Annotated in this window: 208 protein-coding genes, 8 tRNA genes, 1 rRNA gene and 5 pseudogenes (1 of these 222 cut by a window edge); 94 read left to right on the forward strand and 128 right to left on the reverse strand. The window is 37.4% G+C overall.

Annotated elements, in window-relative coordinates; all coding sequences use genetic code 11:
- From WC631_00005 to WC631_00080, 16 genes are all read left to right on the forward strand, one after another.
- A 16S ribosomal RNA gene (locus WC631_00005) occupies nucleotides 1–716 on the forward strand; the annotation flags it as partial.
- A 320-nt stretch (nucleotides 717–1,036) separates the two neighbouring features.
- Nucleotides 1,037–1,321 (forward strand): hypothetical protein, encoded by a 285-nt coding sequence (locus WC631_00010; GenBank protein ID MFA6226859.1) that lies wholly within the window; start codon nucleotides 1,037–1,039, stop codon nucleotides 1,319–1,321.
- Nucleotides 1,322–1,323: 2 nt separating this feature from the next.
- Nucleotides 1,324–1,560: a hypothetical protein gene (locus WC631_00015; GenBank protein ID MFA6226860.1), complete on the forward strand. Its 237-nt coding sequence runs from the start codon at nucleotides 1,324–1,326 to the stop codon at nucleotides 1,558–1,560.
- 119 nt (nucleotides 1,561–1,679) lie between these two features.
- Nucleotides 1,680–1,877: a hypothetical protein gene (locus WC631_00020; protein ID MFA6226861.1), complete on the forward strand. Its 198-nt coding sequence runs from the start codon at nucleotides 1,680–1,682 to the stop codon at nucleotides 1,875–1,877.
- A gap of 173 nt (nucleotides 1,878–2,050) precedes the next feature.
- A tRNA-Ile gene (locus WC631_00025) sits at nucleotides 2,051–2,124 on the forward strand.
- Nucleotides 2,125–2,368: 244 nt separating this feature from the next.
- Nucleotides 2,369–2,452 (forward strand) — tRNA-Leu (locus tag WC631_00030).
- Between the two features lie 44 nt (nucleotides 2,453–2,496).
- Nucleotides 2,497–3,834 carry a UDP-N-acetylmuramoyl-L-alanine--D-glutamate ligase gene (gene murD / locus WC631_00035; GenBank protein ID MFA6226862.1) on the forward strand — a complete coding sequence of 446 codons (1,338 nt, stop codon included), beginning with the start codon at nucleotides 2,497–2,499 and terminating at the stop codon, nucleotides 3,832–3,834.
- Between the two features lie 212 nt (nucleotides 3,835–4,046).
- Complete coding sequence (locus WC631_00040; protein MFA6226863.1) at nucleotides 4,047–4,955, forward strand: hypothetical protein; 909 nt, start codon at nucleotides 4,047–4,049, stop codon at nucleotides 4,953–4,955.
- A 136-nt stretch (nucleotides 4,956–5,091) separates the two neighbouring features.
- A complete protein-coding gene (gene murC / locus WC631_00045; protein ID MFA6226864.1) occupies nucleotides 5,092–6,402 on the forward strand; it encodes a UDP-N-acetylmuramate--L-alanine ligase in 1,311 nt (436 codons plus the stop codon).
- A complete protein-coding gene (locus WC631_00050) occupies nucleotides 6,399–7,145 on the forward strand; it encodes a phosphotransferase (GenBank protein ID MFA6226865.1) in 747 nt (248 codons plus the stop codon). Before murC ends, WC631_00050 begins: the two co-directional genes overlap by 4 nt.
- Nucleotides 7,146–7,167: 22 nt before the next feature.
- Nucleotides 7,168–7,416 carry a hypothetical protein gene (locus WC631_00055; protein ID MFA6226866.1) on the forward strand — a complete coding sequence of 83 codons (249 nt, stop codon included), beginning with the start codon at nucleotides 7,168–7,170 and terminating at the stop codon, nucleotides 7,414–7,416.
- A gap of 45 nt (nucleotides 7,417–7,461) precedes the next feature.
- Nucleotides 7,462–8,154 carry a 16S rRNA (cytidine(1402)-2'-O)-methyltransferase gene (rsmI, locus tag WC631_00060; protein MFA6226867.1) on the forward strand — a complete coding sequence of 231 codons (693 nt, stop codon included), beginning with the start codon at nucleotides 7,462–7,464 and terminating at the stop codon, nucleotides 8,152–8,154.
- 99 nt (nucleotides 8,155–8,253) lie between these two features.
- Nucleotides 8,254–8,502: a hypothetical protein gene (locus tag WC631_00065; GenBank protein ID MFA6226868.1), complete on the forward strand. Its 249-nt coding sequence runs from the start codon at nucleotides 8,254–8,256 to the stop codon at nucleotides 8,500–8,502.
- Complete coding sequence (locus tag WC631_00070; GenBank protein MFA6226869.1) at nucleotides 8,495–9,697, forward strand: putative glycoside hydrolase; 1,203 nt, start codon at nucleotides 8,495–8,497, stop codon at nucleotides 9,695–9,697. Before WC631_00065 ends, WC631_00070 begins: the two co-directional genes overlap by 8 nt.
- Nucleotides 9,698–9,730: 33 nt before the next feature.
- On the forward strand, nucleotides 9,731–11,653 hold the full coding sequence (locus tag WC631_00075; GenBank protein MFA6226870.1) for a type IV secretion system DNA-binding domain-containing protein: 1,923 nt from the start codon (nucleotides 9,731–9,733) through the stop codon (nucleotides 11,651–11,653).
- A 4-nt stretch (nucleotides 11,654–11,657) separates the two neighbouring features.
- Nucleotides 11,658–11,801, forward strand: a complete 144-nt coding sequence (locus WC631_00080; GenBank protein MFA6226871.1) for a hypothetical protein — start codon at nucleotides 11,658–11,660, stop codon at nucleotides 11,799–11,801.
- On the opposite strand, the gene WC631_00085 is transcribed toward WC631_00080, so the two are convergent.
- The 5 genes from WC631_00085 to WC631_00105 are packed head-to-tail and all read right to left on the reverse strand — an operon-like array spanning nucleotide 11,793 to nucleotide 15,808.
- Nucleotides 11,793–12,551, reverse strand: coding sequence for a glycosyltransferase family 2 protein (locus WC631_00085; protein ID MFA6226872.1), 759 nt, complete (start codon nucleotides 12,549–12,551; stop codon nucleotides 11,793–11,795). The genes WC631_00080 and WC631_00085 overlap by 9 nt on opposite strands.
- Nucleotides 12,552–12,553: 2 nt before the next feature.
- Nucleotides 12,554–13,411 carry an alpha-1,2-fucosyltransferase gene (locus tag WC631_00090; protein ID MFA6226873.1) on the reverse strand — a complete coding sequence of 286 codons (858 nt, stop codon included), beginning with the start codon at nucleotides 13,409–13,411 and terminating at the stop codon, nucleotides 12,554–12,556.
- Nucleotides 13,398–14,171, reverse strand: coding sequence for a class I SAM-dependent methyltransferase (locus WC631_00095; GenBank protein ID MFA6226874.1), 774 nt, complete (start codon nucleotides 14,169–14,171; stop codon nucleotides 13,398–13,400). Before WC631_00095 ends, WC631_00090 begins: the two co-directional genes overlap by 14 nt.
- Nucleotides 14,172–14,198: 27 nt before the next feature.
- Complete coding sequence (locus WC631_00100) at nucleotides 14,199–15,131, reverse strand: hypothetical protein (GenBank protein MFA6226875.1); 933 nt, start codon at nucleotides 15,129–15,131, stop codon at nucleotides 14,199–14,201.
- Nucleotides 15,131–15,808 carry a hypothetical protein gene (locus WC631_00105; GenBank protein ID MFA6226876.1) on the reverse strand — a complete coding sequence of 226 codons (678 nt, stop codon included), beginning with the start codon at nucleotides 15,806–15,808 and terminating at the stop codon, nucleotides 15,131–15,133. The genes WC631_00100 and WC631_00105 overlap by 1 nt, the downstream gene beginning before the upstream one ends.
- 42 nt (nucleotides 15,809–15,850) lie before the next feature.
- Here WC631_00105 and WC631_00110 point away from each other — a divergent pair, with 42 nt between their 5' ends.
- Genes WC631_00110 through WC631_00120 form a run of 3 tightly spaced genes read left to right on the forward strand, consistent with a single transcriptional unit; the run spans nucleotide 15,851 to nucleotide 19,531 of the window.
- Nucleotides 15,851–16,771: a GDP-mannose 4,6-dehydratase gene (locus tag WC631_00110; GenBank protein ID MFA6226877.1), complete on the forward strand. Its 921-nt coding sequence runs from the start codon at nucleotides 15,851–15,853 to the stop codon at nucleotides 16,769–16,771.
- 13 nt (nucleotides 16,772–16,784) lie between these two features.
- Complete coding sequence (locus tag WC631_00115) at nucleotides 16,785–17,807, forward strand: aminotransferase class V-fold PLP-dependent enzyme (GenBank protein ID MFA6226878.1); 1,023 nt, start codon at nucleotides 16,785–16,787, stop codon at nucleotides 17,805–17,807.
- Nucleotides 17,808–17,833: 26 nt separating this feature from the next.
- On the forward strand, nucleotides 17,834–19,531 hold the full coding sequence (locus WC631_00120; GenBank protein ID MFA6226879.1) for a class I SAM-dependent methyltransferase: 1,698 nt from the start codon (nucleotides 17,834–17,836) through the stop codon (nucleotides 19,529–19,531).
- Between the two features lie 19 nt (nucleotides 19,532–19,550).
- On the opposite strand, the gene WC631_00125 is transcribed toward WC631_00120, so the two are convergent.
- Genes WC631_00125 through WC631_00140 form a run of 4 tightly spaced genes read right to left on the reverse strand, consistent with a single transcriptional unit; the run spans nucleotide 19,551 to nucleotide 23,508 of the window.
- Entirely contained in the window at nucleotides 19,551–20,474 is a 924-nt protein-coding gene (locus tag WC631_00125; GenBank protein ID MFA6226880.1) for a class I SAM-dependent methyltransferase, read from the reverse strand.
- Nucleotides 20,461–21,357 carry an alpha-1,2-fucosyltransferase gene (locus WC631_00130; GenBank protein ID MFA6226881.1) on the reverse strand — a complete coding sequence of 299 codons (897 nt, stop codon included), beginning with the start codon at nucleotides 21,355–21,357 and terminating at the stop codon, nucleotides 20,461–20,463. Before WC631_00130 ends, WC631_00125 begins: the two co-directional genes overlap by 14 nt.
- Nucleotides 21,344–22,237 carry a hypothetical protein gene (locus WC631_00135; protein MFA6226882.1) on the reverse strand — a complete coding sequence of 298 codons (894 nt, stop codon included), beginning with the start codon at nucleotides 22,235–22,237 and terminating at the stop codon, nucleotides 21,344–21,346. The genes WC631_00130 and WC631_00135 overlap by 14 nt, the downstream gene beginning before the upstream one ends.
- Nucleotides 22,228–23,508 carry a flippase gene (locus WC631_00140; GenBank protein MFA6226883.1) on the reverse strand — a complete coding sequence of 427 codons (1,281 nt, stop codon included), beginning with the start codon at nucleotides 23,506–23,508 and terminating at the stop codon, nucleotides 22,228–22,230. Before WC631_00140 ends, WC631_00135 begins: the two co-directional genes overlap by 10 nt.
- 195 nt (nucleotides 23,509–23,703) lie before the next feature.
- Here WC631_00140 and WC631_00145 point away from each other — a divergent pair, with 195 nt between their 5' ends.
- The 22 genes from WC631_00145 (at nucleotide 23,704) to WC631_00250 (ending at nucleotide 45,127) form a co-directional block, all read left to right on the forward strand.
- On the forward strand, nucleotides 23,704–25,839 hold the full coding sequence (locus WC631_00145) for an O-antigen ligase family protein (GenBank protein MFA6226884.1): 2,136 nt from the start codon (nucleotides 23,704–23,706) through the stop codon (nucleotides 25,837–25,839).
- Nucleotides 25,840–26,297: 458 nt separating this feature from the next.
- A complete protein-coding gene (gene murB / locus WC631_00150; protein MFA6226885.1) occupies nucleotides 26,298–27,308 on the forward strand; it encodes a UDP-N-acetylmuramate dehydrogenase in 1,011 nt (336 codons plus the stop codon).
- An 81-nt stretch (nucleotides 27,309–27,389) separates the two neighbouring features.
- Nucleotides 27,390–28,838 (forward strand): hypothetical protein, encoded by a 1,449-nt coding sequence (locus tag WC631_00155; protein MFA6226886.1) that lies wholly within the window; start codon nucleotides 27,390–27,392, stop codon nucleotides 28,836–28,838.
- A gap of 91 nt (nucleotides 28,839–28,929) precedes the next feature.
- Nucleotides 28,930–31,401: a preprotein translocase subunit SecA gene (gene secA, locus WC631_00160; GenBank protein MFA6226887.1), complete on the forward strand. Its 2,472-nt coding sequence runs from the start codon at nucleotides 28,930–28,932 to the stop codon at nucleotides 31,399–31,401.
- A gap of 42 nt (nucleotides 31,402–31,443) precedes the next feature.
- Entirely contained in the window at nucleotides 31,444–31,857 is a 414-nt protein-coding gene (locus WC631_00165) for a hypothetical protein (protein ID MFA6226888.1), read from the forward strand.
- On the forward strand, nucleotides 31,857–32,756 hold the full coding sequence (locus WC631_00170; GenBank protein MFA6226889.1) for an MYG1 family protein: 900 nt from the start codon (nucleotides 31,857–31,859) through the stop codon (nucleotides 32,754–32,756). The genes WC631_00165 and WC631_00170 overlap by 1 nt, the downstream gene beginning before the upstream one ends.
- A 145-nt stretch (nucleotides 32,757–32,901) precedes the next feature.
- A complete protein-coding gene (locus WC631_00175; protein MFA6226890.1) occupies nucleotides 32,902–33,282 on the forward strand; it encodes a hypothetical protein in 381 nt (126 codons plus the stop codon).
- A 121-nt stretch (nucleotides 33,283–33,403) separates the two neighbouring features.
- The gene (obgE, locus tag WC631_00180; GenBank protein MFA6226891.1) at nucleotides 33,404–34,378 is read left to right on the forward strand and encodes a GTPase ObgE; all 975 of its coding nucleotides are present in this window, start codon (nucleotides 33,404–33,406) and stop codon (nucleotides 34,376–34,378) included.
- A gap of 162 nt (nucleotides 34,379–34,540) precedes the next feature.
- Nucleotides 34,541–35,053 carry a histidine phosphatase family protein gene (locus WC631_00185; GenBank protein ID MFA6226892.1) on the forward strand — a complete coding sequence of 171 codons (513 nt, stop codon included), beginning with the start codon at nucleotides 34,541–34,543 and terminating at the stop codon, nucleotides 35,051–35,053.
- A gap of 9 nt (nucleotides 35,054–35,062) precedes the next feature.
- Complete coding sequence (gene gatB / locus WC631_00190) at nucleotides 35,063–36,481, forward strand: Asp-tRNA(Asn)/Glu-tRNA(Gln) amidotransferase subunit GatB (GenBank protein MFA6226893.1); 1,419 nt, start codon at nucleotides 35,063–35,065, stop codon at nucleotides 36,479–36,481.
- A gap of 15 nt (nucleotides 36,482–36,496) precedes the next feature.
- On the forward strand, nucleotides 36,497–37,009 hold the full coding sequence (locus tag WC631_00195; protein MFA6226894.1) for an RpiB/LacA/LacB family sugar-phosphate isomerase: 513 nt from the start codon (nucleotides 36,497–36,499) through the stop codon (nucleotides 37,007–37,009).
- Between the two features lies 1 nt (nucleotide 37,010).
- The gene (locus WC631_00200; protein MFA6226895.1) at nucleotides 37,011–37,730 is read left to right on the forward strand and encodes a hypothetical protein; all 720 of its coding nucleotides are present in this window, start codon (nucleotides 37,011–37,013) and stop codon (nucleotides 37,728–37,730) included.
- A gap of 2 nt (nucleotides 37,731–37,732) precedes the next feature.
- Complete coding sequence (locus WC631_00205) at nucleotides 37,733–38,599, forward strand: class II fructose-bisphosphate aldolase (GenBank protein MFA6226896.1); 867 nt, start codon at nucleotides 37,733–37,735, stop codon at nucleotides 38,597–38,599.
- Between the two features lie 19 nt (nucleotides 38,600–38,618).
- On the forward strand, nucleotides 38,619–39,419 hold the full coding sequence (locus WC631_00210; GenBank protein ID MFA6226897.1) for a patatin-like phospholipase family protein: 801 nt from the start codon (nucleotides 38,619–38,621) through the stop codon (nucleotides 39,417–39,419).
- A gap of 58 nt (nucleotides 39,420–39,477) precedes the next feature.
- Nucleotides 39,478–40,164: a 50S ribosomal protein L25 gene (locus WC631_00215; protein MFA6226898.1), complete on the forward strand. Its 687-nt coding sequence runs from the start codon at nucleotides 39,478–39,480 to the stop codon at nucleotides 40,162–40,164.
- A gap of 103 nt (nucleotides 40,165–40,267) precedes the next feature.
- Nucleotides 40,268–41,629 (forward strand): hypothetical protein, encoded by a 1,362-nt coding sequence (locus WC631_00220; GenBank protein MFA6226899.1) that lies wholly within the window; start codon nucleotides 40,268–40,270, stop codon nucleotides 41,627–41,629.
- A gap of 61 nt (nucleotides 41,630–41,690) precedes the next feature.
- Nucleotides 41,691–41,930: a 50S ribosomal protein L31 gene (rpmE, locus tag WC631_00225; protein MFA6226900.1), complete on the forward strand. Its 240-nt coding sequence runs from the start codon at nucleotides 41,691–41,693 to the stop codon at nucleotides 41,928–41,930.
- A 74-nt stretch (nucleotides 41,931–42,004) separates the two neighbouring features.
- A complete protein-coding gene (locus WC631_00230; GenBank protein MFA6226901.1) occupies nucleotides 42,005–42,997 on the forward strand; it encodes a PCRF domain-containing protein in 993 nt (330 codons plus the stop codon).
- A 192-nt stretch (nucleotides 42,998–43,189) separates the two neighbouring features.
- Nucleotides 43,190–43,900 carry a 30S ribosomal protein S2 gene (gene rpsB / locus WC631_00235; protein ID MFA6226902.1) on the forward strand — a complete coding sequence of 237 codons (711 nt, stop codon included), beginning with the start codon at nucleotides 43,190–43,192 and terminating at the stop codon, nucleotides 43,898–43,900.
- A 76-nt stretch (nucleotides 43,901–43,976) separates the two neighbouring features.
- Nucleotides 43,977–44,564 carry an elongation factor Ts gene (tsf, locus tag WC631_00240; protein ID MFA6226903.1) on the forward strand — a complete coding sequence of 196 codons (588 nt, stop codon included), beginning with the start codon at nucleotides 43,977–43,979 and terminating at the stop codon, nucleotides 44,562–44,564.
- Between the two features lie 2 nt (nucleotides 44,565–44,566).
- Nucleotides 44,567–44,947: a hypothetical protein gene (locus WC631_00245; protein MFA6226904.1), complete on the forward strand. Its 381-nt coding sequence runs from the start codon at nucleotides 44,567–44,569 to the stop codon at nucleotides 44,945–44,947.
- A 107-nt stretch (nucleotides 44,948–45,054) separates the two neighbouring features.
- A tRNA-Thr gene (locus WC631_00250) sits at nucleotides 45,055–45,127 on the forward strand.
- 300 nt (nucleotides 45,128–45,427) lie between these two features.
- On the opposite strand, the gene WC631_00255 is transcribed toward WC631_00250, so the two are convergent.
- Nucleotides 45,428–46,099, reverse strand: coding sequence for a thioredoxin family protein (locus WC631_00255; GenBank protein ID MFA6226905.1), 672 nt, complete (start codon nucleotides 46,097–46,099; stop codon nucleotides 45,428–45,430).
- Nucleotides 46,100–46,214: 115 nt separating this feature from the next.
- Nucleotides 46,215–47,453 carry a glycosyltransferase gene (locus WC631_00260; GenBank protein ID MFA6226906.1) on the reverse strand — a complete coding sequence of 413 codons (1,239 nt, stop codon included), beginning with the start codon at nucleotides 47,451–47,453 and terminating at the stop codon, nucleotides 46,215–46,217.
- A gap of 83 nt (nucleotides 47,454–47,536) precedes the next feature.
- Between WC631_00260 and pheS the strand changes: the two genes are divergently transcribed.
- The 4 genes from pheS (at nucleotide 47,537) to WC631_00280 (ending at nucleotide 54,034) form a co-directional block, all read left to right on the forward strand.
- The gene (pheS, locus tag WC631_00265; GenBank protein ID MFA6226907.1) at nucleotides 47,537–48,295 is read left to right on the forward strand and encodes a phenylalanine--tRNA ligase subunit alpha; all 759 of its coding nucleotides are present in this window, start codon (nucleotides 47,537–47,539) and stop codon (nucleotides 48,293–48,295) included.
- A gap of 1 nt (nucleotide 48,296) precedes the next feature.
- On the forward strand, nucleotides 48,297–50,669 hold the full coding sequence (locus WC631_00270) for a phenylalanine--tRNA ligase beta subunit-related protein (GenBank protein MFA6226908.1): 2,373 nt from the start codon (nucleotides 48,297–48,299) through the stop codon (nucleotides 50,667–50,669).
- Nucleotides 50,670–51,145: 476 nt separating this feature from the next.
- A complete protein-coding gene (locus tag WC631_00275) occupies nucleotides 51,146–53,221 on the forward strand; it encodes a DNA topoisomerase subunit B (protein ID MFA6226909.1) in 2,076 nt (691 codons plus the stop codon).
- A 219-nt stretch (nucleotides 53,222–53,440) separates the two neighbouring features.
- On the forward strand, nucleotides 53,441–54,034 hold the full coding sequence (locus WC631_00280; protein ID MFA6226910.1) for a LysE family transporter: 594 nt from the start codon (nucleotides 53,441–53,443) through the stop codon (nucleotides 54,032–54,034).
- Between the two features lie 48 nt (nucleotides 54,035–54,082).
- Here the strand turns inward: WC631_00280 and WC631_00285 are convergent, their stop codons facing one another.
- A complete protein-coding gene (locus WC631_00285) occupies nucleotides 54,083–55,624 on the reverse strand; it encodes a PKD domain-containing protein (GenBank protein ID MFA6226911.1) in 1,542 nt (513 codons plus the stop codon).
- A 115-nt stretch (nucleotides 55,625–55,739) separates the two neighbouring features.
- On the opposite strand from WC631_00285, the gene WC631_00290 reads away from it, so the two are divergent.
- Both WC631_00290 and WC631_00295 read left to right on the forward strand, forming a co-directional pair.
- Nucleotides 55,740–56,378: a sortase gene (locus WC631_00290; GenBank protein ID MFA6226912.1), complete on the forward strand. Its 639-nt coding sequence runs from the start codon at nucleotides 55,740–55,742 to the stop codon at nucleotides 56,376–56,378.
- 183 nt (nucleotides 56,379–56,561) lie between these two features.
- The gene (locus WC631_00295; protein ID MFA6226913.1) at nucleotides 56,562–58,448 is read left to right on the forward strand and encodes a PKD domain-containing protein; all 1,887 of its coding nucleotides are present in this window, start codon (nucleotides 56,562–56,564) and stop codon (nucleotides 58,446–58,448) included.
- A 401-nt stretch (nucleotides 58,449–58,849) separates the two neighbouring features.
- Here WC631_00295 and WC631_00300 read toward each other — a convergent pair whose 3' ends face one another.
- The 4 genes from WC631_00300 to dnaE form a co-directional block, all read right to left on the reverse strand.
- On the reverse strand, nucleotides 58,850–59,587 hold the full coding sequence (locus WC631_00300; GenBank protein ID MFA6226914.1) for a hypothetical protein: 738 nt from the start codon (nucleotides 59,585–59,587) through the stop codon (nucleotides 58,850–58,852).
- 222 nt (nucleotides 59,588–59,809) lie between these two features.
- On the reverse strand, nucleotides 59,810–61,555 hold the full coding sequence (thrS, locus tag WC631_00305) for a threonine--tRNA ligase (protein MFA6226915.1): 1,746 nt from the start codon (nucleotides 61,553–61,555) through the stop codon (nucleotides 59,810–59,812).
- 264 nt (nucleotides 61,556–61,819) lie between these two features.
- Nucleotides 61,820–62,371, reverse strand: coding sequence for a histidine phosphatase family protein (locus WC631_00310; GenBank protein MFA6226916.1), 552 nt, complete (start codon nucleotides 62,369–62,371; stop codon nucleotides 61,820–61,822).
- A 5-nt stretch (nucleotides 62,372–62,376) separates the two neighbouring features.
- A complete protein-coding gene (gene dnaE / locus WC631_00315) occupies nucleotides 62,377–65,607 on the reverse strand; it encodes a DNA polymerase III subunit alpha (protein MFA6226917.1) in 3,231 nt (1,076 codons plus the stop codon).
- 182 nt (nucleotides 65,608–65,789) lie between these two features.
- Here dnaE and WC631_00320 point away from each other — a divergent pair, with 182 nt between their 5' ends.
- The 5 genes from WC631_00320 to WC631_00340 all read left to right on the forward strand — a co-directional run bounded on the left by WC631_00320 (nucleotide 65,790) and on the right by WC631_00340 (nucleotide 71,349).
- Nucleotides 65,790–66,341, forward strand: a complete 552-nt coding sequence (locus tag WC631_00320) for a hypothetical protein (protein MFA6226918.1) — start codon at nucleotides 65,790–65,792, stop codon at nucleotides 66,339–66,341.
- A 71-nt stretch (nucleotides 66,342–66,412) separates the two neighbouring features.
- Complete coding sequence (locus tag WC631_00325; GenBank protein ID MFA6226919.1) at nucleotides 66,413–67,015, forward strand: ribonuclease HII; 603 nt, start codon at nucleotides 66,413–66,415, stop codon at nucleotides 67,013–67,015.
- Nucleotides 67,016–67,359: 344 nt separating this feature from the next.
- Entirely contained in the window at nucleotides 67,360–68,262 is a 903-nt protein-coding gene (gene nusB, locus WC631_00330) for a transcription antitermination factor NusB (protein ID MFA6226920.1), read from the forward strand.
- A gap of 15 nt (nucleotides 68,263–68,277) precedes the next feature.
- On the forward strand, nucleotides 68,278–68,973 hold the full coding sequence (gene rnc / locus WC631_00335) for a ribonuclease III (protein ID MFA6226921.1): 696 nt from the start codon (nucleotides 68,278–68,280) through the stop codon (nucleotides 68,971–68,973).
- A 90-nt stretch (nucleotides 68,974–69,063) separates the two neighbouring features.
- The gene (locus WC631_00340; protein MFA6226922.1) at nucleotides 69,064–71,349 is read left to right on the forward strand and encodes a hypothetical protein; all 2,286 of its coding nucleotides are present in this window, start codon (nucleotides 69,064–69,066) and stop codon (nucleotides 71,347–71,349) included.
- 634 nt (nucleotides 71,350–71,983) lie between these two features.
- On the opposite strand, the gene rnr is transcribed toward WC631_00340, so the two are convergent.
- Entirely contained in the window at nucleotides 71,984–73,990 is a 2,007-nt protein-coding gene (gene rnr, locus WC631_00345) for a ribonuclease R (GenBank protein ID MFA6226923.1), read from the reverse strand.
- Between the two features lie 98 nt (nucleotides 73,991–74,088).
- Between rnr and WC631_00350 the strand changes: the two genes are divergently transcribed.
- The 5 genes from WC631_00350 to WC631_00370 all read left to right on the forward strand — a co-directional run bounded on the left by WC631_00350 (nucleotide 74,089) and on the right by WC631_00370 (nucleotide 78,088).
- Nucleotides 74,089–74,289 carry a hypothetical protein gene (locus WC631_00350; protein ID MFA6226924.1) on the forward strand — a complete coding sequence of 67 codons (201 nt, stop codon included), beginning with the start codon at nucleotides 74,089–74,091 and terminating at the stop codon, nucleotides 74,287–74,289.
- A gap of 95 nt (nucleotides 74,290–74,384) precedes the next feature.
- On the forward strand, nucleotides 74,385–74,777 hold the full coding sequence (gene rpsP / locus WC631_00355; protein ID MFA6226925.1) for a 30S ribosomal protein S16: 393 nt from the start codon (nucleotides 74,385–74,387) through the stop codon (nucleotides 74,775–74,777).
- 128 nt (nucleotides 74,778–74,905) lie between these two features.
- On the forward strand, nucleotides 74,906–75,241 hold the full coding sequence (locus WC631_00360; protein ID MFA6226926.1) for a KH domain-containing protein: 336 nt from the start codon (nucleotides 74,906–74,908) through the stop codon (nucleotides 75,239–75,241).
- Nucleotides 75,242–75,665: 424 nt separating this feature from the next.
- Nucleotides 75,666–76,397, forward strand: coding sequence for a tRNA (guanosine(37)-N1)-methyltransferase TrmD (gene trmD / locus WC631_00365; GenBank protein ID MFA6226927.1), 732 nt, complete (start codon nucleotides 75,666–75,668; stop codon nucleotides 76,395–76,397).
- Nucleotides 76,398–76,420: 23 nt separating this feature from the next.
- Complete coding sequence (locus WC631_00370) at nucleotides 76,421–78,088, forward strand: AAA family ATPase (protein ID MFA6226928.1); 1,668 nt, start codon at nucleotides 76,421–76,423, stop codon at nucleotides 78,086–78,088.
- Nucleotides 78,089–78,092: 4 nt separating this feature from the next.
- Here WC631_00370 and WC631_00375 read toward each other — a convergent pair whose 3' ends face one another.
- Nucleotides 78,093–78,632 (reverse strand): hypothetical protein, encoded by a 540-nt coding sequence (locus tag WC631_00375; protein ID MFA6226929.1) that lies wholly within the window; start codon nucleotides 78,630–78,632, stop codon nucleotides 78,093–78,095.
- Here WC631_00375 and WC631_00380 point away from each other — a divergent pair.
- From WC631_00380 to WC631_00430, 11 genes are all read left to right on the forward strand, one after another.
- Nucleotides 78,604–79,086, forward strand: a complete 483-nt coding sequence (locus WC631_00380) for a hypothetical protein (GenBank protein ID MFA6226930.1) — start codon at nucleotides 78,604–78,606, stop codon at nucleotides 79,084–79,086. The genes WC631_00375 and WC631_00380 overlap by 29 nt on opposite strands.
- A 287-nt stretch (nucleotides 79,087–79,373) precedes the next feature.
- Nucleotides 79,374–82,598 (forward strand): DNA-directed RNA polymerase subunit beta, encoded by a 3,225-nt coding sequence (locus WC631_00385; GenBank protein MFA6226931.1) that lies wholly within the window; start codon nucleotides 79,374–79,376, stop codon nucleotides 82,596–82,598.
- Nucleotides 82,599–82,626: 28 nt separating this feature from the next.
- Complete coding sequence (rpoC, locus tag WC631_00390) at nucleotides 82,627–86,310, forward strand: DNA-directed RNA polymerase subunit beta' (protein ID MFA6226932.1); 3,684 nt, start codon at nucleotides 82,627–82,629, stop codon at nucleotides 86,308–86,310.
- Between the two features lie 230 nt (nucleotides 86,311–86,540).
- Complete coding sequence (gene dnaG / locus WC631_00395) at nucleotides 86,541–88,277, forward strand: DNA primase (protein MFA6226933.1); 1,737 nt, start codon at nucleotides 86,541–86,543, stop codon at nucleotides 88,275–88,277.
- Between the two features lie 27 nt (nucleotides 88,278–88,304).
- Nucleotides 88,305–89,489 (forward strand): sigma-70 family RNA polymerase sigma factor, encoded by a 1,185-nt coding sequence (locus WC631_00400; GenBank protein ID MFA6226934.1) that lies wholly within the window; start codon nucleotides 88,305–88,307, stop codon nucleotides 89,487–89,489.
- An 83-nt stretch (nucleotides 89,490–89,572) separates the two neighbouring features.
- The gene (locus tag WC631_00405; GenBank protein MFA6226935.1) at nucleotides 89,573–90,064 is read left to right on the forward strand and encodes a CxxC-x17-CxxC domain-containing protein; all 492 of its coding nucleotides are present in this window, start codon (nucleotides 89,573–89,575) and stop codon (nucleotides 90,062–90,064) included.
- Between the two features lie 4 nt (nucleotides 90,065–90,068).
- Nucleotides 90,069–90,212 carry a hypothetical protein gene (locus WC631_00410; protein ID MFA6226936.1) on the forward strand — a complete coding sequence of 48 codons (144 nt, stop codon included), beginning with the start codon at nucleotides 90,069–90,071 and terminating at the stop codon, nucleotides 90,210–90,212.
- A 73-nt stretch (nucleotides 90,213–90,285) separates the two neighbouring features.
- Nucleotides 90,286–90,810: a hypothetical protein gene (locus WC631_00415; GenBank protein ID MFA6226937.1), complete on the forward strand. Its 525-nt coding sequence runs from the start codon at nucleotides 90,286–90,288 to the stop codon at nucleotides 90,808–90,810.
- Nucleotides 90,811–90,845: 35 nt separating this feature from the next.
- Nucleotides 90,846–91,118 (forward strand): chorismate mutase, encoded by a 273-nt coding sequence (locus WC631_00420; GenBank protein ID MFA6226938.1) that lies wholly within the window; start codon nucleotides 90,846–90,848, stop codon nucleotides 91,116–91,118.
- A gap of 2 nt (nucleotides 91,119–91,120) precedes the next feature.
- Nucleotides 91,121–91,963 carry a prephenate dehydratase gene (gene pheA / locus WC631_00425; protein ID MFA6226939.1) on the forward strand — a complete coding sequence of 281 codons (843 nt, stop codon included), beginning with the start codon at nucleotides 91,121–91,123 and terminating at the stop codon, nucleotides 91,961–91,963.
- Between the two features lie 20 nt (nucleotides 91,964–91,983).
- Nucleotides 91,984–93,444, forward strand: a complete 1,461-nt coding sequence (locus tag WC631_00430; GenBank protein MFA6226940.1) for an ATP-binding cassette domain-containing protein — start codon at nucleotides 91,984–91,986, stop codon at nucleotides 93,442–93,444.
- Between the two features lie 8 nt (nucleotides 93,445–93,452).
- On the opposite strand, the gene WC631_00435 is transcribed toward WC631_00430, so the two are convergent.
- The gene (locus WC631_00435; protein ID MFA6226941.1) at nucleotides 93,453–94,721 is read right to left on the reverse strand and encodes an aminopeptidase; all 1,269 of its coding nucleotides are present in this window, start codon (nucleotides 94,719–94,721) and stop codon (nucleotides 93,453–93,455) included.
- 15 nt (nucleotides 94,722–94,736) lie between these two features.
- On the opposite strand from WC631_00435, the gene WC631_00440 reads away from it, so the two are divergent.
- Nucleotides 94,737–98,150: an ATP-dependent DNA helicase gene (locus tag WC631_00440; protein ID MFA6226942.1), complete on the forward strand. Its 3,414-nt coding sequence runs from the start codon at nucleotides 94,737–94,739 to the stop codon at nucleotides 98,148–98,150.
- A 12-nt stretch (nucleotides 98,151–98,162) separates the two neighbouring features.
- Here the strand turns inward: WC631_00440 and WC631_00445 are convergent, their stop codons facing one another.
- The 3 genes from WC631_00445 to WC631_00455 are packed head-to-tail and all read right to left on the reverse strand — an operon-like array spanning nucleotide 98,163 to nucleotide 104,384.
- The gene (locus WC631_00445; GenBank protein ID MFA6226943.1) at nucleotides 98,163–100,109 is read right to left on the reverse strand and encodes an acyltransferase family protein; all 1,947 of its coding nucleotides are present in this window, start codon (nucleotides 100,107–100,109) and stop codon (nucleotides 98,163–98,165) included.
- Between the two features lie 5 nt (nucleotides 100,110–100,114).
- Complete coding sequence (locus tag WC631_00450; GenBank protein ID MFA6226944.1) at nucleotides 100,115–103,579, reverse strand: sulfotransferase; 3,465 nt, start codon at nucleotides 103,577–103,579, stop codon at nucleotides 100,115–100,117.
- Between the two features lie 13 nt (nucleotides 103,580–103,592).
- Complete coding sequence (locus WC631_00455; GenBank protein ID MFA6226945.1) at nucleotides 103,593–104,384, reverse strand: thioredoxin domain-containing protein; 792 nt, start codon at nucleotides 104,382–104,384, stop codon at nucleotides 103,593–103,595.
- 70 nt (nucleotides 104,385–104,454) lie between these two features.
- Between WC631_00455 and uppP the strand changes: the two genes are divergently transcribed.
- The 5 genes from uppP (at nucleotide 104,455) to WC631_00480 (ending at nucleotide 108,353) form a co-directional block, all read left to right on the forward strand.
- Complete coding sequence (uppP, locus tag WC631_00460) at nucleotides 104,455–105,258, forward strand: undecaprenyl-diphosphatase UppP (protein MFA6226946.1); 804 nt, start codon at nucleotides 104,455–104,457, stop codon at nucleotides 105,256–105,258.
- 45 nt (nucleotides 105,259–105,303) lie between these two features.
- Nucleotides 105,304–105,621: a 50S ribosomal protein L21 gene (rplU, locus tag WC631_00465; GenBank protein MFA6226947.1), complete on the forward strand. Its 318-nt coding sequence runs from the start codon at nucleotides 105,304–105,306 to the stop codon at nucleotides 105,619–105,621.
- 98 nt (nucleotides 105,622–105,719) lie between these two features.
- Nucleotides 105,720–106,190 carry a hypothetical protein gene (locus WC631_00470; GenBank protein MFA6226948.1) on the forward strand — a complete coding sequence of 157 codons (471 nt, stop codon included), beginning with the start codon at nucleotides 105,720–105,722 and terminating at the stop codon, nucleotides 106,188–106,190.
- A gap of 5 nt (nucleotides 106,191–106,195) precedes the next feature.
- The gene (locus WC631_00475) at nucleotides 106,196–107,857 is read left to right on the forward strand and encodes a CTP synthase (protein MFA6226949.1); all 1,662 of its coding nucleotides are present in this window, start codon (nucleotides 106,196–106,198) and stop codon (nucleotides 107,855–107,857) included.
- A gap of 124 nt (nucleotides 107,858–107,981) precedes the next feature.
- On the forward strand, nucleotides 107,982–108,353 hold the full coding sequence (locus WC631_00480) for a hypothetical protein (protein ID MFA6226950.1): 372 nt from the start codon (nucleotides 107,982–107,984) through the stop codon (nucleotides 108,351–108,353).
- A gap of 50 nt (nucleotides 108,354–108,403) precedes the next feature.
- Here the strand turns inward: WC631_00480 and WC631_00485 are convergent, their stop codons facing one another.
- The 5 genes from WC631_00485 to WC631_00505 form a co-directional block, all read right to left on the reverse strand.
- A complete protein-coding gene (locus WC631_00485; GenBank protein MFA6226951.1) occupies nucleotides 108,404–109,156 on the reverse strand; it encodes a polysaccharide lyase in 753 nt (250 codons plus the stop codon).
- A 1-nt stretch (nucleotide 109,157) separates the two neighbouring features.
- Entirely contained in the window at nucleotides 109,158–109,790 is a 633-nt protein-coding gene (locus WC631_00490; GenBank protein MFA6226952.1) for a toprim domain-containing protein, read from the reverse strand.
- Between the two features lie 10 nt (nucleotides 109,791–109,800).
- On the reverse strand, nucleotides 109,801–111,174 hold the full coding sequence (dnaB, locus tag WC631_00495) for a replicative DNA helicase (GenBank protein ID MFA6226953.1): 1,374 nt from the start codon (nucleotides 111,172–111,174) through the stop codon (nucleotides 109,801–109,803).
- 361 nt (nucleotides 111,175–111,535) lie between these two features.
- The gene (gene cysS, locus WC631_00500; GenBank protein ID MFA6226954.1) at nucleotides 111,536–112,987 is read right to left on the reverse strand and encodes a cysteine--tRNA ligase; all 1,452 of its coding nucleotides are present in this window, start codon (nucleotides 112,985–112,987) and stop codon (nucleotides 111,536–111,538) included.
- Between the two features lies 1 nt (nucleotide 112,988).
- On the reverse strand, nucleotides 112,989–113,906 hold the full coding sequence (locus WC631_00505; GenBank protein ID MFA6226955.1) for a CorA family divalent cation transporter: 918 nt from the start codon (nucleotides 113,904–113,906) through the stop codon (nucleotides 112,989–112,991).
- 103 nt (nucleotides 113,907–114,009) lie between these two features.
- Here WC631_00505 and WC631_00510 point away from each other — a divergent pair, with 103 nt between their 5' ends.
- Together WC631_00510 and rplI are read left to right on the forward strand one after the other, a co-directional pair.
- Nucleotides 114,010–115,239 (forward strand): S41 family peptidase, encoded by a 1,230-nt coding sequence (locus WC631_00510; protein ID MFA6226956.1) that lies wholly within the window; start codon nucleotides 114,010–114,012, stop codon nucleotides 115,237–115,239.
- A gap of 80 nt (nucleotides 115,240–115,319) precedes the next feature.
- A complete protein-coding gene (rplI, locus tag WC631_00515; protein ID MFA6226957.1) occupies nucleotides 115,320–115,769 on the forward strand; it encodes a 50S ribosomal protein L9 in 450 nt (149 codons plus the stop codon).
- Between the two features lie 268 nt (nucleotides 115,770–116,037).
- On the opposite strand, the gene rpmA is transcribed toward rplI, so the two are convergent.
- On the reverse strand, nucleotides 116,038–116,316 hold the full coding sequence (rpmA, locus tag WC631_00520) for a 50S ribosomal protein L27 (protein ID MFA6226958.1): 279 nt from the start codon (nucleotides 116,314–116,316) through the stop codon (nucleotides 116,038–116,040).
- 60 nt (nucleotides 116,317–116,376) lie between these two features.
- Between rpmA and WC631_00525 the strand changes: the two genes are divergently transcribed.
- From WC631_00525 to WC631_00540, 4 genes are all read left to right on the forward strand, one after another.
- Complete coding sequence (locus tag WC631_00525) at nucleotides 116,377–116,856, forward strand: hypothetical protein (protein MFA6226959.1); 480 nt, start codon at nucleotides 116,377–116,379, stop codon at nucleotides 116,854–116,856.
- A gap of 19 nt (nucleotides 116,857–116,875) precedes the next feature.
- Nucleotides 116,876–117,463 carry a 3'-5' exonuclease gene (locus tag WC631_00530; GenBank protein ID MFA6226960.1) on the forward strand — a complete coding sequence of 196 codons (588 nt, stop codon included), beginning with the start codon at nucleotides 116,876–116,878 and terminating at the stop codon, nucleotides 117,461–117,463.
- Between the two features lie 185 nt (nucleotides 117,464–117,648).
- Nucleotides 117,649–118,134, forward strand: coding sequence for a hypothetical protein (locus WC631_00535; protein ID MFA6226961.1), 486 nt, complete (start codon nucleotides 117,649–117,651; stop codon nucleotides 118,132–118,134).
- Between the two features lie 121 nt (nucleotides 118,135–118,255).
- Nucleotides 118,256–118,747: an NUDIX domain-containing protein gene (locus WC631_00540; protein MFA6226962.1), complete on the forward strand. Its 492-nt coding sequence runs from the start codon at nucleotides 118,256–118,258 to the stop codon at nucleotides 118,745–118,747.
- Nucleotides 118,748–118,978: 231 nt separating this feature from the next.
- On the opposite strand, the gene WC631_00545 is transcribed toward WC631_00540, so the two are convergent.
- The 25 genes from WC631_00545 to dnaJ all read right to left on the reverse strand — a co-directional run bounded on the left by WC631_00545 (nucleotide 118,979) and on the right by dnaJ (nucleotide 143,885).
- The gene (locus tag WC631_00545; protein MFA6226963.1) at nucleotides 118,979–119,227 is read right to left on the reverse strand and encodes a hypothetical protein; all 249 of its coding nucleotides are present in this window, start codon (nucleotides 119,225–119,227) and stop codon (nucleotides 118,979–118,981) included.
- A gap of 64 nt (nucleotides 119,228–119,291) precedes the next feature.
- On the reverse strand, nucleotides 119,292–120,587 hold the full coding sequence (locus WC631_00550) for a peptidoglycan DD-metalloendopeptidase family protein (GenBank protein ID MFA6226964.1): 1,296 nt from the start codon (nucleotides 120,585–120,587) through the stop codon (nucleotides 119,292–119,294).
- Nucleotides 120,562–121,908 carry a glutamate--tRNA ligase gene (gltX, locus tag WC631_00555; protein MFA6226965.1) on the reverse strand — a complete coding sequence of 449 codons (1,347 nt, stop codon included), beginning with the start codon at nucleotides 121,906–121,908 and terminating at the stop codon, nucleotides 120,562–120,564. Before gltX ends, WC631_00550 begins: the two co-directional genes overlap by 26 nt.
- On the reverse strand, nucleotides 121,898–123,025 hold the full coding sequence (locus tag WC631_00560; protein MFA6226966.1) for a UDP-N-acetylglucosamine--N-acetylmuramyl-(pentapeptide) pyrophosphoryl-undecaprenol N-acetylglucosamine transferase: 1,128 nt from the start codon (nucleotides 123,023–123,025) through the stop codon (nucleotides 121,898–121,900). The genes gltX and WC631_00560 overlap by 11 nt, the downstream gene beginning before the upstream one ends.
- A gap of 4 nt (nucleotides 123,026–123,029) precedes the next feature.
- Complete coding sequence (locus WC631_00565; GenBank protein MFA6226967.1) at nucleotides 123,030–124,142, reverse strand: putative peptidoglycan glycosyltransferase FtsW; 1,113 nt, start codon at nucleotides 124,140–124,142, stop codon at nucleotides 123,030–123,032.
- A gap of 1 nt (nucleotide 124,143) precedes the next feature.
- A complete protein-coding gene (locus WC631_00570; GenBank protein MFA6226968.1) occupies nucleotides 124,144–125,211 on the reverse strand; it encodes a hypothetical protein in 1,068 nt (355 codons plus the stop codon).
- Between the two features lie 37 nt (nucleotides 125,212–125,248).
- The gene (locus WC631_00575; GenBank protein MFA6226969.1) at nucleotides 125,249–126,169 is read right to left on the reverse strand and encodes a hypothetical protein; all 921 of its coding nucleotides are present in this window, start codon (nucleotides 126,167–126,169) and stop codon (nucleotides 125,249–125,251) included.
- Between the two features lie 2 nt (nucleotides 126,170–126,171).
- Nucleotides 126,172–126,765: an SMC-Scp complex subunit ScpB gene (scpB, locus tag WC631_00580; protein MFA6226970.1), complete on the reverse strand. Its 594-nt coding sequence runs from the start codon at nucleotides 126,763–126,765 to the stop codon at nucleotides 126,172–126,174.
- Nucleotides 126,766–126,893: 128 nt separating this feature from the next.
- A complete protein-coding gene (locus WC631_00585) occupies nucleotides 126,894–127,625 on the reverse strand; it encodes a ScpA family protein (GenBank protein ID MFA6226971.1) in 732 nt (243 codons plus the stop codon).
- Nucleotides 127,618–128,160, reverse strand: a complete 543-nt coding sequence (locus tag WC631_00590; GenBank protein ID MFA6226972.1) for a GNAT family protein — start codon at nucleotides 128,158–128,160, stop codon at nucleotides 127,618–127,620. The genes WC631_00585 and WC631_00590 overlap by 8 nt, the downstream gene beginning before the upstream one ends.
- Nucleotides 128,161–128,201: 41 nt before the next feature.
- On the reverse strand, nucleotides 128,202–129,599 hold the full coding sequence (gene aspS / locus WC631_00595) for an aspartate--tRNA ligase (GenBank protein MFA6226973.1): 1,398 nt from the start codon (nucleotides 129,597–129,599) through the stop codon (nucleotides 128,202–128,204).
- 5 nt (nucleotides 129,600–129,604) lie between these two features.
- Nucleotides 129,605–129,877 carry a SemiSWEET family transporter gene (locus WC631_00600; protein ID MFA6226974.1) on the reverse strand — a complete coding sequence of 91 codons (273 nt, stop codon included), beginning with the start codon at nucleotides 129,875–129,877 and terminating at the stop codon, nucleotides 129,605–129,607.
- Between the two features lie 2 nt (nucleotides 129,878–129,879).
- On the reverse strand, nucleotides 129,880–130,482 hold the full coding sequence (locus WC631_00605) for an HD domain-containing protein (protein ID MFA6226975.1): 603 nt from the start codon (nucleotides 130,480–130,482) through the stop codon (nucleotides 129,880–129,882).
- Nucleotides 130,483–130,496: 14 nt separating this feature from the next.
- Complete coding sequence (locus tag WC631_00610; protein ID MFA6226976.1) at nucleotides 130,497–130,736, reverse strand: hypothetical protein; 240 nt, start codon at nucleotides 130,734–130,736, stop codon at nucleotides 130,497–130,499.
- 258 nt (nucleotides 130,737–130,994) lie between these two features.
- Nucleotides 130,995–132,779, reverse strand: a complete 1,785-nt coding sequence (locus tag WC631_00615) for an ABC transporter ATP-binding protein (GenBank protein MFA6226977.1) — start codon at nucleotides 132,777–132,779, stop codon at nucleotides 130,995–130,997.
- Nucleotides 132,780–132,803: 24 nt separating this feature from the next.
- On the reverse strand, nucleotides 132,804–133,814 hold the full coding sequence (gene trpS, locus WC631_00620) for a tryptophan--tRNA ligase (protein ID MFA6226978.1): 1,011 nt from the start codon (nucleotides 133,812–133,814) through the stop codon (nucleotides 132,804–132,806).
- 147 nt (nucleotides 133,815–133,961) lie between these two features.
- The gene (locus tag WC631_00625) at nucleotides 133,962–134,636 is read right to left on the reverse strand and encodes a hypothetical protein (GenBank protein ID MFA6226979.1); all 675 of its coding nucleotides are present in this window, start codon (nucleotides 134,634–134,636) and stop codon (nucleotides 133,962–133,964) included.
- 62 nt (nucleotides 134,637–134,698) lie between these two features.
- The gene (locus WC631_00630) at nucleotides 134,699–136,117 is read right to left on the reverse strand and encodes a radical SAM protein (protein ID MFA6226980.1); all 1,419 of its coding nucleotides are present in this window, start codon (nucleotides 136,115–136,117) and stop codon (nucleotides 134,699–134,701) included.
- Between the two features lie 283 nt (nucleotides 136,118–136,400).
- The gene (locus WC631_00635) at nucleotides 136,401–138,026 is read right to left on the reverse strand and encodes a HAMP domain-containing sensor histidine kinase (GenBank protein ID MFA6226981.1); all 1,626 of its coding nucleotides are present in this window, start codon (nucleotides 138,024–138,026) and stop codon (nucleotides 136,401–136,403) included.
- Nucleotides 138,027–138,065: 39 nt separating this feature from the next.
- Nucleotides 138,066–138,860 carry a hypothetical protein gene (locus WC631_00640; GenBank protein ID MFA6226982.1) on the reverse strand — a complete coding sequence of 265 codons (795 nt, stop codon included), beginning with the start codon at nucleotides 138,858–138,860 and terminating at the stop codon, nucleotides 138,066–138,068.
- Between the two features lie 17 nt (nucleotides 138,861–138,877).
- On the reverse strand, nucleotides 138,878–139,996 hold the full coding sequence (speD, locus tag WC631_00645; protein ID MFA6226983.1) for an adenosylmethionine decarboxylase: 1,119 nt from the start codon (nucleotides 139,994–139,996) through the stop codon (nucleotides 138,878–138,880).
- A 3-nt stretch (nucleotides 139,997–139,999) separates the two neighbouring features.
- The gene (locus tag WC631_00650; GenBank protein MFA6226984.1) at nucleotides 140,000–140,377 is read right to left on the reverse strand and encodes a hypothetical protein; all 378 of its coding nucleotides are present in this window, start codon (nucleotides 140,375–140,377) and stop codon (nucleotides 140,000–140,002) included.
- A 77-nt stretch (nucleotides 140,378–140,454) separates the two neighbouring features.
- Nucleotides 140,455–141,078: a hypothetical protein gene (locus WC631_00655; protein ID MFA6226985.1), complete on the reverse strand. Its 624-nt coding sequence runs from the start codon at nucleotides 141,076–141,078 to the stop codon at nucleotides 140,455–140,457.
- Between the two features lie 213 nt (nucleotides 141,079–141,291).
- The gene (gene tyrS, locus WC631_00660) at nucleotides 141,292–142,470 is read right to left on the reverse strand and encodes a tyrosine--tRNA ligase (GenBank protein ID MFA6226986.1); all 1,179 of its coding nucleotides are present in this window, start codon (nucleotides 142,468–142,470) and stop codon (nucleotides 141,292–141,294) included.
- Between the two features lie 323 nt (nucleotides 142,471–142,793).
- Nucleotides 142,794–143,885: a molecular chaperone DnaJ gene (gene dnaJ, locus WC631_00665; protein ID MFA6226987.1), complete on the reverse strand. Its 1,092-nt coding sequence runs from the start codon at nucleotides 143,883–143,885 to the stop codon at nucleotides 142,794–142,796.
- An 85-nt stretch (nucleotides 143,886–143,970) separates the two neighbouring features.
- Between dnaJ and WC631_00670 the strand changes: the two genes are divergently transcribed.
- Entirely contained in the window at nucleotides 143,971–144,162 is a 192-nt protein-coding gene (locus WC631_00670; GenBank protein ID MFA6226988.1) for a hypothetical protein, read from the forward strand.
- 226 nt (nucleotides 144,163–144,388) lie between these two features.
- On the opposite strand, the gene dnaK is transcribed toward WC631_00670, so the two are convergent.
- The 27 genes and pseudogenes from dnaK to WC631_00805 all read right to left on the reverse strand — a co-directional run bounded on the left by dnaK (nucleotide 144,389) and on the right by WC631_00805 (nucleotide 170,508).
- Entirely contained in the window at nucleotides 144,389–146,287 is a 1,899-nt protein-coding gene (gene dnaK / locus WC631_00675; GenBank protein ID MFA6226989.1) for a molecular chaperone DnaK, read from the reverse strand.
- Nucleotides 146,288–146,483: 196 nt separating this feature from the next.
- Nucleotides 146,484–146,813, reverse strand: a complete 330-nt coding sequence (locus WC631_00680) for a hypothetical protein (protein ID MFA6226990.1) — start codon at nucleotides 146,811–146,813, stop codon at nucleotides 146,484–146,486.
- Nucleotides 146,814–147,199: 386 nt separating this feature from the next.
- Nucleotides 147,200–147,811 (reverse strand): nucleotide exchange factor GrpE, encoded by a 612-nt coding sequence (locus WC631_00685; GenBank protein ID MFA6226991.1) that lies wholly within the window; start codon nucleotides 147,809–147,811, stop codon nucleotides 147,200–147,202.
- 201 nt (nucleotides 147,812–148,012) lie between these two features.
- Nucleotides 148,013–148,420, reverse strand: a complete 408-nt coding sequence (rpsI, locus tag WC631_00690) for a 30S ribosomal protein S9 (GenBank protein ID MFA6226992.1) — start codon at nucleotides 148,418–148,420, stop codon at nucleotides 148,013–148,015.
- Nucleotide 148,421: 1 nt separating this feature from the next.
- The gene (locus tag WC631_00695) at nucleotides 148,422–148,772 is read right to left on the reverse strand and encodes an uL13 family ribosomal protein (protein MFA6226993.1); all 351 of its coding nucleotides are present in this window, start codon (nucleotides 148,770–148,772) and stop codon (nucleotides 148,422–148,424) included.
- Between the two features lie 8 nt (nucleotides 148,773–148,780).
- Nucleotides 148,781–149,128 (reverse strand): 50S ribosomal protein L17, encoded by a 348-nt coding sequence (rplQ, locus tag WC631_00700; protein MFA6226994.1) that lies wholly within the window; start codon nucleotides 149,126–149,128, stop codon nucleotides 148,781–148,783.
- Nucleotides 149,129–149,138: 10 nt separating this feature from the next.
- Nucleotides 149,139–150,095 (reverse strand): DNA-directed RNA polymerase subunit alpha, encoded by a 957-nt coding sequence (locus WC631_00705; GenBank protein ID MFA6226995.1) that lies wholly within the window; start codon nucleotides 150,093–150,095, stop codon nucleotides 149,139–149,141.
- Between the two features lie 44 nt (nucleotides 150,096–150,139).
- Nucleotides 150,140–150,745, reverse strand: coding sequence for a 30S ribosomal protein S4 (gene rpsD, locus WC631_00710; GenBank protein MFA6226996.1), 606 nt, complete (start codon nucleotides 150,743–150,745; stop codon nucleotides 150,140–150,142).
- A 12-nt stretch (nucleotides 150,746–150,757) separates the two neighbouring features.
- A complete protein-coding gene (rpsK, locus tag WC631_00715) occupies nucleotides 150,758–151,189 on the reverse strand; it encodes a 30S ribosomal protein S11 (protein MFA6226997.1) in 432 nt (143 codons plus the stop codon).
- Between the two features lie 20 nt (nucleotides 151,190–151,209).
- Entirely contained in the window at nucleotides 151,210–151,590 is a 381-nt protein-coding gene (gene rpsM, locus WC631_00720) for a 30S ribosomal protein S13 (protein ID MFA6226998.1), read from the reverse strand.
- 50 nt (nucleotides 151,591–151,640) lie between these two features.
- Nucleotides 151,641–151,757 (reverse strand): 50S ribosomal protein L36, encoded by a 117-nt coding sequence (gene rpmJ, locus WC631_00725; GenBank protein ID MFA6226999.1) that lies wholly within the window; start codon nucleotides 151,755–151,757, stop codon nucleotides 151,641–151,643.
- Nucleotides 151,758–151,769: 12 nt separating this feature from the next.
- Complete coding sequence (gene infA, locus WC631_00730; protein ID MFA6227000.1) at nucleotides 151,770–151,988, reverse strand: translation initiation factor IF-1; 219 nt, start codon at nucleotides 151,986–151,988, stop codon at nucleotides 151,770–151,772.
- Between the two features lie 60 nt (nucleotides 151,989–152,048).
- Nucleotides 152,049–153,419, reverse strand: coding sequence for a hypothetical protein (locus tag WC631_00735; protein MFA6227001.1), 1,371 nt, complete (start codon nucleotides 153,417–153,419; stop codon nucleotides 152,049–152,051).
- The gene (locus WC631_00740) at nucleotides 153,412–154,620 is read right to left on the reverse strand and encodes a hypothetical protein (protein MFA6227002.1); all 1,209 of its coding nucleotides are present in this window, start codon (nucleotides 154,618–154,620) and stop codon (nucleotides 153,412–153,414) included. The genes WC631_00735 and WC631_00740 overlap by 8 nt, the downstream gene beginning before the upstream one ends.
- 213 nt (nucleotides 154,621–154,833) lie before the next feature.
- Nucleotides 154,834–156,720 carry an alanine--tRNA ligase gene (locus WC631_00745; GenBank protein ID MFA6227003.1) on the reverse strand — a complete coding sequence of 629 codons (1,887 nt, stop codon included), beginning with the start codon at nucleotides 156,718–156,720 and terminating at the stop codon, nucleotides 154,834–154,836.
- Between the two features lie 28 nt (nucleotides 156,721–156,748).
- On the reverse strand, nucleotides 156,749–157,558 hold the full coding sequence (locus WC631_00750; protein ID MFA6227004.1) for a PD-(D/E)XK nuclease family protein: 810 nt from the start codon (nucleotides 157,556–157,558) through the stop codon (nucleotides 156,749–156,751).
- Nucleotides 157,559–158,416, reverse strand: coding sequence for an ATP cone domain-containing protein (locus WC631_00755; GenBank protein ID MFA6227005.1), 858 nt, complete (start codon nucleotides 158,414–158,416; stop codon nucleotides 157,559–157,561).
- A 33-nt stretch (nucleotides 158,417–158,449) separates the two neighbouring features.
- Nucleotides 158,450–159,658, reverse strand: a complete 1,209-nt coding sequence (mnmA, locus tag WC631_00760; GenBank protein ID MFA6227006.1) for a tRNA 2-thiouridine(34) synthase MnmA — start codon at nucleotides 159,656–159,658, stop codon at nucleotides 158,450–158,452.
- Nucleotides 159,658–160,404, reverse strand: coding sequence for a hypothetical protein (locus WC631_00765; GenBank protein MFA6227007.1), 747 nt, complete (start codon nucleotides 160,402–160,404; stop codon nucleotides 159,658–159,660). Before WC631_00765 ends, mnmA begins: the two co-directional genes overlap by 1 nt.
- Nucleotides 160,401–161,567: a redox-regulated ATPase YchF gene (ychF, locus tag WC631_00770; protein MFA6227008.1), complete on the reverse strand. Its 1,167-nt coding sequence runs from the start codon at nucleotides 161,565–161,567 to the stop codon at nucleotides 160,401–160,403. Before ychF ends, WC631_00765 begins: the two co-directional genes overlap by 4 nt.
- Nucleotides 161,568–161,573: 6 nt before the next feature.
- Nucleotides 161,574–162,596 carry a PEP-utilizing enzyme gene (locus WC631_00775; GenBank protein ID MFA6227009.1) on the reverse strand — a complete coding sequence of 341 codons (1,023 nt, stop codon included), beginning with the start codon at nucleotides 162,594–162,596 and terminating at the stop codon, nucleotides 161,574–161,576.
- Between the two features lie 3 nt (nucleotides 162,597–162,599).
- Nucleotides 162,600–163,934, reverse strand: coding sequence for a PEP-utilizing enzyme (locus tag WC631_00780; GenBank protein MFA6227010.1), 1,335 nt, complete (start codon nucleotides 163,932–163,934; stop codon nucleotides 162,600–162,602).
- Between the two features lie 15 nt (nucleotides 163,935–163,949).
- Nucleotides 163,950–165,515 (reverse strand): PEP-utilizing enzyme, encoded by a 1,566-nt coding sequence (locus WC631_00785; protein ID MFA6227011.1) that lies wholly within the window; start codon nucleotides 165,513–165,515, stop codon nucleotides 163,950–163,952.
- Entirely contained in the window at nucleotides 165,512–166,927 is a 1,416-nt protein-coding gene (locus tag WC631_00790; protein ID MFA6227012.1) for a PEP-utilizing enzyme, read from the reverse strand. The genes WC631_00785 and WC631_00790 overlap by 4 nt, the downstream gene beginning before the upstream one ends.
- Nucleotides 166,928–166,984: 57 nt before the next feature.
- Nucleotides 166,985–167,197 (reverse strand): annotated as a pseudogene (locus WC631_00795) (PEP-utilizing enzyme).
- A gap of 936 nt (nucleotides 167,198–168,133) precedes the next feature.
- Nucleotides 168,134–168,742 (reverse strand): annotated as a pseudogene (locus tag WC631_00800) (PEP-utilizing enzyme).
- 770 nt (nucleotides 168,743–169,512) lie between these two features.
- Entirely contained in the window at nucleotides 169,513–170,508 is a 996-nt protein-coding gene (locus tag WC631_00805; protein ID MFA6227013.1) for a PEP/pyruvate-binding domain-containing protein, read from the reverse strand.
- A 181-nt stretch (nucleotides 170,509–170,689) separates the two neighbouring features.
- On the opposite strand from WC631_00805, the gene WC631_00810 reads away from it, so the two are divergent.
- Nucleotides 170,690–171,325 (forward strand): histidine phosphatase family protein, encoded by a 636-nt coding sequence (locus WC631_00810; protein ID MFA6227014.1) that lies wholly within the window; start codon nucleotides 170,690–170,692, stop codon nucleotides 171,323–171,325.
- A gap of 249 nt (nucleotides 171,326–171,574) precedes the next feature.
- Nucleotides 171,575–172,018 carry a hypothetical protein gene (locus WC631_00815; protein MFA6227015.1) on the forward strand — a complete coding sequence of 148 codons (444 nt, stop codon included), beginning with the start codon at nucleotides 171,575–171,577 and terminating at the stop codon, nucleotides 172,016–172,018.
- 55 nt (nucleotides 172,019–172,073) lie between these two features.
- Here the strand turns inward: WC631_00815 and WC631_00820 are convergent, their stop codons facing one another.
- The 25 genes and pseudogenes from WC631_00820 to WC631_00940 all read right to left on the reverse strand — a co-directional run bounded on the left by WC631_00820 (nucleotide 172,074) and on the right by WC631_00940 (nucleotide 202,053).
- Nucleotides 172,074–173,516, reverse strand: a complete 1,443-nt coding sequence (locus WC631_00820; GenBank protein MFA6227016.1) for a PEP-utilizing enzyme — start codon at nucleotides 173,514–173,516, stop codon at nucleotides 172,074–172,076.
- A gap of 14 nt (nucleotides 173,517–173,530) precedes the next feature.
- Complete coding sequence (locus WC631_00825) at nucleotides 173,531–174,403, reverse strand: histidine phosphatase family protein (GenBank protein ID MFA6227017.1); 873 nt, start codon at nucleotides 174,401–174,403, stop codon at nucleotides 173,531–173,533.
- A gap of 3 nt (nucleotides 174,404–174,406) precedes the next feature.
- Nucleotides 174,407–175,267 carry a hypothetical protein gene (locus WC631_00830; GenBank protein MFA6227018.1) on the reverse strand — a complete coding sequence of 287 codons (861 nt, stop codon included), beginning with the start codon at nucleotides 175,265–175,267 and terminating at the stop codon, nucleotides 174,407–174,409.
- A gap of 1 nt (nucleotide 175,268) precedes the next feature.
- Nucleotides 175,269–176,348, reverse strand: coding sequence for an N-formylglutamate amidohydrolase (locus tag WC631_00835; GenBank protein MFA6227019.1), 1,080 nt, complete (start codon nucleotides 176,346–176,348; stop codon nucleotides 175,269–175,271).
- Nucleotides 176,349–176,407: 59 nt separating this feature from the next.
- On the reverse strand, nucleotides 176,408–178,099 hold the full coding sequence (locus WC631_00840; protein ID MFA6227020.1) for a PEP-utilizing enzyme: 1,692 nt from the start codon (nucleotides 178,097–178,099) through the stop codon (nucleotides 176,408–176,410).
- 87 nt (nucleotides 178,100–178,186) lie between these two features.
- The gene (locus tag WC631_00845) at nucleotides 178,187–178,933 is read right to left on the reverse strand and encodes a hypothetical protein (protein ID MFA6227021.1); all 747 of its coding nucleotides are present in this window, start codon (nucleotides 178,931–178,933) and stop codon (nucleotides 178,187–178,189) included.
- 4 nt (nucleotides 178,934–178,937) lie between these two features.
- A complete protein-coding gene (locus WC631_00850) occupies nucleotides 178,938–180,017 on the reverse strand; it encodes a PEP-utilizing enzyme (GenBank protein MFA6227022.1) in 1,080 nt (359 codons plus the stop codon).
- Between the two features lie 16 nt (nucleotides 180,018–180,033).
- Nucleotides 180,034–180,261, reverse strand: a pseudogene (locus WC631_00855) (PEP-utilizing enzyme).
- A 1,240-nt stretch (nucleotides 180,262–181,501) separates the two neighbouring features.
- The gene (locus WC631_00860) at nucleotides 181,502–182,830 is read right to left on the reverse strand and encodes a PEP-utilizing enzyme (protein ID MFA6227023.1); all 1,329 of its coding nucleotides are present in this window, start codon (nucleotides 182,828–182,830) and stop codon (nucleotides 181,502–181,504) included.
- A gap of 14 nt (nucleotides 182,831–182,844) precedes the next feature.
- The gene (locus tag WC631_00865; protein MFA6227024.1) at nucleotides 182,845–183,936 is read right to left on the reverse strand and encodes a PEP-utilizing enzyme; all 1,092 of its coding nucleotides are present in this window, start codon (nucleotides 183,934–183,936) and stop codon (nucleotides 182,845–182,847) included.
- 3 nt (nucleotides 183,937–183,939) lie between these two features.
- Nucleotides 183,940–185,379: a PEP-utilizing enzyme gene (locus tag WC631_00870; protein ID MFA6227025.1), complete on the reverse strand. Its 1,440-nt coding sequence runs from the start codon at nucleotides 185,377–185,379 to the stop codon at nucleotides 183,940–183,942.
- Between the two features lie 2 nt (nucleotides 185,380–185,381).
- The gene (locus WC631_00875; GenBank protein ID MFA6227026.1) at nucleotides 185,382–186,818 is read right to left on the reverse strand and encodes a PEP-utilizing enzyme; all 1,437 of its coding nucleotides are present in this window, start codon (nucleotides 186,816–186,818) and stop codon (nucleotides 185,382–185,384) included.
- Between the two features lie 67 nt (nucleotides 186,819–186,885).
- Nucleotides 186,886–188,415, reverse strand: a complete 1,530-nt coding sequence (locus tag WC631_00880) for a PEP-utilizing enzyme (GenBank protein MFA6227027.1) — start codon at nucleotides 188,413–188,415, stop codon at nucleotides 186,886–186,888.
- Nucleotides 188,416–188,420: 5 nt separating this feature from the next.
- The gene (locus tag WC631_00885; protein ID MFA6227028.1) at nucleotides 188,421–189,893 is read right to left on the reverse strand and encodes a PEP-utilizing enzyme; all 1,473 of its coding nucleotides are present in this window, start codon (nucleotides 189,891–189,893) and stop codon (nucleotides 188,421–188,423) included.
- A gap of 5 nt (nucleotides 189,894–189,898) precedes the next feature.
- The gene (locus WC631_00890; protein ID MFA6227029.1) at nucleotides 189,899–190,954 is read right to left on the reverse strand and encodes a PEP-utilizing enzyme; all 1,056 of its coding nucleotides are present in this window, start codon (nucleotides 190,952–190,954) and stop codon (nucleotides 189,899–189,901) included.
- Between the two features lie 2 nt (nucleotides 190,955–190,956).
- A complete protein-coding gene (locus WC631_00895; protein MFA6227030.1) occupies nucleotides 190,957–192,276 on the reverse strand; it encodes a PEP-utilizing enzyme in 1,320 nt (439 codons plus the stop codon).
- Nucleotides 192,273–193,745 (reverse strand): PEP-utilizing enzyme, encoded by a 1,473-nt coding sequence (locus tag WC631_00900; GenBank protein ID MFA6227031.1) that lies wholly within the window; start codon nucleotides 193,743–193,745, stop codon nucleotides 192,273–192,275. The genes WC631_00895 and WC631_00900 overlap by 4 nt, the downstream gene beginning before the upstream one ends.
- Nucleotide 193,746: 1 nt before the next feature.
- Nucleotides 193,747–194,835 (reverse strand): PEP-utilizing enzyme, encoded by a 1,089-nt coding sequence (locus WC631_00905; protein ID MFA6227032.1) that lies wholly within the window; start codon nucleotides 194,833–194,835, stop codon nucleotides 193,747–193,749.
- A 16-nt stretch (nucleotides 194,836–194,851) separates the two neighbouring features.
- Nucleotides 194,852–195,151: pseudogene (locus WC631_00910) on the reverse strand (PEP-utilizing enzyme).
- Between the two features lie 1,230 nt (nucleotides 195,152–196,381).
- Nucleotides 196,382–197,827, reverse strand: a pseudogene (locus WC631_00915) (PEP-utilizing enzyme).
- Nucleotides 197,828–197,936: 109 nt separating this feature from the next.
- Entirely contained in the window at nucleotides 197,937–198,170 is a 234-nt protein-coding gene (locus WC631_00920; protein ID MFA6227033.1) for a hypothetical protein, read from the reverse strand.
- Nucleotides 198,171–198,371: 201 nt separating this feature from the next.
- The gene (locus tag WC631_00925; protein MFA6227034.1) at nucleotides 198,372–199,610 is read right to left on the reverse strand and encodes an ABC transporter permease; all 1,239 of its coding nucleotides are present in this window, start codon (nucleotides 199,608–199,610) and stop codon (nucleotides 198,372–198,374) included.
- 12 nt (nucleotides 199,611–199,622) lie between these two features.
- The gene (locus WC631_00930; GenBank protein ID MFA6227035.1) at nucleotides 199,623–200,342 is read right to left on the reverse strand and encodes an ABC transporter ATP-binding protein; all 720 of its coding nucleotides are present in this window, start codon (nucleotides 200,340–200,342) and stop codon (nucleotides 199,623–199,625) included.
- Nucleotides 200,343–200,351: 9 nt separating this feature from the next.
- Nucleotides 200,352–201,929 carry an efflux RND transporter periplasmic adaptor subunit gene (locus WC631_00935; protein ID MFA6227036.1) on the reverse strand — a complete coding sequence of 526 codons (1,578 nt, stop codon included), beginning with the start codon at nucleotides 201,927–201,929 and terminating at the stop codon, nucleotides 200,352–200,354.
- Nucleotides 201,930–201,979: 50 nt separating this feature from the next.
- A tRNA-Val gene (locus WC631_00940) sits at nucleotides 201,980–202,053 on the reverse strand.
- Between the two features lie 79 nt (nucleotides 202,054–202,132).
- Between WC631_00940 and WC631_00945 the strand changes: the two genes are divergently transcribed.
- The 3 genes from WC631_00945 (at nucleotide 202,133) to WC631_00955 (ending at nucleotide 202,705) form a co-directional block, all read left to right on the forward strand.
- Nucleotides 202,133–202,205, forward strand: a tRNA-Ala gene (locus WC631_00945).
- 189 nt (nucleotides 202,206–202,394) lie between these two features.
- A tRNA-Ala gene (locus tag WC631_00950) sits at nucleotides 202,395–202,465 on the forward strand.
- Between the two features lie 166 nt (nucleotides 202,466–202,631).
- Nucleotides 202,632–202,705 (forward strand) — tRNA-Pro (locus tag WC631_00955).
- A 25-nt stretch (nucleotides 202,706–202,730) separates the two neighbouring features.
- Here WC631_00955 and WC631_00960 read toward each other — a convergent pair.
- The 4 genes from WC631_00960 to WC631_00975 all read right to left on the reverse strand — a co-directional run bounded on the left by WC631_00960 (nucleotide 202,731) and on the right by WC631_00975 (nucleotide 205,000).
- On the reverse strand, nucleotides 202,731–202,916 hold the full coding sequence (locus WC631_00960) for a hypothetical protein (GenBank protein ID MFA6227037.1): 186 nt from the start codon (nucleotides 202,914–202,916) through the stop codon (nucleotides 202,731–202,733).
- Between the two features lie 93 nt (nucleotides 202,917–203,009).
- Nucleotides 203,010–203,294: a hypothetical protein gene (locus tag WC631_00965; protein MFA6227038.1), complete on the reverse strand. Its 285-nt coding sequence runs from the start codon at nucleotides 203,292–203,294 to the stop codon at nucleotides 203,010–203,012.
- Between the two features lie 88 nt (nucleotides 203,295–203,382).
- Complete coding sequence (locus WC631_00970; protein MFA6227039.1) at nucleotides 203,383–204,162, reverse strand: hypothetical protein; 780 nt, start codon at nucleotides 204,160–204,162, stop codon at nucleotides 203,383–203,385.
- 1 nt (nucleotide 204,163) lies between these two features.
- Entirely contained in the window at nucleotides 204,164–205,000 is an 837-nt protein-coding gene (locus WC631_00975) for a CAP domain-containing protein (protein MFA6227040.1), read from the reverse strand.
- Nucleotides 205,001–205,098: 98 nt separating this feature from the next.
- Between WC631_00975 and WC631_00980 the strand changes: the two genes are divergently transcribed.
- From WC631_00980 to WC631_00990, 3 genes are all read left to right on the forward strand, one after another.
- A tRNA-Ala gene (locus WC631_00980) sits at nucleotides 205,099–205,171 on the forward strand.
- Between the two features lie 318 nt (nucleotides 205,172–205,489).
- On the forward strand, nucleotides 205,490–206,929 hold the full coding sequence (locus WC631_00985) for a PEP-utilizing enzyme (protein MFA6227041.1): 1,440 nt from the start codon (nucleotides 205,490–205,492) through the stop codon (nucleotides 206,927–206,929).
- 17 nt (nucleotides 206,930–206,946) lie between these two features.
- Complete coding sequence (locus WC631_00990) at nucleotides 206,947–207,558, forward strand: HAD family hydrolase (GenBank protein MFA6227042.1); 612 nt, start codon at nucleotides 206,947–206,949, stop codon at nucleotides 207,556–207,558.
- A gap of 1 nt (nucleotide 207,559) precedes the next feature.
- Here the strand turns inward: WC631_00990 and WC631_00995 are convergent, their stop codons facing one another.
- A complete protein-coding gene (locus WC631_00995) occupies nucleotides 207,560–208,528 on the reverse strand; it encodes a D-alanine--D-alanine ligase family protein (protein MFA6227043.1) in 969 nt (322 codons plus the stop codon).
- Nucleotides 208,529–208,867: 339 nt separating this feature from the next.
- Nucleotides 208,868–210,229: a UvrB/UvrC motif-containing protein gene (locus WC631_01000; GenBank protein ID MFA6227044.1), complete on the reverse strand. Its 1,362-nt coding sequence runs from the start codon at nucleotides 210,227–210,229 to the stop codon at nucleotides 208,868–208,870.
- A 57-nt stretch (nucleotides 210,230–210,286) separates the two neighbouring features.
- On the opposite strand from WC631_01000, the gene WC631_01005 reads away from it, so the two are divergent.
- Complete coding sequence (locus WC631_01005; protein ID MFA6227045.1) at nucleotides 210,287–210,511, forward strand: hypothetical protein; 225 nt, start codon at nucleotides 210,287–210,289, stop codon at nucleotides 210,509–210,511.
- 265 nt (nucleotides 210,512–210,776) lie between these two features.
- On the opposite strand, the gene uvrA is transcribed toward WC631_01005, so the two are convergent.
- The 8 genes from uvrA to WC631_01045 all read right to left on the reverse strand — a co-directional run bounded on the left by uvrA (nucleotide 210,777) and on the right by WC631_01045 (nucleotide 220,026).
- A complete protein-coding gene (gene uvrA / locus WC631_01010) occupies nucleotides 210,777–213,410 on the reverse strand; it encodes an excinuclease ABC subunit UvrA (GenBank protein ID MFA6227046.1) in 2,634 nt (877 codons plus the stop codon).
- A gap of 146 nt (nucleotides 213,411–213,556) precedes the next feature.
- Complete coding sequence (locus WC631_01015; GenBank protein MFA6227047.1) at nucleotides 213,557–213,937, reverse strand: response regulator; 381 nt, start codon at nucleotides 213,935–213,937, stop codon at nucleotides 213,557–213,559.
- A gap of 29 nt (nucleotides 213,938–213,966) precedes the next feature.
- Complete coding sequence (locus WC631_01020; GenBank protein ID MFA6227048.1) at nucleotides 213,967–215,211, reverse strand: HAMP domain-containing sensor histidine kinase; 1,245 nt, start codon at nucleotides 215,209–215,211, stop codon at nucleotides 213,967–213,969.
- A 27-nt stretch (nucleotides 215,212–215,238) separates the two neighbouring features.
- A complete protein-coding gene (locus WC631_01025; GenBank protein ID MFA6227049.1) occupies nucleotides 215,239–217,335 on the reverse strand; it encodes an excinuclease ABC subunit UvrB in 2,097 nt (698 codons plus the stop codon).
- A complete protein-coding gene (locus WC631_01030) occupies nucleotides 217,336–217,779 on the reverse strand; it encodes a GNAT family N-acetyltransferase (protein MFA6227050.1) in 444 nt (147 codons plus the stop codon).
- Between the two features lie 3 nt (nucleotides 217,780–217,782).
- Nucleotides 217,783–219,078, reverse strand: a complete 1,296-nt coding sequence (locus tag WC631_01035) for a tRNA guanosine(34) transglycosylase Tgt (GenBank protein MFA6227051.1) — start codon at nucleotides 219,076–219,078, stop codon at nucleotides 217,783–217,785.
- A gap of 327 nt (nucleotides 219,079–219,405) precedes the next feature.
- Nucleotides 219,406–219,861: an FKBP-type peptidyl-prolyl cis-trans isomerase gene (locus WC631_01040; GenBank protein ID MFA6227052.1), complete on the reverse strand. Its 456-nt coding sequence runs from the start codon at nucleotides 219,859–219,861 to the stop codon at nucleotides 219,406–219,408.
- 27 nt (nucleotides 219,862–219,888) lie between these two features.
- A complete protein-coding gene (locus tag WC631_01045) occupies nucleotides 219,889–220,026 on the reverse strand; it encodes a hypothetical protein (protein ID MFA6227053.1) in 138 nt (45 codons plus the stop codon).
- Between WC631_01045 and WC631_01050 the strand changes: the two genes are divergently transcribed.
- Nucleotides 220,027–220,743 carry a TIGR00730 family Rossman fold protein gene (locus WC631_01050; protein ID MFA6227054.1) on the forward strand — a complete coding sequence of 239 codons (717 nt, stop codon included), beginning with the start codon at nucleotides 220,027–220,029 and terminating at the stop codon, nucleotides 220,741–220,743.
- 53 nt (nucleotides 220,744–220,796) lie between these two features.
- Here the strand turns inward: WC631_01050 and WC631_01055 are convergent, their stop codons facing one another.
- From WC631_01055 to WC631_01065, 3 genes are all read right to left on the reverse strand, one after another.
- Nucleotides 220,797–221,252, reverse strand: coding sequence for a cytidine deaminase (locus WC631_01055; GenBank protein ID MFA6227055.1), 456 nt, complete (start codon nucleotides 221,250–221,252; stop codon nucleotides 220,797–220,799).
- A 2-nt stretch (nucleotides 221,253–221,254) separates the two neighbouring features.
- The gene (locus tag WC631_01060; protein MFA6227056.1) at nucleotides 221,255–222,001 is read right to left on the reverse strand and encodes an SIMPL domain-containing protein; all 747 of its coding nucleotides are present in this window, start codon (nucleotides 221,999–222,001) and stop codon (nucleotides 221,255–221,257) included.
- A 78-nt stretch (nucleotides 222,002–222,079) separates the two neighbouring features.
- Nucleotides 222,080–222,688, reverse strand: coding sequence for a DedA family protein (locus WC631_01065; GenBank protein ID MFA6227057.1), 609 nt, complete (start codon nucleotides 222,686–222,688; stop codon nucleotides 222,080–222,082).
- 67 nt (nucleotides 222,689–222,755) lie between these two features.
- Between WC631_01065 and WC631_01070 the strand changes: the two genes are divergently transcribed.
- Nucleotides 222,756–223,448 carry a pseudouridine synthase gene (locus WC631_01070; GenBank protein ID MFA6227058.1) on the forward strand — a complete coding sequence of 231 codons (693 nt, stop codon included), beginning with the start codon at nucleotides 222,756–222,758 and terminating at the stop codon, nucleotides 223,446–223,448.
- A gap of 1 nt (nucleotide 223,449) precedes the next feature.
- On the opposite strand, the gene WC631_01075 is transcribed toward WC631_01070, so the two are convergent.
- Both WC631_01075 and WC631_01080 read right to left on the reverse strand, forming a co-directional pair.
- A complete protein-coding gene (locus WC631_01075) occupies nucleotides 223,450–223,944 on the reverse strand; it encodes a hypothetical protein (protein ID MFA6227059.1) in 495 nt (164 codons plus the stop codon).
- A 4-nt stretch (nucleotides 223,945–223,948) separates the two neighbouring features.
- Nucleotides 223,949–225,073, reverse strand: coding sequence for a CAP domain-containing protein (locus tag WC631_01080; GenBank protein MFA6227060.1), 1,125 nt, complete (start codon nucleotides 225,071–225,073; stop codon nucleotides 223,949–223,951).
- A 108-nt stretch (nucleotides 225,074–225,181) separates the two neighbouring features.
- Between WC631_01080 and WC631_01085 the strand changes: the two genes are divergently transcribed.
- Both WC631_01085 and WC631_01090 read left to right on the forward strand, forming a co-directional pair.
- Nucleotides 225,182–225,583: a hypothetical protein gene (locus WC631_01085; GenBank protein ID MFA6227061.1), complete on the forward strand. Its 402-nt coding sequence runs from the start codon at nucleotides 225,182–225,184 to the stop codon at nucleotides 225,581–225,583.
- Complete coding sequence (locus WC631_01090) at nucleotides 225,574–228,045, forward strand: AAA family ATPase (GenBank protein ID MFA6227062.1); 2,472 nt, start codon at nucleotides 225,574–225,576, stop codon at nucleotides 228,043–228,045. Before WC631_01085 ends, WC631_01090 begins: the two co-directional genes overlap by 10 nt.
- Nucleotides 228,046–228,059: 14 nt before the next feature.
- Here the strand turns inward: WC631_01090 and WC631_01095 are convergent, their stop codons facing one another.
- From WC631_01095 to WC631_01110, 4 genes are all read right to left on the reverse strand, one after another.
- Nucleotides 228,060–228,773, reverse strand: coding sequence for a DNA alkylation repair protein (locus WC631_01095; GenBank protein ID MFA6227063.1), 714 nt, complete (start codon nucleotides 228,771–228,773; stop codon nucleotides 228,060–228,062).
- Between the two features lie 82 nt (nucleotides 228,774–228,855).
- Nucleotides 228,856–229,074, reverse strand: a complete 219-nt coding sequence (locus WC631_01100; protein ID MFA6227064.1) for a DUF378 domain-containing protein — start codon at nucleotides 229,072–229,074, stop codon at nucleotides 228,856–228,858.
- A gap of 78 nt (nucleotides 229,075–229,152) precedes the next feature.
- Nucleotides 229,153–229,644: a DUF2127 domain-containing protein gene (locus WC631_01105; protein MFA6227065.1), complete on the reverse strand. Its 492-nt coding sequence runs from the start codon at nucleotides 229,642–229,644 to the stop codon at nucleotides 229,153–229,155.
- Between the two features lie 380 nt (nucleotides 229,645–230,024).
- On the reverse strand, nucleotides 230,025–230,686 hold the 3' portion of the coding sequence (locus WC631_01110; GenBank protein ID MFA6227066.1) for a DEAD/DEAH box helicase. Its footprint extends 571 nt past the window's final position; 662 of the gene's 1,233 nt are visible here — the last part of the coding sequence; its start codon lies off the right edge, out of view; the stop codon is at nucleotides 230,025–230,027.

A 230,686-nucleotide genomic window follows, 5' to 3' on the forward strand; every position in this document is an offset into this window, starting at 1 on the left:
GTATCGACCCTCTGAGAGTCACAGCTAACGCGTTAAGAGAACCGCCTGGGTAGTACGGCCGCAAGGCTAAAACTCAAAGGAATAGACGGGGACTTGCACAAGCGGAGGATCATGTGGTTTAATTCGATGGTAAACGAAGAACCTTACCAGGATTGGAAATCTAGCTGAAGACAGGTAGAAATATTTGTCGTCTCACAAGGACAGCTAGACAGGTGCTGCATGGCCGTCGTCAGTTCGTGGTTTGAATTGTTCCCTTAAGTGGGGTAACGAACGCAACCCTCGTTGTCTGTTATATATGTCAGACGAGACTGCCCAGCTTTTTGCTCATGAGCCCAAGGCTCACTAGCAAGAAGCTGGGAGGAAGGCGAGGATGACGCCAGGTCAGCATGGCCCTTTGATATCCTGGGCTACACACGTGATACAATGGACGCTACAACGCGATGCGACGAAGTAATTCTGAGCCAATCGTTAGAAAAGCGTCCTCAGTTCGGATTGAAGTCTGCAACTCGACTTCATGAAGTTGGATTCGCTAGTAATCTCGGGTCAGCTATACCGAGGTGAATACGTTCTCAAGTCTTGTACTCACCGCCCGTCAACTCAAGGGAGCCAGAAATACCCGAAACCCGCGCTAGTCGCGGTCTACGGTAAGTTTGGTAACAGGGAGTAAGTCGTAACAAGGCACGGGTAGCGGAAGCTGCTCGTGGAATTTTTCAAATCGAACACGCTATTGACTATCTTCGGATAGACTCAATGCTGATCGGTCGGTTTTCGGTGCCTCAATTGAGCATCGAAAGGTTTGTGCAAACTTTAAATGCACTAGACAGTGGGAAAGACTACACCAATCTGCTTAATTGTAGATAGGGAACGGAACAAAAGAAAGAACAATATAACCCCAGTGAAATAACAAATCAAATTTCACGGGGCAAGTAGTAAAAGAAGTAAAAAACAGCCAGAAATGGCTGTTTTTTGCTGTTCACAAAAGTGCTTGACTTTTATATCATAGTATGATAAGATTAACAGTTGAAAGGAGGGTGATATGAATATCGCTCTTAAGTTATTTGAAAATTGGCTGGCGCAAGGTAGTGTCGAACAGGAAATCAAGTCGGTAAAACGGCAGATTTTCTGGGCTCGACATCCGCGCATGGAGCAAACCCTGTTCGGTCTGAAAATGATCGGAGAAGGTGTCGGTACGGTGGCGGTGATCTGGACTTTCGGGGCGATTATTTTTTCGCTCCCGCAGGCTGGACTCACCGGTGAAGTCTTCAACCAGAATCTGAATCTTTGGTGGCATTGGCCACTTTGGTTGGTAGGACTCGCATAAAAGTGGCTGCGGTTTTCGGCGGAGCCGAAAACCGCAGCCTCAATTTTTTGTTCAAAAAATCAAAAAAGGAGAAAGAGATGAACGGAAATGGAAAGATCACGGTCGTGCCGAAACCAGATCTGATGATCCCACGCGGTCGACCTCACGGTCGTTCCGCCAAAGCCATCAAGGCAATCGCGATGCTGATCGCGTCTGCCTTGATTGTTGGAGCATTCTGGATCATCTTTGGTCCAAAATGAAATGAGCTAAAGTCGCAAACTGGCATTGAGCATTCGTTGCTCACTGCCAGTTTTCTTTTTGTCAGAAGTCTCTTTTGTGCTAGTATTCCTCGGGGCTCATTTAAGAAAGAGGAGGACAAATGTCTATAAGAGATTGGATCGAGGAGAAGACAAATGCCGTCGCACTCATTGCCTATGAACTTTTGCGACTGCCAGCAGAGTTTATCGCGAGAGCGCTAAAGATTGTGGAGTATACGATTGTGACCATATTGAGTCTTCTGCTCGCAATCGTCATCTTCGCAATCATAGTGATGGCAATAATGTATCACAAAAGCTGACCTATGGAGGTCGGCTTTTTATTGTATTAATTCATTTTTTCTGCTATATTTTCTCGTGAAAGGATGATGCCCTGCGTGGGCGTATAGCTCAGGTGGTTGAGCGGACAATCCTTGCGAATCTCGGATTGTCCTAATAAGACGAGGTCCTTTAAAATTCATTTGGTATTCAAAGTGGGCGTATAGCTCAGGTGGTTAGAGCGCGTCACTGATAATGACGAGGTCCCAAGTTCGAGTCTTGGTACGCCCACATTTTTAAAATTCAAAGGCGGTTTTGCGAAGCAAAACCGCCTTTGAATTTTACCCATACTAATGTAATATTTACTTTATGGGCGCGTGGCGAAATTGGCAGACGCATACGCGACAGGTTTGTTAGCTTATTAAAAAGCTAACAAAAGACGGAATAAAATTATTAGCAAATAATTTTATGAGTCGGGGTCGCGACCGAATTTTGCGACGGCAAAATGAGAGTTGTGACCGTGATGATTTTTAGTGCCGCGGTGGCGAAATTGGCAGACGCGCTACGTTCAGGTCGTAGTTCTCGCAAGAGAATGGGAGTTCAAGTCTCCCCCGCGGCACATTATTTGGAGGTTCAAGTCTCCCCGCGCCCACAAAGTAAACTATGAAAAATTACAAAGAATATTTTAAAGATAAAAAGGTGGTGATAATGGGTTTGGGGTTATTGGGCGGGGCGCTTAATGACGCTATCTTTTTGGCTGGCTGTGGCGCAGAGTTAACTATCACTGATTTGAAATCAAAATCAGAACTTGCACCATCGCTTAAAAAGCTTTCTAAATTCAAGAATATTAAATATGTTTTAGGTCACCATGATTTAGAAGATTTTAAAAAAGCCGATTTCATACTTCAGCCTGGGAATGTGCCAGTAGATTCCCCATATCTGGCAGAGGCTAAAAAAAATAATATTCCAATTCACGAAAGTGAGTCATTATTTATGGAATATGCAGAAAATATAAAAGTCGTCGGAGTGACAGGTACTAGAGGGAAGACCACCACCACTTGCTTGATCTATGAAATATCAAAATCTGTTTTTGGTAGGAAAGTTCATCTAGGTGGAAATGTGAAGGGTAAGTCTACTTTATCTCTACTAAAAGATATTCGGGAGGGCGACCTTGTTGTATTAGAACTAGACTCTTGGTGTTTACACGGTTTTGGCGATATCGGAAAGAGTCCGCATATTTCTGTCTTCACAAATCTGATGTCTGACCATCTGAACTATTATTTAAAAGGCAGTAAAGATGAAAAAGAAGCGGAGCAGAAATATTTTAGTGATAAGGCGCAAGTATATTTAAATCAAAAGAAAGAAGATTTTCTAATATGTGGAGAAAAAATTGCTAAGAGAATCGGCAGGGTAGAAAGTCAGAAGATTATTGTCGGCAAAGAGAATGTCTCCAAAGACTGGAAGCTGAAAATAAAAGGCGAGCATAACCTTGAAAATATTTCTTGTGCTGTGAAGGTCGCAGAAATTCTTGATGTACCGATGAATAAAATAAAAAAAGCGGTAGAAAAGTTCTCTGGTGTAGAAGGGAGGCAAGAATTTTTGCGAGAATACAGAGGTGTGAAAATTTATAATGACACGACTGCTACAACACCCGATGCGACAATCGTTGCTCTAAAATCGCTAGGGGATTTGAAGCAGAAGAATATTATCTTAATAATGGGTGGAGCGGATAAAAATCTTGATATGTCGGGATTTATAAATGAGGTGCCAAAATACTGCAAAAAAGTGATTTTATTGGCCGGAACAGGCACGGAAAAACTGGGAGGTAAGATAGACGGGGTAGTGGTAAAAAGCCTCAAGGAAGGGCTTTTAGAGGCCTTAAAAGGGGCGAAAAAAGGGGATATTTTGCTATTCAGTCCGGCTTTTGCCTCCCTCGGTATGTTTACCAACGAATTTGATAGGGGAGAACAATTTGTACGGCTAATTAAAGCCTTGAAATAGGAAATCTGAATAGACAAAAAGGGGCTGTTTTGGGCGAATGTCAAGAATAGCCCTTTTCTAGCTATATTTTTACGACCTTGGTTATAAGTGATATTTATTACTTGACTTTATAGTTATATTGTGCTAGACTTATAATTGAATATCAATATTCGAATCATGGCATGCGCTATGGGGAATGTTGATAGGAAATGCAGGCAAACGGAGAGTGAAAGATGGAAAAGCAAGAAAAGTTCGTTGTAATGGATAGTGGTGCGTGGACATGGTACAACAATCACGTGGTTCTCGACGAAGGCAAACGGACACGTCCCCGCAATATGTTGCCCCTATCCGCACTCGCTGAAGTGACCATGGCCCTTGGCCGGCCACTGACGCAATCCGACCTGAGTGTTTTGGTCGGCAAGGATGGTTCGAAGGCCAAGTGCGGAATTTGCGGCGAGGAATTTCAGCCTGTGCGTTTTGCCATCATTGATGACGATGCGCTCATGTTGATCTCCGAAAGCAAAGCCGTCCTCGAGGATATGTTCCTCTACGGTGGAAGCTTCATGGAACATCAGGAGCGGATTTATCCGCTTTGTGGTGGCCTCTGGCTCTTCGACCCGACCAGGAAGGATTCCCATGGCGAGTGGTATAGCCTTAACCCACAGACTTGTCTGGGTCAGAAACTCGACGAGTTCGGTAGGGACAAGAGCGGGGCAATTCGTCCGACACTCACTCTCGCGGATGTCGAAGAAATTCGCGAAAAGGAACGTGAGGCGCGGGCGAAGAAGACCACTAAGATTGAGGGTGGCACGGTCATCGAGCTCGTCGGCGACTGCGGTGGCATGGTGAAATTCGTGCAAGGAGGTGTGGTGAAGGGAAATGAGTCCTGTACCATCTACCTCGGTACCCGTCGTCATCTCACTTTTGATCAAAATGGCATTCGTTTTGCCGAAAAGGTCAAGGAGAGACATCCCAAGGGTATATCCCGCGGGATGAATATTGTGTACGAACGCAATCGAGTCGGTGACAAAAGTGAAGCGTTCGGTTGGGCCCCGGCACACGAATACGATGAAGTCCTCAAGAAGTATCAGCAGGCCTTCTCGAAATCCGAGCCGAAGCCGCAGGTAGTTGTAGCAGCCTAATTCCGAAAAGAGTGTAGGCAACCCGGTAGCAAGAAGTTTCAAAACCTTCTTTGCTACCGGTTTTTTTATTGGCGGGATTTTCGCGGAGCGAAAATCCCGCCTTTATCTTTTTATTTATGCTAGAATATTTTTATATATGAGGAGTATTTTAAACACATCAAAAAATATCCATTTTATTGGTATCGGTGGTATCGGTATCTCTGCTATAGCAAGGATGATGCTTGCAGACGGCAAAAAAGTTAGCGGTTCGGATGCCTCTGGTTCTGAAATCATAGATTCACTAAAGAAGCTTGGTGCGGAAATTAAAATTGGACACAATACAGAAAATTTACCGAAGGATACTGACTTGGTAATCTATACAGTCGCAATTTCAAAAGAAAATCCAGAATTTATTGAAGCCGGAAAGAGAAAAATAAAAATGCTTACTTACGCCGAAGCACTTCACGAAATTTCAAAAGACAAATTTACTATCGCTGTTTCTGGTACGCACGGTAAGACGACTACGACCGCTATGATTGCGAAAGTCTTGATAGACGCAGGACTTGATCCTACCGTGATAGTCGGTTCACTTATAAAATCAGATGAGAAATCTGGTTTTGCTACGAATTTTATTGCGGGCAGAAGCAAATATTTTGTAGTAGAGGCTTGTGAATATAAGAGATCGTTTTTAAACATAGAGCCCACTATCGTAGCTATTACAAATATAGATAACGATCATTTAGACTATTATAAAGATATAAAAGATATACAATCAGCTTTTAATAAATTCGCAAAGAAAGCTCCAGAAAAAGGTTTTGTGATTTGTAATATTAAAGACAAAAATATAAGCGGGGCGACTGCTGGCATATCAGCAAAAATCGTAAATTGGGCGGATTTTAAGGCGGATAAATTGAGGCTGAAGGTGCCGGGTGAGCATAATAAAAAAGATGCAAGTGTCGCTCTCGCTGTGGCACATTTGCTGGGGATTGATAAAAAGAAAGCGGAGAAATCCTTGGAAGGTTTTGTCGGTACTTGGAGAAGATTTGAATATAAAGGGGAGACAAAGAGTGGTGTTATTGTTTATGAAGATTATGCGCACCACCCCACGGAGATAAAAGCAACACTGAAAGGAGCGAGAGAGATGTTTCCTAAACAGAAAATCGTAGTTGTATTTCAACCACATCTTTTTTCAAGGACAAAATTACTTTTGAGAGATTTCGGAAAAGCTTTTTCAGATGCGGATGAGATCTTACTTGCCCCGATATATCCTGCGCGTGAAGCTTTTGACCCGACCATATCTTCTGAAATCTTGGCTGAAGAAATAAATAAAAATAAGAAAACCGCTCAATCTTTTACCAGTTTTGAAGATATAGAAAAAGAATTAATAAATAAGTTGAAAAAAGGCGATATTTTGATTACAATGGGAGCTGGTGAAGCTTATAAGATTGGTGAAGAAATAATAAAATGAAATCAAGCACGGAAAAAATAGTCTTTGAATCGCCGGAGAAAAAACATTTTGAAAGCATGGTTGATGATCATGAGGGACTTCTTCTTTCTATGGTTTTAAATCTACTCAAAGAATCTAATCCTGAAGCGATAGAAAGCAAGCTCGGAGAAGGGAGGCTTGCAAAAGTCTTCGAGATTGGCCATATATTTAATTGTTGTGTGAAAATCTTGAAAACAGAAAGAGACGAATCTGTGATACAAAGTCAATCTTTGACTTCAGAAGTTGAAATGCAAGACAAAATGTCTGGAATAGGTCGCTCCGGTGTAAAAGTTCCTCAACCATATGTTTGGGTTAGAATGAGACCGGAAGCAGATGATAATCTCAAAGAGAGTGTAGTTGAGTTTTTCTTTATGGAGAAAATAAAAGGCGCGAGTCTCGAAGATGTATTCAAAGGTATAAAGCCCTTACCGGATAAATTTGATTTTGAATCTTTTTTCAAAAAAATATCAGATTTTGTGACAGAGATGAACGAAAGACATATTTTCCACAGAGACCTCCATAAGGGGAATGTAATGATAGATGAAGAAGGCAATCCTTGTGTCATTGATTTCGGTACAACGGTAAGTGTGTGGGGAGACGACGATAATGAAATCTATAGGGATCGAAAACCGGATGGCGGTGTTATTATGTATCCGAAAGATCCGGTATCTGTGAAAAAATTAAGAGCAGAGATGAGAGAGTGGTTGACAAATCATAATAAATAATATAGTATACGATATGGAAAATATGAATAAACAACAGGAGGGGACAATGAAAGTGGAAAGGGGTTTTGCACGGAGTTTTGAGGCCCAGATAGACCTTTCTTTGCAGGAAATGCTTGTTGCAGGTCTTAATGAGATTCAGATCCCCGGAAAAACAGGAATGTTTATCATGACAAAAGAAAATCGTGATATGGCTGTTGCCAAAGGTGCAACCGTCCTTTCTCCGATCAAAAGTCATGAAAAGACTTTCTGGGTCGTTCAGCTTGTTCGATAAGAGGCTTCTCGCATCTGCGTTTAGCCTCTTTTATTTTATCTCTTTATGAATAAATTTTATGTAATCGGAACGCCAATAGGAAATCTAGAGGACATCTCATACAGAGCGGTGAGGATTTTGAATGAAGTCGATTTAGTGCTTTGTGAAGATACTAGAGTGACAATAAATCTTTTGAATAAATACAGTATAAATAAGCCGACAATGAGTTATCATTCTCAAAGTAAGCTCTCAAAGGTGGATAAGATTTTGGAAATGATAGCTGAGGGCAAAACACTTGCTCTTGTCTCTGATGCCGGAACACCGACCATTTCTGACCCTGGCTCAATGCTTATTTCAAAGATTCGCGCAGCGTTTTCCGAAATAGAAATAATTGCTATACCAGGTCCCTCGGCGCTTGTATCCGCACTTTCGATTTCCGGTCTTCCTGCTTCTGAATTTGCTTTTCTTGGATTTCTGCCACATAAAAAAGGTAGAGAAACTCTTTTTAAAGAAATAGCCTCTGCAGAGAGGACCGTCGTCTTTTATGAATCTCCCCATAGGATTCTGAAAGCACTTGAATCGCTTAAAGATCACTTGGCTCTGCCAGAGCCAAGTAGTAGGAAGATTGTCGTCGCTCGGGAGCTTACAAAAGTTTTTGAACAAATCGTATCAGGCACAGCCGAAGAAATTCTTAAATATTTTGCCGATAATCCCGACAAAGTGAGGGGAGAATTTGTAGTAATGGTTTCAGCTAAATAACAGGGTTGATTTTTGCCAGGATCCCGAGAAAATCAACCCTGTTATTATTTTGCTATCTAGCTGGTCTATGTTATATTACTAGTAATTAATCACAAAGATATGATAAAAATTTCATCAATATTTATTCTTGGTATCATTATTGCGATCGTTCCGTTTACTGGCTTCCCTAAGACAGTAAAGGATTTCACTTATATATTCGGTGGCCTTATTGTCACAGGACTCTCTTTACTTATCAGAAGAGAATTACATGAGGTTTTGAGGTCTCTTCACAATGATCATATAAAGACTGATACATTTTCTCAGAATTCTCCAGATCAAAAATCTAGTGAAGATAAAATAAATGGCTAAAGTAGCAAAGAGCAAAAGATTTATATTTTTTCTTTTTACTATTTTGGTCGTTGTTGTTTTTTATTTTCTTCTTCCAACACTATTTCCAATAATATCTGAAAATAGAGAATTGACTACAAATACCTCTACATCGACAGATATTGTAATTCACATGAACACTCCCAAACCCCTAAAGGCTATTTACATGACGGCTTGTGTCGCCGGTACTCCAAGCTTTCGTGAAAAACTGAAAATAATTGCTGAAACTACAGAGATAAATGCAATAGTTATAGATATAAAAGATTATACCGGTACTATTACTTTTAAATCTGATAATCCGCTCTTTAAAGAAAATAGTCCTAAAGACAACAAAGGCCAAGGCTGCCAAGTAGATGATCTGAAGATTTTTATATCAGAGCTTCATAGAAGCGGTGTTTATGTAATAGCGAGAATTTCTACATTTCAAGATAAATATCTTGTAAGTAAAAGGCCAGACCTTGCTGTAAAAAGAAAGACAGACGGTGCAATATGGAAAGACCACAAGGGTGTAAGCTGGCTTGATGCAGGATCAAAAGAAGTTTGGAGTTATATTTCAACACTTGGTAGGGAAGCCTATAGTATTGGTTTTGATGAATTGAACTTTGATTATATAAGATTTCCTTCGGATGGGGATATGAAAAATATTGCTTACACTTTTAGTGATGGAAGACCGAAAGCAGAAGTGATGAAAGACTTCTTTGTTTATATTTCTTCTGTATTTAAGCCACTCAATGTCCCGATTTCTGCAGACTTATTTGGTATGACGACGACGAACAAAGATGATTTAAATATTGGGCAACTTCTTGAGGATGCTTTATTGTATTTTGACTATGTTGCGCCTATGGTTTATCCGTCGCATTATCCCCCGACATTTTTGAATTTTACAAATCCGGCCGAGCATCCTTATGAAGTTGTCAGTTATTCTATGAAATCTGCTGTTGAAAGAGCAAATTTAGCAAGCACCACTCCTTATAAGCTTCGCCCGTGGCTTCAGGATTTCGATCTCGGTGCTACTTATACGCCGGGAATGATCCGTGCACAGATAAAAGCTACATATGATGTAGGTTTGGATTCATGGATGCTTTGGGACGCTGGCAATACCTACACAGTGAAGGCTCTCTGGCCGAAAGGATTCTCTGAAAAAGATGCCATGGCCTCAAGTACAATTTCAATATAGTTTTGTTTTTAAAAAATGGTATAATTTTATCAAATGGATCCTGAAAGAATCACATATTTTGGAGAGACAGATTCTAGAAGCAAACGTGTTAAATTTGGCATTAAAGCGAAAGACAGAACTCGTCATGTTTATGTTATAGGTAAAACAGGTATGGGTAAGTCTACTTTACTTGAAAATATGGCAATTCAGGATTTGAAAAACGGCGAGGGTATGGCTTTTATGGATCCGCATGGTAAAACAGCTGAGCTTCTGCTTGATTATATTCCTCCAGAGAGAATAAAAGATATTGTTTACTTTGCTCCCTTTGATACTAATTATCCGATATCTTTCAATGTGCTTGAAGATGTCGGTTATGATAAACGACACTTGGTAGTTTCTGGGCTGATGAGTACATTCAAGAAGATTTGGGTGGACGCTTGGTCTGCTAGGATGGAGTATATTCTTACAAACACCCTTCTTGCACTTATTGAATATCCAGACGCAACACTTCTTGGTGTAAACAGAATGCTTGCAGATAAAGAATATAGAAAGAAAGTGGTGGATAATGTAAAAGATCCCTCGGTCAAATCTTTTTGGGTTGATGAGTTTGCAAAGTATACAGATAAATTTGCTGCTGAAGCCACTCCCGCTATTCAGAATAAGGTTGGTCAATTTACTTCAAACCCATTGATAAGAAATATCGTCGGTCAACCTAAATCCACCATCGATATTCGAAAGATGATGGATGAGAAGAAGATTTTAATTATAAACCTTTCCAAAGGAAAAGTGGGGGAGGCGAATGCGAATCTTCTCGGCTCGATGCTTATTACGAAGATCTATCTTGCAGCCATGTCTCGTGCAGATGTGCCGGAGAAAAAACTTAAACTATTACCAAATTTTTATCTTTATGTAGATGAATTTCAGTCTTTTGCTAACGAATCTTTTGCAGACATTCTTTCAGAGGCAAGGAAATATAAACTCAATCTTACTATTGCTCATCAATACATTGAACAAATGTCAGATGAAGTACGGGCCGCCGTCTTTGGAAACGTCGGAACATTTATAACCTTTAGAGTGGGTGCTATAGATGCAGAAGTCCTTGAAAAAGAATTTGCTCCTCAGTTTACAGCAGAAGATCTTGTAAACCTTGGTATCTTTCAGATGTATTTAAAACTCATGATAGACGGGGTAAGCTCTGTGCCATTTTCGGCATCTTCATTACCACCAATTCCCGAACCCGTTATCTCATACAAGTCAGAGATTGTAGAAAGCTCCAGAAGACAATTTGCACAACCAAGAGCTGGTGTGGAGCAGGCTATCAATAATTGGCATGAGGAAGGAAAGGGTCCAACAGAATGGCAAAAGAAACAGGAAAAAGTTGGGAAGATACCTCAACAACCAAGATCTTTTAATGCACCCCCTAACCCTTTTGGATTTAATGGTGGGGCGAATACTAGTAGAGAAAAAAGTTACTCAAATGATAATTATAAACAGCGACCGACTCAAGCTCGACCCGTTGTGATGCCAGTAGTGAATCCTGAAGTCGTTGAGCAACCCAAAGACGAAGTTATAAGACGAGATACGCAAACGAAGAAGTCAGAAACAAAGCCTACTAGAGTAGAGATTTTTGATAAAGATATAAGTGACGACTTTGTTCCACTCAAAGCTGTGGCTCCCCAAATAATTGCACAGGAGAAAAAGGTTGAGCAGGCTATGAATAGGAATCCGGTAGTGGAGAATAATAAAAATATTGTCAAAAAAGACGGGAAGATAATGAGTAGAGAAAATCTATCGGCTTTGCAGTTGGCGCTTCAGCAAGCTCTGAAAAGTAATACTTTACATACGGATAAGAAAGCAGAAAAGGGCGTGTCGGAGAGAGAAAAAAGTTCTGGCGTACCCACTACTCCATCTCCAAAATCAGAATCCATCCACAAACCATCCGCCGAAGAGCTTAAGAAAGTTCTCGGAGTAGAATAATCTAATGATAGATAAATGGATTTTAATCTTATTTTTATTTATAGTACTCTGCTCTGTATCAGCAATTCTTGCCCGCAGGCAAGGTATGAAAAAAAACGAACAGTCTGACACGAATCTTTCCGCAGATGATTTTAAGATCTTAGAGTAAACTCTTTAGAAGTCTCAATTTTGCCCAAAACATAGCAGTAAACCAATTTGGATATTTCCCAAAATTCTTTAATACTATTGTTAAGTGATTCCATGCCATATCTATTTTTCTTTCTTGAGAGAAACTTTGAGAGTGTTTGGTGTAAGAAGTGGTAATATCTTTTAGATTTTTCATTTTACCAAATCGTCCCAATCTTAAAAATAAATCCAAATCTTCATCACAAGATAACCTCTCATTATAACCATTAATCTTTTCTACAGTATCTTTTTTATACATCACACTAGAGTGGGGGATTTGATTAGATTTTAATATTTTTTTTCTTATTTCAACATCTTCTGTTTCAAAATCAGTATTTTTTATAAAATTTTCTTTTTCGTCTATTATTTTTATATTTGAACCAATTAAAATATAATCTAGATTATTTTCTAGAAAATCAACTTGTTTTCGTAGTTTGTTATTATCAATCCAAAAATCATCACTATCTAGTATGGCTATATATTTACCTTGGGCTGTATTAAGAGCTTTATTTCTATTTTTTGATATTCCGAGATTTGTGTCGTTTTTGAAATATTTTATCTTTGCATTGTCTTGTATCAAATCCCTTACTATTTTTTCTGTATTGTCCGAAGACGCATCATCCATGACAATGATCTCAAAGTCAGAAAAACTCTGTGCGAGAGCGCTTCTTATTGCTCTCTCTATAAATTTCTCTCTGTTATATGTGCAAATTATTACTGATATTCTGGGCATAATTATATTTTTATCCAGTCTGGTGGAAGTAAATCCTTATATTCTTTTTGATATCTATTATTCCATTTCTTTGGTGCAATGACAATTTTTCCCGGATTTTGATTCAGCCATGCGCCCCACCAAGAAAAAGAAGAGTTGGCGATGATGTTGTGTTTGCAGAGGCTCATAAGGATTATCTCCTCTTCGTCTTTTTCTACGATAGTTGGTTTGATAATAAAAGTGGTAGTGGAGTTTGTCTTTATATTTTCTTTGGCCCACTCTATATCGTCGGAAAATACAAAAAAGATTGGATCTTGTATCTTTTCTTTAATTATTTGTATTGCCTTTTCATAATATTCTAAGCCAAAGGTAAAGTGAGCAGATTTTGTTCTTTGGTCGTTTACATAATCGCCACGGCGAATATGTATTGATACGGAATTTGTATTGCGGATCTGTGTCAGTAGGGCAGAATATTTAGCCTCTATCGTTTGTTTAAGTGTAATCTCTTTAAGCAGTTCATTTTTTATAGGCTCCAAATATTTGTAACTTTGCCAAAAACCATCAAAATATTTTTCACTGGCATTTAAGATATTTGGTATATATCCAATATTATGAATCCTTAATATCTTGGATTTAAATATTCTGATGAATTTTGAGAATATACCCAAAGGATATTTAACCTTTAGTATTTCACTAGGAGTAGCAATCTCGGCATTTATATTAAAATTATTTAGGGTAAATTCTCTGACCGTATCTTTGCCGGAGGTCTCGCTATCAGTATCCAGTTTCAAGATATCTTTTTGATTGATGGAAATATACCTCCCAAAAGCATATTGGAATAATTGATTACCCAGGCCACCTTTTATCTTAGTTATTATCATCTCTCTTAAAGAAAAAGATTAGACTTTCATTGTCCCTTAAAAGTTTTTCCTGTTTATTGTTGTCTCTGCACATATAATAATCACCGCTTCCTTTAGTAAGAAGCCTATTCAAACCGCATCTATTGGCAATTAAATTTATTTCCCAATACGGGATTGGGTTAATATGATAATCAAAACAGTCAGGAGTGAACCATTTAAAATATCCTCTAAAGAAGAACATGAGTCTGCTTTGCAAGGAGACAATGTTGGGTGTTGTAATAATTAAAATACCATCATCTTTTAAGAGTTTTTTTGCCTCGCGAACCATTTTCCATGGATTTTCAACATGCTCGATAATTTCTTGGCAAATAACTACGTCAAACGTTTTATTCGGAAATGGAATAGGTATTGTCTGATTTAAATCAAATTTAATATTTTTACTATCCGATGTAGGCAGATCAATATCAAGATTATATACATCAAATCCTAGACTTTTATAAATAGATGAAACTTGGCCTGTTCCGCCACCCATATTTAGAATTTTATTACCGCTTGTTTTTTTTGCCCTAAGAATGTCTGATAATTCTATTGAAATCGTTTCAATTACTCCAGGGGAGGCATGACAATACAAGCAATCGACTAGACGTTTAATTCCAGAATAGACAAAACTTCTCTCATTGTGTGTAAAAGTCTCTTTCAACTTCTCAATTAATTCCGAATCATTTGGTTTAATGACTATTATATTAAGAAAACGTAAAATATTTTTTAATATCTTTTTCATGATATGTAATATCTATTTTAGCACAAATTATATGCTATTTCGTAATTCTCTGATTATTTCAAGATATCTTTTAGTAGAGGCCTCGTCTGATAAGCTTTTTTGGCAATATCCTCTTGGGGAATAGGAGCCAAGGTTCTTCATCATTTCTTCTATTTTAATCTTAAAATCATTAAAATCCTTGAAGAATTGGCCACTTTCATTTGTAAGATATGGTGCAGATATTTGTCCGTAAGCGATTTTTCCATCAGGGTAAGTATAGGATTTCCTCTCCAATACTAAGGTTGGGACGTTCTTGGCCCAGGCTTCCTGTAGTGCTATGCCCTGACTTTCAACTATTTGCAGATAGATCATTAGTTTACTCTTATTTAGTAATGAAAAATACTCTGCTTGTTTATAATTACTATACCTGATTATTTCAAACTTATATTTTTTTGTTTGTAGATAATTCTGAACCGCATTCGCAAGTTCTAAATCTACATTTTTTATAAAAAGTAAGATATTATCTCTTATTATAGGCGTATCTTGCGATATTGGAATATCGGTTCCGGCCGGCCATATTGATATTTTTGCTGACTGTTCTTTTGTCATATTTTGGCTATAGAAGTCAGCAACCCATTGTGAGGGGACTAGTATAGTGTCAATATTTTTGTCTAGAAGTATCCCATCCTGGTCATTTGGGCTTATTATCAGGTTCGGTCCAGCAATAATTCTTTTGATCACTCCGTTGCTTTTAAGTTTTATTGTATCTTTAAGGGCTTTTACACCACTAAGCACGTGAACTGACTCGAATTTAGGAATCTTCGGGTTTATCTCATAATCTATTTGTGATTTATTTAAACCTCGAATGAGGCTTTCAAGAACAGCTTCAGGACCGCTTTTTTTATTGATTATCTTTCTAACGAGCCACTTAAGATACTCCTTAGAAAATATGTTATTAGTTCTAGTATAAATAGAAATCATTAGATTCTTATTAATTTATCATTAAATGAATCGTGCCATATTACATTTAAATATGGAACTTCTTTATACGAAAGTCTATTATTTATAATAAACTTATATAAATCTCTCTCAATGCTGATTTTCATCATCAACATCCATTTTATAGATACATTATCAACATATTTTTTTAATTCAAGACTTTCTATTGCTACTAACCCAGTCATAATTTGAACTAATCTAAAAGTAAATATTTTGTATTTTCTTACTAGGACTCTTTCAACTCTAAAGTAATTATTAGGGTCGCTAAGGAATCTTTCGAAAAAAATGAAATTCTCCAATTTCTGCCTTGGCTCAAAACTAATTATGTATTTATATCTTTCACCAATTACTGATAATATTTTTTGCCACTGTATTATCAGTCCTGCACCTTTATTTTTTCTTCCCGCCTCATTATTTAGAAAAAAACAAGTCTTTAAATTTGGTATTTTGGATAAAACATTTTTGATTTTATCATCGATTACGGAAGGATCTGCCAGTGTGCTATCTACCAAATAAAAATCAAAATCCATTGGGTGTTTCCTAGCTAAGACAATCATTTGCTCTAAGCCCCCAGCATATTGATCAATACGGTTTTTACTATCAGTGTTGCTGTTTGTTGTTGTAATAAACGCGGTTGGTAGAATTATAGCTGTTTTCATATGATTCTTGTTAAGAAGATTATTTTGGTATATAATGAAAAAATGATTAAGAATAACCCTAAAATTTTAATAACTGGTGGTCTTGGCTTTATATTTTCGCATGTTACTGAGTACTTTGTCAATAAAGACTGGAACGTTGTTGTGATTGACAATGAGTCAGACGGTTCGCATCCAGAAATAATAAATGGGACATTTAAGTATTATAAAATGGATGTCTCTGATCATAACATCATAAATATTATTTTAAAAGAAAGTCCCGAGTATGTTTTACATGCTGCAGCGATATCAGATGTAGATTTCTCTATTAAAAACTCTTTTAAAACCATGAGCAGTAATATATTGGGTAATTTACATGTGTTTGAAGCTAGTAAAAAACTCCCCAATTTAGTTAGGTTGTTGTATGTGTCTACCGATGAGATATATGGAGAGTGTGGGCATAAAAAGAAAGAAACAGAAATAATCTTTCCGAAGAATCCGTATTCTTGTTCAAAGGCAGTTGGATCATTGTTAAGGATCGCCTATGACAACTCTTTTAAAGAACTTTTTGATAAAACCTCTGAAACCAGGTTTTGTAACGTTTTTGGGCCAAGACAGGATAAAAGAAAAATATTACCAGCAATAAAGGAAAGTTTAGATGGAAAATATTCTATACCATTGCATGATGGAGGGACAGGGTACAGAGAATATATTTATGTAAAAAATATACCACCTGTAATTGATTTGATACTGAATTCAGATAAGGGAAACAGAGTATTCAATGTGACATTGAATAATGGTTATACCGTGCAAGAGTTGATAGAAAAAGCCGAGGAAATTACTGGTAAGAAATGCTTAACCCATCCAAGTCATAGGGAAGGCATGGACTTAAAATATCAAATGAATGCGACGAGGTTGAAGAGATTAGGTTGGAAACCACTTTATACATTTAAGCAAGGTTTAAAGGAATATTTATTAGATAAGTAATAAATCATTAATTATGAAAAAAGTAAAACTTTTTAAGCCGTTTGTTTCATGGAGAGCTATTGTAAACGTGGTGCGTGTTTTGCTCTCTGATCAGCTAGCGGAGGGTCCACAAGTAAAGAGATTCGAAAAGGAATTTTCCGAAAAATTCGGACTTAAGAATGTTGTAGCTGTTAACTCCGGTACTACAGCGTTAGAGCTTGCTTACGAATTAGCTAAGATTGAGAAAGGGGACGAAGTAATTACAACAGTATTTACATGCACAGCAACCAATATACCTCTCATTCGTCGCGGAGCGAAAATTGTCTTTGCTGATATAGACAAAGATTTAAACATTAATATTGAAGACGTGAAAAATAAAGTTACTCCGAATACCAAAGCTATCGTATTTGTTCATTTCGGCGGGAACAATAGGGGACTTAAAGAATTAATAGAATTTTGTCGGGCTCGCTCAATAAAGTTAATCGAAGATGCAGCTCAAGCCGTTGGGAGTGATTTTTGGGGTAAAGCAGATTTCGCTTGTGTTTCTCTGCAGGCGATTAAAACACTTTCTAGTGGTGATGGAGGGTTTCTTATTTGTAAGAGTGATGAAGATTATAAAAAAGCTCGCAGACTTAGATGGTTTGGTTATGATAGAGACGAGAAACAGAAAAAAGGTGATATAGATCTTACTGAAGCGGGATATAAATATCATATGAATGATATCACAGCAGCAATCGGTCTTGGGAACCTATCTGTTATTGATAAAGTTATTAATCACAGAAAAAAGCTTATGAATATTTATTCAGAAGCTGGGCTGAACAGTCATATCTGGATGACTGCTGTGCTTGGTCGTGATTACGCTTCTTTATCAAAGAGGCTTAAGGAACACGGTTTTGAGACGGGTCAACATCATTATCGTAATGATAAGTATACTCTTTTCGGAGGCAGACAAAAACTTCCAGTTATGGATTCTATAGAAGATAATTATTTTTTTATTCCTATGCACCACGCTGTTTCAGTTAAGCAAGCGAAAAAGATAGTTTCTTTACTTCAATAATCTCTTAATTATATATTATCTAAAAGATGAAGACGGAAATCGAAAAAGAATATGGGGAACAAGAATATGTTCGCCATACAGCGCCATACAAAGCATATCTTCAAGCATTAGAAGCGGTATTTGATTGGACGATCGTCGATAGTTTTATAGACCTTGGTTGTAATAATGGCTGTTTGATCGAAGTTTTGCATAGAAAGTATCCACATATCGATATTTTAGGATTAGATTATTTTGAATGGGCGAAAAAGCACGCAGACGAATCCATTCGCGAAAATATTAAAAAGGCCGATTTGGGCTTACCATACAGTTTTGGAAAACAATATAGTATTGTTAATTGTTCAGAAGTTGGTGAGCACCTTCCGCCGAAGGTGGAGGACGTATTGATAGAAAATATAACCAAAGCGTCTAAAGATATAATTATATTGACATGGTCTAATGTTAAGATCAACTCTACCAGTAATAATCAACATGTTAATCCGCATTCCAGAAAATATGTAATATCGAAGCTTAAGCTTAAAGGATTTGGATATTGGGAGGAAGCTACAGATAAGATTATAAATATTTTAAGATTATCACTCGATGGAATTGGACATATGTGGTGGGCAGACAATATTATGGTATTTAAGAAGATTGTCTTTTTCCCTATTAAGTCGCGATACTTTATTCAGGGTATTAATACAAATAATGAATCCCATAAGAAAGACTTGTCACCAAACAGATTCTCTTCTTATGGAAGTAAGACATTGCAATTCGAATTAAAAGAGCTTACCGACAAGATCAGATATTGTGTTGCAAATAGAATAAAACTTAGTATTTTACGTGCAAGTGATGGTGATTATTTTTTCTTAAAAAAAATACCTATAGGAAGTGCTAGTCCTGGAAGAAGGGCGCTTACTATTGCTTATGAAGATATAAATATAGACTTGTTTAGGTCTTCATTTTGGCATAATGATGTCATTACCTTTAATCTTGGACCAGGAACGATTACCTCATGGAGGAGTTTTATAATGACAGAGTTACCCGTAAAGATTCTTGGTAAGATTTTTAAGAGGGGATTTCATTTATTAAATAATAAGAAGATAAGATACGGTTTAAATCTAATATCAAGATATCTTACTTTTCTTAATATTCTACCTATAATCTCTGTCTGGCTGTATTCTTTCAAGAGGGGTTATGACTATTTTAGAAAAGCCTTCAGGCTTACCCTAGGCGATACTCCATCCTGCGAATCTGTCTATGCTCTCGTCACGACGAAATGGCTTTTTAATAATTTCAAAGATGAAATAGGTATAATTGCTGGTGACGAGAAATTGGAGCTTATAAAAGAACTAGCTAGTAGAAAAGCGTATTGCGAATATATAGGAATAGAATCCTTTTGTGATTATATTCCTGTCCCGCAAAAAGGCGCGGCTAATAATGTAGAGGCATTGGCTAAGTCGATGTCTGAAAAGGTTAGTAAGAGTAAAGCAAAGATATTTTTAGTCGGAGCGGGAAGTAGTAAAGTCGCTCTTATCCCTCTTTTACAGACTTATAGTGATGCCGTCTTTATAGATGTCGGAGCCGGCATAGATGCTTTAGCCGGAATTGTGTGCCAAGATCGTCCTTATTTTGCAGATTGGATAAATTACCGCATAAAAGACAGAGATTATTCAAAGATCGATTTTATGGATAAGGGCAATCCAGCATGGAATAATCCTGTTTACAAAGTGGTGACCATATCTTGATTTTATTGATAGATCTTTTTTAGTTTATTTTCTTTAGTATACAGATATGTAAATCTCCAACGAACCACCCCTTCTCAATTAAGAAATCATCCATCTTTTGAACCACGTCTTTTATTATTCTTGGCGACTTACTCCAACTGTTTTGCAATCCCGGTAATGCAGCAAAGTTTCTGAAGTATAATATCTCTAAATCTTTTCTGTCATACAACTCTTTATAATCGTCTGCAGAAGATATAGATTCAAACGGGGAGGTATTGTGAGAATGAGCAACTGATTCTGCGAATTTCATACTGAATAAAATACATGGAATTCTATAGAATAGTATTTTTAATAATTCTTTGATATTTAATTTAAATATTGCATGAGGTAGTCTGTTTAGGATTGAATATAGGAAGGCGTTTGTTTTTAATTGTATAGCTTGATGAACCCAGGTGTCATTGATTATAATAACCCCCTTTTCTTTTAGTAGATTATCAATACAGTATCTTAAGGTATTAAGCGGATCTACCAAGTGGTGTAAGGTGCCTTGAGTGATTATACAATCAAATTTTTGATAGAATTTGATTCTGTCTATTTTATTCAAATCTCCCCGTAATACTATGCTTTTATGGTTGTATCTTTTCTCTAAATTATCATTTAATGATATATCTATTGAGGTTATGTCTTTTACTCCACTTAGATTTATAATTTCATTGGTTAACCAGCCATCAGCGCTTCCTAATTCCAAAACACTTATATTATTTCCACATTTCCTAATATATTCCAACATGAGTTCAGTCGTGCCTCTTCTATAAGTTTGGTAAGGGGCCGACTCTTTTCTCTCTTTAAAACCGCTTCCATCTTCTGAACCTTTATACCTACTCCAGATTTCTATCTCTTTTTTAAGTAAGTCATCATACTCCTTGGAGTTTACCGTCATCTTGTCTTTATTATATCTTTCCATATTTTCTATTACTTAAAAATCCAGATTCTATTTTAATCCAATCTACAGGAGTAATATCTGCTTCCTTGTGTTTATTATGCCAAACCTTCGGACAGACAACAGTCTTCCCTTGATTTTGATTAAGCCAAGCACCCCACCAACTAAATGAACTATTGGCAATAATGTTATTTCTGCTTTTCGACATTAATAACAAATCTATAAATGGTTTATTAATATTTGAATGAATCACAGTATATTTAAGGTCTTTTGGTAGTATTTTTTTTGCATAGTCTTCATCTTCACAAAATACAAAAAAGTTTGGACTCATTATTTTTTCTTTGATTATAGACACCGCTTTCGAGTAGTATTCACCATTACAGATATCTCTGACTTCAGGTATTTTTAAATAATCACCAGCTCTTACGTGAATTGAAACAGACTCCCCTAGAGACATCTTTTGCTCAATGGATAGGGAATAGTCATCAAGCGTTTCTTTTGGCTGGAATTCCTTTAAAAGTATATCTCTGATATCATCAAAATAATTGAGGTTTTGCCAGTAGCCGTCAAAATATAAACTTCTATTGATCTCGAAGACATTTTTCTCAAAAGCGAAAGATTTTACCTCTTGGATATAGTTATTAGAAAACCTCCAAACACCTTTAAAAATAGAAGCTATTTTCTTCAGTAATATATTTCTGGGAAATAGCGTATTAATGATCTCATCTTTTGTAGCAGTATCTATATTAGTCAGATAATTTATTATCTCCAATTTTCTGTGATTTTGTTTATCGAAAAAACTTATATCAAACTTTAATTTTCGTCCAGTTTTAATGGAGACACTTTTACCGAAAGCATATTGGAACATTTGATTTCCCAAACCTCCAGAAAGTCTAACAATAATCATCTTTATATTTTCTTATCTGTTCTACCCAGTAATCCATCCGTAGCGCAGGACAGGCTGTCTTAGAAGATAGTTCAACGAAGATTTGTTCGAATTCCTTTTCTGTCACATCTTTTAATTTATCCCATTTTTCAATCACCATAAGCGGTATTCCGATACTTTTCCAATATTCAGTTGGTATAGAGGCTTCAACTATCGGTATAGATTTAAGATATATGGTTTCCCATGTTCTATGACAATCGAGCCCATTTCCTGGGGGTGATATGATGAATTTATATTTTGATATCTTTTTTAAATAGTCTTCTTTTGAAATAGTCTCTTTTTCGATTTCTGATAAGGTATCAGCAAGATTTATTTTTTTTACTTCCTCTAATATAGGTATTCTTTTTTTAAAGTTTGTCCTAACCCAGAAACTGTAAAACAGTCTGGTGATTTTGTTTTTTTCATCAGAATATTTTTTAATAGAATTTATAATTATGTTTTTCTTATCGCCAATACGGCTATCGATTCCTATTGGTATCGGAGTTATCTTTTTGTGCTCAAACAATAAGTTTTCTGCAAACCAGTGTATTACCTTGTTATCATCTGCCAGTGATTTCATCTCTTCACTTACACCCATATCTTCATTGTGGGAGATAAGTATGTACGGATTATCAATCAGGGGATTAATCTTTGATGAAAATTCTTTTAGGAAGTTTGTCCTTACAAAAATAATGTCACCCCTGCTTACATCTTTAGGGTCAAAGTCCATCGATTCATCGAAAATATGTTGCGCTAGATTACGAAAAGAATCTCCGGATATATATGGATAACTGGTTGGTCTTTGTGTTTTTAACGCTTTGTTTAAATATCTCCTTACTTTTGTTTTTAATTCTAATAGCATAAGATTTTTTTAATTTTAGAAGTCGTAAAGATAAAAGCAAAAGGGATTGAATATGATATAAAAGTAGCGAATGCTGCTCCTGCCATACCATATTTTGGTATGAGGAATATATTTAGTATGACATTTATTGACATACCAAGAAAGGATGAGAAAAATAGAGTCTTTTTGTAATTTTCTGCCACAAGATAATAGTTGGCAAGCATATTTAAAGATGTGGAAATATTACTCCAAATATATATTTGAAGTATCAATACTGCTCCGATAAATGCCGGACCGAAGATTATCTTTATTATTAATTCAGCTAGTAGTGTAGTCGGTATGGCAATTATTATAGAAAGAATTAATAATATCAGACCCAGCTTTTTAATTCTCCTATAATAAATTTCTTCAGATATTTTCTTGGCATTTATAATCGCCGGAAACATCGAAGAGACTATTATATTTGGCACGAGATACCAGACTTCAGATAGTCTAACTGCGGCATCATATAGACCGACGGATTTTGCATCCATCATATTTTTTATCATAATCTGGTCAATTCTAGAATATATTAAAGCAAAGGCAGATGAAAAGATGAGTGGCCAAGAATCATGAAGTATTTTCTTTGCCACTTCTTTACTAAAGGACCACTCTGAAATCATTTTATAGAGTTTTGTTCGATAGTATAGAAGCCCGACAGCATAAAAGATTGATTCTAAAAGTAGAACAAATGCCAGATATATAACTCCTTTTCCAAAGACCAAAACTAATATCTTTAATATGTTCAGAATTATTGTTACATATAAAGATAGGAGTGAAGGATATTTTGATTGAACGTTTGCTTGAAATTCATTACTAATTATATTAAAAGAATTGAAAATGAAACTAATACTTAGTAAAAATATTAGAAATAAGGAGACATCTTTAGGAGAAAACCACAGAGCAAATGTCGAGCAGAGGATTATAGCTAGGATAGATGCTCCCAACCTAAGCCCCAAAGCTGAACCCATGTATAAATTCCTTTTTTCTGGATATTGAATTAAATCTCTGTATAGTACCTGATCGATTCCAAGGACGGCGATAAAAGAGAATATGGACACAAAACTAACTGCATAGCTTAACTCTCCATAGTTTGTTGGACCCAAATGTCTTGCGATATAGATAGTGGCTAAAAGGGAGACAGCCATACTTCCTATTTTTGCTAGAAACATCCAGCTCATATTTTTGAAATATTTCTGAAATCCAACGTGTTTCCATTTCTCTACTATGTAATTCCAAGAAAGAGTCTGCATAAATTTGATTAGGTAAATATTACCATTTTTGTGCTATAATGCCACTTGCGAAAATTTATTTTTTATTAATAATAAAAATACTTGTCCTGTTATAAAATACGGACAAACGTTGGTAAGCTTAATGTGGCAGGTAATTTATTATAGTGTATCATTAGAATAGTAAAATAATTAATAGCTTTAAATTTTATAACTGGGATGACAAATACGAATATAAATAATATTGTTAAGTATGCGATTTTCACGGGCCTCTGGGCTGTGCTTTTGATACCATTTTATGTGGCGAATACAATGTTTTTTCCTTATATCGTTGGAAAAAACTTTGCTTTCAGAATAATCATTGAAATAATTTTCGCTCTCTGGGTATATCTTGCCTTTATTGACGTGAAATACAGACCGAAATGTTCAATAGTTTTGAGGACGACAATAATCTTTACAGCGATAATGTTTCTAGCAGATATTCTTGCCGTCGCGCCGGTAAAAGCTTTCTGGAGCAACTTTGAGAGAATGGACGGATGGATTACTTTGATACATTTACTTATGTATCTATTAGTCTTTGGTTCTGTAATGAAAACAGAAAAGCTTTGGTTGTGGTTCTTCAGATCGTCTTTGGCTATGAGTGTTGTTATGATTTTGTTTGTTACAAAAGAATGGCTTTCAACTGGAGCAACTAGAGTCTCCGTAACTCTCGGCAATCCAATCTATGTTGCTATTTTATTTCTCTTCAATTTTTTCTTTGCACTGATTCTGCTTTATAAAGACGTAATCATTTTAAAGACAAATAGTTTAAGACCATGGTTAGAGATTTTTAAATCCTGGCTGACATATGTATATCTTATAATTGCATTTCTCTGTGTTTTCGGTATCTGGAGAACAAGCACTAGGGGTGTAATACTCGGTCTCCTTGGGGGACTCTTTGTTTCGGCTTTGATGATTGCGATCTTTGAGAAAAAAGACAAAATAATGAGGAAAGTTGCAATCGGAGGGGTTGTTGCCATTGTCGTCATTATTGTTGGATTCTTTGCTATTAAGAATACTGAATTTGTTAAAAATAATGCAACACTAAGTAGGCTTGCAGCGATTTCTTGGCAAAATGTAAACGGGCAAGGACAAGCAAGACAATATGTCTGGCCAATGGCATTCCAGGGTGTAAAAGAAAAGCCCATTTTAGGTTGGGGACAAGACGGGTTTAATTATGTTTTTAACAAATATTATGATCCTAGAATGTATGCCCAAGAACAATGGTTTGATAGGGCTCATAATATGCCGATTGACATACTCGTGGCTGGTGGAATACTTGGTCTTATCTCTTATCTCAGCATTTTTGTCGCAGCACTTTGGTTGATTTGGAAGAGGAGAGAAAGGCTTGGTATTACAGACGCAGCACTTCTGGTCGGAGTCTTGGCTGGGTATTTTTTTCAAAATCTTTTCGTCTTTGATAATTTAATTAGTTATATCTTGTTTTTTGTAGTACTAGCGTATTTACATTCAAGTGATACAGAAAATGATACAGAGAAAGATAATGGAAAAAACTACCATATTAATCAGGAATTAATAAACTATATTGTTGCTCCTTTGTTGGTGGTCATCCTCGGTGTTTCATTTTGGTATCTAAATTATAAACCGATTTCTGCAAACTTAAATTTGATACGAGCATTACAACCTTTAGAAGGAGGGCTTTCTGTAAATCTAGATCTTTTTAAGAAAATCTTGTCCTCCGAATCAGTCGGTACACCTGAGATCAGAGAGCAACTCCTAAGTGTCGTTCCGAGAATTGTCTCCATAAACGTGGATCAGAAGATTAAGCAAGATTTTGTTGAATTAGCATACAATGAAATACAAAAACAAGTGGCCGAAACTCCAAACGATGCAAGGTATCAATTCTTTGCAGGACAGTTTTTGGCGAATCTAGGACAGTATCAAGAATCTTTACAATATTTTCAAAAAGCAGTTGAACTTTCACCCACAAAGCTAACCATGTTATCTGATTTATCCAAGACATTGGCTTACGTTGGAGATAAAAAGCAAGCGCTAGAAGTAGCAAAGAGGGCTTATGATCTGATGCCAGAATATGTTGATGTGAAAATAGGTTATATTTTTGCTCTTATAATAAATGGGGATGAAAAGGCGGCAAAAGATTTGTTGGGTGCTACAACCACAACAGATGAGAGGATAGTCAGGGCATATCTTATAAATGCCTCGGATTACCTAAGAAAAGGAGATAAATGGAGTGCTGTGGCGGAAGTAGAGAAGGCGATTAAGATATCCCCCAATTTTGAAGCACAGGGAAGGGGTGTGATAGATGGCATTTGGAAAGGGGAGATCAAGGAATAAAGTATAGGAGAAAGATTTTTAAAAAGCGGAACGGTGGCTATTTCTAGCCGTAGTTCCGCTTTTCCTTTTAAATTTGCTTTATTTCTTATAATATGCTATACTTCCCACTGTGAGTGCTAGCATCAGCGATGGCGCTGGCTCGAACGAATGTCTGCGTATGACCCCACTTTGTGGGGTTTTACGTTGTCCCAAAAAGCTCGCTCGGGCGTGCCTTTATGAGGGTACGGATTTTTTGAAGCTTAAAAAATCCTGAAGTTTTCGCGCCAGTCGCGCTCAAAACCCCCTCATAAAGGCACGCCCTCGCTCACCCACGAACGAAATCAAGCTGGAATGAAAGGTGTGAGTTTGATATAATAACAGAGGATTGTTCCCAGTCACGACCGGCGGTTGCACTCATATAAGACATTAGTTTTGGAGTTAGCCCCCGCCGGTCTTGAGTCGGAGCAATCTTTTTCCCCATGGAAATTAAAAAGTTTGTAAATCTTTCAAAATATTCTACTTTCAAGATCGGCGGAGACGCGCGGTTTTTTTGTGAAGTTTCAAATGAAGCTGAGCTTAAAGAAGCTTTGGCTTTTGCAGAAAAAGAAAATCTACGTTTTTTTATTCTAGGCAATGGTTCCAATCTTTTGATATCAGATTTAGGTTTTGATGGATTTATTATAAAAAATAATATTAAAAGTTTGAATATTGAATCGGAGAATTCCGATGAAGTGGTTATTTCCGCCGGTGCAGGGGAGGACTGGGCCGACTTTGTAAAATACTCTATAAATGAAAATCTTTCGGGCGTAGAAAATCTTTCGGGAATACCAAGTTCTGTCGGAGCTTCGGCGGTGCAGAATATTGGTGCCTACGGTGTGGAAGCAAAAGATATTATAGCTTGTGTGGAGGGTTTAGATGCAAATAACGGAGAGAGCTTTTTATTGAAAAATAGAGAATGCAATTTTAACTATCGCGATAGTATTTTTAAGAAAAACAAGAATTTGATAATTACAAAAGTCTATTTCAATCTAGGAAGAAAGTTTATGCCGAAAATAGAATATCCGGATTTAAAAAAGGTTTTTGAAGGAGAGAAAAAACTTACACCCAAAATGATTGGCGAAGCTATAATCAAAATCCGCAAAGAAAAACTTCCAGATTTGGAAAAATACGGCACAGCCGGCTCGTATTTCAAAAATCCAGTAATTACTGAAGAAAAATATTTAGAAATTGCAAAAAAATATCCGGAATTACCCAAATTTCCATCAGGAGAAGGCTTTGCAAAAATTCCACTTGGATATGTGCTCGATAAAATCTGCGGTCTCAAAGGTTTTCGACAAGGCAACGCCGGATTTTATGAAAAACAGGCTCTGATTCTTGTGAATTTTGATGGAGCAAAGAGCATCGATATTATTGCTCTTGAAAATCTTGCAAAAAAGATGGTAAAAGCAAAACTCGGTATTGATATAGAAGCAGAGGTGGAGAAAATCTAAAGTAAATTGTTCTATTGACAGATATTTATTTTCGTGTATAAAGATATACAGAAGTGAGGTCAAAAAGAGCTCATAAAAACCGTGGCAAAAGCCACACTGTTCTTAGACAAGGAGAAAATAATGCAAACGAATAATGCAGTTGAGAACGTTCGATGTATGAAAATTATCTTCAATGAAGGCAAGCCAGAAATCGACGGTGCCACACTGAAGGTTCAGTGGCTTTTCGGCAAAGAAACTGCCGAAAAAGTGCCGACGCATATTTTGGCAATGGATCTTAAGCCCTATGCCATCTTAAACATCAAGTCCGATGGTTATGCATGGGATTCATATTCACCGAGAAAGGTCTTTAAGATCGCTGACACGATGGGCTTCTGGCAATTCAACCGTCCTGGAAAACACAAGATTTTATTTGTGGCCTTGAGGGTGGAAGATTGCCAAAAAGAAGACTTCTCTTTGAAAGTCTTGTCATGCTCGGACGGCGGAAATTATGGTAACCCGCTGTTTGTGGATGAGAAGAATGGCGAAATCGCAATTCGGCGAGTTCAAGAAAATCTCCCGGCAACAGTGATTTGTTGCCTTAATATGGAGATAGATATTCCAGAAGTGTTTTTTGCCAAGAAGCCGACATCGGCTATCGGTAAAGCTTTTTGGAATTATTCTGTTCCTCGTGAACGTGGTGGTGATCCAGATGATGAATGCGAATATAGGGGTTATTGGTTTAAGCGTCTTATACCCAAACTCGTATTCCATGTACCGACACGCATACTGATTGGGCTTTTCATCACAAGTCTTCTCACCTTGGTAAGGTTTAGTGCTTTCTTTTTTGGCTGGCGCCCATGTCTTTTGAGTGGACTCGGAGAACTCTGGAACTTCAATAGCAGAATCCTTGGCATAAAATTTGGTAAGGATGACTTCAGGATTTTATTTCTGGAGGAGTGCGACCATGACAGACCTAGATGCAAGAGGTATATGGATTTACTTGAACGATACCGTGTCTGGAGTGTGAAGGAAAATCCAAAAGACGAAAGTGAAGTGGTCCTTGTAAAGATGCCTTTTGCCCCATGGCATTTGGCCGTCTTTGGTCTTATCGTGTGGGCATTTTGGGGTAGTAGCGATAAGATCGGGATTACAAATCTGTTGAAGATCAGTGTCTTTTGGAGTTCTCTGCTTGTTGGGTGGATACTGTTGATGGTTTTCTTTGCCCGTTTGGTCCCAGCACTTCTCGGCAAAGAGAGCAAGATCTATCCAAAATTATCCGAAAGGATGAAAGGGTATTGGTCTCGTCGGCGAGCTGAAAGGCAGAAAGCCCGCGCAGAAGCAGGACAAAAGCGGAAGGAAGCTGAAGCTATTGTTTCCATGAACAGGCATAAGCAGTATGCGTTGTGGTTGAAGAATAATCTATTGGTAGGTAAAACCTCGCCAGTGGGGAATTCTACATCAACGCCGTTCTCGAATAAGGGTGTTGTGAAGTTGAAAGCAAGCTTCTGGGCACTCAAGGCTCGTGTTTGCAAGCCGTATCCGAAGGGGTAAGGTTGTCGGTTCAGGGCTCCGCAGAGCGACATGTGTCGCCCGCGGAGCCCTTTTTCTTAGTTTTTTTTCTAAATTATGCTATTATGCATTCATGTTTCTATCAAAGATTTTTGGTGACAGACATACACGATATATAAAGACACTTCAGCCGATTGTTGAGAAAATCGGTTCTTTTGAGCTATCACTGAAAGCTCTTTCGGATGAGGCTCTGAAAGCCAAGACTTTAGAATTCAGATCAAGAATTGAGAAAGGCGAGACGCTCGATGATATTTTGCCGGAAGCTTTTGCCTGCGTACGAGAAGCGGCGGTAAGAACTCTCAAACAAAGACATTTTGATGTTCAGCTTGTCGGAGGAATTATCTTACATAGAGGAAATATAGCCGAAATGAAGACAGGAGAAGGTAAAACTCTCGTGGCGACTTTACCAGTTTATCTGAATGCACTTTCGGGAAAAGGCGTGCATGTTGTGACTGTAAACGACTATCTTTCAAGAAGAGATGCTGTTTGGATGGGACAGATTTACAATGCACTCGGACTTTCTGTCGGTGTTATAAATCACGAGGCATCGTATCTTTATGATCCGGCTCACAAAGAGCTTGATGAAAAAAGAGATGAGCTCGGCGCATTCAAAGTTATGCACGAATTCTTGAGACCTTGCACGAGAAAAGAATCATACAATGCGGATATTACTTATGGTACGAACAATGAATTTGGTTTTGATTATTTACGAGACAATATTGAATATAATTTGGCGGATTTAAGGCAAAGAGATTACAATTTTGCGATTGTAGACGAGGTAGACTCTATTTTAATAGATGAGGCGAGAACCCCTCTTATTATTTCCGCACCAACAGCGGAATCGGGGGACTTTTATGGTCTGTTTGCGAGAATTGTTCGTGATTTTGTAAAAGACGTGGATTTTACTGTAGAAGAAAAACATAAGGCAATACAACTTACAGATGCGGGTATTAACAAAGCAGAGAAAGCACTCAATGTAGATAATATTTATACAGACGGAGGTATAAAATATGTGCATCACCTTGAAACTGCCGTGAGAGCTAAGGCACTCTTTGAATTAAATAAAGACTATGTCATTCGGGAAGAGGAGGTAGTAATAGTGGATGAATTCACAGGAAGACTTCAACCAGGTAGAAGATGGTCAGAAGGTTTGCATCAGGCGATTGAAGCAAAAGAAAATGTAAAAGTACAGAAAGAATCGCGTACATTTGCGTCTATTACATTCCAAAATTATTTCAGAATGTATAAGAAACTTTCCGGTATGACAGGCACCGCCATCACTTCTTCCGAAGAATTTTTCAAGGTATATCACATGGATACTATTCCCGTACCGACAAATAAATTAGTTGATAGAAAAGATTTGAATGACTTTATCTTTCAAACAGAGAATGGAAAATTTAAGGCTCTTGCAAGAAAAGTAAAAGAGCTGAATAGACTTGGTCAGCCAGTGCTTATCGGAACTGTTTCAATAGAAAAAAATGAAGTCCTTTCGGAATATTTGAAGAAAGAAGGGGTTCCACACAATGTATTGAATGCCAAAAATCACGAAAAGGAAGGTGAAATAGTGGCACAAGCAGGAAAACTCGGTGCGGTAACTGTCGCTACTAATATGGCAGGAAGAGGTGTGGACATAAAGCTCGGTGGTGTGCCGTTTGATCAATCTACTTATGAGAAAGTAAAATCTCTCGGTGGGCTTTACGTAATAGGTACGGAAAGACATGAAGCGAGGAGAATAGATAATCAACTTCGAGGGAGATCTGGAAGGCAGGGCGATCCCGGTACAACCCAATTTTTCGTATCGATGGAGGATTCTTTGATGAGAATTTTTGCTTCGGATACCGTGAAGAAAATGATGGGAAGATTTGGAATACCCGAAGACGAACCGATTGAGAATTATCTCATCACAAAATCGCTTGAAAATGCACAAGAAAAAATCGAAGGTTTTAACTTTGATTCTAGAAAGCATGTCTTGGAATATGACGATGTTTTGAATTTCCAGAGAAAGACTGTCTATGAAAGAAGAAGGAAAATTCTTGTGGGAGGTATTGATGCTGTGAAAGAAAAGCTGGCAGAGATTGCAACTGATGAAGAATCAGAGAAGATTATCAATGAAAAGATAAAACAATTCGGCGAAGCGGAATTCTACAGAGTGATGAGAGTGATAATGCTTCAGGCCATAGATATGTTTTGGGTGGATCATTTGGAAATGATGGACTATTTGCGTGGAAGCGTGAATCTTCGCGCTTATGGTCAGAGAGATCCTCTCGTAGAATATAAGAAAGACGGCTTGCGACTTTTCAAAGAAATGCAAATAGCTATAAATGAGCAAGTATTGAAACTTCTACCACATGTCGGAGCAGGAGCATTCCAAGCTGAAGAAGAAAAACTGAAAGAAACTCAAAAGCATATGAAGGTCGCGGGTGCGGAAGGTAAGACAGATAGTATAGCTGCGCCAGTTCGTTCCGGAGATAAAGTCGGAAGAAATGATCCATGTCCTTGTGGAAGTGGGAAGAAATATAAACATTGTCATGGAAAAGATAAATAAAAAAGGGTATAATCATTATATTAAAAGCGAAGATTAAATTTTATGATAAGAATAGTAGTTAGATTTTTTGATAGGTTAGAAGACAGGGTGAGAGGTAGACTCAGCCACAGGTCTATTATTTATGGCTTTATCGGTGGTATGTCTCTTGTGCTTTTCTGGCGCGGGGTTTGGCACACTGGAGATATTCTTATGGAAAAGGGAGGTATTTTGGGTTGGCTTTTCTATGAGCCACACACTATTGTCTGGACATCTATCATTCTCCTTATGACCGGGCTTTTTGTTTCCCTTACTATCGGAGATAGGATTATTCTTTCCGGTATAAAGCACGAGAAGAAAGTCGAAGAGAAAACAGAATCAGAGATAAAGGGCGAGGAAAGTGAAATACAACAACTCAATAAAAAAGTTGAAGGTCTTTATAGAGAGATTTCCGAAATAAAAGATTTACTCAAAAAATAATGTTTTGGAATAAAAAAGTAACAATAGCTACTCATAGTGGTAATTTTCACCCTGACGATGTCTTTTCTGTCGCGGTCCTTTCGATGATTTACAAGGGGAGAATAAAAGTTATAAGATCGAGAGATCCTGAAGTGTATTCAAAAGCAGATTTTGTTATAGATATTGGTTTTGAGCACAATCCTGATACAAATAGATTTGATCACCACCAAGAAGGTGGCCCGGGAGCCAGACCAAACGGCATAAAATATTCTTCCATCGGCCTTCTATGGAAAAAATACGGTGTGCAAGTCTGCGGGAGCGAAAGAATAGCAAAAATCTTAGATGAGAGATTGATACAGCTTATAGATGCTGAAGATGAGAAAGTTGATTTATATGATTTCAAAATAAAAGGTGTAAAACCATTCCCCCTTATCAATTTTATTTATGATCTTACGCCGACATGGAAAGACAAAATCTCTCTAGATGAGGCCTTTATGAAAGCTGTTGATTTTGCAAAGGAGGTCTTAGAAAGGGAGATAAAATTACAGAAAGACGAAGAAGAGGCGAGATGTATAGTAGAAAAAGCTTACTTAAATTCCTCGGATAAAAGGATAATAATATTGGAAAACCCATATATGCCGAAAAGTATATTGATGGAGTATCCTGAACCCCTTTTTGTTATAAGACCGGAAAAGGATGGTCCATATTGGAGAGTGGGGACACTGGATATCGAGAAAAATTCTTATGATCACGGAGTTAGGAAAAACTTTCCTCAAAACTGGTGGGGCAAAAAGAGAGAAGAGCTGGTAGAGATCACTGGTGTGGAAGATATAGTATTTTGTAGAAATGGCGGAATTTTTGCTGGAGCACAAAGCAAAGAAGGTGCTATCAAAATGGCACAGTTGGCTTTGGAAAAATAGGGGCGATTTTCGGTATTACGAATAGTCCACTTTTTGCCTTGACACTCTTTTTTGTGGTGGTATTATGGACGCTTCCGTTTCTTTCTGTGTAGAAAGGGCGGGATTTGTTCTTTCGTAAGTAGTGGCCAAATAACAAGGAGATAGCATGGCTACAGCAGTGCAAGAGAGTGAAGTGGAAGTGTTGCCGAAGTTTATAATGGATATCGATCCAGAAAAATTTCGGGGGCGCTTGGCGTTTGTGATGGCGTCTGGTCGGATTAATGATTTTGGGATAGCCTCCCACGATACTGGTCAGACTTTGCACGTCGTCGTCCTCGATGCTGAAAGCAACGGTGGAACGATTCATCCGTCTGTGCGCGGATGGCAACTCAAGGACCGTAATTCGTCTGCGGTGTGGGTGTTTAAACACCGACTCCGCCCTCTCACCACGAGGGAGAAAGTGGCTCTGAAAAACGTCCATGAAAAACTGGAGCAAGGAATTGTCCCAGAAATTCATGAATTGCCCTCATGGCTACTCTCTCAATAAACGTACACGAGAAATCATGTACAAACGCCCTGACCATTTTCGTACGGTCAGGGCGTGTTTTAATATATTTTTCTGTATTTTTCTCCCTTTTTATGTTAAAGTCATTAAATAATTTAAGCGTATGGCATTTGTAGACGAATTAAAACTTCATATTAAAGCAGGTCATGGGGGAGATGGCGTGGTGCGTTGGCGACATGAAAAGGGTCGCGAATTTGCTGGTGCTTCCGGTGGCAATGGTGGAAAGGGCGGAGATATCTATATTAGAGCTGTCCGTGATATTGGCATACTTGCAAGATATAAAAACTCAAAAGAATTTTTGGCGCAAAACGGTGCTTCTGGGCAAAGAGATAGTATGCACGGCAGAGATGGCGATGATCTTACTATAAACTTACCGATTGGCTCTGTAATTACAAACTTGGAAACAAGAGAGAAATTTAATCTTGATACTGATGAGCAGATTATAAAAATTTTGAATGGTGGAAAGGGCGGGCTTGGCAATGAATATTTCAAATCTTCCACAAATGTTTCTCCAGAACAGCAGACGGATGGCAAAAGGGGAGAAGAAGCGGATTTTGAAATAGAAGTAGAGCTTGTTGCAGACGCTGGCTTTATCGGCCTTCCAAATGCAGGGAAATCAAGCTTACTCAATGAGCTTACAAATGCACATTCCAAAGTCGGAGCGTATCAATTTACAACACTTGAACCGGCACTTGGCGCAATGCGTGGTTTTGTGCTTGCCGATATTCCTGGGCTTATAGAGGGTGCTTCAGAGGGTAGGGGTTTGGGTCATAAATTTCTTAGACATATAAAAAGGACAAAGATTTTGCTTCACTGCCTTTCGCTTGAAGATGAAGTTCTGGTGAAGAATTATAAAGTTATAAGAAAGGAGCTCAAAGATTATAGTGAGGAGCTTGCGGAGAAGAAAGAGATTGTGATTTTGACAAAGACTGATTTGGTAGATGCCAAAAAGCTTTCTGCAGCAAAAAAGAAAATAGAAAAATTAAATAAAAATATTTTGACCGTTACCGTTTACGATAATGATTCTATAAAAGAGTTGGGGGATAAATTGATTAAGATTCTTAGGGCAGAGAAATAGGGCGGTTTTGCACGGGGTCCTGGTACCTTATACTTTTTGAAAACCGCGCATAAAATCCTGCTGGCTTTTTGCTATGCTCGGCTCGCCAGCCTGTGCAATGATTTTCAAAAAGCATAAGGTGCCACCCCTAACACAAAACCGCTTTTGTGATATATTATAGATATGGAAATATATGTGATAAGACACGGACAGACAAAGCTCAATAAAGAAAATAAATTTAATGGAAGAATTGATGAACCGCTTACAGATGAGGGGTTTGTTCAAGCTCGAAAAGTTTCTCTAAATTTACCAGACGATATAAATCATATCTGCTCTTCCTCGATGATTCGTGCAAAACAGACAGCAGAGACTATAAACAAAAAGTTTAATATTCCGATTACTCTCTACAAAGAAATAATCGAAGTAGACGCAGGTATCAATAACGGCACTGTCTGGGACACTGCATTAAAAGAGAAATACAGACTGATGGACTACGATTTTAAACCGAAAGGGGAATCTTTTTTAGAAGTCAAGGATAGAGTTAGTAGATTTCTGAAAGATATAAAAGACAACTATGCTGACAGAAAAGTCTTAATTGTAACTCACGGCGGTATTATCCGTATGATAAATTATCTTGCAAAGGGTTCACCTTTAGGTGACATTAAGAATGTATCGTTTTATACTTTTAATATATAATACTTAAGTATGGAAAAGAAATGCGAATATAGAACAACAGTTGGGCTTGAAATTCACGCCGAACTCAAGACAAAGACAAAGATGTTTTGTCAGTGTAAAAACGACCCCGATGAAGAAAAACCAAATGTAAATGTTTGTCCGGTGTGTATGGGACACCCTGGTACTTTGCCGGTTTTGAATAAAGAAGCGATAAGGAAAGTCTTACAGGTAGGGCTTGCTTGTGGTTCAGAAATCGCCGACTTTACCGAATGGGACAGGAAAAATTATTTCTATCCCGATATTCCGAAGGGCTATCAGATAAGCCAATACAAATATCCGCTTGTTATCGGTGGCTATTTAAAAGGTGTACGACTCACAAGAATTCATTTGGAAGAAGATACTGCGAAGTCTTCGCACGACCAAGGTGATTTTTCTCTTGTAGATTTCAATCGTGGAGGAGTGCCACTTATGGAGCTTGTGACAGAGCCGGTGATTCACTCTGGCAAAGAAGCATCGGATTTTGCCAAAGAGCTTCAATTGCTTTTACAATATCTAGGTGCCGGCGATGCAAATATGGAAAAAGGTGAGATGAGAGTGGAAGCGAATATTTCTGTCAGTGATTGCGAGGACAAGCTCGGTACAAAAGTGGAGGTGAAAAATCTCAACTCATTCCGTGCAGTGGAGAGGGCTATCGCTTATGAGACGGAAAGGCATATTTCAGCACTAGAAAGAGGTGAAAAAATAGTGCAGGAAACACGCGGTTGGGATGATGCAAAACAGCAAACATATTCACAGAGAATAAAAGAAGATTCGCACGACTATCGTTATTTCCCAGATCCAGATTTACCAAAACTCATGGTTTCTGAAGTCTTTGATTTGAAAAAGATGAAAGGAGAATTGCCGGAGCTTCCGTGGCAGAGGAGAGAAAGATATCTGAAAGTCTTTGGAATAAAAGAACAGGATGCGGAAGCTTATGTAAACAACTTTGCACTCGGAGAATTTTTTGAGAAAGTCATAAAGGATTTTGGAGAAAATAAAGATTTGGTTAAACTTGCTTCAAATTATATTTCATCCGACCTTGTCGGGCTTCTTGCAAAAGATGAAAGTTTGAAATACCCGGACGATAAAAGTCTTGCAAAAATTATTCAGATGGTTTCTGAAGGTGCATTGTCTTCAAGGAGCGCAAAGGATTTGCTTCTTAAAATAGTAAAAGATGGCGGAAATCCAGAAGAAATCGCTAAAAAAGAGGGAATGCTACAGTCAAACGACGAAGGCCCTATAAAAGCAATTATCGAAAAGCTTATTACGGAAAATCCCAAAGTTGTAGCAGATTATAAAGCCGGAAAGGAAGCATCTTTGCAATTCTTCATCGGGCAAACCATAAAAGCCACAAAGGGTTCGGCAAATCCACAAATTATAAAAAAGGTTCTTTTATCTGCTTTAAAATAGTAGTATAATACCGCTATGGCAGAACCTATAATAAAGAAAGTCTATATTGGTACAGATCATGCCGGTTTTGTGATGAAAGAAAAATTAAAACCTTTTATAGAAAAACTCGGATACAAGGTGGTTGATTGTGGAGCCTTCAGATATGATGACCTAGATGATTATCCCGATTTTATCGCTCCTGTGGCTAAAGCCGTTTCTCTTAATCCAGAACATATACGCGGAATAATTCTCGGCGGTTCTGGGCAGGGTGAGGCAATTGTAGCAAACAGATTTCCAAATGTTCGGGCAATAGTTTTCTATGGTAGAGGTGGAATTTTGAAAGATGCAATGGCAGCGATTGAGCTTGGTCGTGGACACAACGATTCAAATGTTCTTTCTCTGGGTGCGAGGATGATACGCTTATCGGCCGCTAAAAAGGCAGTTACTCTTTGGCTCAAGATGAATTTTTCAAATAAAGAAAGGCATATTCGAAGAATAAAAAAAATAGAGACTATCACTAAGATGATAAGAAATAGTTTGGAATATTAAAATGGTAGATGTAATACCAGCAATAATACCGGAATCTTTTGAAGATCTTCAGGATAAGATGTCTCTTGTAAATGGTCTCACTAAAATGGTACAGATAGATGTTTGTGATGGCAAATTTGTTCCGTCAAAATGTTGGCCGTATACAAATGATCACGATGGAGATTTTAGAAATATTACCGAAGAGGAGGCGGGCTTTCCATTTTGGGATTCTCTTGATTTTGAGGTAGATCTTATGGTGGCTCATCCAGAAAATGTCGTTGAAGACTGGATTCGCGCTGGAGCGAAAAGAATCGTCTTACATATTGAATCTGCACCACATATCAAAGATCTGATAAAAGATTTGCGTGTAAAGTATGGTTGGTATGGAGAATCACTACTTACCATTGAAATAGGTATTGCTCTAAATTCAAACACCTCAAATGAAAAGATTTTTGAATATCTTGATCCAAATACCGAAGGTAGATCTCTTATAGATTTTGTACAGTTTATGGGTATTAGAGAGATCGGATATCAGGGTCAACTTTTTGATGAGAGAGTCTTTGGTAAAATACGCACCTTGAGGCAGTCCTACCCTGACACTATTATTAGCGTAGATGGAGGTGTTACAATGGAAAATGCTCATGACCTCGTAGAGGCCGGTGTAAACAGGCTCGTCTCCGGCTCGGCGATTTATGGGAGTGGAGATATAAAAGAAGCGATAGAGGAATTAAGGAAATTATAAATATGAAAACACTTAGAGAATATGTAAAAGAGGCACAGGAAAATGGAGTGGCAATCGGTCATTTTAATATCTCAAACCTTGAAACTTTGCGAGGGATTTTTAATTCAGCGAGAAAATTAAATCTGCCGGTGATTATTGGCACTGCGGAAGGGGAGAGGAAATTCATCGGCACGAAGCAAGCGGTGGCTTTGGTAAAGAGCTTGCGCGAAGAATACAATTATCCGATTTTCCTAAATGCTGATCATACTTATACAGTAGAGGGGGTAAAAGAATGCATAGATGCTGGATATGATGCCGTTATTTTTGATGCGGCAAATGTGAGCTATGAAGAAAATGTAAAGCTTACAAAAGAATGTGTGGAGTATGCCAAAAAATGCGGGCGAGATGTGCTTGTGGAAGCAGAACTTGGCTTTATAGGGCAGGCCTCACAGATTTTGGACAAGATTCCGGAAGGGGTGAGAATAAGCGAAGAATTTTTGACCACGCCGGAGCTCGCACAAAAATTTGTAAAAGATACCGGCATAGATATGCTCGCTCCTGCGGTGGGAAATATTCACGGCATGCTAAAGGGTGGTAAAGATCCAGCATTGAATATAAAAAGAGTAGGGGAGATAAATACTGTTGCGGGTGTTCCGCTGGTGCTTCATGGCGCGTCTGGAAATTCTGCCGAAGAAATAAAAGAAGCGATAAAATCCGGAATGGCGATAGTGCACATAAATACAGAAATCCGCTCGGCTTTCAGAAAAACCCTCGAAAAAGAGCTAGCCGAAAAGCCAAACGAAGTGGCGCCTTATAAATATATGGATGGTGCAGTTTCTGCTGTGGAAGAAATTGTGACGGAGAAATTGAAGATTTTTAATAATTTTTAAACTGACAAGAATTTATACCATGCTTCATCCTGTGATACAGTCGATACTTAATAGACGTGGTCTAAGTGTTCCGATAAATGATGGCAAAAAGATTACTCTGGTTTTGTATGGTGGAGTAATGGCTGGAGTGGCTGGAGGAGCATCTGTTATTGCACTTGAAGAACTCGGTTTATCCGGAGTCTTTGATAATATCTTTGTAGTGTCTGCCGGTTTACCCAATGCTTCATATTTTTTATCTAAACAGACGAAGCTTGGTACAAGTATTTACTACGAGGATTTAAATGATAGGAAATTTATTAACTTTTGGAGATTCTGGAATCCGATTAATACAGATAAAGTAGTAAATGCTATTCGCTATCTTAAACCTTTAGATGTTAAGAATGTCCTTTCGTCAAAGACTAAGATTTTTGTACGTTTATTCAATATTGGTACCGACAAAGCTGAGTATTTAAGACTAAATGAATATTGCAAGACTAATGACGATTATTTTTCGGTTTTAAAGACAGCGATAACATTTTCTACTATTTATAATTCCTATAAAATTGACGGGAGAAGATATGTCGATGGAGCTATGCGGAACAAGGGATATATTCTTGATCACTTTAAATGTGCATGCAAAGAAGAGTTTACAGATATGTTGATAATATATAATAAAGGCACGTATAATTTGAATATTAGTTCTGATAAAATATGCGAAATAGTTTTACCAACAGAGATGTCTAATTTTGAGACTAAAGATGTGATTCTTAGGCAAGAGAGTATAAAAGCTGGTTTGTATGTCAAACAAGCCTTTGGTGTTAATGAACAGATAACTCTGTAGTTATAGACCCTAAAAACTGTCTTGCTAAAAAGACTTTTTCATGTATAATGTCTGAACTATGTTAACATTGAATGTTGAAAAGAGAGATGAGAAGGCTAGTTTGGCTTCTATAAGAAAGGCAGGCAAAATGCCGGCTATTTTCTATGGAAAAAAGGAGAAATCCACTTCCATCATGCTTCCTTATGCTATTTTTGAAAAAACTCTAAAAGATGCTGGTGAATCTACGATTCTCCACCTTTCTGGAGAGGGAATAGATGTAGATGTTTTGATAAAAGATGTAGATTTGGATCCTGTTACCGACAATCCAAGACATGCTGATTTTTATGTTATTGAAAAGGGCAAGAAACTTGAGATTAAAGTACCGATAGAATTCGTGGGTGTCGCTCCAGCAGTCAAGGATTTGGCGGGTGTGCTTGTCAAAGTTATGCATGAAATAGAGATTGAAGCTTTGCCAAAAGATTTACCACATAAGATTGAGATTGATATTTCATCACTCGTCGCTTTTGACAGTGTTGTTACAGTTAAGGATATTAAAATCCCAGCAGGTGTAGAGATCAAGGCTAAGCTTGAAGATGTTGTCGCCTCTGTCTATGAACCAAAAGAAGAAGTTGTGGAAGTGGCTCCAGTAGATCTTTCTACAATAGAAGTTGAAAAGAAAGGTAAGGAAGCCAAAGAAGGCGAAGCTCCTGCCGAAGGTGCCGAAGCTCCGAAGAAAGAAGAAAAGAAAGAGGAGAAGAAAAAATAACTTAAGCATAAAAGAAGAGCGGCGCCCGGAGGGCGCCGCTCTTCTTTTATGTCTTTAATATGATAAAATTAATAGATGGGAGGCATTTGTCGCCTTTTGATTTATGATTAAAAAATCGTTCATTTATTTTTTGATAATAGTCTTTTTTACTTTTGGGGGAACTACCAAGACTATTTTTGCACAGAGTGCTGTTGCTATCACAGAAAATGCAGCAAGAAAAGCTGAACTTCAAGCCCAACTTAATCAGATAGAAGCCGATATAGCAGCTCAACAAAAGATATTAGATGACCAGAAAAACCGTTCAGACTCTTTGGCTAAAGAGATCGCTATCTTGGATGCAACTATAAAAAAATACAAACTTGATATAAAAGCTAGAGAAATTGCCATAAAGGAACTCACTGAAAATATCGGAGATAAGCAGACCACTATCGATAAACTTTCAGATAAGATGCAGAGGGAAAGAGATTCACTGGCGGAGATAATCAGGAGGACCTCAGAAATCGATTCTATTTCAATTATAGGGGCGTTACTTTCAAAAGAAAGCATCTCCGGAGTTTTTGAGGATTTAGATTTATTTGATTCTATAAAAGCTGAAATGCAGAAATCTTTTACCGAGATTACAGATACAAAGGAAAAGACAGCCAACGAAAAAGCAGATCTTGAAAGTAAACGAGATGATGAAATGGAGCTAAAAGCTCTTCAAGAGCTTCAGCAAAAGAGAATTCAAGAGCAGGAGAAACAGAAGAGTGATATATTAAAAGCGTCCAAGGGTCTTGAGGCTGGATATCAAAAGGTCATAAAAGATAAAGTTTTAACAGCAGGAGAGATTAGAAATCAACTTTTTTCTTTACAAGGTTCAGCACAAATCTCTTTTCCAAAAGCTGTTGAGTACGCGACTTTCGTCGGTGCAAAAACAAATATCAGGCCAGCTTTTATTCTCGGTATAATTGCTGAAGAATCAAACCTTGGTCAAAATGTCGGTACGGGCAATTGGCTTGTGGATATGAAAGCGCCGAGAGATACCGAGCCGTTTCTGGCTATATGTAGAAATCTTGGAATAGATCCAAATAAGGCCCCTGTTTCAAAGAAAGCATGGTATGGATACGGTGGAGCTATGGGTCCAGCGCAGTTTATCCCTTCCACATGGGTGCTTTACGGAGGATTTAAAAAAGATGGAAACGGTAATTGGCATTATGATGCAGGTTTGGATAAAATAAGAAAAGCACTTGGCACCGCGCGACCTTCTGACCCATGGAACCCACTTGATGCGTTTATGGCTTCAGCTATTTTATCCAAAGAAAATGGCGCTAAAAATGGAGACTTCGCTTCAGAAAGGTTGGCAGCTTTGAGATATTTGGCAGGCTGGACCAATGCCACAAAGAAAGCCTATGCCTTCTATGGAGATGATGTTATGAACTTAGCTGCGAAATACCAGGCACAAATAGATGTGTTGAATGGAAAATAAAAGCTTGCTCGCTGTAGACGGGGAGTTGCATTTTTTGTGAAATCTGATACTATACACAGCTATGAAAAAGGATATACATCCAAAATACAATGATAAAGCCAAGACAACCTGCGCATGCGGAGGTACTTATGATTTTGGTTCCACAAAAGAGGAAATACATGTAGAAATCTGTGCCAATTGCCACCCATTTTATACTGGCAATGAAAAGGTACTAGATACTGCCGGAAGAGTTGAAAAATTCAAGGCAAGAAAAGCTGCAGGAACTGCAAAATCTTCAGCGAAGAAATCTACAAAAAAATAACAAAGTCAAAGAAAAATCCGTGCTCTTTCCGAGTTCGGATTTTTTCTTTTCCCGATAAGTGTTAAAATAAAACCATGCCAGATTTAATAGAAGAATTCAGAAAAAATAAAAAGACCACATTTCTCGCCGAAGAATACACTCGGCTTGAAAATGAAGAAGAGTCTATAAAGAAAATGGCCGAGAAAGACCAAGCACTTTTTGCTTTGGCTGAGGAAGAATTGAAGAATCTGAAATCTCAAAAAGATAATCTTCTCGAACAGATGAAAAATATTATAGCAGGGGATGAAGAGGAAGAAAAGTTTCCCAATGAAGCGATTATGGAAATCCGTGCTGGAGTGGGTGGGGAAGAGGCGGCGATTTTTGCCGAAGATTTGGCAAAGATGTATAAAAGAGTAGCTACTTTGAAAAACTGGGCATTTAGCGTAGTAAGTGAGTCAAAAAGTGCGCTCGGAGGCTATAAAGAAGTTGTATTTGAGCTTCGTGGCAAAGATGTCTATAAAGGTTTGAGATTTGAAACGGGAGTTCATAGGGTTCAGAGAGTTCCAGATACGGAAAAGTCCGGAAGGGTTCATACCTCTACCGCATCGGTAGCCGTTTTGCCGATTAGGAAGAAGTCGAAGATAGAGATTAAGTCTTCAGATCTTCAAGTTGAATTTTCAAGGTCTGGTGGGGCTGGAGGTCAAAATGTAAACAAGGTTGAGACAGCCGTGAGGATAGTCCATATACCGACAGGTATAGATGTCCGCTCTACTGCAGAGAGAAGCCAGTTGAAAAATAGAGAAAAAGCTATGGGCATTCTTACTGCCAAGCTTGAAATACTGAAAGAGGAAGAGGAGGCTAAAAAGTTTGCAAGCGACAGGAAAGAACAGATTGGTACGGCAGATAGATCAGAGAAAATTCGCACTTACAATATTTTGCAGGATAGAGTTACGGACCATAGAGTCAAACACTCTTGGTTCAATATTGAAAATATCTTTGCCGGCGACGGGCTTGTCGATGTTGTAGATTATATTGTGAAAAACGATTGTAAACCGCAGGCAGGGGATTCAGAAGCTGACGCGGAATAATATTGCCTGAAATTTTCACGGGGTCCTGTCGACCTGCCCCTTTTGAAATGCACGGATATTTTCTTGCTAGAAAATTCCTCGTGCTCGCGCCGTCGCGCTCCCAAGGCATTTCAAAAGGGGCAGGCTCGCCACCCCTAACAAAATTTCAGGCAGTTGCATTTTAGCCATATTCTGATATACTTTCTGCCACTTATGATAGAACAAAAGAAAACAGCAAATAACGAGAAAATCGAGGCGATGTTTAAGGCAGGCGCCCATTTTGGCTATGCCAAATCAAAGAGAAATGCTTCCACAGCACCTTTTATATTTGGTACCAAGAATAAAACTGAAATAATTGACTTAGAAAAAACCAATGAAATGCTTGATAAGGCTATTGAGTTTGTTACTTCACTTGCGAAGGCAGGTAAGATAATCCTTTTTGCTTCAAGCAAGAGTGAAGCCAAGGGTGCTATCAAAGAAGGAGCAATGTCTATCGATATGCCATATGTTTCGGGAAGATGGATTGGTGGAACTATTACAAATTTTGTTGAAATAAAAAAGAGACTTGCTAAATATGAAGATCTCACAAAACAAAAAGAAAAAGGAGAACTTTCAAAATATACAAAGAAAGAAAGAGCACTTATAGACAAAGAGATATCGAATCTCGAGAAAATGTTCTCAGGAATTGTCGGTTTGAAGGACAATCCAAAAGCGCTTTTTGTTGTTGATCCTAAAGAAGAGATAAACGCCGTTATGGAAGCGAAGAGGGCAGGAATACCTGTGATAGCAATAGCAAATACAGATTGTGATATTAAAATAGTTGATCACCCGATAGTTGCAAACGATTCTTCGGTTTCAAGCATCGCTTTTATAGTTTCAGAAATCATAAAAGCTTATAAGGATGGTAAGGTCGCGAAAGCTTAAAAGATTCTTCCATTCAGTTCCACTTTTAAAGCGAAGCTTGTTTTTTCGTTTAATAAAATTTATAATATAAATATATATGGCAATAACAACAGAACAAATTAAAGAATTAAGAGAAAAGACAGGCATATCTGTGATGCAATGTAGGAAAGTGCTTGAAGAAGCAGGCGGAGATATGGGGAAGGCCGTTATTCTTTTAAAGAAGAGAGGGGCCGAAGCTGCTGCCAAGAAATCCGAAAGGACGCTCAAGGCCGGAAGAATCGCTGCTTATATACACGGTGTCGGCTCTGTGGGTGCTATGGTAGAACTCTGTAGTGAAACAGACTTCGTATCTAAAAATGAAGAATTTCAGAAACTTGCTTATGAGATAGCTATGCAAATAGCTGCCACAAATCCTGTGTATTTGAGAAAGGAAGATATTTCCGAGGAGGAAAAACAGAAAGTCCTTAGTGCTTTTCTCGATGAAGTGAAAGGTAAGCCAGAAAACATGAAAGAGAAAATCTTGCAAGGCAAACTGGATGCATTTTTCAAAGAGAGGATTTTACTTGAACAGGATTACATAAAAGATCCAAGCGTTACTATTACAAGTCTTATTCAGAATGCCATTCAAAAATTTGGTGAGAAAATAGAAATAGCTAGGTTCGTGAGGTTCAATGTCAGTAAATAATTATGGCAATTGCTTTATTTTATATCTCCCTGATACTTTTAGTCGGATTTATAACGATTAAGTCGCTTGAGATTTATTATGATAGAAAACATGTACTCTCACAAGTTATCTGCAGGGGGGATGATTACTGTCATGAATTAGTTGGAAAGACGCGACATGTTATTTCAAAGATAAAATTCAAGAATTTTCACAGGCTCGTAGTGTTAATAGCGGAATTTATAAAAAGAGAGACTATTATATTAAAGAGAAAATTTGATAGTAAACAACCAAAATTTTTCTTGAAGACCGTATCTTACAAGCCCGATTCTAGTAAAAAAGGCTCAGTATCTTTTTTCTTGAAAAATGTTTCAGATTACAAGAATTCACTGAAGAGTAAGGAGTAGTTTGTAATTTTCTTTATTTTTTGCTATATTTCTCGGTAGGTCATAAGCCTAAAACATTTTATTCTGATAAAATGTTCGGCCGATCAATTTTGAATAAATTGATATAGGCCACCTTAGCTCAGTTGGTAGAGCAGCGCTTTTGTAAAGCGAAGGTCCCCAGTTCAAATCTGGGAGGTGGCTCAATAAATAAACCCGAGAGGGCTTTTTTATGTTTCTTTTGCTGTAAGCGGGCGAGTATCACTATTTTTCATCACTGCTGAGAACCCCAAGTAAAACCAGAACACTTCTCGGTATCTGCAAGTCTACGACCGAGTATCACCACTTTTCTGTGTCCGCAGGCGAGTTTGCCGGTACGGTGTGGTGTAATTTTGCGGAGTGTATTCACGGAGCAAAAGTATACCACGACGGAAACCGCCGAGGATTAGGAGAATTTCCGCTGGGAAATTCTCCGCACAGAAAAATGGTGATGCGAGGGAGTCTTTATTTCTTAGTCGTAGTCGCTGTGCTTGTCGCTGTCTCTTTAAGTTCCGGTATGAGCTTCTCCAAAGCATCTTTCTCTTGAAAACCAGTAAATGCCTTACCTTTAACTATAATAACAGGGAAGTCTGATTTTACTTTATATATTGAGGCAAGGGTTTTCACTGCTGGGCTGTCGAGATCATAGTCAAAAGAATACACCCTGAGCTTAGGATAATTCTCTCGAAGATATGTAAGTACATAGCCTTGTTTCCTGCAATCCGAACAGTCATTTGTATAAAAATATATCAAAGAAACCGGTTTGATATCGCATTTGTCGGCGATTTTTTCCATAAGTAGATAATCTTTGATTTCAAGTAGGGAGTAGTACTTTTTTAAATATAATAATTCCGGATCGTTCTGGCTCATCTGGTCTTCCATATAAGAGAGCTTTTCGGCAATACTGTTCATCTCTTTTGAGAATTCAGAATCAGCGACATTTTTGCAGGCAGCTCCTTCAAGGAGGGCGAATTGAGTTTCAGAAGACAAGACATCGAGAGATATCTTTTCTCCCATAGATTTGATCTGCGCGGTTTTTTTATTATCAATATAGTTACTTAAAGATATGGCGGTAATGAATATCGCAAGTGTGATAATAAATGCATATAGATATATTTTCCAGTCAGTTTTCTTCATCCCAATTATAAATTTTAAGCTAATAAATTTTTATCTGCTTCTACTAAATATCTTTTAACTAAAATATTATTTATCATATTATATTTGTTCGTATTTATAATGGGACAAGTATTTTTTACCTCCACTTAACCTGTCTTGATAAAGCGGCCTTGTAGATTGCGGATGTCATCCAAATAGGCGATATAAAACCGTATAAGAATACAAAATAAAATATTTCTTTTTTAAATCGCAATTTTCCTGTGGCTATTTTTACGGCAACCAAGATGAGTATAAGTGATATTAAGAGCAATGAAATGACCATCAAGACAGATGTACTTGTCTTTATCGAAAAAGGATCAAAAGCCGTTGCGGTGAAATCAAGACCCAAACCACTTATTCTCAAGAAGGTATCATGTGCTCCGGAGAATACAGATTTGCCTATATTGAATACCGCGATAAGCACTGAGTAAGCAATTATAAATGAGAAAGGCAAGACAAACATGCCATAATTGCCGTATTTTTTATTGAAGAACATTTCTTTGTAATCCACAGCATTTTTGATAAAGCCGAAATTCCACCTTAATCTTTGTTTGTACAAAGTCTTAATGGTTTTGGGTGCTGTGGTATAGACTATAGATTTATGGGAATTCCTGATTTTTAGATTTCTCCTATGCAACCTCAAAGTGATTTCCATATCTTCCGTCTGATGTGCTTTTTTATAATTGCCGACCATTTTAAATACATTTTTCCTAAACATAGAAAATGGTCCCGGCATGACAAGCACGGCATCTGCATAAGAAAAGAGCTTCGCTATCAAAATGCCGAGGGTGTATTCAGACCACTGCATTCTCTGAAGCAAATTTCTTGGATTGAAGACCCTTACGGATGGGGTGACTGCCATAGTTTTCTTATCTTTGAAATAAGCCATCATATTCATAAGTGCGGACTTTTCCACAAAAGAATCTGCATCAAGACAGCCGATTATCTCACCTTTCGTTTTTGTAATACCAAAATTCAGAGCTGTATGTTTACCACCGTTTATTTTTTTATAAATTCTAATTTGCGGATTCTTTTTGTACTTCTGTATATGTTTCCATGTGCCGTCTGTACTGCCGTCATCTATTATTAAAATCTCAAGTTTATCTTTTGGATAATCTAGAGCAAGTAAGGAATCTATTGTGCCGTCTACAGTTTCTTCCTCATTGAAGCAAGGGACAATTACACTTGTATACAAGGTTTCGCTACCGAGTGCTTGTGACGGCGAAGTCTCTGATTTTATTTCTCTTCTATGTCTGATATACAGAATGAGCAAAAAGACCTCAAAATAAAGAGATATAAACAGAAATACAAGGTTGATTACCTCTATCGTTTTCATCAATATTATAATATCAGAAAAAGTGGCAGATTTCAATCATTTTTGTGTTGAAATATGTGCCTTTTACTGTATAATTTATCAATATGCAAAAACCAGAGGAAAATAGAGGACATCTACATCCGATAACCTTAGTATTTAATGATATGGTTAAGATTTTTTCCGATATGGGTTTTGTATTAACCGATGGTCCAGAACTTGAAACAGAATATTATAACTTTGATGCCTTGAATTTTCCCAAAGATCATCCAGCTCGCGATATGCAGGATACTTTTTGGCTTAAACCAAATAAAAATATACCTGGTGTTGAAAACAAGCTTTTGAGACCTCAGACGAGTGCAATGCAGATTCACTATATGGAAGACAATAAACCGCCACTTGCTATTATTTGTCCGGGTAAAGTTTATAGAAATGAAGCGACAGATGCGGGTCATGAAGCACAATTTCATCAGATAGAAGGATTACTGGTAGATAAAAAGATTTCTCTTGCTGATCTCAAGTCAACTCTGAATATCTTTTTTGATAAATTCTTTAAGAAAGATGTTGAGGTGAGATTTCGTCCAAGTTTTTTCCCTTTTGTTGAACCGGGTGTAGAAATAGACGTCTCTTGTTTCAAATGTAAAGGTGAAGGAAGTTGTCCAGTTTGCAAAGGCACCGGTTGGATAGAGATAATGGGAGCCGGGGCTGTTCATCCAAAAGTGTTGAATATTATCGGAATAAATCCAAATGAATTTACCGGTTTTGCCTTCGGTATGGGTGTGGATAGAATAGCGATGCTCAAATACGGCATTGATGATATTAGGTTGCTTTATTCCGGAGATTTGAGATTAGTTAATCAATTTTAAAATGAAAGTATCATATAAATGGTTAAATGAATTCTTGGGAGGCAAAGCGCTAAAGGTTGGAAAATTTGCAGAGCTTTTGACTATGAATTCGGTGGAGATAGAGAGTATTGAAAAAGCTGGAGGTGATTTTGTACTTGATGCAAAAACTACGCCAAATTTGAATCATCATTTGCTTTGCCATAGAGGAATCGCTAGAGAAGCCGGCGTTCTTGCCGATATAAAAGTATCTCAATATTCAAGGGAATTTGCTAACTTGGAAGCCAGGCTTCCAAGTGAGAGAAAGCTTAAGGTAAATATTGTAGACGGGAAATTGTGTAGAAGATATACCGGAAGAATTGTGGAAAATGTCAAAGTCGGTCCATCGCCGAAGTGGCTTGCGGAAAAACTTGAAATTCTCGGTCAAAGGTCAATAAATAATATTGTCGATGCCACAAACTTTCTTATGCTTGAGCTCGGCCAGCCGATGCATGCTTTTGATGCTGATAAATTGGCGAAAAGCGGGGAAGTCATTATATCCGTGCAAAATGCAAAAAAGGGCGACAAGATAGTCACTTTAGACAAAAAAGATATTGAATTGGACGAAAGTGTTCTTCTTATCACCGATGGTAAAAATCCTCTTGCTATTGCCGGAGTAAAAGGAGGAACATTTGCAGAGCTTGATGAAAATACGACAAATGTTGTATTGGAATCTGCCAATTTTGCACCAACTCTTATAAGAAAGACATCCCAAAAATTTAAAATTCAAACTGACGCCTCAAAGAGATATGAAAATGATTTGACCCCTGAATTATGCGGAGAAGCTATGGATATTCTTACAAAATTGATTGTTGAAATTGCCGGCACAAAAGATACAAAAGTCGGCGAAGTCGTGGACAATTATCCGCGACCTGCCGGAAAATACAAGCTCGGAATTTCTGCTGAAGAAGCAAGTGATATTATCGGTGTAAAAATAAGTGACAAAGAAATCGCAAAGATTTTTGACAGATTTGGATTTGAATATAAAAAAGTGAAGCCGATAGATGAGGTGTTGAAGATGGCACCGACTTTTGTGGGAATACCGTACAAATACGGAGCAAGTGTTTCCTATGATGCGCCGAGGACTTTTGATTGTTCAGGGTTCATTTGCTACCTTTTCCGAGAAACTGGCGTGGGGATACCAAGGACATCTATAGATCAATATGTTTTCGGTAAGCCGATTTCAGAAAAAGATTTGAGACTGGGGGATGAAGTATTTTCTAACACAAAAGAGGGCAAAATACATTATGAGACAAAAGAATTTTTGCCAGGTACAAAAGTGCCAGAAGGCGTGGATCATTGCGGTTTATATCTTGGAGATGGGAAGATAATCCATGCTACAGGCCTATTTGGCAAAGTAGTTATTGAAGATTTGAATAAATCGGATAGATTCAAAAATATTGTCGGCTATAGAAGAATGGCGGAAAACACAGAGAGATTTGTCATTACTGTGCCGGATGAGAGGTTAGACTTGAGAATCAAAGAAGATCTGGCAGAAGAAATCGGTAGAATTTATGGATATGACAAAATAAAAGATGTAAAAATATCAAATAATTCTGGGAAGACGATTTCAGATAAAGCGTATTTCTATAAAACAGAAGTCAGAAAAGTTCTTGTCTCTCTTGGTTTTTCCGAAATCATAAATTATACATTTAGAGAAAAAGGCGAGGTTGAATTGGCGAATACTATGTCTCCGGAAAAAAGATTCTTGAGGACCAATCTTTCGGATGGATTAAAAGAAGCTTTAGAATTCAACGCCAGATATTCTGACTTTATCGATATGTCGCAGATAAAGATTTTTGAATTCGGACATATCTTTACAAAGAAAGGGGAGTTTGACCATTTTGCTATAGGTGCGAAGAATTCTTCTGGAGTGAAAAAGCCAAAAGAAATTGAAACTTTGGATATTGCGATAAAATCTATAGAAGAAAAGACCGGTCTTGTATTGAATAGAGGAAAAGAAGAAGTGGTGATAGAAGTAGATTTTTCTGATGCGATAAGAGATTTACCAGAAGCAAAAGAATATGATTTTACCGGTATTGAAAGTAAAGATATGAGATTCAGTAAAATATCGCAGTATCCATTTATGGTGCGAGATGTCGCCGTGTTTACTCCTGAAGGCACAAAACCGAAGGAGGTCTTTGAAATTATAGAAAAATGGGCAGGTATATTGATGGTCAAAAATAAACTCTTTGATGTATTTACCAAGAAGTTTCCGGACGGCACGAGCAAGATATCCTATGCTTATAGATTAGTATTTCAGTCTTATGAAAGGACACTTACGGATGACGAAGTAAATAAGATAATGGAGAAAATCACTTCAGAATTAAATTCTCAAAAAGGCTGGCAGGTGAGATAAGTCTAGAGTTTTAAAGATACGACTTCAACGAGTTTTTAAAACAAAAAAATACCGCCGAACACTTGGTTCGGCGGTGGACAATATTCACACAAATTAGGTAGGAGACGCGTTCTGATACCACATACGATACAGTATCGTGTTGGCGGTAAAGGCATCAATGTCGCATCTTTGTGCGAGGTCGGCTAACACTAAACTGTTGACTGCCCATGCACTCTTACCCCCATTTTTCTTGGTTATCATAACCATTTGATATACACCCTCAATGAACTCGTTCGTCTTATCATCAGTCGCAACCATGATGGACTCCTTTCTTCTGTTGTTTAGTCCAGTGTGCAATACTACTATATCAGTGCCTGTGTGTCAACATGACAAAATATCCACATTTTTATGCCTATTTTGTGGTAGTTTTTCCTTTCATTTTTGCTTCAAAATATGCTATAATTGAGAGGTAAAAAGCCTATAGCTGTTTTAATTTTATGTCAAAAAACAAAGACGAGAAAGTCAAAAAAGAAGGTCATTATGATGCAAGTTCTATACAGGTTCTTGAGGGTTTGGAGCCGGTCAGAAAGCGCCCCGGAATGTATATCGGTACCACTGGCCCCGATGGGCTTCATCACCTTATAACAGAGATCTTTGACAACTCTCGTGACGAAGCGATGGGCGGCTTTTCTGATCACATTGAAGTTGCACTTCTACCAAACAATAGAGTGAGAATTACAGACAATGGCCGAGGTATTCCCGTAGATATTCACAAACAGACAAAAGTTTCTGCACTTGAAACTATCATGACAGTCCTTCATGCCGGAGGAAAATTCGGTGGAGAAGATACAGGATACAAAGTTTCCGGTGGGCTTCATGGAGTCGGAGCATCTGTTGTAAACGCCCTCTCTGTTTATATGAAAGTAATCGTGCACAAAGACGGTTATGCCTACATGCAAGAATATTCAAAAGGAAAAGTAAAAGCTCCTGTCAAAAAAATCGGCAAATCGGACAATCACGGAACGGTAGTCAATTTTGAGCCAGATCCTGAGATTTTCAAAGAAGGGATAGTATTTGATTTTAGCAGAGTTGTTTCTCATATGCGCCAGCAAGCATATCTTGTAAAAGGTTTGAGAATCACTGCCATAGATGCAAGAGGACTCACTGAGAAGATTGAGAGCAATAAAGAAATGTTTTATTTTGCCGAGCTTGGTTTAGAAGCTCCATCTCAATCATTTTGCTTTGAAGGCGGGCTTTTATCGCTTGTCAAATTTTACAATCAATTTCAAAAGCCGATTCACAAAAATGTTTTTTATATTGAGAAAAAATCCGAGGGTGTGGAATCGGTAGAAGTTTCTTTGCAATATGTAGACGACATCTCTGCGAGAATAATGGCTTTTGCCAACAACATTTACAATCCGGAGGGCGGAACACATATCACAGGTTTCAAAGCCGCACTTACAAGAGCGTTGAATGCCTATGCCAAGAAGAATAATCTGGTAAAAGATAGCGAAGACAATTTTACCGGAGACGACGCGCTTGAGGGGCTTACGGCTGTCATTTCTGTAAAGATACGCAATATTCAGTTTGAGGGTCAGACAAAGGCCAAACTCGGCTCTGTGGAGGCTAGGGGGGCTGTGGAGGAGGTCTTTGGCGACGCATTTAACATGTTTCTTGAGGAAAACCCAGATGATGCGAGATCCATCATTTCCAAGGTTATTCTTGCCCTAAAAGCCAGAAAAGCTGCCAAAGCCGCCAAGGATTCTATATTGAGAAAAGGTGCTCTTGAGGGTATGACTTTGCCAGGGAAGCTCGCAGACTGTCAGAGTAAGGAAGCTTCCGAATCTGAAATATTTATTGTTGAGGGAGATTCTGCAGGAGGCACGGCCAAAATGGGACGCGACAGACGCACCCAAGCCATCTTGCCTTTGCGAGGAAAGATTTTGAATATTGAAAGAGCAAGACTTGATAGAATGCTCGGATCAGAGCAGATTAAAAACCTTGTCGTTGCACTCGGTACGGCTATCGGTGATACTTTTGATATTGAAAAGTTGAGATATCACAAGATAATCATCGCCACAGATGCCGATGTAGACGGAGCGCATATTCGCACCTTGCTTCTCACACTCTTTTACAGATATTTTAAACCGCTTATAGACGGAGGATATATTTGCATTGCCCAGCCACCGCTTTATAAAGTGAAAGTTGGAAAAGAAGTGCATTATTTTTACACAGAAGAGGAAAAAACATTTTTCTTCAAGAAATCAAAAATCTCTGATACGGAAGTTGAGGAAGTTGAAAGCGCGGAAGAAGCTCCCGCGGAAGCGGAGGTTGAAACAGAAGGGAAGAAAAGTGCAAAAGTCCATGTCCAAAGATATAAGGGTCTTGGAGAAATGAATGCCGAAGAGCTCTGGGAGACGACCATGGATCCGACAAAACGTATGATGAAAAGAGTTTCTGTAAATGATGCCGCCGAAGCCGACAAAATCTTTGATATGCTTATGGGCACCGATGTCCCCGCTAGAAAGGCGTTTATACAGTCAAATGCGAAGTTGGCTAACATAGATATTTAGTCCACTCATACCAGTATTTTTCTGTGCGGAAATTTTCCCCAGCCGGAAAATTTCCTAATCCTCGGCGGCTTGCGCTGTGGTATACTTTTGCTCCGTGAATACACTCCGCAAAATTACACCACATCGCACCATGCAAGCTTGCCTGCGGACACAGAAAAATACTGGTATTCGTTCGTTGACTACTTAGACTTCTTATTTTTTATTTGATATCATCTTGTTATGGAGTTACTTATTGAGGCTTTTCTTTTAGGTTTAGTTGGCGGAGCAGTTCCTGGTCCAATACTGACCGGTACTTTTACCGAAATTCTTAGTGACGGCTTTATTAAAGGATGTAGGGTGATTATCTGGGCACTAATTGCAGAGACCATAGGAGCCATTATAGCCCTTTATGTCTTATACACTTTGGGTCTTTCAAAAATAGTCATTCAAATTATTTCAATTGGTGGTGCCTTAGTACTTTTCTGGCTTGCCTCTAGTGTTTGGAGAATAAGGGAGATTAATATTGAAGCCAAACAGATTTTATCTTTTCCAAAGATTATACTTTTGACAGCTCTTAACAGTGGTTACTGGATATTCTGGATAACTGTCGGTATTCCCAAGGCACTTTCGTTGGATCAAATATTAACCGATGGTAAGTTTTTGTTTCTATTTTTCTTTGAGCTAGCTTGGCTGATAATAACTTTTGTCTTAGCCTTTATATTCTTCAAATTTCGCCCTCTTTTACAAAGAAAGAATCTGGTAGGCGTGACTTTTAAGGTCTTAGCTTCCGTATTAATCTTGTTAGGTATTAAGACTTTAATTGGCGTTTTTTAAATACAAAAGGCGGGGCGCGAAGCGCCCCGCCTTTTGTATTTAATTTAATTAGTAAACCTGTATCGTCGCACTTACAGAATTGTTAGCACTATTTGTATCGTTTGTATTTGGTGTTATTTGAACACTAAATGAATTTGTGCCGGTAATCTGCGGATTGCCAAATATTATTGTATAGTCTGCGCTTGCACCAGAGGTCAAAGATGACTGATTGTCTTGTCTGTATGTGTAGCCGGCAAGGGAAGGAGACATACTGCCTGTTATGCTCCAAGTGCCTGAATATGAAGCGCCGATATTTGTCACTCTCACTTTTATCGCTGCATTTCCACCTCTTCCAACCTGGCTAGCAGAAACAAACTGTCCGTATGAGTCTATTGTCCCTACTCCGATAAGACTGATTGACAAGTCTGCGCCGGAAACATTGTTGTACGAACAACTTTCTTCCCAAGTTCTCAAGCATTTATTTCTTATTTCACACCAAGAATATCCAGCGCTTCCAAGACATCCGTGGATATCGGTATTTCCGCCGATAATATTTACATTATCGATTATATTTACGCTACCACATTGTTTTGTAATATTTGTGCCATTTGAAGTAATAGTGACAGAAGCTGTCTTTGTACCAGCAGTAGAGTATGTTTTTGTTGGACTTTTATCTGTACTAAACAAGGCATCAGTTCCATTCCAAGAATATGAATAGTATCCATTACCGCCATTTGCACTAGCAGTCCAGACTACTGCTTGGCCCGTGTATGCTGTCGCAGGGCTTGCTTGGCAACTCCCCGAAAGAGATGTCCAAGTATATGTTGTTCCGCCATTGTAGTTATAAGTGTTTGCACCATTATTGTATCCGTAGTTGTATGTATAACCATTACCAGGCACTATCCCATAAGGGTAATTAGTGTTTGTATAATTATAATTTGTCGAACCAATTACCGATATTGGTATAGTCAAAAAGTTATTACTTGTGTTTGAATCAGTCGAATAGTTAAGTGGATTTATTGTTATATATACACTGTTTGCTCCTGTATTTGTTGGGTTATCGAAACCTAGAACATATTGTACTCGATCCCCAGGATTTAGAGAAACTTGATTATCGGATTGATAATTTGGAGTTGTCATGGAAGGAAGGGTAGCCTTGAAAGACCATACTCCAGAAGCACTATCTCCAATATTTACGATTTCGAATTTAATGCCGATTTCATCTGTGGTATTTGTGTATTGGGTTTGGCTAAATTGTTTTGTATATCTGTCTATTACTCCGACAGCAATAAGCTTTACCGCGAGATCCGGTTTGCCACTTATATTTACTATGGATTTGTTTGCTGAAGCAGAAGACGTCGCATAGTTGTAACTGTTGTATGTATTGTAGACATTTGTTGTACCACTCTGTTTTGTTTCAGTGCTTGTCGCTTGATTTGGTATAAAAGTTGATGTAAGGGAGGTGGCTATATAATTTGAGCCACTTGAAAAGAGTTTTGGTATAAGTTTAAGAGGTACCCACACCAACAAGACGATAACAAGAATAAGCACTATCGCTGTAAATGCAGTGTAAAAAGACTCTTTCATTTTTGTCCAGATTGTATTTATCATAATAATGTTATAATTAACCTATTAAAGTTTGGGAGAGAGAACTGCTAAACTTATTCCAGTGCATTATACCCCTATTGACTTTTTTTGTCAAGCGAGTAAAATAGGATCAAATATTATGATAATTGAAACATTAAAAAAGGAAAACCCTATAAATTTCATAAAGCATAGAAAATGGCCATTTTTACTAGACTTTTTTATTGTTTGTTTTATTACTTTTGGCTTCTTATATATGTTTGGTTGGGTTCCAGATGAACTCAAGATGACGTTTGGAAGATACCCTGCGAAAGAAATTCTTAATAGGGAAAATGCAGAAGTCCCACTTTCTATAAGAATTCCCGTAATTGATGTCGATGCTCAAGTTTATAATCCGCAAAGTACAAGTACAGAAGTCCTGGATAGTTTTTTGGCAAGAGGAGCGGTAAGATACCCAGGGTCTGGACTTCTAGGTTATGGAAATATTTTTATCTTTGGACATAATTCACGCCTTGCGGTAGTGAATAATCAAGCGTATAAGACATTTAATAATCTTAGAGATCTAAAAACGGGTGATCTGATTTATATTGACTCAGACAAAAATGAATTTATTTTTAAAGTTTCTTCATTAAAGATGGAAGGGGCAGATAAAGCGTTGGTGACATTTGATACAAAGGTTCACAGACTTACTCTCGTAACTTGTAATACTTTTGGTGCAAAATCTGATAGATATGTCTTAGAAGCTGAGTTTGTAAGTAAACATCCACTTTCAGCCAAATAGTAGGTTTGTTATTAAAAATCCGTCGATGTTCTTTATATCTTTTGTAGGTATTTTTTCTCTTAAACCTTTTTACGCCTTATTTACTAGGTTTTTATAGGAATATATCAATGAAATTCATTATGAGCTTGACTTTTATATTCATATACTATATAATTATGGGGAAATCATAAATAATAGAAATCTATGGAAAATTTTATAAATACAAATAAACACGCTTTGTTCTTGGGAATTGTCTCCATCTTTGCGTCTTTTGTGTTTCTCACTCCTTCATATGCTCATGCAGGGAACTTTTTTGGTGATCTTTGGGGCGATATAACAAATGGTGCCGGAGATGTAGCACAAGGTGTTGCTGATGTTGCAGGCGATGTTTGGAAAGGTGGCGGACAAGTACTTACGCAAGTCGGCCAGACGACTGGTGATGTCTGGAATGCTGGCAGTAATATTGCTGGCGATGTCTGGAAGGGTTCTGGTCAGGCCATCACTCAAGTCGGCTCATGGGGAGGCGATGTTTGGAATGGTGCTGGGCAGGTAGCAACCCAAGTTGGTAACTGGGGAGGCGATGTCTGGAAGGGTTCTGGTCAGGCCATCACTCAAGTCGGCTCATGGGGAGGCGATGTTTGGAATGGTGCTGGGCAAGTAGTCACCCAAGTCGGGTCTTTTGGTGGTGATGTATGGAATGCTGGCAGTAATTTTTTCGGTGACTTAACCAATTGGGGCGGAGGAAGTTCTCAAGTAGCCACAGCCGGTTGGACAAATACAAATACAAGTTCATATTCTAATTCAAACTCTAACGGTTCAAATTATCAAAATAATTCAAATGGCACTTGTGCCAACGGTACTTTGTCTGCAGATGAGGCAGTCAGCGCTTTTCAGAGTGGCACTATTACCGTATCTTTCAATAAAATAAATAGTTCACAAGCAGAGACGACTATTACAAACAATACCGGATGTCAGTTGCCTGCGGTTGTCTGGTCTTTCAAAGTTTACGACAATGTAACCTTTGATACTCAAAGACAATTTAATAATAGCGGTACAATAATAGTTGCACCGCACTCTTCTCGTACTGTCGTGACTCCTCTTGCTCCTTGTCTTACTCAAGTAGACGCCCTTTATGATTCCGGAAATGTCGGTACAAGTAGGTTATTTAAAGGAATTATATTTGGTACCGACGGTAGATCCTTCAATTCAATACCTTCAGCTCAAGGACAGTTTTGTACGGATGTACCTCCTCCACCACCAACTCCAAATCCTCTATACATTTCTTGTTCTGCAAACCCAAGCAGTGTTCAAATTGGTAATACTATAAATTGGTCCGCAAATGCTTCGGGCGGAAGTGGTAATTATACATACTCATGGTCAGGTACTGATGGACTTTCTGGTAGTTCACAGGCTATTTCAAAAAACTATTCGAATGTCGGTAGTAAAAATGCTAGCGTGACGGTGACTTCTGGTACACAATCTGCTACTGCAAATTGTTACGGAAATGTATATCAAGTTCAAGATTATAATTATTACTATGGCGGTGGTTATAATACTTACTACTATCCTTACAATTATAATTATAACTATTCATACAACGAAGCCCTCTCCGGTTCTTGTTCTGCTGGGGTATCAAATACTTCTATAGGAAGTACAGTTACCTGGACAGCAACTGCTATGGGTGGAAATGGATTTTTTACCTATTATTGGTATGGAGATGAAAATCTTTCAAGTAATAGCCAGTATGTACCCAAGGTCTATTCTTATGGTGGAACAAAAAACGCTACATTAACAATAACTTCAAATGGACAGAGTATTACAAGAACATGTTCTGTAAATGTTGGTCAGGTACTTGCATATTCCGAGACTAATCCTCTAGTATCATCTGTTTACTTGAGCCAGATCCCTTATACGGGCGCTGGAGATATCTTGAAAGTCTTGTTGTTTATCACAGCTTTGACTCTTTGGAGTGGATTGATTGCATATTCTTCCTTGAAGAGGAGAGAAAAACACCATCAGATGTATCCTACAGGAGACACTAAACATGAAGATAATAGTAAAATCATAACCGACATAGAGATGAAGGATTAGACGGGGATGTATTTACCGAGTTTTGTCTTTTCTCTTGACTCGATTTTATATTAGTAGTACTATTTAATACAGAAAGGAGGTGCCTATGAAAGCATCTCAAGAAGGAAAAGCTCCGGATCTCTCCGAATATGATCAAGTCTGCCATTGCGCATGCCACAGTGGTGAAGTGCGACGGGAAGATCTACATCCCTCACCATGTTGCATTCAATGTCCGTATTGTAGTTTGATGATTGTCAGTATTCTCTACAATATGCACATGACATCTTGTGGCAAACCGAATCAACATTCGGAACAAAAATAAAAAGCTTTGCGTGGCTCCGTGCCTCAGCAAAGCTTTTTTACATAAAATAAAAGCCCCGTGCAACTTTGCACGGGGGTGTCTCTTCAAAGGATAACCAAAACTATTTGAAGTAGTGTGAGTATCCAAGGAAGAATGTTGGGCTGGAGAATGCGATGTCTGCCTGTTCACCCATGTCGGTTTTTGATCCAGGTTCAAACTCCAATCCAAGTGTTAGGGCGCTTGTCTTTTTCTCGCCGAACATCATTGTGGCGTATGTTCTAACTGGGAATGTATGCATTAGGACATAATTTTTCCGTACCTCGCTGTCATTGTTGCGGTCCCAACCGGACTGTGCAACATATGCACAATAACTTCCGCTTACGCCGAGCCACAAATTATCAAACGGCCCATCGAATGGAGCGACTTCAAGTGTAACCCTGGGTGTCCAATTTAGGAAAAGATCCACGAAAGGATAACCAGTAGATGGAATAACGCCGACCTGTCTTAAATCGACATAAGTCAACGCCGCTCCCTCGCCACGCGTATCAGACCCTGGACTGTTCATATAGTTTCTCTCGGCCTCATTCATGCCTATCCAGGGCAATATCATCCAATCGGCGCCGATATTCAATTTGACTCTCGGCCACTCGTTTACGCACATAAACGACAAATCGATCTTGTAATTTATGTCATATTCCTTTTGTTCGATCGGACCTTGATTTCGCTCATACCCGGTATCGTCCCTGTGGTTCGGGATATTGCGGATTTCAAGTGGCATATTGTTTACATGAAAGCCGAGATAGGTAAGATTGATACCGATAGCGGATTCTTGTAATTCTGCCGGCGATGTATTGTCCACCGCGAAGCTTATGCCTACGATCGAAAAACAGAATACTAACACCAAGAATAATTTTCCGAATATTGTCTTCATTTTGCACCAAACCTTTCAAACAACTGCGTTTTATACCGGGAACGGCCCGCATATTTTGCAAGCTATAACATTCCTGATACTCTATTTTTTATACTAAAGCTTCCGATTATTTTGTCAAGTTTTTCAAAAAGCCCAGTTGTTCTTGGTTAGTTATACTTTTTCTTCCCTTTCTTTTTTAACTTTCTCAATAAATTCTTTCAAATCCATTTGTCCTAGTGCCCCTTTATCTCTATTCTCCACAGTGATTTTGTTGGCAGAAATATCTTTGTCACCGACGATTATTGTGTAGGGGACTTTATTATTTTTTGCATCACGAACTTTTCCTCCCATGTTTCCTTCTTTTGTATCACAATCTACTCTAAAGCCGGCGGTTTTTAGTTCGGCAGAAATCTTTTCCGCATATTCATTATGATTTTCTCTCACTGGCACGATTTTTACTTGCACAGGCGCAAGCCAAAGAGGGAAGGCACCGGCGTAGTGTTCAATAAGAATACCCATAAATCTTTCTGGGGAACCAATGATTGCTCTGTGAATCATAACTGGTGTTTTCTCTTTCCCATCTTTATCTGAATAGGTGAGTTTGAATCTTTCTGGCATTATAAGGTCGAGTTGAATTGTAGAGATCTGCCATTCTCTACCTAGAGAATCTTTTGTCATAATGTCCATCTTTGGACCATATATTGCGGCTTCTCCAACAGCGACAATGTGCTCGATTTTATTTTCCTCAAGAAGCTCTCGGAGCAATTTCTGTGCTCTTTCCCAAACTTTTGCATCCCCAAGATATTTTTCTGGTTTTGCCGGATCCCAAAGAGAAAGGCGGATTTTATAATCCATCTTATAAGTGACAAGGGCTTTTTTGATAATGCCCAAAACATTTATAAATTCCTCCTTTATCTGATCTTCACGACAGAAAGCGTGTGCGTCATCTTGGCAGAAACATCGGAGTCTCGCTAGCCCGTTTAGTTCACCAGGTCTTTCATCTCTATATAAATTTGCAAAGTCCGCAATCCTTATCGGCAAATCTCTATAACTTCTAGATTGTGAAGCGTAGATTTGGGTGTGTTGAGGGCAGTTCATAGGCTTCAAAAAATATTCCTCCTTTGAATAGTTGGACATAACTTTTATCATATCTTCCTTGTATTTTTCATAATGTCCGGAGACCTTGAAGAGTTCAGCCTTATTTATGTTTGGCGTGTGAACCTCTTGATACCCGATACTTTGTTGAAGTTCGTTTGAATAATTTATTATTTCTTTTCTTATTGAAGCTCCTTTGAAAGTGTACATTGGAAGACCTGGCCCAACCAAATCTGAAAATACAAAAAGACCAAGTTCTTTACCGAGTTTCTTGTGATCACGAGCCCTCGCTTCTTCTTGCTGTTTTTCATAAGCAACAAGTTCATCTTTCGATGCAAAAGCTAGACCGTAAATGCGGGTGAGCATTTTATTTTTTTCGTCGCCTTTCCAATATGCACCGGCGATTCTCTCAAGCTTGAATGCATCTTTTGGAATATCTTTTATATCATTCACGTGAGGGCCAGCGCAGAGGTCGGTGAATTCGCCGGAAGTGTATGTGGTGAGCACCTGGCCGTCTTTTGTATAGTCGCCGATGAGTTCAAGCTTGTAAGGATTGCCGGCAAAAAGTTTTTTCGCATCTTTTTCGGAAATCTCAGTTTTTTCAAAACTCTCCCATTTCTTTAGAAGCTCATGCATTTTCTGCTCAACTTTTCCGAGATCTTTGTCGCTTATCGGGGCAGGGAATTCAAAGTCATAATAAAACCCATTGTCTATCGCAGGCCCGGTAGCTATTTTCGCCTCCGGCCAAATATTTAAAACCGCAGCACCCAAAAGATGGGCTAGGGAATGTCTGATTTTATATAGTTTGTCTTCGTTATTCATATTATTAAATTAATTAAATAAAATCGCCCCGATAAAAAACGAAAATTCGTTTTTTATCGGGGCGACTCAAATTCGCGGTTCCACCCGACTTTCTCGCCCGAACAAATTCTTATTTGTTTTAGGGTTACTCTTTTGGACAGAAATTGTTTTTCCTTGTGGTTGGTAGCCACAACAATCTCTGCTTCTCTTATATAATAGCAACTAGCTTTTGGATGTCAAATATACTCTTTACGACCATATTTGCTACCGTCGTGTTCCGTAGCTCTAAATATCAAATTGTCTGACAGTGCTATTACCCGGAGTATTTATAATATTTCTTAGAAGTAATAGATTCATTATTTTCATAATACCGCCATGAGCTATTATTAGGACTTTTTTGTCAGAATATTGACTTTTGAGTTCTTCGATAAATCTCAATACTCTCTCTTTTACGTCTTCAACAGATTCTCCGCCATATGGTCTATAATTATATTTCTGTTCCAAGTCGGTCATCTTAAAATTGACATTGACTTCTTTAATGGCGCTATCCATTTCTTCCCAACTCTTTCCTGACATACTTCCAAAATCTCTTTCTGATATTTCCTTTTTCTCTATAATAGGTATCTTTATTTTTGCTGCGATAATCTCCGCAGTCTCACGGGCTCTTTTCAGAGGGGATGTAAATATAACATCAAAGTCGTTAATGTTAATATTTTTTATTAATTCTTGTATCTGTCTAACTCCTTCTATGTTTAACGATTCATCAACAAGTTGCCCCATTAGTTTGTGAGCTTTATTTGAATCTGTCTCTCCGTGTCTAACGACAAATATTTTCATATATTTTATTGTAAGATCTTCAATCTCTCAACTATCAAACTTACTTCTCCATTTCTGTCGGAAACCTTTGCTATGAAGGCGATGCATTTTTCTGGGAGTATTGAATCTTTGAATTGTCTGTAAGTCTTTGGGAAGACTACAGCTTCTATGGTGCCTGTGAGATCGGCGATTTTTACAAATGCCATCGGCTCATTGTTTTTTGTCATTATCACACGCACCTCTTCTATTAGTCCGCCGATTGGCTTGCCTCCGTCTATGGCTTTGCGGACGGCTTCTGTTTCTTCGCGGATTTTCTTAATACTTATCTGTTGCTTTTCAAAAATATGTTTGTATTTATCGAGCGGATGGCCGGAAATATAAAGTCCGAGCAAGTCCTTTTCCCAAGCGAGTTTTTCTGTCTGGGTTGCGGGTGGTGCCGGGTCAAGCTTAAAGGATTGGTGTACCAGCCCTACTCCGCCCAAGGCGGACTCTCCATCAAACATTCCAAACAATGAATCTTGATTCTCATCTTTTTTACTCGCTTCTTTATTATATTTCAAAAGATTTTCAATATTCGCAAGCATTTGACCTCTTTCGCCGAAGTCGTCCAGGGCGCCCGTCTTTATAAGAGCTTCGAGAGACTTTTTATTCATATTTCTGTCAACAATTCTTTCCAAGAAATCCGCGAGTGATTTGAATTTGCCTTTTTTCTTTCTGTCGTGGACGATTATCTGTGCGATATTTTCTCCGAAGTTTTTTATGGATGTGAGACCGAAGCGAATCCTCTGTGGCTCGCCTTCGGTTTTAACAACAGTAAACGGAGCGAAACTTTCGTTCACGCTTGGCGGAAGAACGGGGATTTTCATCTTATTACATTCAGCAATAAATTCCCCAATTTTTTCTACATCACCGGAGTCGGCCGTAAGCACAGCAGACATATAAATGGCGGGATAGTTTGCTTTTAAATATGCCGTCTGATATGACACGCGACCATAGCTTGCGGCGTGAGCTTTGTTGAAACCGTACGCGGCAAAAGGTTCGATAAGTTTCCAAAGAGTCTCAGCTTTCTTTTCTGTAAGCCCCCCTTCAATGAAACCTTTCAAAAGCTTTTCTTTCTGTGCCTGCATTTCTCTTGGAATTTTCTTTCCCATGGCTTTTCGCAACTTATCCGCTTCAAGCCAAGTGTATCCAGCGAGCTTTATAGCCGTGAGCATAACATCGTCTTGATAGGTGATAACTCCGTAAGATTGATCCAAAATATCTTTGAGTCTCGGGTCCAAATATTTGATGAGTTTTGGATCGTGTTTTCTCTCTATATATTGGGGAATAGATTCAATAGGGCCGGGGCGATAAAGAGCTACCATAGCATTTATATCGTGTATTGTAGTGGGCTTGAGGTCTTTAAGATATTTTGTCATTCCGGAACCATTGAGTTGAAATAGGCCCATTGTCTCACCCCTGGCGAGCATTTCAAAAGTCTTTTTGTCGTCCAGTGGGATGGCTTCGATATCTATTTTTACCCCCTCAATCTTTTCTACTCTGTCCACAGCATCAGCGAGTATAGAAAGATTCTTAATTCCGAGAAAATCGAATTTTAAAAGCCCGACACCGTCTTCTCCGACGGCGTGCATATCGTATTGAGTGATGATCTTCCCTTCTCCTTTTGGATCGTATTGGAGGGGGACATAGTTTGTGAGATTATCTGGAGCTATCACAACACCGGCGGCGTGCACGGAAATGTGGCGGGCGCAACCTTCGATTTTCTGTGCCATATCAATGATAGTTTTTGAATCCTTGTCTTCATTGTACATCTTTTTAAGTTCGGGGACTTCTTTCATCGCACGCTCGATTGTCATGGGAAAACCTTGCGCGCCCATAGGAATGAGCTTGGCGATTTTGTCGGCGAGAGGAAGTGGGAAGCCCATAGCACGGGCGACATCTCGGCAGGCGCCTCGAGCCATCATTGTCCCAAAAGTACCTATTTGTGCGACATTTTCTTTGCCGTATTTTTGACGAGTGTATTCAATAACATCATCGCGTCTATTGTCGGCATAGTCCATATCAATATCGGGGGCAGACGGTCTTTCCGGATTTAGAAATCTTTCAAATGGAAGTTTGTATTCGAGCGGATTTACTTTTGTAATACCTGTAACATAAGTGACGAGCGAGCCTGCGACAGAACCTCTGATATTTGTATAAATATTGTTTTCACTTGCAAAACGAAGAAGGTCGGATACAACGAGAAAATATTGCGCGTATCCTTTATTTTTAATTACAAGAAGCTCGTATTCAAGCCTGTCAATAACCTCTTTTGTATGTTTGAGTCCTCTTTTTTCCAAGCCTTCGTACGCGATTCTTTTGAGTTCGTCGTCGTGGGAAAGACCGCTTTCAACAATATATTTTGGAAATTTCCATTTACCGAGCTCGATTTCCAGATTGCACATATCAGCAATCTTCTGTGTATTTTCGAGTGCTTCGGGTGTATCTCTGAAATATTCTTCTGCCTTTTCGGTGGAGATGAAAGAAAAATCATCCGCGCTTTCTCTTTGTTCTCTATCGCTGAAATCCGAATGCGAATTGACGGCGACGAGAGTGTCGCGAGCTTGTTTATCTTCGGGATTTAGATAGTAAACATCATGTGCAGCGACAAGTTGTGAGTCAGTTTCTTTTGCGAGTTTTATTATTCTTTCTTTTATTTCAAGCTGACCCTCTATTTCAGGATGGTGGGTGATTTCTAAAAAGAAATTTTCTGCGCCATAAACTTTTTTGTACCAATCTGTAAGTTTTTTTGCTTTTTCTTGATCGCCATTTTTGAGCGCGTTTGTGGTCTCGCCAGAAAAGTGAGGCATAATACAGACAAGGCCTTCTTTATATTTTTCTATAAGTTCGTGATCGATTCTTGGTTTATAATAAAAGCCTTCAAAATATGAATCGGTGACAAGCTTCATAAGATTGTGATAGCCGATATCGTCTTTTGCAAGAAGTACAAGACGATATCGGCGATTGTCCACTCCGCTTTGTTTGTCATTTCTTGTGCGAGTCGCAACGTAGAAATCTACACCGATTATCGGTTTTATTTCTTCTTTTTTACAAACTTGATAAAATTCAATTACGCCATACATATTGCCAGCATCGGTAAGTGCAAGTGCTGGCATTGCCATACTTTTCGCTGTTTTAACAAGCTCTTTGATTTTCGGCAGGGCATTTAAAAGGGAATAGTGGGAATGTGTATGAAGGTGGATAAATTTTGATGACATATTTGTATATTATAGCTTTTATTTGGAAAATCAAAAAGCTGGAATTCTATCCTGTCTGGTTTGGTCATTATCTTAACAAACCGATTAAATAGATAAAAACGTAAATAAGAACGCGACCGCGCTCTTATTTACGTTTTTATATTAGTGTAGAATTCTGTTTTTGTTATAATAAACACATGGGTGTGTTAGAGAAAGAAATAAAAATCAAGACCAGAAATACAAAAATCAAGAAAGCTGTTTTACAATCGATTGCTACTGCTGGAATATTGGGAGTTGCCCTAGTTGCTCCAAATGTCCTTAAATTATTTAGAATTAAAAATAATAATGATAAAAAGATATATATCAATTCAGTCGTAAGTAAGTTAACAAAGAGTGGATTCTTAGAAAGAGGTAAAAATGGTATATCTTTGACCAAGAAAGGGGAAAGAGAACTAGAAAAGATTGAGTCTAGGGATTATAAAATTCAAAAACCAAAGAAGTGGGATGGTAAGTGGAGAATTCTGATATTTGATATAAGTGAGACGAAAAAATATACGAGAGACAGCATAAGAAGGACATTGATGATGATCGGTTTTATAAAATTACAGAATAGTGTTTGGGTTTTCCCTTACGATTGTGAGGATTTGATAACCTTATTAAAGGTTGATCTGATGATAGGGAAGGACATGCTTTATATTATAGCCGACAAGATAGAACACGATTCTGTTTTGAAAAGTAGATTTGGTTTGGACTGATGACGTAAATAAGAACGCGACCGCGTTCTTATTTACGTGTTGGGTAGGGTTAAGTTAAGATAATGAAAGATATGAAAGTTAAAAATAAGATAAAATATATTGTCGGAATTGATGAGGTGGGTAGGGGACCCTTGGCAGGCCCCGTGGCCGTATGTGCTTTTAAAATGCCAATGGATTTTAAGGTGATTGGCTTTGGACCATTGAAGGATTCCAAGAAATTGACGGCACAAAAGAGAGAAGATATTTCTTTAAAATTGGGAATATTGAAAAAAGCAAAAAAAGTAGACTACTCGGTTTGTTATGAAAGTGCGAGGAAAATAGATAAAGTGGGGATAAGTATGGCGATTAAAAATTGCATCGCAAAAGCTTTAAAAAATATCAAAGCAAAATCAGACGAATGTATGGTGCTTTTGGACGGCGCGCTTCGCGCGCCGTCCCATTTCTCTCTCCAAAAAACCATTATAAAAGGTGATGAAAAAGAAAGGGTGATAGCTTTTGCTTCTATCGTGGCAAAAGTCTCTCGAGATGCTCTGATGTGTCGTTTGGCAAAAAAATACCCTAAATATGGTTTCGAAATTCATAAAGGGTATGGAACACAAAAACATTGCAAAGCGATAAAAAAGCACGGCCTTTCCAAAGAACACAGAAAATGTTTTTGCAAAAACTTTATCTAAGATTATAATGAGGTTTCCATTATTTGATTTTTTTATCAAATAGTGTATACTCTTTTTACTATGGTAAATCGAATGAGACATAACAGGTCCCAGAGAGGGAGCACTAGGTCGCATCATTTTCTGAAAGCAATACCCTCGACCAAATGCCCAGACTGTGGAACCGTCATAACAAGACATCGTGCTTGTTCAAATTGCGGAAAATATAAAGGTAGAAAAGTGATTAACCTTGAAGTTAAAGCATTGAAAAAGCAAAAGAAGTCAGAGAAAAAGGCCTAGGCGAAAAGCCAGCCTTTTCTTTTGGGTGATATCTTGTTATACTTTCCCTAGTAGTTTAAAAGCCAAATATGTCAAACAGGCACCTCGCAAGATCAATAGTTCTTCAAACCATTTTTGAGTGGGATTTTAGGAATCTTTCTAGAGAGGACGCTTTGGTTTCTCTTATAAAAAATAATAAAGAGTTTGGTGAGGGTGATCCGGATACCTCTTTTATGGACAATCTTTTAAAAGGTGTAATAGACAAAAAAGGCGAGCTCGATAACATTATTATCAAAGCGGCACCAGATTGGCCCATAGACAAAATCTCTCTTGTTGATAGAAATATTCTGCGAATTGGGCTTTATGAGCTTCTCTTTTCTGATAGGAAAGAAGTACCGGCAAAAGTAGCTATAAATGAGGCGATAGAACTTGCTAAATCTTACAGTGGGGAAAAAAGCGGAGGTTTTATTAACGGTGTTTTAGGGACTATTTATAAAGAGATCGGTGAGCCAGGCAAAGATGAAGTCTCTAAAAAAAAACATAATCGAGATATACCATTTGAAAAGATGCCGATAAGAAGACTTGTTGGTGCCGTTATATATACCAGAAGAAATGATGAGATTTTTTTTGCTTTTGTACACGATGTCTTCGGTAGGTGGACATTGTCCAAAGGCAGACTTGAAAATGGTGAAGATGCTAAACTCGGAGTAAAGAGAGAAATAAAAGCAGAGCTTGGTATAGACATAGATGTAGAAGATCAACTTCAAAACAATGAATATGTCGCTAATCATCCAGAAGACGGTAAAATTCGCAAACAAGTCACTTATTTTCTTGCAAAATCTGAGATGAAAGATTTGAAACTTGGTGATAGTGGGGGCCTTGATGATGCGAAATGGTTTAAACTTCAAGACATTCAAAATCTAAATTTCTATGATGACATCTTGCCAATTATCACAAAGGCGATTACTATACTTGGGATGAGATCAAGATAATTTACCTGTCCAAAGATGAAGCCAGATTTTACAAAATTTGAAGAAGCTATAGGGATAACCTTTAAAAACAAAGCGCTTTTGCGACAAGCTTTTACTCATAGATCATATCTTAATGAACATAGAGATACAGAACTTGTACATAATGAACGTTTAGAATTTTTAGGTGATGCTGTCCTTGAGCTTATTGTCACGGAATATCTTTATGAAAAATATCCAGATGAAACAGAGGGTGCCCTTACTTCATATCGTTCAGCTCTTGTAAAAGCCGAGACTTTGTCCGAAGCTGCATCAAAGATCGGTATGAATGACTTTCTTTTACTTTCAAAAGGTGAGGCAAAAGATGTGGGTCGAGCAAGACAAATTATTCTTGCGAATACTATCGAGGCCTTTATCGGCGCAGTTTTCTTGGACCAAGGATATGACATGGCAAAATACTTTATATCCAGAAATATTTTCTTTTTGACAGAAAAGATTATTGAAGACAAAAAATGGATAGATGCAAAGAGTGAATTCCAAGAACTCGCGCAGGAGCATGAGGGTTCTACCCCATCCTATAAAACCATAAGAGAGGAAGGCCCAGATCACGACAAAAATTTTACAGTAGGTGTGTATTTGGATAGAGAAAAGATTGCTGAAGGGAAGGGTAGATCTAAACAAGAAGCCGAGCAAGAATCTGCAAGAAAAGCTCTTGAAGCAAAAGGTTGGGCGTAATTGGAATACTGAAAAAAAGGGCGTCCCCCACCTGCGCGCAGGTGGGGGACGCCCTTTTTTTCATCTGCCTAATCTGATAGAATATCCTCAATGTATCTTAAGTCGATAGAGATTTCCGGTTTCAAATCGTTTGCAAAAAAAAGCGTATTAGATTTTAATACGCCCATTTCTGCTATTGTCGGGCCAAACGGTTCGGGCAAGTCCAATGTCGCCGAAGCATTTCGTTTTGTATTGGGTGAGCAATCTATCAAATCTCTTCGAGGTAAAAGAGCTGAAGATCTTATTTTTAATGGCGGAAAAGATGCGGCTCGTGCCAACCGTGCATCGGTTAAACTTACCTTCAACAATATTCAGAGAATTTTAAATATCGATTTTGATGAGGTTGCCATAGAGCGTGTCGTTCACAGAGATTCTTCAAGTGAATATCTTATAAACGGCAGTCCTGTACGTCTCAAAGATATTATTGAGCTTCTCGCCGGCGCGCATATCGGAGCTTCGGGGCATCATATTATCTCTCAAGGCGAGGCGGACAAGATTTTGAATGCAAATACAAAAGAAAAGAGAGAAATAATAGAAGAAGCACTTGGTTTAAAAATCTATCAATATAAAAAAGAAGAAAGCGCGCGCAAACTTGAAAAGACGGAAGAAAATATCAAGCAAGTAGAATCTTTGCGAAGAGAAATCGCTCCTCATATTAAATTTTTGAAAAAGCAGGTTGAGAAAATTGAGAAAGCCGTGGAGATGAAAGAAAGCCTGACAAAGATGTACCATGAATATTTCCGCAGGGAGGAAGAGTATATAAATTTTGAGAAGAAAAGTATTACAGCCGAGAAACATCCTTTGATGCAGAAAATGCATACACTCGAGCATGATTTGAGAATTGCAAAAGAGACTCTGGCAAAATCCGAGAGTAAAGATCATAAGAGCGAGAAAGTGATGAAAATAGAGGGAGAGATCAAAGAAGCGAGAATTTCAAAAGACACCCTTACCAGAAATATCGGAAGAATAGAGGGAGAAATCGCTTCTCTTTTGAGAATTCTGAAAAAACAAAATGAAGCTAGTACTTCAGCGTCTAATAAAACAGTAGCACTTTCTCAAGTGGAAAGCGTGGCAAAGCAAATCGATATTGAAATAGATGGTATTGCGGAAAGCGCCGACATTTCGAATATAAGAAATATCCTCCGAATGATAAAAAAGATTTTACGCGATTTTATAGACAGAAATAAAGAAAGTGAAAATAAAGAAGCCGTGGCGGATATAGAAAGCGATATAAAAAAGCTTGAGACCGAAAAGAAAGGTTTTGAAGAGAAAATCGCAAATGCCGGGAAACTTGAAGCCGAACTTTCGGAGCAGTATTCATTCCTCAAAAATGAAATAGAAAAAGAAAGAGATTCAAACAGAGATGCTGAAAAGGCGATGTTCAGAATTGTCGCCGAGCAAAATGAAATCCGTGGAGCGCTTTCTATGATAGAAAATAGGGAAGCGAGACTGAAGACAAATGAAGAGGATTTCAAAAGGGAATTGCAAGAAGGTTCAATACTCGTCGGGGTTTTGGCCTTGCGTTATAAAGATTTTTGGCCGACAAATGCTTCTGGTGCGGTGATTTCTCTTGAAGAAATGGTCAAAGAGCCGAGAAATATGCAGGAAGACAGACGCCGAGCTCTGGAGAAAATAAAAATCCGCCTTGAAGACGCCGGTGTTGCTGGTGGAGATGAAGTGATGAAAGAGTTTAAAGAAACTTCCGAAAGAGACACCTTCCTCGGCAAAGAGCTTGAAGATTTATTCAAATCATCTGAATCCTTGAAGGCACTTATAAAAGAACTTGATGAAAAGCTTACGAGCGAATTCAAATCCGGTGTTTCGAAAATAAATACTCAATTCCAAGAATTCTTCTCGGCTATGTTTGGCGGGGGGACAGCTTCGCTTTCTATTGTAAAAGAAAAGAAGAAAAGAAGAGTGGATACAGATTTACCGATAGGCGAAGATATGGATGCGGATTTTAAAGAAGAAGAGGAAGAGCAAGAAGGTTTGGAAATAGAAGTAAATTTACCGAGAAAGAAGATAAAGGGTTTGATGATGCTCTCTGGTGGAGAAAGAGCACTCACTTCTATTGCGTTACTCTTTGCCATATCACAGGTCAATCCGCCACCGTTTATTATTCTTGATGAAACAGACGCGGCACTTGATGAAGCCAATTCTCGAAAATATGGCGATATGATTTCCAATCTTTCAAAATATTCCCAGCTCATTCTTATCACGCACAATAGAGAAACAATGTCCCGTGCAGGAGTTATCTACGGGGTCACTATGGGTGCCGACGGCGTGTCCCGTTTGCTTTCAATACAGTTTGAGGAGGCAGTCGCGGTCGCGAAATAGGCTCACTCAGATTTATAAAATATTTCCACGGGTCCTGTCGACCTATTCTTTTTGAAAAGCACGGAAAATTTCCTGCTGGGAATTTTCCTCGTGTCCGTCGTCAGCCACTCCTCCCAAGTCTTTTCAAAAAGAATAGGTCGCCACCCCTAGCAGAAATATTTTATAAACCCTCGCTCGCTGACGACTATTACGAATGAAATCTTGACTTTATACTCACCGAGAGTAATATCAAATTTAGATCGAACAAAAGGAGATAAAATGGAAACATTAGAGCCAGAAGTTGGATATAGAGTCGTTTTCTCGCCAGAATTGACTAAGAGCGAATCGCGCTTCCGAGCGTTTTGTCACATGTTTGGTGTCATGGACCATAAAATAACGGGTGTAGACAAAAAGGAAAGAAAAATCAGTATTTTTATCAGGCCTTGGACATATTGGTTGTCCCTTGATGATGTTGTCGTATTGCCTCCATGATAGTATTTCGGCAAAGGCCACAAGCCACCAGCTATGGTGGCTTTTTCTATTAAAGGCCAAATAATGTTAATCGATATTTAGCTTAAGCGAGCAAGACTGGCAATTTTCGAGCATTAAAGATTTGTTTAGAAAGATCTCCGGTATTACAAGAGGGTCTTTTAGATTAACTTACTATCTCATAATCCATCGTCCTTCTGTCGAGATCGGCGCCGATAAGTTTGATTTTTATTTTCTGTCCAAGGACGAAAGTCTTTTTTGTTTTTTCACCGACTATTCTGTATTTTTTTGCATCCAAGACATAATAGTCGTCACCAAGTGAAGAAAGCTTTATCATTCCTTCGGCGCGTGTTGCAGAATCTTCGGCATAAATGCCCCATTCGGTGACGCCGGTGATAGTGCCGAGGAATGTCTGTCCGATTTTATTCTGCATAAATTCAATTTGCTTGTATTTCTTGCCTTCGCGTTCGGCTTCCGAAGCTTTGATTTCTTGATCGGTGCTTCTTCTTGCCGCATTTTCATAAAATACCCAATCTCTTTCGGCGACTTTCTCCCCGGTAAGTATTTTTTGTAGTAATCTGTGAACAAGTAAGTCCGGATACCTTCTGATAGGGGAGGTGAAATGCGCATAATATTCAAAAGCCAAACCAAAGTGTCCGATATTTTTTACGGAATAAATCGCTTTTGCCATCGAGCGTATAGCAGCAGTTTTTACCAGACCTTCTTCAGCCTTGCCTTCCACTTGGGCAAAAAGTGCCTGCATATCTTTGCCTGTAACAGAACCATTTTTACCGATAAATAATTCGTGGCCGAGAGCTTTTACAAATATTGCAAGTTCAGCGATTCTTTCTTTGTCTGGAAAATCGTGAATACGATAAGGGAGGGGGACAGAGTGACCGGTCTTTTTCTCATATTTATAAACAAATTCTGCTACCTCTCTATTTGCAAGAAGCATAAATTCTTCAACGAGTTTATGAGTATCCAGCCTTTCTTTTTTATAAATTCTTATCGGGAATCCTTTTTCATCAAGTTCAAAAGCCACTTCATCTTGTTCGAAGTCTATTGCACCTTTTTGTGCTTTTTCTTTTCGCATTATTTTTGCAAGTCTATTTAGCTCGGCTAGCTCATCATGGTATTTTGCAGTTTTGTCATTTATTGCTTCCTGCGCGCTTTCATAAGTAAATCTCTTTGCCGATTTTATTACGGACTTTCCGAATTTTCTCGAAAGAACCTTTGCTTTTTTGTCGATTTCAAAAATTGCAGAGAAGGCGAGCTTTTCCTCATTTTCATTCAAACTACAAAGATTATCGGAGAGCTCAAATGGAAGCATTGGTATTGTTCTGTCTGGAAGATACACCGAGCAACCTCTTTTTAGCGCCTCTTTATCAAGTTCGCTTCTTTCGCGGACATAATGTGAGACATCCGCAATATGCACGCCGATTTCATAATTACCATTTGAAAGCGCTTTAAATGATATGGCATCGTCGAAATCTTTTGCTGTTTTCGGGTCTATTGTAAAGGTCAGAGTATTTCTAAGATCAATTCTTTTGGCGATTTCTTCTTTCGAAACAGTTTTATTATTTTGAAAAATATTATTTGCCTCTGTTTCAACCTTTTCTGCAAAACCTATTTCAAAACCTCTGTCCAAAACCACGGAATACATTTCGGTTGTATTTTCGCCTTTTCTTCCGATAATTTCTAGCACTTCACCTTCAGATAGATTCGGCAGATTTTTCCATTTTGTGATTTTTACTAATACTTTGTCCCCTTTGACAGCACTATCCAGCTTTTCTTTTGGTATAAGAATATTAAGTTTGATTTTCCTGTCATCCGGAATAGCAAAATCACCGTCTGCGGCGGAATCTATGGTACCTACAAATATCTTTTTATTTCTCTCAAGGACTTTCGTGACTTCGCCCATAGGTGATCCGGAAATCGTCTTTCCGAATACATTTACTTCCACCTTATCTTGCGCCATCGCCGTGTTGAGTGAGCGTGTGGATATTTCTACTTCAAGAGCGCCTTGGTCTGATAGGAAATAAGCGACGTTGCCACGGACAGCCTTAATGGTGCCGAGCATTATCTTGCCTTTTGATTTTTGTCTATTTTTTGAGGAGAATTTCGATTTATTATCCTTTCGGTCAAATTTCCCACCATTTCTCTTTTCTTTCATTGTCGGTGTATTCTAACAGAAAAGAAGTGTTTTGTATACTTTTTGTTTTGTTTAAAAATTTGTTATAAATAGAGAGGATAAGACAAAGGAGATCCGAGATGATATTTACAGATGTTCCTAACAGAATGTTCTTTTCGTGCAGACTAAATGGAAATGAGGAAAAGACGATTTGTTTCAAGTCAAACAATGAAACGGTGTTTGGGGTGTATGCTGATCATCACCCATACCCTCATTTTAAACATGTGGATGTTGATCAAGTGACGGCTGTCTTTGAGGTTTTTGAGCAACATCTCACATGAACTTTTGGTCAGATCAAATGAACTTTGCGTCACTAGGCAACGCAAAGTTCATTTTTTTATTTGACTTTTTTGTGAACTTTGTTAGTATACCACTCATGTTAATAATTAGATTACAAAGGGTAGGAAGGGTACACGAACCGACTTTTCGTATTGTTTTGACGGATTCTAAATTTGGTCCAAAGAGCGGAAAGCCAACGGAAATTTTGGGTTCATACGATCCAAGAGAAGGTAAGGGCAAAACTCAAGTAGATGCTGAAAAGGCAAAATACTGGATTTCAAAAGGTGCCCAACTTTCAGAAACTATACACAATATTTTCGTTGATTTGAAAATCGTTTCCGGAAAGAAAATAAATGTATTGCCAAAGAATAAAATTATAAATGCCAAGAAGGCGGAGGAAGCGAAGAAAGCCGAAGAGGCAGCAAAAAATGCTCCAAAGGCAGAGCCAGCTCCGGCGCCCGCCCCAGCAACAGAAGCTCCGAAAGTATAAAAAAGTCCAAAACAAAAAACCGTCTTGCAGGCGGTTTTTTGTTATGATAATATTATGGCAGGCAGTATTTAATAATTTACCGGTCGAATTACTGCAAGAAAAACAGAATTTTAAAGAAACAGAAAACAATGATGGAAAATGATGCAAAGTTTTTGGATTTCGTTGTTAAGGCCTTAGTTGATTCTCCGGACAAAGTAAAGATTGTAAGGACAGTCGACGAAATGGGTGTATTACTAACTCTCACCGTGGACAATGTCGATATGGGCAAAGTCATCGGGAGATCAGGCAATACAGCCAAGGCAATCAGGACACTTTTGAGAGTTGTAGGAATGAAGAATAACTCAAGAGTAAACTTGAAGATAAACGAACCAGAAGGAAGTACTAGACCAGAAGTCGGAGCAATAAGAACAGAGTCAAAAGCTTCAAAGACAGTAGATGAAGCGATGGCTGATCTAAAGTTATAATTTAAGTGAATACAAAAACAAGGCCGCGCCCGAAGGGCGCGGCCTTGTTTTTGTATAAAGCACCATTTGCCATTCACTAGCAGAAGTGGTATCGTTCTACACAGATTACAAAGAGGAGACAGATTATGAATGTAGATACAAGTCAAAAAGATTGTGGTTGTGCTGGACATAACGCGCACAAAAAACATATTTCACCAGTCGCCGAAGTTACTGAATCTCAAAAAAATCGGGTGGTCGAGGGATCACCTAAGTCAACCGGTATATGTTTCAATCATATTGGGAATGGTTCTTTGGCTACGGAAAGACGACGACGAGGGATTTTCACTTGATGTCAATCCTCTAAGTCGGGGAGAGGGGTAAAAACCCTCTCCTGTTTTTTTATTTGTTATTTCCTGGAAAATATTGTATTGTCATATAATAATATATGATCAATTTCCATATAATCACATTGTTTCCCGAATCCTTCAGCTCATATTTAAATGAGTCTATTTTGGCGCGGGCGATAAAAAATAGAATTTTGAAAGTAAACTTCTATAATCCCCGTGATTTTGTAAAAGTCGGTGCTTCACAAAAAGGCAAGAAAAATCCGTATAAAAGAGTAGACGATATTCCATATGGCGGAGGTCCTGGTATGGTAATGCAGGCAATGCCGGTTATTAAGGCTATTGAAAAAGTTTTAAAGAAAATAAGAAAAAACAACCCCAGTACCACAAGCTCGAGTACTCGCTTGGCTACGGGGCCTCGCTCGAAAAGAAATGTAAAAATAGTTTTCTTGTCACCAGGAGGTAATCAGTTTACTACTGGCTATGCCAAAATTGTCGCTCGGAAATATTCAGACATCATAATAATTTCTGGCAGATATGAAGGTATAGACGAGAGAGTGAATAAAATATTTAAGACGGACAAAATTTCGGTAGGAGATTTTGTCCTGACCGGCGGGGAATTGCCAGCGATGATTATTATGGATTGTATGTCAAGACAAATAGACGGCGTACTCGGCAATAAAGCTTCACTTGAAGAAGAAAGGATTTCAAGCTCTGAAGTTTACACCCGCCCAGAAATTTTGGAATATAAAGGCAAAAGATATCGTGTTCCCAAAGTCCTACTTTCCGGCAATCACAAGAAAATAGATGAATGGCGTTCTAGTAGGAAATAATTTTTCTATGTTAGAATATCTCCATGACTCAAAAAGAAGCGCTTGAAATTTTGAAGATGGGATACAACTGCTATATCACTGGTGCTGCCGGAAGCGGTAAGACGCACGTTTTGAATGAATATATAAATTTCCTAAAATCAAAAGGTGTGGAAGTCGGTATTACAGCATCGACAGGTATCGCCGCGACACATATGGGAGGTACCACCATTCACTCTTGGTCCGGGCTTGGTATAAAAGACGAAATCACTGAATATGATCTCGAAGATTTGGAAAGCAAGAAATATATTTATGATAGATTCAAAGAGACGAAAGTTTTAATCATTGATGAAATCTCAATGCTTCATCATTTTCGTTTGGATTTGGTGGAAAGAATCGCCAGACATTTGAAGAGAAATGATTTGCCTTTCGGTGGAATGCAAGTAGTGCTTTGCGGAGATTTCTTTCAGCTCCCACCAGTTTTTCGCTTGGGCGAAAAAGAAGCTCACTTTTCGTATCGCTCTGAGACTTGGAAAAAACTTAATTTAAAAATTTGTTATTTGGAAGAACAACATAGACAGAAAGATCAGGATTTTCTAGGTGTATTAAATGATATTCGCAGTGGAAGAGTCGGTGCGATTTCTATGAAGCATTTAAATGACAGGCATGGTAAAGATCCAGAGACGAAAATAGAATCGACGAAGCTCCATACACATAATATAGATGTAGATAAAATAAATGAAATTGAATTGGGAAAATTGAAAGGAGAATTTTTCGTTTTCAATATGGAAGATAAAGGCAAGAAACCACTAGTCGAATCTTTGAAAAAAAGTTGTCTTGCTCCGGGGACACTTCGTCTCAAAATCGGTGCGAGGGTTATGTTTGTAAAAAATAATTTTGATGCCGGCTATGCCAATGGTTCGCTTGGTAGGGTAGTGTCTTGCGATTATTCTGGTCCCAAAGTTATGCTTACAAATGGTAAAGTCATAAATGTCGAAAAAGCTAAATGGATGATTGAGGAAGAGGGGAAAATAAAAGCACAGCTTGAACAATATCCTTTACGACTCGCTTGGGCCATCACTGTGCATAAAAGCCAAGGTATGAGTTTGGACTCTGTAGAGGTTGATCTCTCGAAATCTTTTGAAAGGGGAATGGGTTATGTGGCGCTTTCTCGTGTCAGATCACTTGCCGGATTAAAAATAACAGGTATCAATCAAAATGCTTTGGAAGTGAGGGAGGATATTATTGAATTTGATAAAGAATTGAGAAAATTATCGGAGAGAGATCAAAGATGGCTCATGGTGCAGGATAAAAGCGATATTGAGAAAAAGCAGAAAGAATTTTTGGCAAAAGTTGCACCGATCGGAGGAGCGACAAAGCTTGCAAAAAAGCGCAGAGTCAGTGCCCAAGATAAAACAAAGTCCGCGCTTGAAGAAGGTTTTACAATATCTGAAATAGCAAAGACGAGGGGGATTACGAAAGAGACTGTTATTTCAAATATAGAAAAGATTTTGGACAAAGAGCCGGATTTTGATATTTCAAAATTGAAAGATGAAATAGACAATTCAAAATTTAAGAAAATCTATATGATGTTTAAAAATCTATACGGAGAAAATAGGGATTTACTGCTTGCACCGGTGAAGAATAAGCTTGGTGCCGGATTTACTTATGAAGATTTACGAATTGTGAGATTATTTGTGAGGAAGTCTTTATAAAACCTTAGAATCTCGATGAGACGAAGAGTCTTGACTTATTTATGCGAAGTGGTAGGGTTATTTTAGATTTGTAAAAGAGAAAATAATAAACCAAACGGAGGGTAAGATGAATAAGCAAGGTTGTGATGGAAAAGGTGGTTGCGGGTGTGGAATAAGTAAGGAGAAAGATCATAGCAATATGATCTGCTTCAAGAGGGTATTTTGCCAGATGAAGCATGGCATTACTACTTCTACCTGTGATGCTATCGGTAAGTGTAATCACAGGCATCGGTCCACAGATCATTGTGCCAGTAGCGCTGATTACGATACGGCCATTGCTTTCCTGGTCAGCAATCGGAGGATAAGGAGAGGAAAGGCCAGCGATATCTTGGATACCATGTCTGCCCTCGGATATCTCAATATATGTGTCGTGAAAAAAGTGAAAAAGGTGATTTTTCTGCAGTAAACAAAATATCTGCAGAAACAGCCCGCTTGCAATGTCGCAAGCGGGTTTTATTTTATGATATAATTTAATGATGAAGAACAAAACAAGCCTGATAATCATTTTGGTGTTAGTTGTCTTGATGATATTTTTTGTGTACCAGAACTTTAATATAAAAAAATACAAAGTCTTCAAAATAGGCAGTCCGATAGAGAGTCCAATAATCGTCGGTGGAGATAGAGATGTTCACGGATGTATCGGGAGCGCGGGATATTCTTGGTGTGAGGCAAGCAGTAAATGTTTAAGAATCTGGGAAGAAAAATGCGAGTCTAGTTCCATAAATACGAATCCGGTGGGGGATATGAGTGACAAGATTATTATAAAATCGTCACAGGATTGCGCTATGAGTAGCGGAGTATGGTATTCAGGTGAGAGTCTTTGTGAAATAAATTCTCTTTCAGAATCACAATGTATTGCTAAAGGAGGTCTGTGGAACGGTTGTGCTTCACCATGCAGACATGACCCAAAAGCCCAAGTCTGCATTATGATGTGTGCCCTTACCTGCACTTTTAGATAGTTAGATTAATGTGGATAACCCAATCTTTGACTTTTAAACCGATTTCGGCTATTATGTACCTAGCTTAATTTGAATGAGTTGCGGGCGTAAGCGCCAAATAATGTAAGTAAGAAAATATCTTGCTTAGAAAAATAAGATAGACAAAAAAGAGGAATGAGAAGAAACCTTAGGGGAAAGGTGTCTTTTTGTTGTTTTTGTGTCTAAAAATCGTCCTTATTTTTCTCGGTGTGATTTTTTTTGAAAGATATTAATAATTTATTAGTTTAGTTTTTAATAGAAAACAGAAAATGCAAAAAGCCGCGAATATTTTGATAGACGGAGTGATGGGTGGAAAACTTGAGAAGAAGTATTTTAAGAAGTTCAAAGAACCTCTTATAAAGATCCCAAATCTTGTGGATCATCAGGTGAAGTCATATCAATGGCTTCTTAAAGATGGATTCATGGATATTTTCAAAGAATTCTCCCCGATAAAAGATTATGCAGACAAAAAGTTTGAATTATCTTTTACTGATTTTGAAATAGTTACTCCAAAGTATGATGAGTATTATGCAAAAGATAAGAAAATTTCTTTTGAAGCTCAGCTTAAAGGAAAGGTAAAGCTAAAAAACAAAACTCTTGGCACCATAAAAGAGCAAGAGATTTTCCTTTCCGATGTTCCTCTTATGACTGGTCACGGGACATTTATAATTAACGGTATTGAAAGGGTTATTGTCCCGCAACTTGCAAGATCCTTCGGCATTTTCTTTACACTCAATGACGCAAAAGGAAAGAATCTTTTTGGAGCAAAAGTTATACCATCAAGGGGCGCTTGGATAGAAATAGAATCAGAATCTGACGGTGCAATATATGTAAAAATAGATAAAAAGAGAAAGTTTGCGATTTCTTCTCTTTTAAGGGTGTTTGGTGTAAAGACAGACAAAGAAATTCTCGATCTTTTTAAGGGTGATGAATTAACAACAAAGGTTATTGAAACAACCCTTCTGAAAGACCACGCAAAGACACAGGACGATTCATATTTGGAGATTTATAAGAGATTAAGAGACGGCGACCTTGCAGCCATCGATAATGCTAGAGAATTTGTTAAATCTATTTTTTCTCCAGAACGATATGATATTTCTAAAGTCGGAAGATTTAAATTCAATAAGAGATTCAGTAAGCCGATGGATGAAAAATCTTTGGAACAAAAAGCTATTACAATAGATGATTTGGTATGTACAATTAAAAAGATTACGGAGTTAAACAATGATCCTGAAGCTATTGAAGATGATATTGATCATTTAGGTTCAAGAAGGGTTAGATTTGTTGGAGAACTTTTGCAAGCAAAGGTGAGAGTCGGTATGGCACAGATGAAGAGAAATATTCAGGATAGAATGTCTACAATAGATCCGGATATTACCATGCCCGTGCAATTTATTTCTGCAAGACCTTTACAAGCAAGAATAAAAGAATTCTTCACTACAAACCAGCTTTCGCAGTTTATGCAACAGACAAATATTCTCGAAGAAATCGAACATTTGAGAACACTGTCAGCTCTTGGTCCAGGAGGTCTTACAAGAGAGCGTGCTGGTTTTGAGGTTAGAGACGTTCACCCTTCACACTATGGAAGAGTTTGTCCTATACACACACCAGAGGGCCAGAATATCGGTCTTATTTTGAGACTTTCGACATATGCAAGGGTTAATGATTTTGGAATGATAGAAACACCCTATGCAAAAGTAAAGGCCGGCGTTATCACCGATGAAATCAGATTCTTTAATGCCCTTGAGGAAGAGAACTTTAAAATTGCTCACGGGGCTACTCATTATGATGAAAAGGGAAAGATTACAGATAGTGAGGTTGAGGTTCGTGTTACTGGTGTCCCAACACTTGTTAAGAGGGAAGAAGTAGACTATATAGATGTGTCTGCAAATCAAGCTTTTTCTATTGCAACATCTATGATTCCTTTTCTAAACCACGACGATTCAAGCAGAGCGCTTATGGGATCAAACATGCAAAAACAAGCAGTGCCTTGTGTGGTACCGGAAGCACCATTAGTCGCTACGGGCATTGAAGGTGAAGCTGCGAAATATACTGGCAGAGTTATTTTTGCTGAAGAAGAAGGTATAGTCAGTGGAGTAGATGCTTCAAAAATCTATGTAAAAGGTACAAAGAGTGGAAAAGAAAAAGAATATAAGCTTGTAAGTTTTTCAAGAACAAACGGTTTTACTCCTTTCCACCAGAGACCGAGTGTCAACCTTGGGCAGAAAGTTAAGAAAGGTGATTTACTCGCTGACACATCTTCATCAGTCAATGGTGAAATGGCTATTGGTCAAAATGCGCTTGTCGCGTTTATGACTTGGAGCGGATCCAACTACGAAGACGCTATTATTATTTCGGAAAGATTGGTTAAAAATAGCAAATTCTCATCGGTACACATTGAAGAGTTTATCGTAAATGTCCGTGATACAAAACTTGGTCCTGAAGTTACCACGCACGATATTCCAAATGTTGGCGAAGCTAAACTTAAAAATTTGGATGAAGAAGGTATTATTAGGGTTGGTGCGGAAGTGATGACTGGCGACATACTTGTCGGTAAAATCACGCCAAAGGGTGAAACACAACTCACTCCGGAAGAGAGACTTTTGAGGTCCATTTTCGGTGAAAAGGCTCGTGATGTAAAAGATACTTCGAAGAGACTTGAATCCGGAAAGAGAGGGAGAATTATTTCCGTAAAAGTTTTCTCAAGAGAAAATGGAAATAAACTTGAATCAGGTATTATAAAGAGAATTCACATTGAGATAGCACAACTCAGAAATATTTCGGTTGGAGACAAACTCGCCGGAAGACACGGAAACAAAGGTGTTATTTCTAGAATTTTGCCTGTGGAAGACATGCCTTATATGGAAGATGGTACACCTGTGGATATTATTCTCACACCGCTTGGTGTTCCTTCTCGTATGAACTTGGGACAGATTCTTGAGGTACATCTTGGACTTGCTGCAAATACACTAAACTATCAAGCAGTTGTCCCTCCATTTATGGGAGCTACGGATACAGAGATAAAAGAAGAGCTTGTAAAAGCTGGATATAAACCAAGTGGAAAGATGAAGCTTTTTGACGGTAGAAATGGTCAATCATTTGAACAAGATATTTCTGTCGGATATATGTATATCCTGAAATTGCACCACGAGGTTGAAGACAAGATACATATGAGATCTATTGGTCCATACTCCATGATCACACAGCAACCTTTAGGAGGAAGAGCACAGGGAGGAGGTCAGAGATTTGGAGAAATGGAAGTCTGGGCGCTTCTTGGATATGGCGCGGCCTATACTTTGAGAGAAATGCTCACAATCAAATCAGACGATATTGTAGGAAGATCGGCGGCATTCGATTCAATCGTGAAAGGAGAGAGGATTAAACAGCCAAACTTGCCGGCCTCATTTAATGTTTTGTTGAATAGCTTGAGGGGTCTGGGTCTTGATGTCGAACTCAAGAAAGAAAAATTAGAAGATAATGATGATAATGCATAATTCCCAAAATAATAACTAAAATAAAAATATGAGAAATACAAAATCATCAACATCGGATCAAAACTTCAATACAGTATCCTTAAGAGTCGCTTCACCGGAAAGAATCGCAGAGTGGTCCTTCGGTGAAATCACAAAGCCGGAGACAATCAACTACAGAACACAAAGATCAGAAAGAGGTGGACTTTTTGACGAAAAGATATTCGGTCCGGACAAGGACTATGAATGTTATTGCGGAAAATATAGAGGTATCAGATACAAAGGTATCGTCTGCGAAAAATGCGGAGTTGAAATCACAAGATCAATAGTGAGACGCGAGAGAATGGGACATATTGAGCTCGCTACGCCAGTTTCCCATATCTGGTTTTTGAGAGGGACACCTTCAAGACTCGGTCTTATCATGGGCATGACAGTTACCGATCTTGAAAAGGTTATTTACTTTGCAGGTTATATTGTCACAAAGACAGTTGAGTCAGAAAGAGAGAGAATTTTGAAAGAAATCGACAATGAATTTAAGAATAAAGTAAAAACAGTTGGAGACGACAAAACCAAAGAAGCTCTAAAGGAAATGGCAACAAATGCCAAGAAAGAAGTAGAAAGTATTCAAAGTGGAAAAGTATTGGATGAGGTTCTATTCCACAAGTTTTCTATTAAATATGGGGCGATGTTTGAAGCCGGTATTGGAGGTGAGGTTATCTATGAAATTTTAAAGAAAGTTGATTTAGCAGATCTTGTTAAAAAGGTTCAAACCAGTCTTGAAAAAGCAAATACTGTTGATAGAGAAAAATTGAATAAGAGATTGAGCCTACTTAAATCAATGATAGCGGCAAAGGTACGACCAGAGTGGATGTTCTTCACGAAAATCCCTGTCATTCCTCCTGCACTCCGTCCGATGGTTCCTCTTGATGGAGGAAGATTTGCTACATCAGATGTAAACGATCTCTATAGAAGAGTTATAAATAGAAATAATCGTTTACTCAAACTAAAAGAGATTAGTGCACCAGAAGTTATCTTAAGAAATGAAAAAAGAATTCTTCAGGAAGCTGTAGATGCTCTTATAGACAATTCTATAAGACACGGTAACTCACTATTTTCAGCTTTGGGAAGCGCAGCGCAAAAGAGACCTTTAAAATCTCTTGCGGACAATCTTAAAGGAAAGAGAGGCTTGTTTAGATCAAACCTTCTCGGTAAGCGTGTAGACTATTCTGGAAGATCGGTTATTGTTGTCGGCCCGGAGCTACACCTAGATCAATGCGGATTGCCAAAACACATGGCACTTGAGCTCTTCAGACCGTTTGTCATCTCGGAACTTTTGAAAAAAGAGCTGGCTTACAATATAAGAGGAGCCGGCAGACTTATAGACGACGGTGTACCTGAAGTCTGGGCTATCCTTGAAGATGTTATCAAAGGAAAGTATGTACTTTTAAACAGAGCTCCTACTTTGCACAGACTTGGTATTCAGGCATTTAGGCCTATTCTTATAGAAGGAAATGCTATTCAGGTGCACCCGCTTGTATGTACTGCTTTCAATGCCGATTTTGACGGTGACCAGATGGCTGTTCACGTTCCGCTTGGCGAAGAAGCTCAGGCTGAAGCTAGAGATATTATGGCAGCAGACAAAAATATTTTGAAACCTGGAAACGGCGACCCGACAATATCCGCGAAACTTTTGGACATTGTCCTTGGATGTTACTGGATGACCAAGATTATTCCTGGAGAAAAAGGGGATGGTAAATATTTCTCATCACCAAATTCAGGTATCACAGCATATGATCTTGGAATAGTTGGCTTTAGATCTAAAGTTATGATTTTGCCGACAGAGAAAGCAAAATATGCCCAGTTTGAAAACAAACCGTTTGAAACTTCTGTAGGAAGACTTTTGTTTAATACTGTTTTGCCTAGCTCATACCCGTATGTCAACAAAGAGATTGACAAGAAGACAATGTCAAAAATTATTGATGACCTTATCATTCAAAATGGTCCAGAAAATATCGCTCCTATAATGGACAAGATAAAGAATTTTGGATTCAAATATGCCACTTATTCAGGTATTACCTGGGGTCTTGATGATATTCAGATTCCGAAAGAAAAGCCCGCTATTGTTAAGGTTGCTAAAGGTAAATCTGCAGAAGTTTTAGAGCAATTCAACGAGGGTTTGCTTACGGAAGAGGAGAGAGTTATGAAAAATGTTGAGATCTGGCAGGCCGCAAAAGGTGAACTTGAAAAGCTTATCCCGGCAGCACTTGATCAGAATGGTTCAGTATATGATATGTGGAAATCTGGTGCTAGAGGATCACTTGGATCTCTTACACAGATGGCTGGTATGAAAGGTTTGATTCAAAACACTGTAGGTGAGACTATTGAGTTCCCAGTTATCAGTTCTACAAAAGAAGGACTTACTCCTATCGAATACTTCATCACTACACACGGTTCAAGAAAAGGTCTTACAGACACCGCACTTAACACTGCAAAAGCAGGATATCTTACGAGAAGACTCTTTGATGTCGCTCAAGATATTATAATCACAGAAGAAGATTGTGGAACAAAAGAACATATTGTCATAGACAGAAATAGCGGAGCGGAAACAGGTGCTTCTATTGCGAAAAACATTAGAGGAAGAGTTTTGGCACAAGATGTTGTCGGTAAAGATGGAAAGGTAATGTTCAAGAAAGGATACCTTTTGACCAAAAATGACGCTCAAAAGATAGATCAAGCAGAGATAGAAAAGATTCACGTCAGATCTCCTTTGACCTGCAAAACCTTGCACGGAATTTGTGAAGAGTGTTATGGTATGGATCTTGGAAAGAGCGCTCTTGTAGATATTGGAGAAGCTGTCGGAACAATCGCTGCTCAAGCTATCGGTGAGCCGGGTACACAGCTTACTATGAGAACATTCCATGCGGGAGGCACGGCTTCTGTTGGCGGAGATATTACTTCAGGTTTACCTCGTGTTGAAGAAATCTTTGAAAAAAGAAGACCAAAAAATCCTGCAGTAGTTGCTACTGTTTCAGGTACTGTCACTTCAGTTAAGGATTTTGGAAAAGAGAAAATAATTACAGTCATGGCTGATATAGAGGACAAAGGTAAATCAAAGAAAACGGGTGAAATTGAATACACATTTAATCCAAAGAGAATGGCTCTTGTAAAAGTCGGCGATAAGGTTACAAAAGGTCAGCTTCTCACAGACGGTTCTGCAGATATCGATGAAATATTTGAATTTGCCGGAAGAGAAAAAGCGATGGAATATATTATCAGTGAAGTTAGCAAGCCGTATGAGCTTCAGGGTGAGGCCGTGGCAAGAAAACACATTGAGATTATTGTTAAACAAATGTTCTCAAAGAAATATGTTTCAAAACAAGGGAGTTCAAATTACTGTGTCGGCGATACTATAGATGAGCTAGACTTGGTTGTTGAAAATAAGAACGCAAAATCAAAAGACAAAGAAGAAATAGAAGCAGAATCGGTGGTTATGGGAATTACAGAAGCATCACTTTCAAGAAGAAGCTTCCTTTCGGCTGCTTCATTCCAGCATACAGTAAGAATTCTTATTAATGCTGCTGTAAGAGGAAATAGAGATGAACTAAAGGGATTAAAAGAAAATGTTATTATCGGAAGAGTTATTCCAGCGGGTACTGGTTTCAAAGGAAGCAAGAAACATGAGATAATAGATGAGGTTCAAAAACAATTCGCAGAGGATTCCTTTTTTAGTGAGTAGTGAATAGGGCGGATTTTGCGGAGCAAAATCCGCCCTCTCCCGGCAGTTTCTCCAAATTTGTTTATTAGTTTAATCAAGCCTAAAACATTTTGACTACAAAATGTTCGGCGAACAAACAAATGAATTCAAAAAAAGGCTTCGTAATTCCTCTCCTCGTCGCAATCATTGCAATTCTTGCAATTGGTGGCGGTTATTACTATACAAGAAACAGTGTTCTAATTAATTATTAAATGTCATCATCCGTAGAGAAAATAAAAGAAAGATTGAATATTGAGGATGTTGTCGGCTCATACATTAAACTGGAAAGAGCCGGAAACAATCTCAAGGCTAAGTGTCCATTTCATAATGAAAAGACGCCGTCTTTCTTCGTATCTCCGGAGAGAAGTTCGTATTACTGTTTTGGCTGTGGAGCGAAAGGAGATATATTTTCCTTTGTGCAGAATTTTGAAGGACTAGATTTTGTTGGTGCATTGAAGATTCTTGCCGAAAGGGCGGGTATAGAGCTTGAAAAATTTGCAACACCGAAAGATGATAAAAAAACCAGACTTTATACATTACTTGAAGCTACTACTTTATTCTTGCAGAAAAATCTAGCTAGTGAAGAAATCCCACTTGAATATTTGAAAAAAAGGGGACTCACCGACAAGACAATAAAAGATTGGCGCATCGGATATGTTCGAGATGAATGGCGTTCTATTTATGATCATTTGAAATCAAAAGGTTTTTCGGATGATGAAATGTTGCGCGCAGGTATGGTAAAGACAGAAAATAATAGTACTTATGATAGATTCCGTGGGAGAATAATGTTCCCAATCTTTGACAGTGCAGGTAGGGTGATAGCTTTTTCCGGAAGAATACTTCATGATGACGGCAAGTCGGCAAAATATTTGAATAGTCCGCAAACGGAAATTTTTGACAAATCAAAAACGCTTTACGGTTTTGACAGAGCCAAGCAAGCGATAAGGAAATTTGATTTCTCGGTTCTTGTGGAAGGGCAGATGGATTTGCTAATGGCTCATCAGGCGGGTTTTGCAAATACTGTAGCATCTTCTGGTACAGCTCTTACAGCCGAACATTTGAAGCTTCTGAAAAGGATTTCCAATAGAGTAATAATGTCATTTGATTCCGACAATGCCGGAGCAAAGGCATCCGAGCGAGGGTGGATGCTTTCACTTGCAACAGGTATGGAAGTAAAAGTTGCTGCAATTCCGAAAGGTTTTGATCCGGCCGACTTGATTTTGAAAGACAAGGAAGAATTCAAGAAAGTTTTGAAAGATGCGGTTCATATTATTGATTTTATTTTAGACAGAGCGATTGTCGAAAATCCTGATAAGAGAAAGGCTGGGCTTGTCATAAAGAGTAGGGCCTTACCGTATCTTTCGCTTCTCGAAAGTAATATGGAAAAGTCGCATTATGTGAAAAGTATCAGTGACAAAACCAGTATAAAAGAAGACGCGATCTGGGAAGATTTAAAAAATATAAAGTTGGATAGCGAATATGAAGTTAAAGCGGAAGTCATTGGGGCCAAAGAGGATAAAAAGGTCGGCATCCTCAAGGCTGGAACGGTGGAGAGAAGTTTAGGTGCCATTATAGCTTTGGAGGAATCATCTTCAAAAAAGCTTATTGATCCGAAAAGTTTGAGAGGAAAAGTGGAAGAAGCTCTCGGTAAAGAAAAATACAAAGAGTTCTCTGATGAACTTTTTAAACTTTCTAGTGAGCTTGCCTTTGAAGCGGAAAGTTATTATGGCGAGACGGATGCAGAAAAATTTAATAAAGAGACGGAATACCTCTTGCTAAACTTGCAAGAAGAAAATTTGAAAAAAGAATTGGCGGATCTTATGTCTGAAATGAAAGTCGCCGAGAACGCCAAAGAGTCGGACAAAGCAATTTCGCTTTTAAAGCGGTGTGACGATATTACGAAGTTGTTACATAAAATAAAGACGGAGAAAAACAAAAAGTTTAAGTAAATATTATTAGTTATAAATCTAAATCGAATGAAGAAGAAGACCCAAAAAATAAAAAAAACCTCGAAGACAAAATCAGCAAAGAAGAAGGCCAAAAGAGTTGTTAAAAAACCGATAAAGGTAGCAAAAGTTACAGCCAAAAGGAAAGAGCTTGATATGAGAGGAGAAAGGCTTCTTGCAAAAGGTAGGGAGAGGGGCTTTATCACGTATGATGAAATTTTGAAAGAATTTCCCAAGATTGAAAGCGATGTGATGTTTTTGGACGAACTTTATAATAAACTCACTGTTGGTGGAATAGATGTTCTTGAAGGAGGTGGAATGCTTGGTTTTAATGAAGATCAGGTTAAAAAATATACTTATGGAGGCAAGTCCGCAGATGCAAGTTATGACTCCATTCAGATTTATCTGAAAGAGATTGGCCAGTATCCCCTTATCAATGCTTCAATGGAGAAAGACCTTGCTAGGAAAATTCAAAATGGCGACATAGAGGCAAAAAATCTTCTCGCAAAAGCCAACTTGAGACTTGTTGTTTCTATTGCAAAAAAATATGTTGGTAGGAGCGCTGACCTTACGCTTCTGGATTTGATACAGGAAGGAAACCTCGGTCTTTTTAAGGCTGTTGATAAATTTGATTGGACAAAGGGCTATAAGTTTTCTACTTATGCTACTTGGTGGATAAGACAGGCTATTACAAGAGCTCTTGCCGATCAATCAAGAACTATTCGTGTGCCAGTGCACATGGTTGAGACGATCGCAAAATACAAACAAGTTTACAGAAGGCTTTCACAGGATTTGGGCAGAGAACCGATGCCAGATGAAATTGCTACAGAGATGGGTCTTGAAGTCGAAAAGGTTTATATGATAGAGAAAATTGATCAAGACACAGTGTCGCTTGAAGCACCGGTAGGGGATGACAGCGATGATGGCAAGTCCACACTCGGTGATTTTGTTGCGGATGATAAAATCCTTTCGCCCGATCAGGAATCTTCACGTAGGATCCTAGCTGACCAAGTAAAAGAAATCCTCGGTGATCTTTCACTTAAAGAGAGGAAAATTCTTGAAATGAGACATGGACTAAATGATGGTATAACCCATACTCTCGAAGAAGTTGGAAAGGAATTTGGAGTCACTAGAGAGCGCATAAGACAGATTGAAGCTAAAGCTCACGAAAAAATCCGACAGCACGAAAAGATAAATAGGTTACAGAGTTATTAAAACCCTTGCTTTTTATTTAAAAATAATGTAAAATAGCAATATCAGTTTAGTAAGGAGAACAGAATAATACCAATAAATAAAAAATGGGAAAATTTAATAGAGATGGTGGAAGTGGTTTTGGCGGGAATCGCGGAGGTGGCTCCAGTTTTGGAGGTGGTAGAAGAGATGGGGGTTTTAGAGGAGGTGAAAGAAGGGAAGTTGTGATGCATGACGCAGTTTGCGATGAATGTCATCAAGCTTGTCAGATCCCTTTCAGACCAAGTGGCGACAAACCAGTTTACTGTAAAGATTGCTTTATGAAAAAAGGTGGAGGCCCGTCAAGACCTTCGAGGGACAATGGTCCAAGAAGAGACTTCGGTAGACCGCAAAGCGCACCTAGCTTTGGTGGAAATAGGAGCGATGACGGTGTCAAAAAGCAATTGGAAGCAATGAATGTGAAATTAGACAGTCTGATAAGATCAATCGATGGTTTTGTTAAACCGACCAAAGTCGAAGAAAAGAAGACAATAGAAAAAGTTGCTGATAGAAAAATAAAGGTCAAAACAGTGGCTAAAAAGAAAACAATTAAAAAATAAAAAAATGGCAAAAAGAATAAGTACAAGAAGAAAAGCTTCACGTTCAAAAAAGACACAGAAACGTTTAGCTATAAAGAAAGTACGCTTGGTTTCAAAGAAGGCGGCAAGAAAAGCAAAACTTTCAAAGAGAATAAAGAAATCAAAATAATCACGAAAAACAGCCCCACACTTTTAAAAAGTGTGGGGCTGTTTTTAATGTTAGAAATGATATAATTAGGTCAATGAAAAAGAAGATAGTCTTAATAGTATGTCTGGCTGTCATTATATTAATAGCGGTCTTTTGGTCGTCAGAATCTAATTATAGTATTGTAGCGGACTATAAAGACGCAACATATTTGATAGATGGTAGAGAAGTACAGCTCACAAATGGCCTTGCGGAAGAAGAAAATACTCAAGGTTCGGCCTCAAAAACAATTATAAGGTATTTTGGCAATAAAGTAGCGGGGGATTTTAATGGAGATGGTACAAATGATACTGCTTTTCTTTTGACGCAAAATACTGGCGGTAGTGGGACTTTCTTTTATATAGCAGTTGCATTGGGTGACGGCGATGGCTATAAAGGTGCAAATGCGATCCTCCTTGGTGATAGGATAGCTCCTCAAACCACAGAATTTCGTGACGGAAAAATCATTGTAAATTATGCCGACCGTAAGGCCGATGAATCTTTTGCAGTAAGACCATCTATCGGTGTCAGTAGATATTTTGAGATTTCTGATGATAAACTTGTAGAAGCTAGTTCAAAGTAAATCTTTTTGTATTGTGATAGAATAATTTTATTGGTATGAATCTTTTGGAATTAAGAAAAGAAATAGATAGGATAGACGGCGAACTTTTGAGTGTATTGGTAGAAAGGATGAAACTCATACCGAAGGTCGCCGAATATAAGAAAGAAAACAATCTCCCGAGATATCAGCCGGAGCGAGAGAAAGAGATAATTAAAGTCAGGAAAGAATTAGCAGAAGAACTAAATCTCAATCCAGACTTGGTAGAGAAAATATACAAAGAGATAATTGAAGATGCACATAGAATAGAGAAGGAAATAATGGGGGAATAATTATGAAAATAGAAATTACTAAAAAAACAGGGTATCTTGGTCCCGAAGGTAGTAATTCTGAAGTGGCGGCCACGTCTTTAGTTCAGTCTGGTAAAATTATTCCGATTGATACTATTACTAATATCATAAAGAAGGTGAAAGACGGAGATCTGGATTCTGGTGTTGTCCCAATAGAGAATTCTATTCAGGGAAGTGTAGTAGAGACAGTAGATGGTTTATATAAAAATAAATTATTTATTCAACAAGAACTTATTATACCTATTAGGCATTGTGTTGCCAGTCTCACATCTAAAATCATACCTGACAAGATTGAGATGGTTATATCTCACCCTCAAGCTTTAGGTCAATGTTCTGAATATATAGATAAGTATTTTCCTAATGCTAAAAGGATAACGACTACAAGTACTGCCGAAGCTTTTAAAAAGATTGCAGAGGAAGGTTTGTTGAATGCGGTTGCTATAGGTACAAAAGTCGCTGCCGATAAGTATAAATTGAAGATTCTCGCAGAAAATATACAAGACGAAGAAAATAATGAGACAAAGTTCGTCTTAATTAAGAAGATCCCAAGCAGAGACTTAAAAGGCAAAATTTCGAGTTTAATTATTATTCCTAAAAAAGACAGATCAGGGCTTCTCTTTGATATCTTAAAAAATTTTAAAGATAATAATATAAACTTGAATAAGATAGAATCAAGACCATCTAGATTAAAATTAGGAAATTATATCTTTCATATTGATATAGAGGGTAATTTTAAAGATAAAAACGTAGAAAAAGCGATTGCTGGGATTAAGAAAGAAGGTGAAGTAGTATTTTTAGGTAGCTACAGCACTATCTATTTTTCTTAAAATACAGTATTCTCTAGTGCATGGCGAAAGATGAGGCAATACTTAGATTTGAAAAGGTGTCGTTTGGATACAGCGAGAATCAACCCCTTCTAGATGAGGTGGATTTTTCTATTCGCCGAGGGACAAAGACGACAATAATGGGGCAAAACGGTGCCGGTAAAAGCACTTTATTCGGGCTTATTACGAGATATATTCTACCGGAAAGCGGGATAATAAATGTCGTGAATGGTGTTTCTATCGCGATTTCGAGGCAAGTGATTCCAAGAGATGAAATAGGTTTGACTGTCCGAGAATTTTTCCAAAAGTGTTTTACACAAAAAGTCTATGATATTGATATAAAAATAGATGATATTTTGGAAGTAGTGAATTTAAAAGGACATGAGAAAGTGCATGATAGGATTGTGCGGACATTTTCTGGAGGTCAGCAGGCACGGCTTTTGCTCGCTTCAGCACTTATACAAAATCCAGATCTGCTTTTACTCGACGAGCCGACAAATAATCTCGATAAAGCGGGGATAGAGCACCTCACGAAGTTTTTGATTGATTATAAAAAGACCTGTATTGTTATTTCTCACGATGCGGAATTCTTGAATAGTTTTACGGACGGAGTTTTGTATCTTGATGTGTTTACAAGGAAGATAGAGCAATATGTCGGAAATTATTTTGATGTGAGAGAGCAGATAGTCGCTCGTCAGGAGAGGGAAAATAGGAAGAACGCCCAGCTTGCAAAAGAGATTCAAGAAAAGAAAGATAAAGCCAACTTTTTTGCAATGAAAGGGGGTCAGATGCGTCTTGTGGCAAAGAAGATGAGAGAAAAAGCTGAAGAGCTTGAGGAAGAAAAAGTTGATACAAGAAAGGAAGACAAAACTATTCGCAATTTTATTATCCCCGCACAGATAGACCTTGCCGGAGAAATAGTTCATATAAAAACATTTAAGACTTTCAAAAGTCATAAAGCAGTTCAAAGAAAAACGGATATAAGTTTGAAAAGAAATCAGCATCTCTTACTTCGCGGTCCAAACGGTATCGGCAAAAGCACCCTCTTGGAGGCGATTGCTAAAAATGAAGCCGTCGGGACGAAAATTGCTCATGGTGTGGTAATCGGCTATTATCGTCAAGATTTTTCGACGCTCAATTTTGAGGATACTGTCTATCAGTCGCTTTCTGCTGTGTCTCTAAAGATCTCCGAAGAAGCTATGAGAAGCGTGGCAGCAGGTTTTCTTATCACAAGCGATGTAATAAATACAAAAATAGGGGATTTATCGGAAGGGCAGAAGGGGCTCGTAGCTTTTGCTAGACTTGTCTTGCAAAAGCCGGGTCTTCTGATCTTAGATGAGCCGACAAATCATATAAATTTCCGCCATATTCCGATTATCGCCGAAGCGCTGAATAAATATGAAGGCGCGATGATTATAGTCAGCCACGTTCCGGATTTCGTGCAAAAAATCAGAATTGACTATACGTTGGATTTGGAGAAGTAAGTTATTGATTAGAAACAATATTTTCCGTTTTTGTAGATTACTCTCTTGCTGTCATCCTTGAGTATTGCTGTAATAATCCTTGGGGTAGTAGTAACGATATCTGTATGGACAGAAGAATTATTAAAGCCAAGCTTACTCCAGGTTTTCTTAGACACAGTGTTTGCTTTTCCATCATAGCAGTCGTGATATGAATTACCCAGAGCTATGTGAGTGTTGCCATTCCTTCCACCAATATTCTCATCATATAAAGTATCTGCCATAAATCTTGTAATGTGAGAGAATCTTCTATCTGTCATAGAAAATTCCCCGATTCTATCTGCACCTTCTGTAGCTATCATTTGTCTTAAGAGCTTTTCATTTCTCCTAGCTGTACTTTTTACAACTACCCCATCTTTAAATTCAAGTCCTATCCCTTCGACAACATTTCCATATATATAAAGAGGCTGATTAAATTTCACCCAGCCATTTGTTCCGCGCCAATCAGGAGAAGTAAATATTTCAAAACTCGGAATATTACGTCCGCTACCATAAGCCCATTGGCGCTTCTTTCCGACAGTAATCCATAGATCCACGTCTTTACCCTCAATATGAAGTCTATCAATAGTCATTCTATTGAGTCTCTTTCTGTATTTCTCCAATTCTTTATATATTTTTTTCCACCTTGCTACGGGATTATCCTCATTTAAGAAGCATGCTTTGATAATTTGATCCCAGTATTCTCTAACTGACATATTAGCTTCCCTTGCCATTGCTTCAGTGCCGTAAGAACCAACTGTCCAGGTAAATTTTCCAGCATTTTCTTTTTTATTTCGCCAATCCATCCATGGCTTAAAGGTCTTATTTCTTTTCAATATCTTTCTCGGATTGATGTTTTGAAGAGAGCGAATGTCTGTTTCACTATTGATGAAAATTGAATGATCAATTTGTTTAATTAAACCCTTAAGATGGTGATATGGAAAGAAACACAGCTGATGATCTTTACAGTGTAAGTAGAAGTCTTCATCAACATTACAGCTACTTTCATTTGAGGGGAGAAAGTTTGAGATAACATGTGCTCCAGATTTCCATATTGCTTTTCTAACTTCAAGATACAATGGTTTATTTGATTCTTCGGCCACTAAATATACAACTTCTCCCTTTTTTACTCCCTTACCACTATTTAAAGCAAAATTTACTAGGACATTAGCATATTTTTCTAGTATCTTTTTGGGTGGAATATATGAACTTTTCATCATTTTCTTAGTATATATTAAAAATATAAAAATAGTAGGTGTCATGTTATAATTTATAAAGTGAATTTTGAGGAACAATATAAAGCACTGAATAAAGAACAGAAAAAGGCGGTAGACACTATAGAGGGACCGCTTCTTGTCGTGGCTGGCCCTGGGTCTGGCAAAACGCAGATTTTGAGTTTGCGTGTCGGGGAAATATTGAAGAATACTCAAGCGAGGGCTTCAAATATTTTGTGCTTGACATTCACCGAATCCGCAAGCGCAAATATGCGAAAACGTCTTGCGACTTTTATAGGTGCCGAGGCTTATCGTGTTGCTATACACACCTTTCATAGTTTTTGTGTGGAGATAATACAAAAATATCCGGAATATTTTTATAGTGGAGCTTTTTTCTCTGCAGCGGATGAACTTACTCAAGTGAAAATATTAGAAGAGATATTTGAGAATCTCCCAAGGAAAAATCCATTAAAATCTGTCCATCCGGAGCAAGGCTTTGTATATTTGAAAGACACTCTCAAAGTGATTAGCTATTTTAAAAAAGCGGGTATTACTCCAGAAGAATTTAATAAAATTTTGGAACACAATGAAAGCCTTTTGCCGGAAGTGAATAAGATTTTGGCGAAAGTCTTTTCCGAAAGAGTAAGTAAAGGAAGTATTGAAAAAGCCAGTTCGGCACTTCTCGATTTTGAGGGTCTTACAAAGAAAAGTGCGGGTGATTTTCCGTCACCGTATTTGAAAGATCTCGTCTCAAGTATTACTGAATCTTTCAGGATAGCGGTGGACAAGGCAAATGAAGATGGTAAGGCTTCGGAGCTTTCAGCATGGAGAGAAAAATGGATAAAGAAAGACAATAAAGATAGGCCGGTGTTTAAAGACACTCAAAATATGGAAAAGCTTCATGCTCTTGCCGATATTTATGAGAAGTATAAAAACACAATGCATGAGAAGGGTTACTATGATTTTGACGATATGATACTCGATGTCTTGGAAACTCTTCTGAAAAACCAATCTCTGCGATATGAAATACAAGAACAGTATCAGTATATTTTGGTGGATGAATTTCAGGATACAAACGATGCGCAGATGAGACTTTTAAGATTTATTACAGACGCGCCAGTGCATGAGGGTAAGCCGAATATTATGGCGGTGGGTGATGACGATCAAGCGGTTTATAAATTTCAGGGAGCAGAACTTTCTAATATTTTAAATTTCAAGAATACATTTAAAGATGTACAAACTGTGACAATGACAGCGAATTATCGTTCCACGCAGGATATTTTGGACATTGCTTCGCATATTATAAAAAAGGGGAGTAAACGTCTCGAGACTATTTTACCGGAAATAGAGAAAAACCTTATTGCCTCAAATGAGAGAATCGGCAAAGGAGAAATAGTAAATAAAGAATTTCCGACTTCCGCACATGAGCTTCATTTTATTTCAAGAGAAATTAAAAAACTTGTTGATAGTGGGCAAAATCCGGAAGAGATAGCTGTGATTGCCAGAAAACATTGGCAACTTGAAGAGGTCGTGCCCTATCTTGCTGGTGTAAATATCTCAATACGATATGAAAGAGAGCAAAATGTCTTGAAGGAGCCACATGTGGTCGAGCTTATAGATATTGCAAGATTTGTCGCTTCAATCGGTAAAAAAGAGAAAGATGAATCGGACGAACTTTTGCCGAAAATACTTTGCTTTCCATTTTGGGGTATAAGTAGAGAAACTGTTTGGAAAATATCTCTTGCTTCAAGACGCGCTCCAGAAGGCAAGACTTGGCTTGAAAATATGCTTGAATATTCCGATGAGAAAGTACAAAATATCGCAAAGTTTTTTATAGATCTTGGGGCAAGGGCCGAAAATGAACCACTTGAAAGGGTTTTGGATGAAGTAATCGGTGCAAGGGTCAGCACGGCAAAAGATAATGAAGACGATTCAGACGATGAAGTAGAGGGTATAAAGTATAAGTATGAGGGAACAGAGAAGTTTTCTAGTCCTTTTAGAGATTTTTATTTCAGCAAAGACAAATTTGAACATGCCAGGGCAGAATACATTTCTTTTCTTTCCAGTTTAAGGACATTTATCAGTGCTTTGCGTGAATACAAGAGTGGCGAAATTCTTGCAATAAAAGACCTCGTCGAATTTGTAGAGCTTCATGAGAAGAATAAGATTTCAGTAAATGATCAAGGACCTTTTTCTAAACTCGGTAAGGCGGTAAACCTACTCACAGCACACAGGGCAAAGGGGCTTGAATTTGAGACAGTTTTCGTGCTTTCTTGCCAAGATGATATCTGGGCGGGCAGAGGTATGCCTAAGAAAATCGTATTGCCGGCAAATATGCCAATAGAACCAGCCGGAGACACGGAAGATGACCAATTACGCCTGTTTTATGTGGCTATAACGCGTGCCAAGCAACATTTATACCTGACCTCGTATCTATTAGGGGAAAAGGGTAAAAGTGCCCAAAAACTGCGTTTTCTGATGCCTGGGGAGGATAATAAAGAGCTTGAAAATAAGGCTCTTAAAAAGGCGTATTTTGCCGATAATTCTTCCGAAAAAAGTGAGGAACCAGAGGCGAGTGAAGTGCTTACAGCCTCATGGCTTTCATATCATACGGCACCATTTCTCGGTTCGGAAAAGAAGCTTCTCCAATCGCTTCTTGAAGATTATAAACTCTCGGTGACGCATTTAAATAATTTTCTAAATGTTGAAAAAGGAGGTCCACAATATTTCTTGGAGAATAATCTTTTGAGATTCCCACAAGCAAAGACTCTTTCAAATTCTTTCGGGACGGCGATGCATTCTACACTTGAGAAAGCTGTAATTGAATTAAAAAATGTCGGGAAATTACCGAGTATAGAAAAAGTTTGTAAATGGCTTTCGGAATTTTTGAAAAAAGAAAGATTACCGTTGGCAGATTTTAAAGAACTTTTGGAGAGGGGGGAAGAAGCACTTAACGCCTTTTGGAAAGAGAGAAGTAAAGATTTCAATACAAAAGATGTAATCGAATTTAATTTTAAAGACCAAGGGGTTGTGGTAAGTGGGGCAAGTCTTTCCGGGAAAATAGACAGAATTGTAAACCTTGGAGGAGGTGAGCTTGAAGTACATGATTATAAGACCGGCAAAGCACCCAAAAATGAATGGGTAGGTAAAGAGCCTTATGAAAAAGTGAAGCTTCATGAATATGAAAGACAGTTGGTTTTTTATAGATTACTTGTAGAGAATTCACGTGAATTTAGTGACAGGGGAGTGAAAGTAAAAATGGGTGTTTTGGATTTTGTCGAACCGAGAGAGAAGGATGGGAAAATAGTAAGTTTATCAATCGACATCACAGACGAGAAAAGAGATAGACTAGAAAAGCTTATTCAAAAAGTTTATGAGAAAATAATGGATTTAGATTTTCCGGATATAAGCAAATACGCTAAGGATTTGAAAGGAATAGAGCAATTTGAGGAGGATCTTTTGGAGGGTAAGATATAAATATTGTTTTTACTATTCCTTAGGATATTTAGACATTATAATTGGAAAATATTGATCTATCGGTATTTTTTCAGCCAGATATTGACTCCCAAAAAGGCTTAAGTGGTTGTTGTCTTTATATAAGAATTGATTATTTATTGTTATAAAACATTCGGTCTGATTGCATAATACAGAAGATGGATCGATGTTTATGATTTGTGGGTATTTCTTTTTTAGATTGTCTATTCGTCTATTCATACCGGAAATCATTTTGTCGTATGACTTTCTAGGGAAGGAACAGCCCGTAGTTTTATTCTGCGTAGAGGACAGTGGACGATCGATACATTTTGTCAAATCAAAAGGTATTGTTGGTGTTTGCGTAAACCAGATCAATTTAATATTATTCGGAAAGTATGAGAGAATATTATCCATACCTTCTCGAAAAAGGTCTCTATTCTTGGACCAAGCATTATTCGATATTATTATCGCTTTAGGTTTTCCTAAAAGGACTGTATTGATAACATTTCTTATATTTATATCACAACTCTTTTGTTGTTGGACCGGCATACTCTTTACGTCTAATAATGAACAGGCACCAATGCCTATGTTGATTACTGTATAACCCCTTTCTGTTAATATTTTACTATAACCCATATAGATAGATTTTGTATGTGAATCTCCAATTATAAACACACGATTATTACCATCTCCGTTCGCAAAACATATGAGTTTATAAATACTTTGTGGAAAAAGTTTTTTACAAAGTGTTTTACCGTCTATTCTCTCTGAGGCTGTTTTAAGTGCATTTTCTTGGATCGGGAAGCGAAAATCAAATCCATGATTTAAATATACAAGTATGCCTCCACTACCTACTAATAACATAATACAGCATAATATTATTGGAATATTTCTTATTTTTGTGTGCCGTATAGGCATTTCTATTAACCTGTATGTAATCCAGGCAAATAAGAAGCTAAATATAATTAAAATTAACTTTACAATCGTAGATACTGCCCCAGAATTGATTATTGTTGCAAATGATAATAATGGCCAATGCCAAAGATAGAGAGGGTAGCTAATCAGACCTATAAAGACCAACATTTTATTTGAAAGTATATTTTTATTTACCCAAGCTTGTGGCCCAGATGCTATAAGTAAGATTACCCCGATTATCGACATAACGACAATACCGCTATGGAAGTTGGAATCATTAATTATAAAAGCAGATAAAACTATCAGAATAATTCCTAACCATGATAATGTGTTATAAATAAAAGAGTCGGACATATTTTTTATTTTTAGTCTGATAGCTATATTATTTATTAGTCCTCCTTTTAATATAGTGAAATAAGCTAAGAGAGCACCCCCCATAAGTTCCCAAAAGCGTGTGAAGGGTAGATAAAAAGCTGTGGCAGGGCTTTTAAAGCCCAAGTATATATTTAAAAAGAAAGATATAAGTAATATAATAAATATCGTCTGGGGGATTCTTTTAATCTTTTTATATATAAAGACAAGCAGAATCGGCCAAAGTATATAAAACTGTTCCTCGACACCTAGTGACCACAAATGTATCAATGGTTTTAAAGTAGAGGATATATCGAAATACCCTGATTCAAGCCAGTAAATTATATTTGCAATAAAACCAGCACCAGAAGCTATATTTTTACCGAGAGAAGCGTATTCTCCGGAAAAAAGTAAAAACCAGCCGGCTATTAGACAGGCTATAAGTACCAATATTAATGATGGGAATATTCTTTTTATACGACGTCTATAGAAGTCTATATAACTAAATTGATTATTTTCAAGTGCCTTTAATATTATTCCGGATATTAAATATCCTGATATGACAAAGAATATATCCACACCAATAAAACCACCCGCAAGTATTGTTGGGAAAGCATGGAATATTATTACCAGTAGTACAGCCAACGCCCTAAGCCCATCTATATCTTTGCGATAATTTAATAAAGTATCACTCATAAGACCTAAGTTATACTATTTTCTTCAAGTATTTTGACGACCTCGTCATATGATGAGATTTTGTATGATTCTTTCCAGCCGTCTTTACTTTCAGCCTTAGTTAGGGAGATTTTATGAATACTTTGATTAAGCTTTTTCGTGTCAGCAATGATTTTCATATTTCTTAATATCATAGGATTGGCTCTTCTTTCAAGAACTGTGATCTTTGCCCTAACCTCATTTAAGAATATTAATGTATGAAATGCCGAACCATTGAATCCCGCTATATGTTTGGCTGAAGCTAAGGTCATTATCTGTTCTTTGATCGCATGTTTTTCAGGATGAAATATCATCCACCCTTTTGTAGCGAGAATTTTTTCAAGTTCGTCTTCGTTTGTTATGATCGATTTTGAATTTCTTGGTTGAATCATTGATCTTGATAACCAAAGCTTCTTATCCTCAGATTCTTTCGTATCAAAGATGGCAAGGCTTTTTGCATGTTCTACGTCGAAGAATTCTCTAAGTAGTAGACCAGGAGTAGGGATAATCAATCTTTCTACTATTGTCGGCTTTTGTATGATAATTTGTTCATTTTTAATATTCAATAAAGATAAGATCTCCTTCTGCCAATGGTTAGGTTCTGCGGAATTATACATGGGAATCCATATTATAGGTATTTCTGGATGTTTCTTGATATACCAAATTCTTGACAGACCTTCGAGAATGAAATGACCGAAATGACTTTGTAAATGACCAGCAAATATATATGTGCCCTTCAAGATTCCTGTGGGCTTTATCGTATTTCTAGAGAATGTGAATTGTCCATCCTCAATTCTTTTAGGCATCTCTTTAAGACGCAATTTCCCTTCAGAATCGACGACTCCTAATATAGCTTTTCCTCGCATATCTGTTAGGCATGGGGCGAGAATTGCTTGTTCGATGGTCTCCACTAGTAGTTCATGGTTTGACCTCGAACTATTTGTATTATTACTTTTTTGTTCTTCCTGCGTCTTTAGTGATTTAGTATATTTTTCTCTCCATAGAGTAGCATACCCCCCGAATCTCTTTTCTGCAAAATCAAAATCTTCTTTAAATGTATTCGCATAGAAATCACGAATATTCTCTGGCATATCGGATGGTTTGCCTACAAATATTTTTTCTTTTGATCTTGGAAAATATTTGTCTTTGTATCTTACGTTTAGAAAATCACATATTTGTCTTAATAATTTTAATGGATCATTTACTATATCATCATAGAAACCATAGAATATATTCTCTTTTGGAAAGACATTTTCCCAATTCTCTACTATTTCTTTTATCTTGCTTCTATTTATAATAAATGGTTTGTTATAACACAAGGTAGGATCGATTCCCTTCGTATCAGCCCACATTCTAGATGCAGACCATGCCCGGTCAATAGGGTTCCTTAGTAATAAGATGATTTTCATTTTAGGATTTACTTTTCGGCAATGTCTTATCTCATTTATAGATAAGATAGAATAGTCTGGTGTGAAATCTCCAGTCAGCATACTAGCCGGGGCTGATTCCCATAAGCTTTCGTAGTATCTATCGTCGAGATTTTTTGTAAAGCCAAATTTATTGAAAAATTTCAGGTCACTTAATATCGGTCCTATACCACCTAGTTTCTGATTTAATGCCCGTGGTATTTTCTCGAGCAATCTCTTCATATTTCTTGCTGCAGATAAAAGCCTTCTTTCAGCTATCATCGGCCCAGCATGTATTTCATCGAAGTAGTGCACTTCCTTTATCGGGAGTGCCCAGAAATTTGGATGCCTTTTAATATTTTCATAGAGCCATGTGGTACCAGCCTTTTGCATACCAATACAGAGGAAATCCGGTCTCGATCTTTCCTTCAGTATATCTTTGAAATACTTACCAAGTAGGTTATTTTTGAGTGCTCTTTTAATAAATGCAGTTCTAATCCTGAACCTCCAGAACGTACTTAAAATATTACCCGTATTCTTAATTGATTTAATATATTCTAGAGTATTTTCTATAATCTCTTCACACTTTTCTTTTGACATCCTACTTTTATATTCTGATATAAAATCTGTATCCACATGACTTCCATATATATTTTCTTTAAACTTTGTACTAGAAATATCCATGTACTTATCATTATATTCCAAACCACAATGTTTGAATATTTTTGGTAGTATCTTTTTGGGATATCTACATAATTCTTCATAGGATACTACCATTATCCTATCTTTATTCTGACCCAGTAAAGCATATTTCAGAGCGATATAATAAGAAAGTAAATGATTGAATGACGCAGGATATTTCTCCTTGAACCATTCGTCTATCATTTCATTTCTATCGATGTTTCGTAACCCTATGTCATGTTTACAAGACGACCATACGAGTGATCTCGGGTCCCTTATAATCGCTACACATGGGACACCCGGAGCTTTTTCTAAGACTTCCTCAAGTCTTTGCATATATCTTGGTGTCTTGTCGATGATTTTGTTATTATTGATTACTAACGGGGAGATTTCTCTAAGTCGTGAATATGCTTCTGCAAAATCGTCAGTATCACATATTTTGTCCAGATCTCCTTTCTTAATTTTCCAACCATCAAGCATATTTTTATAGAACGGGTCAAAACCTATAAAGTCTCTTGGCTTATCTACAAGTAAAAAACCTATTTCAAATCCGGAGTTTATAGATGGATGATTGCTCAATATGTCCATGAGCATCGTTGTCCCACTATGCTCATGACCACAGATTATTGCTTGAACACTGTCTTTGATCTTTCTAGTACCCGTCTCTTTTATAGTAGCCTTTATCTTTGGGTTCTCGTGACGCACGTTTTTTATTAAAAAGTTGCTCCCTTTCAAGTTTAGATAATACTCTCTTTTTTTTGCAAAGTCTACATAAATAATATCTTTTATATTATTAAGATCTTCGTTCAAGACATCCTCTGGCTTTCCTTTTGTAATTATTCCCAAGCCTTGATCGCAATCAAGTGTAAAGATATTCAGATCTTTTCTTGAAGATCTCAAGTAAATCAAGGTTTTGTATACGTCGCCGTTCCAGGCGGTGCTTTTATCACCATCTCTTTGTCTCAATTTGCGCGCATCAGATTGTGTCTTTTGTGCCGCCGCCTCTGATTTTGGATTGCAATCGTGTACTACAACAAAACCGTTTTTGTTCAAATGATCGAGGGAATTATTTATGTCTTTCAGCGATTGTTCGTATGTGTGAAGACCATCTACAAATACGACATCAAGCTCGATATCTCCTATGAGAGAATCATATTCTTTGAAAAATCTATCACTTGTTATTTCATGATATGATTCATTTGGTTTTTTTGAATATCCTGGTGGCAATCCAAATCTCGGATCGACAGCGATTTTCTTGTCGACCCTAATCTTTGAAAAGTTATTCCCCTTAGCGACACCAATTTCTAGATAAGTTTTTGCTCCAATCCTATCAATGAAGTGTTGTATAACATCCGTTCTGTTCATTTTGGATAAAACTCTATTTTACAAGTATGTCGAGTATCGGTGTGATAGCCTGCAAGGGGAGTGCCCCGTTTAAAACTATTTTTGTTTTGTCGCTTGTGATAGAGATATTTTGTGATAGACCGGATTTTACTACCAAGTCATTTATTGATTTTTCTACAGGAGAAGTAAGTGCTTTTCTCAAAACTATCAAACTATAAGGTGTGCCTTGAGCTCCAGCTTTTAGTCCATCCTGATATTGAGCTTCAACGGTGGCCGCATATTTTCCGCTTGAAAGACATGTGTTGAATTTGGCTTGATCCAAACCGATAGCTTTTGCAAAAACCGGCAAAAGACTAGGATCCATCTGATTGTTCGATGGCGTATTTGTATAAATCTTATCTATCATATTCCAGAAGCCAGTATTTCCAGCAAGCTCATTTGCGCATTCTGTCGCCTCAGCTTCTTTCCTTGTCTTTGGGTGAATACTATCAAGAGGGAAATGTCTGTATACCCAAGCTACTTTGCCATCTTTTCCATATTGGTCGATTATGCTTTGCATTGTGGTATGAAATCTCTTACAGAATGGGCATTCGGTATCGCTGTATTCCAAAATTGCTACATTGGCATTTGGATTGCCTTTAATATGATCCGAGCTATCTATCGTCTTAATTGATATTCCAGATGCAACCTGCTTTTTTACAGGTTGATTTGTATTTTGAGAAGGAGAGCTATCCTTGCCAGTCAGATAAATCGCTCCTGCGATTATAAATCCTGCCAAGAGTATTGCTGCCGGTACATAATAAACTTTGCTTTGTTCTGATGTCATCTTTTTATGAATTAATTGATAAAAAATTGCGTATGACTATTCTATCACAAAAAGGTATAATGTACGCAATATGCATATATTTAGCTCAATAATTTTGGGAATTGTCGAGGGAGCAACGGAATTTATACCGATTTCTTCATCGGGACACTTGATAATCGCGCGTGATATTCTCGGTTGGAATGGTTCAAATAGTCTTTCCTTTGACGCTGTCTTACAGCTCGCAACCGTTCTGGCTCTTGTGGTTTATTTTTGGAAAGATTTATGGCGACTTATCAAAACTTTCTTTGCAATGATCTTACAAAAGCCTGTTGAACATAGGGATGTGGTGATGATTTTTGCGATAATTCTCGGCACAATACCGGCTATCATTGGCGGACTCCTTCTGGAAAAACAAATGGAGACTATTTTCAGAAGTGCAGAGCTTGTAGCTTGGGTACTACTTGTTGGAAGTGCCGTGATGTATTTTGCAGAAAAATTTGCAACGAAAGATAAAATGCTTTCTATAGGGAAAGGCTTTTGGGTGGGACTTTTTCAATGTCTTGCACTAGTGCCAGGTTTTTCTCGTTCGGGTGCGACGATTTCTGGCGGGCTTTTCTTTGGACTCAATAGGGAAGAAGCGGCGCGATTCAGCTTTTTGCTTTCAATGCCGATAATCTTTGGTTCTGGTGTAAAAAAGTTTTTAGAGATTTACCACGCTGGCCTTAGTGGTGCTTCTGGTGTTGAACTTTTAGCCGGTTCGCTTACGGCATTTATTGTCGGCCTCCTCGCTATTGGCTTTTTGATGAAATATTTGAGAAATCATACCCTCAATCTCTTTGTCTGGTATCGTGTAATCTTGGCGGTAGTGGTTCTCTTGGTTTTACATTTTACTTAGTGTAGCCCTTGCGAAAAAAGTCATTTTCGTGTAGTATATTGGGCTATGGAATTTGCAGTGATAAAAACAGGCGGAAAGCAATATAAAGTTTCAAAGGGCGATACTCTAAAGGTAGAAAAGCTCCTTGGCGACTATAAAGTAGGCGATAAAATCGTCTTTGATAAAGTTTTGCTTGTTGATAATGGCAAAGACACCACTATCGGCACACCTTTCATAAATGGTGCAAAAGTAGAAGCAACTCTAGTAAAATCAGCCAAGCTTCCGACCGTCACTGTCATCCACTACAAGCAGAAAAGCAGATATTTCAAGAAAAACGGACACAGACAGCCATACTTCGAAGTCAAAATAGAAAACATAAAATAATTTTTAAGTCCCCGAGCCACTCGCTCGGGGACTTATTTTTTATTAAGTAGACGGGGATATCTTATGATATAATTAATTAATAAATTATTAATAAAAATATGACACCAGAACAAGGATCATTTGAAGATAAAGAACCGATAGTAAATCCTGAAGCAGGAGCAGAGGATGATGGTTTGAATACTATCAGGGAAAGAATAGAGAATATTAAAAAGACAAAAAAGAATATGAAGTTTCTACAAGGGCAAGTAGATGCTTTTAATGATGTGTCTTCTGCTGACCATACGGATTTAGACGGATTTGATAAAACTATTAAAACCGAGACCGCTAACGCTATGAAAGAAATAAGCCAACAATTCGATTTATTGAATGACGAAATAAGAAAGGCTGGTAAAATAGAATCTTCCTCAGGGGCTTCGTATGATGCAAAGAGTGTTATTAATAAGATTGCTTGGGTTAGACAAGACGCACTCTTAGGTAAAGATCCAGATTTTAATTCAATAACAAGGTCTCTTAATTTGAGAGATAGAGTTACCAAACTAGTCAATCTGATTTTAGAACTTAAGAGATAAAATAAATGCAGAAGAAATCCCACAAATATATTTTCGTAACTGGTGGAGTTATGTCCGGAGTTGGTAAAGGGATTACCACCTCATCTATTGGAACCCTTCTTCAAGCGAAGGGATTTTCTGTGAACCTTTTGAAAGTGGATCCTTATTTAAATGTTGACGCTGGGACTATGAATCCAACAGAACACGGCGAAGTGTTTGTCTTAAATTCCGGTCTTGAAACGGACCAAGATATGGGAAATTATGAGCGCTTCCTACATCGCGATCTTACAGGCGATGATTACATAACTTCTGGTATGGTTTATAAACATGTCATAGAGGCAGAAAGAGCTTTGAAATACGGAGGACATTGTGTGGAAGCTATACCTCATATTCGTGATGAAATAATTCGCAGATTTGAACATTCGGCGAAGATAAATAAATCAGACATCACTGTCGTGGAGATTGGTGGTACTGTCGGTGACTATCAAAATATAATGTTTATAGAAGCAGCGCGTACCATGAAAGTCCGCCATCCAAATGATGTGGCTTTTGTAATGGTGAGCTATATGCCAGTACCGGGGAAGCTTGGTGAGATGAAGTCAAAGCCAACTCAAAACGCTATTCGTCAGCTCAATTCTTATGGTGTGAATGCAGATATCGTCATAGCAAGGAGCGAAGTGCCGATGGATCATAAAAGAAGGGAAAAGATTGCCGTATCTTGTAGTCTGCCTACGGAAAATGTGATTTCCGCACCCGATATAGAAAGCGTTTTTGATGTACCGATGAATTTTGAAAAAGACAATCTTAGCGCAACTCTTTTGAAAGTTTTACATTTGCGAAAGAAGAAAAACGAACCCGGACTTCACAAATGGATTGCTTTTGCAAAGAAAGTAAAAGAGGTTAAGGATATGGTGGATATTGCTATCGTTGGAAAATATTTTAATACAGGAGATTTTGTGCTTACAGATGCTTATGTCTCGGTGCTTGAAGCGATAAAATATTCTGCATATAAACTCGGTAAAAAAGCCAAAATTCATACTATAAATGCCCGTGATTATGAAGGTGAACACGCAAAGACTGCAGATTGGAAGGCGCTTTTGAAATACGACGGAATACTTGTACCAGGAGGTTTTGGCGAGTCTGGAATAGAAGGGAAGCTCGCTGTCATAAAATATGCTCGCGAGAAGAAGATTCCATATTTTGGACTTTGTTATGGTATGCAACTTATGGTTATAGAATATGCCAGAAATGTGTTGGGGTTAAAAGATGCAAATACCGCAGAGATAAATCCAAACTCCAGCGCGCTTGTGATAGATGTGATGCCGGATCAGAAGAAAAAAATCGCGGAAGGAAATTATGGTGGAAGTATGCGACTCGGTGCTTATGATGCGAACCTAGAGAGGGGAACTATCGCTCGTGAAGCTTATGGTAAAGATGTGATACAAGAAAGGCATAGACATAGATATGAAGTGAACCCTGAATTTATAGAAAAGATTGAAGATGCGGGTATGGTATTTTCCGGCAAATCACCAAATGGCGTGCTTATGGAGATAGCCGAGCTCCCACGAAAAGTACACCCATTTTTCCTTGGTACACAATTCCATCCGGAATTTCTTGCAAGACCACTCACACCGCATCCTTTGTTTACGGAGTTTGTGAAGGTAGCAATAAAAAGAAAAAAGATTTAAAGATTGAGATAAAAAGAGGTGCGGGACGAAGTCTCGCACCTCTCTATTGATGTGCTTGTTGTTTTGGTGTAGTATCAATATTAGGAAGTAGGCAAATCACAAATCTTTAAAAAAGGAGGAAATTGTGGAGAAACCAAAAGTATTGATTGTAGAATTGGTACCAATGTTTTCTGCGATGTATGCCAACTTGCTCGCTAAGGTTGGTATCAAAGTCTTGACGGCAGACAATCTTGTCGATGCGGAATTCTTATTCAACGGGCATAGAGAGTCCTTGAGACTCGTCTCTGTCGATGGGGATTGCCTCGGCGTCGATATGACAGTCTTTGTACAGAAGATGAGAAATTCTGGCTTCAATGGTCCAAAAGATTACATTGTCGCCAATACCGACAATGTAGCATATCGTGATATATTGATGAGAGTCGGATGTTCGCACTACTGTGATAAGTCTAATGTTCTGACACTTATCAAAAGACTCGTGGACTTCGCTCCATCCTGAAATCGGTTACCCAAACACCCGCGCAATCCAAAAGGAAAGCGCGGGTCTTTTTATTCCAATTCTATTTTTATATCTCCGAAATATACAAATTCGTCTTTTTTAGGAGCCCAAGTCGCATCATTACCACCAAAGAATGTCGTGAACATAAATGAATCTATTCCATAACTCATACCTTTAGCCCTGAAAGTTCCTGTAGTCGAGAGAGCCAATTTCCCATCAAACCGACATGTGATATTCCCATCATTTTCTCCAGGAGTATTCATTACAATTCTTGTAGTAAGTGTATGCCATTTCCCCGGTATAAACCTAAAAGGTCTCATATCTCCGTCCAAATCAATCCAAGGTAAATCATCCCCCCAATTTTTCTTTTCATCTTTTTCCATCCAATACATATATTGGAAAATTTCCCCATTTTCTCTCCACATTACCCTCGCAGTAAAACCATCTCCGAGATTCGACTTATCGCCACCCCTTGGGGCTGTGCCACCATAAAATCCAGGTAATTTTCCACCCCTTACAAAATCAAATCCTTCCGGAAACATAACCTTATATGTAACAGTTGCAGATTCTACAGGCTTATCAAATCTTAAACGCCACCTCGTCTTTTCTTCTTGTATTATTTCTTTTTGATACTTTATCTGTAAAACTTTTCTGTCATTATTAAGAGGATCTTTTACAATACTACAAAGACCCTCTTTTACACCTACAATTTTAGGAGGATTATTGAAAAGTCTATTTATTATCTTTTCATCAATCAATCCGACAATTTCTTTATCAAAAGTAATTTCTATTATTTTAGGCATGTTACCCTCTATTTTTTAAAGCGTTTTTAATAGTCTCTGGGTCGGAGTATTCAAGCTCTGTGCCAGTAGAAAGTCCGCGACCAAGCTCGGAAATCTTTATATTATATTTCTCGGCGAGCGGGGAGAGGGCTTTTTTCATGATTTCTGCGGTATATTCTCCTTCGGAGTTGGCATCTAAACCAATAATTATTTCTTTTAGGCCTTTATCGGCATTTCTGCTTACAAGCGAAATCATTTCATTTAATCTTATCCTTTGTTCCGGATTTTTATCGAGAATCGGTACAAGCCCTCCAAGGACAAAATATTTTCCACTAAAAAATCTGCTTTTTTCTATATTTTCCAAATCTATATCTCGGCTGACTATCATAAGAGAGCTTGCATCACGGGTAGTATCAGCACAAATATTGCAAAGTTTTTTCAGATCAGCGTTTTTTACCTGTCCGGTCAGGATAAAATATTTTTTACAATCAGCACAAGTTTCTATTTCACCACGCAGATTAGTGATCTCTTTTCTAAATTCGTCCACATAGCTTGGATTTCTTGTAATTAAAAAATACACGAATCTCCTCGCTTGTTTTGGCCCGATACCAGGGAATTCAGAAAATATTTTTGTTAATCTTTCTATGGAGTTCATAAGTTTGCCTTTATTGCATGGATGCTCCAAAGTCTCCAAAGTCGCTTTTGTCTACAGGTAAGAAAGAAGACTTGTCAGCGTCAAAATATAGATCAACTTTTCCTGTTGGACCATTTCTGTGTTTTTCTATGAGAATTTCTGCTGTTTGTTTTCTACCACCACCCTCATCATTTATCTCTCGGTGAATAAACATGACAACATCGGCATCTTGTTCAATAGAACCTGAATCTCTTAAGTCTGAAAGCCTTGGTTTGCCACCTCTTTGTTCCACAGCTCTCGAAAGCTGTGAAAGAGCAAGGACAGGGATATCAAACTCTTTTGCGAGTTGTTTGAGAGAGCGCGAAATTTCAGTAATTTGTTGAACTAAATTGTCATTGTTCTTAGTTTGAACAGGGGACATAAGCTGAAGATAATCTATAACAACAAGACCAAGCTTTTTCTCATGTTTAAGACGTCTTACAATAGAGCGAATTTTCAAAATATTGTTTGCAGCTTGGTCGTCCACGTAAATTGGTGCTTTTGAAAGGGGTTCAAGTGAAGAGCGGATTTTTTCAAACTCGCTATCAAGAGAAAGATTACCCGTGCGGAGTTTCCATGCATCTACACGTGATTCTGCGGCAAGCATTCTGTCTACGAGTTGTTGAGTACTCATCTCAAGTGAAAAGACTGCTGTTGGTATGCCGTACCTGATCGCCGCGTTTCGCACTATATCCATCGCAAGAGAAGTCTTACCCATGGAAGGTCTTGCAGCAAGAATAATAAGATCCGAATTTTGTAGTCCAGAAAGTTTGGCATCCAAATCTTTGAAACCGGTCGGTACTCCACGAAGTTCACCCTTTGTCTTATGAAGGCGATCAAGTCTTTCCATTGCTTTTCCAAGCTCATCTTTTAATTCTATAAAATTACCAGAAAGGTTTGTGCTCGTAACTTCGTACATTTTCTTTTCGGCCTTATCTAAGAGTTCTTCAAGTTCAAATGCTTCATCATAACCGAGATTGCCGATATGCTCACCGGCTTCTATCAGGCGTCGCATAGTGTGCTTTTTCTGGACTATTTGCCCATAGTGTTCGGCGTTGGTGGAAGAGGGGACGACACTTGTAAGCTCGGTGAGATAACTCATACCACCGACTCTATCAAGCTCACCATTTTCTTTTAGTTTGGAAGAGAGTGTAAGAAGGTCTATTGGTTCTCTCTTATGATACAGATCCATCATCGCTCTGAAAATGATTTTGTGTTTTTCAACATAAAAAGCTTCTGGATGAACAAGGTCCATAATTTCAGGTAGCTTGTCTTGGCTCAACATAAGAGAACCGAGAAGTGCCCTCTCGGAGTCTATGTTTTGTGGCGGAATTCTGATATTTATTTTTTTTGCTTCATTTGCCATTGAAACAATTTTATCACGCCCTCTTGAAAAACTGCAATCAAAAAAGAGAATAAAATGTGAGTAATATGTGGAGAATAAAAATGGCCGGATCTACTCACATGAGCAAATCCGGCCAACCAAAATCGATTCAAAATCTAAAAGAGAAGCCGACAAAGATCGTGGAATCGTGACTTTTATGATAGTTTGAAAGATCCAAACCATAGTCGCTTGCATATCCTGCAAGTTCTGAGGCCAAATATCGTCCGGGGAGGATGATAAGACCAAAAACGATCAGCAAAGTTTGTGCAAACTTTTTCAAAATTAGTCCTTTCTAGACTGGGTTCATATCCAATATATTTATAGCATTTTTAAGGAAGAGGGTCTATATTTTGGTGATTTCTTGACCTTCAGATGTATCTTTTACAGTATAACCAAGAGTGAATATTTTATCTCTAAGCTCATCTGATTTTTTCCATTCCTTATTTTCTCTCGCAACACTTCTTTCGTCTAATATTTCCTGTATCTCAATTGGCATCTTTTCTATAGTATTTGAATTTATTGTTATATCTTTCAAATTCAGTCCAAGTACATTATCAAAATCTAGAATAGTAGCGAGTTTGTCTTCATCGGAGAAGTTTGATCTTAAGACTTCACTTAAAATTGCAAGAGCCTGTGGAGTATTAAAATCATCACTAATCTTTTCTGTAAAGTCTTTTTTATATTTCCTATCTATTTTGCCGACTTTTTTACCAAGAGATAAGACTTGCTTTCTTAATCTATCAAGACCACTTTGTGCCGCTGTCAGAGATTCCCAAGTGAAATTTTGTTTGGATCGATAGTGTGCCTGCAAGAAGAGGAAACGTACAGAGAGCGGATCAAAACCCCTTTCTTTTACATCGGCTAAATTATATGCTGTGCCGTCTGATTTTGCCATTTTACCACCGTTTGTTATAAGCCATTCATTGTGTAACCAATAATGTACAAAAGGCTTTCCATTTGCAGATTCGCTTTGGGCAATTTCGTTTGTATGATGCACTGGTATGTGTTCTATACCCCCCATATGTATATCAATAGTATCTCCGAGGAGTTTCTTTGACATTGAAGAACACTCAATATGCCAGCCAGGAAAGCCGTTGCCATTTTCTACAAGAGCCGACTTAAATGGAGACGGCCAATATTGTATTGCGTTTTTATGTGTGCCTGCGCGGAAAAACCACAAAGCAAAATCTACATGATTTCTCTTTTGCTTGTCTTCCACATCAGCATGTCCACTGCCGGCCCTATTTTCTTCAAGGTTTTGTCTTGATAGGCGAGTATAATCTTTTGCTTTTGTTACATCGAAATATATGGCGAGATCTGTGGAATATGCGAAGCCTTTTTTCAACAAAGTCTCGATCATCTGTATGATTTCTTTTATATAGTCAGTTGCACGTGGAGTAAAATCTGGTAGTGGGATGTTTAAATCTTTAATGTCGTTTTCAAAGATTTCAATATATTTGTCGGCGATTTGTCTGGGGCTTAAACCTTCTCTTTTTACCCCCTTTTCCATTTTGTCTTCACCAGAATCACCATCAGAAACAAGGTGACCAACATCGGTATAGTTCCTGACAAACTTTACTTTGTATCCGAGATACACAAATGTCTTACGTATGAAATCAGACAAAGTAGCTGCACGGAGATTACCCAAGTGTTGTGTCCAGTATACTGTTGGCCCGCATTGATAGAAACTTACATGACATTTCTTAATCGACTTAAATAACTCCTTTTGTTTGGAAAGAGTATTAAAGAGATATATAGGTTTTTCTTCTTTCTTTCTGAAAAAATCTAAGATCATTTTAAAGCCATTTCTTAAATCTTGCGAGGACAAGTAAAACGACAACAGCAATTACTTCTGTGGAAACTATTATTGGCCAATCGTGTGTATAACCAATAAACGGGGTATTTATGGTATTCATCTGGAAGAATCCCGTAATAACAGTAAAAGGAAGAGCCAAGAAAGTAAGTATGGTTAAAGTCTTCATGATTTGATTCTGCTTTGTATTTAAAAGAGAATCGTTTGTATCACGGAGTTCTTTTAAGAAATCTACGCTATTTTCCATGACATCATGTATCCTATAGTATTCATTGAGGAGTTTATCACAATTATCTGCAAATTCTTCGCCGAAGAACTTCAATGTAAGTCCTGGCAAAGTCTCGAATATCTCTTTGTGAGAATTTACAGTATGATTTAAGTGTAATAGATCTCTATTCAGATTTGAAATAGACCAGACCATTTCTTTCTCTTTTCCTCTAAAGACTGATTTTTCAACTCTTTCAAGGGAATCATTTAGAGAGTCAACCTCATCAGAGATTGCTTTGTATAATTCTTTTATAATATAGTAGAAGACATATCCAGCGTGATCAGTCATTTTTTCTTTGTGCAAGATTGAATTGACCTCAAATGTTTTTTGGAATCTTTCAAGGGCGTCGATGGACTCATATCTCGTCGTTATTATAAAATCTTTACCGACTATAAAATCCACCTCCTGATCTTTTGCATCACCATCTGCCCCTCGTCTTAAGATGGGGAAGTGCATAACAAGATAGAGATAGTTTTTGTGCATAGCTATCTTTTCTTTGTATGTTGGAAGTTGGAGATCTTTGGCTACCGATGTGTTTACCGAAAATTCCTCTACGAGATCTCGTACATCTTCTGTAGTAGGATTCTCTACATCTACCCAAGTGACGGACTTATATGTATATTTTTTGATCATATAATTTTATATTACTTCCTGAAATTATACCTTTTTAATTATTTTGTAACAAGTTAATAAGAAATTGACCAAGTGGATTAATTTTGAGATACTTATGTGAAATATGGAAAATAATTTCAAATTGAGCAAGTTTGTTTTGGTTCTTGGTGTAATCCTTGCACTAGTCTTTGGAGTAGGTGCTTATGTTGGGGTCAGATTCTCAGACTCTTCCATACAGAAGATTGTCTTTGTTGATAATTCTAAAATAGATAATACCTCATCTTCTACCATTGACATGACACCTTTTTGGGAAGTCTGGAAGGATCTAGAAACCAGATTCGTACCGACAGTTAAAAGTTCAAAAGTCATAAATAATCAAGAAAAAATCTGGGGAGCGATACAGGGTCTAACTACCGCATACGGAGATCCTTATACGATTTTTATGCCACCAGAAGATAGCACGGCATTTGAAAGTGATATTAGTGGAAATTTCGAGGGAGTTGGAATGGAAATCGGTATCAAAGAGAATAGTTTAATAGTTGTCTCTCCCCTGAAAGCCACCCCTGCATACAATGCTGGTATAAAGAGTGGAGATCAAATACTTACTATAGATGGTAAATCCACAGAAGGTATATCTGTGGATAAAGCCGTAAAGCTTATTAGAGGAAAGGCAGGTACACAGGTCGTTTTAAAAATAGCCAGGGAAGGTAAAAAAGATTCCTTTGAGGTAAAAATCACCAGGGGGATTATAAATGTTCCTACTCTAGACACGGAGATAAAGGGAGATGTTTTTGTGATTAAACTTTATAATTTTTATGCACCAGCCGCAGGCGCTTTCAGATCTGCTCTTAGGGAATTTATTGATTCAGGCAAATACAAACTTACTCTTGATCTTCGAGGTAATCCTGGAGGATATTTAGAGTCTGCCGTAGATATGGCGAGCTGGTTTTTGCCTATGGGTAAGGTGGTTGTAAGTGAAGATTTTGGTATGAAAGGAGGAAAAATATATAGAAGCAAAGGATACGATGTATTTACAGATCAACTCAAAATGGTAATTTTAGTAGATGGTGGTTCAGCCTCAGCCTCGGAGATTCTTGCCGGAGCTTTACAAGAACACGGAGTTGCAAAGCTTGTTGGTGCGAAGACTTTTGGTAAAGGCTCGGTACAAGAACTTATAAAGATAACCCCAGAGACATCACTAAAAATGACCATTGCAAAATGGCTTACACCAAATGGAAATTCGATTTCAGAGAAAGGGATTACCCCTGATTATGAAGTAAAAATATCCGATGCTGATGCAAAGGCCGGGGTGGATTCGCAATTTGAAAAAGCGGTGGAGGTGTTATCAAAATAAAAAATAAAGACGGAAACCCAGCCTTTGCATATGTACCTGTTTTGTATTAGTATGAACATATATAAATTAATAAATATTTTATGAAAATCATACTTATAAAAGATGTAAAGAAGGTTGGGAGGAAATTTGAGATAAAAGATGTGGCGGATGGCTTTGCTATAAACTCGCTTATACCGTCTGGCTCAGCTTTGCCAGCGACAGAAGGGAATATCAGAAGTGTTGAATCGAGGAAAGTAAAAGACACTCTTTCTAAAGAGGAATTTGAAAAAGGATTGGAATCTGCTGTGGCAAAACTGAAAGATGGAAAGCTGTTAATTCTCGGAAAAGTAAATGACAAAGGCCATTTATTTGCTGGAATTCACAAAGAGCAGATTATAGAAGAATTTAAAAAGCAGACAGGCACCGAGCTTCCTCTCGATATTTTTGAGCTTGAAAAGCCGATAAAGGAAGTGGGGGAGCAGACTGTGAATCTAAAGGTGAATGGGAAGAGTTTTGAGATAAAGCTTTTGATAAAGGCAGAAAGTATTTAAGACTAACGAAATTTTTGCACGGGGTCCTGTCAACCTATTCATTTTGAAATGCACGGATATTTTCTTGCTAAAAAATTCCTCGTTCCTTACAGGAACTGTACACCTTTCACATTTTGAGTACAAAACGTTCAAGGTCTTTCATTTGGGTCCCAACCCAAATTTCAACTCGCGCCAGTCGCGCTCCCAAGGCATTTCAAAATGAACAGGTTGCCACCCCTACACAAAAACTTCGTTAGTTAAAAAAACCACCTTGCGGTGGTTTTTTGATTTAGGCTAATTTTACATTTACGAGGTTTCTTCTAGTGATAGTAGAATCAAAATTGTTTTTTCTCTTTGTGGTGTATTCTACAATGCCGTCCTTGAGAGCAAATAAAGTGTGATCTTTACCGACACCGACATTCTTTCCGGCGATAGTGTTTCTACCTTTTTGTCTCAAGATTATCTGACCGATTTTGGCGATTTCTCCATGGTTAATCTTCACGCCTAAATATCGTGGATTTGAATCTCGCCCATTTCTTGTTGAACCTTCTGCTTTACGATGTGCCATTTTATTTTTTGAAAATTAATATCCACAAAACTGTGTGGATTTGATACAATATCTGTACAAATGAGTATAAATGATTTGACCGGAAAAATCAAGTCCTTTTCTGCGGATATCAAAGACAAGGTATATAGCAAGGAAATTGGCCTTAAAATAGGGGCAGATTTGTTTATTGTGTTTATTATTGTGCTTGTAGGGATGGCTTCATTTGGTCTGGGTAAATTGTCGGCAATAGAAAAGAAAAAGACGCCGATAGCGGTGTATAAAGTGGAGGAAGCTCTGCTTGCCAATGCTTTGAAGGAAACTGTGACGGAGGGAGGGGAGGGCGGCGCGTCCGCGGACTCTCGCGCCGCCCAAATTGCTCCCACCCCGACAAATCCTTCAAATGGCCTAGTCCTCGCCTCAAAAAGTGGCACAAAATACTATTATCCTTGGTGTTCTGGTGTAGATCGCATCAAAGAAGAAAATAAAATCTGGTTTTCTACCATGGAAGAAGCCAAAGCGAGGGGTTTAGCCCCAGCGGTCGGTTGTACAGGATTAAAATAATCCGTGATATAATTTATTTATGATAATTGTAGATGTGGAAGCCAGCGGTCTTGATCCAAATAAACATGGTATTGTATCTATTGGAGCGATTGATTTTGATACACCGATGGAACAATTTTATGGTGAATGTAGGATTTCAAAAGAATTGCATATTTTAGATGAGGCCATACCTATTGCTGGTTTTTCCGAGACAGAAATGCGAGATCCACAAAAGCAAACCGACACAGAACTCATAGAAAAGTTTATTGACTGGGCTATGAAGCGAGGAGAGCATACTTTCGGAGGTCAGAATCCATCTTTCGATAGAGATTTCTTGCAAGCGACCGCGCACAGGGCTCATTTGGACTGGCCTTTTGCTTATAGGACAATAGATCTACATTCTATTTGTTATATGCATATGATAAAGAGGGGATTAATTCCACCTACGGAGAAAAACAGAAGCTCGCTTAATTCTGCAAAAATAATGCAATATGTAGGAATTCCGGCAGAGATAAAACCACACAACTCTCTAAGAGATGCAAAATCCGCAGGAGAAGCTCTCTCTCGATTACTTTTTGATAAGAAATTATTGCCAGAATATGAAAAATACCAGATACCTTGGTTTTAGGTACTAGCCTTATATAAATACCACCAAAATTTAGACCACAGAATAGGTGAGAAATCAAGGAAAATGTGGCTCAACATAGCCCTTATTTGATGTTTGACGGTGGTCGAAAAGCGTTGTAAAAGCTTGACAAGTAAAACCAAATATGCTAGTATGTATAGGAATCAGAGCGAGTCTCTGATTTTTATATGATAGAAATAATAACAACATCATTTTTTGTTTTTTCTTCACTATATGGTTCAGCTTCGACAATAGTTGCTGATAACGTTTCAACAAGCCCTAGGGGAGTGTTGGCACCAATAGAAGAGAAGACAGAAATAAATATTCCAGACAATGAAGGTCTTAGAAATAAAGTTCAAAAATTATTTGCTGAGGATCCTCTCTTAATAGATATCGCTAGATGCGAATCTCATTTCAGGCAGTATGACAAAGATGGAAGCGTCTTAAGAGGTAAAGTCAACAAATCAGACGTCGGTGTTATGCAGATCAACTTATATTATCATGCTGATAAGGCAGGTAAACTAGGATATGATCTTATGACTCCGGAAGGCAATATGGCTTATGCTAAGTATCTTTATAACAGAGAAGGTGTGCAACCATGGATATCTTCTTCGGCTTGCTGGAATGATAATACGGCAGCTATCCCGTCAAATCAGATAGCACTTATTAAGTAATTTATTAGAGATTAAACATAAAAGGCGGGCGCACAAAGTGCGCCCGCCTTTTATGTTTTCCTCGTTGACAAAAAACTGCTTTGTAATAGTCTTTAATCAGAACAGAACAAAGGGAGACATTATGAAAATCGGAGTTTTAGTTTTATATTTGCGGAAAGGTAAAATCCTTCTTTGCAAGAAATGGACCGGTGCAAAAATCGGAGCCAATAAATGGAATAGCTATGGTGGCGAGCTTGAAGTCGGTGAAGACTCGGCAGATGCTGGTGTGAGGGAAACCCATGAGGAGTCAAACTGGGGTCTCAATGTCAAAAAGAGACATCTTGTACCAAAGGGCGAGATAACTTTCTACGATTGGCAAAACACAGCACTCTGGTTTGTTTATCTCTTTACCTGCACTGAGTTTGAGGGTGAACCACTGGAGTCAGAAGAAATGAAGACTCCGACATGGTTCTCTCCAGCGGAGATTCCGACCTTGGATATGCTACCGGCAGACAAGATCTTTATACCGATGCTTATAGCAGGGGATGAGATCAGGGACGGTTGGGTCAGATTCAGCAAAGATATGACGGCCGTCGAAGATTATCATCTCCCGACCACTCTCATTGCTGTTTGATTGTCAGTGTGGAAGTTAGTGAGCCGACCTGTTGCACGGTCGGCTTTTCTTTTGCTCCAGTTTGTGTACCCTAATTGGTTGAGGGAAGAGGGCTTATTACATTATATACATGTCGCACAATATATCTTGCCCGCTATATACATGTATAATAAGGCTGTTTATCTTTTTAACCACTTCCCCCTCTGCAAATCAAAAAAGAACCTTTAGTAGGTTCTTTTTTGATAATAATTATTATTGTAGAAGATCTAATCCATGCTGGAAAACTTTCCACACTACCCCAACGATGAGTTTATCCCAAATATAAATTATCGGAGCCGCCAAATAATTGTTCCAGAATGTCTTTATGAAGTCCCACATATAGCCTAGATTACCTTGTACTTTATCCCCACTTATAATACCCCCTATATCGAAGCCAAAGTATCCGAGAATGATCAGAGCGATCACTATTAAAATTATCATCTTTATTAAACCTTTTTTCATATGAGATTATATTTAAAATTTCTATTACCCTACAATTATATCACGTTAAAAGCCCTGTGGGTGTTTATAAGTAAGCCAATGGATCAAGATAAGCTCTTATGTCTGCCATCGGCAATATATATGTACCTTTGCAGACAGCACTTTTTTTACTCATTATTTTTACACCCTGTGAGGCAAATAATCCAAAGTGGAGGTGCGGACCGGTGGAGTAGCCAGTGTTTCCGGAGTATCCTATTATATCTCCCGTAAATATTTGATCACCGGCCTTAACTTTTATAAGAGAAAGATGTCCGTATAAGGTCGTTAGGCCATTATTGTGTTTTATGAGAACCCATTTACCATATGAAGCACCAGAACAGACAAGATCCGTGTCACCTGTCCCTTCCACAGTGCCACTTAGTGTGGCTTTAACTCTTGTACCAACAGATGCTCTAAAATCTACCCCATTGTGACTTCCTGTCGTGTAGAGCCTGCCAGAGTCTGATGTCACCCCAAACCTTTGTGTTATATAGATATTATCTAATGGCCAAGACAAAATGCCTTTTCCAGCCGCAGGGATACTATTTGGATCTATAGCAAATTTTAGCTCTGATTCAAATTGAGCAAGTTCTTTATCAAAAGCATCTGCAAGGGCCTGTTTCTCTGACAGAAGTCTTTTATAGTTGGATTCTTTATTTTTTGTTTCGGTAAGGACTTTATTCTTTTCTTTTTTGTTTATTTCTAAGATTGCTTTCTTATCCTCCAGTTCTGATTTTAGAGATAAAAGTTCTTTTTTCTTGCTTTCATTGTCTTTCTTATCAATACCGAGATCATCCCTAACCTTCTTTGTTTCTATGAGTTTATTTTTTAATTGATTTTGCAATTTATAAATACCCTCCATTTCATTCCAGAACTCTGAAAGATCTTTATATTTTAAAAGAGTCTCTATTATAGATGAATTATCAGATTCATTTACTTCATTTATCAAAACCTCTATAACCACACTGTTTTTGTCTATTTCTGTTTCTTTCTTTCTTATTTCAATACCAAGCCTCTCTATTTCAAGATTTGCAGAGTTTATATTGTTTTCTGTGAGTTTTATATCTAAGGAAGTTTTCTTTTCGGTGGCTTCAAGAGTCTTTATGGCTTTGGAAAGTGTATCCGCTTGAGTACCGATATCTTTAAGTTGATTTTGATACTGGTCTATCTCTTTTTGTAATTGTTCTCTATTCTTACTTGTTTGTTCTATTTTTTGTTTTATTTCATCTATTGACGAAGAATAGCAGATATTACTTAATAAAAGCGAAAGCAGAAAGATAAGCGAATATAAAGCTGTCTTTTTTAAGAAAAACATCTTATTTTGAAAGAATTGTAATTGCATTTTCTATCCTTTGAAGTGTCTCTTTTTTACCAAGTATTTCACACAAGACAAAAGGATCAGGTGATTTTTCTTTTCCTGATAGAGAAACGCGAAGTGGCCAGAGAACGTTACCCCTCCCCTTTTCTTCGGCTATTTTCCATATGGTTTCTTTTACTGAATCTTTATTAAAATTATCTTCAGATATTTTTACCAGTAATGTAGATACTAAAGACAAGTTTTCTTTGGCTTCATCTTCTGTACCCCCCTTTTTCCAGACAAGGATCTCTTCTTTGATACTAGGCTTTTCAAAGAAATATTGAATATCTCCATCGGCTACCATTTTATCTATATCAGACCAAACGTTTATTCTTTCTGTTATTATTGGGGTGATTTTATCCACAATATCTTTATCTTGGCAATTAGATGGCAACCTCTTCCCTATTTCCTCCTTTATTTTTTCACCAGGCAACCTTTTTAGATATTCTTTATTAAACCATAGAAGCTTTTCTTTATTAAATATTGCCCCACCCTTTTGTACCTTCCCAATATCAAATTTATTGATTATGTCTTCAATCGTCATCATCTCTATATCACTTCCGGGATTCCAGCCGACCATTGAAATGAAATTTATAAAAGCTTCTGGAAGATAACCCATCTTTTCATAATATTTTACAGAAGTCATTTCACCATGTTTTCTTTTGGATAATTTTGCCCTATCTTCTGCAAGAATAAGCGGTAAGTGCGCATATATAGGGGTTGGTGCACCGAGGGCTTCTTGTATGAGAATATGTCTTGGCGTATTGGAAATATGATCTTCACCCCTTATTACATGTGTAATACCCATTTCAAAATCATCTATAACAACAACAACGTGAAATATTGGTTCTTCTAAGCTTTTGGCAATAACGAAGTCTCCAAGTTCTGTTGTATCAAATTCTATTTCCCCGCGTATAAGATCTTTAAACTTTATCTTTTTATTTGGATTTCTAAATCTTATAACTTCTGCTCTCTGACCCTCTTCTTTTATTTCTTCTTTAGATATATAAGCCTTGTCTTCTTTTATAAGATTTTCTATATATTTTTTATATACATGTTCTCTTTCAGATTGTTTAAAAGACTCATCGTAGCTAAGCCCAAGCCATTTCATGCCATTTAGTATGTCGTCTGTGTATTCCTTTTTAGACCTTTCTTTGTCGGTGTCTTCAATTCTTAATAGAAATTTACCTTGATTTTGTTTAGCAAAGACATAATTAAAAAGTGCTACCCTAGCACTACCAACGTGAAAAAGGCCCGTTGGGCTGGGTGCAAATCTAACAACAACTTTTTTGTCGCTATTGCTCATGTTGAAGTCCTATTTGGATTATTTCTCCGGCTATTACCTTTGCTGAGTCGCCTTTTATAAAACTTTTTGCTCCAGTAGTCATCTTTTTATATAGTTCTTTATCATCCATTATTCTAATTATTTCAGTGAGAAGGATATTTGAAGAAAGATTTTTCTCTTCAATAATTGTAGCTGCACCAAATCTAGCATAGTTATAAGCGTTTTCTCTTTGATGATTACCGTTTGAGTCTGATATTGGAATTATAATACTAGGAAGTCCCCATGAAGCGATTTCAAATATGGCGGAGCCGGCACGCGATATAATCAGACTTGAAACGCCAGCTGCCATACTGATATTTAGATTATCTAAATAATCATACGGCCTATATCTTGTCTTATATTGACTTTCTGAAAGCACAACACTAGCTGTTCTAGAGACTTCTTCTATATTAGCTTTACCTGTTTGGTGTATTACATAATATCTTTCTACAAGTTGTGGAAGGATATTTAATATCTGTTCATTGATAAGTTGAGAACCGAGAGATCCGCCGATGATAAAGATCACTGGTGCGTCTTCTTGCATGCCCAAGAACTCTCTTGCTCCGGATACTGTTGGTGACAGAACAGCTTTTCTTATAGGATTTCCAGTATAAGCTACCTTTGTTTTATCAAAATATTCCATCGTCTCTGGATATGATACTGCAATTTTATTTGCAAATTTAGCTGACCATGTGTTTGTTCTGCCGGGTATACTATCAGATTCATGTATAATCACAGGGATTTTTAGAAGTCTTGCAGCAAAAAGTACCGGGAAGCTAGTGTAAGCGCCTTTGCTAAAAATCACATCCGGATAGAGTCTAAAAAGTTTAATCGTTGCAGAAATTATTCCGAAGGAAGTTTTAAACAGATCAAAAAAATTTAGTAAAGAAAAATATCTACGAACTTTTCCTGCCGATATTTTTATAAAGGTAATATTATTATCTAGAAGCGCTTCAGAATCATAAGGCGAATCTGACATAAAAAAGATCTCAACAGGTAAAAGCTTTTCTTCTTTTACTTGTCTGTTTATTTCTTCCGCTACGGCAATAAGTGGATAAAAATGTCCACCCGAGCCACCTCCTGTAAGTAATATTTTCATAATTTTAATTTTTCTGTTGTAGTTTTGCTGATCTCGATACACTGATTATAATACCTATTTGTATAAGTGTTATAAACATAGCCGTTCCTCCCTGACTAAAGAAAGCCAATGGTACACCAGAAATAGGTATAACGCCGAGCATTGATGCAATATTCATGAATGAACGGCACGTTATAAGTATAACAATTCCTATGACCAAAAGTCCACCAAAGGAATCAGGAGATCTTATGGCTATTCTAAAAGCCCTGAAGACGAAAAATAGAAAGAGTAATATTATAAAAATACATCCAATAAAACCGAGTTCTTCTCCAGCGACAGCGAAGATGGAGTCGCTTATAGACTCTGGTAGAAATTTAAACTTCTGTATACTTTGTCCAAGTCCTCTTCCAAACATTCCACCAGACCCCACAGCAATAAGCGATTGCTGTATTTGATACCCTGAAGACTGTGCATTATCTGCTGGATTAAAAAAAGAAGTAATTCTTGTCATGATGTATGGCCTAGATAATGCAAGGACGACTAAGAATAAAAGTCCAATAAGACCGACAGCGATTATGTGTTTAAATTTACCTCCAGCCGAGACGAGCATCACTACACCTACGAATCCAAGTATAAGGAAAGAGTCTGCATCTGGTTGTAAAAGTAATAATATTCCAGAAATACCAAGAAGTATAAGTAGGGGTAATAAGCTGTATCTAAATTGTTCAATTTTATCTTTTACAAAAGAAAACCAGGCGGCCAGGTATATAATAAATCCAGTATTTAATATTTCAATCGGTTGAAATGTCATGCCCGCAATATCAATCCATCTTTTTGCTCCGTTTATTGATACTCCCAGTTGAGGGACAAAGACAAGTATCATTGATATTACTGATAATAAGAAAATATAAAAAGAATATTTTTTGAGAATTCTGTAGTCTAGTCTTGATACTAAGTAGCAGGCAACAAAGCCGACAAAGAGCCCCCAAAAAACCTGTCTAAACATTATTGATGCAAACTTAGCGCTATCTTTTGCAAGTATTCCCATTGATGCTGAAGTAAAGACAGCAAAACCCAAAACAGCCATAATTAAGACGGTGGAAAAAAAGACCTTATCTACCTCTCTTTTTTGAGACATTTTATATAAGTGCCAAAATTAATCCGAAGACTGCGCAAACGATGCTTACAATCCAATATCGCATAGAGACTTTATATCCCGGCCAACCTTTGGCTTCGAAATGATGGTGTATTGGTGCAACAAGAAATATCTTTTTACCTCGAAACTTTTTAGATAAAAGTTGAATTACTACAGAAAGAGTTGTAATAATTAGCGGAAAGGCAATAATGGGAAGAACCGCAACTCCCCTACCATCTACCATTGAATCTGTCATGAAGGCGATAATACCGAGCGTAATAGTAAGTGCCATACTTCCGGTCTCTGACATATAAAAACGTGCCGGAGGGATATTAAACCACAAGAAAGCAAGAATAGAACCGACAACAACAATACAAAAGGCTGCAAGATTTATCTGGTTTTGGAAAAAAGCGATACCTGCATATGCAGCAAAAGCGGAAGCAAAAACCCCTCCAGAAAGTCCATCTATGCCATCTATAATTCCACCAGAATAGATAAGAAGAATTACCATGATGAAGATTGGAATGAACCAGAAACTAAGATCGATACCGTAAATGAACGGGAAATTTATTGTATTGACTTCGAGTTTGAAATAAAACCATAGAGAAATCAGAAAAGAAATTATTGCTACAAGAAAAAGTCTTTTTCTTAACGAAAGACCTCCGGCATAGTTTCCACCACTACCTCTTATATCAAGAATATCATCCAGGAGGCCGATGATTGCACCGAGGAACATTGTCGAAAACGGTATCCACGTCTGATTTCTACTTAAGAAATCAAGCTTGGTCAAAATGTCTGTCGGGAAAAAGTGCGCCAAGAGCCATAGACCAACGGTTGTAATAATCACCGATGCCCAGATGACAATACCTCCCATTCTTGGGGTGCTTGTCTCTCTTGTAGCGTGGAGACTGTTGAATATAGGCGTTCCGCCACCGTCTATTGCGACAGTCTTAGCTTTCTTTTTCCACATTTCGTTCTTGTATAGAAAGTTTGTGATGAAAGGCGTTATGAGAATACCAACAACGAAGGAAATTATAGCCGGCAATATTACTTTAATTACATTTATAGCCATTTGGGTATTATATAATTTTTCGTGACTAAAATAAAGATCACTCGGAGAGTTTTTGTAAAGTGAGTTTGACCAGGTTCTCTACATCCGTAAACCTTCCATCCTCGGTCGATCCAAGTGCAACTACAGCGACAGGGTGCATAAAGCCCGCATCAAATACTATAGCCAGATTTCCACCCGCAAGGTCTGTAAAACCAGTTTTTGAAGCCAAGATTTGTGGAATCTTATTTATATAGGTATTTGTATTTTTTGCTTCATGTTTGATTTTGTCATCAGAATTATAGGAAGTTTTTTCTAGGACGGTATCTGATATCAAGCTTGGATTATTTTTAATAATATATGCTAAGAGATGTGTTATGTCGTAAGCAGAGCTATATGCACCGGACAGATCTTTGTCTATATCAAGACCTGTTTCATTCAGAAATACTGTGTCTCTCAGTAAAATATCTTCAGCTTTCTTATTCATCAGGGATACGGTATTTTCACTACTTGTGCTATGTATCAGACTATAATTATTTATTGCACTAGCGATAGCCTGTATGCCATCATTTGAAGATGTAATAAGACTAAAATCAATTAAGTTTTTAAGTCCCCACCTCTCTCCTACTAATAACCCACTATCCCCTTCTTCTTTTATTGCATCTAAATCTATTTTTATAATAGTATTCTGTGGTAAATTCTCTTTTGCTATAAGGGCAGTCATAAGCTTTGTGACAGAAGCAAGTGGAAGATGTGTGTGCTCATCTTTTGCGAATATGATTTTGTCTGCCAGGATGTCATAAACACAATACGACTTTGCCGTTATGTCTTTAAATGAAGAGTAATCGAATATTTTTAGTGGTTGTTCCACAACCTCTTTCGTCTTTATATCTCTATCTATAATTATAGACAGAGACAAAACAACCAAAATTATAATAGCTACAAAAAACCATTTTTTTTTAATAAATACTAAAGTCCCCATGTTTATATCTGTTCTACTGTCTTTTCTTCCGAATCTTTAGTTTTATCATCCTCCACCTCTTCTTGTCTTTGAGAATTTTTAAAACCTTCGATTTCCTCTTTTGCTTTGGCGAACTCCGGCATTTCTTCTATTTTTGAAAGTCCAAGATATGAAAGAAGTTCAAAAGTCGGTTTATATAGGAAGCTTCTCTGATCTTTTGGATTTTGGATTTTTTCTACCAGCCCGCGAATCATAAGATTTCTCAAGATAAATGTGGATTGCACGCCTCTGATATAGTCTATTTCTGCGCGAGAAAGTGGTCCCTGATAGATAATGATAGAAAGCGTTTCAAGTCCTGCTCTACCCAAATCTCTCACAAGCTCTTCTTTTGTAAGTTTTTCTATAAGCTCCGAAGTATCTTTTGAGGTACCAAGTGTGACTTCGTTTTCTTTTCTCACTAGTACTATTCCTCTATCCAGAAGTTTTTTCTCAAGCTCGATAAGACTTGTCGAAATCTCTTCTTCACTTTTATTAAAAATCTGTGCGAGCTTTTTGATCGCAATCGGCTCCCCTTTCCAGAAAAGCACCGCTTCTAATTGTTTTTCTAAATTATTCATAATTGATTTTGTTTAATGGGTGTAGATGCACTCTTTTTGGAAACTTGCGAGCGCGACTGGCGCGAGCACGAGGAATTTTTTAGCAAAAAAATATCCGTGTTCCAAAAAGAGTGCATCGAAACCCCTAATCATCCATACATTGGTATTCCAACATGCTTACTTTCCATCTTTATATCATCAAATTTATTTTCCTGCGAGGCTTCTATTATACCTTGTTTTACAAGCTCTAGCATAGCCAAGAAGCTCACAATCACATTTATTTTTTCTGATTTCCCCATACCAGAGAATTCTTTGAAACTCATTTTCAAATGGTTTTTTACTCTATCTGTAAGACTCGTAATCATCTCTTCTAAACTCACCACTTTAGTTATTTTTACCTGTGGTTTTTTTTCAAATTTTGGAAGATTTTTAATAACTTCAAAAATAGCCTTGGCGATACTTTCTTTTGTCATGGAAGAATCCGGCGAGAAGACAGGTTCGAATTTTCTAGTATTTGGAAAAAAGATTATCTTTTTACAGAAATTATTTTTTATATGAATACTAAGCTCCTTGATTCTCTTATAGATTTTAAGTTTAAGCTCGAGGTCGTGTATATCACTCTTTTCTTCATCAGTAAGGTTGAGTGTCGGTAAAAGAGATTTCGATTTTATGAGAAGTAGTGTAGAGGCTATCACGAGGAATTCTGAAGCATCTTTTATCGGGAATTGTTCTCTATTTTGCAAATGTGCGATAAAATCATCCGCGACTTTCGCAAGCGAAATATCATTTATCAAGAGTTTTCTCTTTTCAATAAGCGAAAGTAGCAGGTCCATCGGCCCCTCAAATACCTCCGTTTTAATTTTGAATTGATTCTCAGTCATTTTTCAGCTTACTATATAGGTATTCATCCGTCATCTTACCATTCTTAAAATAACTTCTTCTCATAATTCCTTCAAGTTTAAAACCAGTTTTTTCTAAGACTTTTTTAGACCCTTCATTCCAAGGGTATACTGTAGCTGATATTCTGCATATTTTTGTGTTTTTGAAAATATATTCAATAAACAATTCTATTGCTTCTGTAATTATTCCTTTTCCCCAAAATTTTTCGTCTAGCCAGTATCCAAAACTCATAGCACTATTATTACTATTTTCTTTAATGCTTCCTCCAATTCCACCAGCAAAGACACCGTTTACTTCTATTGCGAGTTTAAGTGGGAATTTTATGATAGTTTGTTCTTTAAGATTTCTCTCAACCCATAATTTTGCGTCTTTTTTAGTGTACGGATTCGGCCAACCAGAATACATATTCTTTGCGATTGCTTTATTGTTCGCAATTTTAGCCATAGGATCTATATCATCCTTTTTGTATGATCTCAATACACACTTATTTCCTTTTAATATTATTTCTCTCTTCATTTTATAATTAAAACATCTATAACAACCACAACATTTATAACTTATTTCTTTTTCTTAATCTCCAATCTCAAATCCCTAAGTTGTTCGGCAGAGACTTCTCCAGGGGCGTTCATCATTAGGTCCTTACCCTCACCGTTTTTTGAGAAAGCGATAACTTCGCGAATATTCGGTTCGTTTTCAAGAATCATAATCATCCTATCGAGTCCCCAGGCAATACCGCCATGCGGAGGTGTACCAGCACTCAAAGCTTTCAGCATATGGCCATATTCTCTCTCAATCTTTTCTTCACTGTATTCCATTATTTCGAGCACCTTCTTAAGCGCTTCGGGCTTATGATTTCTGATACTTCCGCCACCCATTTCAGAGCCGTTCAATGCTATATCATATTGCGAAGCGACTATCTTTTCTATATTTTTCTTATTCATAAGATCGTCAAAAGATTCTGGTTTTGTTCCCGAAAAAGGATTGTGTGTAAATGTCCATTTGCCGTCCTCACCTTTTTCAAACATTGGAAAGTCTACAATCCAAGCAAATGCCAATAAATCCGGATCATTTTTATCTGTCCTTATATCAGGTTTATCAGAGCCGTATTTCGCCATCGCCTCGGCGTACGGAATCTTTGGAAAAGGAATTTGCTGAATTTTCTTCTGAGGATACAAAGTCTTCACTACTTCTATAATAGCTTTTTCATTTACAGCCATAACATCTTCTTCTGTGGCGAAGCTCATTTCTAAGTCCATCTGGGTGAATTCTGGTTGTCTATCACCTCTTGAATCTTCATCTCTATAACACCTTGCAAATTGAAAATATTTTTCAAATCCTGAAGCCATCAATATTTGCTTGTATTGCTGTGGTGACTGCGGAAGGGCGTAGAAATTGCCCGGCTCCAATCTTGAAGGGACCAAGAAATCTCTTGAACCTTCTGCCGTGGCGACAGTAAGGCTTGGAGTTTCCACTTCGCAAAAACCCTCCTTCTCCAAAATATTTCTGACAAGAAGCATTACTTTATTTCTATTTCGAATATTTTTCTGCATCCTCGGTCTTCTCAAATCCAAATATCTGTATTTCAAACGTGCATCTTCTCCTACATCCATGCCGTCACCACGTACATCTATCGCCGGAGTTTCCGCTTCATTTAATACAGTCATGAAAAGTATTTCCACTTCTACTGCGCCATTTGCCTCATCTTTATTTACCATCCTTTCCGGTCTTGCATTTACTTTACCTGTAACTTCTACAACCCATTCAGGACGAACAGTATTTGCTAAAGTATGGGCTTCTTTGTGATTTGGCAATGCCACCATCTGCACCTTGCCGGACATATCACGTATATCTATGAAAATAAGTTTTCCGTGATCACGCCTTACATCCACCCAGCCTTTTATGAGGACTTCTTCCCCCACCTTTCTCGCCAATTCTTTTATATATGTTCTTTGCATGTTATTTATAAATTAACTTTATTATTTCTATAATGAAAAGCTAAAAACAATACCAACCAAGAGCCTATTACTCCCGGTATAAAACTCAAGATAATTATAATGTCATTTATACTGAAACCATAGATCGTCCATAATAAAGTGCCTATTCCAAATGTAAAATATGTAGCAAAAGAGATATTTTCACCGGATTTTGACCTATATATTTTATAGGCCTGCGGATAATATCCTAAAGACATTAATATACCTAAGATGGTTGTAGCGATTTGTAGTATGTTCATAACTATTTTTTAATTCTATTAACCCACCATTGGTCTTCTTTGTCTTCAAACCACCACTTATCGGAATCTGTTATTAATATACTTTCTGCCAGTGTCTTTGCTTCGTCCGTCTTCAACCTTTTAACCGCACTCTTTATCCAAGACAATGCTCTTTTATTCCCTATGTCCACCTGCTCTTTTAGGGACATAATAAATTCGAGATTATCTGCATCTTTTGCTATCTTTGATTCAACGGTCTTCCTATCCTCATATTCTTCAATAGCCTCTTTTATCTTTGAACCAAAGAATATTTGCGAAGTCAGATCCTTAACCGCCCCCTTCTCATCTCTTTTATTATATTTTTGATGCACATAATTTAAATCAGAAACTCTAGCCTCGGCCAAATCATGAAGTAGACACATATTTAATATTTTAGCCGAATCCACATTTTCCGCCATATTCGCAAGTGACATTCCTATATAACAAACCCTGTTGATGTGTTCTGCGACGCTTTGCTCTCCACTACCAAGAAAGAAGAAACCACTTCTAGGTGTTTTTGCCAACATCCCCGTCTCAAATAAGAAATTCGTTACTGACTCTAATTCTTTTTTCTCTAATTTCTTCATTTCAATTTTATAAATTATCCTTTAATATTATTTTTAACCCATCTACCTACTATCCAATTTATTATTTCTTTGCGATCCGTGTCTGGCGCGTCTTTTAATGCTTCACCGATTTCTTCCCCTAATGCATTTGGCATTTCCTCACTTCCGCTAACTATTTCTAAATACCTATCGAATTGTCTATCCGTAAGTTTTAAATATGTCTTTACCTCCTCATCTTGTCTCTCTGGCTTAAGCCATTCTTTAAAAGCTATCATATTTATTTTATTAATCTTAAATTAAATTGCCCTCGCAAAAATCAAACTAAATCGTTTGGTTTTTGCGAGGGCGAACGAGTTCGCGGTGCCACCTCACTTTGTTCTCACTTGCCCGTTCGGATTTCTTTCCGAAGAAAATTGTTCGGGTTTTCGGGGCTCTACTTGCTTTTCAGCTTTCTTCCCCAAGCTCCACCGTGTTTGCGGTTTCAATGCTTATCTTGACATTATAATACCTAAATCTAAAGTATGCAATACAGTTTATTTATCAGATATAAACCCGCCAGACTGAATTGTCCAGAGCTTATTATATAAACTACTCTTTGAATTTATAAGATCACCATGTGTTCCTTCTTCTGTTATTCTGCCTTCTGCTATAACCACAATTCTATCCATTTTCTTAATAGTTGAGAGTCTATGCGCTATCACTATAACTGTTTTTCCCTTCATTAAGTTTTCGAGTGCGTTTTGAATTAGCATCTCTGATTCAGAGTCTAAACTTGAAGTAGCCTCATCTAAGATCAGGATAGGTGCGTTTTTAAGAATCGCTCTAGCAATAGCAATTCTTTGTCTTTCTCCACCGGAAAGTTTTATTCCCCTTTCACCGACAAAGGTATCATACTTCAAAGGCAGAGAGTCTATAAATTCATTACAATGTGCCAATTTAGCAGCCCTAAAGACTTCTTCATCACTGGCGTTTTCTCTGCCATATCTTATGTTTTCAAGTAAAGTTCTGTGAAAGAGTATTGGGTCTTGAGGAACCAAACTTATTTGACTGTGTAAACTTCTCTGGGTAACTCTTGATATGTCTTGATTGTCGATTTCTATATGGCCGGACGATAGATCATACAAACGTAATATCAATCTAATCAAAGTTGTCTTACCGGCTCCCGAAGGGCCAATAAATGCGATTTTTTCTCCAGCAGAAATTTTTAAATTAATATCTTTAAGTACTTCTCTGGTTTCATTAAAATTGAAGCCGACATTTTTGAGACTTATCTCCCCAGAGACGATTTTTAGATCTTTAGCTTTTATGACATCTTTGACCTCGTGTGGCGTCAGAAGTATCTCTACCATTTCTCTTGAGTCGGCAAGGCTTTCATATATTCCACGCACTATTCTGTTGAGTCCCCAAAGCCTTTGTGCCAGTGCTATGATATAGACTTGTATAAGGACAAAAGTACCTATTGTTGCAAGTCCTTTACTCCAAAATATAGTTGTATAATAAAACGCCAAAAACTCAACCACAGAGATTAGTACAATTTGTACAGCATCAGTTAACTGGCCTAAATTCCAAGAGAATCTGGTTTTCTCTGCTTGATCATTTGTAATTTCTTTAAAGTTATTTGTCTCTTTTTCATAGGTAGTAAATAAAGTAATCGCGTTGTGATTTGTTATGTTGTCAGAAAGTACTCCTGTAACATATGAATCTGTCGAGGATACTTGTATATCATATTTCATTTTCCACCTCGAAAACAAGACATTGAAGGTAGAGTATGAAATCACCCAAAGTATTATGACAAGAGAAATCAACGGCGCTACAAACCAGGTTACTATCACAGACCCAATAATTGTGATTATGAGCGGGACTAAGTTAAATGCAAAACTGTCGGAGAGTCTCTCAAAAGACCTGCTAAATCTATTGACTCTTTGTACCAACGATCCAGTAAAATTATTTGTAAAGAAACTATAAGAATGTAGCATCATATAGTCAAATGAAATCTGTCTAAGCCTAGCCATAACCCTAGATTCCATGATGTTATAAATAAACATTCCGCTTTGAAAGAATAATATACTTATTATGTTTAGGACGGCGATTATTATTATTGTATAGACTAGTGTATGAATATCATCTGTTTTGTTCTGTATATTGCCCAACAAATCAAAAAAGCGTTTATAAAATAATGGTGTGAAGATACCTATAACAGTTGCTGAAATGAGGCAAAAATAACTAATAAAAAACAGCAATCTGTATGGCCTGACACCGTACCAGAATTTTTCATATATCTGTCTATTGGAAACTGTATTTTCCTTTTGTTTATTCATAACCTATATAGCTTAACGGGGTTTTTAATATAGTTCCACCCCGACTTTCTCCCTCACTTCTTTCATTTTTTTCTCCACTCTTGCGCGAGCGCGAGCGCCGCCAGCTTTTAGTATGTCAAGCACGGTGTCAATATCTTTGGCGAGCATCTCTCTTTTTTCGCGTATTGGTTTTATAAATGCCGACAAATCTTTGATAAGTGATTCTTTTGCTTCTTTGTAGCCCATACCACCTTTCTTGTATTTTTCTGCCAGAGCTTTTTGGCCGGCTTCATCCAAAAGCAATCTGTGAATTGCGAATATTATGGATTCCTCTGGATTTTTCGGTTCATCAACACCTTTTGAATCTGTTGGTATGCTCATCACGGCTTTTTTGATTTCTGCATCTGTGGCAAAAAGCGGTATGATATTGCCATAACTTTTGCTCATCTTCCTGCCATCTGTCCCTGGCACGGATTCTACATTGGGAATTATGAATGGTTCTGGTAGCTTGAATGTCTCACCAAAAGTGTTGTTGAACTTTTGTGCGATATCACGGGCGTATTCTAGATGTTGCTTTTGGTCCTGACCTACTGGCACGATATCGGAATCTTGTATAAGAATGTCAGCAGCCATAAGTATCGGATAATCAAATACTCCGACATTGATTTCTTTATTCTTCGCTTCGGCATCTTTGTAAGCGTGCGCTCTCATAAGATACGGCACCGTGGTAATACAGTTGAAAATCCAAGCGAGCTCTGCAACCTGTGGAATATCGGACTGTTTGAATAGGCAAACTTTCTTCGGATCAAGGCCGATGGCAAGGTAGTCAAGTGCCACGTCAAGTATCTGCTTTGACATTTCTTTTTTGTCCTGAACCGTAGTCATAGCATGATAATCGGCAATGAAAATATGGCAATCATGCTCACCTTGCATATTGACAAACTGCTTCATAGCACCAAAATAATTGCCCAAATGCACCGTGCCCGTCGGCTTTACCCCAGAAAGTAATATCTTCCTTGCCCCGTGTGAATTCCCGCTTTGTTTTTGATTTAACATATCTTCAATATAGGTTATTTATATCTAATAGTAAACTGACATTATTTATAAGAATTCTTTACGGGGTTTGTATTTGTTTTCATCCGATTAATAATATCAGATATAGTCTTTTTTTGAAAGTTTAGATAAAGATGTTGACGTGATTTTCTAGGATTTTCCTAGGGTCATAATCTTTAGATATTCATTTACAAAATCTTTGACACTAGGACTAGTCCCCCAAAGATTCTGGGCTTTGATTAATTTGTCCTGTAATTCAGGATAAAATAGTTTTTCTTCTATTTCAATAATTTCTCTAAATTGAGGTAAATTTAGGATTATTACATTAAATATTTCTGATAATTCCCATAATATTCCAGAGTTTTTATTCAACCCTTTAATTTGATCAAAAAAGTATTTATCCAAATATTCAAAGAAAGCAAAATGAAGCGATTCATGAAAGATGACTTCAAGAGCATGTTTCAAATCTTTCTTCCAGTAGATTTGGAAAGTTTTCGTCTCTGGCCACCTAGGATTACAATTAAATATAGAAAGGTAACCATGATAAGTATTTTGACTAAAATCAATATCAAATAATTTTGTTAATTCACCAAAAAAATGTTTTTGCTTTTCTTCTAAAATTTGTTTAATTCCTTTTTGCTTTTTAAGCATATCTGATTTTTTAGCAGTATAAAAATCATCAATGTATTTATTGTAGTTTTTCAGGTTTATTTTAGGATGTTCTTTTTTAATTAGTTCTCCAAAGTTCGCTCCAGCTACAGAAAAATCCCAAAAGTCAGCATAAACCTCGTAATCTAATTGTTTGTTTAAATCTATTTTAAACATCATTCAATAATAAAGCCCCCTTGTGTTTTAAGCAAGGGGGCCGGCTTCCTTTCTCTTGAACTTTAGACTCTTTTGTACAGGTCCCAGATCAACCATTTGAGGGTCGCTAGGGAGTGAATACAGAAACGGTCGTCTACAGACCAGATACTGCCATTTCGTAGCCATGATCCATAAGCACAACCACCACCACAGATACCGAGGGCAGGACACCCAAAGCACTGTGGCATGTTCAAGGGCGTTCGTCTTTTCCACTCACTAATCACGGGATTGTGGTGAAAATCGAAGTTTTTCGATACTTTGGCAAAGAAGAATTGCTTAGCACCGATACCTTCATGACAAACACCCAAATGACCATCAGGTGTACAGACGAGCTGAGCCCCGAGAGCTTGGCAATCATACGCATGGATACGTTTTTCCATAAAGGACTTTGCCTTACGCATTATTCTGTCTTCGTACACCCCTTCCTTCCGAGCGAGTTTGAAGTACTCGATCATTCGTTTGGAAACACGTTGCATATATTCTAAACTCACCGTATTGTTTGCCGTATCGACCAGAGGATTCAGGTTGATTGAGGCAAAGCCATACCTACGATGAAGCTTGAGAAGTGATGGTAGATTGTCAATGTTGTGTTCTCCAACAGTTGTTGAGAGAGAAACGTCTTTCTTGCCACCAACCCCCTTCAGAAGCTTCACACCCCTTATCGCTTTGTTGAATGATCCGCATCCACCTACGCATATCCTTTCGGTGTCATGAATTTTCTTTGGACCATCAATCGATATGGCGATATCGATGTTATCGTGAGCTCCGATAAACCGAGAGATTTCCTCGGTTATCATCGTCCCGTTAGAGACAATGGCTAATCGTAGCTTTGGTCCCAAGGCGACAACTTCATTCTTGTAAGCAGATTCGATGTATTCCACCGACTGCTTGATCAGAGTGAAGTTGAGGAACGGTTCTCCCCCATAGAAGAAAATCGTCTTCTTGAGACCGGTATATTCGGGCGGATTGAGTGATAGGTTCCGAAAGAACATGTCAATCGCTTCTTTCGCAACCCTAAACGACATCATGCTAGGGCGATATCCCTCTGGCATATTGTTGTTGATGAAGCAGTAGCGACATCGGAGATTACAACTGTCGGTCACAATGAGATAAAGCGTCTCAAGGCCAGGAGGTAGAACATGAATTCTCCTCTTTTCCTCAAGTAACTTTACATCATCGCTTTCTACAGCCACAATCATTCCGGTCCGCCAAAGTTCTTTTATCACTCGAACCATCTCTTTCGAGAACATAGGGAACTTTTGATGAAGGTGCTCTGTCGTTGTTCCCAAATGTAGCAATTCCACAACCTGCAGGTATTTCTTTCGAAGAAACACCAGTTCCATGTTCAGCGAGTGGTAAAGGGCAATGTGACCTCTACCTTTTTCACAAAACAGGTGTGTCCACGAGGACAATCTCATAGATAGATTACGTATTTTTTTCATCTACCATTCTCCTTTCTAGTTTTGGTTTAAAAAAAGAGGCTGGACGATACGCACGTCCAAGCCTCAGCCCACGAAGAGCGTCTCATTAGCATGAGCATCCGCACTGGCACTTGCTCAGTGCGACTTTGCCGAGATCGATTTTGCCGATCACGGATCTTCGCTTGGCACTGCCTATCTTTTTCATGGCTTGCCCTTTCTTTGTGATGAACTACCACTACCTTAGAACTCCTAAGGTTTCTGCTATAAAGCGTAACAAATAATCAAATCACCGTCAAATCCCTCTTTATTTCACCGGCAACGCCACAAAAAACCTCGCCCCCTTGCCTCTCCCATCGGATTCCGCCCAGATTTTGCCGGCGTGGTTTTCTACGATTTTCTTGACGATATATAAGCCGTAGCCGGTGCTGTTTACATTGTATTTTAGAGAGTCTTCACCCTTACCTCCTTCGGTAAAGAGCTTGGTCTTATCTTTCTCCGTAAAGCCTATTCCTGTATCGCTCACCTCAAACACAGCTCTCTTTTTACCCTCCACCATAACCGCTTTTAGAGAAATAGTAAGCCCTCCGCTTGGCGTGTATTTGATAGAATTATCTATGAGATTTTTGAAAACTTGCGTGATCTGTATTTGGTCTGCCAAGACGACGACAGGTGTATCGGAAATATTTGTCTTCAGCGTAAGTCCTTTGTCGGCAAGCTCTTTTGCAAAGTTGGCACAGACATCTTTTACCACGAGAGAAAGGTCGACATCTTTTAGATTGTAAGCGACAGTCCCCTTTTTGTAGTTGGACGCGCCGAGAATATCTTGAATCATAGTGACGGCATTGTTGTCCGAAAGAAGCCCTTCTTTTGCCACCGCTTTCAATGTATCCGAGCTTTTTTCAAAATCATCTTCCAGAATCCCCGCAAAAATCATCTTGCTCTTTGTAAAGAAACCCTTTAGCTGGTGAGAAATGAAATGTATAAGAGATGTTTGATTGTTATTAGCAATCTCCAGCTCCTCTCGCAAAGCAACTTCCTTTTTGACACTGCGGATAATGACAAGCCCAAGCCAGCCAGAAATCACAAGTGTCAGGGCGGTAAGTATCCTATTTACATCACTCTGAATGAAGAAGAATTCTGATCCAATAATAATAATCAAAGACCAAACAAGTGCCTGTGTGGCAAGGAGCTTAATATCAAATGCTTTGAATTTGACGATGATATAAGCGATAACTGCCAAAAAGATAGGCATGCCAGCCAATGCTATGAGTGACCAGTTATAACTTTCTACATAATCAGATATATATAGTACAGCGAAATAAAAGGCTAAGAAAAAAGCGATACCAATAAAGAATATTGTGTTTTTAAGACGATTTTGTCTTAAGATCTTAAAAAAGCTTACTATATATGAATAGATAATCAAACACATGTAAAATATATCTGCAAAGGGTACAAAACGATTTATGACATTTGAGTTTTCATTTGCTTGGCAAAGTATTGTGTCGTAATTTTGTAAGACCATTCCCATGACTGTAAAATAGAAAATGGGCAAAATTGGGATTAGTAATATTAGGTTTGTCCCTAAAGATATCTTTTTATTAAAGAAGAATATGTAGGTGAAATTGAAAGATAGAAAGAAAAACGATACCTCAAGGAGTTCCATTACTGACCATACAAACATGGTTAATGAACCGTTATAACACATGATCCAAGTTATTAGATCTATTATTACCCAAACAACAAATATAATAACCATGGTAGAAAAATACCTTGATAAGATATCTTTTTTATTCTTAATTAAGATAAAGAGAGCAAAAAAAATACTTATTAATATAACTGGCAAGTGTGAATAGTAGACCAATACAACTGGGATTTGTTCCTGAAGAGCTTGCAAACAGCCTTGAATATTGGTGATATAATTAAAGATCATATCCTATATTATATAAGATTCTACATGCAAAAGCAAAACCTAGGTAAAGCTTTGTGGGTAGATAGATGGAGTTTTTGACAAATTGATAATTTCATCTAACCTTTCTCTTGGATACCCCCACCACTTAGGATTATTTTCATCACTGATTTCTTGCATCTTACATATTAGAGGCTTTTCACCAAACTTATCGTGTAAATATTCAAGTGCGGGTATTGCTATTTCATTTAGAAAAATGGATTCCTCACCATGATCCCTAAAATTGTCGAAAAGTATACCATTGCAGATAAACAGAGCAAACATTTTTTTGTAGTATTCCTTAGCATACGGTCCATTTTTATGGAACCAAAGAGAAATGTCAAAGATATCCTTCATATTATCAGGATAAAACGACTTCAAAAGTCTGTGATGAAAGGAAACCAATGATTCTCCCCATAGTGTATTAATGTCTGGTATTAATTTACCTTCACTTGTATCAAAATCTATGACTTTAAAGCTACGAGTGTTAACGTGCCCTTTTGAATCGGTGTTTAAATAAAATGACATTTTACCCAATGAATACTTATCTTCATTTATGGCCACGAATTTATCCTCTGTGTATTCAAATAAAATAGGTCTTGCATTAATTTTCTTAGTTTTTTCTAAAAAAATATCAAGCTCATAATCAGGAGTAAAAATGTTACGAAAAAGGGCCGCATTTATTTCACCACTTAACATTGGTTCTGGTATCTCCCCTAAGAAATCCGTGACTTTTTTCACAAGTTCCTTATCCCTTCTTCTTTCTTTCAAAATCCTAACTGCTTCCTCTGGCTCTGTATAAAAATCTTCAACTTTCATATATGTCTTTACAAGAATTATTTTTCAGCAATTATAAAACAATTTTCTTCCCCGAAGCTTGGTATTAACACGTCTTCTTTGTTTACTTTTGAAAAAGTCTTTTTGGCAATTCTTTCTATGATTTTAGCTGTATCCAAGTGGCTTTTTGTGACAATTGAAGTCCCCGCCTGTATGGATAGCCAGCCGTCTTTGTTTAGGTGTGCCTTTATTAATGGAACAATTTGCTCAAAGAATCTAGTATAGTCTTCTGCGTAGGTATTATCAAACTCAAGAGCTGGATTGTCGGTCAAATCAGAGACGATACCATCTACCGAATTTCCTTTCACGGCCTTTAAATATTGTAGTGCATCACCAATGTATAATTTTACATTTGGATGATCAAATACTTTTTGTCCTAAATATTTTCTAGCGACATTCACTACTTCTACATCAAGATCTACAATAGTTATCTTAAGGTCCGGATTAATCCTAAGGGCTTCTTCAGCCACATAGCCATCTCCCCCACCTAAGATTATTATTTCTTTGTCTGTCTTTGAAAGGCCTTTTAGTATAGCTCTATCATATAAGGTATGGTCTTTTTCCGAGGTTTGTATGAGATTGTCTATGATCATACAGCGGCCAAACTCTTCCGTATCGACAATTTCAATCTGCTGGAATGGAGATTTTATGTTTTCTACCCTTTTCGTTACGTGTATTACTTGTTCTGAACCGTCTTTATAAACAGCCATTTTTATAATAGGTTCATTTCCGTTTTTCTTTGAAATTAAATTATAAGTTCTATCTACGGTCTTTACAACCGCTTCTCTGTGACAAATCTTTTCAAGAATGTAGTCGACAATTTTCCTTGTCATCTTCTCACTTGAACAGCTATATATATCAATAGAAATATATTCGTGTTCAGGCCAGGAGTGAAATGACATATGTGAAGTCGATAACAAGAAGAAACCAGTTACTCCCTGTGGGTCAAAACTATAAAATGCGTGGTTAAGTATTTTTATATCCGTTCCATTGATTGATTCCATCAGCACCTTCTTGAGGAAGTCAGAAGAATTTATCTGCTTTCTATTACATCCAAAAAGATCCACAATGTAGTGGGTCCCGATAATTCTATTATCATCAAGCGATTTGTTTTTCATTATCTATTGTTTAGCTGATTCAATATCTGAAGCAATAATGCCTTCTATTTCTGTGCATGATTCAGAATCTGAAAGATTTTCTTCGCAATTTAGTTTTTCAGCCAAGCCTTTTGCATAAAGGTCTAAGATACAGGCGTCATCTTGCTTATCTCCACAGAATTTCTGTAATTCGCTGGCTTTGACTATGAATTTATTATAGTTTGTGTCGCTGTCTGTTGTACACACCTCTACCGTTGGATCACACTCTGTGTGTAAATATATATTATAATCAAGACGGATATAATAGCGTATAAAACTTACAATAATAGCGACTAATATAAAAAACAAAACCAACAATATAATGTAATCAACTTTTGGCTTTTCTTCTCTTTTCTCCTGCATACTTTGTATTATATTCCTTTTTATGAAAAGTAAAAGGGGCATCACTTGCGTGTGCCCCAGTTCTAGTCCCTTTCAGGCTAGGTTAGAAGTTTCCAAATCCAAACGAAACCAGCTTTTGCTACTCCGAAGAGGACGCCGTTTCTTGCACTCCAGTAAATGCAACCCACTAGTGTGCTCAAAACGAATACGGTGTAATCCTTGCCAGACAATCTTCCCCCAACCCTTCCACGAAGGATCGTTGTTGCCACAAACGAGTCTTCGACGATAGTTAGAAGGAAAAACGTTCCCAACCAGATAAGAATTCTGATTGAAAGACTGTAGAGATCACGGTGATCTCTTGCTCTGGCCTTCACAAACCACTTGTCTGTGCGATCCCTCGTCTTCTTACTAAGAGTCTCAAAAGCATCAACGCCCAACCAGTCAACTTCCTTTCTCTGATACCAAACCAGAAAGATAAAGTTGTTGATAAAGGCACTGATCGTCATCACGATAGACCCAATGACAATTCCTTTAACATTACCGAAGTGGTAGCTAAAGTATCCGATGACACCAAGCCAAATCGGATTGTCACAAACCCAGGTCCAGCATGAGTACAACCCGTAACCAGCCAAAATCCGTAACACTTTCTTCCAACTCTTGGAAGTGAGGTACAGAATGGCAACGCCGAGCATTATGCCAACGATATAAAGTGCGATTTTCATTCCGCACCTCCTTTTTTCTTTAAATCATTGTGAAAGAACTTACTTTCCAAGAACACCTTGGATAACTACAAGTATAGCATATCTAAAGTATTTGTCAAGCTCACTTTCCAGAATAAAATCCTTCCAGACATCAACTTTTGGTCGATATCCAATAGATTGAGAAGAGGCAAAAGGTGATTTGTTTGTTCAAGTCGCCTTTTAAAATATAAAAAACTATTTAATCTTTACAAAAAATCTCTTACCTTTCTGGATTATGTCACCCACTTTTACCGTGGCTTTTGGATCGGAGATTTCTGTCTGATTTATCTTTACACCGCCTTGCTCTATATTACGTCTTGCCTCTGCTCTTGAAGGGCAGAAACCAGCTTCTATCAAAACCGTGATAATGTCATTTACGGACGGCTTGAGCTCCTGCATTTCTGTTGGCACTTCTTTTTTTGAAAATGTGTTTACCCAATATTCCCCGGCTTTCTGTGCTTCTTTTTCTGAATGATAGAATTTGGTAAGCTCGAAGGCCAATTTCTTTTTTATATCACGAGGATTTACTCCGGATTCAAGCTCCTTTTTATATTGTTCGATAGTTGCCAAATCTACTCTTGTTGTAAAAGTAAAATATTTGATAATCAATTCATCGCTAAGCGACATTGCTTTACCATACATATCATTTGGGGAATCAAAAAGATTGATAGTGTTGCCCCAGCTTGAGCTCATCTTTCTGCCGTCGAGGCCTTCTATAAGAGGGTTTAAGACGATATCTTGTGGTTCTTGTTTGTAGAGTCTTTGCAATTCCCTACCGGCTAGAATATTGAATGTCTGATCTGTGCCACCGACTTCAATGTCTGCTTCTGTCGCTACTGAATCATAGCCTTGCATAAGCGGATAGACGACCTCTCTCAACGAAACTCTTTTTCCTGTGTCGAGTCGCTTCTTTATATTTTCTCTTGATATAAAATCGCTGACAGAAAAAGCATTTGCTTGCATGCAGATTTCTTTGTAGCCGAGCTTGCCGAGCCATTTGCTATTGTAATAGATTTTGGCTTTTCTTAAGTTTAAGATTTTGCCGGCTTGCTTCGCATAACTTTTCATATTTTCTTTAACCTGCTTTTCTGAAAGCATCGGTCGCTCGCTTTCTTTGTCCGAAGTATCACCGATGACGCCGGTAAAGTCGCCGATAATGAGAATTATTTTGTGGCCGAGATTTTGGAAGTCGCGAAGTTTGAGGAGAGGGATGGACCTACCGAGGTGAATATTTGGACTCGTCGGATCTATGCCGTGCTTGATACGGAGAGTTTTACCACTTTTTAATTTTTTTGTGATTTTATCTTTGTCTATAACGCTTTCAACACCGCGTGTAAGAACCTCATTAATTTTTTCAGTGTCTGTGATTATCATATGCTTAAGATTATATCAAAGTCTATGAATATTTCCACAATACTATAGGAATGTATCGTGCGGATGTATTATGTGAATGTATACATGTATCATGTGTATAAATACGTAAATAATAACGCGACCGCGTTCTTATTTACGTATAGTCTTACCTAATCTTACCGGGACGTGAAGTACATAAGTAATAAAAGAAAAGGCGCCCCCACCTGTGCACAGGTGGGGGCGCCCTTTCTGCTTTTTCTATTCTGTCATCCCGTACTTGATACGGGATCCAGGACATGAATCGAAGATGGATTCCGGCCTTCGCCGGAATAACAATACTTCTCCTAGAACCCCTCCTCTTTCAATTTCTCCACCGCCTCTTTTGCCTCCCTTGAAAGCCTATGCGGAAGCTTAATATTGATTTTTACCAGCAAATCACCCCTTTTTGAGGCGGAAATAGGCACTCCTTTGCCCCTAATTCGCAAGATTTCGCCGTAGGCGACCCCTTCCGGAATCTTAAGCTCTATATCGCCATCCAAGGTTTTGAGGCTGTATTTTGAGCCAAGTAGAGCGTCGGAAATCTTGATGTTTAATTCAGTCACAAGGTTCTTCCCCTCCTTTGAAAACAGTGGGTCAACTTTCACATGAATCTTGATATAGAGATCACCAGAGATACCACCCTTGAGGGCTTCGCCTCCACCAGATAGGCGGATCACTTGCTCGTCGTCAATGTCTGCTGGGATTTTAATCTCAAGCTCACTTTCTTTTTTCAATATTCCCGCACCACGACATTCAGCACACTTCTCTCTAGGAACTTTTCCAGAACCACCGCAATTGTCGCAGATTTTTTCTGTCGCAAAGTTTCCAAAGATGGATCTCTTTGTTTCGCGTACTCTTCCGTGTCCATTGCAAACCGAACATTTTTCCATGCCAGTGCCTCTTTTTGCACCAGTACCATCACAAGTATTGCATTTTGAAGTTTTCGTTAGTCGAATCTTCTTCTCGGCGCCAAAGATTGATTCGCTGAAAGAAATTTCCATATCAACAGAAATATCCCTTCCTTTTTTCGGTGCACGTCTCGCACCTCCGCCAAAAATGTCTCCAAAGATATCTCCTAAGTCAAAATCAAAACCTTGTCCACCAGCCTGATTTTGAAAACCGGAAAAATCAAAACCAAAATCGCCAAAGCCACCTTGGCCGAAGCCGCCCGCACCTCTGCCACTGCCGGCAGGTCCTGCGCTTCCGTATGTGTCGTATTGTTGTCGTTTTGTATCATCGGAAAGTACCGAATAGGCCTCGCTTGCCTCTTTGAATTTTTCCTGATTTCCACCCTTATCCGGATGATGCTCGTGAGCGAGCTTTCTAAACGCTTTCTTAATGTCTTCTTTGGAAGCGTTTCGTTCAAGGCCTAATGTTTTATAGTAGTCTTTTGACATTTTTGATTAATTTTAATGATTTGACAATTCTTCTGTTATATGATACCCTTTGATTACTGATACGATTCAGAAGGGAGTGTTCAGTATGAAGAATAAAACGATAGTTGTTGTAAGCCCCGAAGCATATCATAAAGGGATGTTGATTGGTGGAATCTTTGTTCTGGTTGTTGCTATCGTTATCGCAATCATGAACAAAGTTTCGTATCCAATCTACGGCCCGCTTGGGGTCTTGGCTGGTGTAGTCGGCGCTCATCTTCTTCGCAGGAGATTCAGCTAACCATACCAGCTCGCCTGTGTCGAGGTCGTCCATGTGGCGACCTCGTTTTTTTATTTAATTTTTAATTTCCTGGACTCCCGTATTCACGAGAATGACAGAGGAGAAATAAGTAAGCGAGCGAAGTACCAGGCTTTTTGGAGACTCTCGGAAGGCGACGGCCTGAGAGGGAGCAAATTTTTAGCGAAAAATTATGCGTGCTCCAAAAAGTCTGGTATTGAGCGAGCCTCTATTTCTTCTCTTCCCCACCCTTCTCCTTAAACTCCGCGTCCTTCACATTATCTTCTTTCTTCTCTGTTGCCCCTTGCTGGCCGGCTTGATCTTTCTGCGCTTTTGCCATCGCTTCACCTATCTTTTGCATCTCGGCTGAAAGGGCTTCTGTCGCTGTTTTTATCGCAGCTGAATCCGTGCCGTTTTTGGCAGTCTTCAAAGCGGAAATCTTATCTTCCACACCTTTTATAATTTCTGGTGTAATCTTTGCACCATTGTCTTTGATAGCTTTTTCTGCAGTGTAGATCATCTGGTCGGCAATATTTTTGACCTCCACTTCCTCTTTCTTTTTCTTATCTTCATCGGCGTGAAGCTCAGCTTCTTTTTTCATCTTTTCAATATCTTCTTTCTTGAGCCCTGAACTTGCCTCGATTCTGATACTCTGCTCTTTATTTGTCGTTTTGTCTTTTGCTTTTACATTGAGTATTCCATTTGCATCGATATCAAAGGCGACCTCAACTTGTGGCATACCTCTTGGCGCAGGTGGTATTCCGTCTAGGATAAATTTACCGAGGCTTTTGTTGTCGCTCGCCATCGGTCTTTCACCTTGGACGATATGGATTTCTACAGAAGTCTGATTGTCTGCTGCTGTCGAGAATATCTGGCTTCTTGTTGTAGGGATTGTCGTATTCTTTTCAACCAAATGTGTTGCAACTCCGCCCATTGTTTCAATACCGAGTGATAGCGGAATAACATCAAGCAAGAGAACATCTTTGACATCTCCCCTCAAGATTCCTCCTTGTACTGCGGCACCGGCGGCGACGACCTCATCTGGATTCACAGACATATTCGGCTCTTTACCAAACAAATCTTTTACAGCTTTTACAATAGCTGGCATTCTTGTCTGACCTCCAACCATTATTATTTCTTGAATTTCATTCATCTTGAATGGTGAAGCAGAAAGTGCTCTTTTTGTAATTTCTATCGATCTCTCAATCAAGTCCTTGATCAGGTTTTCCAAAGTCGCCCTTGAGAGTTTGATAAGCAAATGCTTTGGTCCGTCTGTGCCTGAAGTGACGAACGGAATATTGATTTCTGATTCGACAGCCGTTGAAAGCTCTATTTTGGCTTTTTCTGCAGCTTCGTCGAGCCTCTGAAGTGCAAGTGCATCTTTTCTCAAATCAATACCGTTTTCTTTTTGGAATTGTTCTGCCATCCAGTCAACGATTCTCTTGTCTATATCGCGACCACCGAGGTGTGAGTCCCCGTCTGTTGAGCGGACTTCGACGACGCTGTCGCCTATTTCAAGGATCGAGATATCGAATGTTCCACCTCCAAAGTCGTATACAGCGATTTTTTCATTTTTATTTTTATTGAGACCATATGCAAGAGCTGCGGCTGTCGGCTCATTTATTATTCTCAATACATTAAGCCCGGCAATCTGCCCAGCATCTTTTGTAGCTTGTCTTTGTGAGTCGTTGAAATATGCGGGAACGGTGATGACTGCGTCGGTGATTTTCTCACCGAGGCGAGCTTCTGCGTCATTCTTGAGTTTCTGCAAAATCATAGCCGAGATCTCCTCTGGCCTATAATTTTTTCCTGCCATGGCGACTTCTACTCCGCCGTTTGAGGCTTTCAAGACATCAAATGAAACGGATGCCTTATCTTTCTGCACTCCAGCATCGTCAAACTGATGACCCATAAAACGTTTTATCTGAAAGATTGTGTTTTTTGGATTTGTGACGGCTTGGCGTCTTGCAAGAAGACCAACAAGTCTTTCACCTGTCTTTGTCGTTGCGACTATAGACGGCGTTGTCCTCGCACCCTCTGCGTTTTCTAAGATTTTTGGAGCATTACCTTCCATAACCGCAACGGCTGAAAAGGTTGTCCCTAAGTCTATACCGATTATTTTACTCATAGTTAATATTTAATTTAAAATTAATATAAAGTGTTCCCTTTATATCGCCTGCCTCGGTTCGGAAATAAAAAAGATTACTCTTTTATTTCGCTCACCTTACGTTGGCGATAACATCCAAATTTTAAATTACCATATTTAAAAATCTGGATTAGATAGATTACAGCAGAAATTTCCTTCGGAAATTTCTGCTTCATTATTAAAAAGTAGGAGCTCTGGGTTGCTGACAAGTGATAAAAGCTAAATCTTTTACAAGAGTTGAAATATAAGAAAAGAATGGGCTGACTATTGGTTCAATAGTTTCTCTTTCAAAATATGCAGGTAAAGCGAGGATAACTTCCTGATCAAAACATTTCTCACCAAGGATTTTTCCGCAGACCGCTTTTGCGACAATTTTTCCATTTACTTCAACCAATTCAAAGACAACCAAAGCCCACGAGCCATTTGGCAATTGGACCGCCTTTCTGATGTATTTTGCTTGCCACGAGGTTGATAAACTTTTCGTGGGTTGTGTTTGTAAAGCTAACATTGGGTCAATTATAGCATATTTATATAGAAGTCAAATATTGGTTAATTTGTTGTATTTATTGATGAAATATGAAATTTGCTTGACAAAAAGAATGAATGGGTGTATAATACAAGTAGAAAGATAAATCACCCCAGCAAGGTGGTTTAAGGAAGGATTTGATGAAAGAGTTTATTTCTTCTTTTATTATCTGCTATGCAATTGGCTACATGCTGTACGTTCGTCCTCGGTATCAGAAGAAAAACATCTCAAAGGAGACAGACTTTCTTTTCTACGGGAGCCTGTTTATCCTGAGTGTATTCAGGTATTTGTTGTGACGACAAAAATCGCTGGCGTAATCGCCGCAACGGAGGAAAGTTCCTCTCGTTGCGGCGATTTTTAATTATATTTTATTTCTTAAACTCCCCCACTACCACCTTCGGAGCAACAATCACCCTACCATTCAAACTAAAGCCTTTTTTATTTACTTTAAGAATTATTCCATCTTCTTTTTCATTGCTCGTAGCTTTTAATTCGTCGGCGACATGATTCATCGGGTCAAATTTTTCTCCGATTGGGTCAAGCTCTACCAAGCCATTTTCTTTCAAGACTTTCATAAATTGAACATGGATGTACTCTACACCTACTCTCCAATTCTTATCAACTTTCTCCCAAGCTTCTTTATTTGAAAAAGCCATATCAAAACTCTCTATCACAGTGAGTAGCTCGGCGATAAGATTTTCATTGGCGTATTTCACCGTTTCAACTTTTTCGCTCTCCATACGCTTTTTAAAATTCACAAAATCAGCACGCTCTCTCTGCCAGCCGTTCATGTATTCCTGCTTTTCTTTTTCAAGGATTTTGGCTTTTTCTTTGAGCTTTTTTACAAGAGCTTCAAGTGAATCATTTTCTTCGTCGAGAACTATATCAGAATCAGCTTGTTTGGCTGTTTTCTTGGCTTTTGTATCGTCTTCATAGACGATTTCATCATTGTTTCGTTTGTTTTTATCGTCTTTATTCATAAGTATGACCATTTTATCATATTTTCGAGTGGAATCAAGAAATCTTATTAATTAACGGAGATCGGCTTGCGAAATGGTAATCCATTGAGCAAGCCGAGTTGTGTTCAGAAGTCCGCGGCGGCGGACCCTTTTACCGTAAAGAAAACCTGGTATTCAAAAAATAAAACCGCATCATAAGCGGTTTTATTTTTTGAATTTTTCTTAACGTTTTGACCACTGTGGGCTCTTTCTTGCTTTCTTCAAACCGAATTTTCTCCTTTCTTTTGCTCTCTGATCTCTTTCTAGGAAACCAAGCTTTTTGAGTTCCTTTCTTAGTTCAGGATCGTGCTTGATAAGGATTCTTGCAATACCGAGTCTAAGTGATTCTGCTTGTGAATTGAATCCCCCGCCAGAAATCATGGCTGTAAATGAGAACGTTAATGGGGATTTTAATTTTGTGATAGATTCATTTGCGATCAATCTTTGCTTCTCTGTCTTGAAATAGCTTTCTATATCCTTACCCCCATTTATTTCAAAAGAATTTTTAGCAGACGGAACAGCCCTCACTCTTGCGATCGATGTCTTTCTTCTACCAACCGCTTCTATGTATTTGTGCTTTGTCTCTGTCATATTATTCCGTAATTATTAAATTCTTTATAATTTTTGACTTAAGTTTATTGTGTGGAATCATGCCGGAAATGGCTAGCTTCAAAATACCAGCTTTTCCGTGCTTTTCTATAATCTGTGACATGCTTTTCTCATGAAGACCCCCTGGATATCCAGAGTATCTTGTATAAACAGTGTTGAGTTTATTTTCGGCTATATCAAGCTTGTCGGCGTTTGTTATTTTAACTTCAACATTGAAGACCACGTTTCTGGCATAAGTGGTTGAGTTTTTACCTATAAGTAAGACAACTGCTTTACTAGCAATTCTTCCTAGCTTACCCCCCGCTGCATCTATTGTGTAAATTTTCTTTTCCATATAATTTTCTATATAAATTCTATTACCGCCATTTCTGCGCCGTCCGCGAGTCTTCTTTCAAGCTTTGTAACTCTTGTGTATCCGCCGGTTCTCTCTTTGTATTTTGGTGCTATTTCTTTTATCATCTTTTTAGCAGAAGAAACACCGATCCTTGAAGCTACAAGCCTCATCGCTGCGAGAGTACCAGGTCTTGCTTTTGTAACAAGCTTTTCAATAAATGTTCTTAAAACCTTGGCTTTTGTTGTTGTCGTCGTGATCTTACCATCTCTCACAAGAGATACAGCAAGAGTCTTCACGAGCGCGTTCCTCTGATTTCTCTTTCTGCCTAGTTGTTTGTTTTTGTTGCTGTGTATCATGATTGATTTTCTACTTTAATATAACCCCAAAATTCCCCAAAACCTTCTTGATTTCTTGGATACCCTTTGCCCCAAGACCCTCTACATCATCAAGATCCTTTTCTTTCTTTCTGGCAAGACCACCGACGGTTCTGATGTTTGCTCCTGTAAGTGCATTGATTGTTCTTACCGAAAGGTCCAATGTCTCTATTCTAGTTTTTAAGAATTCTGAGTCGACTTCTTTTTCGTCTGTGCTTTCTTCTTTCTTTGTTTCTTCTTTTTCTTCTACTGGTTCTTCAAAACCCACTATGGCTTTGAGTTGTTCTATCATTATGAAGATCGATTTCTCTAAAGTTTCATTTGGCGATATTGAGCCATCTGTTTCCAAAGAAATTTTAAGTTTATTGAAGTCTGTTCTGTCGCCGACACGCATATTCTCAACCTCATAGTTGACTCTCTTTACTGGGGTAAAGATTGCATCCAAAGCAATCATGCCGATATCCACTCTTTCCTTCTGGTGTTCTTCTTTTTGTATAAATCCTAGACCCTTCTGAATTCTCATCTCTATATCAAGGGTTGTAGCTTTATCTGTGATAGAAGCGATGTGTTGCTCCGGGTTTAGTACCTCTACTTGACCAGGGACTTTTATATCGCCGGCAGTAACATCTTTAATGCCTTTTACTTTAAGCTCGATTGTTTGAGGTTCATCTGTGAGCATCTTTATTCTAACCTTCTTTAGGTTTAAAATAATATTTATAACATCTTCTTTGATACCGCTTATCGTTGAAAATTCATGCTGAACACCGTCTATCTTTATAGATGTTATAGCAACACCAGGGATAGAAGAAAGAATAATCCTTCTCAAAGAATTTCCTAGTGTGTGGCCATATCCTGGATAAAGACCGTCTATCTCATAAACACCAGAAAAACCTTCTTCCTTGATTATCTTTGGTTTTGATGGCAATAGTATTTTGTATTGATCAGGCATATTTTTATTTAAATTAATAATTTATAAAAAGTTTTTTAATTATTTTATCTGCTGTAATATTGAAATATGGCCGAAATATCAAACGAGAATTCTGCTGGATTTATCTTTGGAGCACCTTGAACTTTTGCTTCTTTTTTAATTACATCAAGAGCAAGCCACGAAGGAACCCTTGCTTCTTTTAATTTTTCATTTAAATCCTTAAAGATTGGTTTTGCTTTGCTAGATTCTCTGATTGTTATTACATCACCTATCTTTACTTGGAAAGAAGGAATAGAATGTCTCTTGCCGTTTACATCTATATGACCATGGTTAACCATTTGTCTTGAAGCTTGTCTTGTTTTTGCAAATCCAAGTCTATAGACTACATTGTCCAATCTTTTCTCAAGGCTTTGTACTAGAGCTTCATTTATATTTGTTGCTTTTTGACTTCCCGCGTTTTTAACATAGTTTTTGAACTGCCTTTCGCCGATGCCATATGTAAATCTAGCTTTTTGCTTTTCAATAAGTTGCATACCAAAATCCGACTTTGCTCTTCCTTTTGGAGCGAAATCTTTCTTTTGGTTTCTTAGGGCGAATTTCTGGGATTGTGTCTTCTCAAAAATACTTGGCCCTAATCTTCTTGCTATTTTATATCTTGGTCCTGTTATCATAATTTTTTAATTTTAAACTCTTCTTGGTTTCTTTGGCTTTGGTCCATTGTGTGGTACCGGTGTTTCGTCTTTGATATTTGTAATATTGAAACCTTTTGAAATAAAGCCTCTTATAGCGGATTCTCTTCCTGAACCAACTCCTTTTACGATCACATCTATTTCTTTGAGTCCAAGATCGGCTGCTTTTTCACCCAACACTTCTCCGACTTTGGCAGCCGCAAATGGGGTACCCTTCTTTGCACCCTTGAATCCAAGAGCTCCTGCGGAAGATGCCATAAGGGCATTGCCTTTTTTATCAGTCAAAAGAACCATCGTATTATTATACGTAGATTGTATATGCAAAGTACCAGACTCAACTCTTTTCTTTGAGCTTGCCTTTTGCTGTGTTTGCACTTTCTTATCACCAGCTTTTTCGTCTGTTTTTACAATTCTTTTCTTACCCATTGTTCGTTTTGATTATTTAATTATTTTTTATCAGCCGCTTTTCTTCCAGTTCCCATAGTCTTTCTTGTATTACCTCTAAGTGTTCTTGAATTGGTTTTTGTCCTTTGACCTCTTGCTGGGAGCTTTCTTGCGTGTCTTCCACCTCGGTAGCTTTTGATATCTTTGAGTCTCTTTATGTTTGCGCCGACTTCTCTCTTCAAGTCACCTTCAATTTTTAGCTTTTCAATAGATTTCTTTATCTTAGCTTCTTCATCTACTGTGATCTCTGCTGGTTTTTTTTCTGGATCAACGCCGGCTTCTTTCAAGATTATTTTGGCACGTGGTTGAGCGATGCCGTAAAGCACCGTTAGGCCTATTTTTAATCTTTTATTGTCTGGTATTGTTATTCCTACTATACGCATATAAAAATTTATAGAAGTGCTAGAATAGCATTTCTTGATGAAAAAATCAACTACCCTTGTCTTTGCTTGTGTCGAGGGTTCGATGTACAGGTTACATAAACTCGACCCTTTCTTCTAACGGTCTTACATTTTGCACAAATCTTTTTTACTGATGCTTTTACTCTCATTTTTTATTTTGATTAAAATCTCCTTGTTATTCTTCCCTTTCCGCCATATTCGTCGAGTACTACCTCAACTTTATCGCCTATAAGTATTCTGATTCTGTGCATTCTCATCTTGCCGGCTAAATAAGCAAGAACCTCTCCTTTTTCTCCTTCCAAATTTACTTTAAAAAGAGTGTTCGGAAAGGCCTCTATAACCGTACCTATGGCAGAGGGCTTAATTTTTTGATTCTGCATTTTTAATAAACAACGCTTCGTATGATATCAGAAAACAGTTAAGAGTCAAGCCATTAAATGTTAATTACTCGTTGTTATATTTCTGATTGAGTCAAATATCTTTATTTTACTGGCTTTTTCTGGAAAAGTCTGTTTGAACTGTGGTCTTATAGAAGCTTTAATACTTTCAATCGAGTCTTTGAATGTATTATTTACTAATTCATTTATTACATTTTTATTTTGGCCGATAATCATATCTAGAATAGCTGTTGAGTCGTAATTCCACACAATTTCTATCTTCCCTGTAAATTTAAATTTGAGTGATTCTTCCGTCCATGGGCTTGCAGTATTCGATATTATAATTGATGAAATATTTTCTGGAGAAAGGATGCTAACATCTTTATCGTTGAAATCTTTAATTTTATTTTTTGCGAATATTTTTGCGAGCTCCGTCTTATCAAACATAATTGCATTTATTGTACCTGTTTCTGTTATTATATATTTTGCACCACTTTCCTGACTATTATTACCTTCTGTATAATTTATAAAATAATTATCTTTCAAAATTAAGAATTGCTCAGGTTTCTGTATATACAAGTCTTTTAAAAGCCCTGTCTTCAGTGAATCTTTTAACTCATTCCTTCCTGCCATTAGTCTTTCCTCAGAGACTTTTTTCACCTTTCCTATAAAACCACCAGTTATATCAGTGCTAAGTCTTCCATAAAAAGCGGTATATTTTGGACTACCTTTAAATCCTGGAATCTTGAAATCGCCCTTAAGGTCTGAAATCTTCATATTGTATTTGTCTCCTGCTACATCAGCGATGATCTCTACCTCGATACTCCCAGGGACTTTTGTTCCACTTACGATTTTATATCCAGGCACATCTACAGATTCTCTTATCTTGTATATAAGCCCGTTTGTAGTTTCAAGCCGAGTATTGTTTATTAACCTTTGAACAGTCTGGCTATAGTTATTGTATATAATTGCCTTACCCACAGCCTTTCTTTCTACATCTTCCTCCCCATCCGTATCGAGCGTCTTAGATTCTGATTTATTTATTGACATAACCTGAAAATGTAAGCCACTAGTGTTTTGTTTTGATGTTGCTTGATAAGTATCGTCTATGGTTATGGTTTTATTTTTTGGAGTGACAGTGATACTTGCTGTAGAAAAGAATGATGATGCAAGAAAAATAAGTGCCGCTAGAGAGACGGCTGATATTATCCACAAAAATATTTGAGAGTTTTTTGAGATCTTTTCTGGTTCCTCGTTGCTTGTATCTATCTCATTCTTTATTATTGGAGGTAACTTTCTTATGGGAATCTTTGTTTGTTCCTTTTTCTCTGGAATCGGTCTCTCTTCCTTTGTCTTTGCCATAGATGAAAAACGCACACTTCTTGTCCTTATCTTTTTGTCGACTATTATGTCCTGTATCAATTTTTTAGGCATATAAAGGTTTTTGTTTATCCAATTTATCTAACAGAATGATATCCATCTTTATAAATGGTTGTTTCTTGAATATCTTTCCATTTATAATGAAATTATTAAATGTCCCCTCAGAGATTTGTGTAATGCTTGGCTTTTTACCGTATATCCTCACGGGATGGTTGTAGTTTTCTTGCTTGATTCTACCAACGAAAAGATTTAATAGATCGCTATTAGTTATGATGAAAATCTCAAATGGTACGTCTTTTTCAAGGCAAATCTTTGGTATTGATTCGTTGAATTTTTCCACCCACATACTCAGACCATCATCTATAATATTATTGACTTTTCTCTCGGATTCTTCGTCGCACTTACCATGAGATTTAATATTTATAAGTGATTGAATTATTTCCTTTGTCAGACCCTCTTTCTTTGAGACAGATTCTATTATGGCGTCCTCTCCAAATGGAAAAGATGAAATACCATGTATTATGTCTTCTCTTACGACGTAGATATCGGTAATCTTTTTACCAATATCTATATAAATAAAATTGTTTCTATTGGGAAAGAGATCTCTCATAAAAGTAAATGAAGAAAGGGTCTGAGAGTGAGAATGCTGATCAGTTTTTTGGCCAAATTTTTCTTCTATATATGAATTCAGTTTGTTTATAATTTCTTTTGGAATGAATGATGTAAAAAGATGTATCTCAATATCTTTTGTCTTTCTGTCGTAAATCTTATCCACCTTATAACCATTAAGTTTGGCTTGAATTATCTTTTCTTCCAGTAGTTCCCAACTACCGGACCCTTGCGTCTCTTCTATATTTTTCTGCCAATTATTCTCTTGGCTTACCAGAATACGTTTGAGAAAAGCATCATCTATTGTGAATTCCTTATCTTTTGTATATTTTATATCTTTACTTTGAGAAACAACCCATGGTGAGCCAATAAAGAAGAAAAATTGTCCGATTTCTTCTTTAATACCCATTTTCTGAATAATACTATGCATCTCGGTAATCCCTTTATCTAAAGTCTTTAGGAGGGATGCTGTGTATTTTTTATATAAGATGAGTTCTGATTCATCAATCTTGAAATCTTGGCAATATAGTATCTCTGGTTTTTTATTTTTGTAGATTCTTGTGACAGCGGAGGTGAGGGTGAATTCTCTTATATCGAAGACAACAGTCAAAGAAGATTTCTTTTTAAAGAAAGAAAAAAGATTCATGGGTTAATTATAACTCGCAAGAGGAGGAGATGCAATGTTTATAAGCGAACAAGATTCGCTCTCCCCACCCCACTTTCTTCACTAAAAGCTCGCTCAGATATCCAATTTTGAGACCCGCATAATTTTCTGCTGAAAATTTGCTTAAGACTCGCACCGCCGTGCTCCGTAACTCTCAAAATTGAATATCCTCGCTCGCTTACTTGCAGAATGATTTTAGCTTTCCAAAACCGCTTTTATTCTTCTGACACCTGCACTCGAAGCTTCTTCCTTCACGATTTTGAAATGGCCGAGCTCGCCGGTATTTTTGACATGAGGGCCACCGCAGAATTCAGTGCTGAAATCCCCTACTTTATAGACTTTTACAATATCTCCGTATTTTGAAAGATCGAAAGAAAGCGTGGTGACGATTTTCTTTGCTTCTTCTTTAGGTAATTCTTTCATTTCGACAGGGATTTTTTCGGCAATTTTTTGATTTACTAGATTTTCAACTTCTTTCAATTTATCTGTCGGCACTTTTTCCGGCCAATTAAAGTCGAAACGCATCCTCTCGGCGGTGATATTACTTCCTTTTTGCGCGATTTCGCCTTTCAGCACATGTCTCAATGATGCCAAAAGTAAATGTGTCGCTGTATGATATTTCGTTTCCATTTCTCCTGTGCCAGCAAGCCCGCCTTTGAATTTCTGTTCGGAACCAGCTTTTGAGATTTCTTGGTGTTTTTTCATCTCTTCATTAAACTGAAATTCGATTTCTTTAAACTCCCAATCTGGAATTATTCTTCCTTTATTCCTTAATTCTTCAATTGCTAACTCAAATGGGAAACCATTATTCTGGTATAAATCAAAAAAGAATTCACCAGTTAGATTGCACGGCGTAAAACCATCACTTACATCAACAGCAGTTAAAGCCTTTCCTGGTATGTAATTTTGCACTGTGATTTCTGTATTTAAAATCTTTAAGCCTTTTTGAAGAGTCTTCCTAAATTTCTCATCCTCTTTTTTAATCACATCCAAAATCTCCCCTTCCTTTTCTTTAAGATAAGGATAAGCGTAATTCAATTTATCAATCACTATTTTTGCTAGATTCAGAATCTCCTCTTTTGGAATACCTAGTTGATCTATAAATCTTATAGCTCTTCGCATTATTCTTCTCAAAACATATCCTGCCTCGGTATTTGACGGGTTTACTCCGTCGGCGATTATCATAACAGCCGAACGAATATGGTCTGCGACTATTCTCTCCGCTCTTTCGTCTTTTTTCTGCGCTTTATTTCTTATTTCAGTAAGGATTTCTTCAAAGATGTCAGTATCAAAAACTGTAGTCTTTCCTTGCATTACAACAGTAGTCCTTTCGAGTCCCATTCCGGTGTCTACATTTGGTTTTGCGAGTTTTTCGTATTTTCCATCGGCGGCTTTATTGAATTCCATGAAAACATTGTTCCAGATTTCAATGATTCGGCCGGATTTTACTAGGTCGGCAAACTTGCCGTTTATAGCGCCTTCTTCTGGGCGAGTATCATAAAACATTTCCGTGTCTCCACCGCAAGGGCCGACAGATCCTGCAATCCAAAAATTATCTTCTTTTCCGAGAGGAATTATCTTTATGTCCCCTTTTATAATTTCATCTGTACCTGCGACTTCGGCTTTGATATTGAATTTTGAGAAATTTTCTTTCCATATTGAAATAGAGTCTTCATCGCGCGGTATGCCATCTTCACCTTTGAAAACCGTTACATAAAGCCTTTTCGGATCAAGTCCAAGGCCTTCTTCTCTACTCGTGAGAAACTCAAGGCTCCAAGCAATAGATTCTTTTTTAAAATAATCTCCGAGCGACCAATTTCCCATCATTTCAAAAAAAGTAAGATGGCGATTGTCTCCTACCTCGTCTATATCACCTGTGCGAACGCATTTTTGGACATTTACTAGGCGGTTGCCAGCAGGGTGTTTCTGGCCAAGCAAATACGGCACGAGAGGTTGCATACCTGCTGTTGTGAATAGTGAAGAAGGGTCATTTTCAGGGATAAGAGATGCTGAAGGGATTATTTTATGTCCCCTTTTTTCAAAAAATTTTAAATATCTTTGTCGGATATCTGCGGATTTCATTGGTCAAATATAACACATTTAGCGGTTTTTAGAAGAGAGTACTTCCGGATTTTGTCACCTTTTTCTTCTTTTGCTCATTTGAAATATCCATAAGTATCTGACCGGCAACTTTTCTATAAGCACAGAATTCACATTTATCTCCCGCTTTCGGCGGAACATCGGCATCGAGGCATTTTTTCATTTCTATAATAACTTTTTCTATCCAATCGGTATTACCTTTGTAAGGGATAATTGTTACGTCGAATTCTAGCTTACCATCAAAAGCTTTTCTGTCTGTTTTGCCGTTTACATATACGAAATACCCGGTATCAGAGACTTTAAAATTATTTTGCTTGAAAAGCCACTGATATATTTCCATTTGGCGTTTATAACCGTCTTTCCATTCGTCGTCTAAAGTAATCTCCTCATCTTTGCTTGTAGCTTTGTAATCTACTACAATCAACTCACCTGCTTTATTTATCCAAATATCATCTACACCTCCACGTAAAATTAGATTTGTTGGCTTGTGAAGACAAGATATTCCCCTTCGCATAGCATCGCGCCACTCCTCCATACGAGGGTCATCGTATGGCACGGCATCTATGCCATAAGTTTTCATCAGCGGATGCTGGGTTTTAGCAGATCGGTGAATATCAAACTCTTTTTTCATTAGAAGATCTACCGCATTATTTAGTGTAAATGGAAAAGAAGCTGGTCTGCCAACTCCATATCTCTGATCCATGTAAAAACACCTTGGGCACTGTACGAAGAGATCTATTTTAGAACGAGAAAGACGAAAAGGCTCCTTGTCGTTTGGATCATATAAACCTCTTGTCCTTTTCTTGTATTCAAAAGCCATTTATTTTTTTGTCTGGATTCTACAGTGTTTACAAAGCTCCTCTATTTCCAGATTAATATCTCTGATTTTTTTATCGTCAAAATTCAGATCTTTCAAAAGTTGTTCGTCGAGAAGAGACTTTGAAAGGATGATTCCTCGTGCTAAAAACATGTTTTTTTCAGCGGTATTGATCGTTGTAAGCGCGGTAAGCGGAATAAGTTCATGTCTTTCTATCATGTTATGTAGGTTATTATTATAAGGATAATTCCAACCAACAAGCTTAAGCTGGGGTTGGCACTGGTCATATTGAATTGCCATGGAGCTGAATTTGGTATTTGTAACAATCCAGCCCTCTGTAAGCTCACGTTCTTTTCCGCCGAACACATATTTCTGGCCGAAAATATCATCATATCTTGCTTTCACATAGAGAGCTATTTTTAAGTCTGATTTGAGACTAAAATCTGTGTGGAATTTGGCTTCAGTCATAATAAGCTCACCCTCCTTCCATGCCACAATATCTATCTCATGTTCAACACACTTTCCCTTAACAATCCTATTTGTTTCTGTCTCATATCCCTCGGCTTTGAATATCTCGGCAATGAATTTTTCAAACGGAAAACCTGTTGGGCCGAGTTGTGCCACGGCTTTTTTGAGAGAATATCGGAGTGCTGTCGGTCTATGTGTTTTTTTTAAAAAAGAATAGGCCTTTTTATAAATCTCGGCGGTCGTCATGCCGTCTTTTATTTCTGTGCCGATATCGGATATTATTTTTCTTACAATTCCATCATCTGCTCCAGATTTTCTAAGAGAAGTTTCGAGTTTTTTATAATCAAAAAGCTCTTTTTCGCCATTTGATTTTACGATGTATATTTCGGGCATGACCTTATGATAACATAAAATAGCTTTAAGATACTAGCGGATTATCCCTCCTCCGAGACACACTTCCCCATCATAAATCACGGCAGATTGCCCCGGCGTAATAGCTTTTTGGGGATTGGTAAAATACAATTCAAAACCTTCACCACTCTTGACTATCCTGCATTCCTCCAACGGCTGCCTGTATCTTATTCTTGCTGAATATATTTTTGATAAGTCTGGTGCCTTTTCGTAAATCCAATTTACATTTTTTATATGAACAATTTTTGACTCTTTTTCTTTTATCTTATTCTTATCTTGGGAAACTAGTATCGTATTTTTTTCAATATTTTTATCTACTATATAATATGGCGAATCATTTGGAGTTTTCTCTGTAATTTTGAAACCATGTCTTTGGCCGATAGTTAGGAAAAAGGCTCCATCATGTTCTCCGATTATCTTCCCCGATTCATTTAAGACTTCCCCACTCTTTTCTTTTATATAATTTTTCAAAAATTCTTTTATATCTATTTCGCCCAAGAAACACACACCCTGACTATCTTTTTTGTCTGAAGTTGAAAGCCCTAGCCTTTTCGCAATTTCTCTTACTTCCGGCTTTTCAATATCTCCAACAGGAAAAAGTGTCTTGGAAAGCTGTTTTTGCGTAAGTGTCCAAAGAAAATACGACTGATCTTTATTCTTATCATTCCCTGCGAGTAGTAATGTCCTATCAAAGGATTCATCTTTGGAGACTTCGCAGGCCGAGTGGGCAGGGTGTCTGCTTTCTGAAGCAGACGAGCGAGGCCGAGACTTGAGGGTGGCTTCCCGCTGGGGAGCCAACCCGTGCTCCAAGGATGAGTCCTTTGGTAGGACATATTTAGTTTTTGCATAATGCCCTGTCGCCACAAAATCCGTCCCTTGCTCCATAGCCCAATCAAAGAAAGCACCAAATTTTACATATTTATTGCACATTACATCCGGGTTTGGCGTCCTACCGGTTTTGTATTCAGCTATCATATAGTCGGCCACATCTCTTTTATATTCTTTTTCAAGATCAAGCGTGACAAAAGGAATATCAAGTTTTGCACAAACTCTCATGGCATCAAGTCTATCTTCTCGCCAAGTACATTCTACAAAATCCGGATGCCATGTCTTTATAAAGACTCCCGTGACATCATATCCTGCTTTTTTGAGTAGCCCGGCAGAGACAGAAGAATCTACACCTCCAGATATTCCCACATATACTTTTTTAATATCTCTTTTCACTATGTAAGTTTTATCACAACAGCTGTTCTTTCCGTTCCGTAATCATTCTGATTTTGTTTGCTTAATATATCATCTATTCTCTCAAATTCACTTTGCATTTCGCCCATATTACTCTTTTTAAAGATATTTATGAAAGCTTCATTATTAAAATGCTTTTCATAACCATCAGTAAACAGTATCAATAAGTCATCCTTTTTATATTCCATTTCGTATACTTGAACAAATTCAGTTAAATCATCGAGCAAACCCATGTAATTATATTTTTTATTCGGTTCATTTATTTGTCGCCAACTATGAAATTCTGGTGTCTTAAAAACGATTTCTTTATTTCTAATTAAGGCGAATCCCGAGTCTATGAAGCGCCCACCGATTATCGTATTTCTTTTTTTAACAACCACAGCAGCAGTAGTACCGAATTCATGTTTGACAGAGTTCCCTCTATAATATTTCTTGATATTGTCTAGGGCAAAATTAAAAGTCGAAATTATATCTGTACTAGAAATATTTGGGTAGGCTTTTTCGAGATATTTAATTGATTTATCACAAAATATATTAGCTACAATTCTAGGTGGTGTCGGAGCTGTTTTGTCTTCGTAATCTGGTTTACCATCTTTGGTCATGGTTATTCCATCTGCGATAGAATAGATAGGAAATTTATTACTCAATAAATAAGCATCCTCTGCTCTCCAACATAGTTCGTCAGATATATGAGTGACACAAAAATAATTATTATTCTGGCTTGTCATATCTTAAACTCTATGACATCCCCATCTTTTACAATATATTCCTTCCCTTCCGTGCGGATAAGACCTTTTTCACGAGCACTTCCGTGTGAGCCAGCATTTAGTAAATCTTGCCAGAAAATCACTTCTGCACGGACAAATTTATCTTTGAAATCTTGGTGAATCGCTGTACCGGCAAGGGGTGCCGTCCAGCCCTTTTTGATAGTCCAAGCGCGAGTTTCGTCTTCTCCTGTTGTAAAATATGTCAGCAAACCGAGCAAATCATAGCCAGCTTTTATAAGACTATCTATACCATCGTCTTTTACACCAAGTCCTTCTCTCAATTCTTTTTTATCAGCACCTTCTAGATCTTTGAGTTCTTGTTCAATACCTGCATCTACTATTACATATTTTGAATTTGTCTCTCTAAAAAACCTCATTAATGCCGTCCAGCGAGGGTCTTCAATCTCACTTGCCCCGAGATCAATTCCTATTGATTTTTCGGGGTCGAGATTTTTCCCCCCAGCTTTTTTATTCAAAATATACAAAATCGGCTTCATTGTGAGAAGACAAAGTTTTTTGACTTCTACAATTTCCTTTTCACTTGCCCCGTCAAATTGATTTTTTATTTGACTGGGGTCAAAGGCTGTACTTGCCAACCTTCCTGCTTCCAAAACAACTTTCAATTTCTCCAATGCACCATTTTCTATTACCGCTTCTTTATTTCCCCTTTTTATATCACTTCCGATACTACCGAGCCTTTTCGTGACTGTTTGAAGGTCTGCGAGAATAAGCTCAAGATTTATCGTCTCAATATCCGAAAGTGGTTCTATTTTATTTGCAACATGGATAATATTGTCATCTTCGAAAATACGCACGACTTCAGCGATAGCATCCGTCTCGCGAATGTTTGTAAGAAATTTATTGCCAAGCCCTTCACCCGCCGAAGCGCCTTTTACAAGCCCTGCAATATCTACAAACTCAACTGCAGCAGGAATTGTCTTTGCTGATTTTGAGAAAGTAGAGAGCTTGCCGAGCCTTTCATCCGGCACAGCAACAACACCGACAGATGGATCTATCGTACAAAAAGGATAATTTTCACACGCCACCGCCTTTTTTGTCAGCGCATTGAAAAGTGTACTTTTCCCGACATTTGGCAAACCTACTATTCCTATTGATAATGACATATTTATTTATTTATTAATTATTCTTACGATTCCTTTATCCGCATCGACTTCTATTAAATCACCGTCTTTAAAAACTTGTGTGGCGATTTTGGTACCTATTATACAAGGTTTCTTTAATTCGCGAGCCACTATTGCCGCATGGCAAGTAATGCCACCCTCATCTGTGACAAAGCCGGCAGCCTTGAGCATGGCCGGAAGAAAATCTGGAGTAGTCATTGGTGATACAATAATTTCATCTTTTTGAATATCTTTTACTTGGTCTCTACGTCGAAGGATTCTGACCTTACCCTGCACTATACCCTTAAAAGCGACTTGACCTTTTACATGCTTAATATTTTCTGTTATACGTTCAATATTTAATTTACATTGTTTATACTTTTTTGAAAATTCTTCTTGGCTACCGACGAAAAGAATGTCCCCATCAATTAGTGAAGAGTTATTCATACGTTTAATAAGCTCGTCTTCAGATGGTAAAGATTCAATCTCTTCAGATAGAATAACGTTTGTATATTTAGCTATTTTGGGGAATAGTTCACGAATCGTATTACCTATATAGATATCGTTAGACGCAAAGAAAGTGTCATCTTTCCTTATGTCTAGGATCTCATCTGTAATACGTTTTGGCGTTTTCTCATTTGTCACGGTGTAGTACCACAAATTAAAATTGAACATTAATTCTTGTAAGAGAATCAGATATTCCCTAAACTCCTTTATGTCTTTTGCCGATTTATTTTGCCAATATTCTTTTATAATCGATAATTGGGCTCGATATTCATTAAGAGACGTCTTTAGAAGATCAGGATTACCTAGATTCTGCTCAAGTAGTTTATCCTTAAGCCACTGTGTCGCAAACTGATTATCCCAAACCTCTACTACACCATCAATCATGTGGTGAATAATTATTGGTAAGAATGGATTCTGCCAGCCAAGTTTTTCTTTGATTCCTCTCGAGAGTTGTTGTGCCCAAATCTGTTGAATAAGGATCGTTGTATCTCTAGTGTAGCTTTTTTCAAATATATATTTATTCATATACTATTTTATAATCTTAACCACCCCCTTATCCGCATCGACTTCTATTAAATCACCGTCCTCAAATATACTTGTAGCATGTTTTGTACCGACAATACAAGGTCTTTTCAACTCTCTAGATATAATAGCCGCGTGAGATGTTAGACCTCCTTCGTCTGTCACTATTGCAGAAGCGAGGCTCATTATTGGTAAAAATTCTGGGCGAGTACTTGTTGTTATAAGAATTTCCCCCTTTTGAAATTTTCCGAATTGGTGTTCTTTCAATACAATTTTTGCGATGCCTTGCACGACACCCTTACAGGCGACTGTGCCTTTCGCGATTTTATTTTTGTCTTTTGACGTCATCCCTTCTATCACTTCCAGGGCGTTATCTTCTGTAAGTAATTTGGGAGGATTGTACTGTGGCGATATTAGAAAGACACTTTGTCTCTTACGTTTCAAGATAAAATCATTATCTTTTTTAAGTAATTCAATTTCCTCTGGTCTTGCCCAAATAAGATCATTGTAAGAGACCCCCTCTGTTTTTGATGCTTCGTGTATTATCGTGCTATAACAAACACTCATCATTTGCATATATACTTTCCTCTCTTCTCTCCACAGAGTGAAAATCTGAAGAAGATGAATAAGATTTTGCGTTTTTTCACTGAGTTTTGGGAGAAGCATTTGTTGTTCAGCTTCTCTCTTCAAATAATCTGTTGGAACCGGTTTAGGTAAGAAGTCTGCCCCTAGCATCTTTTCTGTAAGAACTTCTCCGCCAATCCAACTTCCTTTATAGTACCAATATTTTTTGATATATTCTTGTTTCGTCATCTTCCCTTGAAGAACTAATTCAAAATCAATCGCCGCTTTCTGTGTCCTAGTCGGCTCTATCGTCGCAATCAACCCATGAATATGCTCTTTATCTATCCCAACTTTTTCTAACTCTTCGGAGATTTGCTTATCGATTTCTTCAGCGAAAGGATCTAGAGATTCAACAAAGTAAGACTCCATCCAAAACTCTGCAGCAAGGGTATCTACTTCTTTCCACATCTCTTTCCAGTCTTTTATTGGCTTATTTGTAATATTAAATAAATAATTCTCTTTTTTCTGCCATTTCTCTTTCCAAGATATGAATCTTTTTGTTACAAATTCTTTTGAAACGCTTACCCAATATTTCATAAGTCCTTCGCTTGCACGCTTTTCAATAAACCATCTAGAAACCCCATTATTGTTTATGACGACGAGTAATGCTTTTGTAACGAGGATTACTCCTATGGAGCAGGAATAATAAAACAATGGTGCTGATTCAGCCGATCCTGTTAGGAAAAAGTCTTCTTTTTTAAATTTCCATCTATCCATATTTATTTCGTTATATTAATCTTTTATTATCCTTACGATTCCCTTATCTGCATCCACTTCCACCAAATCCCCGTCTTTTAGCACCTTTGTGGCAATCTTTGTGCCTATTATACAAGGAATACCTAGCTCTCTTGAAACAATCGCGGCGTGGCAACTAATACCTCCCTCATCCGTGATTATAGCGCCAGCAATTTTCATTGCAGGAACATAGTTTGGCATAGTCATACTCGTCACAAGTATTTCCCCAGCTTCTAATTTACCTATCTCATTTGCAGAATGTAATACTTTCACAATACCTTTAACAAGTCCTTTGCATGCAATATTTCCCTTAAATGTATCGACTCTTTCTGTCTTTTTTTCAATTATCTCTTTTATTTTTTCACCGATTGCTATATCTAATTCGTATATTGTGTCTTTAGTATATATGACAGCATACCCGCCACTTCTTTCAAGGATCTTGTTTAGATTGATCTTTTCTCCAAGCAAGAAATCTGTGATTTCCCAGAAATTGAATAGGCAGATTTTCTTATGATTATCTAGTCCAGCCCTTTTTCCTATTTCATAAAATAGATTTTGAACTTTATAGCACACCTCTTCTAGTTTCTCTACTCTTAGTAAACGAATGTGCGCCAAATCAGATGCCTGATGTGCATAAGTAATAACAACTTTATTTAATCCAGCCTCTTTTATTATTTGTTTTTTTGCTTTAATAAGTCTTTTCTTTGCTTCTTCAATCTCATTTAGTTTTTTCTGTGGATTTTCTCCGAGTACCTTTTTTAGGTTATTAATAAAATCAGCAAAGCTCTCATAATTAAATCTAAGTTCGGCGTCTGGAATCCAGGCATATTTTTCATAAACATTTTTGATTATCTTTATCTGATTGTCTTTAACACCGCTTAAATTTTCATTTAGTGATTGTACATCTACAAAAGTCGATATTTTTATTGCAAGTTTTATCAAAGATTCCTCTTTTTCTTGAATAGTTGAAATAGTTTCTGAAGAAGTTAAAAGACGTAAGCTTTCCTGTAGCTCTTCATAATTATTGATTGGATTATATACTTTTGATAGTTCCTCAGTAATTATTCTTATTAGTCCATCTTCTGCTAAAAGCGGTGGCCATAGGTAGACCAATACATTAAATGAGAAATTAAGATATTTTTCATAATATTTAAGTAATTTCTTGTCACACATAACAGAAAAATCTATTTTACTTGTTTTATCTGCCCATGTATCAAATAATTTACATTCTTTATATAACCCTGAAAATAGTTTATCTAAATACCGATAATCTTCTCTGCACTTCTTTTCAAATAGTACTTTGATTTTATCGGCGTTTTCTTCCTGGGAGTATACGTCGTAGTTTAGAGTCATTATCTTATCCATTTTATTTTTCAGACCAAAATCTTCCCTATCTGAAACACATCCAACACGGATGAGAGAGTCAAAAAGAGGAGAGTTTAACCTCTTTAAAACTTTGAACCACTTTTCAGAAGCCAGAGTACCAATTTCTTGTCCAGAGATCGTATTAGTTAAGGTTTTATAATCACCTTCTGATATTTTTATCTTTCTCGTATTTTTCATTTTTTCTTATTTAATAATCTTACCACCCCCTTATCTGCATCCACTTCCACTAAATCTCCATCTTTAAGCACCTGCATAGAGTGTAAACAACCGACAATACAAGGGATTTTTAATTCTCTGCTTATTATAGCCGCGTGAGATGTTATACCGCCTTCGTCAGCAATGATGGCAGCCGCTTTTCTCGCTATTGCCATCATATTTGGCTGGGTCATACTTGTCACGAGAATTTCACCTTCTTTAAAGTCCTTTATACTTTTTTGTAGCATATCCAAATCTCCAGCTATAACCTTCCTGACTTTTCCCGTCGCCTTTCCCAACATAGCAATTTGACCCTTTATTGTATTATCAATATTGATAATTTTCTTAATTTTTTCTTTAAAAAGATTATTTGCTTCATCTGCTCCAACAACTCTAAGTTTATTATCACTTATTATAATTGCATAGGATTCTTTTCTGTCTACGATTATTGATTTTATATTTCCACGATGTGTTCCATTTAACAATTCAATTGTCTCTGGTGGGGTAACAAAATCTAGCATATCAGATAGAGAGATATTAATTCTCTTTGATACCTCATTTAATAAATGCCTAGATAAATAATACGATCCTGCCCAATATGATTTTATATTCATCCTCTCGATTGATTGGTATTGTAAAAAGTCGGATAAATATTTTACTTCGTCACTTTCTGATCCAATTTTTCTGTAAATATTCTCCTGTCCTCTTCTGAGCTTCTCCTTATCTTCTTTTAATTTAGAATATTCTAGTCTATACGTATTTTTTTCAGATTTTTTTCTATTCTCAAGAAACTTGAGAGTCCTTTTATCGTCGTATTGGCCGAAGACAAGCCAAGGATACTTTGATAGATGTTTTAGTAAAATCGAGTCATCGTGTTTTTTTGATAAAATACTTAGCCAATCTAAATATTCTCTTTGTATATCATCAAGAGAAAGCGGAGTTGATAATATACCAAAAACTCTCGGCCAATCATTATTAAAATATTTTCTAATAATCTCTTCTAATCTCTGCTCGGCTTTATAAGTAAATTCTGTCCTAGTGCTTCCAAAATATGCTATCGAATCTTTAGCGTGATCAATAAAAGAATTATAATCTTTAATTATTTGCCCATTTGTATATCTCGAAAAATCTACCGATTCGATTTTTCTCACCCAATTCCACCATTTCTTTGCTGCTACCCTATACTTAGATTTGTATTTATTGAAATATTTCTCGTCTAGGTATTTTTCTCCAATTTCTTTGAATTTATCTAGCTGTTTTTTAGGCATATAAGTTGTGATCACCGATCCATCAAAATAACAGAATATTTCACCCTCTCCATATATATCCCCGTGAGTTATCAAGGCCTCTGAAGTAGTCCATGATGCTGGCATTATAGGAGTCGTACTCCACATAAAGACCCATTCATCGTTATTTTTTTCTGATATTCCAACCTCTTTTTTAAGTATCTTTATTACTCCCTTATCCGCATCGACTTCCACCAGATCTCCATCTTTGAAAACTTGCGTGGCGATTTTGGTACCGACAATACATGGGATTTTTAATTCCCTGGAAATAATTGCCGCGTGGCAAGTTAAACCCCCTTCATCTGTAACAATAGCTGCGGCATTTTTTAAATAAGGGACAATTTGAGGGTTGGTCATACCAGAAACTAATATTGTACCGGGAGGAATATCGGCTCCATTCATAAGACTAAGATGTATTTTGACTGGACCTATCGCTTTTCCATGAAAAGCGATATTTCCTTTTACTTCAGCAACGTTTTGGGGTTCCAAGATTTTTTTCCAGGACAAATATTCGTTACCAGTTAAAAGATCGTTGCTTACCTTTCTGTATGGTAACAATGCCAAACCATTCATCCTCTCATTAAGCTCGTCCTTGTTTGGCACTCTTTGTCCATACAAGATCTCTTCTATTTCACAACTTCTAAGCGAGAAAGCTTGATTTAACGTAATGTGATGTTTATCAGCTAATCCCTGCATAAAATCAGTGAGGATCTCAAATAACGGACCAAGAGAGTTGTGTATTTTGAATTTCAATTCACCGAGTTTTATTAATCTGTTCAAAATAGATTTTTGTTGTTTATTGAATTTTAATTTCGTAGCATAAGTTGAATCGTGTAATGCTTTTATTAAATTACTTTCTGTTTTAGCTGCTTTTATTATAATGTTTTCCAACGCTACCAGAACAGGTTGTTCACAGTATAAATATAGATTGCCTATTTTATCAAATAAATTTTCTATTATTTTCCATCGAGATATTTTATCTTTATCTGAAACTTTATCTAATTTGGTCTGAAGAGACTCTGGCTTTAACTCTTCGGCCAATTTTTTTAACTCTTTTATTTTTTGATTAGCAAATTTGTCATTTAAGAGTTTTTCTCCAAGATCAAATGCTTGTCTTTGGCCTTCTTTACTCAGATATCCAGCGATATGATCGTCTTTCTGTAAGACAACATAATCAATTTGGCCATAATTTTTTGGACGAAAAGCTATATCTGTGAAAATAAAAGGAAAATCTGTTTGACGAAAATGAAGTATATAAGAGTCTCTTTCTTCACTGTTTTTATCTTTCAAAATCTTAATCACGCCTTTGTCTGCATCCACCTCGATTTCATCACCATCTTTGATAATTTGAGTGGCAATTTTTGTATCTATAATACATGGCTTATGAATTTCTCTCGAGACTATGGCGGCATGACATAATAATCCACCTATATCTGTGATTATGGCAGAAGCCTGTTGCATCAAGATAACAAAATCTGGCGTTGTCATTGTGGACACTAGAATATCTCCAGCTTTCATTTTATGAAATTCATCTCTATTTATAACAACTCTAGCAATTCCTCGGACTTTTCCAGGATATGCTACTACGCCTTTTGTTTCCTTCGCGTCTTTATCGGCATGAGGCAACATCTTGTCTTTTAAGTATTCAATATCTTCTTTATCCTCAATAACAATAGAATTTTCTTCCTTGTTGGCAAATAGAAACCAGTTTAAATCTCTCCTCCTTATTCCTCGTTTTTTTAGTTCATCTTTTTCAATTTCTCCTTTTAGTCCGGAAAGTATTTCAGTTGGAGAAAGCATTGTAAATTGACGATATTCTAGATTCAACTCTTTCGCTACAGCATGAAATAGCGGATATGCTTTGGCTGAAAGCATTGAAAAATATTCCGTAGAAACTTGTTTTACATAACCACAAGCGTGCATACACTCTGCACAAAATTCTAGTTTTTTAGAAACTTTCGGTAAAACCTTTTTTGTATGTACCCCAGCATCTTTCGAATGAATTATTTGCTCATAAAGTCTGTCAACGGTTAATAATTCACCCACGAAGTTCAAGACTTCAATCCACTCATATTTTTCTGCATGTTCCTCAAGCTTCTTTAATAGTGTTTTATTTTTCTTAACTTCTTTAAGGGTTTTGTTTCCGATTAACTTTTTAAGTTTCAAAACTTCTTGTTGTTGGATTGTCAGTGGCGAAATAACCTGAGGTATTAAATCAGGTACAAGATCGGCTGGAAACTTTTCTTTGACGACTATATCCGCTAAAACTTCTTCAGATGCTTCAACAAGAAAAGTCGCACCCAGAAGCCATATAAAATTTAGCTTTCTAATTTCACCGAAAAGTTCCAATATATTATTAAAGGAGGCACTCTTATCTTTTAGTGTACCCGCATATTCTATCGCACCTTTGCATACTGAATCGCAAACTTTTTTTGCATTATCAAAAAAAACTTTATCCCCATTAATAATTTTATTTTTAATCTGACCTTGTACAAATGTGGCTAAAGATTTTTTAACAATAAAATTACCCCCCGCAAGCGAGCTCGTCCCTGTTTCCGGTATATTTAGCCCTAGTCTATCTGCTATCTCTTTATTATAACAATCTTCCCAAAAACAAGATGATAAAATATCATTTTTCCATAGACCATAAAATTTCTGATCATCTACATTAAAACTAGCTAATTCAGGAGAGTTTAGTTTTTTTTTACTTCTTCAGCTTTTGCCTCTGCTCTTATTGAATCTTTATTTGTCAGCGTAGTGATGGGCCTGCTTTGTACTATATAAAATTTTCCTTTTTCAAAAGCCCATTCTATATCGCAAGGGAAACCATAATGATTCTCGATTTTCATTATTAAATCTGCGAATTCAAAGATTTGTTTTTCAGTGAGTACTTGAGATGATGCTTTTGGTTCAGAAATATCGATCCACTCATTGCCACCAGTTGAAACTCTATATAAACCTCTTGCTTGTGTTGAAATATTTGTATCGATAATTCTTCTCGGATCCTTCTCGACAACATATGAATCTGGTGTTATCTGTCCAGACACTATGGCTTCCCCAAGACCAAATCCAGCTTCTATAATCATCTGATTTCTGTCTTCGGTAACAGGATGTACAGAGAAAGCTATACCGGAAACTTCAGAATTTACCATTTTTTGTATGACGACAGCGACTGAAATCTTTGTCTCGTGTAAATCTTTTTCAAATCTATAAAAAATAGCTCTCGGAGTGAAAAGTGATGCCCAGCAATGCTGAACTTTTTCTAAAACATTTTTCTCTTTAGTATTTAAATATGAATCAAGTTGTCCTGCCCAAGCGTTTTCTGCGCCGTCTTCTGCGGTGGCGGACGAACGGACGGCTACGAATTCGGTATCTAACTTTTTAAACTGCGACATTATCTCTTTCGCAATATTTTCTGGCATATCGGCGTTTTTGATAAGACTTTGAATTTTCTCTGAAGCGACTTCAACACTATTTATATCTTTGTGATTTACTGTATGTAAAACAGTATCTATTTCTTCAGAAAGATTTGCACCTTTTACGAATTCATCGAAAGTAGTTGAGAGGACGACAAAACCCGGCGGCACTGGTATTCCTGCCTGTGTCATTTCTCCAAGTGAGGCGCCTTTTCCACCGGCAATATCGGCATTGCTTTTATTCAATTCTCTGAAATGCAACGTTAATTTCATACTGGAAACTATAACAAATTATATATCACTTGGGAAGCTTATTTTTAGTGATAAAAGTGAATAAAACATAGCTCAATTTTGCCTATTGACTTTTATATCTAAGTATGCTATCCTTTCAGGCAGGATACAGGATTGGTACCTGTATGTGTAGAAAACGAAAACAACAGAAGGAGGCGTCAAAATGACGCACAGCAAACGTAAACTGGTGGCGGTGTTTCAGAGACATGGTGCCACAAACAAAGCGCAAGCGGGTCAGCATGATCTTACCCGCACGCTAAGCGAGGAAGGACGGAAGCAGGCGGCGTTGATTGGGTCAAAGATCGGTTACAAAATTGACCTTATCATCTCGTCTGCTGCTGGGCGCGCGGTGGAAACAGCATGTATCACGGCACGGGCGGCGGGTCAGCTCCCGGATGGGGTTCAGCACTTCGCCGAAGATGTGCTTTATCCGCACGAGCATACCTATCCGATTTTGGACGCAGCGTTCAAGAAAATCGGGTATGCGCCGCTCGCGAGCTATCTCCTCGACCCAAATGTGGTAAAGGAGACCGCAGCTTACGCGATACGTGCAATGGGCAGGATATGGGAAATCATCAACGAGGCCGACTCCGGTCTCGAAGATGAAAAGCAGCCGTTTGTTGTGTTAATAACCTCACACGCCGTCTGCGCCAATATCCTGGCACGGAATATGCAACTCGGTACCGACGCGACGCTTGAGGACCTCGTCCTTGTCGGCAGTACGTCAATGGATGCCGGGTCAGCGATCGTGATTGAGCTCGAGGATGACAAGTCCTCGGCCAAATATATTACGCCGTGATCTGAATATACGGCAAAAAAGACCTCGTTTTGACGAGGCATGGCGGGGGGAACACAATGTTGTGAACCCCGCCTTTTTATTACCCAAATATTCATATTTATAGGCATATTCTTATATAATCTCTATTATGTGCTTGACAAGTACTATAAAAGGTGTATAATGGGATGGGTAGATGTTAATTTGAAATAAAACGGTAAAAACCGTGGAAAGAGGTGAAAAGTGAGTGCAAATACAAAGCGGATTCTATGTGTGTGCTACGGCAACAGCGACAGGAGTCCGGCGATGGCGGCGGTACTCAACATGTATCTCAAGAACGCCGGGTACAAGACTTATTGTGAAAGTGCCGGCGTCGGGGAAAATGCTGCGAAAGGCGGTTCGGCTGCAAAGTTTGCGATTGACGCCTGTAGTCAGATTGGTCTCAATATCTCGGGTCACGACAAGCGTCGGACGACGACGCTCGATCTTAACAGCTACGATCTTGTCGTCTGTGCAGACTGTTTGGTCGCCGAGATGCTCATCAAGCAAGGTTGCGACATCGGCAAGATATACAATGCCGAGATTCCCAATCCATGGCCGGTGAAGTTCAAAGCACAGTACACCGAGACATTCCAGCGAATCCTCGCCGCAATGTATCTCGTCGTGGACCGATACTTCGTCAACATGAATGAAGTGGACGGTCCGCAAGGTGGTTAAGCTAAAGAGCTGAAACCGCCGGAGCCCAACTGTAAAAAGTTGGGCTCTATTTTTTTTATATTATTCTTATAATTCCCTTTTCGGCGTCTAGCTCTACTTTGTCGCCATCTTTCAATACTTTAGTTGCTATTTTTGTACCGATAATGCAAGGAATATTTAATTCACGAGAGATTATAGCGGCATGGCAAGTGATTCCGCCTTCATCTGTGATTATTCCCCCAGCACGTTTAATAAGAGGTGCAAAATCAGGAGTCGTCATACCTGTGACAATAATATCTCCATTATCAAAATTATTCACATGAGAACTTTTTAGTACACGTACCTTCCCTACCACTTTTCCTTTATTCGCAACTTGTCCATGAATTTCCTTTATATCTTTATGATCGGTTTTCCACGGCACATTTAACTTTATTAGAAGTTTTCTAGCATTGGAACCTTCATGATATGTACTTCCTTTATCAGAATTTGTTTCTATCACAATATCCATTCTGTTTTTTATATTTATGCTTATATCCTTTCCAGATATTGCGAGCCTTGCCAGTCTCGGGTCAAGATACCTTGCTTCATCTAAAGTCAGATTTAATTTTGAAGCGGCCCATTTAAGGATTATATCATTGAAATAATAACAGATTTGGGCACTAAGCATCTTTCTGTCGTCCTGCATCAAAGACAGGTTTCTCATTATCTTGAATAAATAGTTTGTCTCTTCAGAGAATTTATATTTCTCCTGATACTCTTCTTGTAGCAAAACAATATCAATGTTTTGTGAAGTTTTATTATATTCTTTTGATACCAAAGTTTCTTCAACTCTTTTTGATACAGTTTCTTCTGTCCAGACTATAGGTCCCACATATTCATATGGAAACCAGAAGTATTTATCAGAGAATATCTTTATGGCTTCTTTAGTATTGATATTTTCTAATCCATTGGACTTGGCTATTTTTAGCAGATTTTTAAATTCCTCTTCTTCTATCTGGCTATATGATTTTTCTTGATGACTGACCATTATAGGTAATATTTTATGTGCCTCATCTATGCCGTATTCTTTAAGATGATTTAGTAATTGTCTTTCGGCCTCGGCTCCACCAAAAAGCCACAGAATCATATTTTTACGCATCAATTCTTGATAAGTGATTATGAATTTATCAAAGAAATCTGGGAAGCTTTCAATATCTCTGTTTACACAAGTATCGGCGAATTCTTTACATAAATCCACCGCTTTTTGCCCGGCTTCTATGCCCTCTTTTCTTATCTTCTCAAGATTATCTTTATTTTCCCAAAGTATTTTAAAAGCCCCTTCATTTCTGTCTTTTGAGAATTCTTTTTCAACTACTGCTGTGAAGTGACCGTTTTCCCATATCTCTAGAGATATCCCTCTTTTAATTTTTAAATATTCGCCAAGAGGCCAAGAAAAATATGCTGACAAAGGAAAAAGAGCTGGTATATACCTAGTACGCACCATTATCCAGTCTTCTGGTTTATATTTCTTTTCAGGCATATCTTTTGAGTCTCCTATCCTTGAGCTATTTGTTCCACAACAGAGAGATCAATTTCTTCATCAATACTAAAATCATTTAGAGGTGTATCGCTCTTTTTGCTATATTTCAAGTGTAATGTAGGTTTTTCTGATCCAGCTTTTGTAATAACATCCAATTCAAATCCTTCCGTTACATCAAAACCGGTATTTTTTAATGCTTTTATAAGTTTATTTCTCTCCTCGATGCCTTTTGTCATTTCTACAACTTTCATCAAGAAACTTTCTGCAATACCTTGATGGGTAGCAAAGAATCTTTTCATTTCTGGTTCATATTTATCACTTTTTTCTTCGACGAGCTTATTCCATCTTGGAGCAATATTAAAATATTTTAAGACAATTTCCGCTACGCCTTTTGCTTGACGAGAATATGTTAGCTGTCCTTCAAAACCTTGTTCTTTTGCCAGTGTGTCGCTTTGATCTGCCAAAAATTCCATGAATTTTCCTTTAGTGAAAGCGTCTATCGCTTGTTTTTCATACTCTGTCTTTCCAATAGAAAAGTCGAGACGTGAATCTACATTGAATTTTGAGCCGTAAGCCAAATCTTTATCAATCTTAGTTTTTAGTTCTTCCAATGTCTCGTTACCGGTTATTTCGTCTTCTCCTCCAGCCATCACAAAACCTGCTGTTTCCCAGGTGCGTTCTTTTGTAGAGACGAAAGCCACAGATTGATCTATATCACTTCCCTTTTCAGCCTTGTTTTTAGCTTGCATACGGCCTCCTGGAGTAAGTCGGATTTGTTCATCTGTCTTTGTTTTATCTTTCTCTTTTTCGCCATGGCGGAAGAAGTTTAGAATTATTTCTGATTGATATTCTCTTATTGCCTCCGGACTTTTGATTTGTGATTCCATATTTTATTTATTATTTAATTTTTTACTATTAATCCAAGCTGCTAACCACTTAACATGAAAAGAAAAATCTTTTTCATTTCTACTATTGTCTTCGTATGGCCTTTTGCACACCACTCTCGGCGCTGCCATTATCCTTCCTCCAGAGAGCAGGATCGCTCTAAAGAGTTGATTTCCTACCATACCATTTACTGGAACAATGACATTTGCACCGTCTTCTACGGCTAAGTCCAAATCAATAGACCAATTCTTTGCATCGTAACCGAGTTTCTTGAGTTCGGAGACAATCCACTCAGTATCTTCATATGTTTTATTTAAAATTCCTACAACACCATCTTTAATGTCTTTTTTCCTTTTATATGTCTCATGGCGTACGCCGGTGAAGACAGCTATTTTCGGTTCAACTCCCCACTTCTTTGTAAATTCTGCTATACCTTTTGCTATTTCAAATCTCTCTTCTTTATTCCAACCCTCTGGATTACTACAAAGGCCACAAAAGAGTTGATCTCCTTTTGGTGTTTCCATTAGGCCAGGATTAAGATCGAAGTGCTCACCCGTTATCTTTTTATAAGCATCGGCTGTTTTAAAATCATCAATTGTTCCTCTGATTATTCCCTCAACTTCATCGCTAGCCAGCATAGAGGCGATTTTTTGTTCAGGATTTTCATCAATAACTAATTTAAAGCCCTTTACGTCTTTTATTGCGCCTGGGCCTACCAAAGTAATGTCTGCATACTCACTCATCTTGCTTAGGCAATCCAATATCTCTTTATCTGGAGTTGCCAAGCCAAAAGCAATATTTACCCTGCCCTTCGCTGCAAGTTCTTCTACTTTTTTTGTGAAAGCCCCAAGTTTCTTCGTCGTCATATTATTGCTTTGTTTGTCCTTTTAATAATTGGTCAATATCAAGACAGGTTTTTTCTATGAGAGAATGCATAATAGCCATCTTTTGTTCATTATAAGAAAAATCTTTCCAATCACCGCTTTTTGGTCTATCCATATAAGCCCTTTCATTGCATTCAATCTGAAGCGCATTTACGCCCATATTTCTACCTGCTCCACCCCAGAATTTGACATTGTGAACACCTTTCATATAATAATTTCTGATAAATAATTCACCCTTAATATCCTCTGAAATTAATTTCTTTTCATCTTCCGGTAAAGATTCATAGTTTGTTTTCAGGGCTTTTTCAAACGCTTCTATAATATCGTCATCGCAACCTTCTCCATCTCTCGTGCCCAAAATAAACATTGGCATCATCTCTGGATCAGGAATACCATAGTGATCATACCAAGTCTTTGTATCAGCTGTAACAGGAAAAGAATGTCCATCTACAAGAAGAATCCTCTCCTCTTTTCTATTCTGCCTTTTATCTGCCATAGCTCCGACAGCACCCATAACAGTATTGTAATAAGGCAGATAATATCTCTCCGCCCAATTCTCTGCTTCTTCTGCGGTCGGTTGCATATCTTCTTTGTACATAGGGCCGAATTTTGCACCCTTTGTCCAAAGTATTGTGCCCGGAGCTTTCCCCTTCTCATACTTTTTATCCAAATCAAATTCTGGTGCTCTGTTTGGGTCGACGACAAACCTAGATATACCAAACTTTACCCAAGGTATTGTCTTGCTTTTAAATATTTCGGGTGTTCCAAGATCTGTAAGCGCAAGAGTTTCTGTGCCTTCTTCTGTCAGCCTATCTTTTAAGCTTTCTGGAGCATACTCTCCGGCGTGTGGTAATCCAATAATAACATTTGGACAGCCGTCTCTTGCTATCGGGCTAGTATCACTTTCTACCGCTTCATTACCAGTTATCTCTTCTTGCCTCATTTCTGGACGAGACGGTAAACCCAAAGCTTCAAGTGTATTGTAAACTTTTTCGAGTTTTTCTCTTCTTTCTGTTCGAGAGTCCGTATCTGCGAAAGGAAATTTTGGAGGATGTTCGGTCATATTTTTAAATTATTTAATAATGTCAATTATATCACTATTTTTATCCATCTCAATAGACACTAGCTCAGAATTCTCACCGTCCCGTGATTTGCTCTTACTTCTATGAGATCTCCATCTTTGATCATTTGTGTAGCTCTTTGTGTACCGATAATGCAAGGTTTACCAAGTTCTCGTGAGACAATCGCCGCGTGACAGGTGATACCACCTTCATTTGTGACAATTGCGGAAGCTTTTTTCATAAGCTGGATAAATTCTGGACGAGTCATACCCGTGACCAATATTTCTCCCTCATTAAATTTGTGAAAGTCTTCTTGACCAAGAATGATACGGGCGATACCTTTTACATAACCCTGACAAGCCACTTGTCCAGACAAAATCTTTTCCGGTGCTTGCCCGAGTATTCTCTTTTCCATTTCATCGGATATTGATTGAGCCTCGGCTCCCTCTATTATCTTATAACCGCCACCGACTGTGGAGATCATCATTCCGTGCTCGTATCTTTTCTTTAATTGATTTAAAGATATAAGTCCTTTGAGTACATTTGGCACTTCATCAAATACTATATGTTTAAGATATTCATAAGGAATACTGGCTTTTATCTCAATTGCTTTCAAGACATAGTGCATTGAGTGAATACCCATAAGGTTAATCTGTTTTCTATATTCTCTCCAAAAGACCAATTTCTGAAAGAAAAATAGTGGATTCTGTTTTAAATTGTGTTTCTTAAGAACAGCGTCGATATTAGCTTTAACCGTTTTTTCATATCTCTTAATTTCTTCACACTTCTTTTTCCAGTCTTTGTCGCAGAGACATTGTTCTACTTCGTCAAATATCTCATCTAGCGTTATGTGATTCATATGAGCGTAGTTTGATTTATAGTAATCAAAGTCCAATATATATTTAGCTACATCTTTTGATCTTGAGAGATATTCTTTTATCTTTGCCGGTTTCTGTTGGAGTTTATTTTTAATTATCTTTTTTACTATTTCATAAAGTTTCAATAGACGTTCATTGTTGAAAGTCATAACTTCAGGTGTGGTAAGTGTAGAGACTTCTTCTGCGGTAAGTGCAAATTGTCTTTTTATTTCCTCTGTCTTTTTTACATCAAAACCGGCGTCGAATGAATCTATAAACAAACTCATTTGCCAGAAGCCGGCATAAGCATCAAATATTTCTTTCGTAAAGCTGACGATTTCTTCCGCAGAATAATTTAATATTTCATCGGCAGAATGTGAGAGATATATATTCTTTATAGCGTTCGCGTGTATATTGAATTCATCGAATAATTTTTCTAACTCTTTTTTGTCATTATATCTTTTGTATACCTGCTTTGAGAAATCAAGCATTATCTTTTTGTCCCAATAGACTTTCATATAATTTCTCTTGAAGAAACCTAAGTGATGGGTAGTAAAATCGCCAAACCAGTCGGTTGGTTGACTTTCAAATCCTAAGAATGCCGGAATAGCTGTAAAAGGGATAATGTCACCCTCTTGTCTATAAGGTTCGTAAAATGCTGTTGTAAGATCATGTGACGTCTGCACTTTCTTTTCTTCAGTTGAAATTTTGAAAAGGTCAGCGGGCTGTATTTTGTATTTTGAACAAAGCTTTTCTAATGTATCAAATTTGATGCCATCAATTTTATTGTGAAAAATAGCTGTGATGGTATTACGATTGAGACCAGTTTCCCTCGCAATGTCGGATATACTCTTGCCCATTTTCTCGGCTATCTCTTTTAATTTGATTGTTATCATAAAAATACTAATGCTTATAATAAGCACAAGTATAGCATATCCACATATAATTGCAAGTAGTTGCCTAGTGTACTAGGCAAATCATACTTATCTCTTTATTCTTTTTCCCTCTACAGAGTCATCGATTCCCTTATGATCTATGATAAATTCTCTCAATCTAACTTCAGCATCTACGGCGTTATTATATGCTTTTCTAACTTCCGCGGCTATCAATGGATTTTTAGGTGCAGATAATTTTGTACTACCATCTAGCAACTCAGCATAACTTCTTTGACCTCTGGCTTCAGATTTGAGTTGCAGATATTCTTTTTCATCATCTGTAAAACCAACATACCTTGACTCTGGATTTAGAAAGTTAATAAAACTAGTCATCTCTTTTACCGCCTCTTTCAATATTTTATCGTCTCTTTGCTTAAGCTCCTCTTCAGAGAAATTGTATATCATCTTTTCGTTTATAAAGTCTTGCAATTTTTTCTCTGCATTTTGTAAATCGACTTTAAGATTTTCAGCGTCTTCTGGTGATCCGCCAGAAGAGAGGTGGGCCAGGATAACACCTTCTGCGTCTTCTACTTCCTGTGATAATTTATCGAACTCTGTTCTTAACTCGTCGGCATGCTTATCGATCTTTTTGTTGAACCACTTTAAAGACATTTCACTAACCCATTTGTTGTATTTAGCCAACAGACGAATACCTTTATATATTATAGCCTCAGAAAAGCCTTCTGCTGTCTCAATATCTCTATCTAGTTCAGGTATATACTTCACAGCCTCATCATGGATCGTAGCCATTTCCTGATAATCTCTTTTTATCTTATTTTGATCAAATGATTCCATAATATTAATTATTAATGATTTTTATTATACCATTGTTGGCATCAACCTCTACCATATCCCCGTCTTTTAATACCTTTGTGGCAATCTTGGTACCAATGACACAGGGTTTTTTGAGTTCTCTTGAGATAATTGAGGCGTGGCACATTATTCCTCCTTCATCAGTGATTAAAGCGGAACATTTTACTATAGCTGGCATTATCGCTGGGCTTGATTGAAAAGATACGAGAATATCTCCTTCGTTAAACTTTTTCATATCATCTATAGAATTCACAACCTTTACTCTACCTCGAGCCGTGCCAGCAAAAGCGACATTACCTCTTATCTCTTTTATATCTTTATCAATTTTTTCAGATAGTAGTGATGGATAATTGTCTGTAGTATAGTCGAATTTCACCAGCAGTGGGTTTTTATCTAGTGTCATTGCACACCATTTTGCTCTTCTCTCCAACTCTGTTTTATCTACAGACTTCTCTCCATTAATAATCTTTCTTAATTCTTCTGGGTGTATACATTCTGCAAGCTCTTCAGAGATATTCAGTGTTTTTATTGCTGCATCGAGATATTTACTAATTACGTTTTTTACTATTTGCGGGTAGCGAGTTTCTTTCTTTAATTCCTCGTACATCTCTAGTGTCTTACCAAACACTTCTCTATTTTCGCCATTTTCCAAAGAAGTATTAATCGCATACAATACCCAAAAAGGTAATATAGTGCAGTAACCTAGATTCTCATTAAGTATTTCCATAACCTCATTGTAAGAATGTATATCTAGTTTAACTTTGTCATCAATATGTTTTAATAAAAGTTCATCTGCTTTCGTATTCAGTCTCTTGGCTTTTTCATACCAAGCTGTAAATGGTTTATTGTTTTTCTTGATCTGATTTAAAATATTTAATACAACTGCATCAATATTACTTTTTGTGGCGCTAAGGATACAAATACTATCTCTGTAAGCAAAAACAGATTCAGTAAAACCTATTCCTGTGGTGTTTTCTAAACATGTTTTGTGCTGCCAAATTGAGACAATTAAAGCAAAAAGCGTCATCTTCCTTTCAGCAAATATCTTTAAATCTTGATTTTTCATCTTATTTTATAATCTTAATCACACCGTTATTTGCATCCACTTCCACCGTATCACCGCTTTTTAAGACTTTAGAAGCGAATTTTGTACCTATTATACAGGGTTTCTTTAGCTCCCTTGCCACAATAGCCGCGTGGCAAGTGACGCCACCCTCATCTGTGACAAAAGCTGCGGCCTTTTTCATAAGGCTTAGAAAGTCTGGGCGAGTCATACCTGTAACTAGAATATCCCCTTCATTAAACTCTCCTGGGTTATGTGCGTCCATAACTACCCTGACAATACCTTTTACAAAACCCTTTTGTGCTACCGTACCTTTGATCTCTTTTGTGTCTTTTAAGTTTTCAATTTTAGGATTGATTTTTTCCCAGAGTTTTTCTGCCTCTTCACCATAATACATCTTTTCTTGCCCCAGAATATCATAGAAATAAATACACTCTTCCTTTCTTCCGTTAATATTAAAGTCATCTATATTTTTATTTCCTTCTACTATCTTGTCTAATTCCCAAGGTAGTAATAAAGAAGCGTCGTCGTATTTTAGATTATATTTATCGCATAACCATTCCAAGTGAGCACCGAGATAATGATTTGCAATTAGATTGTACTCTTTCCTCCTATCTACCCACCAAGCGATTTTACCCAGCCAAAGTATTTTCTCATAGTCTTCCGGATCGAGTATATTCTTAATCTTAATATCCTCACACTCTTTTTGATGTACTTTTGCATAGTTTTCAAGTTCCTCAAGATTTTCTTTGGGGTTGAGTTTTATATCCTTCAGAATTTCAAGCAATTGTTGAGCGAAGAATTCAATAGACAAAGCCGAAACGTTTTTATAATTATTTTGTATCCAGTGAAAAGACTTTTGAATCTTTGTCAGACCTTTCACAATCTTTGAATCAGTCAAAATGTCTTCCAGAGATGTATGGCCGTCTCGATTACAAGATAGTGCAAGTTTAAACAATTCTTGCCTGTAACGATTCAGAAAAGTCTCCCCATATGGTTCAATTAATATTCGTAAGGATTTTTCTTGGTCAGGATATTTTTTCAACATTTCGTTGAAGAAAGTCTCACCATATACAAGCACCCCGTCTATAACTACAGCCGAAATGTACTCGGCATCATAGACCTTAATAAAATTATTAAAATTATTATGTAAATATTCCTCACCTTCTCTCTGTATATCTTCAATAAAGTCCTTAAAATCTTTCTCATCCTTTAAAAAATCTTTGTATACTTTGTCTAAAATATCTCTATTATTTATAACCTTCTCAAACGATTTATGATATTCATTTTGATCTGCCAAAAACTGTGCTTCGGCACCAGATTTTGTAATCCTTCCTCCACAAAAGCTTATCAAATAGTACCCCGGGTATCTTTCATAGGTACCTTTTGTCCATTGTTTGAGTGCATAGCCTATAATATATGGCGAGATTCCACTATTTAGTATCAGCCACTCTTTTACACTTTTAATTCTTTGATCAATTTCCATATTATGAAATTATACGAATGATTCCAACATTTGCATCGACTTCTACCAGATCGCCATCTTTAAAAACTTGTGTAGCTATCTTTGTGCCTATTATACAAGGTTTTTTCATTTCTCTGGCAACAATTGCAGCGTGAGAAGTGATTCCTCCTTGATTAGTGACGAATGCAGCCGCCTTTTTCATTCCAACAATATAATCTGGCATTGTCTCTGGAGATACGATAACATCTCCCTCATTTATTTTCTTTAGGTCATTAATGTCCTCTATAATTTTTACAAAACCTTTAACCTTTCCTTTAAATGCAATGTTGCCGTGAACTATCTTTTGATCTGTAGTTAATTTTGGTTCAAATATTTTTAATACTTGCTTAAGTTCATCTCCAAAATATAGCTCAGAGACACCATTTATGTATGATACTCCACTACATTCAAGACCGTTCTGATCCAGACGTTTTTTTGTATCTATTGGTAAAATATTTTTTTCTGTAAGATAGATTATTTCTTCCGGAGTTAGAACACCCAAATCTTCCCGTCTTAGGCTATGTCTTAATGCTACATTGTCTAGAGCCGCCCACTGATAATAAACCATTTTACCCGCAAGCTCTGCGTGAAGAGATCTAAAATAAATAAGTTTTTGTAAGATAATTATTTTTGATTTAATCTCTTTATCCAATGATTTAATATCTATATTTGGCGCACTTTCTTTGTCCATTGTCTTCCGTAATTCTTTCTGTATATCAAGTATAGTCAATCCATTTCCCGATAGACGTCCAGTTCCAAACCATTCAAAATCTTTTATAAAATCGTCAATACTAATCTTACTCATTTTTAGCTGATAAAGAGCCTCCTTATATTGCATTGTATATGTGTGTTTAAATGGAATAAGAATTTTTGCAAATTGATCTGCTGTCAAGCCGCTTTGAGCCGCGATCTCCGGGACAAGTTTTTCTAGACCTTTGTCACAAAAATGTATTAACATTGTAATACATCCGTTGTCTTTAAGTAATTTCATACAGGAAACTACATCCCCATCTCTTTTCAGATTATTAGCTAGATATTCAATTTTTTCTGCGAGATTAAAGAGCTTATCAAACCAGGAACTGTCATTAAGGAATTTGTCTATAATAAATTTGTCAAAGATTCTGTGGTCAGCATCGCGAGTGTATAAATATCCATCTACACTTAAATACCAATCTCTAAACTCGGGTGGTAATGATAAATCTTTGAATATCTGTGTTAGAGAAAAACCGGAATATTGGGCATTACAAAAGACATTACTCTTCCATCTACCCCAGAATCTCCACTCACTAAAATCTGGAATTGAACTATGCATATCCTTTATCATAATTACTTTATTATTCTAACCACCCCCTTATCCGCATCTACTTCCACCATATCTCCGTCTTTTAATACCTGCGTAGCGATTTTTGTTCCTATAATGCAAGGCTTCCTCATCTCGCGAGCTACTATTGCGGCATGGCTTAATATTCCCCCCTCGTCTGTAATTATCGCAGAACTTTCTTTTATTATATAGATATCGTCAGGGTGTGTCATACTAGTAACTAGTATGTAACCTTTCTCTACAAGATGGTCTGAATTATTTCCTTGTATCTTATTAAATACTCTACCTTTAACTATCCCTTTGTATGCAGGGAAACCGTTAAGCTCTTTCTTTATGTCTTTTACTAAATAAAACTCTTCATATATTTTTCCAATCAAGTCTTTATCTGTCGAAGTCTCTTCGTATCCATCTATCGTCAATAAATAAAGATATTTCTCTCTTCTTAAATTTAAGACCTTTAGTATGTCTATAATATTAAGTCTATTTCCAAGATAATCACCCATTTCCTTTTGCGTCAGATATCTCAGTAAATCTCCGTCAAAATTATTCATTTCCCCTATTTTGTGAGTGTATTCCTTTATCTTACTTTCTACTTTAGGATAAAATTTAGCAACGATATCTCTTTGTCTTGAAATAGATTCCACATCGATTGTCGTTAGTTTCCCTTTACTTGCTTCATTACCGATATATCTCCAGAAGCAATTATATATTCCAATACATGTCATATAATTAGAATATATGTTATTTATTAATTTCAAACTTAATACTGGATCGTTATCATCCATCTTTTTAAATCTCTCTAAACATTCATTGAATGTGTTTATTGATGGTGTAAATACTATATCTCCAAGGTCTTTATAATTATTATCAATGAATTCGCCGGTTTTTTGAGCGATCATCTCTTCATTAAAGAGTGTATGAAATTTTCCATCGCCCCCTATTCCGCAAACTGCATCATACGAATATCCTAGTATTTTATACATTGGTTTTGTATATCCATAGAAAATACATGAAAGTGAATAAAGAGGCATCTCCCTTTGAGAAGTTGGTTTTAAACCTTTATCTTTGATAATCTTTTCTATTTTAAAGAAATCCATTTATTATAATATCTTAACCACCCCCTTATCCGCATCTACTTCGACCAGATCTCCATTCTTTAGCAATCTGGTAGCATTTTTTGTACCTATTATGCAAGGGATATTTAATTCACGAGAGACGATAGCCGCGTGGCAAGTGACGCCACCCTCATCAGTAATTATAGCGACAGACTTTTTCATAATAGGCACAAATTCTGGGCGAGTCATTGAAGTTACGAGTACAGATCCTGGAATGAATTTAGAAAAGTCTTTTTCATTTAGTATTATATTTACTTTTCCTTCTGCTTTTCCTTTGCAACCGATATTACCTTTTATTTCTTTGACTTCTCCGTCTGCCTTATCGATATGGGCATAAATATTCTCTTTAGTCTTTTTATAATCTTTTGTAGAGATTACCCAGCCATCTTTATTGTAATAAACCCAAACACCACTTTTTCTCTTTTGTAATTCATCTGTAAACCCTTTCTCTAAATATTTTCCTGAAAATAATTCATGTGGAAATGAAAACACTAAGTCTTCTATCTTTAGACCTGCTCTTTTGAATAGAATTCGTGCAATATTATTTAAGATTGTAAGAGTTTGTTGTATCCCTTCTTTTCTTGAATCACGCACTTCCATTGCGAGTTGAACATAATCCAATAAAGTTTGTTCTTCTCCCGACAAGCTCTCTCTAAATTTCTCTAGATTTTTTCTGTGCTCGTCTATTTCATCTGAGAACTTCTTTAATTCACTCAATATAGCTTCTGCACCGCCCTTTTCGTCTATTGTCTGTTTTACTCTCGCCTTTATCTCCGATATATCCGGTGTTATATAGTAATTTGAGAAAACCCATTGAGCCGGATAACAATCACTGTCTTTATTTATCTCAAGTAAAGTTTTGTCATATCTTGTTACGAAAGATTCAAAAGTCGGCTGGGTTGCCGTCTTTATAAAGGTCTCAAAGTCAATCGTTTTATCTTTTAATGCTTCGTAGAGTGATTTAATCATTGCTTCGTCCATTGATTCTGAAAATACGGTTGTGACGAATAACTCCACCTCTAATTCAAAAGCTTCTTTTAGGATTTCAAAAAGTTGATTGTTATCTTTACTCTCAAGTATTTCCGGATTACTTTTGTCGTATTTATCTTGAATTTCAACTCTGACTTTTCTATAGCCGTTAAATTCCGGTACATTTTTTATACCTAACTTTATCAAGCGATTATAGGAATGTATCGTCATTTGTTGATATGCGGGTAGATTGAAGAAAATGCCGCCGTATTTTTCTTCAGCAAAAAACAAGAAAGATATAAAATCGAAGTCATAGTATCGATTTATAAATGGAGGAAAGCCAAGCGGTAGTATGCTTCCATATGAAAAACTAGAAAAAGTCCCTTCTTGAGAAGTAATCTTCCCTGCCATTTCTTTCTTAAACTTTTCAGCCAATTCTAAAGCACTTTTCTGCATATCTATTTATTAATTATTCTTATTATACCTTTATTTGCATCCACTTCCACCATATCTCCATCTTTTAGCACTTTAGTGGCGATTTTAGTATCTACTATACAAGGGATGCCTAATTCTCTCGATACAATTGCGGCGTGAGAGGTTAATCCTCCAGTATCCGTGACAATAGCGACACTTTTCTTCATAAGGAATATATATTCTGGGCTTGTCATAGGCGCTACAAGTATTTCTCCTTTATTAAAGACCGTAAGGTGGTCTTTTGGATCCAAGACAATTTTTATTTTACCTTGGACTATCGGCTTTTTACCGGTACTAGCCACAATACCTTTTATCTCTTGGATATTATCTGATATTTTCTCTTCGGCATATTTTTCCCAGCAAAGCATGCTTTCGTCGGTAGACAGTACTTTCTTTGATGGATTCATAAAATATCCAACAGCTTTTTCTCTTCTATGTGATATTGTCGAAAAATCTTGTCTCTGTAAGGCCGATAATATTTCCTCTGCACTATAGTCTTTTAAAATATCGATATCAATATTAAATCTTTCCGCGACTTCTCTGAGTAGCAATTCTTTATAGTGTAAATATACAAAGACATGTTTCTTCCTATTATCTTGCCAAATTATCGCATCACAAAGCCCTTCCGCTATATTTACAATCTCATTTGATAGTTTGTATTTTTCAACAACTCTCTTTTTATTATTCTTTGCATCTATAATCCTTTCTGTCGTTTTCTTTTCTATATTTATGTCTATTTTACTTTTTCTATCCAGGAAAAAACTTTCGTTTAGTACTTCAACTCCGTCATAACTATTTTTAAGCCAAAAATAATCCTTCGTATGTTCTTTAATATCTTTTGATTTTACTAGATCAATCTCTTCCTTCTGGAAAAATGATGGCTCTTCTGGGGTGGTAAGAATTTCCATAATGGAAGATAATTCTTTCTCGGGCTTTACGTATCTTTTGAGTTTTTCTTCAAGCAATCTATCCGAACCGTAATTTCCAAGTTCTACAGGTATTGTTGGCAGCCAAAAAGATATTACTAAATCATAGAATTCTCTCGAAATATCATACAACTCTTTATTGTTGAGCCTTTTTAATAATTCCTTACTTATCTTTGCCTCTATTTTTTCTAGACTTTTGACATCTTTCTTCCACCTATCCATCAAAACTTTTCTTCCCTCTTTATTTAAGATGTATTTTATGAAGATTTTTCTACCAATTTCTCTTAATTCACTAAAATCATTTAGCCATAGGATTTTACCATCCTTAAATAAAAGCAATGACTTTGGCCAAATATCACCCTCATATTCTTTTGGAAAATCATTAAATATTGCATTGTCGAATTCGGAAACATAAAAAAGACGGGCTGGAATAGGTCCCCAACGAAACATCTCTGTATTATCAGAAAACGGCTTAAAATCTACTGTATTTTTCATGCAACTTATAAGTAATATATTAACTCATTTTTGAGCTATTGTGAAGTGGGCTGTCGTATAGAGTTTTTTACTGTTTTACAATCTTAACCACACCGTTATTTGCATCCACTTCCACCATATCTCCATCCTTCAACATCTTGGTGGCGATTTTAGTATCTATGATGCAGGGAATCTTAAGTTCACGAGAAACGATAGCTGCGTGGCATGTAATACCACCCTCATCGGTAACGATTGCACCAGCTTTTCTAATTGCTGGCATTAGAAAAGGTCTCGTCTGACCAGCCACAAGAATATCGCCTTCTTTCATCATCTCCATCTTCTTGTTTAATTCTTTCTCTATCCATGAGAACTTTACTACACGACCGATAACTTTACCTTTGCACGCAATAGTACCCTTTATGCCGCCTTTAGAAGAAGCAACTTCTGTAAAAAGTTCGTTCATTTTTTCTACCGCTGCCTTTCCAGAGTAGAAATGTACCTTATCTCCATAATCACTGATTAAATTTTTAGAGAGAAATAGATATGCTTCTTCTCTATTCTTTAATTCCTCCTCGGAAAGATATTTGTTGTATTTTACGGCATTTTCTAATTCATCTAATCTATATTGAACAATAGAATCTTTATTGATTCTCTGATCTACACTCTTTTCAGCTAATTCACTAGTGATTAGACCGAGCACATAAGCAGATTTCGTCCATGCAAAACGTATTTGCAGTCTAATAAGGCCAATTCTTGACAGATTATTACAAATGTCGACGATTTTTTTACTCAGTTTATACTTGTCTATTATTTTATCTTTTCTGTCTTTAGAGTCTTTCTGTTTGTCTATTAAGTCGATATAATCTTCGTCGAAATTACTTTTTATATCTCTATTAAGTCTCCTAATATAATAGTCAAAATTCCAAGGATTGTTTGTCTCTACTGTGCCCAAGTATATATATTTACGGGAATGGTTTTCTATTTTGATTGTCTCTTCTTTTGTCAGGTTTTTTTCGGTAAAAACTTTTTCTTGAGAATATTTATCTTTCAACTCTTTTACAATTTGAAGCCACTCCAAGTGTTCTGAAGACAATGAATCTAATTCATCCGAAAGTAATAGGGTTGAATATATATTGTCAGTCAAATCTTTGCCATATCTCTCTTCCAATATGCCTTGTACATATTTCTCTATATTTCTAACATATTGAGGTTGGCAAGCGTGATAAATAGAATATGACTCTTCATAAGCCCGGAGCTTTTCCTTATATAGTTTAAATAAATCTTGAAAAGTAAGGCTCTTTATGTTTATTTTAAGAAAGTCATTATAAGAATTATCAGAAATTTCGATAGCTTTCTTTGAATCTTCTATATATTTTTGAGTTTTTGTTTTGTTTGTAAAGCGTTTGAAACCAAAATCTGCTGCCTCTTCCATTTCCGAGACTTCAAAATAAAACTGTGTACCAACGCTTTTTTCAAAGTAAAATAAAGCATTTTTTTCAACAACACCACAATGTTTTTTTAACTTTGTATTATGAGAAAAATTATAAGAGATGGCTTGCTCACCGACGCCAGCACCCATAATACCGGCAGACCACATTTTTTGAAATTTTAAAGACATATTATTTAAAGTCTTCTGACAATACCTTTATCCGCGTCAACTTCTACTAAGTCTCCGTCTTTTAATACTTGAGTAGCAATTTTCGTGCCTATTATGCAAGGAATTCCGAGCTCACGAGAGACAATAGCAGCATGACAAGTGATACCTCCTTCGTCCGTAATGATCGCCGAGGCTATTTTCATAAGTGGAACATATTCTGGTCGAGTCATGCCAGTTACAAGGATTTCACCTTTCTTAAATTTACCCTTTTCTTCTTCAAAATTATTTAATACTTTGACGATACCACGCACCAGCCCTTTTGACCCAGTATGCCCTTTGATGACAGATTTCTTTGTATTATCTGTGTGTAATTTCTTATATTGTTCATTGAAATATTTAATAATATCTTTTTTGTTCTTTTCGAAATCATTATATTCTTCAATACGGGTATTATCACCACTGATTAGGATTATGTATCCTTTTTCTCTTTTCTTTATCAATCTTAAATTATCTTTTAGATATTTAATACCCTTTTTAATTTCAGGAATACTCCAGAAATAAATACCGGATTTTTCGACTCCTGCTTCAGAGAAAAGCTTTTCACCAATACGATAGAAAATCGTTGTGGCTTTCATCAAGAAGTCCTTTCTCTCATCTCTTAAAGCAATGATAAATTGCATAAAAGTAACGAATTCTACTTCTTCTTTTGTAATCTTGCTAAGCCACTTATTGTATTTCTCTTCTCTTGCTTTGATAAGAGTAAGTTCTTTTCCTATTAACTTTTCTGCCCGTTTAATATCTATATGAGAGTATTCTTTTATAAGGTGTTCTTTAACTTCAGACAGTGGAAATATCTTGGCATAACTTGTTAAGAAGTATTGGCATAATTCAGATATTTTGTCCCAGCTAGTTCCGTCTTTAATAAGGCTCCATATATAAAGTGTCCTTCTTTTTTCAAAAGAGATTCCATTTGGTGTGATTGCTTTGTCCCAGATTTTATTAAGCCTATCCTCGGATATATTAATACTTAGTTCGCGCACAAGTTCTGTGGCGATTTGCTTATCAAAATAAATACTAAAAAATACCAGGGCATTTAGATTCCATATTGTACTTTCGAATTTGTTAAATGTTGCTAAACAGGTAGGAAAAGTATTTTCCGAAAGATATTTATAATTAAATGACTGGTATAGCCTATCTAATTCTGTTCCCAATGAGTTAAATTCCTTTTTTATTTTTGTAAGAGTATTATCATCTTTCCAGTATTTTCTAAATACTTCTTTAGCTAAAGCTTTTTCCTTAGAAAGAGGTAAATATAACATCCCCCCACTGCCTTTAACTAAAAGAAGAAGTGTGTAAGGTAGCTTGTCTTCATAGTATTTAGAGAAATATTGAGAAGTCTGCCATCCCGCAGCCTGTACAAAGACTCTTGAATCCGTGATCGCGGGCCTTAATTCTTGTCCGTCCAGTTCATCTATAAATCTTTCAATGATATTGGTCATAAAATCTATTTAATAATCCTAATCACTCCTTTATCTGCATCCACCTCTACTATATCTCCGTCTTTTAGCACTTTTGTGGCATTTTTGACCTGAGTAAGCGTAATAATACCGAATTCTCTTGAGAAAATAGCGGCGTGGCATAGTAAGCCGCCTTCTTCAGTGACAATAGCTTTAACATCTTTGAGAACATTATTCATAGATGTAGTCGTCATACTGATCACAACTATTTTGTCTTTTAATTGTTTATCCTTAAAATCTGCTTGAGAGACTACAATCACTTCTCCTGTAATTTTACCTTTTGTCACCGGTATACCACTAAGCTCTTTTATCTCCTGTTTTTCTATAGATTTCTCTTCAATCTCTCTCCAATATTTATCAGTATTTAAATCAGTGATTTTCTCTTTGCCTTTATTATTTTCATATACATACTCGGCTTTTCTTCTTTCCTGAAGTCTATTTATTTTATCTGGGTTTATTTTGCCTTCAAGATATGAGACTATCTCGTAAAATGTCAAAAATCTTAAATCTCCCCTTTCTATCTTGTCTTCTCCTGTTGCCGCCAGACATAATTTATCTAAATATTCAAAAAACTCTAAAAATATCAACTTCCTTTTCTCGTGAAATTCACCAAGTTCTTTTAATTGCTTTTCTGTCAAATCCTTGCCCATACTTCCCACCCTATGAGTGAATTCTAAAAAGCTAGAAAATCTTACCCATTCATCTCTAGCTTCTTCTAGTCTTTTGATTGTCTCTTCCTTACTTATAAAGTCAGTGGCTCTTTTACAAAGTCTCAGCAAATCGTCGGAGACTTTAATACCGAGTTCTAGGCCGCTTTCAATATAATTTTTATCTTTAGCTAGTGCATTTGCTATTCGTTGCGTATTATCTTCATTGTCTTTTGGTTGTATATAAACATCCACAACACCGTCATGTCTATGCTCTATCGTCGCTGTATAAAATATTTCTTTTATCGTACCCTTTTTTAACAGAGCGTAGACTATCATTGACCTGTCTCTCAATGAATAATCTCTTGTTATATATTTTATAAAACTATTTTTCATTTTTATTTTATTATTCTCACTATTCCCTTATCCGCATCTACTTCCACCATATCTCCGTCTTTCAATACGTGCGTGGCGTTTTTAGTGCCTATGATACACGGTTTTTTCATTTCTCTGGCTATAATAGCCGCGTGACAAGTAATGCTGCCTTCGTCTGTCACAAAAGCGGCTGATTTTTGCATTGCCGAAATAAAAGATGGGAAAGTCATTTGAGCGATTAAAATATCACCTTCTTTGACCTTATCAATGTCATTTGAGTGGGTTACTATCCTTGCAATGCCTCGTACGACCCCTTTAAATGCGGTTCTGCCTTTTACCTCATCACTTTTATGTTTTTTGAAATCCGAAATTAATGGTTCATTTGAGACAATATATTTATTATCTATCAGTCCGTAACTGAAGTTTTTATTATATCTCTTTGGTTGACCTGTAATAATGGAATTCGCATCATAATCAGCAAGATCTTTAAAACTTACTCCGATATGTTTAGCGGTTTCTTCAAAAAGCGGTCTTGCTATGCCATGAAATTCATAAAACTTGTCCGTCCTATCAGTCCTAAAAAAATTCAATTCTTTAAGCTCTTTCGCTAAATCTTTTAATTCTTCCGGAATAATAACTTCATGCTTTTGCGGCTCCTTAAAACCCCTCTTTATCTCTTCAAAATCTTCTTCAGTATAAAAATCAGTAAAACCATCTCTCGATCTCATCCAGCCATACTTGTTTTTTATCTCTTTTATAGGGACCCCGGACATTAATTCTTCCAACATTAAGACATATGCATTTTTCTTAGTCGGTATACACATATCACCCACGAATCTTGAATAGTCTCCCTGAATATATTTTGGTACTTCTGTCGCTATTCTCTTGTTAAAATATTCTTCCAGATTAGGGATGACATTTAAATAAAATAAGTAGTCTTTAACCATATCTGACACAAGAGCAATCTTCTGTGGTATTGTTTTGTTATTATCATTTATAATCTCTCCAAGACTTACTACGTGGCGTTTGTGAGTGATATCTAAGATATTAGACAGATCTGACATTTTGTGTGACTTGAAATAATTATCAAAGAAAGTAACACCTTTTTCATAAAACTTAACGTCATAATATATATCAGGAAATTGATAGAGATAGTTATCAGCTCCTAAACCGTGAAGCCCGCTTCTTGAATAAAACTTTTCCCTTACTCCCTCCCAACATATTGTTGCCATAAAGACAGAATATGGGCGATTAAGCCAATGTGTCCACTCTATCTTCTTCAATTCCTTAATAAAGGAATCTCTGTCTTCGGCAAATCTTATATCATTAATTATGTCTTTCATTTTATTATTTTAACAATTCCTTTATTTGCATCAACTTCCACCATATCGCCGTCTTTTAATACCTTGGTGGCATTTTTTGTACCGACAATACAAGGTTTTTTTAACTCACGTGACACTATCGCTGCGTGGGACAAAAGCCCGCCCTCGTCTGTTATGATGGCTAATGCTTTTTCCATAAGTGGCACAAAATCTGGTCTTGTAGCACTAGATACGAGTATGTCTCCTTTTTTAAACTTAAGAAAATCACTATTACTTAGAACAATAGAAACTCTGCCAGAAACATTACCTTTTGCAACTCCCGTACCTTTTAACTCTTTTATTGTCTCCTCTTTGTGTAGACTGTTATCGATTAACTGTAATTCGTCTCTATCAGTAACAACGATAATTTTGTCATTTTCACAGAAGTACAGACTATTTTGCTGTCTTAAGTCTAGTGTCTCTCTCGAGATAACTGATTTCCCTTCAAGTATGGAAGATTTAATCTCGGATTCATTTAAGAAAAGTGTCTGATCGAGTGTTAATTTTATTTTTTTAGCAATTCTCTCGAATAGAGGTTTAACATAATATCCGCCCTTATCTCTAATATATGGTTTTTTATCTTTAAGATATGAATAAGATACAAACATATTTAAGAGTATAAATACTTCCTCATTTTCTTTATACTGATTCAATGTTCTATCAGAAATTTTACGTCTTTCTATATACTTATTCTCAAGGTTATTTAGTTCACCCCTTAAAACTTCTCTGTCTTTTTTAAGCAGTTCGCTCAACCTTTCCGTATAGTATTTCGGTTTATTAGGCTCATAATTTATATCGTACATTGGCATATAACAGTATTCTTCAATGTGAGCAATTAAGTGCTTCTCCATAATATCTTTGTCTAATAGTGCAATTTTGTAGAGAGATATTAACTCCATTTCAAGAGGATTTGGATATATAGGTTCAGAGATTATGTGAAGAATGTTATCAGCTTCTGTCTCCGACACATTTATCAAAGCAAGGTGTTGTCTAATAGCTTTACCGAGGGCATGTTCCACATCGTTAAAAAGTATCCAGAAATCGGCAGATATATTTCTTTCAAATGAATAATATCTTTCTAAAATATCAATTAAATCTGCGTCACTAATATCATTAGCGATAAATGGTTTGAGTGTATGTAGGAAAGATAGATAATTATCGAAGTCGTTGATAATATTTTTTGCCAATGTCGTCACTACATTTTTTATAAAATTAGAATCAGTAAACTTTTTGATAGCCATACTCTCGAATGATTCAATTTCATCTTTAGCTAAATATGTTTCCATATTACCGCTCTTAACCCTGAAACATTCATATTTCTGTTTTACGCCGAAGAGCTTCGAAAAGGTATTCCAATAACCATAATGATACAAGCGAATTTTTTGATATGTCATTCTGCGTGTAAAACTATAAACCCAATCTCCTTTATAAAACTCTTTTATGTCTAACATCTTATTCAATTACCTTTACTATTCCCTTATCCGCATCCACCTCTACCATATCTCCATCTTTGAAAACTTTGGTGGCATTTTTTGTACCTATAATACAGGGTTTTTTAAGTTCTCGTGCGACGATAGCAGCATGACATGTGATTCCACCTTCATCGGTAACAAAAGCCGCAGATTTATGCATTGCAGGGAGATATTCTGGTGTTGTCATTGCAGTTATCAGAATTTCACCATCTTCTAAAGTTCCGATATCTTTTTTACTCATAATAATCCTTACTTTTCCTCTAACCTTACCGCCACAGGCTACTTGACCTTTTAGCTCTTTGATATTGCCGTGTTTTTTTACAACAAAATCATAACCTATTCCGTTTATTACTTTTCTAAAATTTTCTGTAGTATTGTCAGTCAAAATTATCCCCTTCTTTGAATATACAAAACCCTTTATCCTCTCTTTAAGTTCTTCAGTATCTGGTCTTATGCCACCAATTAAATAATCTGTTAATTCTTCACCAGATAATACCCTGAGAATATGGTTGTCGATTTTGGTTTCTTTTGAAACCCTAGAAAGAATTTTATTAGTTAGTTCAGCTCCTCCAGGAAACAAATGCTCCGTCTTTTTTCTGTATGCAATAGCAATCTCTATTTCTTTTGCATATTTTTCTTTTCTCACTATATCGTTTTCTAACCAAACAGGAAGCCAAAACATAACCACAAAAGGACACATTGCACAACTTATATAGTCGACATACTTTTTATAGATTTGAGCAATTTCAGGATCAGGTGCTTCATCAATTTTTCTATTTGATTCATCAAAGAAAACATAAATCTCTTTTACAAGATTATCAAATCTATCTGATTCTTTACCAAACCAATTCTCATCAGAATCGATCTTTGAAAAAACCTTATCTCTAAAACCAATCAGGTGTTCTTCTGGTGGCCTCATTATTTCTGTATATCCATCGTGTATATAAAAAACCGAGTCAGAATATGACCAACCCAGCCATTTTTGCATTCCTGTAGTATAGCCACTATGCCAAGCCCTTATGTCTATTAATGAGAGGTCTCTGGTTATTGTTGTTTCAATTTTCTTCATATTATTTTATTATTTTAACAATTCCTTTATCCGCGTCCACCTCTACTATATCACCATCTTTTAAAACTTTAGTGGCATTTTTTGTACCTATTATACAGGGTATATGTAACTCCCTTGATACAATGGCCGCATGGCAAGTGATACCTCCCTCATCTGTTATTATAGCACCGGCTATTTTCATAGCAGGTACATAATCCGGCGTGGTCATAGAAGCAACCAAAATATCCCCCTTATTAATCTTAACAATATCTTTTGAAGATGAACATACTTTTACAATTCCGGTTGTGATTCCAGAAGAAGCAGATCTACCTTTTAATTCTTTAACATTATCGCTTGATACAATAAGGTTGTATTTTTTAGCAAAAGCGATAGCTTTATCCCCAACAATCCATTCATATTTATGATCGTGAGATATTAGAATAGAATCTTTTGCTCTTTCTGATAACTCACCTTTAAGTCTATTATCCAAAACACCTGTTATGAGACTATCTTTAATTTCAAGTGGAGTAAGGAAATTAAAATGATCAGGGCTAATATCTAATCTCTTAGAAATCTCTGGTATAACCACTAGTTGTAAGTGTGGGTGACTTTTTGTTTGAAATACTTTCTTTAAGTCTTGTAAATAGCCTAATTTGTGTGCAATATCTATAATTTTCTTTAATCTAGGTTCAAGATTTAATTTTATTAGTAATTCTTTTTGTCTTTGTCTTTTAAGTTTTAATTCGGCTGATCTTCTCTTTAATTCTTTTTCTGGGTCACCTTTTGATAAGATATTTTTTATTTTATTTATAAAGTATTTTTTATCCCACAATACGCCCGTATTATATCCAAATGGTATTGATGAATATTCTTTAACATGTTTATCTAGCAATTTATCTATATTTGCAGGGATCTTTTTCAGAGAAATATTACCAGTCTTTTTAATCTTGTTAGAAATCTTTAGTATTTCTTCTTCCTCTTTACTTAAATCATATGCATATGATAAAGATTCTATTAGAACAATCAGGTCATCCTTAGATATCTTCCTTTTTTCAACAGCGTCATCAAGCTCTTTTTCTAATGTAGGCATTCCTACCCACCAGACAGGACAATTCTTTAAATGGAAATTTATATATCTCTCACAATATTCCGTATACTTCTCGGCGATGTATTTATTTGTTAGAGAAGAGAGTTTGTCTTTTGGAAAAGATCTTTCTATAAAGACCATTAGCGTGTCTTTCTGTTTTTCTGACCACTTTACTAGGTCATTTAACCACCCCTTTTCATCTAAACATTTATTGAGTATGATCTTTCCAATTGTTTCAAATTCACACTGAGAGTCTGTGGCCGTGGCGATATCTTCTCCTATCCAAGTATATATAGCCGAATGAGCTCTTGCACCATACTCTTTTCTCATCTCATCTGTCCCGATATATTCTTGTGTAAAATTTGCAGGAAAAATCAGACAGGTCTTTTTAGGTCTTGCTCTTGAATTCAGTAGTTCACCGGATGGTTCGTATATATTATCTTCAGAAGCACTTACTAATCTTATCATTCCAGTATTTGCATCCACTTCCACCATATCGCCGTCTTTTAGTGTTTTGGATGCTGTTTGGGTGCCAATTATGCAAGGGATTTTCATTTCCCTTGATATAACAGAAGCATGACTCAATACGCCACCTTCATCCGTTATTATTGCAATGGCCTTTTGTAATAATGGCACATAGTCTGGTGTTGTTGAATGTGATACAAGAATATCTCCGCTTTGCATTTTTGGAAAATCTGTCTTTCTGTGTATTATACAGGCTTTTCCTGTAACTTTGCCTGGATAGGCTGTTTGGCCTTTTATTATCTTTGAATCATTTTCAACGTTTATGAGTTTAATCTTTTCTTTTGCTAATTTGATTATCGAACCGGAATATATTTCGGTACTCTTACCATCCGCATACATAATATAGCCAAGCTTTCTATCTTCTATAGTTTGTGAATTCGCTCTAGTTGAAGTGTTTAACAAATTTATAATTTCCTTCGGTAAAAGATAGAAGATGTCTGCATGATTACTCAATCCGAGTCTTTTTGAAAGCTCTGTAAGAAAATCTTGAAGATATTGTGTATTTCTATAAAATCTTTCTGTTCTCCAGCTTCTAAAAAAGATAGCTTCCTGTAATATATTTATTAGATTTGGGATTTTTGAATCTTCTCTTCCAAGGATTTCCTTGTATTTCTTTATTGACTCCGTTACCTTCTTTCTTTCATCTTTTATCTCCTTAAGCTTAGACTCTGGTTTTATCTTAATCGCTGCCTCTACTTTTTCTAAGATTTCACTGGAAGAATAATACTGACCATCCATTGAAGCATTTTTTAGCCAACCAAACTCTAATATATGCTTTTCAATATCATCTTTAATATCTTTACCATCTCTTTTTTTAATTGCTATTTTAAGAATACTAATCTCCTCACTCTGTGAGGAACTCTGTTTCTCTGATGTGGAAATGACTTGAATAGCTTCGCTAGACTCTTGAGGGAGGACTTTGCGAATATTTGTAAAGATAGTATCTTCCAGATATTTCTCCATAGCCATCGGTAGTATCATAAACGCCGAAGATTTCATTTGCTCTGAAGAGTAATCATCAAATAATTCTGCTAATTTTTTATCTTTTAATTCTGTAAAATTAGTTGTATTTATTTTCTTAATAATTTTCTCAATATTTGAATTAAGTTTGTAAGCTTTTTCAAACATCTCAATTATAAATTCTGGTCGTTTTTTGAATTCATTTAAAGATTTAACAAGATTCTTATCCCAAGTGCTTTTCTCAAAAGCTAACTCTTGATCCAAATATATTATAGGGCTCATCTCATATGGAAAATCTAAGTCTTTGTTTGTATGGTGAGACAAACCTTCCCATAGCATATAAGTAAAAAGAGGAGTTCTGCTTCTCTTATGTATGAAATGCCACTTGAATTTTCCGAGCTTATCCAAGTCAAAATTACCCTTATTTGCCGGCTCTATCATTGGTTTTAATGGTACCAGAAAACACCTTGTTTGAAAAGCCAGATTATTTAGAGGTTGCGTACGTTTATATTTATAGAAAACGTATATTGTTTAAAATCTTCAGTTCTGATTAACCCTGCATTATCTTCCTCAATTCGTCCTGGTGTTCACGCATAACCTCCATAGCGGCAGAAGTCTGATCTTTTCCTTCTTTTTGTTTTTGCTCGATTTTCTTGGCGATATCCTCAAAGAATTGCGGATTCTTTTCTATTGCAGAAATTATTTTTTCTTGCTGTTCCGGCGGAACGCCTTTCATCTGCGACTTCAACATCTGCTTCATCATTAAATTTTTGAAAAATCCCATAAAATAAGTTAAAAGTTATTAAGTTGTAAAGCTCATAAAGTTTACGATGAAAATATCTAAAAAGCAAATTAGTGTCTTTCTGCAAAGTAAACGAGCGAAGGCACAGCTTTTAAAAAGCATTGCACAGGCCGACGGGCCGAGCATAGCAAAAAGTCAGCAGACTTTTATGCGCGGTTTTTAAAAGCTGTGCCGAGCGAGTCTTTATTCGTACCTGAGTGCCTCCATCGGACTCTTTTTTGAAGCTTGTCTTGCCGGATATATTCCGAATATAAGCCCGACCAAACTCGCTACAAGCAAACCGAGTATTGCTGCGCCTATTGGGAAAGTATATTGCCAGTTTAGCCCACCGACATTTTTTATCAATACCGTGGCGATTATTGAAAGCACTGAACCGAGTATTATTCCTATCAAACCTCCTGTTGCGGTAAGTATCACAGCTTCAAGCAAGAATTGAGTGAGAATATCTTTATTTGTCGCTCCGATGGCTTTTCTCAAACCGATTTCTTTTGTCCTTTCGGTCACGGATACAAGCATAATATTCATAATTCCAATACCTCCGACCACCAGTGAAATCGCCGCGACTGCCGACAAGAAAATCGTCAGCGTATTGAATACCGTGCCGAGTTTTTCCGCCACTTCCGCCGGAGTTGAGACATAAAAGTCGTCTTTTGTCGGATCGGTAATATTGTGCAAATTTCTCAAAGTGATTCTTATATCACTCGAGGTCTTTTCCAAATTAACTTCGGAATCCGTCTCGACTATAAGTCTATTAAAATATTTTGTGCCGGTCAGATATCTCTGGGCTGTGGTGTATGGTGTGAGAGCAGCTTCATCGAAGCTTATAAAAGACGAGCTGCCCTTCTTTGGTAAAACCCCGATGACCTTGAATGTTGTGTTCTTAATCCTAATCTTCTGTCCAACAGCTTCGTCATTTCCAAATAGCTTGTCTTTGGCTTTGTAGCCGAGGACGACCACAGTCGCTCCGCTTCGGACATCGTCGTCTGTATAGAAGACCCCTTTCTCTGGTTGCGCATCGAATATTTTTTCTAAAAGCTCTGTACCACCAAAAATAGAAATGCCATATTTTTCATTTTGATATATGGCGTTTGCTGAACCGAAAACCACAGGCATTACATATTGAGCGTTTGGAACATTTGTCTTTTGTTTTAGTGCATTCATTTCTCTCTCCTTCAATGAATCTGAAAATAAAGTCGATAGATCACTCATGCCCGACGGTTCTTTACCAGGCAAAATAGCGATAGTTTTTGCACCAAGACCTTGTATTTGACCGATAATCAAATCTTTGGCTCCTTGCCCCAAAGACATTATCAAAATAATGGAGGTAATGCCGATCACTATACCGGTAATAGTAAGAGCCGAACGAGATTTATGCGTTCGTAGCCCTGTTATCGCTGTTTTTAAACTGAATTTTAATTTCATTCTATTATAAGATTATTTAACGAACTCATCTTTGTGAGTCCTTCTGTTTTCTACTTTTATATCGCTTTCAACTTGCCCATCCATAAGTCTTATAATTCTCTCTGCATATTCTGCGGTATATGTTTCGTGCGTGATAAGGATAATAGTGTGGCCGAGCTCTTTATTTAATTTCTGTATTATTTCGATAATAGACTTTCCGGATTTTGAGTCCAAGTTTCCGGTCGGTTCATCGGCAAAAATAACTTCCGGAGAGTTGACCAAGGCGCGAGCGATAGCCACCCTCTGCTTTTCACCTCCAGAGAGCTGGGTCGCCTCGTGATTCATCCTGTGTTCAAGCCCGACAGCTATGACCGCATTTCTCGCAAGGGTTTCCCATTCTTTTTCCGGCTTATCAGAATATACAAGGGGGAGTTTGACATTTTCTAGCACCGTAGCCCTCGGCAAAAGATTGAAGGATTGAAAGACAAAACCCATTTCTTTATTTCTCATCTTCGCCACCTCTTCCTGATTGTATTTTTTGATATCTTTATCAAGGAAAATGTATGTGCCAGTAGTGTGGTCATCGAGAAGCCCGAGTATTTGCAAAAGTGTGGATTTGCCTGAACCGGATGGCCCCATAATCGCCACAAATTCACCCTTTTTGATATCAAGAGATACACCGCATAAGGCCTCGGTTTTAACCCCGTCATTTTCATAGACTTTCCACAGGTTTTCTATTTTTATGAAGGACACGATTTAAGATTAAATACTTGGAGAAGCGACGACTTTTTCCCCATCAGTGATTCCGGAAAGGATTTCTATATATCCATCCACCCCACGCAGACCCGTCTTGACTTCCCTTTCCGTAATATTTTTAGGATTTTGTGGATCGACGATATTTACAAACTTTTTATTGTCGAGCGCGTAGACAGACCTTGTCGGGACAGACAAAACAGATTCTTTTTGACCGGTGATTATGTCGAGGTTGGCTGTCATGCCGGATTTTATGCGATCGTCTTTTGTTACAAACTTGAATGTGACTTTATAAGTTGAAACACCGTCTATAGTGGTTTCAGCTGGATCTATTTTTATTACAGTAGTATCGAAAAAAGTATCAGAACCGTAGGCATCGAGCGTGGTAGAAGCCATATCCCCTATTTCTATTTTTGCTATATCAGCTTCGGCGACAAAAGATTCAACTTCGTATTCTCCGTATGAGATGACGGAGATTGCTGTCTTGCCTGCTTGTATGACTTCGCCGACTTTTGCGGGAATACTGGTTATTATACCGTTTATAGGCGATCTGATTACGGATTTTGCCAATTGGGCATATGCATTGTCGAGGACGGATTTGGCTTGATCCACAAGGGCTTCTTTTGACGATATTTCTTCGGAAGTTGCGCTGGACTTTGTAAGTATGAGCTGGTTTTCAGCGATTTTGAGAGCAGACTCCGAGATTTTATATTGATTTACAGAAGATGCCAAAGCACTTATCGCTGTGCTTATAGCTGTCCTTGCAGTTGAGACCGCACTTTTATATGTGTCTATACTTGTCTGTGTCAGGCTTGAATCGGCTGTACTTAAACTATTTACAGCGAGAGCTACTTTATCTAAAAAGCCTTTTATAGTGTTGAGATTGTCTTTTGCCAATTTTGATTTTCCATCAACAGAAATATTTTGATCGGTGAGTGAATTATCCCATGAGGTTAGCAAAGCTTCTGTATTCGCTCTGCCCTGTTCAATATCTATTTTCAATTGGAAATTGTTTATATTGAATTTGAGCTCAACATTCTGTGCGCGCGGATTATCAAAAATCTGATCGATTTTGTTTCTGATAGAGTCGTCTGATTTTGTGTATGAATCTATAGAAGTATCATTTAATGCTTTTTCACTTTCGATTAAGTCGATTTTTGTCTTCTCTACCTGGGATTCTTGCAGAGCGATCTGTTCCGGAGTCGAGCCTTTCATGGTTGCACTCAGATTGGCCTCGGCGTTTTTCAAACCAGCTTTTGCTTGCTCTACTTGTGCGAGAAGATCCCCATTTGACACAGAAGCCAAATATTGAGAGTCGTATACCCTATCTCCTACCGATACTGAAATATCGCTCACTCTGCCGGTTGTTTCAAAAGATAAATCAACATCGGAAAACGGCTTTACATTGCCTGTTGTGCTTACAACCTCTTTGATATTGTGTCTCTCGACGACGACTGTTTCTATCGGGGTCGTTTTTGATTTTGCAAATATAATTATAAGGATAATAACTACCACCACCGAGACAGCAATGGCCCACCATTTATTGGATAATATAAAGCTCTTAACTTTAGTAAAAATATTTTTCATACTTTTATTCTAACACAAAAAAGATGTTTGATAAGCATGTACTAATTTTGTGGGCAATACAGGGTTCGAACCTGTGACCTCACGAATGTGAATCGTGCGCTCTAACCAACTGAGCTAATTGCCCGTACGATAATTTATATCACAAAAGGCTTCTAAATTCTATTTTGATTTTTAGTATTAAATAAGCTATACTCCTCCGAGTTGGGCCGCTAGCTCATTTGGTAGAGCGCATCCATGGCATGGATGAGGCGACCGGTTCGATCCCGGTGCGGTCCACAAGCAAAAATCATTATCGATTTTTGTGGACCGCAGCAAGCAAACTGCTTTGCTTGCGACCGGGATCGAAAGGATTTTTTAATATTTTTTAGAAATTCTGATTTTTAAAAAATCAAGAAATCACCCGCTGCGGTAGGCAGAGATACCCGGTGCAGTTCACATTTCGTGATACACAAGATACGTTTATTTGGGCCTATAGTCTAGTGGTACGACGCGTCATTCGCATTGACGAAGCGGCGGTCCGACTCCGCCTAGGTCCACAAAGGTTAAAAATCGCAACTGCTTGCGATTTTTTACACTTTGTGGAAGACGCAGCTATATTTTTGTTTTATGTAATAAAGGCGAAAATAGCGAGCCGGGGTCGCGAGATTTTTCTGTCAGGAAAAATACTTGTGACCACAAGATTGTGATACAATATCGATCATACGGGGTGTCGTATAGTGGTAGTATACACGTTTCGGGTACGTGAAGCCTGAGTTCGATTCTCAGCACCCCGACCAATTTAAAGAATATCTAAGGTCTTTTTTATTTACCCTTTTTCGTCTTTCTTTTTGATGTTAACTCTTCCTTGTTTTCTTGTATAAATTTTTTACCTCTATCACAATAAATACAAGGACCACCATCTTGGCAGTACTGGCACTGGTCTTTTTCTTGCACTGGGATATTTTGACTCCCTATTTCAAATTCTGGTAAAAATGGTTGATTTTCCATAAAATTAAAACAAATACTTATAACTGCTTGTATTATAACACAAAAAATTGGGCGCGAACTAAAGGTTCGCGCCCGTAAATACCTTCCTCCTTATTATTTCGCCATCTCCATAATCAGTCGGCCATTGCCACCCTTCAGATAAAATTTCCTTGAACCGATGTAGATATGTTCGTATAGACTACGAATCTCTATCCACACCCGTTCTGATATACGAGGATGGGCGCCCGCACCGCTTTGTGCCACATCAATGGCCATAATTAATACAGACTTATGGTCATCTTTTACCGTGGGCGATGCTTGTACTTCCGTCTTGAAATCTTTTTCAGAAAACGAAAGTACAGTTCTTGGCTTCAACTCGACACGGACTTTTTCTGCCATACCTACTCCTTTGTTGAGGTTAGGATCAAAGAACAATTCTAGGATCCTTTTATACTTTACAAGATGTTAAAATAAAGTCAAACATATTTTAAATGATGAAGTACCTGATTATTATAAACAGTATGATTATAACGAAAAGTGTTATTTGCCAATTTCTAACAATCATACTGAAAAAATCTATCATTTTATTATAAATATTTGTAACTATTGGATATTTGAATAAGCCACCGGAGCTTGAAGCTTGGTATTTTGTCTCTGCCCCAAGGACCTGCCCGACCATTTCACTGTTTGTCTTGGTCGTTGCTGTTTGTCCGGTTGAAGGATCACTTGCTACAACACTTTGACTAGCTACTTCTGGCTTTTTATATGTTTCAATCTTATCAGCCAAAGCATTCGCAACTACATCTATTTTCTGCACCACATTTTCCGCTATCTTTTGAGTATTTTCTTTTACGACTTCCAATGTTATTGGTTTTGTTATAGAGAGAGATGTTCTATCACTTTCAAAGGAAAGAAGTGAACTTGTACTTACGCCGTTTATCTCCGTAATCTTTATTTGTACTGAATGTCGGCCCTCCAAAGCTTTCCACGGTCCACTTATTTCTAACAAGCTATCTTTTGTAGATGTAAAATTTACTTTCGAATTTAATTCATCATCTACGAAGATAGATGCGATGCCAGAAAAAGTAATGTCAGAATGATTTTGTATAGCTCCAAATATTTTCACCAAATCTTGATCATTTATATTGATAGATGAATACCAAACACTCGATAAGATACCAGCATTTATTTGATTTGTGTTTGCAAAAACCTCTCTTGTAAGAAAAATAATAGAGATGAACCAAATGTATAATAAAGCCCTTTTCATTTTATTCGGATTCAATAGGAATTATAATCGCGTCTTCTGAAGAATAATTTGTACTACTTGCCATAAATGTTCTCTCTTTAAACACAAGCTGATATATGATATAAGCCCCAAGCGCTATCGCTAAAATTACAAGAAGGGCATTTAAGAATGCTGGGTGTTTTTTACTATATTTTATTGTAAACCTAATCAAGAAGAACAAGATGGTTATTGCTATTAATACAGAGACAATAATAATTACAATTTTCTTTGTATTTGTGTTATTAGCAAATTGAGTCATAGCTCCCAAGACTTTTGTGCCTGTCGATGTCGGAATATTATTTGAGATATTTTCAGATTCAGAAACTTTTTCTACTCTAGGACTTGCATAATCTTGAACGATAAAAATCCCCTCTTTGCCTTTATAAGTACCAGAGGCAATACCCGTACCCATTTCTGTATATGAATTTTTTAAAAGATTTTCCCTGTGCGTCGGCGAATTCATCCATGCGTCTGTCACTTCTTTTGACTCGTTAAAGTTAATCGCCAAATTTTCTCCTGCATAATCATATTTATAACCGACAAGCTCAAGCCAATACCATGGGGTCTTGCCATCTGGACTTACATGAGAAAAATATTGATTGCCCGCCATATCCTCGGCTTTCATCTGTGCGGCTTTTGATAAGAGCGAATCTACCTTTAACACAGCCAAATTGTTTTGTTGTCTTTCTTGATTTGTTAGGTCTGAGAGTGCACTGACGAGGACTGTTGCGGGCTGAAAAGACCCATTCATAAATCCCCCGATTAAAATCAGTAATTCAACACAGAGGACTATTGTCGCAATTTTTCTTAGATTGTTCATACTATGTATAGATTATAACATAAGTATTTTTTTATAAAATCAATCAATGTTGATTGAAGTAAAATATTTTTTATGCTAATCTATCCCGAGTTAGATAAGGGCCTGTAGCTCATCTGGTAGAGCGCCTCATTTGCAATGAGGAGGTAAGCGGTTCGAGCCCGCTCAGGTCCACAAGCGTTAAGAAAATCCGCACTTCTCTGTCTTAACCCGAAGTAATAGGGCTTACCTGAATAGCCTAGAACAGGAGAGCACACAAACCGTAGGGAATGTGTGCTCTTTTTTATTGTCTTTATTGAATTTGTATTTTTGTCTTTTGTCCGCCCTGAATTCCGAAAAGAAATGTGAAGCGAATCCCGCCCGCATTTCTTTCAAAAAAGGTTCGCGCAAATGCTAAAATAACACCACTATCGTTTTTAAATCTCTTTTTTTGTAGAAAATTATTGATTTTTCTGATACTATGTAATTAATCAAAATAATAACCAATATTTTATGAAAATTACCGATATTAAAAATGACGAGCTTAAATATATGGTTGAGAGGATTGAGCCATATTTTGCTTCGTCTATTATAATTAGAGGGATGGTTGATAAGAAAAACGTCGAGAATATTCTTGAATGGAGAGCTGGAGTAAGATGGTTATATACTAATAATTATTTTTTTGCTAAAACGAGTGATCAAAAGATTGCTAAGGAAGATTTACAAAATAAATTCAAAAAAGGAGGGAATATTTATACTGGTAATCTAATAAAGAAATGTTTTGAACTTGGCAATCAACTAATTGAAGTCGCAAAGTCCATTGAGGTAATTACAAGTAAAGAAAACTTAGCCACCGAAGAAATGTATGATTGTCTAAAAAGATACTTGGATTCTGCTAGTAATTATATGATTTTTCAAAATCTGGTTTTGTTTGAAGACCCAATCTCGGAATTAGCCCGCAATACAGTAAAGAAATATGCAAAAAGTGAAAAGGAAGAAAATGAACTTCTTGGACTTATAACTACTGCTAGCCATCTAACTGGCGGGGAAAAAGAGCAGGATGATTTTCTAAGATTAGGTATTAAGAAAGCCACTGATAAGGAAATTGACGAACATGCTAGAAAATATGGTTGGCTAGCAATAAGATTCTTTGTTGGGGAACCGTGGACTAAAAATGATGTACTAGGGCGACTTTCTAGAACTGATTCTGTATCTGCTGAGATAGAACTCAAAAAAAGGATTGAGTATCGGGAAGGAATTGAGAAAAAAATCATAAAGGCGATAGATGTTTTTAGCAAAGAAGACAAAGATATTGTTCAGCTCATTAGAGATGTTGTATATCTACGTACCCAGAGGACAGACTTCTTTCAGGAGTCGTCGTATTACGTACAAACTTTAGTAAAGGAAATTGCTATTAATTTTGGCGTTTCTTATTACGATCTTCTCTATTTGAGTGTACCAGAAGTCTTACAAGCACTGAAGGATAAGTTCAATGTAATAGGAAGCATTGAGAAAAGAAAGAAAGGCTTTGTCGTTTTTTTTGATTACGATGAAGATCATATTCTTGAAGGATCTGAAGCAAAAAAATTCGTCGATGAAAGACCGATATTAAATCATAGAACTTTGGAGGTGAAGGAATTGAAGGGCAGTATTGGATATAAAGGCAAGGCAAAAGGAAGCGTATGTATTGTTAAAACGGCCCATGACAATTCTAAAGTTAAAGAGGGGGATATTATTGTTGCGATTATGACTACGCCCAACTTTATCCCAGCATTAGAAAAAGCATCTGCATTTATTACTGATGAAGGCGGAATTACTTGTCATGCTGCAATTATAGCTCGGGAAATGAAAAAGCCCTGTATTATTGGTACTAAAAATGCTACCCAAGTTTTAAAAGATGGAGATTTGGTTGAGGTGGATGCTGATAAGGGGGTGGTGAGAATAATTAAATAAATTAATGGTTAAAATTTATGAGAAAAGAGATTGTCATTTTTGATTTTGACGGAGTAATAGTTAATAGCTTAGAATTGGGTTATTCGATTAATAAAGAGATGATGCCTGATTTGAAATACGAAGAATGGGCTGGTTGGTTTGAAGGTAATTTATACAAGAATATAAGAAAAGAACATGCAAATGATAAGTCTCAAAATGATTTCCATCAGCAATATTCAGCCAGAGTAAATAATTGTTTATTAGTCGAAGGTATTACCGAGACAATCAAAGAGCTTTCGAGAAGATTTGATTTAATAATTATTAGTTCATCGACGAGTATAGGCATTCGTAATTTCTTAGAAAAACACAATCTCATATCTTACTTTAAGGAAATTCTTGGTGCGGACATTCATCGCAGTAAAATTGAAAAATTTAAAATGGTTTTATTGAAATATAATATAAAGCCCGAAGAGACCCTTATTATTACAGACTCTGTTGGAGATATAAAAGAAGCAAAGAATGTTGGTGTTAAGACAGTGGCAGTTACATGGGGAATACACGATATTAAAAAATTAAAAAATGAAGAACCAGACTCTATTGTGAAAAGACCAAGTGAAGTGGTTGGTAGTGTTTTTAAGGTGTTGTCTTAATTTACTTCTCTTCAATAGCAATCGTGAGCAAATGATCCAGAAAATCAGGGAATGAACAGCCAATAGCTTTCAGCGATTTTGGCATAAGAGACTCGCTTGTAAGGCCAGGCAAAGTATTTACTTCCAAGATATAAACCCCTCTTCTCGGCGTGACGATAAAATCTGAGCGAGAATAATGCTTGAGCCCGAGGGCCTTGTGCGCCTCCTCAGCCATACGCTGGATTTCTTCTTTTTCCTTTATGCTGAATATTCCTGGGCAGATTTCTTCCGACTTGCCATTATATTTTGAATTAAAATCAAAAAATTCGGCATCTTTTGGCTTCTTTATTTCTATCGGCAAAAGTGAATAGACATCTTTGCCACGGAATTTGTCTATCACCCCGCATGTCGCTTCCCTACCTTTTATAAATTCTTCTATAAGCACAGTGTCCGAATGTTTGAATGCTTCAGCGATACCTTTTTCTATGCCAGCTATCGTGCTTGCTATCGTCACCCCAAGAGATGAACCGCTATTGTTTGGTTTGATGACGACAGGTATGGGGAATGATTTGAAAAGCCTTTTTGAAAAATCGTGTATTTCTTCGCCGAGCGAGATCGTCGTATGAAGTGGAGTTTTGATGCCGTGTTGTTTGAAAATCTGTTTGGAAAGGATTTTGTTCATACCGATGGCCGAAGCGAGTGCGCCAGAGCCGGTGAAAGGGATTCCAAAATGCTCCAAAAGCTGTTGGACTTTGCCGTCTTCGCCATAAGTGCCGTGCATTGCATTGAAGACGACATGCGCATCGGCAAATACTTTTTCTGGTTTTACGGGAGCGCCATCTATATGCCAGACACCTTTTTTATCTATATAAACATCTATCGGAATATATTTATGTGGTAGATTTTCCATCACCGACTTTCCAGTCTTCAAAGAGACTTCATGCTCGCCACTAGTGCCCCCGCGTAATATTGCAACTTTTACTCGATTCATACTGAAGATTATATCAAATAATGTAAAATTTGGGAAAAGAAAAAGTCCGCCCACATAGCAATTGCTAGGGGCGGATAGCTTGGGAAAAGTATGATGTTGAGGAGAGCGATCGTGAGCTCCTTGTCCGTACTCTGCGAGGTGTCAGATGCATGTCAGGCCAGATAGCTACCAGCAGTGGATCCACCTGACGGAATCCAGGCTCTGCTGTTCAGCAATTCTGTTTTGCCTTAACCCGTCATGAATCGCTCGACAGCACGATAAAAGCAAGCATGCTCACGACCGCTATCCCTCAACATCAAAAGATCTGCTCTTTATAAAATAGCATAATAAATATTGTCGTCAAACCAAGGACTTTTTGGCGAGGGTTTTGCGATGATATTTGATGGCAAATCTATGAGCTTCGTTATTTGCGAGTAGAATGTCGTTTGAATATTTGGAAGTGATAGTTTTATCCCCCAATATCGCCTTTGGCCTATGTCTTTCATCTTTAAGTACCGAAACCACCTCCAACTTGGCTATACGATAGCCAAGTAAACGAGATACGACTTCCCTAGCGACTTTGATCTGGGCTTTTCCTCCATCCACAACTATTATTTGTGGAAAAGCCCATTCTTCATGAGCGAGTCTTCTCTCCAATATTTCTTTTAGACCGGCAATATCATTTTGCTTACTTTCTCTTATTTTGAATTTTCTATATCCATTTTTTGCTGGCTCGCCGTCTTCTAGCACTACCATAACGCCGACATTGGCTGTGCCACTGATGTGGGCAATGTCGTAGGCTTCGATACGGAGGATTTTTCTTTCCTCAAGGTTCGACCTTTCTTGGGATTTAAGGTCGAACCTTTTCCCAGAGAAATCCTCCGCTTTTAGGAGAGCGACATCCTGAATATGATTTAATGCGAAAATTGTCTTTTTAATTTCTCCAGCTTTTTCAAATTTTTGCTCTTTCGCCAAGGCCTTCATCTCTTTTTCAAGATTTTTTATGATTTTTGTCTTTTTACCTTCAAAAAATAAAATAATATTTTTAATTATTTTTTTATAATCAACTTTTGAAATGCTCCCGTCGCAAGCTCCGGGGCAAAGTCCGATTTGTTTATTGAAGCAAGGCTCGCCTTGGTTTGGAGTGCATCTATCACGAAATGGAAAAATTTTGCGAACAATTTTCACAGCTTCTTTGAGTTGGGTGCTGTGTGGAAAAGGTCCAAAAATACGCTGGACTGGCTCCTCAAGGTTCGACCTTTTTTGAGATTTAAGGTCGAACCTTTTCCAGCTAGTCATATTTGATTTATCAAGGAGAGACCTTGGATCTGCAAAAAGGTCTCTCCTTGGAAAATCTAAACTTCTTCCTCTTTCTATCAAAACTCTTGGAAAGTCCTCTTTTGTAATAATGACAAAATTATAACTTTTATCATCTTTTTCTTTTGTATTGTATTTCGGTTTATGTTTTTTTATAAGTTCGGCTTCTAGGATAAGTGCTTCAAGGATAGAGTCAGTCTTTTGAAAAGTGATTTTGTCCGCCTTAAAAACCATATCTACAATAAGCGGACCGCGAGTGGCGATAAGATCATTACTAAAATAGCTTTTTACCCTATCGCGAAGAGATGTCGCTTTTCCAATATAAAAAATCTCCCTCCCCTTTTTGAAGAAATAAATGCCAGGCGTATCGGGTAGTTTGTGTTTTTTTAAATCTTGACTTTGCATGTCTATTGTGATTACATACTAGCAGAAAGAACAAACAATTCAATAAGGAGAGGAAAAATGAAGTTGAAAGATGTTTTGATCGGTTCTTTGTTTGCTGGCGTTATCGCTTTTTGTATCGCCTTCTGGCAAGTCGATGCAAAATTCACAAATGCCCTATGGACATTTGGCATCACATTCATTGTCTCACCGTTTGTGATCGGATACCTCTATCTTAACAATGACGGATGGTACAATGACAATAATAGTAGTGTCCCTGAAATAGAGATGGGGATGGAGCTTTAGACAATACAAACAAAAGGAAGGAGATTACGATGATTATAAAGGTCTTTGCTTGGTCTATCTTTGTGGTCGGGGCAATCATTATTGTACTTGGCCTCATAGACTTTCTTTTCTACGGGGGCAAGTTCAGTAGGTTGTCGTTTTTCAGAAAAATGATGCCACTGGGTTTATGGATGTTGTTTCTGGCAGCTTGTTTTGCCTTACTTCTGTCTACAAAGGTAAAATGAATTGTCTCACAAAGGAGTACAGTACACTACTGTTCTCCTTTTTATTTTTTAAGAACTTTCTTCAAATAATGCCCAGTATACGATTTGTTATTATTGGCGACATCCTCTGGCGTTCCCTTTGCCACTATTTCCCCGCCTTTGTCGCCTCCTTCGGGGCCAATATCGATAATATAGTCGGAGGATTTTATGAGATCCATATTGTGTTCTATCACGACGACGGTGTTTCCAGCATCTACAAGTTTTTGTAAAATTTCAATAAGCTTTTTTACATCTTCATAATGAAGTCCGATGGTCGGCTCGTCCAAAAGATACATTGTTCTGTGCAGATTTGGCCTGTAAAGTTCGGTAGAGATTTTTACCCTTTGTGCCTCACCTCCAGAAAGCGTCGTGGCACTCTGACCAAGTTTCAAATATCCAAGACCGACTTCATTCATCTCATGCAAGCGGTCAAAAATCGCAGGAATGTCCTCAAAGAATTTGAGTGCTTCTTCCACAGTCATCTCAAGCACCTGATGAACATTTTTGCCTTTGTATTTCACCTCCAGCGTTTCCTTTGTGAACCTTTTGCCATTGCAGACATCGCAGGGGACGTAAACTGTCGGCAAGAAATGCATTTCCACAGCGATAGTGCCATTCCCCTCGCAAGCTTCGCATCTGCCACCTTTTACATTGAAAGAAAAACGATTTGATTTCCATCCCCTTTCACGCGCTTCCGTAGTTGCCGAAAACATATCTCTTATATGAGTCCATGCGCCGGTGTATGTGGCAGGGTTTGACCTTGGCGTTCTGCCTATCGGCGACTGATCTATCATAATAGTCCTCCCGACATATTCTGAACCAGTGAAAGATGCGCAGTGGTGAGTTTCATTTGTCCTGTATTTTCTATCAACTCTCGCCTGCAAGTTTTTATGCAATATTTCATAAACAAGAGATGATTTGCCCGAGCCAGATACGCCAGTGACACAGACGAATTTACCAAGCGGAATATCAATATTCATATTTTTAATATTAAATATTTTTCCACCACGGATCTTTATCGCACCTTTGTCTTGGTCGCGCCTTTTCTTCGGCTTTTCTATTTTCTTCTCACCACGCAAATATGCGAGAGTAAGTGAATCACTTTTATTGTCTTTTGCTGTGAGAAGCTCCTCCAAGTATCCAGAGACCACGACTTCCCCACCGTGCACTCCAGCGCCCGGGCCGATGTCTATGATATAGTCTGAAGAATACATAGTGTCTTCATCATGTTCCACCACAATAATAGTATTTCCCAAATCACGGAGATTTGTAAGGGTCTTTATAAGGCGGTCATTGTCGCGTTGATGCAGACCGATAGTCGGCTCATCCAAGACATATAAAGCGCCAACAAGGCCAGAGCCAAGCTGTGATGCGAGGCGTATCCTCTGTGCCTCTCCGCCAGAAAGTGTATAAGCCTTTCTTTCAAGTGAAAGATAATCTATACCGACATCTATCATAAATTGCAGTCTCGCATCTATTTCTTTGACTACGACTTTGCAAATTTCTTTTTCGACTTCTGTGAGTTTGAGATTTTCTATAAAGTGTTTCGCGTCTTTTATTGATTTGCCGACAAAATCCACAATACTTATGCCACCAAGAAGCACATGTAGAGCTTCTTCACGAAGTCTTGCACTGTGGCAAGTGTCGCAAGGATCTTCGCTGAAAATTGTCTTTGTACCAAGACCATTGCAAGCCGGACATGCGCCATAAGGAGAGTTGAATGAGAAAAGCCTCGGCTCAATCTCTGGATATGAATAGCCATCATAAGGACACATAAATTTCACGGAAATCATTTTCTCGCCTTCAGGAGTCTCTATTTTTAGAAGTCCTTTCGATTCTTCTATGGCTTTTTCTACGGCGTCACTAAGCCTTTGTCTTGTCGCGTCGGTCTTTTGCTTGTCCTTGAATTCAGAAACATAGAATTCATCCACAAGCACATCTATGTCGTGTTTTTTATTTTTCGCGATAATTATCTGATTGCGAAGCTTCTTGATCTCCCCGTCTATCTTTACTTGTTCATAACCTTTTTCAAGTAGATCATAAAGAAGCTGATAGTATTCACCTTTTCTGCCGACAACAAGCGGTGAAAAGACTCGTATTTTATCGGATATTATATCTACACCAAGAATTTCTTTCTTTTGTGTCGGCCTAAGTTTTGATACATTATTTAAAATAGTCTCCAAGATTTCTTCTTTTGAAAGTTTTTTAATTTCTCTATCACAGATGAGGCAATGCGGTTTGCCGATACGAGCGTAGAGAATACGAAGATAGTCGTAGATTTCAGTGATTGTGGCGACAGTAGAGCGAGGGTTATTTGAGCGGGATTTTTGATCTATTGAAATTGCCGGGGAAAGACCGATGATTTCATCTACGTCCGGCTTCTGCATTTGATGTAAAAATTGTCTGGCATAAGAAGAAAGTGACTCCACATATCTGCGTTGACCCTCTGCAAAAATAGTATCAAAGGCAAAAGACGACTTTCCCGAACCGGAAAGCCCTGTGACAGCTATCATCTTATTGCGAGGCATTTCTACTGTAATGTTCTTCAGATTGTGTGTTCGCGCACCTTTTACAATAATTTTTTCGGATTTTTCATCAAAAACAGCCTTATTTGTTCTTGCCCCGTGTGAATTTTCGCTTTCTTTTATTTTTGCCATGCGGATATTAATTTAATTATCAAATATTAGAAATATTATGTACTATCCCCAAAATTCTTTACGGGGTTCATAATACATCAAATGCCCCTTGGATTCACTCCTTAGGGGTATATACGAATAATATACTAGTTTAGACTTTTGGCAAATTATTTCAAATCTTCTACGACACCCTCAACGATTTCGTCTATAGAAAGAAGCGCTTTGACCAAGAATTTTTTTGCACCGAGTTTGACACCCATATCTACGTCCGCTTTTTGTCCCAAGTTTGAGAGTATTATCACATCTATCTCTTTGGCTTTTTCATCGGCCTTCAATTCTTTTAGCACCGTATAGCCATCTTTTTTGGGAAGAAGAATATCCAGAAGTATAAGGTCGTATCTGTTTAAGCTTGCCATTTCAATAGCAGATTCACCATCTGGGGCGCGGGCCACAAGAGCCTTTTCGGCTAAGAGTTTACCTGCCAACATTTCACTAAGAAATTTATCGTCTTCAACTATCAATATTTTTTTACCTTCAAGTCGACTCATTTGAGATTATTATAACAATATAGAAATATTTAGTCTAATGGTAAAAACACTTCAACTTTAGTGCCCTTTCCTAAGATAGAAGATATTTTTATACTACCTCCATGCATTTCCACTATCTTCTTTGTGGCATAAAGACCGACTCCACTTTGGTTTGGATCAAGTCTTAAAGCATTCTTGCCACGGAAGAATTTTTGGAAGACATATTCTTGATCTGCCGAATCTATGCCGATGCCGTTGTCTTCCACTGTCAACTTTGCATATTGTCCTTCTTTTTTAATAGTAACTGTGACCTTACTTTTTGGAGCGTATCTGAACGCATTATCGAATATATTTGCTAAAGCAAGATCCAATACTTTCTTGTCACCATAAACAGCCACCCCTTCTTTTATGTTTAATATTAAGCTAATTGCACTGCCTTGTATTAGATAAGCGAGATTTGAGATTATCTTTTCCACGATAGAATTTAAAGTGATCTTTTCTTTATTCAAGATTATTTTCTTATCGCCCAGATCATATTCGGCGGTTTTTATCATCTCTTCAATTATATTTATAGCTTGAACAACCCTTTCTCTTCCCTCTGTCAAAATTTTGATATCTGCGCAGTCTTTGTTTTGTATGGCGGTGTCTAATGCCCACCTGGCACCTGCAAGCGGTGATTTGAGCTGATGCGATGTTGCTGTGAGAAAGATTTGTTTAACATTATCAAGCTCGCTCAATTCTACAAACTGTCTTTTCAATCTCTCTTTTTCAAAGCGTTGCATCATAACTTCTTTGACTATTTTGTATAAATAAAAGACCATCAAAGAATAAACGGCAATATGCATTAAATATTTGATAACATAAACCGGATCTAGTCTGTTTTTATCAAATAAAATCGTAGATACCATGACCAGAATCGTAAATAAACCAGTATTTATTGAAAGTCTCTCATTTAAATATGTTGCGGAAATTATCGGTATGAACACCATTGCAAACATAAAGGTACTATCGAGACCTCCCGTGAGATAAATAAAAAGCCCATAGAATACAGCAAAAACATAGCCTATATGCATCCACAAGGATTGTTTTCTAAATACTTCAGCCAGTATGAAAATGATTGTTTGATAAATGAGCATTGCGATCGTGGCCACAAGGTAAAGTTTAATATTTGATATCCAAGGGAAATATTCCGGATATAAAAATGGAGCCACTATAAAAAGTATAAAATAGAAAATCGGAATTACTTTTAATAAAAAGAGTATACTTAATACCCTATTTGTTTTTTTCTCTATCATAATGGAGAAATTATAACATATCTTTTCCTATTTGCTTTTTTTACCTTTCTTAACAGCAGTCATCTCTTTCAATTGTGCTATCTCATCCCGTAGAATCGCAGCTGTCTCGAAGTCCAGTATTTTAACAGCCGAATTCATCTGTGCTTCTTTTTGTCTCACAAGTTGTACTGGTTTCTTTCCCATGACTTCCCTATCGATTTTCAAAAGCTCGGCCACCGCTCTGTCATGATCGCTTCGCAAATGCTCTGTGATATCATGGATTTTCTTTAAAATAGTCTTTGGTGTAATCCCGTGCTTTGTATTGTAAGCGATTTGCTTTTCTCTTCTGCGATTTGTTTCGTCCAATGCGCGTTGCATTGAGCCTGTCATATTGTCGGCATACAAAACCACTCTCCCAGCCGAATTTCTCGCCGCACGGCCGATAGTTTGAATAAGCGAAGTATCTGAACGCAAAAAACCTTCCTTGTCGGCATCCAAAATACCGATAAATTCCACTTCCGGCAAGTCCAACCCTTCACGAAGCAGGTTCACACCGACAATACAGTCAAATTTCCCTTTTCTGAAATTTGTCAAAATATCTATTCTGTCAATAGTCTTGATTTCACTATGCAAGTATTCTGCTTTCACCCCTTTTTCTTTCAAATATTCACTCAAGTCTTCTGCCATCTTCTTTGTAAGTGTGGTGGCGATAACCCTTCCGCCATTTTTTATAACTTTCAATGCTTCATCTATAAAGTCAAAAACTTGTGATTTGCTTGCCACGAAGTCTTTAGATTTTCCGTGGTTTACCACGAGGTCAGCAGACTTTTCGTGGTTTTTTCTTTCAGTGATTGGTCTAATATCTACAATCGGATCCACAAGCCCTGTCGGCCTTATCACCTGCTCTACTATTTGCTCTGAATTTTCTTTTTCAAAATCACTTGGCGTCGCAGAAGTATAAATCGTCTGCCCCACTCTTTTTTCAAACTCACCAAAGTTTAGTGGACGATTGTCTTTTGCCGAAGGTAATCTGAAACCGTATTCTATAAGGGTGTTCTTTCTAGAAGCGTCGCCTGCTTGCATTCCTCGTATTTGTGGCACGGTAACATGCGACTCATCTATAATAGTGAGAAAGTCCGCACTTCCATCGGCTTTACGCGGAAAATATGATAGTAGCGTGTCTGGTGCCTCGCCAGCATTTTTACCAGAAAAATGTCTGGAATAATTCTCAATACCATTACAATAGCCAACTTCTCGTATCAATGCCAAATCATAACTCGTCTTTCTTCGGAGTCTTTCTGCTTCAAGATCTTTTCCTTGTTTTTTTAATTCCGTAAGTCTTTCCTCCAATTCTTTTTTTATGCTTTTGAAAGCACTCGCTTGCTGTTCTTTATTTGTTATAAAATGCTTTGCTGGAAAAATAAAAATTGACTTCAGACTTTCTTCTGTCAAGACTCTTGACACTGCATCTATTTTTGAGATTTTAGCAACCAAATCCCCTTCAATATCAACTCTAACGATTATCTTTTCATTAACTGGCATTATTTCAAGTGAATTCCCCACGGCGCGAAATTCTCCAGCTGAAAGATCGGCATTTGTCCTTTCAAAATGAATATTTACAAGTTTTTTTATCAATTCTTGCCTAGAAATCTTAAGCCCTTTTTCCAATTGCAAATTTACACTTAAATATTCTTCCGGACTTCCCAAACCATAAATACAAGATACAGATGCAACCACTATCACATCTTTTCTTGTAAGAAGCGCTTGTGTGGAAGCATGGCGAAGGCGTTCTATCTCTTCATTTATCATCGCTTCCTTTTCAATATAAGTGTCGGTGACTGGCATATATGCCTCCGGCTGATAGTAGTCGTAATAAGAGACAAAATAATGCACGGCATTTTCTGGGAAGAAATCTTGATATTCTTGGGCAAGCTGGGCGGCGAGAGTTTTGTTGTGGGCAATTACAAGCGTTGGTTTATTGATTTTTGCAATAACATTCGCCACAGTAAATGTTTTTCCAGAACCGGTAACACCAAGAAGGGTTTGTTTATTAAACCCTTTTTCTAGTCCGTCTATAAGCTTTTCTATCGCCACCGGCTGGTCGCCCGCTGGCTTAAAACCGCTTTTTAATTTGAATTTGTCCATTTAAGTTGTTTTAGCTAAGACTACTCTAGGTTCACCATCTCCGAAATAATTTTCGATTCTTGATTCTACAACAAAACCAAAAGATTTGTAAAGATTTAATACTGGATTGTCAGGATGGGTTACTAAATCAATCCTTCTAATATCTTTAAGTCTTTCTAATATCAATCTTAAAGCTTCTCTTCCTATACCTTGTCCTTGAAATTTTGGATTTACAACAAAACCGCTTATATATGCATGGTCAGGATTTTTTATTTCATACTCGATGCTTCCAACAATTTTATTATTATTTTCTATGAGATATATTGTATTTTTCTCAAATTCTTTCTTTACCTCATCTTCACTAATCATAGCAGAATACACTTTTAAATGCGCCACACTCTTTTCAAGCTCAATAAAAATCGAGACATCTTTTTCAGTCGCTAATTTTAAAGTGATATTATTCATAAATTATTTTATATATTTTTCTAAAAACTCTTTCTTAAATTCTGCAAAATTTCCATTCAGAATTGACTGACGGATTTTTTTGACGAGATTTACTATAAAATGAATGTTGTGAATTGATGAAAGGGTACCGGCGAGCATTTCTTTGCCGTGGAAAAGGTGCGCGATATAAGCTCTTGTGAAATTTTTGCAAGTATAACATTCGCAACCTTCGTCTATCGGCGACAAATCTTCTCTATATGCTGTGTTTGTAATATGTATTTTACCGTTTTTTGTATAGATAGTGCCGTTTCTACCGAGGCGTGTCGGTAAAACGCAATCAAAAAGGTCAACACCATTCTCAATTCCCATAAATAAATCTTCCGGTTCACCGATGCCGAGAAGGTGGCGAGGTTTTTCTTCCGGCAAAATCTCGTTGACCCATTTTACTGCTGTCGACATATCTTCTTTTGCAAATGAACCACCGATACCGAAGCCGTCAAACTTTTTTCCATCAACTTCCATTTCTGAAATTACTCTTGCCGATTTTTTGCGAAGTTTTTCTTCACGGCCACCTTGGATTATGCCGAAAAGGGCTGGGGGCTGAAAGCTCCTCAAGGTCTCACCTTTCCCGTCGCTCCGCTCCTCCTCAAGGAGAGACCTTTTCCCGCTTTCATGAGACCTTGAGGAGCTCTCAATCAATCGATGATGTTCTTTCAGTGATCTTTTTGCCCAGTCATGCGTCCTTTCTAGCGCCTCCTCCTGATATTTCAAATCCTCGCTTGGCGAAGTGCATTCATCAAAGGCAAAAATCATATCCGCACCGAGATTATGCTGTATCTGCATAGATTTTTCCGGAGTAATATAATGCACCGAGCCGTCCAAGTGTGATGTAAAAGAAACTCCATCTTGGCCTATTTTTGCAAGGCGTGGCGCGAGAGTATCGTCAAATCTTTCCGGAATTAAAAGCGAAGGATCAGTAATCTGTAAAACTTTTGAAATTCCTTTTTTATATGCGGCACCGAGCGAGAAAACCTGAAAGCCACCAGAGTCGGTCATTGAAGGCCCCGCCCAATTCATCATTTTATTTAATCCACCCATTTTCTTTACGAGCTCATCACCCGGCTGAAGATACAAATGATATGTATTCGAAAGCACAACTTGAGTCCCGGCTTCTTTGACCTGCTCCGTAGAAACAGACTTTACCGTGCCCTTTGTTCCTACAACAACAAAAGCCGGCGTTTCTATAATACCGTGTGCTGTTTCTATAATCCCCGCCCGCCCGAGCGTTTTCGGAAGCTTTTTTGTTATGGTGAATTTCATACTTGACATATAACGCAGTTGAATATAGCATAAAAAGCAGAACTGAACAAAAAGGATAAATATGAATCAAGCGACAATCCGTAAGAAGGTTTCAAGTAAAAAGGAAAAAATCCTTCGTCTTGAAAACGGGATCAGGAAGATACAAGCTGTGTGCAAACATCCGGATGCAAACAGCAGTGACAGGTGGAAAAAAGAAAACGTCTGTATGAACGTGTGTCCCGACTGTCAACTTTCATGGTGAACATCTTCCGCTCTATGATAAAACGCACGTCCCAGTGGCAGTGCGTTTTTCTTTTGTATTTTTTCTCTGTCCGTAAGCGAGCGAGCCTATTTGACTGACAAAAGCTCCACTTCAAAAATCAATGTAGAATTTCCAGGTATTGGTCCATAGTCATTTGCACCGTAACCGAATTCTGGCGGAATAATCAAAATTCTCTTTCCTCCAACTTTCATACCTTCAATTCCAATATCCCAACCCTTTATAACCATTCCAGATCCAAGTTTAAATGTAAACGGTACTCCCCTATCTCTTGAACTATCAAATTTCTGTCCGCTGGTAAAAACACCCGTGTAATGCACCGTCACTTCTTTACCGGCAGTCGCAACCGCTCCAATACCGACGACAGTGTCACTGAGGTCCACTGTTGGAGTTTTCTTTTCTGTCTGTTTTTGATCAATCACGTTTTGTGTCGAAATTAAATTGTTAATAAGACCTGTACCACCTACAAATAACAAGACCAGTACAATAGCTATAGTTATTGCGATATATGTTTTTTTGTCCATTTATATAATATTAAAACTTTTAATTACTCATGGTATTATATCAAACCATGTTTTATTATCAAATACATATGTTACCCTGTAGTAGATTTTGCCATTATATTTTCTAAAACCCCTTGGAGGTTTTTGATGGCAAATTCTACTACAGGGTGCTATAATCTTTCTCATATGAATTTAAAAAATATTTTTCGTAGGACAAATGGAAAAACAAAAGAGGCCCAAGGTGATGCCCCTATTACATTAAAACAGGTTGAGAAAATAATATCAAAGAGGACTATGGTAGCAGACGACGAGTTTGCCCGTGGATATGATTTGATAAAAAAATACCCTAGATCGGTGAGTATTTTAGGTTCCGCTAAATTCAAAGCGGATAATAAATATTACCAACAAGCCGTGTCTCTAGCTGGAAGGATCGCCCACGAGCTCGGATATGCAGTGGTGACAGGTGGAGGACCGGGAATAATGGAGGCTGCAAATAAAGGTGCTTATGAAGCCGGCGGTGTATCACTTGGTTTTGCTATTAAACTTCCAAATGAACAGTCTGTAAACAAATATCTTACCGAATATGTGCAGTTTGAATATTTTTTTAGCAGAAAGACACTCCTCTTTTTCTCTGCAGAAAGTTATGTTTATTTCCCAGGTGGATTCGGGACAATAGATGAATTCTTTGAAATAGTCACTCTTGTAGAGACCAACAAAATACCACGTGTTCCGGTAATACTTGTCGGCAGAGAATTCTGGGAACCTCTTTTGAAATTGATAAAGGATAAACTATATGAAGAATTTCACACCATAAAGACAGGAGATTTGGATATTTATAAAATAGTAGACAGTGAAGACGAGATTATTCAGATCATCAAAAACGCACCTTTTAGGACAGAGTAAATCAATACAAAAATAGCGACCGCGCTTCGCGCGGTCGCTATTTTTGTATTGATTTACTTCACCCCACTCCCCGCATAAGCCATCGGTAAAAGTTTTTTCAAACTCGTCTTTACAATAATATTTTTTGCGCTATTTGAGCATATTATTTCAATATCTCCACCATTTATCGTGAGGTATTCTTCCATAAATTGTCTGCACACACCACAAGGCATTATTGGATTTTCAACCACGCCATCGCTATCTGTCCCGATAATAGCCATCGCCGTGATATCTCTAAAACCAAGGGCGTTCGCTGCCGCTAGAGCCGCTCTTTCCGCACACATATTTACAGTGGAAGAGGCATTGGCCATACTGGAACCCAAGATAATACCGTTTCCCTTTGTCTGCACCGACGCTCCCACCCTCAACTGGCTATTGTAGGGATTATAAGCATTACCTAGAGCTTTCTCCGCAGAATCCAAAAGCTTTTTCTCTTCCTTATTCAAGTCTTTGTATTTTAGATTTGTCATGTTTATTTCAATCCAAATGAAGCCCTCACTGTGACCATCACATTTTTATTTATCTTGGAAGTATCGTATGTTCCGTAGTCAGAAATTTCAAGAGAGTTTGAAGGAAGGACTTGTACCACTCCGCTTGCCGCCGACTTCAGACTACCAACACTCTTGCCTGTGCTTTCTGCCATCTTATCTGCCCTTGCCATCGCGTCTTTTATGGCATCAGAAAGCAGAGCAACCCTAAGCTCTGGGAGTTTCGTATAATAATATTCGACGGGATTTGTGCTGAATATCACACCTTTGTTTATAAGGTCGGTAGTCGCCTGCGCCAAAGCCGTGATCTTATTTACATCCGGAAGTGCAACTTCTACATGTTGGCTAAGTGTATATTCTTTCTCGGTCTGATAATTATTATTGTTGTAATTGTAATTTTCCATCATTGAAACGGTAGAGATGGTGATATTCGCATCGGGTATTTTCTGGGCTTTCAGAAAAGCTTTTACAAGTGCCAAATCTTTTGCCATCTGTTCATACCCTGTCTTCAATTTACTTATCTTCACTATCCTTGAAAAATCTCCGCTAAACTTTGCGCTATCAGAGACAACCTCTTTGCTCGCAGAGCCTGTCACAGAAAGAGCATCACTTGAACTTCTTGAACTATAAAGGGCAACTGCCAAAATAGTAGAAGCTAATATCAAACTGATACCAGCGATAGCCGGCATCCACAAGACTTTGTTGTTTTTGAAAATATCTAGATTTGCCATATTTTTATTTGTCCGATCAAATTTTTATTTGATTTAGGATAATTAACCGCCCCCATACTAAATACTATCTACTGATACTTATTCGCAAGGATTGACCTTCCGGAAAATATAATCAACGATTCTTGTAATGACAAGACCGACGATAATCCAGATCAAAATAACAATCACATGCCTCATCTTATCTATATGATCGATAATCCAATCAAAATAATTGTTGAAAATATAGCCGATACCTATAACAAGTGGTGCATAGATTATTATTGCCAAGGTATTGTAAAATTGGAAAGTCCTTGTTTTAGCTTTTGTATATCCGGCAAGCACAGGACCGACGAATCTCAAAAATGGGAAAAATCTTGAAAAGAAAATGGTTTTGCCGACATGTTTTTCCAAAAAACCCCTATTTCTGGAAACGATTTTCAGAGATAACACTTCGTGTATGAGCTTGTGAACATGTTTATTGTTTTTGAGCGAAAGATTAAAAATAATATTGTCGCCGATAAGTAGAGCTAAAATAACTACCACAAGAGCCGGAGCAAAATGTATAAAATCTACACTTGCCATATAGCCGACAATAAGAAGGACGATTTCTTCAGGCACAGGAACAATATATCCGGCAAAAATAGTGAAAAGGAAGATGGCGACATAAGAAAAATGCTCTACGGAATTTATAAAAAACAATTCTTGCATGGATAATATTTTAGCATAAATGTTATTTTTATACCAAATATAACTATGTTGTGATATAGTAGATTAAATGGACGAGAAAATCAGAATAAATAAATATTTGGCACTGCACGGAATAGCTACTCGCAGGGACGCAGACAAGCTCATTTCAGCAGGCAAGGTGCTTATAAACGGCTATAAGGCCGTCCTTGGGGACAAAATCTCGGAAGAGGACAAAGTTGAGGTTTTGGGTAGACCAAGCAAAAAGCTAGTGTATTACGCGTATAACAAGCCTCGCGATGTCATTACCCATAGCCCCCAGAGAGGAGAAAAAGATGTGCTGACTTCAAGCAAGCTAAAGGGCGTCTTCCCTATCGGCAGACTTGATAAAGATTCGGAAGGGCTTTTGATACTTACAAATGATGGCAGGATTACCGACCGCTTACTGAACCCAGACCATACGCACGAAAAAGAATATATCGTAAAAACCCGCGTGCCGATAAAACAATTCCACATGAATGTTATGGAAGGCGGAATGGAGCTTGACGGTATAAAAACAAAACCTTGTGAGGCAAAACTTTTGAGCGAAGATTCTTTTAAAATAATCTTGACTGAAGGAAAGAAACATCAGATAAGAAGGATGTGCGATCATTTGAACTTGCCGATAGAGTCTTTAAAAAGAGTGCGCATTATGAATATAAAAGTAGATGGAATAAAATCAAATTCGTATCGTGAAATGGTCGGCAAAGAACTTCAGGATTTTTTGAGACTATTGTCCTTGTAAACTATTTTATCGATAGAAATATCAACACGATACAAATAGTTGTGACTGTCTGTATAAAAGCACCAAGAAAAGGCCTATGGTCTAGATTATTTTTTGTTTCAAATTTACTGTGAAATCTGACAAGCGAGTGTACTGGCTCTTTTTTATATGAGAAATATATAAATTGAAAAAAATCTGGTAGAACTCCACCAGCCACACCAAGAAGTGTGATAAAAAGTGTGTGCCAATCTCTAGCAAAAACCAATATCGCTAAAAGGGTACCTATGGAGAAATCAAATAAAATTAAAAATAATTGGTAGACAGCTCTAATATTATGGGAAAGTGCCGGAAGGCTATCAACCACTCTTAAATCAAAATGGTGGTGTTCATAATGACTATGAGGAATCATGTCCAAAACATGGTGGCTCGCTATAGCTAGAGCAAAACCAACGACTGGATGTCCAGACAATGCACTAGCAACAGCGGCACCGACGATAGCGTGTGGGGTGAGTATCATTTGATTATTTTTTAATACAGTTATTATACGCGGTTATCTCTTTGTTGTAATCTGTGATTAATTGTTTTGTGTCTATTATCAAAGTATTGATTGAATTTACAAGATTATTATATTCATACACCCTAGAATTATAGTATGTCGGATTTGATGATGGATTGGTATTATTTATTTCAGCGAGTAGATTTTTTGCTTGACCCTCCATAGTATCTGAAGTAGCGTATTTTGTTTCTATCTCTGCCTTTTTTGTAGGATTTGGAGTGGGACAAGAAGAAAGTGGCTTACCAAAAACTTGGGCCGAGATCCATACGAGGCTATCTTTATATTTTGCTTCTACTGCGGAGACGCCGATCTCGGTATACTTATTATTCAGAATATTTTCTTTATGTCCTTCGCTTGCCATCCACGCATCTAAAAGTACCCGTGCATTTTCAAAGTTGCCCATAGCGATATTTTCTCCAATATATATGTATTTATAAGAAAAACGATCAGACATTTTTGAGACACTGTCACCCGTTGGAGAAATGTGTTCAAAATATCCTTTCTCAAACATATCATTTACTCTTGCGAGAGCGATGGAGTTCAAAGATGAGCTTGGAGATAAAGCTGGCAGGCCGACTTTTGATCGTTCTATATTTGTCCAGTAAATTATTTGTGATTGATTTATTTTTGCACCATCAGGCGTTGTGTCTCCAACAAGAGGTCCGGGTGTCTCAGATATCTTTTGTAAATCTACTTTAGTGGTGAAAGTCGGAGGTTTTATATTGGTAGGTTTCTTGATGAATATCTTACTAGAGGTGGTAGCGGAAGGATTCGATGTAGAATTAGAAGATGTATTAGGAGAGACAAAAGGTGTCTTGGGGCAGATCCTTATTCCCAGATCGGTTCTAAACTCTCCGCCTTTCCAATCTCCTTTTGCTATAGCTGTATAGTAGTTCTCGCAAAAATCCCCTCTTATTTTCCCTAAAACAGTTTGACCAAAGAAATTAAAAAAAATATTAACACTACTAGCAATACTTGCTGTTGATTTTGAAAAGTCTATTGAAGGAAAAGTGAAGGCCCCAACCCGCGTAAAGGTAAATAAATTAAGAATCAAACAAAGTACAACTATTAATATTTTTGTCTTTTTCATCATCGGTTGTATTTTACCATAAATAATTAAGCAAGTTAATGAATTGTCTTTAATAGTATCATTTTGGGACACTTTGTTGATTTCAAAATAATTGTTATAATATTCTATATGAAATTTTTGTTGGTCTTTTGGAGATACCTTTTATGGCATTACAGCAAGGGTGTAAAAGCGTCTTTCTTGCTTTGGGAAAATTTAACATCTTTTCTATATAATTTCTTTTCTATTAGAAGCCTTCTCGGGAACTTTTTTACACCATGGAGAAGACTTAGCGACATCTATCCGAAGTGGTATGAATTCAAAGAATTCTTCTCAACTTTTTTAACAAATGGACTGATGAGAATTGTTGGCATGTTTATAAGGTTTTTCGTATTGCTTTTTGGCTTTACTGTCATCCTTATATTTATTTTGCTTTACCCCGTAGCGTTTATCGTCTGGCTTTTACTACCGCCCGCCATTATCTTTATGATTTTAGCCGGGATTGTCCTAATTATTAATGGAATATGGATATAAGAGCTTATTTAAAACAAAGTCCCCTCTATGATGTGCTTGTCGTAAATTCTCTTGTATCTACAAAGACTAGGGAGAAGATAAATAGCATAACTAAAAATGCCATCGTGGTTATTTTATTTATAATGGTTATATATTACCTTGTCAGAAGTTCTTCGAAATTTGTTGCTTTCCAAAGTTTTGCAAATTTTATTGCACCAATATTATTTGGTTTACTTCTTATAAATATCGCCGTATTTCTTTTTGCTAAACTTGTGGATATATATTTGTCTACTCAATATTATTTTGAGCATATTATAAAAAATAGATATGCAAACGATGAACTTTATACCGTTTCTGCTGGTAAAATATTATACGCGGGTAGAAAAACAGATATTCTTCACGGACTTTTCTATTCTAGGATAGGAAAGATACTTATGTTTAGACTTGGGATAAATGAGCCAAATATAAAAGCATTCGTCGCTTCTCAACCGGTGGTAAGGGAAGAAGTAATGCCAAAACAAGAAGGAAATATTTTGAAGCTTCAAGATATTGTTTTACATTTATTTAATAACAACAAAGCATTTCAAAATTTCTTGCAGTGCAGAGGTATTACAGAAAAGCATCTTATAGGAGCTTTAAATTGGGTAATTTATATGATTGAGACTAAAGAATATAGAAACCAATGGTGGAGGCCGGAAACCCTGGCTCGTATGGGTGGTATTGGTAGAGATTGGTCTTTCGGCAATACATATCTTTTGGATAAATATAGTAGAGATGTAATGAAAGATGAGGAAGTATCTTCAGATGCTTTCGTGATTTCAGATAGAGAAACAGAGATAAGTCAGATAGAAACCGCCCTTTCAAAATCAAATGAAGCAAATGTCATTTTGGTTGGTGAGGCAGGACAAGAAAAAATGCAGGTTGTTTGGAGTATATGTAGACATATGAGAGATGGAAAAATAGCAGTACAGTTGAAAAACAAAAAGGTCATTTTACTTTCCGTAAATACAATTGTTTCTGTTTGTAAAAGAAAAGACACCCTTGAAGATCAGGTAAGAAAAATAATGAATGAAGTTTTGAAAGCTGGGGATATCATTCTTGTCGTTGATAACTTCCCTCTCTTACTCTCTACCGCTGAAGCATTGGGCTCTGATATGGTAAGTTTGCTTGATCCATATCTTGCAAGCCCTGCTCTCCAGCTAATAGCCATATCTGATAATAATGAGTATCACAGAGTAATAGAACCAAACAAATCACTAATGGCTAGACTAGAAACTGTCCTAGTCAGACCACTTTCTACGGAAGAAAATGCGAGGATAATCGCTGACTCCACCCTATTTATTGAAGCTCAATATGATATCTATTTTACTTTTCAGGCTGTACAAGAACTTGCGGAGAGTGCTGAATATTATTTCCCTGATGGAGTTTCTACAGACAAAGCAATGGATTTATTAAATGAGATAGCCCCGTGGTCTAAGAGACAAAATATCTCTTATATAGGTAGAGATGAAGTGCTTGAATATATACAAGAAAAGACCAAGATACCTACTGGAGGTAAAATCTCCCGGGAAGAAAAAGATAAGCTACTTAATCTGGAGAACATCTTAAATAAAAAAATAATTGGTCAGAAAGAAGCTGTTACTGCAATAAGCAATGCGATGAGAAGATCACGTTCTGGTATTAGAAATCCAAATAAACCTATTGGCTCTTTCCTTTTCCTTGGACCAACCGGTGTTGGTAAGACAGAGACATCAAAAGCTCTGGCAGAAGTATTTTTTGATAGTGTGGACAATATGATGCGTTTGGATATGTCTGAATATCAGACAGATGATGCCATGGAACGTCTTATAGGATCATTTACAAACAACAGACCTGGGGTGTTCTCAAGTATGCTTCGAGACAAGCCTTTTGGAGTTATGCTTCTTGATGAATTTGAAAAGACAAATAAAAATGTCCTTAATCTTTTCCTACAGATTCTTGATGAAGGTTTCTTCTCAGATACCACTGGTAGAAAAGTTAGCACGAAAAACATTATCTTTATCGCGACATCAAATGCTGGCGCAGACACTATCTTTGCAATGGTAAATGCTGGTAAAAATCCAAAAGACGCAAAAGAAGAGATACTAGCAGATATTATTGGTCGTGGTCTTTTTAAGCCAGAGCTTATAAACCGTTTCGATGGCACAATAATATTTAAACCTTTAGAAGAAATAGATTTAAAACAAATTGCTCGGATTATGTTAAAGAGAGTGGCAGAAAGACTCATAGAAAAAGGTATAGAGTTTAAAGTAACCGACACCCTTGTAGATTATGTAGTAAAACATGGTGCCAATGCTGCTTTCGGAGCAAGGCCAATGAATCGTTTTATACAAGACACCGTCGAGGGAAATCTTGCTGAGCTCATAATTAAAAGACAGATTCTCTCGGGCAATTCTATTGAATTTAATGTTACAGATGAAGGCCTTTTACCAAAAATAAGATAGAAGATACTTCAATACTATTTATTTTTACCCATATTTAAGTATTTTTGTCGTTCATTTTCCGGGAATTTCTCAATAGCATATCTAAGCATTATTCTAGGCATTTTATAACTGAACTTATCTAGAAACTTTTCTAAGTTCCCCACATTTACTTTTCCCGCTTCTCTAAGCATCCAGCCAACCGCTTTATGGATAAGATCGTGCTTGTCTTTTATCAGTATTTTTGCCAGTTTAAAAGTATCTTTTAGTTCACTGTTCTTTATAAAAGCAAGCGTTGAAATTATAGAAACTCTTCTTTTCCACAAATTATTTGATTCAACAAGGTCGTATAAAATTCTCTTAGGTTTATTCAATAAATATCTACCCACAATCCTAGGTGCTGAAAGGTCCACCAAATCCCAATTATTTACTTGCTTTGAATTCTTTATATAAAAATCAAAGATTTGTCTTCTACCTGGTTCGTCTGTATTTTCAAAATTGTTTACTAGAATAAGTAATGAACAAAGTCTTTCCTCGTGAATCTTTGAATATAAAAGTCTTTTAATTTCAGAAAGTGAAATATCTATATTCTTCTTTGCTACTTTCCTTGTGTTTGGAACGCTTATTCCAAGAAAAACATCTCCTTCGCCATAATCACCTTTTCCGGTTTTAAAAAATCTTTGCAAAACATTTGCCTTTTCAAAATCAGCATATAGTCTTAAATCTTTTTTAACATCTTCTACGCTAGACATATCAGATTATAATATAACAAAATAGTCTAAAACAAAATCTACCTGATCGATCAGGTAGATTTTGTTTTAAAGCGAGGAAATATTATACTTGTGGCTCTGAACCCCCACTACAATTCTTTGAAACAGTGTATATAGCATATAGTCCCGATAGACCGACAAGAATGTAGACTATCTTAACTAATGTGGCTGTCCTAAAGATTATTTCAACGAGGTTTATATTGAAAGCAACAAGACCCCAATTTATACCCCCGATAATTATCAAGATTAAAGCTATCCAATCCAACCAATTAAGTTTTGACATATGTCTTTTTAATAGAAATTATTAAACGACCTTTATTACCTCTATTATACCACTAAATTAAAATCGTCAACTGGATGTCTATTGCACTTTATGAAGTGTCTTTCTTCTAACTCTATACTCATGTATAACGAGATATACTATAAAGATATCAAATATCGTAAGAGCTAAAAGCCACCCAGAGTGAATAAAATAATATCTATATGATTGATAAATTATAAAACCGGAAAATACAACAATGGAAGCCGGGTATGCCCAGAGTCTATTCATAAGAAGTCCTGCAATGACAAAAACCTTCAAAATTCCGTGTACAAGTAGATATATTGAAAAGAAAGTTTGCGAACTCATAGCAAAGCTTGAAACAGAATTTACAATAAATAAACCCACCAAATCATTTGGGTCATCTGAGAGTTCGTTCTGTGTAAGAGTAAGGACCAAAGTTATTATATATGCTTTATTTACTAAAAGTACAGCGATACCGCCAAGAATCTCAGAAAGTGCATTTAATCCTTTAAGCCAAAGACTAATTTCAAAGATCCTAAATATCTTTTTCTCACTTATGACTGGTTGCATACTGAATATTGTACCATCCTTCTTGCATAAAAAAAGTGACACAGTACACTGCGCCACTTTCATACAACCCACCAAACAGGTCACCTTTCGTTCAACGCTTTCCTCATGATCTTGCGATCATCGGGATTTCTGTCTTCGTGATTGGGAATGTGTTTGACTACACTTTCATCGGTTCCGGGGTTTTCTTCATAGAATTTTCTCCGATAAGCCCTGGCTTGTTTAAGACGAACGACAAGCTGCTTCACACCATCTACGACAGGATCCAAAACATCCAACAACGCCCACCAAACCAACTTGAAGAACTGTGTCATTTCTGACCTCCCTTTTGTTTTTCTCCGATAAAGATGTTAACACGAGTATACAACTCTTGTCAACTAACCCTATTCTATAAAAGTTAGTGCCTTTCCTTTCTTATTCCCACGGCCTGTTCTACCAATACGGTGGACATAGTCGTCATAAGTAGCTGGTAAGTCATAGTTTATAACATGGGAAATATCCGGAATATCCAAACCCCTCGCAGCCACATCTGTAGCGACCAAGATATTTATATATTCATCTTTGAAAGCGGAAAGTGCCTTTTGTCTTTTGGCATGATTTTTATCACCGTGAATAGAATCCGCCTTGAATCCCCTTGCAATCAGATTTTTTGAAAGTTTTTCTACCCCATGCTTTGTCCTTCCGAAAATAAGCACTTTGTAGAATTCTTCTTTATTGAGAATATCATGCAAAGTATCAAGTTTGTTTCCGTTTACTCTCACGATATCTTGATCTACACTCTTTGCTGTATCGCCCGTCTTTACGGAAATAGTTATCGGATTTGTGAGAAAATCTTTAATCAAAATCTCAATCTCTCTTGAAATCGTAGCGGAGAAAAATAGAGTATGTCTATGTTTTGGCATTTTTGCCATCACAAACTTCATATCGGCGATAAATCCCATATCAAGCATTCTATCTGCCTCATCTAGCACTATTGTCGCGAATTTAGAAAGATCTATAAATCTTCTATTTACCAAATCTTTCAATCTTCCCGGTGTGCCTATAA

This window comes from Candidatus Paceibacterota bacterium (assembly GCA_041663045.1).
Taxonomy (GTDB): domain Bacteria; phylum Patescibacteriota; class Minisyncoccia; order Phycocordibacterales; family GWA1-40-21; genus Bog-1340.

Coding starts and splice junctions, on each gene's coding strand:
- WC631_00010 (MFA6226859.1), top strand. CDS start 1,037: ATGAATATCGCTCTTAAGTTATTTGAAAATTGGCTGGCGCAAGGTAGT.
- WC631_00020 (MFA6226861.1), top strand. CDS start 1,680: ATGTCTATAAGAGATTGGATCGAGGAGAAGACAAATGCCGTCGCACTC.
- murD (MFA6226862.1), top strand. CDS start 2,497: ATGAAAAATTACAAAGAATATTTTAAAGATAAAAAGGTGGTGATAATG.
- WC631_00040 (MFA6226863.1), top strand. CDS start 4,047: ATGGAAAAGCAAGAAAAGTTCGTTGTAATGGATAGTGGTGCGTGGACA.
- murC (MFA6226864.1), top strand. CDS start 5,092: ATGAGGAGTATTTTAAACACATCAAAAAATATCCATTTTATTGGTATC.
- WC631_00050 (MFA6226865.1), top strand. CDS start 6,399: ATGAAATCAAGCACGGAAAAAATAGTCTTTGAATCGCCGGAGAAAAAA.
- WC631_00055 (MFA6226866.1), top strand. CDS start 7,168: ATGAATAAACAACAGGAGGGGACAATGAAAGTGGAAAGGGGTTTTGCA.
- rsmI (MFA6226867.1), top strand. CDS start 7,462: ATGAATAAATTTTATGTAATCGGAACGCCAATAGGAAATCTAGAGGAC.
- WC631_00065 (MFA6226868.1), top strand. CDS start 8,254: ATGATAAAAATTTCATCAATATTTATTCTTGGTATCATTATTGCGATC.
- WC631_00070 (MFA6226869.1), top strand. CDS start 8,495: ATGGCTAAAGTAGCAAAGAGCAAAAGATTTATATTTTTTCTTTTTACT.
- WC631_00075 (MFA6226870.1), top strand. CDS start 9,731: ATGGATCCTGAAAGAATCACATATTTTGGAGAGACAGATTCTAGAAGC.
- WC631_00080 (MFA6226871.1), top strand. CDS start 11,658: ATGATAGATAAATGGATTTTAATCTTATTTTTATTTATAGTACTCTGC.
- WC631_00085 (MFA6226872.1), bottom strand. CDS start 12,551: ATGCCCAGAATATCAGTAATAATTTGCACATATAACAGAGAGAAATTT.
- WC631_00090 (MFA6226873.1), bottom strand. CDS start 13,411: ATGATAATAACTAAGATAAAAGGTGGCCTGGGTAATCAATTATTCCAA.
- WC631_00095 (MFA6226874.1), bottom strand. CDS start 14,171: ATGAAAAAGATATTAAAAAATATTTTACGTTTTCTTAATATAATAGTC.
- WC631_00100 (MFA6226875.1), bottom strand. CDS start 15,131: ATGATTTCTATTTATACTAGAACTAATAACATATTTTCTAAGGAGTAT.
- WC631_00105 (MFA6226876.1), bottom strand. CDS start 15,808: ATGAAAACAGCTATAATTCTACCAACCGCGTTTATTACAACAACAAAC.
- WC631_00110 (MFA6226877.1), top strand. CDS start 15,851: ATGATTAAGAATAACCCTAAAATTTTAATAACTGGTGGTCTTGGCTTT.
- WC631_00115 (MFA6226878.1), top strand. CDS start 16,785: ATGAAAAAAGTAAAACTTTTTAAGCCGTTTGTTTCATGGAGAGCTATT.
- WC631_00120 (MFA6226879.1), top strand. CDS start 17,834: ATGAAGACGGAAATCGAAAAAGAATATGGGGAACAAGAATATGTTCGC.
- WC631_00125 (MFA6226880.1), bottom strand. CDS start 20,474: ATGGAAAGATATAATAAAGACAAGATGACGGTAAACTCCAAGGAGTAT.
- WC631_00130 (MFA6226881.1), bottom strand. CDS start 21,357: ATGATTATTGTTAGACTTTCTGGAGGTTTGGGAAATCAAATGTTCCAA.
- WC631_00135 (MFA6226882.1), bottom strand. CDS start 22,237: ATGCTATTAGAATTAAAAACAAAAGTAAGGAGATATTTAAACAAAGCG.
- WC631_00140 (MFA6226883.1), bottom strand. CDS start 23,508: ATGCAGACTCTTTCTTGGAATTACATAGTAGAGAAATGGAAACACGTT.
- WC631_00145 (MFA6226884.1), top strand. CDS start 23,704: ATGACAAATACGAATATAAATAATATTGTTAAGTATGCGATTTTCACG.
- murB (MFA6226885.1), top strand. CDS start 26,298: ATGGAAATTAAAAAGTTTGTAAATCTTTCAAAATATTCTACTTTCAAG.
- secA (MFA6226887.1), top strand. CDS start 28,930: ATGTTTCTATCAAAGATTTTTGGTGACAGACATACACGATATATAAAG.
- WC631_00165 (MFA6226888.1), top strand. CDS start 31,444: ATGATAAGAATAGTAGTTAGATTTTTTGATAGGTTAGAAGACAGGGTG.
- WC631_00170 (MFA6226889.1), top strand. CDS start 31,857: ATGTTTTGGAATAAAAAAGTAACAATAGCTACTCATAGTGGTAATTTT.
- WC631_00175 (MFA6226890.1), top strand. CDS start 32,902: ATGGCTACAGCAGTGCAAGAGAGTGAAGTGGAAGTGTTGCCGAAGTTT.
- obgE (MFA6226891.1), top strand. CDS start 33,404: ATGGCATTTGTAGACGAATTAAAACTTCATATTAAAGCAGGTCATGGG.
- WC631_00185 (MFA6226892.1), top strand. CDS start 34,541: ATGGAAATATATGTGATAAGACACGGACAGACAAAGCTCAATAAAGAA.
- gatB (MFA6226893.1), top strand. CDS start 35,063: ATGGAAAAGAAATGCGAATATAGAACAACAGTTGGGCTTGAAATTCAC.
- WC631_00195 (MFA6226894.1), top strand. CDS start 36,497: ATGGCAGAACCTATAATAAAGAAAGTCTATATTGGTACAGATCATGCC.
- WC631_00200 (MFA6226895.1), top strand. CDS start 37,011: ATGGTAGATGTAATACCAGCAATAATACCGGAATCTTTTGAAGATCTT.
- WC631_00205 (MFA6226896.1), top strand. CDS start 37,733: ATGAAAACACTTAGAGAATATGTAAAAGAGGCACAGGAAAATGGAGTG.
- WC631_00210 (MFA6226897.1), top strand. CDS start 38,619: ATGCTTCATCCTGTGATACAGTCGATACTTAATAGACGTGGTCTAAGT.
- WC631_00215 (MFA6226898.1), top strand. CDS start 39,478: ATGTTAACATTGAATGTTGAAAAGAGAGATGAGAAGGCTAGTTTGGCT.
- WC631_00220 (MFA6226899.1), top strand. CDS start 40,268: ATGATTAAAAAATCGTTCATTTATTTTTTGATAATAGTCTTTTTTACT.
- rpmE (MFA6226900.1), top strand. CDS start 41,691: ATGAAAAAGGATATACATCCAAAATACAATGATAAAGCCAAGACAACC.
- WC631_00230 (MFA6226901.1), top strand. CDS start 42,005: ATGCCAGATTTAATAGAAGAATTCAGAAAAAATAAAAAGACCACATTT.
- rpsB (MFA6226902.1), top strand. CDS start 43,190: ATGATAGAACAAAAGAAAACAGCAAATAACGAGAAAATCGAGGCGATG.
- tsf (MFA6226903.1), top strand. CDS start 43,977: ATGGCAATAACAACAGAACAAATTAAAGAATTAAGAGAAAAGACAGGC.
- WC631_00245 (MFA6226904.1), top strand. CDS start 44,567: ATGGCAATTGCTTTATTTTATATCTCCCTGATACTTTTAGTCGGATTT.
- WC631_00255 (MFA6226905.1), bottom strand. CDS start 46,099: ATGAAGAAAACTGACTGGAAAATATATCTATATGCATTTATTATCACA.
- WC631_00260 (MFA6226906.1), bottom strand. CDS start 47,453: ATGAAAACGATAGAGGTAATCAACCTTGTATTTCTGTTTATATCTCTT.
- pheS (MFA6226907.1), top strand. CDS start 47,537: ATGCAAAAACCAGAGGAAAATAGAGGACATCTACATCCGATAACCTTA.
- WC631_00270 (MFA6226908.1), top strand. CDS start 48,297: ATGAAAGTATCATATAAATGGTTAAATGAATTCTTGGGAGGCAAAGCG.
- WC631_00275 (MFA6226909.1), top strand. CDS start 51,146: ATGTCAAAAAACAAAGACGAGAAAGTCAAAAAAGAAGGTCATTATGAT.
- WC631_00280 (MFA6226910.1), top strand. CDS start 53,441: ATGGAGTTACTTATTGAGGCTTTTCTTTTAGGTTTAGTTGGCGGAGCA.
- WC631_00285 (MFA6226911.1), bottom strand. CDS start 55,624: ATGATAAATACAATCTGGACAAAAATGAAAGAGTCTTTTTACACTGCA.
- WC631_00290 (MFA6226912.1), top strand. CDS start 55,740: ATGATAATTGAAACATTAAAAAAGGAAAACCCTATAAATTTCATAAAG.
- WC631_00295 (MFA6226913.1), top strand. CDS start 56,562: ATGGAAAATTTTATAAATACAAATAAACACGCTTTGTTCTTGGGAATT.
- thrS (MFA6226915.1), bottom strand. CDS start 61,555: ATGAATAACGAAGACAAACTATATAAAATCAGACATTCCCTAGCCCAT.
- WC631_00310 (MFA6226916.1), bottom strand. CDS start 62,371: ATGAAAATATTTGTCGTTAGACACGGAGAGACAGATTCAAATAAAGCT.
- dnaE (MFA6226917.1), bottom strand. CDS start 65,607: ATGTCATCAAAATTTATCCACCTTCATACACATTCCCACTATTCCCTT.
- WC631_00325 (MFA6226919.1), top strand. CDS start 66,413: ATGAAAGTTAAAAATAAGATAAAATATATTGTCGGAATTGATGAGGTG.
- nusB (MFA6226920.1), top strand. CDS start 67,360: ATGTCAAACAGGCACCTCGCAAGATCAATAGTTCTTCAAACCATTTTT.
- rnc (MFA6226921.1), top strand. CDS start 68,278: ATGAAGCCAGATTTTACAAAATTTGAAGAAGCTATAGGGATAACCTTT.
- WC631_00340 (MFA6226922.1), top strand. CDS start 69,064: ATGTATCTTAAGTCGATAGAGATTTCCGGTTTCAAATCGTTTGCAAAA.
- rnr (MFA6226923.1), bottom strand. CDS start 73,990: ATGAAAGAAAAGAGAAATGGTGGGAAATTTGACCGAAAGGATAATAAA.
- WC631_00350 (MFA6226924.1), top strand. CDS start 74,089: ATGATATTTACAGATGTTCCTAACAGAATGTTCTTTTCGTGCAGACTA.
- rpsP (MFA6226925.1), top strand. CDS start 74,385: ATGTTAATAATTAGATTACAAAGGGTAGGAAGGGTACACGAACCGACT.
- WC631_00360 (MFA6226926.1), top strand. CDS start 74,906: ATGATGGAAAATGATGCAAAGTTTTTGGATTTCGTTGTTAAGGCCTTA.
- trmD (MFA6226927.1), top strand. CDS start 75,666: ATGATCAATTTCCATATAATCACATTGTTTCCCGAATCCTTCAGCTCA.
- WC631_00370 (MFA6226928.1), top strand. CDS start 76,421: ATGACTCAAAAAGAAGCGCTTGAAATTTTGAAGATGGGATACAACTGC.
- WC631_00380 (MFA6226930.1), top strand. CDS start 78,604: ATGAAGAACAAAACAAGCCTGATAATCATTTTGGTGTTAGTTGTCTTG.
- WC631_00375 (MFA6226929.1), bottom strand. CDS start 78,632: ATGATTATCAGGCTTGTTTTGTTCTTCATCATTAAATTATATCATAAA.
- WC631_00385 (MFA6226931.1), top strand. CDS start 79,374: ATGCAAAAAGCCGCGAATATTTTGATAGACGGAGTGATGGGTGGAAAA.
- rpoC (MFA6226932.1), top strand. CDS start 82,627: ATGAGAAATACAAAATCATCAACATCGGATCAAAACTTCAATACAGTA.
- dnaG (MFA6226933.1), top strand. CDS start 86,541: ATGTCATCATCCGTAGAGAAAATAAAAGAAAGATTGAATATTGAGGAT.
- WC631_00400 (MFA6226934.1), top strand. CDS start 88,305: ATGAAGAAGAAGACCCAAAAAATAAAAAAAACCTCGAAGACAAAATCA.
- WC631_00405 (MFA6226935.1), top strand. CDS start 89,573: ATGGGAAAATTTAATAGAGATGGTGGAAGTGGTTTTGGCGGGAATCGC.
- WC631_00410 (MFA6226936.1), top strand. CDS start 90,069: ATGGCAAAAAGAATAAGTACAAGAAGAAAAGCTTCACGTTCAAAAAAG.
- WC631_00415 (MFA6226937.1), top strand. CDS start 90,286: ATGAAAAAGAAGATAGTCTTAATAGTATGTCTGGCTGTCATTATATTA.
- WC631_00420 (MFA6226938.1), top strand. CDS start 90,846: ATGAATCTTTTGGAATTAAGAAAAGAAATAGATAGGATAGACGGCGAA.
- pheA (MFA6226939.1), top strand. CDS start 91,121: ATGAAAATAGAAATTACTAAAAAAACAGGGTATCTTGGTCCCGAAGGT.
- WC631_00430 (MFA6226940.1), top strand. CDS start 91,984: ATGGCGAAAGATGAGGCAATACTTAGATTTGAAAAGGTGTCGTTTGGA.
- WC631_00435 (MFA6226941.1), bottom strand. CDS start 94,721: ATGACACCTACTATTTTTATATTTTTAATATATACTAAGAAAATGATG.
- WC631_00445 (MFA6226943.1), bottom strand. CDS start 100,109: ATGAGTGATACTTTATTAAATTATCGCAAAGATATAGATGGGCTTAGG.
- WC631_00450 (MFA6226944.1), bottom strand. CDS start 103,579: ATGAACAGAACGGATGTTATACAACACTTCATTGATAGGATTGGAGCA.
- WC631_00455 (MFA6226945.1), bottom strand. CDS start 104,384: ATGACATCAGAACAAAGCAAAGTTTATTATGTACCGGCAGCAATACTC.
- uppP (MFA6226946.1), top strand. CDS start 104,455: ATGCATATATTTAGCTCAATAATTTTGGGAATTGTCGAGGGAGCAACG.
- rplU (MFA6226947.1), top strand. CDS start 105,304: ATGGAATTTGCAGTGATAAAAACAGGCGGAAAGCAATATAAAGTTTCA.
- WC631_00470 (MFA6226948.1), top strand. CDS start 105,720: ATGACACCAGAACAAGGATCATTTGAAGATAAAGAACCGATAGTAAAT.
- WC631_00475 (MFA6226949.1), top strand. CDS start 106,196: ATGCAGAAGAAATCCCACAAATATATTTTCGTAACTGGTGGAGTTATG.
- WC631_00485 (MFA6226951.1), bottom strand. CDS start 109,156: ATGCCTAAAATAATAGAAATTACTTTTGATAAAGAAATTGTCGGATTG.
- WC631_00490 (MFA6226952.1), bottom strand. CDS start 109,790: ATGAACTCCATAGAAAGATTAACAAAAATATTTTCTGAATTCCCTGGT.
- dnaB (MFA6226953.1), bottom strand. CDS start 111,174: ATGGCAAATGAAGCAAAAAAAATAAATATCAGAATTCCGCCACAAAAC.
- cysS (MFA6226954.1), bottom strand. CDS start 112,987: ATGATCTTAGATTTTTTCAGAAAGAAAGAAGAAAAACCTATATATCTC.
- WC631_00505 (MFA6226955.1), bottom strand. CDS start 113,906: ATGATCAAAAAATATACATATAAGTCCGTCACTTGGGTAGATGTAGAG.
- WC631_00510 (MFA6226956.1), top strand. CDS start 114,010: ATGGAAAATAATTTCAAATTGAGCAAGTTTGTTTTGGTTCTTGGTGTA.
- rplI (MFA6226957.1), top strand. CDS start 115,320: ATGAAAATCATACTTATAAAAGATGTAAAGAAGGTTGGGAGGAAATTT.
- rpmA (MFA6226958.1), bottom strand. CDS start 116,316: ATGGCACATCGTAAAGCAGAAGGTTCAACAAGAAATGGGCGAGATTCA.
- WC631_00525 (MFA6226959.1), top strand. CDS start 116,377: ATGAGTATAAATGATTTGACCGGAAAAATCAAGTCCTTTTCTGCGGAT.
- WC631_00530 (MFA6226960.1), top strand. CDS start 116,876: ATGATAATTGTAGATGTGGAAGCCAGCGGTCTTGATCCAAATAAACAT.
- WC631_00535 (MFA6226961.1), top strand. CDS start 117,649: ATGATAGAAATAATAACAACATCATTTTTTGTTTTTTCTTCACTATAT.
- WC631_00540 (MFA6226962.1), top strand. CDS start 118,256: ATGAAAATCGGAGTTTTAGTTTTATATTTGCGGAAAGGTAAAATCCTT.
- WC631_00545 (MFA6226963.1), bottom strand. CDS start 119,227: ATGAAAAAAGGTTTAATAAAGATGATAATTTTAATAGTGATCGCTCTG.
- WC631_00550 (MFA6226964.1), bottom strand. CDS start 120,587: ATGCAATTACAATTCTTTCAAAATAAGATGTTTTTCTTAAAAAAGACA.
- gltX (MFA6226965.1), bottom strand. CDS start 121,908: ATGAGCAATAGCGACAAAAAAGTTGTTGTTAGATTTGCACCCAGCCCA.
- WC631_00560 (MFA6226966.1), bottom strand. CDS start 123,025: ATGAAAATATTACTTACAGGAGGTGGCTCGGGTGGACATTTTTATCCA.
- WC631_00565 (MFA6226967.1), bottom strand. CDS start 124,142: ATGTCTCAAAAAAGAGAGGTAGATAAGGTCTTTTTTTCCACCGTCTTA.
- WC631_00570 (MFA6226968.1), bottom strand. CDS start 125,211: ATGGCTATAAATGTAATTAAAGTAATATTGCCGGCTATAATTTCCTTC.
- WC631_00575 (MFA6226969.1), bottom strand. CDS start 126,169: ATGGGGACTTTAGTATTTATTAAAAAAAAATGGTTTTTTGTAGCTATT.
- scpB (MFA6226970.1), bottom strand. CDS start 126,765: ATGAATAATTTAGAAAAACAATTAGAAGCGGTGCTTTTCTGGAAAGGG.
- WC631_00585 (MFA6226971.1), bottom strand. CDS start 127,625: ATGACTGAGAATCAATTCAAAATTAAAACGGAGGTATTTGAGGGGCCG.
- WC631_00590 (MFA6226972.1), bottom strand. CDS start 128,160: ATGAAGAGAGAAATAATATTAAAAGGAAATAAGTGTGTATTGAGATCA.
- aspS (MFA6226973.1), bottom strand. CDS start 129,599: ATGCAAAGAACATATATAAAAGAATTGGCGAGAAAGGTGGGGGAAGAA.
- WC631_00600 (MFA6226974.1), bottom strand. CDS start 129,877: ATGAACATACTACAAATCGCTACAACCATCTTAGGTATATTAATGTCT.
- WC631_00605 (MFA6226975.1), bottom strand. CDS start 130,482: ATGAAGAAATTAGAGAAAAAAGAATTAGAGTCAGTAACGAATTTCTTA.
- WC631_00610 (MFA6226976.1), bottom strand. CDS start 130,736: ATGATAGCTTTTAAAGAATGGCTTAAGCCAGAGAGACAAGATGAGGAG.
- WC631_00615 (MFA6226977.1), bottom strand. CDS start 132,779: ATGAATAAACAAAAGGAAAATACAGTTTCCAATAGACAGATATATGAA.
- trpS (MFA6226978.1), bottom strand. CDS start 133,814: ATGTTAAATCAAAAACAAAGCGGGAATTCACACGGGGCAAGGAAGATA.
- WC631_00625 (MFA6226979.1), bottom strand. CDS start 134,636: ATGTTTAAAATAGATTTAAACAAACAATTAGATTACGAGGTTTATGCT.
- WC631_00630 (MFA6226980.1), bottom strand. CDS start 136,117: ATGAAAAAAATACGTAATCTATCTATGAGATTGTCCTCGTGGACACAC.
- WC631_00635 (MFA6226981.1), bottom strand. CDS start 138,026: ATGATCTTTAATTATATCACCAATATTCAAGGCTGTTTGCAAGCTCTT.
- WC631_00640 (MFA6226982.1), bottom strand. CDS start 138,860: ATGAAAGTTGAAGATTTTTATACAGAGCCAGAGGAAGCAGTTAGGATT.
- speD (MFA6226983.1), bottom strand. CDS start 139,996: ATGAAAAACAAATCGCTTGATGATAATAGAATTATCGGGACCCACTAC.
- WC631_00650 (MFA6226984.1), bottom strand. CDS start 140,377: ATGCAGGAGAAAAGAGAAGAAAAGCCAAAAGTTGATTACATTATATTG.
- WC631_00655 (MFA6226985.1), bottom strand. CDS start 141,078: ATGAAAATCGCACTTTATATCGTTGGCATAATGCTCGGCGTTGCCATT.
- tyrS (MFA6226986.1), bottom strand. CDS start 142,470: ATGATAATCACAGACACTGAAAAAATTAATGAGGTTCTTACACGCGGT.
- dnaJ (MFA6226987.1), bottom strand. CDS start 143,885: ATGTCAAAAGACTACTATAAAACATTAGGCCTTGAACGAAACGCTTCC.
- WC631_00670 (MFA6226988.1), top strand. CDS start 143,971: ATGAAGAATAAAACGATAGTTGTTGTAAGCCCCGAAGCATATCATAAA.
- dnaK (MFA6226989.1), bottom strand. CDS start 146,287: ATGAGTAAAATAATCGGTATAGACTTAGGGACAACCTTTTCAGCCGTT.
- WC631_00680 (MFA6226990.1), bottom strand. CDS start 146,813: ATGTTAGCTTTACAAACACAACCCACGAAAAGTTTATCAACCTCGTGG.
- WC631_00685 (MFA6226991.1), bottom strand. CDS start 147,811: ATGAATAAAGACGATAAAAACAAACGAAACAATGATGAAATCGTCTAT.
- rpsI (MFA6226992.1), bottom strand. CDS start 148,420: ATGACAGAGACAAAGCACAAATACATAGAAGCGGTTGGTAGAAGAAAG.
- WC631_00695 (MFA6226993.1), bottom strand. CDS start 148,772: ATGGAAAAGAAAATTTACACAATAGATGCAGCGGGGGGTAAGCTAGGA.
- rplQ (MFA6226994.1), bottom strand. CDS start 149,128: ATGATACACAGCAACAAAAACAAACAACTAGGCAGAAAGAGAAATCAG.
- WC631_00705 (MFA6226995.1), bottom strand. CDS start 150,095: ATGCCTGATCAATACAAAATACTATTGCCATCAAAACCAAAGATAATC.
- rpsD (MFA6226996.1), bottom strand. CDS start 150,745: ATGATAACAGGACCAAGATATAAAATAGCAAGAAGATTAGGGCCAAGT.
- rpsK (MFA6226997.1), bottom strand. CDS start 151,189: ATGGGTAAGAAAAGAATTGTAAAAACAGACGAAAAAGCTGGTGATAAG.
- rpsM (MFA6226998.1), bottom strand. CDS start 151,590: ATGCGTATAGTAGGAATAACAATACCAGACAATAAAAGATTAAAAATA.
- rpmJ (MFA6226999.1), bottom strand. CDS start 151,757: ATGAGAGTAAAAGCATCAGTAAAAAAGATTTGTGCAAAATGTAAGACC.
- infA (MFA6227000.1), bottom strand. CDS start 151,988: ATGCAGAATCAAAAAATTAAGCCCTCTGCCATAGGTACGGTTATAGAG.
- WC631_00735 (MFA6227001.1), bottom strand. CDS start 153,419: ATGCCTAAAAAATTGATACAGGACATAATAGTCGACAAAAAGATAAGG.
- WC631_00740 (MFA6227002.1), bottom strand. CDS start 154,620: ATGAATCTTTTTTCTTTCTTTAAAAAGAAATCTTCTTTGACTGTTGTC.
- WC631_00745 (MFA6227003.1), bottom strand. CDS start 156,720: ATGAAATCCGCAGATATCCGACAAAGATATTTAAAATTTTTTGAAAAA.
- WC631_00750 (MFA6227004.1), bottom strand. CDS start 157,558: ATGGCTTTTGAATACAAGAAAAGGACAAGAGGTTTATATGATCCAAAC.
- WC631_00755 (MFA6227005.1), bottom strand. CDS start 158,416: ATGCCCGAAATATACATCGTAAAATCAAATGGCGAAAAAGAGCTTTTT.
- WC631_00765 (MFA6227007.1), bottom strand. CDS start 160,404: ATGACAAGCCAGAATAATAATTATTTTTGTGTCACTCATATATCTGAC.
- ychF (MFA6227008.1), bottom strand. CDS start 161,567: ATGTCATTATCAATAGGAATAGTAGGTTTGCCAAATGTCGGGAAAAGT.
- WC631_00775 (MFA6227009.1), bottom strand. CDS start 162,596: ATGAATAAATATATATTTGAAAAAAGCTACACTAGAGATACAACGATC.
- WC631_00780 (MFA6227010.1), bottom strand. CDS start 163,934: ATGGATAGATGGAAATTTAAAAAAGAAGACTTTTTCCTAACAGGATCG.
- WC631_00785 (MFA6227011.1), bottom strand. CDS start 165,515: ATGAAAAATACGAGAAAGATAAAAATATCAGAAGGTGATTATAAAACC.
- WC631_00790 (MFA6227012.1), bottom strand. CDS start 166,927: ATGTGGAGTACGACTCCTATAATGCCAGCATCATGGACTACTTCAGAG.
- WC631_00805 (MFA6227013.1), bottom strand. CDS start 170,508: ATGAAATTAACGTTGCATTTCAGAGAATTGAATAAAAGCAATGCCGAT.
- WC631_00810 (MFA6227014.1), top strand. CDS start 170,690: ATGACGCACAGCAAACGTAAACTGGTGGCGGTGTTTCAGAGACATGGT.
- WC631_00820 (MFA6227016.1), bottom strand. CDS start 173,516: ATGCCTGAAAAGAAATATAAACCAGAAGACTGGATAATGGTGCGTACT.
- WC631_00825 (MFA6227017.1), bottom strand. CDS start 174,403: ATGGAATCACAAATCAAAAGTCCGGAGGCAATAAGAGAATATCAATCA.
- WC631_00830 (MFA6227018.1), bottom strand. CDS start 175,267: ATGACGACGAAGAAACTTGGGGCTTTCACAAAAAAAGTAGAAGAACTT.
- WC631_00835 (MFA6227019.1), bottom strand. CDS start 176,348: ATGACCGAACATCCTCCAAAATTTCCTTTCGCAGATACGGACTCTCGA.
- WC631_00840 (MFA6227020.1), bottom strand. CDS start 178,099: ATGATAACAATCAAATTAAAAGAGATAGCCGAGAAAATGGGCAAGAGT.
- WC631_00845 (MFA6227021.1), bottom strand. CDS start 178,933: ATGGAATCATTTGATCAAAATAAGATAAAAAGAGATTATCAGGAAATG.
- WC631_00850 (MFA6227022.1), bottom strand. CDS start 180,017: ATGAAAAATCAAGATTTAAAGATATTTGCTGAAAGGAAGATGACGCTT.
- WC631_00860 (MFA6227023.1), bottom strand. CDS start 182,830: ATGCATAGTTCAATTCCAGATTTTAGTGAGTGGAGATTCTGGGGTAGA.
- WC631_00865 (MFA6227024.1), bottom strand. CDS start 183,936: ATGGATTTCTTTAAAATAGAAAAGATTATCAAAGATAAAGGTTTAAAA.
- WC631_00870 (MFA6227025.1), bottom strand. CDS start 185,379: ATGCAGAAAAGTGCTTTAGAATTGGCTGAAAAGTTTAAGAAAGAAATG.
- WC631_00875 (MFA6227026.1), bottom strand. CDS start 186,818: ATGAAAAATACAGTAGATTTTAAGCCGTTTTCTGATAATACAGAGATG.
- WC631_00880 (MFA6227027.1), bottom strand. CDS start 188,415: ATGTCTTTAAAATTTCAAAAAATGTGGTCTGCCGGTATTATGGGTGCT.
- WC631_00885 (MFA6227028.1), bottom strand. CDS start 189,893: ATGACCAATATCATTGAAAGATTTATAGATGAACTGGACGGACAAGAA.
- WC631_00890 (MFA6227029.1), bottom strand. CDS start 190,954: ATGAAAAATAGTTTTATAAAATATATAACAAGAGATTATTCATTGAGA.
- WC631_00895 (MFA6227030.1), bottom strand. CDS start 192,276: ATGAAAGACATAATTAATGATATAAGATTTGCCGAAGACAGAGATTCC.
- WC631_00900 (MFA6227031.1), bottom strand. CDS start 193,745: ATGTTAGACATAAAAGAGTTTTATAAAGGAGATTGGGTTTATAGTTTT.
- WC631_00905 (MFA6227032.1), bottom strand. CDS start 194,835: ATGAAGAAAATTGAAACAACAATAACCAGAGACCTCTCATTAATAGAC.
- WC631_00920 (MFA6227033.1), bottom strand. CDS start 198,170: ATGGGATTTTTCAAAAATTTAATGATGAAGCAGATGTTGAAGTCGCAG.
- WC631_00925 (MFA6227034.1), bottom strand. CDS start 199,610: ATGAAATTAAAATTCAGTTTAAAAACAGCGATAACAGGGCTACGAACG.
- WC631_00935 (MFA6227036.1), bottom strand. CDS start 201,929: ATGAAAAATATTTTTACTAAAGTTAAGAGCTTTATATTATCCAATAAA.
- WC631_00960 (MFA6227037.1), bottom strand. CDS start 202,916: ATGGAAAATCAACCATTTTTACCAGAATTTGAAATAGGGAGTCAAAAT.
- WC631_00965 (MFA6227038.1), bottom strand. CDS start 203,294: ATGGCAGAAAAAGTCCGTGTCGAGTTGAAGCCAAGAACTGTACTTTCG.
- WC631_00970 (MFA6227039.1), bottom strand. CDS start 204,162: ATGAAAAGGGCTTTATTATACATTTGGTTCATCTCTATTATTTTTCTT.
- WC631_00975 (MFA6227040.1), bottom strand. CDS start 205,000: ATGAACAATCTAAGAAAAATTGCGACAATAGTCCTCTGTGTTGAATTA.
- WC631_00985 (MFA6227041.1), top strand. CDS start 205,490: ATGAAAATTACCGATATTAAAAATGACGAGCTTAAATATATGGTTGAG.
- WC631_00990 (MFA6227042.1), top strand. CDS start 206,947: ATGAGAAAAGAGATTGTCATTTTTGATTTTGACGGAGTAATAGTTAAT.
- WC631_00995 (MFA6227043.1), bottom strand. CDS start 208,528: ATGAATCGAGTAAAAGTTGCAATATTACGCGGGGGCACTAGTGGCGAG.
- WC631_01000 (MFA6227044.1), bottom strand. CDS start 210,229: ATGCAAAGTCAAGATTTAAAAAAACACAAACTACCCGATACGCCTGGC.
- WC631_01005 (MFA6227045.1), top strand. CDS start 210,287: ATGAAGTTGAAAGATGTTTTGATCGGTTCTTTGTTTGCTGGCGTTATC.
- uvrA (MFA6227046.1), bottom strand. CDS start 213,410: ATGGCAAAAATAAAAGAAAGCGAAAATTCACACGGGGCAAGAACAAAT.
- WC631_01015 (MFA6227047.1), bottom strand. CDS start 213,937: ATGAGTCGACTTGAAGGTAAAAAAATATTGATAGTTGAAGACGATAAA.
- WC631_01020 (MFA6227048.1), bottom strand. CDS start 215,211: ATGATAGAGAAAAAAACAAATAGGGTATTAAGTATACTCTTTTTATTA.
- WC631_01025 (MFA6227049.1), bottom strand. CDS start 217,335: ATGGACAAATTCAAATTAAAAAGCGGTTTTAAGCCAGCGGGCGACCAG.
- WC631_01030 (MFA6227050.1), bottom strand. CDS start 217,779: ATGAATAATATCACTTTAAAATTAGCGACTGAAAAAGATGTCTCGATT.
- WC631_01035 (MFA6227051.1), bottom strand. CDS start 219,078: ATGAAATTCACCATAACAAAAAAGCTTCCGAAAACGCTCGGGCGGGCG.
- WC631_01040 (MFA6227052.1), bottom strand. CDS start 219,861: ATGGACAAAAAAACATATATCGCAATAACTATAGCTATTGTACTGGTC.
- WC631_01045 (MFA6227053.1), bottom strand. CDS start 220,026: ATGAGAAAGATTATAGCACCCTGTAGTAGAATTTGCCATCAAAAACCT.
- WC631_01050 (MFA6227054.1), top strand. CDS start 220,027: ATGAATTTAAAAAATATTTTTCGTAGGACAAATGGAAAAACAAAAGAG.
- WC631_01055 (MFA6227055.1), bottom strand. CDS start 221,252: ATGACAAATCTAAAATACAAAGACTTGAATAAGGAAGAGAAAAAGCTT.
- WC631_01060 (MFA6227056.1), bottom strand. CDS start 222,001: ATGGCAAATCTAGATATTTTCAAAAACAACAAAGTCTTGTGGATGCCG.
- WC631_01065 (MFA6227057.1), bottom strand. CDS start 222,688: ATGCAAGAATTGTTTTTTATAAATTCCGTAGAGCATTTTTCTTATGTC.
- WC631_01070 (MFA6227058.1), top strand. CDS start 222,756: ATGGACGAGAAAATCAGAATAAATAAATATTTGGCACTGCACGGAATA.
- WC631_01075 (MFA6227059.1), bottom strand. CDS start 223,944: ATGATACTCACCCCACACGCTATCGTCGGTGCCGCTGTTGCTAGTGCA.
- WC631_01080 (MFA6227060.1), bottom strand. CDS start 225,073: ATGAAAAAGACAAAAATATTAATAGTTGTACTTTGTTTGATTCTTAAT.
- WC631_01085 (MFA6227061.1), top strand. CDS start 225,182: ATGAAATTTTTGTTGGTCTTTTGGAGATACCTTTTATGGCATTACAGC.
- WC631_01090 (MFA6227062.1), top strand. CDS start 225,574: ATGGATATAAGAGCTTATTTAAAACAAAGTCCCCTCTATGATGTGCTT.
- WC631_01095 (MFA6227063.1), bottom strand. CDS start 228,773: ATGTCTAGCGTAGAAGATGTTAAAAAAGATTTAAGACTATATGCTGAT.
- WC631_01100 (MFA6227064.1), bottom strand. CDS start 229,074: ATGTCAAAACTTAATTGGTTGGATTGGATAGCTTTAATCTTGATAATT.
- WC631_01105 (MFA6227065.1), bottom strand. CDS start 229,644: ATGCAACCAGTCATAAGTGAGAAAAAGATATTTAGGATCTTTGAAATT.